Raw genomic sequence first — 216,235 nt, forward strand, 5'->3', positions numbered from 1 at the left:
GTGTCGCCCGACATATTTGCGCGTGAATTCTGTACGCACTGTGCCCGGATGCAGGGCCACACAGATCGCCTGTTTGTGGGTGCGGGCCAGCTCAATCGCGGATGTGCGCACGATCTGATTGGCCGCCGCTTTTGCGGCCCGATAGCTGATCCATCCCCCCAGCCGATTATCTCCGATTGATCCGACGCGGGCGGACAACACCGCCACAACCGATCGCCTGTCCCGTGGCAACAGCCGCGCGGCCTGTGACAGCACAAGGGCCGGGCCAACCGCATTCAGGGCAAACTGGTCCATCATTGCTTGCGCTGAAATTGATCTGATGGACTTCTCTGGCTGTGCACCATTAATTTCCAAAGCACCCGTCGCAACGAAGATCATGTCAAACGGGCATTGCAATGCTTCCAGAGCCGGGCCGACAGCTTCGACATTCGTGAGGTCGAAACCATCAGCAGAACGCGACAAGGTGGTTACGTCTACGGATTGCATGGTCAACAGCCTTTGCAGCGCGGCACCGATACCACCCGAGGCACCTATGATGAGAGCTTTCTCCATTCCGGATCAACTAGCGGTCTTCACTCGGCAATCAACCGTCACGATTCGTGCAGGTTTTGACGTCTGCATGAAATTCCTACTTTTCATTCCCCGCATGCGCTGTATAAGCTCAACCCCATGATCAACCGCGCAGATATCCTTGTTGCCGACACCGCCCCCTGCGGTGCGTCTCTGCGGGGCCTACTGATCCTAATCCGCCTCTGAGCGTGCCACCCGGCGCGCCCGCTCAGAGGAGGACGCCCGCGCGCCATAGGCTTTAGGACAGAAGAAGAAAGAGAATCCCATGACCAATGTGACCGACCAAGACCGCGTCTTGATCTTTGACACCACTTTGCGCGACGGCGAGCAGAGCCCCGGCGCGACCATGACCCATGCCGAAAAGCTGGAAATCGCGGAACTGCTGGACGAGATGGGTGTCGACATCATCGAGGCCGGTTTCCCGATCGCATCAGAAGGCGACTTCAAAGCCGTCAGCGAGATTGCCGAGCGATCACAAAACAGCCGCATCTGTGGGTTGGCCCGTGCGAATTTCGCTGATATCGACCGCTGCTGGGAGGCGATCAAACACGCTGGCAAGAACCGCATCCACACTTTCATCGGCACTTCTCCACTGCACCGTGCCATTCCGAACCTGACCATGGACGAGATGGCCGACAAGATCCACGAAACCGTCAGCCACGCCCGCAACCTGTGCGAAAATGTACAGTGGTCGCCGATGGATGCGACCCGGACCGAGTGGGATTATCTGTGCCGTGTGATCGAGATCGCGATCAAGGCCGGTGCCACGACGATCAACATCCCCGACACTGTCGGTTACACGGCACCTGTCGAATCCGCTGACCTGATCAAGCGCCTGATCGAAACGGTTCCGGGCGCGGATGAGGTGGTGTTTGCCACCCATTGCCACAACGATCTTGGCATGGCGACGGCGAACTCACTGGCGGCTGTCGCTGGTGGTGCGCGTCAAATCGAGTGCACCATCAATGGCCTTGGCGAGCGTGCGGGCAATACTGCGCTGGAAGAAGTTGTGATGGCGCTGCGCACCCGCAATGACATCATGCCGTGGCATACCGGCATCGACACCACCAAGATCATGCATATCTCGCGCCGGGTTGCGACGGTTGCGGGCTTCCCGGTTCAGTTCAACAAAGCCATTGTCGGCAAGAATGCCTTTGCGCATGAAAGCGGAATCCATCAGGACGGCATGCTGAAGAACCGAGAGAATTTCGAGATCATGCGCCCTGAAGATATCGGCCTGTCGGGCACCTCTTTGCCGCTTGGCAAACACTCGGGCCGGGCTGCGTTGCGCGATAAGCTGGAAACGCTCGGCTTTGAGGTCGGTGACAATCAGCTCAAGGACATCTTCGTGCGGTTCAAGGATCTGGCCGACCGCAAGAAAGAGGTTTTTGACGACGACCTGATCGCGTTGATGAGCCAGGATGATGAGGCCGACGATCACCTGCAGTTGGTTTCGATGAAAGTCACCTGCGGCACCGGCGGTCAGGCGGAATCGACGGTCGAACTGGAAGTGGATGGCAAGGACATTGTCGCGACCGAACATGGCGACGGTCCAGTCGATGCCACCTTCAAAGCCGTTCGCCGAATCTATCCCAACACCGCCCGCCTGCAACTGTATCAGGTCCATGCTGTGACCGAGGGTACTGATGCGCAGGCAACCGTATCGGTTCGGCTGGAAGAGGACGGCATGATCGCCACCGGTCAGTCAGCGAACACCGATACGGTCGTGGCATCCGCCAAGGCCTATATCCACGCACTGAACCGCCTGATCATGCGCCGTGAAAAGGCCGGGCCAGGTGCAGACACGCGTGAAATCAGCTACAAGGACCTGACCTGACCGCCAGATGAAACTCCCAAGGGCTCCCGCACCCGCAGGTGCCCGGCTACGCCGGACGCCCTTGCGGCTTTGGGCCCGGCAGCGCGCCTGCGGCGCGCTGCCGGGCCCAACACGTTTGACGGCATCTTTAAGATGCTGGCAAATGGGGCGGGAGAACCCTATGGTCCGAAATCAGACTGGCGTCACAGCCCTTTGAACAGCTCTGACAGACGGTCCATTTCATCTTGGATGCCAAAGGGCGCGTTCAGCAGGAACATCCCTGATCCGACCATTCGGTGACCTTCCCGCGCAGGTGCAAACTGGACTTCATGACAGATCGCCTTGGGAAAGCCCTGCGCCTTCAACGCGGCAATCATCGGGGCCTGGCGTTGATCGGTCAGGATCGGATACCACAGCGCGATGACGCCCACATTCCATTTACGGTGCAGTTTTGAGATCACGCCCGGCAGCCGGTCATAATCCGCCTTCACCTCATAGCTGGGATCAATCATCAGCATCCCGCGCCGCGGCGTTGGCGGCAGCAACGACTGCGCCAGCTCAAACCCGTCCTGTTTGTACTCCTTTGCCCCAAAGGGGGACATGGTCATCGACAATGCCGCGTATTCCTGCGGGTGCAGCTCTGCGAAATGCAGGCTGTCCTGATCCCTCAGCAGGTTGGCCGCGATCAGCGGCGAACCGGCATAGCTGTTTTCTCCGTGCCGTTCATGAACCTTGGCCAGCGCCTGCGACAAAGGATGATCAGATGGAAACCACCCTTCGCGCTGCGCTCGCTTGATACCTACGGCGGCCTCGCCTGTGCGCACGGCTTCTGCTGCGTCTAACTGGTACAGGCCACGCCCGGAATGGGTTTCAAGATAGGTTATCGGCTTATCTTTTCGCGTCAGATAGTCCAGTACCCATGCCAAAAGAGCGTGCTTTTGAACATCAGCCAGATTCCCGGCGTGGTAAATGTGTTGATAAGAGAGCATGTTGCCTTCTAAAGTCCCTCTCAATAAGGCGGAAAGGTGCTGAGTTACGCGGAATCAGCCCTTTTACCGGGCGAGATGGCACCCTATAAGACATCCGTCCCGGAACCGTCGAGTCGCGGGCAGTAGAAATTCTGACGAACGGGATCAGTACAACATGGGCATCTTTGGCAATCTGGGCGGCTTGTTCTCAGCGGACATGGCGATCGACCTTGGAACAGCAAATACGCTTGTTTATGTCAAAGGGCGCGGTGTGATCCTGTCGGAACCTTCAGTTGTGGCTTACCACGTCAAGGATGGGGTTAAGAAAGTCCTCGCCGTCGGTGAGGATGCCAAGCTGATGCTGGGCCGAACCCCTGGTTCGATCGAAGCGATCCGCCCCATGCGCGAAGGCGTGATTGCGGATTTCGACACCGCTGAAGAAATGATCAAGCACTTTATTCGTAAGGTGCATAAACGCTCCACATTCTCAAAGCCCAAAATCATTGTCTGCGTCCCCCATGGTGCTACGCCTGTTGAAAAACGGGCCATTCGCCAATCGGTTATGTCCGCAGGCGCTCGCCGGGCGGGCCTGATCGCCGAACCCATCGCTGCGGCTATTGGTGCAGGAATGCCCATCACCGACCCGACCGGCAACATGGTTGTGGACATCGGCGGCGGTACCACCGAGGTTGCCGTTCTGTCGCTGGGCGACATTGTCTATGCCCGTTCGGTCCGCGTCGGCGGAGACCGGATGGATGAGGCGATTATCTCATACTTGCGCCGCCAGCAGAACCTGTTGGTGGGTGAATCCACCGCCGAGCGGATCAAGACCACCATCGGAACCGCCCGTATGCCTGATGACGGGCGCGGCCAGTCGATGCATATCCGTGGCCGCGATCTGTTGAATGGCGTGCCCAAAGAAATCGAAATCAGCCAGGCGCAGGTCGCCGAGGCCCTGTCGGAACCGGTTCAGGCAATCTGCGAAGCCGTTATGACCGCACTTGAAACCACGCCACCTGATCTGGCCGCAGATATCGTGGACCGCGGCGTCATGCTGACCGGTGGCGGTGCTTTGTTGGGCGATTTGGATTTGGCACTGCGGGAACAGACAGGTCTGGCCGTGTCAATTGCTGATGAAAGCCTGAACTGTGTGGCTTTGGGCACCGGCAAGGCACTGGAATACGAAAAACAGCTGCGCCACGCGATTGACTACGAAAGCTAAGGCGCGCACCCTCTAAAGGGTACATTCGGGCGCGAGCAGCACGGGAAGGAGTCCTGTGGCAAAGGACCGATCACAGCGCGATGAATACACCACCCCGCTCCGCCGTCTGCTGCTGGGGATCGTGGTTCTGTGCCTTCTGGGCATCTTTCTGGTCTGGCGCATTGACAGCCCTCGCGTCGAACGGTTTCGGGCGCAGGTTGTCGACAACGTGGTGCCCTCGATGGATTGGGCGATGGTTCCGGTTACCGCTGCGGTCAATCTGGCACGGGATTTTCAGAGCTATCAACGCCTGAGCGAGCAGAACCAGGAATTGCGCAGCGAGTTGCGTCTGATGCGCGCCTGGAAAGAGGCCGCACTGCAACTTGAGCAGGAAAATGCCCGGCTTCTGGATCTAAACAATGTGCGTCTCGATCCGCGCCTGACCTATATTACCGGGGTCGTCATGGCCGATAGCGGTTCTCCGTTCCGGCAGTCGGTTCTGTTGAACGTGGGCGAGCGTGACGGAATCATGGATGGATGGGCCACCATGGACGGGATTGGCGTTGTCGGCCGTATCTCGGGAGTTGGTCCAGATACCGCACGGGTGATCCTGATGACCGACGCAACCAGCGCGATACCTGCCACGATTCAACCGTCGGGGCAGACCGCTCTGATTGCCGGGGACAACACCGCCGCGCCTGTGGTTGAGTTTCTGGAGAATCGCGAACTGGTCCGCCCGGGCGACAGGGTTGTGACCTCGGGGGATGGCGGCGTTTTCCCTGGCGGCCTGCTGATCGGTCAGATTACCGCTGATCCGGGTGGCCGCCTGCGGGTGCGGCTGTCTGCAGATTTTGAACGGCTCAAATTTCTAAGAGTGCTGCGCTATCAGTCTGCGCCACTTATTCAGAACCCCGGAGGAATTGTCGGCCCACGCCAACCCGAGGCGGCACTGACACCGACGGAGACCGGCGATGGATAGTGCCGCGTCCAATCTGTGGCTCAAACGTGGCCTGTATCTGCTGTTGGCGCTGCTGGTCTTGTTCCTGCACCTGCTGCCACTGGACACGCAGCCGGATCGCTGGCCGTTTCCGGATTTCCTGATTGCGTTGACCTTTGCCTGGGTTCTGCGGCGCCCCGAATATGTGCCAACCCTGCTGGTCGCCCTGATCATGCTGGCAGCCGACCTTCTGTTTCAACGTCCCCCCGGCTTGCTGGCCGCGCTTGTTGTGTTGGGTACTGCCTATCTTCGGTCCGCAACTCCCGGGTTGCGCGACGCGGGCTTTTTGGGCGAATGGACCACCGTTGCCGTCGTGATCACAGCTGTTTTTTTCCTGAATCGCGTCATTCTTGCTATTCTGTCCGTGCAACAAGCGGCATTGGGGATGGTCGTGGTGCAAGTGGTTCTGACAATCGGGATCTACCCATTGATCGTTCTGCTCAGTCAGAACGGTTTTGGTGTGCGTCGTGTCGCACCTTCTGACCCTGGCCTGTCGGGAGGGCGGTAATGAAACAGCGCAAACCTAAGTCACAGGGCCTCGCCTATAAACGTTTGCCACGCCGTGCGCTGATCCTTGGAGGCCTGCAAGCCGCTTTTATCGGGGGTCTGGCTGCCCGGATGCGGTTTATGCAGGTAGATCAGGCTGACGAATACCGCCTGTTGGCCGAGGAAAACCGGATTAACATCCGCCTGATCCCGCCCACACGTGGTCGAATATACGATCGCAACGGGCAGATCATCGGGCAAAACTCTCCGTCCTACCGTATCGTCATGGTGCGCGAAGATGCGGGCGATGTTGAAGCCGTCATCTCCAAGCTTTCTGAACTGATCCCACTGACCGAGGATGAGGTCGAACGCGCCATGACCGAAATGCGCAGATCGGCCCCGTTCCTGCCGGTCACTCTGGCCGATCAAGTCACCTGGGAAGATATCTCGAAAGTTGCCGTCAACGCCCCCGCCCTGCCCGGTGTCACACCCGAGGTCGGGATGACCCGGCAATATCCCAGATATGAGGATTTCGCGCATATCGTCGGCTATGTCGGACCGGTCAGCGATTACGACCTCAGTCAGATAGAAGATCCGGAACCCGTTCTGCGCATTCCCCGTTTTCAGATCGGCAAGGTCGGGCTTGAGGCCAAACAGGAAATCAGTCTGCGTGGCAAAGCAGGCGCCAAACGCGTCGAAGTGAACGCCACCGGCCGCGTGATGCGTGAACTTGACCGTCAAGAAGGTTTGGCCGGGGCCGATTTGCAACTGTCGGTCGATGCCGATCTTCAACAATACGCTCAGGCCCGTTTGGCTGGTGAAAGCGCCGCAGCAGTGGTGATCGATTGTGAGACCGGTGATATCCGCGCCATCAGTTCCGCACCCAGCTTTGATCCCAACCTTTTTGTGCGCGGAATCTCGGTTGCCGATTACCGGGCTCTGACACAAGACAACTATCGCCCGTTGGCCAACAAGACAGTACAGGGCACTTATCCACCCGGCTCGACCTTTAAGATGATCACCGCCATGGCCGCGCTTGAGGCTGGGGTCATCGGTCCTGGAAACACTGTTTACTGCCCCGGCCACTTGAAAGTCGGCAGTCGCCGGTTCCATTGTTGGAAACGCGGCGGGCATGGTACAGTTGATCTTGGTCTGTCTCTGAAACGCAGCTGCGATGTGTATTATTACGACGTTGCCCTGCGCACAGGCATCGACAATATCTCCGACATGGCTCGTATCTTTGGGCTGGGCGTGAAACACGATATCCCGATGTCCGCAGTGGCTGCAGGGCTTGCCCCCAATCAGGCTTGGAAAGAGCGTGTCCACGGCGAAGAATGGCTGGTAGGTGACACTGCCAATGCCTCAATCGGTCAGGGCTTTATGCTGGCCTCACCGCTGCAACTAGCCGTCATGACAGCCCGGATTGCAACTGGGCGTGCGGTCTCGCCACGCCTTGTGCGTTCGGTCAATGGGGTTGAACAACCCTCGGGCGCGGGGGAACCGCTCGCGGTCAATCGGACTAATCTGGAATATGTCCGCAAGGCAATGTTTTCGGTCTCGAACGACCGGCGCGGCACCGCTTATCGCAGCCGTATCATCTCGGATGAGTTCCGTATGGCGGGCAAGACCGGCACCAGCCAAGTCCGCAATATCACCAAGGCAGAACGTGCGGCTGGCGTTATCCGCAACGAAGACCTGCCGTGGGAACGCCGTGACCACGCGCTGTTCGTCAGCTTTGCCCCCTATGACAACCCGAAATACGCCGTAGCCGTCGTGGTGGAACATGGCGGCGGGGGGTCGAAGGCCGCGGCACCGGTTGCACGGGATATCATGCTGCAGGCGCTGTACAACGGTACGCCACCACTCGAAGCCTATCCGGCCGCCGATCGTGAGCGTATCAAGGAACAGCAAAAACGGCTGGAGGGCGACCGCCGCCCCAAAGCGCGTCCGCCCCAGAAGGACCGCGCATGAGCTATCTTGAATATGCCGTCAAATCCACGCCATCGGGGTTCCGCAAGTTCCTGTATATGAACTGGCCCCTGACCCTGCTGCTGATCAGCGTGGCCAGCGCAGGGTTCCTGATGCTGTACTCGGTGGCGGGTGGATCATGGACCCCTTGGGCCGAACCTCAGATGGAACGCTTTGGGTTGGGCTTGATCGCGATGTTCATTGTGGCACTGGTCCCGATCTGGTTCTGGCGAAATATGTCGGTTCTGGCTTATCTGGCCGCGATCGCTCTACTTGTGGTGGTCGAGTTGTTCGGAACAGTTGGCATGGGCGCGCAACGCTGGATCGACCTGGGGTTCATGCGCCTGCAGCCATCAGAGGTGATGAAAGTAGCACTGGTGATGGTGCTTGCGGCCTATTACGACTGGCTCCCATCGCATAAAACGTCACACCCCCTTTGGGTTCTGATCCCTGTCATCCTGATCCTGATCCCAACCTTCATGGTGTTGCGCCAGCCGGATCTCGGCACCTCGATCCTGCTGCTGGCGGCGGGGGGAGGCCTGATGTTTCTGGCCGGCGTTCACTGGGCCTATTTCGCTGCGGTTATTGCCGCAGGTGTCGGTCTGATCGCCACGGTCTTCAACAGCCGCGGAACCGAGTGGCAGTTGCTCAAGGATTACCAGTTCCGCCGCATCGACACCTTCCTTGATCCCTCCACCGATCCGCTGGGCGCGGGGTATCACATCACCCAATCCAAGATCGCGCTGGGGTCCGGAGGCTGGAACGGGCGCGGGTTCATGCAGGGCACACAATCGCGCCTGAACTTCCTGCCCGAGAAACACACAGATTTCATCTTTACGACGCTGGCCGAAGAATTCGGATTTGTCGGCGGCATCACCCTGCTGGTTCTCTATGGGCTGATCCTGATCTTCTGCCTGGTTACGGCCCTGACAACCAAGGACAGGTTTTCCTCTTTGGTCACGCTGGGTATCGCACTGAACTTCTTCCTATTCTTTGCCGTGAACATGTCGATGGTCATGGGCTTGGCCCCAGTCGTAGGAGTTCCCCTGCCGATGGTCAGCTATGGCGGTTCGGCCATGCTGGTTTTGATGGCAGCTTTCGGCATCGTCCAAAGTGCCCATATTCACCGCCCCCGCTGATCCGAAAGGCCCGTTATGACTGCAAACATCCTGTTCTCGGCACGCCCCGAACTATGGCCCGTGTATCAACCCTTGATGACACAGTACCTGACTAATGCCGGGGTCGTGTTTCAGCTAGGCACCACGTTTGAACCAGATCAGGTGGATTACGTCGTCTATGCGCCCAATAGCGGCTTACGGGATTTTGCACCTTACACCCGCCTCAAAGCCGTGCTCAGCCTATGGGCTGGGATCGAAAGCATCGTCGAGAATGACACTCTGACTGTGCCGCTGGCGCGAATGGTGGACCACGGGTTGACGCAGGGAATGACCGAATGGGTCGTCGGTCACGTGCTGCGCTATCATCTGGGTATGGACCGGCACATCACGGTTCAGGATGGGGTTTGGGCCCCAGATCCACCACCGCTGGCCTCGGACAGAACCGTCTGCATCCTGGGCCTTGGCGCATTGGGAGAGGCCGCAGCCCGCGCGCTGTCGACACTGAATTTCAACGTTACCGGCTGGAGCCGCTCGGCCAAGGCCATCCCCGGGGTCACCTGCTTTCACGGTGAGGATGGGTTGCGTGCGGCACTGACACAGGCCGAGATCGCGGTTTTATTGCTGCCCGATACGCCTGCCACGGAAAACACACTGAACGCCGAAACCCTGTCGCTGATGCCTAAGGGTGCGCATATCATCAACCCGGGCCGAGGACCGCTGATCGACGATCACGCCTTGCTGGCAGCTCTGGATACGGGCCAGATCGGTCACGCAACGCTGGATGTTTTCCGGGTCGAGCCGCTACCTGCGAGCCACCCGTATTGGACGCATCCAAACGTCACGGTGACGCCTCACATTGCCTCTGAAACCCGCCCCGTTACATCGGCGCAGGTGATCTGTGAAAATATTCGCAGAGGTGAGGCGGGCGAGCCTTTCCTGCACCTCGTTGACCGCGAATTGGGATATTAGGCTGCGATAAGGCCGCGCCCCTTCAGCAGGGCCTCAACCCCCGGCAAACGACCGCGGAAGGCCAGATATAGTTCTTCGGCTTCGCGGGAACCGCCGGTGGACAGGATATTTTCCTCAAGCGCTTTTGCGCGTTCGGAATCAAAGGCGCCCCCCGCCTCTTCGAACGCGGCGAAGGCGTCAGCATCCATGACCTCGGACCACATATAGCTGTAATAGCCAGCGCTATAGCCGTCACCAGCAAACACATGCGCAAAATGCGGCGTGGCATGGCGCATCCCGATTGCCGCGGGCATTCCCAGATCCGCCAGAACTTCTGCCTGTCTCGCCATCGGCTCGTCGGGCGCTGCGCCCTCATGAAAGGCCAGATCAACCAGCGCCGAGGCCACATATTCTACAGTCTGGAACCCCTGATCGAAATTGGCGGCCTTGAGCACTTTCTTTAGCATCTCCTGCGGCATCGGCGCGCCGGTTTCGGCATGAGTGGCGAATTCGGCCAGAACCTCTGGGACTTCAAGCCAGTGTTCGTATAGCTGGCTGGGCAGCTCGACAAAGTCGCGCGCAACGGAGGTGCCCGAGATGCTTTCATAGGTCACGTTCGACAGCATCTGGTGCAACGCATGGCCGAATTCATGGAACAAAGTCCGAGCGTCGTCATAAGACAGCAGCGCCGGATCACCCTTGGCGAAATTACAGACGTTGATCACGACCGGAGCCTGCACCTTGGGAAACTTTGCCTGCCCGCGCATCGCGCTGCACCAAGCGCCTGACCGTTTGGAGCCGCGTGCAAAGTAATCCCCAATGAACACCGCGATATGTTGCCCGTTCCGTGTCACCTCCCAGGCCCGGCAGTCCGGATGGTACAGCGGTATGTCCAACCGCTTGAATTCCAGCCCGAACAAACGGTTCGCGCAGGCAAAAGAGGCCTCGATCATGCGATCCAACTGCAGGTACGGTTTCAGCGCCGCCTCATCGAGATCGTGTTCAGCCTTGCGGCGTTTCTCGGCGTAGTAACGCCAGTCCCACGCTTCCAAGGGCCCATTGACCCCATCATTCTGCATCATCTGCGTCAGGATTTCGGCATCAGCATTGGCGCGCGTTTTGGCAGGCTCCCAAACCTGCATCAGCAGATCACGGACGCGGTCGGGCGTGCGGGCCATTTCGGTTTCCAGTTTGAAATCGGCAAAGCTTTCATAGCCCAGCAGCTTTGCACGTTCCTGACGCAACTGCAGGATTTCGGCGGCAATTTCCCGGTTGTCAGTCTCGCCGCCATTTGCCCCCCGGGCAGTCCATGCGCGATAGGCTTTCTGGCGCAAATCCCGGCGCGGTGAAAACTGCAGAAACGGTACGATCAGTGACCGGGACAGGGTGACAACCGGTCCTTTTGCACCCTTTTCCTCACCCGCTGCCCGGGCAGAATTGACCACAAAACCAGGAAGCCCCTGTAGGTCATCTTCGGACAATTCCATGAACCAATCGCGCTCATCGGCAAGAAGGTTCTGGGTGAAGGACGTCCCCAGCGAGGCAAGCCGCGCTTTGATCTCTTGCATCCGCGTGTCTTCGTTTCCCTCAAGCGCCGCACCAGCGCGCACAAACCCGCGATGCGACAGCATCAGAACGCGTGCCTGCTCATCCGTCAGGCCCAGTTCATCCTTGCGCGCCCACAGGTCGGCGACCCGCTGAAACAACGCCTTGTTGGACGAAATCCCCGAGAAATGCGCGGCCAGCTTGGGTGAAAATTCGCGCTGCAACTCCTCACGCAAGGGATTGCTGTCTGCGCCCGCGACCGTGAAGAATACCGACAGAACCTTGTCCATCATCTCTCCTGCAGCTTCCAGCGCTTCGACCGTGTTGGCAAAAGTCGGGGCCTCCGGGTTAGAGGCAATCGCGCCAATCTCAGCGTTATGGGCCTGCATGGCCGCGTCCAGGGCCGGGGCGAAATCCGTGTCGGAAATCTTGTCGAACGGCGCAATTTCGAACGCGCTGGTCCAGGCGGACAGAATCGGGTTGTTCATTGAAGTCTCCTTTGTCCCCTACCTAAGAACGACGGCGCGTTCGATCCAGAGCAGGGGGTTATCCTTTGCCACAAACGGGGCAATCTGCACGGCGAGGCAGTGTAATCTTGCGGCTTTCGCCATAGAGAGCGTCGTAAATCAGCATCTCACCCCTGAGTGCCAGACCCGCCCCGGTGATCACCTTGATCGCCTCAACAGCCATCATCGAACCGACGACGCCAGGCAAGGGGCCGATCACCCCAGCCTCGGCGCAGGACGGGGCCAGACCTGGAGCCGGAGCCTCGGGGAAAATGCACTGATAACAAGGCGCATCGTTGGCCGGGTCGAAAACGCTGAGCTGGCCTTCCCATTGCGACAGAGCCCCCGAAATCAGCGGCTTGCCCAACGCGACCGCCGTGCGATTGGCCAAATAGCGCGTGTCGAAATTATCAGTTCCGTCCAGGATGACGTCAAAATCGGAAAATAGCTCGGTGGCGACCTCTTCGGTCAGTCGGCGGTGATAGGGCAGAACAACCACATTCGGGTTTTGCGCCAGCATGGCCTGCTGGGCCGAAAAAACCTTGGGCATGCCGATATCCGCATCCTGGTGGATCACCTGACGCTGAAGATTGGCGTTCTCAACCTCATCATCATCAATCACCCCGATCGTGCCGACCCCGGCCGCAGCCAGATACTGCAAAGCGGGCGCCCCAAGCCCCCCGGCGCCGATCACAAGCACGCGGGCCTGCTTCATCTTTTTCTGCCCTGGCCCACCAATTTCGCGCAACACGATATGGCGGGCATAGCGGTCAAGCTCGGTCTCGGAGAATTTGTCTGAGGGCATGGCTGGCTCCTTGTTCGAGGCCGGCGCCGCGCGTTTTCGCAGCGCTTTCAGTCCCTTTCCATAGATCAGAACCAGAACCGCCGTACCAACCAAAATCAACCAGGTCGCAGCAGAACCACCCGTGGCCTGACGCAGGGGGTTACCAAGGGGCAAAACCAGCTGTGCCGAGATTACCCCCAGCAACAACACCCCAACCGAAATCATCCGTGCATTGCGTGACACGCCGGCCAGATAGCCGAGCCCCCAAAGCGCTGCGGCGATGATCAGGACAAGTAACATCAGCCGCGCCCGGTCGAACCGAACCCGCCTGCACCGCGGTCAGTATCGCTGAGCGTATCCGTGGCCTCAAATGACGCCTGCACCACCGGGGCGACGACCAGTTGGGCGATACGTTCCCCATGTGTGATTTCAAAGCTCTCCTGCCCAGCGTTCAACAGGATCACCCCCAGAGGGCCGCGATAGTCGCTGTCGATCGTACCCGGCGTATTGGGCAGCGTGATCCCGTATTTCAGCGCAAGGCCCGAGCGGGGCCGGACCTGCACCTCATACCCATTTGGGATTTCAATCCGCAGTCCGGTGGGAACCAGAGCCCGTTGACCGGGCAGCAGCGTGACCGGCGTCTTGTCCGGCAAGTTTGCACGCACATCCGCACCTGCCGCTCCGGTGGTTTCATAAGATGGCAAGGGCACCGAAGGGTCGGCCCCGTCCTCACGGATCACACGAATTGCTACCATCGGATATCCTCTTGTCTAACCGGCCAACGCGTCGGAAATCTTGCGTGCCAGTTTTTCGGCCACTGCGTCTTTGCCCATGCGTGGCCATTCCTCGGCCCCATCGTCGGAAATCAGGATCACCGCGTTTTCGGCCCCCCCCATGATCCCGGTCCCCGGGCTGACATCATTCGCAATGATCCAGTCGCACCCTTTGCGGTCGCGTTTGGCGGTCGCATGTTCGATCACATTGTCCGTTTCCGCGGCAAAGCCAACAACTAGCGCGGGGCGTCCATCGTCCAGCTTGGCGACCCGCTTCAGAATGTCCGGGTTTTCAGCAAAATCCAGCGCCGGAAGACCGTCGCGTGTCTTTTTCAGCTTGCGGTCCGACGCGCTGGCCACCCGCCAATCCGCCACGGCGGCGGCAAATACCCCGGCATCGACAGGCAAGGCTGAATCCACCGCGTCTGACATCTGCTGGGCTGTTTCAACCCGCACAACCTCGACCCCATCGGGTGCAGGAACCTCGGCAGGTCCGGTTACAAACACAACCTCTGCACCCAACGCAGACAGAGCACGTGCAATCGCCGTGCCCTGCGCCCCGGATGAGCGGTTCGCGATATAGCGGACCGGGTCAATCGGCTCGTGCGTGGGACCCGAGGTCACAAGAATGCGTTTACCGCTGAGCGGTCCGCCGCCCAGCGATGCCTCAACCGCGGCGACGATCTCAAGCGGTTCCGACATGCGGCCCGGACCAAATTCGCCACAGGCCATGTCGCCTTCGTTCGGCCCGACAAAACGAATGCCGTCCGCCTGCAACTGTTCAAAATTACGACGCATCGCCGGGTGATCCCACATACGGACATTCATCGCAGGCGCACACAGAACCGGTGTGTCAGTCGCCATCAATAGGGTCGAGGCCAGATCATTCGCCAACCCACCTGCCATTTTGCCCATTAAATCCGCAGTCGCCGGAGCGACTACGACAAGATCCGCAGATCGGGACAGCTGGATATGCCCCATCTCGGCCTCATCGGTCAGATCGAACAGATCGCGATAGGCCTTCTCGCCGGCCAGCGCGGCAACAGACAGAGGTGTCACGAATTCTTCTGCTGCGCGGGTCAGGACCGGCGTAACGGCGGCGTCGCGTTCCTTCAGTCGCCGGATCAGATCCAGTGACTTATAGGCAGCAATACCGCCACCAATGATCAGCAGAATCCGTTTCGATGCCAGCATGTTGTGCCCTTCCCGTCTCGGTCGGCCCCGACATTAGGCAAGCGCGCCCGACAGTTCCAGCGGTTAATTCTGCGGTTGAAAGGCCAGGCAGGGGTCTTCTCGGTCCGCGGTCGGGCTGTCGATGACTGCATCATAGTCCCCTTGGATCGTACCGTCTTCAGACTGACCCAGGACATACACTTTAAGACCCGGACGCAGACGCGACAGGAATGTCGGAATACCGCGGTCCTTTCGTGCGTGGCCATTTCCGGTGATAACTGCAACCGGGCCACCGGTTTCGTCAACGGCACGCAATATGGCCCGTGCCAGCACCGCATCGCGCAACCTTTGGATCGCAACCAGCTGCGGCAGAGCGCTTTCCGGCAGCGCATCGCAATGCGCCGCCATCTGGTCAGCCTCGCGCGCCGCCTGTTCCGCCTTTGACAGAGGTACGGTCAACCCAAATCGCGCTGCGTCAGCGCCTAGCGCAGTTGCAGCGCCACGTTCCATCGCTGTACGCGCTGCCTTACGCGGGACCATTGCGCCATAGACCGGCGCATCCGTGGCCTGAAAGATCGGGTAATACAGGCTGAGAGGGGGCCAGCCGGATTCCGCCCAACGCAGAATGCGTGACAGTTCTTCGGGATCGGACGCCGCTTTTTGCGCCAGGCGCTGCGCGCCTTCCTCGGTGACCATTTCCCAGACTACAGCGGAGGGGTCGATCAATGTAATCGCCTGTTCCTGAACCAGATGATGGCGGGGATTGTCATGGGTTTCGCCCAGCAAAACAACGTCTGCCATTCGCATCGCTGCCGCGACATCGTCAGGGATCAGGTCATCGGCATGACCGGACCCAGCCATAACCATCAGCGTACACATCAGAATCGCAATCTGTTTCATGCGATGAAGTGTTGCACCTCGCGCGATTGAGCTTCAAGGTTCTTACGCATTTTTACAAAAGCCGCGGCTTCAAGCTGACGCACCCTCTCTTTCGACAGGCCCAGTTCCTGACCCAGACTTTCCAGTGTGCGCACCGGTTCGCGCAGCTTGCGTTCACGCACGATGAAGCGCTCTCGGTCGTTGAGGGCCTGCATCGCCATCACCAACCATTCGCGCAACTGTTCGGTGTCGTGCTTGTTTTCAACGGTTTCAGCGGCCTGTGCCCGGTCATCCTCTAACGCGTCGATCCATTCGCGCCCGTCTTCATCCGTAGATTGCACAGCGTTCAACGAGAAATCCGACCCTGCCAGCCGGCCTTGCATCATCTCAACGTCGCGCAACGGAACACCGATCTCGGCTGCTATCATCTGGTGCAACTGGTGACGGTCCAGCGCCATTCCATCAGTGGCCGCTTCGCGTTCAAGCCGGGCCTGGACGCGACGCATGTTGAAAAACAGGGATTTCTGGGCAGAGGTGGACCCGGTCCGAACCATTGACCAGTTTCGCATTACATAGTCCTGGATACTCGCCTTGATCCACCAGACGGCATAGGTCGAGAACCGAACCCCGCGATCCGGGTCAAATTTGTCAGCGGCCTTCATCAGACCCAATCCGGCCTCTTGGATCAGATCGTTCATCGGCGCGCCATAACGTTTGAACTTGGCCGCCATCGAAATTGCCAGTCGCATATAGGCAGTGATTAACCGGTGCAGCGCCTTTTCATCGCGCTGGTCGCGCCAGGCATAGGCCAGCTTCAACTCGGTTTCTGCATCCAGTAACTCGGCCTTCATCGCCCTGCGCGACATCGAGAAATCGTTTGCGCTGTCCAGTGCCATGGAAATCTCCCTTTTTCGCTGGCGCGGCCCGGGCTTGCCTTGCCGACCCATGGTCGATACGCAGAACAACACCAGGTGGATCACTTAAAAGGTAATGATCGTGGGTTCGGATTTAACCTTTGTGCTGGGCGGAGCAGCCTCAGGCAAGTCGGCATTCGCCGAGCAACTTGTTGTTTTATCACGGAAAAGCCGCGTTTATCTGGCTACATCACAAGTGTTTGATGATGAGATGCGCGATAAGGTTAAGCGCCATGTTTCACAGCGCGGCAGCGGTTGGGAAACGATCGAGACCCCCCTGGACCTTGGCGCAACGCTGGCCGAGCTGACCCCGGATCAGATCTGTCTGATAGATTGTGCTACCATGTGGCTAACCAATCACCTGCTGGCGGAACACGACCTGCAGCAGGCCCAGACAGCACTGATTGATGCGTTACGAGACTGTCCTGCCCCGGTCGTCATCGTCTCGAACGAGGTTGGCCACGGGATCGTCCCGGGCAACGCCCTGTCTCGCCAATTCCGCGAGGCGCAAGGCCGCCTGAACATCGCGCTCGCCGCGCAGGCTGATCTGGTGGTTCAGGTCACCGCCGGGCTTCCTGTGGTGTTGAAAGGGCAACTGCCATGACGCGTCTGCATCTAGTCAGGCACGGTCCGACCCATGCCAAAACCATGGTCGGCTGGTCCAATCTGCCTGCTGACCTAAGCGACCACGCCGCCATTGGCCGGCTAAAAAGCTACTTGCCGGCCAACGGGTTGTTGATCTCATCCGACCTGTGCCGTGCCGTTGACACGGCTTCGGCGGTACAGGGCACCCGGCACCGCCTGCCCCACCACCCCGACCTGCGAGAGATCAATTTTGGCAGTTGGGAATTGCGCGGGTTCGAGGAAATCGAGGCCGAAGACCCCGAACTAACCTTCGCCTACTGGGACAATCCCGGTGAAGTTCGCCCGCCAAACGGCGAAAGCTGGAATGAAGTCCGAGCCCGCGTCAACGCGGTTATTGACAGGTTGATTGGCGATCACACCGGCCAGGACCTGATCATTGTTGCCCATTTCGGCGTCATCCTGACACAGGTCCAGCGTGCCATGGATGTGGACGCGCAAGAGGCTTTCGGCCACCGGATCGACAATCTTTCCGTGACTGAGATTACTCATCACGGCGACGGTTGGTCGGTCGGTCGGATCAATCACTGCCCGTGATCAGGCCGCGCACAAATCTCTGTTTTACGGATTGAATAGCTTGAGTCATCCTAGACCCATGACCTATGATTTGTTTATCGGAGACCGCCTGTTTTCCAGTTGGTCCTTGCGTGGTTGGTTGATGCTGGAAAAGTTCGACCTGCCCTATCGAAACCACATGATCGGCCTTTATTCAGGCACTATGGCCGAGGATATGAAACCCCTGTTCCCGGCGCGTCTGGTGCCTGCTCTGCGCCTGCCAGACGGAACTGTGGTTGGTGAAAGCCTTGCCATGGCCGAGACCTTGGCTGAGCGCCACCCACAGGTCGGATTGTGGCCCTCTGACGCGGCTGCCCGCGCCACTGCACGGTGGCTTTGCACCGAGATGGTGGCCGGGTTTTCAGCCCTCCGCGGGGAATGCGCGATGCAGCTGCTTCATAGTTGGAAGGGTTTCGAACCGGCGGCCGAAACGCTTGCTGACCTGCGCCGGATCGAAACCCTTTGGGATCATGCGCGCCAAGTGTCTGGGGCGAACACCGGCCCTTTGTTCGGTACATATTCTTTGGTGGATGTGTTTTACACGCCCGTTGCCGCGCGGATCATCGGTTATGGGCTACCTGTTTCGGACGCCAACCGGGACTATTGCCTGACCCTCCTGTCGGATCCGGTTGTCAGGCAGTGGCGTGCGATGGGTCTGACAGTCCAGTACGACCCTTTCCCGTATTCGCTGGACCTTCAATCGGATCCCTGGCCAATCGGCGGGGCATCGTCTGCTGTGGCCGCCCAGAGCGGTCCCTCGGTCAACCAGACCTGCCCCTATTCCGGAGAGCCCGTCACAGATTTTCTGGACCTGGACGGTCAGCGCTGGGGATTCTGCAATCGGTTCTGCCGCGACAAAACCCTCGCCGATCCGGAGGCATGGCCGAAATTCACTCAGATGGTCAGCGCCGTTAACGATTCCTAAACCGGCGGCGTGCCAGTAACGACCTGTTAACCAAGCAGGTCGTTCATGGTCGCTCGTTCTCATACAGTCGCCTTTCAAGGTGTCGACGCCCGCCCGGTCGAGGTGCAATGCGCGGTTTCACCGGGGTTGCCTGCCTTTTCCATCGTCGGCCTGCCCGACAAAGCAGTTTCAGAGGCCCGCGATCGCGTCCGAAGCGCGCTAAGCTCGATGGCCATTGCCCTGCCGTCAAAGCGTATCACCATCAACCTATCCCCCGCTGACCTGCCCAAAGAAGGCAGCCATTTCGACCTGCCCATTGCGGTGGCTCTGCTGTCAGCCCTGGAAATCATTCCCAAGGACGCGGCTGAAGGGGCCGTTTCACTGGGGGAATTGTCACTGGACGGGTCTCTTGTGCCTGTTGTCGGGGCGCTTCCTGCCGCGATGACCGCCGCGGCCGAGGACCGAACCCTGCTGTGCCCTCGGGCCTCCAGCGCCGAGGCGGCTTGGGTTGACGCTACTCAGGTGATCGGCGCTGAATCTTTGGGCGATGTTGTCCGCCACTTCTCGGGCCAAGCCCCTTTGCCCGCTGCCCTGCCCGGCGAGGTCAACCTTTCCCCCAGCACCCGCGACCTGCGCGATGTCAAAGGGCAGGAGCGGGCGAAACGCGCGTTGGAGATTGCCGCCGCAGGGCGGCACCACCTGATGATGATCGGCACGCCGGGGTCCGGGAAATCCATGCTGGCCGCGCGCCTGCCGGGGATATTGCCGCCGCTGACACCGACCGAGGCGCTTGAAACCTCGATGATCCAATCCCTGTGCGGCCTGCTTGACGAAGGCGGCATCAGCCGCACCAGACCATTTCGCGAGCCGCATCATACGGCATCGATGGCGGCCATTGTTGGTGGAGGGAAAGGAGCCAAACCAGGAGAAATCTCATTGGCCCATAACGGGGTTTTGTTCATGGATGAATTTCCCGAATTCCCACGAACCGTTCTGGAAACCCTGCGCCAACCCATCGAAACCGGAGAAGTCATGATTGCACGTGCCAATGCGCATGTGAAATATCCCTGCCGCTTTATGCTGGTTGCCGCCGCCAACCCCTGCAAATGCGGCTACCTGACAGATCCGGCGCGGGCCTGCTCGCGTGCGCCGGTCTGCGGCGAGGATTATCTGGGGCGCATATCAGGCCCGCTGATAGATCGGTTCGACCTGAGGATCGAGGTGCCTCCGGTCGGGTTCACCGACCTTGACCTGCCTCCATCCGGGGACAGTTCGGCCACGGTTGCCGCGCGTGTCGAGCAGACGCGTGCGGTTCAAGCGCAAAGATACACTGGAACGTCCGCGCGCCAGAATGCGGATGTTGAGGGCAATGTGCTGGAAGAAATCGCCGCGCCGGATGCCGAAGGAAAAGAGCTGCTGTTGAAAGCGGCCGAGAAATTTGGTTTGTCAGCGCGCGCCTTTCACCGCATCTTGCGGGTCGCGCGCACCATCGCCGATCTGGACGGCGCATCAGATGTCCGAAGACCCCATGTGGCCGAGGCGCTGAGCTTTCGCATCAGCGCCAATATTGCATCTTAAAGCCTGGCTTCGATGGCCTGCCAAATCTTTTCTGCGATGTTCACGCCATCAAACCGTTCCAATTCCTGAATTCCGGTTGGCGAAGTCACGTTGATCTCGGTCAGGTAATCGCCGATTACATCGATACCAACAAAAACCTGCCCTTTTTCCTTCAACAAAGGTCCAATGGCTGCGCAAATCTCAAGATCGCGATCCGTCAGACCAACCTTTTCGGGCCGTCCCCCCACATGCATGTTGGATCGTGTTTCACCTTTGGCGGGAACACGGTTGATTGCACCCACAGCCTGACCGTCCACCAGAATGACCCGTTTGTCGCCATTGCTGACATCGGGCAGGAATTTCTGAACGATCAGAGGTTCGCGCGAAAACCCGGTGAACAATTCGTGCAAAGATGTCAGGTTCCGGTCGTTGCCATCCAACCGGAACACCCCCGCACCGCCATTTCCATAAAGCGGTTTCAGGATAATATCGCCGTGCTTTTCTTTGAACGCCTTAATCGTCTGCAGATCGCGGGCGATGGTTGTCGGTGGCGTCAGATCAGGGAAATCCAGCACCAGGAGTTTTTCGGGATAGTTCCGAACCCAGAATGGATCATTTACCACCAGCGCCTGTCCCTTAAGCCGGTCCAGCAGGTGGGTGGAAGTGATATAGTGCATGTCAAACGGGGGATCCTGACGCAGCCAGACCACGTCGAACTCGGCCAGATCAACCTCGCGCTCGGGCCCCAATTCTGCCGGGTTTCCAGCCACGCGCTGCACCGTCATATCGTGGCCGCGGGCCGTGATCCGGCCCTCCTGATAAGCCAGTTTGTCAGGGCTGTAGAAGAACAGCGTATGCCTGCGCGCCTGTGCCTCTTCGGCCAGACGGAATGAGCTGTCGGCATTGATATCCACGGCCCCGATCGGGTCCATCTGAAAGGCAATTTTCATGGCGTGTCCCTCAGTTTCACGCCAGATACATGGCCCAGCCAGGCCGGGGGTTCAATGGGGTCAGACCTGATCAAAGGCGTTTTCGATGATTTGCACCGCGCCGAACGCATCCACCAAAGCCGCATCAAACCGAACATTTGTCAGCTGGCCGTTGGGTTCCCCTTCCAGAAATTGGGCAGCCGAGGCACAGATACGGTCCATCTGGCGCCGTTTGATCCGGGCAGCAGCCATCTCAAAGCTTGTGCTTTTCTTGACCTCGACGAAAACCAATCCATCGCCGTTGCGGACGATCAGATCAATCTCGCCCCCTGCCCCGCGCCAACGGCGATGTGCTATGGAATATCCCCGCCGCTCGTAATCTGCCGCAACCTGCTGTTCCGCCGCCTGACCCGCATGATAAGAAACCGAACTTCGGACAGTGCTGCGTGAGGTCATCTTACCCTTTCCCGAGTTTCAGCGCCTTCTGATAGATCGGTCGACGCGGCAGTTTATACATCTGCGACACCAAATCCGCCGCATCGCGTACTGAATGAGTTTCCAGGGCGCGTATCAAAGCCTCTTCTATGTCTGAATCGTTAACAGTTTCCGAAGCGCCACGGTCTACCAGCAGAACAATTTCGCCTTTGACCGTCTGACTCGCCAATTCTTCTGCCAGCTCTGCCAGCGACCCGCGCCGAACTTCTTCGAATTTCTTGGTTAATTCGCGGCACATCGCGGCCTGCCTGTTTTCCCCTAGAACCTCGGCCAGATCCGACAGACAGGACGCCACACGTTTCGGAGATTCATAAAATACCAACGTCCCAGGCACATCTCGCAGCGTCTCGATCCGCGTCCGGCGCGCGCCTGAGGCATTGGGCAAAAACCCGGCAAAGAAGAAGGCATCCGTCGGCAAACCAGCCAGCGTCAGCGCCATCAGCGCGGCGGAGGGGCCCGGCGCGCAGGTCACCATTTGCCCCGCCTCGGCCGCCTGCCGCCCCAGGTCATAGCCCGGGTCCGCGATCAACGGCATCCCGGCCTCGGACGCATAAGCCACTGATTTCCCCTCTTTCAGCGCGTCCAGGATTTTGCCGCGGGCGCCTGCACCGCTGTGATCGTGATAGGCAAGGATGCGGCGCCCCTCGAGAGGAACGCCGTGAATCTCCATCAACCGACGCAGGCTGCGCGTGTCTTCGGCGGCAATCATGTCCGCCGACGCCAACACGTCTAGCGCCCTGAGCGTAATGTCGCGTGCCGCCCCGATCGGAGTGGCAACAAAATACAGGCCCGTGCCCAATTTGACTTTTTGAAAATTCAAAGCTGGACCCTCACAGCGTGACGTCTATTATCGCGGCGCAAATAATGGCAGCATCCCAAGCCGCCGGATCAGGGAGTTTTCATTTAGATGTTTACCGTTTGCAAGCCCGTTCGCAAGTTGGCGCGTGCAGCCGCCGTCTTGGCCACAGCGACCATTCTGGCGGCGTGTGACGTCAGCAGTATCGGCGGAGGCCCGTCGATCAACACCTCAAAACCTGTACCGGTTGCTTTGCTGGTTCCGGCCGGATCTGGAAATTCCGGGGACGCTGAACTGGCGCGCAGCCTTGAAAACGCAGCCCGCCTGGCGATGTCCGATCTGCAGAATGTACAGATTGATTTGCGGGTCTACGACACCCGGGGCAATTCGGGTACCGCCGCAACAGTCGCGCAGCAAGCCGTGGCAGACGGCGCAAAGATAATCATTGGTCCGGTCTACGCCCAGGCGGCAAACTCAGCTGGTCTTGCGGTATTGAACAACAAGGTCAACCTGCTGTCGTTTTCGAACAATACCAGCATCGCAGGCGGTAATGTCTTCGTGCTCGGCCCTACTTTTGAAAACACCGCCAACCGGTTGGTCAACTATGCCGGTTCGCGCGGCAAGACCGGAACGGTCATCGTGCATAGCAACGATGCCGCAGGGCGGCTTGGACAATCGGCTATCGCAACCGCGCTGAGCAACAGCCGAGTGGGTAATGCAGGCACGGTCGGCTATGACCGCTCTCAGCAGGGGGTCATCAACTCGGTGCCGACAATCAAGGCTACTGTAGCGTCCTCGGGGGCGGATTCGATCTTTCTGACTTCGACCACAGCAGGGGCGTTGCCGCTGTATTCCCAGCTTCTACCAGAAGCAGGCGTTTCCCCGGCAACCACGCAATATATGGGCCTGACCCGCTGGGACATCCCGGCCCAGACACTGGAACTGCCAGGCGTTCAGGGTGGCTGGTTCGCATTGCCGGACCCATCCAAGGCACAGGCTTATCGTCAGCGGTACAACAACACCTATGGCGAGGCACCACATCCGATCAGTGGCCTAGCCTATGATGGCATAGCCGCGATTGCTGCCTTGGTCAGCCAGGGCAAATCCGACGCTCTGACCGCATCTGCCCTAACTCAGAACGCCGGTTTTCAGGGCGTTGGCGGTATCTTCCGTCTGCGACCCAACGGTACGAATGAACGTGGTCTGGCCATTGCCACGATCCAGAACAAACAGGTGGTTGTGATTGACCCTGCCCCCCAAAGCTTCTCTGGCGCCGGATTCTGATTGGCTGGCTCTGACACTCATCCCAAGGGGTGACCTGATTTGCCAGCCCGAAGAAATCTTTGACAGCGCAGCCGTTATGGCACAGCTGTCAGAGGCCTTCGACAAGACATCTGATAACGCCGAAAGGCGCGGCGAAACCGTGCGGATTTTGCGCAACGTCCAGAAATCCGGTCGTCAGGCAATCGCCGATGCCTTTGTCCGCGATCCATTTGACGCGCGGCGGCTGACCCATTCCTATACCTACCTGACCGACGGGCTGGTCTGCACAGCGATGCAAGTGGCCAGTCGCGAGCTTCACCCGCTGGCCACGCCGACACAGGGAGAAAAAATGGCCGTGCTGGCAGTGGGCGGCTATGGGCGCGGGGAAATGGCCCCGTCCTCGGATGTCGATCTGCTGTTTCTGACCCCCTACAAAATCACTGCCTGGGCAGAGAGTGTGATCGAATCCATGTTGTATATCCTGTGGGATCTGCGGCTGAAGGTCGGGCATTCTTCGCGCACCATCAAGGATTGCCTGCGCCTGGGATCCGAGGATTTCACCATTCGCACCGCGATGTTGGAACAGCGCTATTTGGCTGGCGACGCCGATCTGGCAAATGAGTTGGAAACGCGCCTGAAAGACGATCTGTTCAAAGGCACTGAGCGCCAGTTCATCGAGGCCAAGCTGCAGGAACGCGACGCGCGCCATCTGAAACAGGGCGAGCGGTATATGGTCGAGCCCAACGTAAAAGAGGGCAAAGGCGGATTGCGCGACCTGCAATCGCTCTACTGGATTGCCAAATATATTTACGGCGTTCAGGACGTGGCCGAGTTGGTACCGCTGGGTCTGTTCACCCCCGAGGAATTCAGCACTTTTGTGGAAGCCGAGGATTTCCTGTGGGCCGTTCGCTCGCATTTGCATCTGGTGACCGGGCGCGCAACCGAACAACTGACCTTTGACATGCAGGTCGAGGTCGCTTCCCGTATGGGATACGAAGACCGGGCGGGTCGACGGGCGGTCGAAGTGTTTATGCAGCGCTATTTCCGCGAGGCCACGAAGGTTGGCGAGCTGACGCGCATCTTCCTGACCAAACTCGAGGCGACGCATATGAAAAGCGCGCCTCTGCTAGAGCGTATTTTCCGCCGCCGCCCCAGGATCAAAGCCGGATATAAAGTCGTCCATGGACGTCTGGATGTAGCCGACCCGAACAAGTTTCTGGCGGACAAGCTGAACCTTCTGCGCCTGTTCGAGGAAGGTCTGCGCACCGGCATGCTGATCCACCCGGACGCGATGCGGCTGGTCAGCGCCAACCTGAACCTGATTGATGACGACATGCGCGAAGACAAAGAGGCGCGGCGCATCTTTCTCGACCTGATGCTGAAACACGGCAACCCGGAACGCGCCCTGCGCCGCATGAACGAACTGGGAGTGCTGTCGGCCTTTCTGCCCGAGTTCGAACACATCGTGGCGATGATGCAGTTCAACATGTACCACAGCTATACGGTGGATGAGCACACCATTCAGTGCATCGTCAATCTGGCCCAGATTGAACGCGGAGAGTTGGGGGAATCCCTGCCGCTGGCGTCTTCAATCCTGGAGGGCGGGGTCAATCGCAAGGTTCTGTATGTTGCCCTGCTGATCCATGACATTGCTAAGGGGCGACCCGAGGATCATTCGATTTTGGGCGCACAGATGGCCCGAAAGATTGCACCTCGGCTGGGTCTGAACAAATCGGATTCAGAAACCGTGGAATGGTTGGTGCGGTATCACTTGTTGATGTCGGACATGGCGCAGAAACGCGATATTTCCGACCCGCGCACGGTGCGCGACTTTGCCAAGGCCGTGAAAACGGTCAAAAGGCTGGACCTACTGACCGTGTTGACCGTCTGCGACATTCGCGGCGTTGGACCCAACACCTGGAACAACTGGAAAGCCACCCTGCTACGCGCGCTGCATGCAGAAACCAAGCGCGCGCTTGAGACCGGGATGGAAGACCTCAACCGTGCCAATCGCGGTGCCGGTGCCAAAAAGGCGTTGCGGGCCGAGCTGGCGGAATGGACCAAAGCCGCCCTCAAAACCGAGACGGGTCGGCACTATGACCCCTATTGGCAGGGCCTGAACCTTTCGACCCATGTAGAATTTGCCGAGATGCTGAAAGAGCTGGACCGCAGCGGTGATGCTGGCGCGATGGAAATCCGTCTGCACCCGGATGAAGACCGCGATGCGACGCGGGCCTGCTTTGCCATGGGTGATCACCCCGGCATTTTTGCCCGTATCGCAGGCGCTTTGGCGCTGGTCGGGGCTAATGTGGTTGATGCGCGCAGTTACACCACCAAAGACGGCTATGTCACCGATGCGTTCTGGATTCAGGACGCCGATGGACACCCGTTCGAGGCCAGCCGCTTGCCGCGCCTGACACAGATGATCCACAAGACCCTGAAAGGCGAGGTCGTGGCGCGGGACGCCCTTAAATCACGCGACAAGATCAAGAAACGCGAACGGGCCTTTAACGTGCCGACCCATATCATCTTCGACAATGACGGGTCCGAGATCTACACGATCATCGAGGTCGATACCCGGGACAGGCCCGGCCTGCTCTATGATCTGACACGAACGCTTGCTGCCGCCAATGTCTATATCGCCAATGCGGTGATCGCGACTTATGGCGAACAAGTGGTGGACACCTTTTACGTCAAGGATATGTTTGGGTTGAAATATCACTCGGAAAGCAAGCAGCGCGGGCTTGAGACCAAGCTGCGCAAGGCCATCTCCGAAGGCGCCGAGCGCGCGGTCTCATGAAGCAGATCCGGCTGTTTTCAGGCCTGTTCACTGTCGGGTTCTGGACCCTGGCCAGCCGTATTCTGGGCTTTCTGCGGGAAATCCTGCTGACCGCCTACATCGGGCCCGGGCCAGTAATGGATGCATTCGTCGCCGCCTTTCGCCTGCCCAACATGTTCCGCCGCTTCTTTGCCGAAGGTGCGTTTAACGCAGCCTTTGTGCCGATGTTTTCCAAACGGCTGGAAGGCGGGGAAAACGCGCAAGGCTTTGCACAGGACGCGTTCAACCTGCTGGCCGTGGCGGTGCTGGCGCTGGTCGGGCTGGCGATGGTTTTCATGCCTGGCCTGGTCTGGCTGACGGCCGAGGGCTTTTACGGTGACGACCGCTTCGACCTTGCCGTGGATTATGGATATGTGGTCTTTCCCTACATCTTTTTCATGTCGCTAGCGGCGCTGTTCTCGGGCGTGCTGAACGCAACCGGCCGTTTCGCGGCTGCCGCCGCCGCGCCGATTTTACTGAACATCTTTGCCTGCACAGCACTGATCGCCGGCGCTATATCAGGCGGAGAAGTCATCCGTTGGCTGATCGCCGTCATCCCCATCGCTGGTGTTGCGCAGCTAGCGCTGGTCTGGATTGCAACCGAACGTGCGGGCATCCGTATCCGCCCGGGCCTGCCGAAACTCAGCCCTGAAATGCGCAACATGGTCCGCATTGCGGTTCCGGCCGCCTTGGCCATGGGGGTTACACAGGTCAATCTGGTGGTGGGCCAGCTGGTTGCTTCGAAAACCGAAAAGGCCGTCAGCTGGTTGTTTGCAGCGGATCGCTTGTACCAGTTGCCATTGGGCGTCGTGGGCATCGCCGTCGGCATCGTCCTGTTACCCGATCTATCTCGCCGCCTGCGCGCTGGGGACAAATCGGGCGCCCGCGATGCGTTTTCTCGCGCAGGTGAGTTTACGTTGCTGTTGACCATCCCGTCGACCGTTGCCTTTGTGCTCATCCCCACCCAGCTGGTCTCGGTTCTGTTCGAGCGCGGACAGTTCACCCCCGAAGACACCGCCGCCACCGCACTTGCCGTGGCGATCTATGGCATCGGCCTGCCCGCGTTCATGCTGCAGAAATTGTTGCAGCCTTTGTATTTCGCGCGAGAAGATACACGCTCGCCCTTTCACTATGCAGTGTTTGCGATGGTCGTGAACGCTGCACTGGCTTTCGGGCTGTATCCGTTGGTGGGATGGTTCGCGCCGGCGATTGCCGCCTCGGTGGCCGGATGGGCCATGGTTGGACTGCTGGCCTTGGGCGCGCGAAAAATGGGGAAAGAAGCGCAGTTTGACGACCGGTTCAAGAACAGGGCATGGCGGATCATTGCGGCGTCCATGGGGATGGGAGCTGTCTTGTATGCCGCTATTGAGCTGTTTGGCTGGGCCTTTGCCCTGGAAGGCTGGCGTTACCTGGCACTGCTCGGTTTGATCATCGTTGCTGCAGTCACGTATTTCCTGCTCGGCCACCTGATTGGTGCATTCAAACTTTCCGAGTTCAGAAAGGCTCTGCGTCGATCCTGATCAGTCGCGCCGAATACGCCTGACGATCCGCGCCCACTCACCCGGAGCAACCAGGAACGACAGGGCAAAACCAGTGGCAAAACCGCCCAGATCAGCCACCCAGTCCAGCGTTCCGCCAAACAGCAGGCCGAACAACAACTGAATGCCCATCAAAACGGCGATCAGGCTGAAGGCGCGGGATTGGTTTGCGCCCACCAGCGACAGCTTGCGCCATAATATCCACGTAAACGCTCCGATCAGCCCATAGACCGGAGGGAACCCACCCACCAGCGGAAAGCGCGGATCCAGCAACAGTGCATAAGCCAGCGCACCACCCACGCCCGACAGCACAAAGATCACCAGCATCTGAACGCTGCCAAAAACCTCGGCCACCATTTTACCCATGGCCAGCACAAAGACGCAGACAAAGATGGCCTGTGTGAACGTACCGGATACAAACGGATAGGTGACAAAGCGGATCAGATGCTCGAACGGCCAGCGCCCGTTTTCCACCATCCAGTCGAAGATATCCGGCGAAAACGAATAGTGCTGCAAAGCGTCCAGGCGCCAGCCTACAGCAGTTGGCCCCCCAATGATCCCGCGCGTACCTAGAGTAAATGCCAGTTCAACCCCCATGATGAACACACACAAAGCCACCACCACGGGCGGCAGAGGGTTCACGGCGGGTGTATAATGCTCACTGCTCATTGGGCGGGCCTTTCGCGGCTGTTGACGTCCCTTTGCCTCATGGGTAAGCGACGGGGGCTGATTTTTCCAGACGGGAGTTCCCTTCGATGACCGATTCCAAGTTCACGCCGCGCGTGTTTTCCGGTGCACAGCCATCCGGTAACCTGCACCTTGGCAACTATTTGGGCGCATTGCGGAACTGGGTCCGGATGCAAGGGTCCGACTATCAGACAATCTACTGTATGGTCGATTTGCACGCGATCACCGTTTGGCAGGACCCCAAAGAGTTGCAGCACGCAACGCGTGAGCTGTGCGCGGGGTATATCGCATCAGGATTAGATCCCGAAAAATCGATCCTGTTTAACCAAAGCCAGGTTCCTGAGCACGCGCAACTTGCATGGATTTTTAACTGCGTTGCCCGGCTTGGCTGGATGCAGCGCATGACACAGTTCAAAGATAAGGCTGGCAAGAACGCGCAGAATGCATCGTTGGGCCTATTCGCCTATCCGGCGCTCATGGCCGCAGATATCCTTGTATATCACGCGACACATGTTCCCGTCGGAGATGATCAAAAGCAACACCTGGAACTAACCCGAGACATCGCAACTAAGTTCAATCATGACTATGGCGTCGATTTTTTTCCGTTGACAGAACCCGTCATCAAAGGTGCGGCAACTCGGGTCATGAGCTTGCGCGATGGGTCAAAAAAGATGTCCAAATCCGACCCCTCTGACATGACCCGGATCAACATGACCGATGATGCCGACACGATCGCCAAGAAAATCCGAAAGGCCAAGACCGACCCGGACGCTCTGCCTTCGGAAGTCGATGGCTTGGACAACCGCCCCGAGGCCCGCAATCTGGTGAATATCTACGCCGCCCTCAGCGATCAGACGGCGGATCAGGTTCTGGCCGACGTTGGCGGCAAGCAATTTGGCGAGTTCAAACCGATGCTGGCCGATCTGGCGGTTGCCAAACTGTCTCCGATCTCGACCGAAATGGCCCGCCTGATGGGTGAAGAGGCCGAGATTGATCGCATTCTGGCCAATGGCGCAGAAAAGGCGCGGGCGATTGCAGCCCCGATCCTACAGCAGACCTACGACATTGTGGGCATGGTTGGTGCGAAACGGGGCTGATTGGCTCTGGACGTTGCCTTAACGCCTTCCTAGGTTTGCCGCAAAGCTTGGGAGGGCGTCATGGCAGTCGGCAAGAACATCCGCACCTATTTCAACGGGCAATGGCATGATGGGGATGCACCGATCATGCGCGCTGCGGATCATGGCGCATGGCTGGGATCATCCGTCTTTGACGGCGCGCGGTTCTTCAACGGGCTGACCCCGGACCTGAACGCCCATTGCGCCCGCGTGAACCGCTCTGCCGAGGCGCTGATGCTGACCTCCACCGTCACCACAGACCAGATGGTCGAGATCGTGCTGGAAGGGCTTGAGACCTATGCGCCCGACGCGGCCGTGTATATCCGCCCGATGTATTGGGGGATCGACGGAGATGCGACAGCGATCGTACCGCAGGAAAACAGCACCGGGTTTGCTGTCTGCCTGGAAGAGATTCCGATGGCGCCTGAGACCGCCTCGGCCACGCTGGGACTGACCCGATTCCGCCGTCCGGTACTGGAATCCTCGGTGGTGAATGCCAAGGCCGGGTGCCTGTATCCCAACAATGCACGGATGCTGAACGAGGTACGTGCGAACGGGTTTTCGAATGCTCTGGTGGCTGACGCATTGGGCAACGTAGCCGAAACCGCAACCGCCAATATCTTTATGGTCCGCGACGGCGAGGTCTTTACCCCCGTCCCCAACGGCACCTTCCTTGCTGGCATCACCCGTGCACGACATATCAAAAACCTGCGGGCCGACGGCGTGGCTGTGCATGAGGCGGTTCTGAGTTTCGAGGATTTCTACGGGGCCGACGAGGTATTCATGACTGGCAACATGAGCAAGATCACCCCGGTGACCGCGCTGGAGGACACCCGGTTTCAGGTCGGGCCCGTCGCCCGGCGTGCACGCGACCTGTATTGGGACTGGGCCGCCAGTGGGCGTTAGGCTCTGGTTGCCAGCACGCACCTAGTCGGGCATGATCCCCGGAAATGAATGAGGACACCCATGCGCAAGTTCCTAGTGGTTCTGGATGACAGTCGCGAATGCCTGAATGCGATGCGATTCGCGGCTATGCGCGCGGCCCATACCGGCGGCGGCGTAACAATCCTGTCGGTAATCCCACCGGACGAATTCAACCATTGGATCGGCGTTGCCACCGTCATGCGTGAAGAAGCGCGCGAGCGTATCCATGCGCATTTTGAAGTTTTCGCAAAATGGATGCGCGACAAGCAAGACGTTGATCCTGAACTGGCCATCCGCGAAGGCGAGCCCGTTGCCCAGATCATCGAGCATGTGCAATCCGATCCTGATATCGGCGTTCTGGTTCTGGGTGCAGGCACTGACAAAAAGGGACCTGGCCCATTGGTGACTCAACTGACCAAAAACTCAGGCAGCCTGCCGATCCCAATCACTATTGTTCCTGGTGATCTGAGCAAAGAAAAACTCGAAGCGATTACCTGAGGCCACACCGATGCAACGCAGCATTCAATTCTGGTTCGAATTCGCCTCGACCTATTCCTATCTCAGCGCGATGCGTATCGAAGAGGTCGCCGCACGCCAGGGCGTGTCGGTTGAATGGCAGCCTTTTCTGCTGGGGCCGATCTTTGCCGCCCAAGGGTGGGATAATTCTCCGTTCAATCTGTATCCGGCGAAAGGCCGGTACATGTGGCGCGATATGGAACGCCTGACCGCCCAGCGCGGCTTGCCATTTGTCCGGCCCGATCCTTTTCCGCAGAACGGCCTGAAAGCGGCCAGGTTAACACTGGCGATTGACGACCAGATGCAAAAAGCTGCCTTTGTGCGCGCCGTCTATTCCGCCGAATTTGCCGAAGGGCAGAACATCGCAGATGATACTGTTCTGGCCGGATGCCTGAACTCAGCCGGGCTTGCCACAGATTTGCTGTCCCAGACCCAGAATCCGGCGATCAAAGCAGCGCTTATCTCGCAGACAGAAACCGCTCAGGCCAAAGGGCTTTTTGGCGCGCCCAGCTTTCTGGTCGGGGATGAGCTGTTCTGGGGCGATGATCGGTTGGACGACGCGATAAGCTTGGCTGCATAAATTTAGAATCGTTCCAATTCTTGACTTCCAGTGCGCGGACCCGCATATCAGAGACAACAGATACGGAGCCGCGCCATGTTCATCCAGACCGAATCCACACCGAACCCTGCAACCCTGAAATTCCTGCCCGGCCAGACCGTGCTGGAAGCGGGCACTGCAGATTTCCCATCGGCTGAGGCTGCGGAAAAGTCGCCGCTGGCCAACCGCATTTTCGCTGTGAGTGGCGTGACCGGAGTCTTTTTCGGCAATGACTTCGTGACCGTGACCAAAGCGGACGACGTTCAGTGGGACCACATCAAACCCGCCATTCTGGGCGCGGTGATGGAGCATTATCAATCCGGCCAGCCGATCATGGGAGCGGATGCCAATACGGCCTCGGGCCATGCTGAACACAGCGGCGAAGACGCCGAGGTGGTCAACCAGATCAAAGACCTGCTGGACAGCCGTGTGCGCCCGGCAGTCGCGCAGGACGGGGGCGACATCACGTTTCACGGTTTTGACCGCGGCATTGTCTACCTGCATATGCAAGGGGCCTGCGCAGGCTGCCCATCCTCGACGCTGACGTTGAAGATGGGAATCGAAAACCTGCTGCGTCACTACATTCCCGAAGTGACCGAGGTTCGCCCTGTTGCCGTCTGAACCACTCATTCTGGCGTTTGACACATCGGCCGCGCATTGCGCGGCCGCTTTGTTGCGCGGTGACCGGATTGTGGCGTCTTGTGTCGAGCCCATGTCGCGGGGACAAGCCGAACGTCTGATGCCGCTGCTCGAAGAGGTGCTGTCATCAGAACAATGCTCATGGCGCGACCTGTCAGCGATCGGCGTTGGAATAGGCCCAGGCAATTTCACAGGCATCCGCATCTCGGTCTCGGCCGCGCGGGGTCTGGCCTTAGGTCTGGGGATACCGGCCATCGGTGTGTCGGGCTTTGACGCGCTTGCCACCCTGGACAGCGATGCGTTGCCCGCAATTCGCGCGCCCAGAGATCAGGTCTATGTTTCTCAGCCTAATATGGAACCGGCACTGATCCAGCTTGATCAGGCAAAATCGCTGGGCACACTGATGTTCAACGACAACCCCAAGGCTCAGGTCTGCGCTATTGCCCGCGTGGCAGCGCAAAGATGGCAGACTACGACCGAGGCACCGGCCCCCCTATACATACGCCCCGCAGACGCGGCGCCCTCCAAGGATCAACCGCCGATGTTGCTGGACGGATGACCCCGGAAGACCTGGCCGATACCCATGCGGCGGCTTTTACGCAAGCGCGCCCCTGGACCGCCACAGAGTTTGCAGAGCTGCTGCAGAATCGCTTTACCCATATCGTCGGCGACACCCAGTCCTTTGCCCTTTTTCAGGCAATCGCTGACGATGCCGAACTGCTGACGATTGCCACCCATCCCACAGTTCAGCGTCAGGGACTGGCTAGGAAGCGTATGGTCGAATGGCACGCGGCTGCCAAAAAACTGGGCGCTATCCGGGCGATTCTGGATGTTTCCATCGCCAACCAGCCCGCGATTACACTTTACAAGCATTGCGGGTATCGTGTGTGCGGCACGCGCAAGAATTACTATACGGTTGAAAATAATCAGAAAATTGATGCCATCGTCATGGAATGCAATTTAACCTGAGACAGGTCGCGAATTTTCTTGGACCAAATGGTCAAAAATCTGTTGACCGCGGCGGTTGCAAACGGCCTTAATTCCCGCCATCACAACGGTTATGCTCGCTAACAGTGGGTAAACGGGGCTATCTTGGCTCCGACCGAAAAAACAAACGGGAGTAACAAATGACCCTGATGAAATCCTTGATGGGCGCCGCAGCGGCGGTTGCACTGACAGCGGGTGCCGCACTGGCCGAACCGGCACTGATCTTTGATCTGGGCGGCAAGTTCGACAAATCGTTCAACGAAGCCGCGCATAACGGCGCCTCACGCTGGGCGGAAGAAACGGGCGGCACATACCGCGAGATCGAAATGCAGTCCGAAGCGCAACGCGAACAGGCCCTGCGCCGCTTTGCCGAAGCAGGCTCGAACCCGATCATCACCATGGGTTTCGGTATGGCTGACCCGCTCAGCGCGGTTGTTGCCGACTATCCGGACACGAAATTTGTCGTTGTCGATGTAACCTGGCTGGACGCGCCTAACCTGCGTCAGGTTGGATTCGCTGAACACGAAGGGTCTTACCTCGTTGGTATGATGGCGGCGATGGCATCCGAATCCGGGACTGTTGGCTTCATCGGCGGCATGGATGTTCCGCTGATCCGTCACTTTGGCTGCGGCTATGCTCAGGGTGCCAAGGCGGTGAACCCCGATATCAACGTGGTTGCCAACATGACCGGCACAACGCCTGCGGCATGGAACGACCCGGTTAAGGGCTCGGAACTGACAAAGGCACAAATCAGCCAGGGTGCCGACGTGGTCTATGCCGCAGCTGGCGGCACCGGTGTTGGTGTTCTGCAAACCGCTGCTGACGAAGGCATCCTGTCAATCGGTGTCGACAGCAACCAGAACCACCTGCACCCGGGCAAAGTTCTGACCTCGATGCTGAAGCGCGTGGACGTCGCTGTTTACGAGGCGATGAGCGCAGGCGAGAACGTTGAGACCGGCGTATATATCATGGGTCTGGCCGAAGACGGCGTTGGCTATGCGATCGACGACAACAACGCTCCGCTGGTTTCGGATGATATGAAAGCAGCAGTCGACAAAGCCCGTCAGGACATCATCGACGGCAATGTTTCAGTTGTCAGCTATTACGAGAACGACAGCTGCCCAGCACTGCAGTTCTGATATCGCGCGGGTCGGGGGTGATGCTCCCGGCCCGATTCCACTTTGCTGCACCGGGATGACCGGGCAGTCCTTTCGGCAACTGAGGACAAGACATGACCGTCCCCGCCATTGAGCTCAAAGGGATATCCAAATCCTTTGGGCCGGTTCAGGCCAACAAAGACATTTCCATCAGCGTCGCCCCCGGTACGATCCATGGGATCATCGGTGAAAACGGTGCGGGCAAATCCACGCTGATGAGCATTCTCTACGGCTTTTACAAAGCCGACAAAGGTGAAATCTGGATCAATGGTCAAAAGACCGAAATCCCTGACAGCCAGGCCGCGATCGCCTCGGGCATCGGGATGGTGTTTCAGCATTTCAAACTGGTCGAGAATTTTACCGTTCTGGAAAACATCGTGCTGGGCGCCGAGGATGGAAGGCTGTTGGCCCCGTCCCTGAATAAAGCCCGCAAAGAGTTGAAAGAGCTGGAAGAAGAATACGAACTGTTCGTTGACCCCGACAAGCGTATCGACGAAATCGGTGTGGGGATGCAGCAAAGGGTTGAGATTCTTAAGGCGCTGTATCGCAAGGCCGAGATCCTGATTCTGGACGAACCAACCGGCGTGCTGACCCCATCCGAGGCGGATCAGCTGTTCCGCATCCTCGACCGGCTGCGGGCCGAGGGGAAGACGATCATCGTGATCACCCACAAACTGCGCGAGATCATGGAAAACACCGACACCGTGTCGGTCATGCGCCGCGGGCAAATGACGGCCACCGTGAAAACCGCCGAGACCAGCCCCGAAGAACTGGCCGAGCTGATGGTGGGCCGCAAGGTTCTGCTGCAGGTCGACAAGGTTCCGGCACAGCCCGGTAAGCCCATCCTCGAGATTGAAAACCTGCGTGTTTTCGACAGCGCGGGCGTCGAGCGTGTCAAAGGCATCGACTTGACCGTGCGCGCTGGTGAGATCGTGGGCATCGCAGGCGTCGCCGGCAATGGCCAATCCGAACTGCTAGAGGTTCTGGGCGGGATGCGCCCGGGCCAGGGCCAGATCAAACTGAACGGCACGCCGCTTGCGCTCAGCGGGGCGGGGTCAGATGGCCAGGCGCGGCGCGCGCAGCACATTGCGCATGTGCCCGAAGACCGCCAGCGCGAAGGCCTGATCATGGATTTCCACGCCTGGGAGAACGTGGCCTTCGGCTATCACCGAGACCCGGCCTATAAGCGTGGCCTCTTCATGGATAACGCCGCCCTGCGCGCCGATACCGAAGCCAAGATCGAAAAATTCGATGTGCGCCCGCCGAACCCCTGGCTGTCGGCTAAAAGCTTTTCGGGCGGCAATCAGCAGAAGATCGTCGTCGCGCGTGAAATCGAACGTAACCCGGACCTGCTGTTGGTCGGTCAGCCGACCCGAGGCGTGGATATCGGGGCGATCGAATTCATTCACAAACAGATCGTCGATCTGCGCGACCAGGGCAAGGCGATCCTGCTGGTCTCGGTCGAGCTGGAAGAGATTTTCTCGCTGTCGGATCGAATCGCGGTCATGTTTGACGGACATATCATGGGCGAACGCCTGCCCCATGAAACTGATGAAAAAGAACTTGGCCTGTTGATGGCCGGTGTTGCGGGAGAGGCAGCGTAACATGGAAAAAATGCCCAAATGGGCCGATGTCGTTCTGATCCCGGTGATCAGTCTGCTTCTGGCTGCAATCCTGTCGGCGCTGGTGATCCTCGCCATTGGCGAAAACCCGATCGAAGCGGTGAACCTGATGGTCACCGGCGCGCTGGGATCGACCTATGGCTGGGGCTATACGCTGTATTACGCCACGAATTTCATGTTCACCGGACTCGCTGTGGCGGTCGCCTTTCACGCACGGCTGTTCAATATCGGTGGCGAAGGTCAGGCGATGCTGGGCGGGCTTGGCGTGGCCGTGGTGTGCCTTTACATCGACTGGCCGCATTGGAGCATCGCCTTGCTGGCCGCCTGTGCCGCATCGATGGTGTTTGGGGCCGCTTGGGCGGCCATTCCGGCCTATCTGCAGGCCAAACGCGGCAGCCATATCGTGATCACCACGATCATGTTCAACTTCATCGCTGCTGCCTTGCTGAACTATATGCTGGTCAACGTCATGCGCCCGCAGGGCTCGCAAGACCCGGCAACTGCACGCTTCCCCGAGGCGGTGCATCTGCCGACGTTCCAGTCGATGTTCTCGACCGCTGAAAACGTCGTATTCCGTGGCGCACCTGCCAATATCTCATTCTTTGTTGCAGTCCTGGCCTGTGTGATCGTTTGGGCGCTGATCTGGCGCACCCGGCTGGGCTATGAGATCCGCGCCTATGGGCATTCGGAAACCGGTGCCGTCTATGCCGGTATTTCTCCGGTTCGGATCACCATCATCGCCATGCTGATCTCGGGCGCGCTGGCTGGTCTGATGGCCACGAACAACGTGATGGGTGAGGCAGAGCGGCTGGTTCTGAACTCGACCGAGGGCGCTGGCTTTATCGGTATCGCCGTGGCGCTGATGGGTCGATCCCATCCGTTTGGGGTGTTTCTGGCGGCGCTGCTGTTTGGTTTCCTCTATCAAGGCGGGGCCGAGCTGGCGCTATGGACGTCTATCCCGCGCGAGCTGATCGTAGTCATTCAGGCCCTGGTGATCCTGTTCACCGGCGCGCTTGACAACATGGTCCGCATGCCGCTTGAGAAACTGTTCCTTGCCATGCGGAAGGAGGGCTAAGCGATGGATACTTTCGTTACCCTCATCCAGGTCCTCGATTCGACCGTCCGCCTGGCCACGCCGCTGTTGCTGGCATGTCTGGCCGGTCTGTATTCCGAACGCGCCGGTATTTTCGACATCGGGCTTGAGGGCAAGATGCTGATCGCGGCCTTCTTTTCTGCTGCCGTCGCCGCCGTGACCGGATCGGTCTGGCTGGGATTGCTGGCCGGGATCGCGGCCTCTCTTGTTCTGTCCGCCCTGCATGGGGTGGCCTCGATCACCTTTCGGGGCAACCAGCTGATTTCAGGCGTCGCCATCAACTTTCTGGCCTCGGGGCTGACGGTCCTGATCGCGCAAAGCTGGTTCAAGCAAGGCGGGCGTACCCCCTCGCTGTTCGGCGGAGGGCGCTTTGAACCGATCACCTTCCCTTTTGCGGATGCTGTGAGTGATGTCCCATTTCTTGGGCCAATCTATTCCGAGCTGCTGTCCGGCCATTCGATCCTGGTCTATGTGTCTTTCCTTCTGGTCCCGACAACTTGGTGGGTTTTGTACCGCACCCGCTTTGGCCTGCGCCTGCGCGCGGTGGGTGAAAACCCAGCCGCGGTGGATACGGCCGGGGTTTCTGTCGTTGGGCTGCGTTTTGCGGCCGTCGCGATCTGTGGCGTGCTTTGCGGCATTGCCGGTGCCTATCTGGCCACGGCCCTGCAAGCTGGATTCGTCAAGGAAATGACTGCCGGTCGCGGGTTCATCGCGCTGGCGGCACTGATCTTTGCAAAATGGCGGCCATGGCACGCGATGTGGGCTTGCCTGCTGTTCGGACTGTTGCAAGCGGTTGCGTTGCGGTTCCAAAATATTGACCTGGGTGGCGTGGTGATTCCTGTGCAGGTCATGGATGCGCTGCCATATATCCTGACCGTCGTCATTTTGGCCGGCTTTGTCGGCAAGGCCGTTCCACCGAAAGCCGGTGGCGAACCCTATGTAAAAGAGCGGTAATAGGTCCAGTTTGAAACACACGTCAGTCCTGTTCGCTGCATGGCGGCATGTAGAGTTGATTTTACATGCCGCAACGGCTCTAAAGGGGCATGGATGTGTTTCCAGTGACAGCTGATTTGAGAGAGTTTCTCGCCGGGGTGCCGGATGCTAGGTCTTGCGCTTGGTCTAAGGGGATACTCCCTGTCAAAACGCCTTTTGCGGATGCACAGTTTCAGACTGGTCCAAGCCGCCAGCCCTGCTTTACCCTGCCTCGCCAAGGGCGTGATTCTGCGCGTCAGATACGAACCCTTTCACAAATTCCAGAAGTCGAATGTGTCACATTGCGCGACGCAGCTGGCCCTAATTACTAGTACCTCATGCAAATTTACCTTCCTATCGCTGAAGTTTCCGTAAACGCCTTTCTGCTGCTGGGGTTGGGCGGCATGGTTGGCATCCTGTCAGGGATGTTCGGGGTCGGCGGCGGGTTTCTGATGACCCCGCTGTTGTTTTTCATTGGCATCCCACCAGCAGTTGCCGTAGCCACCGAAGCGAACCAGATTGTCGCCTCGTCATTTTCTGGTGTTCTGGCCCATTTCCGCCGAAAGACGGTCGACCTGAAGATGGGCACGGTATTGCTGGTCGGGGGACTGATCGGAGCTGCGTTCGGGGTGGTGATCTTCAACTATCTCAAAAGCCTCGGACAAGTCGATTTGCTCGTAACCCTGTGTTACGTGGTCTTTCTGGGCGTCGTCGGCAGCTTGATGTTCATCGAAAGCCTGAACGCGCTGCGTAAATCCAAAAAGGGCACCGCCGCCCCTGTTGCACGTCGTCAGCGCGGCTGGATTCACGCGATGCCGTTCAAAATGCGGTTCCGTACATCGGGCCTCTATATCTCGGTCATCCCCCCCGTCCTGGTCGGGCTTAGCGTAGGTATCCTTTCTGCGATCATGGGTGTCGGAGGCGGCTTTATCATGGTTCCTGCCATGATTTACCTGCTGGGAATGCCCACCAAAGTCGTTGTCGGCACCTCCCTATTCCAGATTATTTTCGTAACAGCGTTCACCACGATGCTGCACGCAACAACCAACTACACAGTCGACATTGTTCTGGCTGTGTTGTTGCTGGTCGGCGGCGTGATCGGGGCGCAGATCGGAACGGTGATCGGCGCACGAATGCCTGCCGAGCAGCTGCGCGTATTGCTGGCTGCACTGGTCTTGGTGGTTTGTGGCAAACTGGCGCTGGATCTGCTTCTGGAACCCTCCGAGCTCTATTCGCTCGGCGTTGCAGGGGGGCACTGATCATGCTGAGACGGTTGATCCTGCTACTCGCCCTCTGTGTCACCCCGGCCATCGCCGAGGAGGAACAGGTCGTGCTTGGCCTAAGCCAAGACCGGGTTGCCATCACGGCGAATTTCGATGGCTCGGAAATTCTTATTTTCGGTGCCGTGAAACGTGAAACGCCGATCCCTTCCGGCCCACCGCTTCAAGTAATCGTAGCCGTTGCAGGCCCCTCGAGCCCAGTGACGGTCCGGCGAAAAGAACGCAGGCTGGGTATCTGGGTCAACACCGACAGCGTCTTGGTCGACCTTGCGCCCAGTTTTTATGCGGTTGCCACCAGCGCTCCGCTTACAGAAATCCTGTCAGATACAGAAGACCTGCGGTACAGGATCTCGATTGAACGGGCCATTCGATCAGTGGGTGCCGCGATGAATATCCGGGGCGCGCAGAATTTTGCCGAGGCCGTCGTTCGCATCCGTGAGGATGAGGGCCTGTATTCTATCCGCGAAAATACGGTTGCGGTGGACGAGCAGACATTGTTCCGAACATCAATCGACATGCCAGCCGATTTGACCGAAGGCGCCTATTTCGCGCGCATATACCTGACTCGCGGCCGAGAAGTTGTTTCCCAGTTCGAGACCACAATCGACGTGCGGAAGGTCGGGCTGGAACGGTTCCTCTACAACATGTCCCGTCAGCAGCCGGTCTGGTACGGCCTGATGTCTTTGGTCATCGCCATCGCGGCGGGTTGGGGAGCGTCCACAGCCTTCCGACTATTGCGCGAGAACTAAAGCCCTATCCACGCCCGATATAGGGCATCGTAGTGGCCATGACGGTCATGAACTGGACGTTTGCCTCTGCAGGCAAAGACGCCATGTGCAGTACAGAACGTGCGGCATCGTCAACAGCCATCGTCGGGTCGGGCTGCTGCCCTCCCGCGATGGCGTTTTCAACCAGGTTTTGCACCATCTGTGTTCGCGCGTTGCCAATATCGATTTGACCACATGCGATACCAAAGGCGCGCCCGTCCAGTGATAGGCTGCGTGTCAGGCCTGTTATCGCGTGTTTCGTAGCGGTGTAATGGACCGAATTCGGACGCGGTACATGCGCGGCGATCGAACCGTTATTGATGATCCTTCCCCCTTGCGGGGCCTGATGCCGCATGATGCGAAAGGCTTCGCGCGCGCTCAGGAACATCCCGTTCAGGTTCACGCTGACGCTCTGGTACCAATCCTCCAACTGGATTTCGTCTATCGTGCCGCCGGGGGCAAAGATTCCGGCATTATTGAATAATACGTCAAGACGTCCCGTCTCATTCTGGAATGTCTCGAAAGCACCCGAAACAGCGGTGGGGTCGGTAACATCGGTCACCAAGGGGATCGCATTCTTGTGCCTTTCAGCCAATTCGTTCAGCACATCCGCGCTGCGCGCCAGCAGCCCAACCGCCCAGCCCTCAGCCAAAAACAGCTCGGCAGTTGCCCGTCCGATGCCTGAACTGGCGCCTGTGATGATGATGGATTTCATATCTCTTCCGCCTCAAGGGTCAGCGTCGCCGCCGGAGCCGCGCGCAAATCATCCACGCGCAGCGGATAAGTGGGCTTGGCCAGCCTGTTGCGCACCACCCAAATCAACCTTTCTTGCGCGCGTGTGATCGCAACATAAGCCAGACGTTTCCACAAAGGTTGCCCAGCCTCGGTTCGCCCCATCCGGGCAGCCGCATATATATCCGGCGCAAACACCTGTACCGTGTCCCACTGCGACCCCTGCGCCTTGTGAATGGTCACTGCTGCGCCATGCAAAAAGGTTGCCCCCATACGCGCTGCAAATGGAATAAACGGTTCTTCCTCATCAGGCATTTCTATTTTGACAATCGACGCTGCGCTGACCTGAGGATCCTCGGCCCCCATCACATGCAGGCGCGAAAACCCCGGTTTTCGTCCTGGCCCCAGATAGATGACCTGAGCACCCTTGATTAGCCCGCGCGCCTCAAGATCCAGCCTTTTCTTGCGGTGCTTCAGCGGCAGTTCGATTCCATCGCAAATCAGCGGCTCTCCCGCCAGAAGCTCGGTGTCGGGTGCAGCGTGAACATTGCGGAAGGCCTGAATCAAGCGAATTCGGGTGGCATTTCGCCAGACCAGAACCGGGCTGCGGGCCATCAGGTCAACTTCAACACGCTGCCCCCAAACAACTCGGTCATCCTGTCGGGCGGTCTGTTCGACGAGCCGTTCAAAATCCTCAAACCCCATCTGAGGGTCGGCCAGCGCATGCGCGAGGTCCAGGATCGGGTTGTCTGCCGTCTGCCGGTGGACCCTGTGCAATACCTGCTTTCGCGGCTCGGGCAGCGTCTCGAATACCATGCTGCCGGACTGATTGACCGGGGCGAGCTGCGCCGGATCGCCAAAAAGCAACAGGGTCGGAAAGATCTCTTTCAGGTCTTCGAACTGCCGGTCATCCAGCATTGAGGCCTCATCTACAAAGCCTAAGTCCAGCGGCTCCTCCCGACGCTTCCAGCCGGTGATAAAGTCGGACCCACGAAGGCCCGCAGCGGCCAGCGCGCCGGGGATCGACTTGTTGTTCTGATAAAAAGCAGCGGCCCGGTCCAGGGCTTCGTCAGTCAACCCTTCAACCTCGGGGCGTTCATCGTTGCCCGCCAGCCATTCGGCAATGCGTTCATATTCCGGGTCATAAACCGGCGTATAGAGGATGCGGTGGATCGTGGTCGCAGGCACACCCCGCAGGCGCAAAACACTGGCGGCCTTGTTCGTTGGCGCAAGAATGGCCAAACTGCGTTTCTCGCGCGCTTTGCGGCTTTCGAAATCACCGGAAACAATCTGAAGACCCGCGTCAGCTAATGCTTTGTAAAGCTCTGCCAGCAGTAGCGTTTTCCCTGAACCCGCCTTGCCGATCACGGCCATCACCCCGGATTCGCCATTGCCGGGCATTTTCAGCAGGGCATCATCATCCAGGTCCACACCAGCAGATTTCAGCATCTCGGAAATGCTGTCATAGGCGGCGGCTTGATCGTCAGAAAAGGTTACTGTGGGTATAGACATGGCGCGACCCTACAGGGCCACGCCAGCTATCGCCAGATATGGAATTGGCTTTCAGACCCCGTCAGGCGGACAGGGCAAACCGGTGTTGCCGGACAGTGCCAAACGCGGCTTTGAACCACATCCTGGACAGCTCACGTGGGATGCCCGCCCGTTCAGCCACCCGATTGCAATCCTCGGGCGAATAGGGCCAGAGCCCAACCGAAATCTGATCACGCCCTTTTCCTTGTGACCCCAGAACGACTGGAGACGATCCGATCAGACGGTAGATCCGAATCATGCGCGCATCAAAGACGCCAGCAATATGGGTCAGCCCGAACCCTTCCATGATTTCGCCGCCACTCAGCATGATGGCACCGGCAGTATGGGCACTGGCCGTTCGTGACAGGCAGAACCGCGTCACCTCCCAGATCAGCGGGCTGTGGACAGGCTTACCTCCTGTCAGATGCCCAAACACCTCATTCACCATGACAGGTCCTGTCGTCGGCAAAACCCGCATCGACCCCCCATGACTGCCATCCTCTTCTTCCCAGATGACATAGAGCGGATTCAGGTCATCATACTGATCCTGCTCTTCTCCTTTTTCGTCCACGTGAACATCCCAGCCCAGCCGCGTTTTGAACTGATCCGCTCGATCCCGGAACATCCCTTGGGCCAAATTCGGAAACTTATGTAGTTCGTCGGCAAACAAATAGCGCAACATGACTTTTCCCCTTGTCGTCCTGTGCAGGAACGAAGGGGGTACAAAGTCGTGGTTAATTTCCCGTTTTTGGCGCGCGCGCTTGTTAAACCACTATTAATCCACGGCTGAGTGCTGTTGCGATGGCATGGGTTGTGTTCTGCGCCCCAAGCTTGGCACGCGCACTTTCAATATAGACACGCAGCGTATGTTCCGAGATTGACAGTGAGTGCGCGACTTGTGCCCGGCTGTATCCAAGCGCCAGCAAGGTCATGGCATCCGTCTCACGAGGCGACAGGCCTCGGGTCGTATCCGGCTGCCTGTCGGTTTCGAACTCCAGAGCCTTTCGGTTAAAGTAATGCGCGATCAAAATCAGCTCGCGGCCATGGGCCTCGATGAAGGACTTCCATTTCTCATCATCACATGAGTGATTCACTGTGAATAAGGCAAACTGGCCGTTCGGCCCCCGGATGGGGATCGAATAACCCTGATTGCCAACCCCATGTTCAAGGGCATCCTGCAAAAAGGCTTTCGCCACTTTTCCAGACCAGTCCAGAAATTTCCAGTCAACCGGGTGGAACCGTTGGAAACACCCCAGGATCACTGGATCTATGCGGTGATAATTCCGCTCCCGGTATCGCTCTGCCCAAGCGTCCGGGTAAGTTGTATAGCCGTATTGATCCCCGGCACCATCAACCCAATGATAGATAAGATGTTCAACCTGCAGCCGGTCGCGCAATCGAACGGCTACATCGCCCAACTCGTCAAGCGTGTTGGTGCTTTCCAAGTCCTCTAGGACCTGACTCATGTCGAGTTGTGTTCCCATTCGCGGGCGCCTGTGCCTTATCTTGCATGGACGCAATCTCGGCCGCTGCGATCAACTTGGTATCATCAAGCTGCTCGGCAAGTGCGGTCAAACCGTTTTCAACAGCGAAGGCGTTGAGGTCCGACAAAACGTCCAGTATCCACTCATTATGCGCCATCTAAAGTCACTCCGAAACGGTTAACGAAGGGTTAACACAACCGTAACATGTGAGATGATTTTAAGCCTATTCACTGGTTTCTACTCCCCAAAACTAGCGGGTCACGATTCTGTAACCCACTGTAATTATTTCCTTATGCCTCGAAATAGATACACCCGCGCTCGCTCGATGCGATTCGCGGGTGCTAATATTCTATTTTTTTGGGGGGCTCAGCCTTTTGCGTCTAGAACCTCTTCAAGCGTGCGCAAGCCCGTCTGCGGCGCCTGAACCAGAACCGACATGTTGCCTGGTTTATGCTCATTCCGCATCATCTTCATATGCGCGTCGGGCAATTCACCCCAGGCAAACACTTCGGACATGCAGGGATCCAGACGGCGTTCGACCATCAGTTGGTTCGCGGCAGCAGCCTGCTTGAGATGCGCAAAATGCGAACCTTGCAGACGTTTCTGATGCATCCACATATAGCGAACGTCGAAAGTCAGGTTATAGCCGGTGGTACCGGCGCAGATCACAACCATACCACCTTTTTTCACGACAAAGGTCGACACCGGAAATGTGCTTTCGCCGGGATGTTCAAACACCATGTCGACATTCTTGCCTTTGCCGGTGATTTCCCAGATCGCCTTGCCGAATTTGCGCGCCTCTTTGAACCAGTCCGCATATTCCGGTGTGTTTACTGTGGGCAACTGACCCCAGCAGTTAAAGTCTTTGCGATTCAGCACGCCCTTGGCGCCCAGACCCATGACAAAGTCACGCTTGCTTTCGTCCGAGATCACGCCGATTGCGTTGGCGCCTGCGGTATTGATCAGCTGGATCGCATAAGAGCCAAGGCCGCCCGAGGCACCCCAGACCAGAACGTTCTGGCCCGGCTTCAGGTCATGCGGCTCGTGCCCGAACAGCATCCGATACGCGGTCGCCAGCGTCAGAGTATAGCAAGCGCTTTCTTCCCAGGTCAGGTGCTTGGGGCGCGGCATCAACTGCTGGGCTTGAACATTGGTGAACTGTGCAAAAGACCCATCCGGCGTTTCATAACCCCAGATCCGCTGGCTGTCCGAATACATCGGATCGCCACCGTTACAATGTTCGTCGTCGCCATCGTCCTGGTTGCAGTGAATGACAACCTCGTCGCCCACTTTCCAGCGCGTTACTTTCGAACCCACGGCCCATACGATCCCCGAAGCGTCAGAACCGGCGATATGATACGGGGCTTTGTGGGCGTCAAAGGGCGAGATCGGCTTGCCCAGGGATGCCCAGACGCCGTTATAGTTAACGCCCGCCGCCATCACCAGAACCAACACCTCGTGGCTGTCCAGTTCTGGTACGTCCACGACTTCCTGGACCATCGCAGTATCCGGTTCCCCGTGGCGTTCCTTACGGATTGCCCATGCATACATTTTCTTAGGCACAAACCCCATCGGAGGGATTTCACCCATTTCATAGAGGTCTTTTTCCGGCGCGTCGTAAGTTGCGATACCGCTGTCGGTGTCCAGAGCCATGTTGGCCTCCTTATTTCTCATTCCTGTTTGCCGCGATGCAGAAGCGCTTGCGTTGGATGATGAGATATTGGCCTGAGGGAAATAATGCAATAGATTTTGCATCATTTTTGTAATTTTATGACCCAGCGCCTGCAGAAACTTCTTTCGCTGCCGCAGCATCAGGCCAGCCGTCGCCAATCGGGGCTGAGGCTGCATAGTAGTCGAGCAGATCAACCCTTTGCCCGGATTGAGATATTTTCCCACCTTCTCGTTTCAGAATTCTGCGTTCGACCAGCTGATCCAAGGCAGCTGAAACCGCGGACTCATCCTGATCACCCAAAGTTCCGTCACGTTGCAAAAACCCGGTGATCAAGCTTTTAAGCTCGTCTTCGGGCATTTCTCCTTTGGTGCGAACCAGCCAGCACGCTGCAGGAACAGGCGCCTGCGGAATCGCTTCTTTGATCCGTTGCATGAGTTCGCGCGCGAGATCAGTCATCACGTCGTCATGGGCGGTGCGGAATTCCTTCAATGAGATAGGGTGACCATATCGCACTCCAGCAAATCCAAACCGCTGGTAGCGACCGGTCAGACGCCTGCCTATCTGTTTCAACATCCACCCAGTTATAACCCCGATTCGGGCACGAAATTGCCTTTGATTGCCAAGTGCGGCCTTGGTCAGGATCGTATCTTCAAGAACCCGGTCATAGTTTAGCGCAACGGGAACAAACACCACATCCGCCCCATCCACCCTGGCACCATCGATTATGTATTTCAAAAGCCCCAGCTTGGGGCGTGCCATGGCCCCCGTGAGGCTCAGCCCGCCTTCAGGGAACATGGCCTGTGTAACACCGGCATCGGTGGCATGCCGGACATAGCAGGCCAATACCTGACGATAGAGTTCGCTGCCGGACTTGCGACGAATAAAATAGGCCCCCATCGCACGAATCAACCGACTGAGCGGCCAAACACGCGCCCATTCGCCAACAGCATAAGACAAAGCCGATTGCTGGGCCGCCAGATAGGTGACCAGCACATAATCCATGTTGCTGCGGTGGTTCATCACAAAAACAACTGTCGCATTTGGATCAATATCTTTCAGGGCATCTTCATCCTGATAACTAAGCCGTACATCATAAAAGGCGTTGCTCAGAATCCGCGCCAACCGGATGGCGATACTGAAATAGGCAACGGCGGAAAAAGAAGGCACGATCTCGCGCGCATACCGCTGGGCCTGCTCAAAGGCGACCGCTTCGGGAATGCCTTCTTCACGTGCGTGCTGCTGCACGGCCTGCCCTACCTGAGGATCATAGATCAGACGTTGAATCATATCGTGGCGTCGGGCCAGCTTGAACGGCTGTATCGGGCGCTGCAGGCGCGTGTTCAGGCGTTTGACCGCGCGCTCCAACCTACGGCGAAAAAACCACCGCACTGACGGAAACAGAAAATGCGAGGCCAGTGTGACCGCGGCGAATACCAGGATCAACAAAAACAGCCAAAGCGGAAGTTCCACGGTCTGTGTCATAAATGCACCCTGCCACCAATCGCTGCATCCCACAATCGGCACAACCGGAAATGCCGCGGCGCAGCGAATTGACATGTCCCGAAAATTGCGCTTTAGAACCCATGAACGTAATTTTCTTGCCCACCCGCAATACGAGGCCCAGTTATGACGCAGACGCAGAAAGATCGCCCCTGGCTCATCCGAACCTATGCCGGTCATTCCACCGCCAAAGCGTCCAACGCGCTGTATCGCGGGAATCTGGCCAAGGGTCAGACGGGTCTGTCAGTGGCCTTCGATCTGCCGACGCAAACCGGCTATGACAGCGATCACACGCTGGCACGCGGCGAGGTTGGTAAAGTGGGTGTGCCGATCAGCCATCTGGGCGACATGCGGGTTTTGTTCGACCAGATCCCGTTGGAACAGATGAACACGTCGATGACGATAAACGCCACGGCTCCTTGGTTGCTGGCGCTCTATATAGCGGTTGCCGAGGAACAGGGCGCCGATGTCTCTAAACTGCAGGGCACGGTTCAGAACGATCTGATCAAGGAATATCTGAGCCGTGGCACTTATGTCTGCCCGCCGAAACCATCGCTGAAGATGATCGCGGATGTGGCCGAGTATTGCTATTCCAATGTGCCGAAATGGAACCCGATGAACGTCTGCTCCTATCACCTGCAAGAGGCCGGCGCGACGCCCGAGCAGGAACTGTCCTACGCCTTGGCAACAGCGATTGCAGTTCTGGATGAGTTGCGCCCACGGGTACCGGCCGAGGATTTTCCGGCGCTGTGTGGCCGGATTTCGTTCTTTGTGAACGCCGGTATACGGTTTGTTACCGAAATGTGCAAAATGCGGGCTTTTGTCGACCTTTGGGATGAGATTTTGCAACAACGCTATGGCGTTGAGGATCCCAAATTCCGCCGCTTTCGCTATGGCGTTCAGGTAAACTCGCTGGGTCTGACCGAGCAGCAGCCTGAAAACAATGTCTACCGCATCCTGATTGAGATGCTGGCCGTAACACTGTCGAAAAGGGCCCGCGCCCGTGCGGTGCAATTGCCCGCCTGGAACGAGGCGCTGGGATTGCCGCGGCCCTGGGATCAGCAATGGTCGATGCGGATGCAGCAGATTCTGGCCTATGAGACCGACCTGTTGGAATATGGCGATCTGTTTGATGGCAACCCGGCTGTTGATGCCAAGGTTGAAGAGTTGAAAGAAGGCGCGCGTGCGGAGCTGGCAAACCTGGATTCGATGGGCGGCGCTGTCGCTTCTATCGAATACATGAAGTCACGCCTGGTGGATTCGAACGCAGAACGTCTGAACCGGATCGAGCGCAACGAAACCATCGTTGTCGGCGTGAATAAATGGACCGAGGGTGAGCCTTCGCCGTTGGAAACCGAAGATGGCGGCATCATGGTCGTCGACCCGGCGGCAGAACAGGAACAGATCAACCGCCTGAACGATTGGCGCACCGAACGGGACAACGCGGCGGTTGCTGCGGCCCTGGCAGCTTTGCGCAAGGCTGCACAATCCGGCGCAAATGTAATGGAGCCGTCAATCGTCGCCGCCAAGGCCGGGGTCACCACCGGCGAATGGGCCGAGGAGATGCGCAAGGTCTATGGCACATATCGCGGACCCACAGGCGTTTCCGGCTCGGTCTCAAACAAAACCGAAGGGCTGGAGGAGTTGCGTGCGGCGGTCGACGCGGTCAGCGACAAGCTTGGACGTCGCCTGAAATTCCTGGTCGGCAAGCCCGGCCTGGACGGTCATTCAAATGGCGCCGAACAGATCGCCTTCCGCGCCCGCGATTGCGGCATGGACATCAGCTATGACGGCATCCGTCTGACACCCGAGGAAATTGTGGCCGCCGCAATCGAGGACAAAGCCCATGTGATCGGCCTGTCGATTCTGTCCGGCAGTCACATTCCGTTGGTTCAGGACGTTCTGAACCGTCTGCGCGAGGCGGGCCTGAACGATGTTCCTGTTGTTGTCGGTGGCATTATCCCTGATGACGATGCTGAAAAACTCAAAGCGATGGGTGTGGCCAAAATCTACACGCCAAAAAACTTCGAGTTGAATGCAATCATGGGCGACATAGTTTCCTTGGTTGATCCGCAAAACCTGGCCGCTGAATAACCGCCGATTTGCCACCCATTTTCCCCGTATCTATCGCCTTCTCAAAAGGGATAGATAATGGATGCTTTTAGAACTACGGTGACTCTTCGGGGACATTGTAATTCGGTAACATCAGGGGAATGTAAATGGGAATGAATCTCGAAAAGATGACGCGCAATGAACTGTTGGAATTGCGTGCCAATGTAGATGTGGCGCTGAAAGCAGCCGAAAGACGTGATAGGAAAGAGGCTTTGAAAGCTGCTCAGAAAGCCGCAGCGGAATTTGGGTTTTCCCTTTCCGAACTTTCTGATGGGTCCTCGAAATCTCTTAAGATTTCGAAAACAAAAGCAAAATACCGAAATCCATCCAACCACGATCAAACCTGGTCGGGGCGCGGTCGCAAGCCGCATTGGGTACACGAAGCTTTGAAAGCCGGAGCGGATATTTCGGATATGGAAATCTGAATGGAATTGATAACGAAATGACGATTCATATAGGCGCTGAAAAAGGCGAAATCGCTGAAACAGTTCTTTTACCCGGTGATCCTTACCGGGCAAAATGGGCGGCAGAAACTTTTCTGGATAACGCCAAACTGGTGAATGACGTGCGTGGCATGTTGGGCTTCACCGGAACCTGGAAAGGTAATCCGGTCACGATTCAAGGCAGCGGTATGGGAATGCCCTCGCTGTCAATTTACGTGAATGAATTGATCCGCGATTTTGGCGCCAGAACTTTGATCCGTATTGGGTCATGTGGCGGGATGCAGGACAGTGTGAACATTCGTGATGTCATTTTGGCGATGACTTCGACCACGCTCAGCACGCCGTCTCGGGGGATCATGAAAGAGCTCAACTTTGCACCTTGCGCGGATTGGAGCCTGTTGCAGGCCGCCTTTGAGGCTGCGGCAAACAAAGGAACACCAACTCATGTTGGCGGGATTTATTCCTCGGATGTGTTCTACGATGAACGTCCCGATCTGAACGAACAGATGGTGCGTCACGGCATTCTGGGCGTCGAAATGGAAGCCGCCGAACTTTACATCCTGGCCGCGCGCCACAAGTGCCGGGCCCTTGCCGTGCTGACCGTTTCCGACCACTTGCTGACAGGAGAAGCTCTGCCATCGTCCGAACGTGAAAGCAGCTTTGGCGACATGGTTGAGATCGCACTTCAGGCGGCGTTTCCAAAGGCTTAGAAAACGGGTTGGGGCAGGGTCGACCCTGTCCCGCATCGGCTATCCACCGGTCGATCCCTTTAAACACTGCTTGGGGCTTTCCGCCCCATCGGTCTGAGCACCGCAAAACGAACAGACCCATTGCCCTTCTTTTCGGTGCTGGCGCCAACGGCATTCACGCGTCAGTGACGAAGTACGGGCGCGCCACAGAAAATAGGCGAATACGGCGGCGGCAAGAAGCAGAAGAAAAACAGGCATTCTCCTGCTTTGCTGATCAGTCGGTTGTTTTCAAGCCCTGCAATCGCAGATCAGGCAGCATTTGCGTATTCGAACAGCTCTGGCATCCGCTCTGAAGTGGGGATTACCGTTTCTGGCGTATAATAGGCCCATGCCTGTTCCAGCAATTCCAGGGCTTCGGCGGCATCAGCGGAGTTGGTTTTGGTTCTCATCGGAGTGATCCCATTGTGACATAATCACTCCTCCCTGAGCCAAACATAGGACAGGCTGCAGGCGTTCACACCACATATTCTTGCAAATGGGAATTGCACCTGCCGCAACACAGCAGGCACATGGATCAAGCCCGCCTCACACCGTGCGTTCGACCATCATCATTTTGATCTCGGCGATTGCCTTTGCAGGGTTCAGACCCTTCGGGCAGGTTTTGGCGCAGTTCATGATCGTGTGGCAACGATACAGCTTGAACGGATCTTCCAACTCATCCAGGCGCTCACCAGTTGCCTCATCTCGGCTGTCAATGATCCAACGATATGCATGCAGCAGAGCCGCCGGGCCAAGATAGCGATCGCCATTCCACCAATAACTTGGGCACGAGGTCGAGCAGCTGGCGCACATCACGCATTCATAAAGACCATCCAGCTTTTTGCGGTCTTCAATGGATTGCTTCCACTCTTTCGCCGGCCGGTTGGTCTTGGTTTCTAGCCAGGGCATGATGCTGGCGTGCTGGGCATAGAAATGGGTCAGGTCCGGAATCAGGTCCTTGACCACAGGCATATGGGGCAAAGGATAGATTTTCACATCGCCCTTGATCTCATCCATGCCATAGATGCAGGCCAGCGTGTTGATCCCGTCGATATTCATCGCACAGGACCCACAAATGCCCTCGCGACAAGACCGGCGGAAGGTCAAGGTTGGGTCGATCTCATTCTTGATCTTGATCAGCGCATCCAAAATCATCGGACCGCAGCTGTCCATATCGACGAAATAGGTATCCACCCGGGGATTTTGACCGTCGTCAGGATTCCAGCGATAGATCTGGAACTTGCGCACATTCGTCGCGCCCTCTGGCTTGGGCCATGTCTTTCCGGTGGTAATCCGAGAATTTTTTGGCAGGGTGAGTTGTACCATTTCCGACCTCGCTAAATTCCCGTGTATAGATACACGCTGCAAGTGCGAAAGCCAACCATTTAGCCTTGAAAACAGTCAATAAAGATGGGTGATTTCACCTTTACATTGAGCTTATGTGCATGGAGTCTGCACCCGAGAAAGCAAAAGCTGAGTGCCGTATGCAGACACGAGTATTGAATATTCCCTACGGCACCAAAAACCCCTATCAAAACATGATGTACAGCGCATGCGAGCCAGAGTTTTCTCTAGCTGCAATGAAACAGCTGAACTTTGCAGAGATTGCGAAACCAGAATTTCAGACCGAACACGGAATCCTGCATATCCAATGGGATGACAGGCTGTTTCCGATCAAGGATGGTGAAGATCCCGCGAACAACGCCCTGTTTCAAGATGCCGTGTCGGGACTTGAGCTGTATAAATCAAACGGTGGTCGCGTCATCTGGACCATTCACAATCGCGCCGCGCATTCAGCGCGTGAGGGCAACGATGGATTTCACGCGGCGCGACGCAAGTTGGCAGAGCTGGTCGATATGATCCATGTCCATACCCCAAATGCGCGACAACATATGATCGCCCAATATGACGCGGAACCGAATAAGATTTGCCTGATCCCTCACCCAAGCTATCTAGGCGTTTATGAAAGCGCTGAAATCACGCTTGCGCGCCTGATGCAACCACGCGATCAGACTCACTTTTTGACCTTTGGCGCGATGCGCGGAAACCGCGAGTTGGACCGGCTTCATTTCGCCATCCGGAAGCTAACCAACAGGGGTTTCGACTTTCATATGTCAGTGGTAGGCCGAGTCTTTCGGCCCAGTCGGCGATTGGTACGACGGCTGGACGCCATTTCAAACGTAACCGTGATAGGCGAACGCGTAGAAGATGAGGCTATTCCGAGTGTTTTTTCCCAAGCTCACGCCTATGTTTTGCCATCTACACAAACCTTCACCTCTGGAACCGCAATGCTTGCCATGACCTTTGGCTTGCCAGTTGTCGCCCCGGACATTGAACCCCACCGGCAGACGACCCCGGAATCCTGTCATGATCTACTGTATCCGGTACAAAACCCTCGAGGACTGATCCGCATGATGATGAAGGTGATGGAAATGTCCGATTCAGAACTCGCTGAAAAACGTAGGGCGTGCTTCGAATTCGCTCAGGAATGCGCGCCAGAGCGGATCAGCCGCAAGTTGGCCGAAGCGCTTACGGTTCTAAGAAATGGATAATCTTTTCAGCGCCCGCATTTCTGCTTTGTACGATCTTCTGGATTTGACCAGTATTGTACGCATTGCCGATATTGGCGCCAATCCAATGCGCCATGACGCCCCTTACCGTGACCTACTTAAGAACAAATATTGCAATGTCGTCGGTTTCGAACCTCAGGAAAATACGATGAAAGAGGTCGTCCGCAATAAAGGTGCAAATGAAGAGTATTTCAACTTTGCAGTCGGAGACGGCAAACCGGCCTTGTTGAATATCTACAAGGGCTCGGGTTTGACATCCTTGCTGAAAATAAGGGGAAAAACTCTTTTTTACCTACGCGGCCTACGAAATGCTGCAAGGCAAATTGGCAGTATGGAGATGCAGACGCAGCGGCTGGATGATATCGCAGGTTTGGGTCCAGTGGATTTTCTGAAAATTGACATTCAGGGCGCCGAACTTTCGGTGTTTACCTCGGCGGAAAACACGCTGAAAAATGTCGCCGCCATACAGACCGAAGTATCGTTTTTTCCATTGTACGAGAATCAGCCAGGTTTTGGCGAGGTTGACAGATTTCTCAGAAAATTGGGGTTTTTGCCCCATAGTTTTGCGCATATCGAGAACAGGCTGGTCATATCGAAATGGTCGGGAGTTCTTTCGGACTTTGAATCGACACAAATGCTGGACGGGGACATTATCTATCTCAGGGACTTGTCTGATCCTGCAGAGCTGAACAGCCAGATGCTAAAGCGACTGGCAATTCTAACCGAAGGTGTTTTTGGGTTCACAGATGTCAGCCTGAAAATTCTCGACATATTGGCACAGCGTCAGGAAATCTCTGAAGCCGATGTGAATCAGTACATTGAAACATTCATCTCGCCATAGCCGATTGGCTAAGTACAGATATTACTGACCCATAGAATTTGAGCAGTCCGGTGGTTGGTCGCGGACTGCCCAATCACATCAGAAAGTCCGCGCCTTGGGCGCGATTTTCTTCAGACTGATTCCGCCTTCTGCTTCGGTGCTCAGCGGATCGACGATCACCGGGCGATAGCTGAGGTTCACTTTATTACCATCCACGCGGGACACCGTGTGAACGCGCCAGTTTTTGTCGTCGCGTTCGCTGAAATCCTCATGCGCATGGGCACCACGGCTTTCCTTACGCGCTTCGGCACCGACGATGGTGGCCAGCGCACTTGGCATCAGGTTGGTCAGTTCCAGCGTTTCCATCAGATCGCTGTTCCAGACCAACGAGCGGTCGGTGACTTTCAGGTCGTCCATCTTGGCGGCAATCGCCGTCATCTTTTCAACACCTTCGGCCATGGTTTTGGCGGTGCGGAATACGGCCGCGTCAGCCTGCATGGTCTTTTGCATCTCAAGCCGCAGATCGGCGGTCGGGATCGCTCCGCTGGCGTTACGGACGGTGTCAAAGCGATCAAAGGCTTTGTCGACCGACCCCTGGTTCAGAACCGGGTTGGCGCTATCGGCATCCACAACCTTGCCGGCCCGGATCGCCGCCGCGCGGCCAAAGACCACCAGATCGATCAGCGAGTTTGAGCCCAAACGGTTCGCCCCATGGACCGAGGCGCAGCCAGCCTCACCCACAGCCATCAGGCCCGGGACCACGGCGGTTGGGTCCTTGGCGGTAGGGTTCAGAACCTCACCCCAATAGTTGGTCGGGATACCGCCCATGTTGTAGTGCACGGTCGGCAGAACCGGGATCGGCTCTTTGGTCACGTCCACACCGGCAAAGATCTTGGCGCTTTCGGAAATACCCGGCAGACGCTCGGCCAAAGCCTCGGCAGGCAAGTGGCTAAGGTTCAGGTGGATGTGGTCGCCCTCTGCACCCACACCGCGCCCTTCGCGGATTTCCATAGTCATTGAGCGCGAGACATAGTCGCGCGGTGCCAGGTCTTTGTACTGAGGCGCATAGCGCTCCATGAACCGTTCGCCTTCGGAATTGGTCAGGTACCCGCCCTCACCCCGCGCCCCTTCGGTGATCAGACAGCCCGAGCCGTAGATGCCGGTCGGGTGAAATTGAACGAACTCCATATCCTGCAGCGCCAGACCCGCGCGGGCCACCATACCGCCACCGTCACCGGTGCAGGTATGGGCCGAAGTGGCGCTGAAATACGCCCGGCCATAGCCGCCGGTCGCCAGCACCACCATCTTGGCGTTGAAGACATGCATGGTGCCATCGTCCAGCTTCCAGCAGACGACACCCTGACACTGTCCGTCGTCGGACATGATCAGGTCGATGGCGAAATATTCGATGTAGAACTCAGCATTGTTTTTCAACGACTGACCATAGAGCGTGTGCAGGATTGCGTGGCCGGTCCGGTCAGCAGCGGCACAGGTCCGCTGAACCGCGGGGCCTTCACCAAATTCGGTGGTGTGGCCGCCAAAGGGACGCTGATAAATCTTGCCTTCCTCGGTCCGGCTGAAGGGCACACCGTAATGCTCTAGCTCATAGACCGCCTTGGGTGCCTCACGTGCGAGGTATTCCATCGCGTCGGTGTCGCCCAGCCAGTCCGAGCCCTTGACCGTGTCGTACATATGCCACTGCCAGTGGTCAGGACCCATATTCGACAGCGACGCCGCGATGCCGCCCTGCGCGGCAACCGTGTGTGAGCGGGTCGGGAACACCTTGGTCACGCATGCCGTACGCAGACCCTGTTCCGCCATACCCAGCGTTGCGCGAAGACCTGCACCACCTGCGCCTACGACAACGACGTCGTATTCGTGGGTTTCGTATTCATATGCTGCTGTCATTGTTCTTATTCCTTACCGCGCATCATCACAGGGCGAGTTTCACCAGGGCGAACAGCCCCGCAACCATCAGCGTGTAGCCAAACGCCCACATCGCAACCAGCGTCACTTTTTCGGCGACACCATGGATATAGTCTTCGATGGCCTCCTGCGCTTCGTACATCAGCTGCAACAGGGCAACGATCAGTGTCAGCGCGCATACGATCGCCGGGAAGGGGCGACTGAAATAAGCCAGAACCTCTTCGTAGGTTCCGCCCAGACCGGCACCAAATGTGAAGATGAAGAGAGGAATCAGAACAGTCAGGATCATGGCCCGGACCATTGTGTTCCAATGTGTTTGGGTTCCGGATTTGCCCGCTCCCAGACCCTCGGCGCGTTTACGGTCAGTCAGGTATCGCATCGAACGTCTCCTTAAACCACAAGAACGGTGATGATGGTCAGGATCGTGGCACCAACGAACATGCCCCATCCCAGCTTTTCAGATAGATCGACATCCAGGCAGTAGCCGAAATCCCAAAAGACATGACGCAACCGGCCCAATGTGTGGTACCACAAACCCCAGGCCGCTCCGGTCATGACAAGATCACCGAACCAGCTGCGCAGAAACCCGTCTATGCCTGCAAAGGCCGCCTCAGAGGTTGCCGCCGCCAACAGCCACCACACCACAAGTGCTGCGATTGCGAACACGGCCAATCCAGTCATCCGAACCATGATCGACGACAGAGACGTCATCTGTGGGCGGTAGATGCGGATATGCGGTGAGAGCGGGCGGTTGCCCCGATTTACATCGCTCATGGCGGCTCCTTTTCTGTTGGCTTCCGAAGGTTTTACTGGTTTTTGCGACACTGTCACGTGCTGCAGCTGCAAAAAAGCTCAGAATTCGCGCAAAATGACAGATTAAGCGATAAAGTGATCACACAAAATATTCTTGTGATCACAAATCAAATCAGACGAAACAGATGTTAGCGCCTGCAGCTCCGAATCCCTGCCACACTTATTTCAGACCGGCCGTTTGCTGGGTCACTTCCCGCAACAGTTTCTTTCGGATGCGGGCCGGATAATCCTCGAACCCGGCCGCCGAAACGACAAACGCTCCCTCACCTACAATGACGTTCTCAAAGAAATAGGCCGTCAAGTCGGGTTCGCTTTCCTCGATGGCGATGGCATTTACCGTGACACCTTTTCCACGCAACACATCGTGAATCTCGGACGGTTCAACCCCTTCGTTGGAAACCCCATCACCCGAAATATCAATCAGGTGCCGTTTGCATTCGGTTACCTCGCTGAAACTGGACATTGTGGTCTCAAGCGCCTCACCGATTGCAGTCGAAAAATTGCGCCAGACTCTGGCATCCGCAGCCACCTGTCTGGCGAAGCTATCTATGGCTTCAAAGCTATCCATATGTGTCCAGGGGATCGTCACCTTCTGACGAGAGGCTCCGGTCCATTGGACCAGCATCAACCGCGCATTCCCGCGCACCAGCGCCTCGGAGACGATGGGGTCACGCAATCCAGCGGCCAGGCCGTCCATTTGTATGCGGTATTCGTTCGAATCCACCGATCCCGAGACATCAACGGCCAGAGCCAAAGCAAGATCACACGCCTCGGCGGTCGGGGCCAGAAAGAAACAGGCGACGAAAGAGCGAAGCAGAGACATGGTTGCAGCCTAGCACGAATATTGCAGGCTGCGTTCAAATGAATGTGGGGTCAGACTGGCATCAAAGCCCAGTAGTCGAGGTCCAACAGAACGTTGGGCAGATATCGGCCATCGTCATTTTTCAACTCGAATGGCTCTCCACCCTTCGTGGCGACCAGCCGCAACCGGACCGCCCCAACGCCGGGGATGCCAGTTTCGGCTTTGTCCAGCACCTCAGACCAGGCCTTAATGGTATCGCCTGAGAAGCAAGGGTTGGCATGGGCGCCACCGTTCAACCCGACGATCATCTGCGCATTTGCCAATCCATTGAACGACAGGGTCCGCGCCATCGAGATCACGTACCCGCCATAGATAAGACGGCCTTCGGGGCGGAAGGTCAGATCGAAATGAACCTTGGCAGTGTTCTGCCAAAGCCGCGTGGCCAGCATATGCTCGGCTTCTTCCACGGTGACGCCGTCCACATGATCAATCTTTTCACCAATCGCGTAATCGCCCCACCGATGCGCCTCACCGGCCTGAACAAATTCATAGGAGGAAAAGTTCAGCCCTTGTGGCACTACCAGATCCTGAGGCTCCAGCGCCTGTTTCAACTCGGGCACCACCGTGTCCGGGGCGGGCGCGTCAGGGTTCGATTTGCGCACCATCACCCAGCGGACATACTCAATAACCACCTCATCGCGCTGGTTCAGGCCACGGGTTCGCACCCACACAACACCGGTTTTTCCGTTCGAGTTCTGCTTGACCCCAATCACTTCGGATTCCGACCGCAGCGTATCGCCGGGATAAACCGGCTTCAACCAACGCCCCTCAGCATAGCCCAGATTGGCCACTGCATTCAGCGATACATCAGGGACAGTCTTGCCAAACACCACGTGAAACGCCGCCAGATCATCGATCGGGCTTTGCGGCAGGCCACAATTCCGGGCGAACTCATCCGAGGAATACAGAGCATGACGCGCCGGATAGAGCGCATGATACAACGCCCGTTCGCCATCGGTCACGGTGCGAGGCACCGCGTGGTGCAGCACTTGCCCTACAGAATAATCCTCGAAGAAACGGCCCGGATTGGTTTTTGCCATTATTGCTGTCCCAGTTTCATTTCAGGGGAATAGTCGGTCGCAACCTCTTTGGTCACGGCCTGCGCACAACGCATCACGTTGTTTGCAGTGTCAAAGGCATAGGACGGGTCGCCATACAGCTCCCACCCTTTTGCCAGCGCGTCCGACACTTTGTGACAGAAGGCTGCGGTGTCTTCCTCGGTCAGCAGACGATAGAGTGTTGCCATGTTGTCAAACCTTTATGAACCAAACGGCGACGGGCCGACCAACCCGTGAATATAGCCGATAATGCCCAGCAGAACGATCGACGCGACAAAGAACATCGCATCCTTGCCGTAAGTGCCCGGCTCGCCCGGTGTCCAGTCCGGCTCGGATTTGTTGATCACGATCACTTCGACCACCGCCCAGGCCAGCAAGCCGCCGAACAGGACGATTGAGGCCAGATCACCATTGACCAGCAAATGCGCAAAGGCCCAGAGCTTCATGCCGCCCAGCATCGGGTGACGCAGCTTGTTCAGCAGACGACCCTTTTGGCCTGCGGGGCTCATCATATAGATAGCGATCAGCACCAGCAGGTTGTTGACGTGGATCAGAAAGGTCGGCGGCGACCATATTGGGATGAAATCGGTCATGCGATAACCGAAGATCATCAACAGGATTGACGCCAGCAGCGCCAGCGCCACCGCGCCCGCACCGCCTTTGCCCATCGCCGCGCGCTGGTCCGGCATCACGCGTTTGAACAGATGTGCGGCCCACCAGAGCGCCACACCAAGAATCAGAAGAACAAAGCCCATGCTGGCTTACCCCGCTTGCAAAGCTGAAATCGCCTCTGCTTTTGCCAGAGTTTCACGGGCGGTTGCAACGTGCAGGTTTTCCACGATCTTGCCATCGACGACCGCGACGCCCTGCCCTTGTGCTTCGGTCTCTTCAAAGGCGGTGATCTGGCGGCGGGCCAGATCGATTTCCTCATCCGATGGGGCGAAGGCGTCGTTGGTGACATCGACCTGTGCGGGATGGATAAGGGTCTTGCCGTCAAAGCCCATATCGCGGCCCTGCGCGCATTCGGCCGCCAGGCCTTCGCTGTCCTTGAAGGCGTTATAGACGCCATCTACGATGATCAGCCCCTCGGCCTTCGCGGCTAACAGGCACAGGCCCAGCGACGTCTGCAACGGCAGGCGGTCTGGGCGGAACCGTGTCTGCAATTCCTTAGCCAGATCGTTGGTGCCCATGACGAAGCCCGCCATCTGCGGATGCGCGGCAATTTCGGCGGCGTTCAGCATCCCGCGCGGCGTCTCCATCATGGCCCATATCGGCAGCTCACCGGTTATTGCGGCCAACGCATCCACATCTGCGGCAGAATTCACTTTGGGCAGCAGAACCACATCCACGTCCATGTCCCGCACGGCTAGGGCATCGGCCCGGCCCCATTCGGTATCTAGGCCATTGATTCGTACGATCTTGACCCGCGCCCCATAACCGCCAGCAGCCAAGGCAGCCCCCAGCGTTTCGCGCGCGTTGTTTTTTTCCTCCGCCGCGACCGCATCTTCGAGGTCAAAAATAACCGCATCAACAGGCAGGTTGCGGGCCTTGTCCAACGCCCGGTCTTTGGAACCGGGAATGTACAATACGGAACGGTAGGGTCGCTGACGGGAGTCCATTGGCTTCGGCCTCTTGAAATAATGTTGCGCAGAATGGGGCATTTTCTGTAGGAAAGTTCAAGCGCAAACTTGCCGCACCGCAGCATTAACGACGCAACGCGCGTTCCTTTAACCGTATTTCGGTCTGCACCGGTCACCGTCTTGGCAGATCGTAATCAAAAGGGTTCACCGATGAGCAAGACGCTGTTCAATATGACAATGGGGCTGGGTATCATGGTTCTGGCCGCCCAGCAGGTGCAGGCTCAAAGCTGCGCCCCCCGCGACGAGGTCATAACTCGACTGGCCGAGACTTATGGCGAAACGCGTAAGAGCATTGGCATCGCCCGACAAGGTGCGGTGATGGAAGTCTTTGCCTCTGATCAAAGCGGAAGCTGGACTATTACGGTGACATTACCGGATGGAATGACCTGCCTTGTGGCTTCGGGCCAGTCCTACGAAGATATGGCCGAAGCACTGCCGCCCAATGTCTAGCTCAGGGCCTCCCAGATCAGTTTTGTTCCGGTCAGCATCAGCAAAACGTAGGCAATACCAAAGAACAGGCGTTCGGATATCATGAAATGCGCGCGCACACCCAGCCATGCACCAAGCACGGCAAATGGAGCCAGCAACAAGTCGGCCAGCGCAGTGTGCCATGTGAACAGACCCAGATAGGCATACGGAATGAATTTAGCGACATTGATAACCCAGAAGACCAGCACAGTGCTCGCCTGAAACTCGGTTTTCGACAGACGCTGCGAGATCAGATAGACGGCGGCGGGCGGGCCGCCCGCATGACTGACAAAGCTGGTGAACCCGGAGACCAACCCCGCAAGAATTCCCGCAAATGGCGGCAGGCGATTGGCAAAGCCGCGGATCCAGCCCTTTCTCTGGGCCACATGCCAGATCACGAACCCCACTGAAATTCCTCCGATCAGCAGGCGCAGAAGGTCGTCATTCGTGGCGCGATACAGCCAGGCGCCCACTGCCACACCGGGTACTGCCCCCACGATCAGCAGGCGTGAATCCGGCCAGCTCCAGCGTTTCCAATAGGGGCCCAGCGTAGCGACGTCGATTACCATCAGAATCGGCAACATCAGTGCAAGCGCCTGTCCCGGTGTCAGGATCAGTGCCAGAATCGATGATGCGGCAAACGCCACCCCCGAGCCGAACCCACCCTTCGAGATGCCGGCGAAGATCACAGCAGGGATCGCCACGGCAAAAAACATCAGGTCCATCTCGAACATGCGGCGTCCCGTAAATATGCATGAGTCACAGGCGGTTTAGCGCAATCGGCAGGAGACATGCAAACGGTATGCGGTGGCATGCCGCGCCGCAGAAGGCTTGCGCAGCGCCGGTTTTAGGACTAGCAAAACCGCGATTTCAATACCGACCGGAGATTTTCCAAATGGCCAGACCCAAGATCGCGCTGATCGGCGCAGGTCAGATCGGCGGCACGCTCGCCCACCTCGCAGCAATGAAGGAACTCGGTGACGTCGTGCTGTTCGACATCGCCGAGGGCACTCCGGAAGGCAAGGCGCTGGATATCGCAGAATCCGGCCCTTCCGAAGGGTTCGACGCCAAGCTGAAAGGCACCCAGTCCTATGAGGACATTGCAGGCGCCGACGTTTGCATCGTCACCGCAGGTGTCCCACGCAAGCCAGGCATGAGCCGTGATGACCTGCTGGGCATCAACCTGAAAGTCATGAAGTCGGTTGGTGAAGGCATCGCCGCCAACGCGCCCGATGCTTTTGTCATCTGCATCACCAACCCGCTGGACGCGATGGTCTGGGCCCTACGTGAATTCTCGGGCATGCCGCACAACAAGGTCTGCGGCATGGCGGGCGTTCTGGACTCGGGCCGTTTTGCCCACTTCCTGTCGGAAGAATTCAACGTGTCCATGCGCGACGTCACTGCCTTTGTTCTGGGTGGCCACGGCGACACCATGGTTCCTTCGGTTCGTTATTCTACCGTTGCGGGCATCCCGCTTCCCGATCTGGTCGAGATGGGCTGGACCACACAAGAGAAACTGGACGCAATCGTACAGCGTACCCGGGACGGCGGGGCTGAAATCGTTGGCCTGCTGAAAACAGGTTCGGCTTTCTATGCGCCTGCCACATCGGCAATCGAAATGGCCGAAGCCTATCTGAAAGACCAGAAACGCGTCCTGCCCTGCGCCGCTTATTGTGACGGTGAACTGGGTGTCGAAGGCATGTATGTCGGCGTACCCACCGTGATCGGCGCAGGCGGTATCGAGCGTATCGTCAACATCAAGCTCAACGAAGAAGAGCAGGCCGGTTTCGACAACTCGGTCAACGCCGTGAAGGGCTTGATCGAAGCATGCAAAGGCATCGACAGCTCTCTGGCCTGATCCGTCTTATACGGTTAAACAGAACCCGGCTCACCTACGGTGGGCCGGGTCATTTTTTGGAAGATTGCCATGTCGTCTCAGGGATTTGTCATTGCCGCCAGCGGTAAGGATTACATCGAAACAGCGGTGGCCGCGGCGCAGTCGTTAAAGGCAGCGATGCCGGATGTACCGGTCGACCTGTTCACCGACCTCGAAAACATCCCGGGCACAGAAGTGTTTGACCAAATCCACATGCTGGACAAAAGCTGGTTCCGACCCAAGTTCGAAAGCCTTGTGCGGTCCCGGTTCGAAAAGACGGTCTATTTGGATGCCGATGTGCGCTGTCTGGCAGATATGTCGGATATCTTCACCGTCCTGGAGCAGTTTGATATCGCGATGGTCCATGACCCTTTGCGCAACTCGGCCCATGCGCAACGTGTTTGGAAAACTCCGCTGCCCAACGCATTTCCCCATCTCAATGGCGGGCTGGTTGGAATTCGCACTTCGGACGCAGTGCTGGATTTCCTGCGAGATGTACAAGAGACTATCATCTCGGAAAACCTGACCTCAGATCAGGCGCTGATCCGCGAAAAGCTGTTTGCCAGCGCGTTGCGACTGGCAGTTCTGCCACCCGAGTATAATTTCCTCGATTACCGTCAGGCCGAGATGTTCGGATTTCTGCACAGCGCCCCGCGCCTGCTGCATCACTACAAATTTCACAGCCGTCATGACAAGCGGCTGGACAGCGCTAGAACTGTCGCCGGTTTGGTAGGGCCCGATCTCGAACGTCATATCAACAGCCTTATCGAAGCCGACGTACAGCTCACGCCCGGCGCGTCGAAAAAAGTCCGACCACTGGTCGACAAAGGCTTGTTGGGCAAACTGCGCAAACTGGTGATGTCTGTGAAAAAGGGTATCGTCCGCCTCAGACGCGGATAGGTTAGCGCTAGCTTGAAAACGTCATATTCTATTGGGTGAATTTCCCGACGAATCAACGCTCAATACCGACTCAAGTTTTGTGATCACACCCTGAAATGCTGTGATCACAAATAATGAAAATCTTCGTGAAAAACCTACTCAACATCAAAAAAGCCTTTAAACTTACCCCTTAGACACGCCTATATCGGTCAATCGTAGTCAGACGGGACAGTTTCGATGAACATTCACGAATATCAGGCCAAAGCGCTTCTTCGCAGCTATGGCGCCCCGGTTTCCGACGGTCGCGCGGTCCTGCGCGCCGAGGAAGCTAAAACCGCAGCCGGTGAGTTGGACGGACCTCTTTGGGTCGTCAAAGCGCAGATCCACGCGGGCGGACGCGGAAAGGGGTCTTTCAAAGAATCCGATGCCGGGGAAAAAGGCGGTGTCCGTCTGACCAAGTCGGTTGAAGAGGCCGCCGAGGAAGCCAAAAAGATGCTAGGCCGCACACTGGTCACGCATCAGACTGGTCCTGCGGGCAAACAGGTCAACCGCATCTATATCGAGGCCGGTTCCGGCATCGAACGCGAACTGTACCTGGCCCTGTTGGTAGACCGCCAGACCAGCCGCATCTCATTCGTCTGCTCGACCGAAGGCGGCATGGATATCGAAGAGGTGGCCGCAGCCACGCCTGAGAAAATCTTGTCCTTCTCGGTTGACCCAGCCACCGGTTATCAGGCCTATCACGGCCGCCGCATCGCATTCTCACTGGGTCTGCAGGGCGCACAGGTCAAACAATGCGTTAAGCTGATGAGCCAGCTCTATGCCGCCTTCGTCGAGAAGGACATGGAAATGCTGGAGATCAACCCGCTGATCGTCTCCGACAGCGGCGACCTCAAGGTGCTGGACGCCAAGGTCAGTTTTGACGGCAACGCGATGTACCGCCACCCGGATATTTCAGAACTGCGCGACACGACCGAGGAAGACCCCAAGGAACTGGAAGCCAGCAAATACGACCTGAACTACATCGCGCTGGATGGTGAGATCGGCTGCATGGTCAACGGTGCCGGTCTGGCCATGGCGACGATGGACATTATCAAGCTCTATGGGGCCGAACCTGCCAACTTCCTCGACGTCGGCGGCGGCGCCACCAAAGAGAAAGTCACCGAAGCGTTCAAGATCATCACCTCGGACCCGCAGGTCAAAGGCATTCTGGTCAACATCTTCGGCGGCATCATGCGCTGTGACGTGATTGCTGAGGGCGTTGTGGCCGCGGTGAAAGAGGTCGGCCTGCAAGTTCCGCTGGTCGTGCGTCTGGAGGGCACCAATGTCGAGAAAGGCAAAGAGATCATCAACACCTCTGGCCTGGACGTGATCGCAGCGGACAACCTGAAAGACGGTGCCGAGAAGATCGTGAAGGCGGTTAAGGGTTAAGCTGTGAAGATTACTAACAAAGCAGCCTTATTGGCGTGTGTCGCGACTCTGACAGCTTGTGGCGCACCTTCTGCAGAAAAAATCGCCGCCGTCTCATTCAGCGAAGCCGAAACGAACCAGCCCGTTCAATTGTTTTCGGAGGCTTGTTTGAAGACGCTACCCAACTTCGACGGGTTCATAAAGGTTGTAGAAAAACGTGGTTTGACAAGCTCAGTTAAGCGAGGCGAAAATACTGCTTACATAGCACCCGGTGAAAAATTCATGACCGCCACTGTGTTCCAAGAGGACGGCAAAGCGGCATGCGCCGTCGCTTTCTTGGGCGCCAATAATAGTGAAGAAGTCGGCGGATTGTTCCTAGACGCAGCAAGCCGACGCACGGGTGGAGCCCCAAAAGATCGCTTCCCAAGCGGTCGGTTTAATTACGCTTATCAGCTCAAAAACGGCAGCGTGATGGTCTACGAAGCCAAAGAAAAAAGTGGCCAGTTTCGGCATATCGTTCTGATATCCAAACCCGTACCTCGAGAGGAGGTTGCGGCTTACATCTACGACTAGGGCCAACAAAGAGGCATTGCAGTCTTTGCCTTTTGAAACGGATTTCAGCGATCTCATTCGCATACATAAGGAGAACGCCAAATGGCAGTCCTCATCGACGAAAATACCAAAGTGATCTGTCAGGGCTTTACCGGCTCGCAGGGCACATTCCACTCTGAACAGGCCATCGCTTATGGCACCAAGATGGTCGGCGGCGTGACCCCCGGCAAAGGCGGGATGACCCATCTTGACCTGCCCGTGTTCAACTCGGTCCACGAGGCCAAGCATGTGACAGAGGCCAATGCCAGCGTGATCTATGTGCCGCCGCCCTTCGCGGCGGACTCGATCCTCGAAGCGATTGATGCCGAGATGGAAGTGATCGTCTGCATCACCGAAGGCATCCCGGTTCTGGACATGATGAAGGTGAAGCGCGCTCTGGAAGGCTCTAGCTCGCGCCTGATCGGTCCGAACTGCCCCGGTGTGATCACGCCTGACGCCTGCAAAATCGGCATCATGCCCGGCCACATCCACAAGCGCGGCTCGGTCGGCGTTGTGTCGCGTTCGGGCACCCTGACCTATGAGGCCGTCAAGCAGACCACTGATGTGGGTCTGGGCCAGTCCACCTGTGTGGGCATCGGCGGCGACCCGATCAAAGGCACCGAGCATATCGACGTGCTGGAATGGTTCCTGGCCGATGACGAAACCCATTCGATCATTATGATCGGTGAAATCGGTGGTTCCGCCGAAGAAGAAGCCGCGCAGTTCCTGGCGGATGAGGCCAAGAAGGGCCGTTCCAAACCCACGGCGGGTTTCATCGCTGGCCGCACAGCCCCTCCGGGCCGCCGCATGGGTCACGCGGGCGCGATTGTCGCCGGTGGCAAAGGCGGAGCCGAGGACAAGATCGAAGCCATGCGCTCGGCCGGTATCGTCGTGGCCGAAAGCCCCGCACAGCTGGGTGAGGCTGTGCTGGAAGCGATTGGGTGAGCTGTGACTCCCTGTTGCCCATATGAGCTGAGGGCGGCGCCCAACTGCGGGTGGGTGCGAAGCACCTGCCCGTCAATTCTTTGGTTTGCCTTCGGCAAAACGGGGTGGACGGACGCTGCCCGGCGATGCCGCTGGGCAGGACTCGTTGTAGCGGTCGCCTGCTTAGGTAACCTAGCCAGCGCCGACGCATCTAGTGAAGCACCGATGGATCAATTCATCGTTCGCGCCATTCCTGGCGTCACAGGTGGCTCGACAAAAACATTGGGCGATGACCGCATCTCATTTACTTATTTGAGCATTCGTGTCGACGATGAAGAGTTGCAAGCAGCTGCCGATTTTTGGTGCTCGCAATTTGAAGGATCCGCTAGACTTGTTTCCGATACTTCGGTCGGCAGCTCACTTCTGCTATTTGAACGCCGCCAGTCAGTTTTCGACTGCCCGGTCCAAAATTAGGGGCAAGGCATGAGCCAAACAACAACCATGACCTTCTCTGACGCCATCCGCACCTGTTTCGCCAAGTTCTTCACCTTCTCAGGGAGAGCCTCGCGGCCTGAATACTGGTTCTTTTTCCTGTTCATCGTGATCTGGAGCATCATCGCCGGGATCATCGATGCGCAGTTTTTCACACAGGTCGCCGTGAGCGAAACAGAAACCTCCAAATCTGTTTCCGTCACGTCCTCGCAGCCTGTGCAAAGCATCGTCAGCCTGATCGTCTTCTTCCCGCATCTGGCCGTCGCATGGCGGCGGATGCATGATACCGGGCGCAGCGGGCTGTATGCGCTGCTGCCAATCCTGCTGTTCTTTGGCGCCGGGGCCGTACTGGTCTTTGGCATCGGCCTCGCCTCGCATTTCCAGCATGGCGGCAATCTGGACATCCTGTTCACCCGCGCCACGCTGCTGATCGTCATTCCGACATTTATCGTTCTGTTTGTGTCGCCCCTCCTGGTCCTATGGTGGCTGACCCGCCCCAGCCAGCCAGGCACCAACCAATACGGTCCCAATCCTTCAGAGGTCCCTCAATGAACCTGCTGAGCGTAAACTCTCTACAAGCGGCCCCTGTGGCCAGAAAGGCCATCTGACATGGTTTTGGTTTGCCATGAGCACAAATTCATCTATCTCAAGACGACGAAGACTGCGGGAACCTCTACCGAGATAGCGCTTCAGCCTTTATGCGAAGAACCCGGTCTTCCGCGGCTTGAAAATGGGCAAATCCGCGTATCGAAATACGGTATTGTCGGTGCTCGTGGGAAAACTGCAGGTTTGGTCCGGCCGAAATGGCAGTTCTGGCGCAAATACGCATGGCGCAACCATATGCCTGCGAAACAGGTTCGAGCCAATCTTGGGGCAAAGACCTTTGATTCCTATACAAAGATCGCCAATGTGCGGAATCCTTTCGATCGTGCTGTATCCGACTACCACTTTCGGAAACATCAGCAAGGATTGCCCTCGGAAGACCCGCAGACCGAAATTGCTCAGTTCAAAGAGTTCATCCGGTCAAAGGCCTGGGGCAATAACTGGGAGATAGTCTCGATCAACAACAAGCTGATCGTGGACAAGTTCGTCCGCAAGGAAAACCTGCAGTCAGATCTGAAAGAGATTTATCGCTCCTTTGGGCTGCCGGAAGACAGCTTTGAATTGCCGCACGAAAAGTCGATGGCCGAACGACGAAAAGGCATTCCAGTGCCCGATTATTTCGACGCAGATACGATAGACATCGTTCGACGAAGAATGGCCTGGGTATTCGAGGCCGGAAACTACCCCGAAGATCCGCAAAACTAAATCCTACCAAATCCGAAATCGCATTTGAGGTCCTACAATGACCGAACATTCGCCCAACTCTGCCTTCCACGCCTCAAGCTTTATGCAGGGGCATAATGCCGAATATCTGGAGCAGCTCTACGCCCAGTATACCAAGAACCCCGGCGCGGTGGATGCCGCCTGGGCCGAGTTCTTCAAGGCCATGGGCGACGCCTCGCCTGATGTCCAGCGCGAGGCCGAGGGACCTTCGTGGGCGCGGTCCGACTGGCCGCCGATGCCGACGGATGATCTGACCGGTGCGTTGACTGGCGAATGGGCCGAGATCGACGCCAAGGCGGCGGGCAAGAAGATCAAGGAAAAAGCCGCCGACAAAGGTGTTGCCGTCAGCGAAGACCAGATTAAACGCGCAGTTTTGGACAGTCTGCGGGCGCTGATGCTGATCCGGGCCTATCGTATTCGGGGTCATCTGGCCGCCGATCTGGACCCTTTGGGCATGCGGGCTGCCAGCACGCATCCGGAATTGGACCCCAAGACTTATGGGTTTACCGATGCCGATATGGATCGCCCGATCTTTATCGACAACGTGCTGGGCCTGCAGATGGCCAGCATGCGCCAGATCGTCGAGATCGTGAAACGCACCTATTGCGGCACCTTCGCGCTGCAATACATGCATATTTCGAACCCGGAAGAGGCTGCCTGGCTGAAGGAACGGATCGAAGGCTATGGCAAGGAAATCGCGTTCACCAAAGAGGGCCGCAAGGCCATCCTGAACAAGATGGTCGAGGCCGAAGGGTTCGAAAAGTTCCTGCACGTGAAATACATGGGCACCAAGCGCTTTGGTCTGGACGGCGGCGAAGCACTGATCCCCGCGATGGAACAGATCATCAAACGCGGCGGGGCCCTAGGCCTAAGCGATATTGTCATCGGCATGCCACACCGCGGACGTCTGAACATTCTAGCGAATGTAATGGCCAAGCCATACCGCGCCATCTTTAACGAATTCCAGGGGGGCAGCTTCAAGCCTGAGGACGTGGATGGCTCGGGCGATGTAAAATACCACCTAGGCGCCTCAAGCGACCGCGAATTTGACGGCAACAGCGTACACCTGTCATTGACCGCTAACCCAAGCCACCTTGAGGCGGTGAACCCTGTTGTTCTGGGCAAGGTCCGCGCCAAGCAGGATCAGTTGAACGACACCGACCGGACCAGAGTCATGGCCATTCTACTGCATGGCGATGCGGCCTTTGCCGGTCAGGGTGTCGTTGCCGAAGGATTCGGCCTGTCCGGCCTGCGCGGTCACAGGACCGGCGGCACCATGCATATCGTGGTGAACAACCAGATCGGCTTTACAACCGCACCGCATTTCTCGCGCTCCAGCCCTTATCCCACGGATATCGCACTGATGGTTGAAGCCCCGATCTTCCACGTGAATGGCGACGACCCCGAGGCGGTGGTACACGCAGCCAAGGTTGCGACCGAGTTTCGCCAGAAGTTCCACAAGGACGTGGTTCTGGATATATTCTGCTATCGCCGGTTCGGGCATAACGAGGGCGACGAGCCCATGTTCACCAACCCGATCATGTACAAGAAGATCAAGACCCATAAGACCACGCTGTCACTATACACGGAACGGCTGGTCAAGGACGGGTTGATCCCCGAAGGCGAGATCGAAGATATGAAAGCCGCCTTCCAGGCCCATCTGAATGATGAGTTCGAAGCCGGCAAAGACTATAAGCCCAACAAGGCCGACTGGCTGGACGGGCGTTGGGCGCATCTGGATAAGAACAAAGACGAATATGTTCGCGGCGATACTGCGATTGCACCAGAAACCCTGGCCGAGGTTGGCGCATCGCTAACCCGGGCCCCCGAGGGATTTGCACTCCATAAAACTGTCGGCCGCCTGCTGGACCACAAAAAGCAAATGTTCGAAACCGGCAAAGGCTTTGACTGGGCCACGGGTGAGGCGCTTGCCTTTGGATCATTGCTGACCGAAGGCTATCCAGTTCGCCTGTCGGGACAGGACGCGACGCGCGGTACGTTCAGCCAGCGCCATTCCGGCTTTATCAATCAGGAAACTGAAGAGCGGTACTATCCACTGAACAACATCCGGGCTGGTCAATCACAATATGAGGTGATCGACTCGATGCTGTCGGAATACGCGGTTCTGGGCTTTGAATACGGCTTTTCCCTGGCTGAACCCAACGCTCTGACCCTGTGGGAGGCGCAGTTCGGCGATTTCGCCAACGGTGCGCAGATCATGTTCGATCAGTTCATCAGCTCGGGCGAAAGCAAATGGCTGCGCATGTCCGGTCTGGTGACCCTGCTGCCGCACGGGTTCGAAGGGCAAGGGCCTGAACACTCGTCCTCGCGTCTGGAACGCTTTCTGCAGATGTGTGGTCAGGACAACTGGATCGTAGCCAACTGCACGACGCCTGCGAACTACTTCCACATCCTGCGCCGTCAGCTGCACAGAACCTTCCGCAAGCCTCTGATCCTGGTGACACCGAAATCTCTGCTGCGCCACAAGCTGGCGATCAGCACGGCCGAGGATTTCACCACCGGCTCCAGCTTCCACCGGGTGCTGTGGGACGACGCGCAAAAGGGTAACTCGGACACAACCCTGGTCAAGGATGACAAAATCAAGCGGGTCGTGATGTGTTCCGGCAAGGTCTATTTCGACCTGCTGGAAGAGCGTGACGCGCGCGGCATCGACGATGTCTATCTGATGCGGATCGAACAGTACTATCCGTTCCCCGCGCATTCGCTGATCAATGAACTGGAACGGTTCAAAGGAGCCGAAATCATCTGGTGTCAGGAAGAGCCCAAGAACCAGGGTGCATGGTCCTTTATCGAACCCAATATCGAATGGGTCCTGACCCGGATCGGCGCCAAACATACCCGCCCGGTCTATGTCGGCCGCGCCACCTCGGCCTCACCTGCGACAGGTCTGGCCAGCCAACATAAAGCCCAACAAGAAGCGCTGGTGAACGAAGCGCTGAGCATTGAAGGAAAGTAATGATGTCCATTGAAGTTCGTGTTCCCACGCTGGGCGAATCCGTTACCGAAGCCACCGTCGCCACCTGGTTCAAGAAACCCGGTGATGCAGTCGCGGTCGATGAAATGCTGTGCGAGCTTGAAACCGACAAGGTCACGGTCGAGGTCCCCTCGCCCGCCGCTGGCGTGATGGGTGAGGTTGTCGCCGCCGAAGGCGAAACCGTTGGTGTTGATGCCCTGCTGGCGACAATCGTCGCCGGAGAAGGCGCCGCCCCGGCCCCAGCCGCCGCACCTGCGCCTGCCGCAGCACCGGCAGCCTCGGGCGGCAGCGTTGATGTGATGGTGCCCACGCTGGGCGAATCCGTGACCGAAGCGACGGTCTCGACCTGGTTCAAACAGGTCGGTGACAGCGTCGCACAGGACGAGATGCTGTGTGAGCTGGAAACCGACAAGGTCTCGGTCGAGGTTCCCGCTCCTGCGGCGGGTGTTCTAGCAGAAATCGTTGCCCCTGAAGGCGCAACTGTAGACGCCGCAGCCAAGCTGGCGGTGATCTCGGGTTCAGCAGCAGGGGCAGTAGCCGCTCCGGCAGCGGCAGCACCTGCAGCGGGCAGCAGCGATGGTGGTGGCAAAGACATAGCCAACGCGCCTTCGGCTGAGAAAGCCATGGCCCAGGCTGGCCTGTCCGCCGATCAGGTCACGGGAACCGGACGCGACGGACGTATCATGAAGGAAGATGTGGCCAAGGCAGTCGCGGCCCCAGCGCCCGCTGTCGCGGCACCCGCACCTGCGACCCAGGCACCACGCGCACCCGTAGCCGCACAGGATGCCAGCCGCGAGGAACGTGTGCGTATGACACGCCTGCGCCAGACCATCGCCAAACGCCTGAAAGACAGCCAGAACACCGCCGCCATGCTGACCACCTATAATGAGGTGGACATGACCGAGGTGATGGCCCTGCGCAACCAGTACAAAGACCAGTTCGAGAAGAAGCACGGCGTCCGTCTGGGCTTTATGTCCTTCTTCACCAAGGCCTGCTGTCATGCACTGAAAGAAGTGCCCGAAGTGAATGCCGAGATTGATGGCACCGACATTGTCTATAAGAACTTTGTGCATATGGGTGTCGCCGCAGGCACGCCGACCGGTCTTGTTGTTCCGGTCATCCGTGATGCAGATTCGATGTCATTTGCCGCGATCGAAAAGGCAATCGCCGAAAAGGGCAGGCGCGCCCGTGACGGCAAGCTGAGCATGGAAGAGATGCAGGGCGGCACCTTCACCATTTCGAACGGCGGCGTCTATGGCTCGCTGATGTCCTCGCCGATTCTGAACCCGCCGCAGTCGGGTATTCTTGGTATGCACAAGATTCAGGACCGTCCGATGGCCATCAACGGTGAGGTCAAGATCCGCCCGATGATGTATCTGGCTCTGTCCTATGACCACCGGATCGTGGACGGCAAAGGTGCTGTGACCTTCCTAGTGCGCGTGAAAGAGGCACTGGAAGACCCACGCCGCCTGCTGATGGATCTGTAACCATGGCAACTCATGTACTCTGGCAGGCTGACGTTGCCGATTTCGATGTCTGGCTGAAGGTGTTTCGCGAGGACAAGCCGATGCGCAAGGCTGCGGGTATCCGCGACCTCCACGTCTGGCGCGACCCGGACCAGCGCGATCATGCCATCGCCATGTTCGAAGTTACGAACCTGGACAAGGCGAGGGCTTTTTTCGGGTCCGAGGAACTGGCGATGCATCACGAACGGGGCGGCATTGCCCATATCACGATCAAGCTGCTGGAGCCGGTTTAGAGTTCGCAAATGACCAACGTGAGAAACGAAGCTGGAGAAGTATCGCGCCTTGAACAGTCAAATGTTCTTGGGCTTGCCTATGTTCGAACGATGATCCTATTGAACGCAGGTAGCATACTGGCTTTGATGACATTTATTGGAAATGCATCTGCTCAGACTGCGGTCTACTTGTCACTAGGTGCAATCAAACTGGCAATGCTGAGTTTTCTGGTAGGAATAGCTTCGATTTTGTTGGCGCTGTTGGTTTCTTACTCGGCCACTGCGTCAGCGCCCGAGACAAGCTACTCCAAGTTCTGGAACAAGCGTATCATCTGGACAAACGCAGTTTTGGCTTTGATATCACTCGGATTCTTCACAGCTGGTGTAGCTGTTCTCCTCTGTGGGGCGCAGTCTCTTTGAATATGCAAATCCAAAAACTCTCGATCAGAGAGGAAATGTTAAAAAGGAAAACCCATGGCAAACTATGACGTCATCGTAATCGGAGCAGGCCCCGGCGGCTATGTCTGCGCCATCCGCTGCGCGCAGCTGGGGTTGAAAACCGCCGTGGTCGAAGGGCGTGAGACGCTGGGCGGCACCTGCCTCAACGTGGGCTGCATTCCGTCCAAGGCGCTGTTGCATGCCAGCCATCAGCTGCACGAGGCCGAGCATAACTTTGCCAAGATGGGCCTCAAGGGCAAAAGCCCTTCGGTCGATTGGAAGCAGATGCAGGCCTATAAGGACGAAGTCATTGACGGCAACACCAAGGGCATCGAATTCCTGTTCAAGAAGAACAAGATCGACTGGCTGAAAGGCTGGGGTTCGATCCCGGCCGCTGGGCAGGTCAAGGTGGGTGACGAGGTGCATGAAGCCAAGAACATCATCATCGCGTCCGGGTCCGAGCCTTCCGCGCTGCCTGGTGTCGAAGTGGATGAAAATGTCGTCGTGACCTCAACCGGCGCGCTGGCGCTGGGCAAGATTCCGAAAAAGATGGTCGTCATCGGCGCAGGTGTGATCGGACTTGAACTAGGCTCGGTCTACAGCCGTCTGGGCGCCGAAGTGACAGTTATCGAATTCCTCAAGGAAATCACCCCGGGCATGGACCCTGAGGTTCAGAAAACCTTCCAGCGCATCCTCAAGAAACAGGGCCTGAACTTTGTCATGGGTGCTGCGGTGCAAAAGGCCGAAGCCACCAAGACCAAGGCCAAGGTAACTTATAAGCTGCTGAAGGATGACAGCGAGCATGTGATTGACGCCGATACCGTCCTTGTCGCTACTGGGCGCAAACCGTTCTCGGATGGTTTGGGGCTGGACGCTTTGGGTGTTGAAATGACACCCCGCGGTCAGATCAAGGTAGGCGCCGATTGGCAGACTAATGTGCCGGGCGTCTATGCCATCGGCGACGTGACTGAAGGCCCGATGCTGGCGCATAAGGCCGAAGACGAGGGCATGGCCGCCGCCGAACAGGTTGCGGGCAAGCATGGGCATGTGAACTATGGCGTCATTCCGGGCGTGATCTACACCTGGCCCGAGGTCGCCAATGTCGGAGAGACCGAGGCGACGCTCAAAGAACAGGGCCGTGCCTATAAGGTCGGAAAGTTCATGTTCATGGGCAATGGCCGCGCCAAGGCGAACTTTGCCTCGGATGGTTTCGTCAAGATTCTGGCAGACAAGGAAACCGACCGCATTCTGGGTGCGCATATCATTGGCCCGGCTGCGGGTGATTTGATTCACGAGGTCTGCGTGGCGATGGAATTCGGCGCCTCGGCCGAAGATCTGGCGCTGACCTGTCACGCGCATCCGACATATTCCGAAGCGGTGCGTGAGGCGGCCCTGGCCTGCGGTGACGGGCCAATTCACAGCTAAAAAAAGGACCCCGGTGACTAGGTCGCCGGGGTCAACCATGCATCGAGATAGACCCTCAACCGGTCGGTAAAACCGGTCGAGGCGTGCAAGGCGCAGAACTTAAGGGACATGGCCTGAATGGCAAAGGCCTGAACACCTTCGGCCAACAGCTCGGTCGGAATGTCCTGTCGGACATCCGCAGCGTCAAGCCACATCATCACCACACGAAAGTAGCGCTCAAAGCAATATGCGATTGGTCCGATATCGGCGATAGCCGTCGCCCCCGAATATCTTATCAACAAGTCAAAGACATACCGTTCGGATGTCATGAAGCTGTGAACCGGCTGCAGGGCGGTCATGATATCATTCACCGATTTGGGCGCTGTCCCAGCCTCGGCCTGATCGAGGCAGGCATTCAGCCGATCTGCGATCAGAAGCTCCATCAAGGCATCCTTGTCGCGAAAATGCGCGAAGAACGTCCCTTTGGCGACGCCAGCGCTCTGGACGACCTCTTCTACCCTCAGCGCCTCGTATCCGCTGTTTTCAATGAGCGCCTCGGCAGCCGCCAAAAGCCGGGCCCGAGTTTTGAGAGTTCGTTTCTGGGGTGGTTTTTGCATATGGTTTGCTCGCATGTTTTCTGACCATGGTCAAATTTTTATTGACCGCGGTCATTTTCCGATTCTATAAGTGACCATGGTCATTTTCAGGAGAGCCCCATGCAACCGAAGAAAATACTCGTCCTCGACGGACACCCCGCCGATAGCAGCCTGTCGCGGACCTTTGCTGAAACTTATGCCGACGCCGCCCGAGGCAAGGGACATGACGTACGTCTAGTCCATCTGAGTGAGATGCAGTTCGACTTTGATTTTGGCCAGGGCAATTATCACGATTTCAAACCGCTAGAACCGGTTCTTGAGCAGGTATTGCAAGATTTCGAATGGAGCGAGCATCTGGTCTTGACCACACCAATGTGGTGGGGCGGATTGCCCGCAAAACTCAAAGGTCTGATCGACCGGATGTTCATCCCCGGACGCACCTTTGACACGCGAAACACCACTAAGATTGGATTGCCCGCCCCGATGCTGAGCGGACGCACCGCGCGCGTCATTCTGACATCAGATACGCCGGGTTGGTTCATGCGCCTGATCTATCGCCAGGCCCTGATCCGCCAGGTACGCGATCAGATATTGGGATTTGTTGGCTTCAAGCCGACCCGGTTCACCTATTTTGCCGGGGCAAGTTATCCCAAACCGGGTCACGTGGACCGCTGGGTCAGCAAGATCGCCAAGATCGGAGCCGCCGCGGCTTGAGGGCGTTTGCGTCACTATGCCCAGCCGAAACCACCGCCAAGGCGTTGGCGGACACAGGCGATCAGCGGATCACGTCAGGCCGGCAACCACCTCAGATGCTCGCTATTTGACCGAATGGCGACTGGCGGCATCTGCATCGGGCGCTTGGTAAGACGATGGGCGCCGTTTCTTTTTCAGAATACGCCACGCATCTCTGAACGGCAGGAAATAGAGCTTCATGCAGGTGTCCATCTCGTGACCCTTGTCCTTCTCGGTCACGCCGAATTTCACGTCCCTGTTATCCTCGGGCATGATGTAGGTGCCGAACAACACATCCCAGAACGGAAACATGAAGGCGAAGTTTTTGTCCAGATGGTCCGGGTGGCAACTGTGATGCACGTGGTGATGCGCAGGCGAGGGAAAAACTTTCGACCACACACCCGGCCAACGCAACCAGATATGGGAATGTCGCAGATTATAGCCTCCGACATTGAACAAGAACATCAGCACCGGCACGCCCAGCAATGCCGGCATGTTCGGCTGGTACCCTAACAGTCGAAACGCAAACCCGGTTACTGCGCCGGCACCAAACCCAATCGCAACATTGTAGAGGATATTGTCTATCGGATGTTCGCGAAAATTCGACAACGGGTGCATCACCTCGGCGCTGTGATGAACTTTGTGAAATTGCCACAACAGCGGGACCTTATGCTGCAGGTAATGGGCTGCGTAGCCGATGAAATCCATAATCAGGAATAGAATGAGCATGTAGGTGAAGGTAGCCAAAGCCCCCAACCAGCCAACCAAGGGCTCTGCCCGGGGTGAGTTATTGGGGTCAAGCCCACCGCTTGCCCATTGATAGGACAAGGCGGCTGATCCGGCCAGCAGACCCAATATCAGGAAATGCCCGATCAGTTTGTGGAAAAAGAAATAGCGGATATCGAGCCATGCCGAAGGGTGGTCCCAGACCTTGCGGGGAAACAGAAACCCCAGAAAGCTGCTCTCTCCGTCTACATGTGACGCGTTTCTGCGCTTCACGGCATAGATGGCGAAGGCAATCAGCAGAGAACTGCCGACATAGACATAGAAAATCCGGTTCGTGGGATCCAAAGGAGACGTAAACACATAGCGGGCGTGGTTCAGGAAAGAATCCCAAACTGAACTAAGCTGCTCCATTGACGGCTCCTGTATTCTGTATTTGCCTCACGGTTATCTACTTACTTACCCGTGTGACGATTCTTTGACCAAACCTTGATAAGTAAACAGGCTACCACATCGTTTTTGCGGCGCGTTGCCCCCAGGCCTCATCATATTGCGTGCCACCTTCCTCGCCGTCTGACGCTTCGGCCAGGATTTCACCCATTGTCGGCAATATGGCGGCTTCGTCCCCGCTGCTCCAAGTCCGCGCACGCATCAGCGCACGGGCACATTGAGTGTAGACCTCTCTAATGTCGATGACGATCACGGTGGCCGGAAGCCTGCCTTGTTTTTCGAACCGGGTTCGAAGGTCTTGGTCCGCTGTCAGTCGGGCCGACCCGTTGACGCGCACAACATTGTTCGACCCTGGGACCATGAACATCAAGGACACACGCGGATCGCGCACGATATTGCGCAAGCTGTCCAGCCGGTTGTTTCCGCGCCAGTCGGGCATCGCCAATGTCTTTGGATCCAGTTCCAGAATCACCGGACCATCATCGCCACGTGGGCTGCCATCGACCCCTTCGGGCCCAACCGTACTGAGTACGCATAGCCGCGAAGCCATGACCCATTGCCGGTACAGAGGCGTCAACCGGTGCGCTACTTTACGCAATGATGGGGCGCCCGGTGCGCCGTAATGTCTCTCGAGCGTTTCGATATCGTCAATGAACTGCATCAGGATCAAACCCCACTTCTGTCATCAAAGCGTTCGAGCGCGTCTCGATCACATCTTCCAATCGGTCCAGAAAGCGCACACGTTCGACGCCGGGTTCTATCGGATCAAGGAAGTCGACGATCGCAAGGCCGGGTTTGCGCATCACGCCGCTGCGGGGCCAGAACACTCCGGCATTTGTTGCAACAGGTACGCAAGGGATTCCCAAGCCTTCGTACAGGACGGCAGTTCCAACCTTATACGGTTTGTGAACGCCGGGCGCGACACGGGTGCCTTGCGGATAGATCACCAACTGGCCAGGTTCTGTAAATTCCTTCGCCACATCCTGGACCATCTTGGCCACAGCGGCGCCCTTCTTGCCGCGATTGACCGGGATGCACCCTAGGCGGCTTGCGTAAAGCCCAATGACTGGCGTCCACAGCAATTCGCGCTTCATAATGAACTTGCCATGAGGAATCGCGCTAAAGATCATGATGATATCGAGGAAAGACTGGTGTTTGGCCCCGATAACCACCTCGTCCACTGGCACAGTCCCGCGAATTTCGCATCGAATACCAACCATCCAACGCGCCAGCCACATGGTTGTGTACGCATAGGTCTTGCATGCATGCAGCGCTCCGCGCTTTGCAAACATGGCGTAAGGAGCAAACACGAGGCCAAGGACCAGCATCCACATGTAGATCACGATCATGAAGACCAGTGAGCGGACCCATTGAATTGGAGTGGCCATTACGAAAGCTCCTTCAATTTGCGGTTTGCCGCAGTCCATGTGGCTAGAAAGGCCACCGCAGCACCCAGTACCGGGATGAGGGCTGGCAACAGCCACCCTGCCCCCTGAAAGCCCAGGCCCGTCAGAAAGCCGCCCTCGTCCGACGATGCCTCGGGCAGCAACAACACACCTGTCATTCCGAACAGCACACCAACCATCGCACCAAAAAATGCGCGGTAGGTGAAGCGGCGAACAAACGCATTGGCAATAAATCGATCCCGGGCCCCGACAAGACGCAGCACTTCGATAATCTGCGCGTTGGCTGCCAGCGACGCATTGGCCGCCAATGTGATCATGGCGGCGGTCGCTCCGCCAATCAGAAGGATTGAGACCCAGCCAAGCCTCCGGAGCGAGCGGGCCGCATCAACCAAAGGTTCGCGCCAGCGCGAGTGGTCGTCCAGTACGGCTCCGGGCACCTCGGCCCCAAGACGCAGGCGCAATCCTGCTGCATCCAGACCAGGCTCACCTTCGACAATTTCGATCAGCTGCGGCACGGGCAGCGTGTCCAGTGGCAAATCCGGGCCAAACCAGGGCGACAACAGCGCAATCTGCTCCTCGATGGTCAACGCCCGGGCAGAGGCGACACCGGGTGTTTGCGACAGCACCGTCAGCGCGGTTTCAGTCTGGGCGGCCATCTGGTCGGCCGGGGCATTGATCCGCACCGTGGCAGCGCCGGCAAGTTCGCTTGCCCAGCGGTCTGCCACTCGCCCCGACGCCAATGACAGAGCCAGCGCGAACACCGCAAGAAAGCCCATCGCACCGGACACGAACAGTGTGAGATGTGCAGTATAGCCAGTGGGCGGAACAACCCGATCGGCACGACCATCACGTTTCAACAGGTTGCGGAAGGTTTCCACGTTCATAGATCCGCCCCCGCCAGTTGAATTTGGCGCTGCGAGATGCGCAAAACACGCGCCTGCACCTGGCTTTTCGCCGCACGGATCAGGCTAAGATCATGGGTCGCAATCAAGACTGTCTTGCCCATCTTGTTCAATTCGACCAGCAGGCGCAAAAGGCGCTGAGACATTTCCCAATCCACATTGCCCGTCGGCTCATCGGCCAGCACGACATCCGGCGACAGCATCACCGCACGGGCCAGCGCCGCACGCTGGCGTTCACCGCCTGACAGCTCTGGTGGCAGCGCGTCAAGACGCGCACCCAGCCCGACCCAGTTTAACAGATCTGACAGATCTGTTTGCTCGGCAATTTCCGCCTTACCGGATACCATCAACGGCAAAGCGACATTCTCGGCCAAAGTCATGTGATCCAGAAACCGGCAATCCTGATGCACCACACCTATCCGGCGGCGCATCAGGGCCATCTGATCGCGGTTAAGGCGGGCGATATCCTGATCGAACACGCTCAGCCTTCCCGATGTGGGCAGCAATGCGCCATAGCAGAGCTTTAACAGGGTTGTTTTGCCAGCACCGGACGGCCCGGTCAGGAAATGAAACGACCCCGGTTGAAGCTTAAGCGATACGTCGCTCAGCAATTCACCTCCACCATAGGTGTAGCTGACATGGTCCAGCTCGATCACGGGGGCCCCCAATTTTTGTGCCGCTCTTCTTGCCCCAGCGCGGTTCAGGTTTCAATGCCCGTACCGGGTCCAAATGGTGACACTTGGCCCGCGAAACCGAAAACGCGCTTTGCTGTTTGGTTCTAACGGAATATCATTCTTAAAAAAACTATTATCAGGCCAACCCCCGGCCCGGAGGCAGCATGCGTCTTACTTGTCCCAACTGCAGTGCCCAATACGAGGTGCCAGACGAGGTCATTCCAGAGGAAGGCCGCGATGTTCAGTGTTCGAATTGCGAGAAAACGTGGTTCCAGGCCAAACATCCGGCGGATCCAACCGTTGAGCAACCTGCAGATGAAACGACTGCCGAGGATAAGGCTGTTCCACCGGCGGAGCCAGAAACCGCCGACCAGACCGAGCCCGAGCCCGAAACCCCACCAAAGGATGGTGCGCCGGTCAGCAATGTGGATCCTTCGGTCGCCGATATTCTGAAGGAAGAAGCCGCACGCGAAGCCGAATTGCGGGCCCAGGAAGGCAGCAGCCTTGAAAGCCAGCCTGATCTTGCTCTTGATCCACCTTCCGAGCCGGAACCAGACCCCGAACAGGCGGTCAAGGAACTGACAGCTACAGAAACCGCTAAAGATTCCGGGCAAGGTGACACCCTGCCCGATGTCGAGACGATCAATTCCGGATTCCGCGGCGACGCCTCTGCAGATGCGCCCGAGGTATCAGCGCCTGCGCCCCGCAAATCCGGTGGCTTTCTGCGTGGGTTCGCTCTGATCTTGATACTTGGTGTGATCCTGTTCCTGATCTACGGCAATGCTCCGCAAATCAGTGAGGCTGTTCCTCAGGCGGATGCAGTTCTCAAACCTTATGTGTCTTTGGTGGATCAAGCCCGGCTTTGGCTGGATACCCAGGCTGGCGCTTCTCAGAACTGATCAGAACCGTTCAAGCAGGCGCTTGAGATATTCCAATTCAATCTCGGGACGTTCAGATTCACCGGTCCGGCGGCGAATTTCGTCCAGCAACTCGCGGGCACGGCGATAGACGTCCTCACCCTGCAGCAGGCTCTCATCGGTTGACATCGACCCGTTTGCCCCAGGGTTGCGGCCCAGTGGATCGCGGTTGTTGGCCTGCATATCGCCTTCCTGGCTGCCTTGACCTGGTTGATTCTGCTGGTTCTGGGCCAAGGCCTCACCTAACGAGCGCATCCCTTCCCGCAGCGCATCCATCGCTTCGGACTGGTTGTCGATAGCATCAGCCAGCTCGTCATTCCGCAGAGCCTGCTCAGCCTCATTCATGGCGCGGCCAGCGCGCCCAAGCGCATCACGGGCGGCTTCGCCTTCCGGGGTACCGGCACCGGGCAGGTTTTGTTGCTGGCGGCCCAGCTCATCGCGCAGGGCCTGTTGACGATCGGCCAGCGAACCCTGACCCTGCTGACCTTCATCAGCCTGGTCCGCACCCTGCCCCTGTCCGCCCTGGCCTTCGTGGCTCTGACCACGGCCCTGACCGCCATTGCGGCCCTGATTGCCCTGGTTTTCACCAGTCTGCGCACCGGGATTGAACTGCTCTTGCAGATCGCGGAAAGCCTGATCGCTCAGCCCCTGTTGATCGCGCAATGTCTCTGCCAAACCCTCCATCGCCTGTTGGCCTTCGGATTGCTGACCTTGACCCTGACCTTGCGTGACGCGCATGTTCTCCATCATCTGCTGGAATTCCTCCAGCGCCTGCTGCGCCTCGGCCATACGGCCCTGCTCCATCAGATCCTGAATTCGATCCATCATCCGTTGCAGATCATCCTGCGTCATCTGCAAGGATTCTCCGTCTTGCCCCTGCTGACCTTCTTCACCGTTCTGCTCTGCCAACCGCTGTAACTGTTGCAGGTAGTCCTGGGTGGCCTCGCGCAGCTCTTGCATCAGCTCAGCGATCTCTTCGTCGCTTGCCCCGTTCTGCATCGCCTCCGTCAGGCGCTCCTGCGCCCGGCGCATCCGCTCAAGAGCGTCGGCAAGCGTACCGTCCTCGATCAATACGGCCAGCTTCCATAGTGAGGCCGCGATTTCTTCCTGCTGCGTCGGCTTCAACCCGTATTCGGTAAATGTCTCAAGCCGCCGAAGTGTCACCCGCAGGCGTAAATAGGCCGTATCCGAGCGGAACAGGTCCTCGGGCAGATACGATACCGCCCGCAGAATCTGAGATACCCGTTTCGCGTTGTCCCGTGACCACAGCAGATCGCGCCGCTGTTCAACGATCGCAGCCGCCAGCGGATCAAAGAACCGACGCGCCGGAAGTGCTGTTGTATAGGGTTCAGACTGCCCTTGCTGATCGGCAGCATCACGCGCCATCAAAGTGATCTTTACTGGCAGATGCGCCCAGGGATGTTGTGAGAAATCCTCGATCAGATTCTCGGTGAAATCGGCCCGGTCGCCTGTAATGGGCATCGGTAACTCAACCTCGATCACCTCACGCGGTTCTGGAATCGCCATCAGACCATAGCGGCGATCAATTGCATCCAGATCCAGTTCGATCAGGGCAGAGCCTGTTATCACACCGTAATCATCTTTGGCCGCAAAGGGCAGTTTCATCTGGCCGCCTGCTTCGGATTTGGCAACGTCCGACACGGTGATCTGCGGAGACGTATCTGCGATCACTTCCAACGCCCAATCGCGCCCGGAAGGCCCGTCTATCGTCATTTGGCCCGAACGTTCGACAACAAATTCCTGTTCAGGGTCGGTGACCGCTTCCGTGCCCAGCGGTGTCGAGGTTTCGGTCAAGCTGTGCGCACCGACCTCGCCGTAGAATCGCAATGTGATGCGGCTGCCTTGCGGGACCGAAAGTGTCGGGTCGGATTGATCCGCCAGATAGAGCGTTGGCAAGCCGGTATAGCGTGGCGGCTCGACCCAGCCTTCCCAACTTGGTCCCTGACCGGCAACGGCTGCACCCGGTGTCATCTCTGTCACGGATCCTATGCGCCAGAAAGAGCCGAAAAGCACTGCAATCACCAGCGCCAGCAAAGCTATGAACCGCAGAGCATAGGGGTCGCGGTCGGCCAGTCGGAGATCGGGCTTTACCGGCGCAGCCTGTGCGGCACGTTCCGCCATACGCGCCTGATGAGCCCGCCACAGGGCCACAGAATCAGCATCCATCGCGCCGATGGCCTGTTCATCCATCAGAGCCTGGATAGGACGCCCTGGCAGGGTCTCATCCATCCGGATCAACGCTTCGTTTCGTGTCGGGATACGGAACCGCCGCGCGCCGTGGATCAGTGCAACCAACAGCCCAAACAACGCCGCCGACCCCGCGACCCAAACGGTTTCCACCCCGACATGGTCCTGCAGTCCGAGCATCAGCGCGGCCAACAGCGCCATGGAAATTGAGAAAAACGGCCAGAAAGACCGCCAAACCTGCTCGCTTAGCATCCCCACCTGCGTTAGCAGCAAAGACAATCTGGGGATCGGCAAGGTTTCTCTTGCGGTCAAGTCGGGCCTCCGTTCAGCGGCCCGCGCGTCTATTGCGTCAGAGCCACTCGGGTATGGTATCGCGGTTTATGATTTCGTCAAAGCTCGGACGTTCACGAATTACGGCAAATTGATCTCCGTGCACCAGAACTTCGGGTATCAGGGGCCGCGTGTTGTATTCGCTGGACATGACCGCGCCATAGGCCCCTGCGCTGCGAAAGGCGACCAGATCACCAGCACCCAGTGGCGGCATCTGCCGTTGCTTGGCAAATGTATCGCCGCTTTCGCAAACCGGACCGACGATATCATAGGGTTGCTGTTCCGTGCCCGGCACGGGTTCGATCACCGGTACGATATCGTGATAGGCTTCGTACATGGCCGGGCGGATCAGGTCGTTCATGGCACCGTCGAGGATCAGGAAATCCCGGCCCTCGCCGGATTTCACATAAATCACTTTGCTGACCATCAAACCAGCATTACCGGCAATCAGGCGGCCCGGCTCTATTTCGATTTCGCATCCCAGATGACCCAGAGTGTCTTTGATCAGCGCACCGTATTCCAAAGGCAGCGGCGGCGCGTCGTTCGAGCGCGCATAGGGAATGCCCAGCCCCCCACCCAGATCAAGGCGGCGAATATTGTGACCCTCATTGCGCAGCGTCTCAGTCAGCTCAGCAACCTTCTGATAGGCCAATGCAAAAGGCTCCAGCTCGGTCAGTTGCGAGCCGATATGGACGTCGATGCCAATGACCTCCAGCCCGGGCAGGCTGGCAGCGTGGGCATAGACTTCTGACGCACGGGCGATCGGAATGCCGAATTTATTCTCGGATTTTCCGGTGGCGATTTTGGCATGGGTCTTGGCGTCCACATCCGGATTTACCCTAACGGTGATCGGAGCAACGACGCCCAAATCAAGCGCAACGGCGTTGATCACCTCCATCTCGGGTTCGGATTCCACGTTGAACTGACGAATGCCACCGGTCAGAGCAGTGCGAATTTCTTCGGCTGTTTTGCCAACGCCCGAAAACACGATCTTATCGCCGGGCACTCCGGCAGCTTTGGCCCGCAGGTATTCCCCACCCGAAACAACGTCCATCCCCGCGCCTGCCTCGGCCAGCGTCTTCAGGATGGCCTGATTGCTGGCGGCCTTCATCGCATAACATACGAGGTGGTCGGTCCCGTCCAACGCCTCATCGAACAGCTGGAAATGACGCAGCAGCGTCGCCGTCGAATAGACGTAAAAGGGTGTCCCAACCGCAGCTGCGATTTCGGAGATCGGGACATCCTCGGCGTAAAGCGCGCCGTCGCGGTAAAGAAAGTGATCCATAAAGACGCGCTTAGACCAAAATGCCCCGGCGGATCAATGGATTCTACGCAAACAGGGGTGTCGCGTCATTCAATATGCGAAACGCCGACCCGCCCATAACCGGATATCGAAATTCCAGATCCGCCGGATTGGGGTTCGGGATCGGGTCGCGGTTTATAGGATGGGTCGCAAGCCGCAAGAATGGCGAGGCCAAAGAACAGGCCTAGAATCTTCATATTCATTTCTTTTTCCAAGGTTTACGGCCGAGCGTCATTGATCGGCCTGAAATGGGAACTGAGTGCTGAAACTGCAACTCGGGAAACACTACCGCCCGAGAAAAACGCTCAGGGGGCCGCGTTGCAGGCCAACGCCGCCCCCGACATAGGCGCCGCTGGTGCCGACGCCGATATTGGCGCTCATCGTTGGTTGGATCGGTTCGCCATCCGCACCGCATCCGGCCAGGGTTACCCCTGCCAGCATCAACAGAGCCGCAGTCAGAATTCGCATTACACCAACGCCTTCCATCGCTTGACCTGAGCCCGCACCTGATCCGGTGCCGTGCCGCCGTAAGACTGGCGCGAGTTTACCGAATTTTGCACCGTAAGGACAGAAAAGACGTCATCGGTGATCTCCGCATGCACTGTTTGCATATCCGCAAGCGTCAGGTCCGGCAGGTCACAGCCCTTGCTTTCGGCCATGGCGACCAGCGATCCGGTAACGTGGTGCGCGTCGCGGAACGGCAGGCCCGGAACACGGACCAGCCAGTCGGCCAGATCGGTCGCGGTCGAAAAACCAGACCCTGCGGCGGCAGCAAGGCTTTCGCGGTTGGCCGTCATGTCCTTGACCATGCCTTCCATCGCGGCCAGAGCCAGCATCCAGTTGTCGGCGGCGTCAAAGACCTGTTCCTTGTCTTCCTGCATGTCCTTGGAATACGCCAGCGGCAATCCCTTCATGACCATCATCAGCGCTGTATTGGCGCCGTAGATCCGCCCCACCTTGGCACGGATTAGTTCGGCGGCATCAGGGTTCTTTTTCTGTGGCATGATCGACGAACCGGTCGAGAACCGATCAGACAGCGTAACAAACCGGAACTGGGCCGACGACCAGATCACCAGTTCCTCGGCAAAGCGCGACAGGTGTACAGCGCAGATTGAGGCGGTCGACAGAAACTCCAGCGCGAAATCACGGTCGCTGACGGCGTCCAGCGAGTTGGCGGCAGGGCGGTCAAAGCCCAGCGCCTCAGCCGTCATCTGACGATCGATGGGAAAGGACGTTCCAGCCAGGGCGGCGGCACCCAAGGGGGATTCGTTCATCCGAACACGTGCATCGCGGACACGGGACAGATCGCGGCCAAACATCTCGACATAGGCCATCATGTGATGGCCCCATGTGACGGGCTGCGCAACCTGCAGATGGGTAAAGCCGGGCATAACCCAATCAGCGCCAGCCTCAGCCTGCGCCAAAAGCGCGTGGATCAGGGCCAGCAGACCGGCATCGGCGGCATCGAACTGATCACGCACCCACAATTTGAAATCGGTCGCCACCTGATCATTGCGCGACCGGCCCGTGTGCAAACGGCCTGCAGGTTCGCCAATGATCTCTTTCAGGCGCGCCTCGACGTTCATGTGGATGTCTTCCAGCGCGGTCGAGAACTGAAACGCGCCGTTCTGGATTTCTGACAATACGGTGAGCAGCCCTTCCCGAATGGCCTCAGCATCACTATCAGTTATAACGCCCGTGGCAGCCAACATGGCGGCATGGGCGCGCGAGCCTGCAATGTCCTGGGCTGCCATCCGCTGATCGAACCCGATCGAGGCATTGATTGCCTCCATGATCGCGTCTGGACCGGCGGCAAAGCGGCCGCCCCACATCTGGTTCGAAGATTGATCGGTCATGTAAGAAAACCCGGAGTTGATATGCACCTATTTCGTCTGATCCCCCTTTATATGGCCCTTGCGCTAGGTGCAAACGCGGCTTTGGCCACAGATGCGGAAACTCTGGGTCCGCTGCGCGAAGGCACCCTGAAGCGGTTGATCCTGCACAAAGAGCCCAAACCGCACACCTTGGTCGAATTTCAGTTGGAAGATGACGGTGGCACCGCAACGCTTGCCGACTATCAGGGCAAATACGTTCTGCTGAACTTTTGGGCCACATGGTGCGCACCGTGCCGCAAGGAAATGCCTCAGATCGCCGAATTGCAGGCGGAATTCGGGGGTGACAAATTCGAAGTCCTGACATTGGCCACCGGGCGCAACTCACCCGCGGGGATCAAGAAGTTTTTCGAGGAAAACAACATCGAGAACCTGCCGCGCCATCAAGATCCAGGCTCGGCTGTGGCACGTGAGTTCGGTGTCATTGCCCTGCCAATCACGGTCATTCTTGACCCCGATGGCAATGAAATCGCCCGCCTGATCGGGGATGCCGAGTGGAATTCAGACAGTGCCAAGGCGATTATTGCGGCACTGGTCGCGGAAGAAAGCTAAGGTCGTTTTCCTGAAGTCCTGAATTTATGATAGCCTCCCCGTCGTTGTAACGAGGAGGCTTTCTTTATGAAGAACGTATTCACTCTGGCCATTGCTGCCTGTCTGGTTTTGGGCTCGGCATTGGTTGCCGAGGCCAAAGACATCAAGAAAGAACAAGATTTTCTGAATGCTGTCGCCGGTAAGAAACTGGTGGATGGCGGCACCTGGGTGCTTATTTCACCCGACGGGAAGATTTCCGGGCAAACCAGCGACAAGGTCAAATTCTCGGGCGCATGGGCCTGGAACAAAAGGTTTTGGTGCCGAACGCTTGTTGTTGGCGGAAATCAGATCCCGCAGGATTGCCAGAAAGTAACGTTAGAAGGGAACCAGGTTACCTTTACCCGCAACAAGGGCAAGGGTGATTCCGGGGGGACCTATACGATTTCCAACTGACCTCTTTGCACGGGTACCGTGATCCCCAACCGGTGCTTCAGGTCGAATTTCAGCTTACGCGACGCCACCTTTGACAGCCAAGCCTCCGCTTTGCAGTTTGTGGGTCAGGAGGAAGTCATGCCGCTGGAGATATTGTTAGTTCTGGTCATCGGGGGGATAGGCGGAATTACTATTCTGCTGCATCTAACTGGCCGTTCGCGGCAGTTTGCCCTGACACTTGATCTGGCGCGCGCGCAATGGTCGCGCCATTTCCCAGATGACGTGATCGCAGATGTAACCGTAGCGCATGACCAACGTTCCGCGCTGATCCGAACCACAACCGGTTCGGGCCTTTTGTGGTCGTTCGGCGCGGATACCGTGGCCCGCCACCTGCAGGATTATGACTGGATCGAGCATCCGGACGGATTCGAAGTTCAGTTTCATGATTTCGGAACCCCCTCAACCCGCATCCACCTCGATGACATCGAACGCGCCCACTGGCGACACCTGATGGAGCCCGCATGACCGACCAGATTTCCTTTCCCGATGCCGTGCAATGGGCAGTCCCGTTCTTTATTGCCGCAATTCTGGCCGAGTTCGTCTGGATCGCTTTCAAAGGCCGGGGCGGGCGCTATGAAACGCGGGATGCGGTCACCTCGCTGATCATGGGCGCGGGCAATATTGCCTCGGGGTTTCTGCTCGGTTTCATCGCCTACGGGTTCTTTATGTGGTTGTGGCAGATTACTCCGCTGAACCTGGGCACCTCGATCCCGGTGATTGTCCTGTGCTTTTTGCTGGACGATTTGCGTTACTATTGGGTGCATCGGTTCGGGCATCGCATCCGTTGGGTCTGGGCCAGCCATGTGAACCATCATAGCTCTCAGCATTACAACCTGACCACAGCGTTGCGTCAGACCTGGACTTATACATTCACCTTCATGATGGTCGTGCGCGCGCCGCTGATCCTGCTGGGGTTTCATCCGGCAATGGTTCTGTTTGTCGGCGGTCTGAACCTGATCTATCAGTTCTGGATTCACACCGAGGCCATCGGCAAGATGCCCCGCTGGTTCGAGGCGGTTATGAACACCCCCAGCCACCACCGCGCCCATCATGGCCGCAACGCGCGCTATCTGGATTGCAACTATGCTGGCGTGTTCATCATCTGGGACAAGATGTTCGGCACCTTTGTGCCAGAGCAGGTCGATGACAAGGTCGACTATGGGTTGGTTCACAATATCGGAACCTTCAACCCGTTGCGCGTCGCTTTTCACGAATGGGTCGGAATCTGGCAGGATGCCACGCAATCGGGGCTAACTTTGCGCCAGCGGTTGGCCTATTGCTTTGCCCCACCCGGTTACAGCCATGACGGCAGCCGGGATAGCTCGGAGCAGATCAAAGCCAAGCATATCTCGCGCAACCCCAGGGATCGAGGGACGCCTGGATTTGAGCATTTTGAGACCGAAACGCACAAATCCGAAGCAAAACAAGCTTGAATCCGCCGGTCATGTGCTGATTTTGTTGAAAATTAGCTTAGCCTGCACATATCCAAACGATGTGCATTACGAGTGACCGGAGATTATCATGACCCGTTGGACAACATTTTCCACAGTTTTAGGACTGATAGGCCTGCTTGTCGCAATGCTGACAGCGCTGGCCGCCGGGACCGCAACGCTGATCGCGTTTGGACTGGCCATGATGGTGCTGGGTTTTACGGGTGCAGTTATTGGTGCCGCGAGATCTCTGGGACGTGTTCTGGACGCAGCCCGCTGACATTTTCATTTCCATTAACCGCAGATTCACATCTTTGCTCTGAAATTGGATCCTGACCGACGACGGTAGGGAAGCGATTTCGATCATGCGGGACAGGAAACTGGCAGATTTACCCGAAGGATCAGACAGCCCGTTAAACGCGGCTGTGCTGTCGCGCGACAACTCAACGATCCAGATGGCTACGGATGCTGTCAAACACAAACAGTGCAAACTGGCCTTTCAACCGGTCATGCAGGCTAACGCGCCACATGGTATCGCCTTCTACGAGGGCTTCATCCGGGTGCTGGACGAAACCGGTCGTGTCATCCCGGCACGCGAGTTTATGCCTCAGCTTGAAAACACCCCGATTGGCCGCGAATTGGACTGCATCGCGCTTGAAATGGGCCTGCGCACATTGGCACGCACCCCGGACATCCGCATGTCGATCAATATGTCCGCACGGTCGATCGGATATGGACGTTGGTCGCGTGTTCTTGACCGGTTCATGAAAAAAGATGCCAGTATCGGTGAAAGGCTGATCCTTGAAATTTCCGAAAGTTCGGCCATGACCGTGCCGGAACTCGTGGTCGATTTCATGGACCGGTTGCAACCACGTGGCGTTGCATTTGCGCTGGATGATTTTGGGGCCAGCAATTTCTGCTTCCGCCATTTCCGCGAGTTTCTTTTTGATGCCGCCAAGATTGATGGCCAGTTCATCCGCGGCATCAGTGAAAACCCGGATAATCAGGCGCTGGTTCGTGCCCTGATCGCAGTTGCAAGAGAATTTGAGATTCTGGTCACGGCCGAATCGGTCGAAACCAAGGCGGATGCTGAGTTTTTGGCGGCCAATGGCGTCGATTGTCTGCAAGGATTTCTGTTCGGCGCACCTACGGTTTCTGCGCCCTGGAAAACGGAAAACGAACAGAAATCGGCGGGTTAACCCCAAAAAACTAGGGACCTTGGGTCCTGAGACAAGCTGCCCGTTGCTGCAAATGCAGCATTGCGCTATTGCAGTGATACTTGAGCGGGGGATTACGGGGCGCTCTTGTTGCGGGGGGAACCTCTCGACCTGCGCCGTCAGACATTCCGCCGGACCATGACGGTAAAGGACTGATCATAATGACCAATGTAGTTATCGCATCCGCCGCACGTACAGGCGTCGGCAGCTTTGGTGGTTCGTTTGCGAACACCGCAGCCCATGATTTGGGCACAGCCGTTCTTGAAGCCGTTGTAGAACGCGCCGGAATCGAAAAAGGCGAAGTCAGCGAGACAATTTTGGGTCAGGTTCTGACCGCAGCCCAGGGTCAGAACCCGGCGCGTCAGGCACATATCAACGCCGGTCTGCCGCAAGAAAGCGCGGCCTGGGGCATCAACCAGGTCTGCGGATCCGGCCTGCGCGCCGTGGCACTGGGCGCACAGCATATCCAACTGGGCGATGCTGATATCGTCGCTGCTGGCGGACAAGAGAACATGACCCTGTCGCCCCATGCCGCCGCTCTGCGCGCCGGACAAAAGATGGGCGACATGAAGTATATCGACACAATGATCCGCGATGGACTGTGGGATGCGTTCAACGGGTATCACATGGGTCAAACCGCCGAAAACGTTGCTGAAAAGTGGCAGATCAGCCGCGATATGCAGGATGAATTCGCCGTCGCAAGTCAGAACAAGGCCGAAGCTGCGCAGAAGGCAGGCAAATTCGCCGATGAGATCACCCCCTTTACCATCAAGACCCGCAAGGGTGACATCGTGATGGACAAGGACGAATACATCCGCCACGGCGCAACCATGGAAGCCATGGCCAAACTGCGCCCGGCTTTTGCTAAGGACGGATCGGTCACCGCCGCCAATGCCTCGGGCCTGAACGACGGCGCGGCTGCGACCCTGCTGATGTCGGCGGCAAATGCCGAAAAGCGCGGGATTGAGCCTCTGGCGCGGATTGCATCTTATGCTACCGCTGGTCTGGACCCGTCGATTATGGGCGTCGGCCCGATCTATGCCTCGCGCAAGGCGCTGGAAAAGGCGGGCTGGTCGGTTGACGATCTGGATCTGATCGAAGCCAACGAAGCCTTTGCAGCACAAGCTTGTGCAGTGAACAAAGACATGGGCTGGGACCCGTCCATCGTGAACGTCAATGGCGGCGCCATTGCCATCGGTCACCCGATCGGCGCCTCGGGCTGCCGCGTTCTGAACACTCTGTTGTTCGAAATGAAGCGGCGGGACGCGAAAAAAGGTCTGGCGACTCTGTGCATCGGTGGCGGCATGGGCGTCGCCCTATGTGTCGAGCGCGACTGATCTAACAATGCCTTCTCGGCCCACTCTTATTTCGGCCCTTGTGATTTGCTTTGCAGGGGCCGCAGACGCACAGAACCGTCAACCGCTTTCGACCAGCCTGACGGAGTGCAGCGTCATCTTTACAGAGCTGGCCGAGCTGAGAGCACGCCGGAACAAGGACCAAACAACCACAGACGCCGCGCTTGCCAGCGCGGCGTTATTCGTTGTGGAAGCTCGTGATCAGGCCGCAATGGAAGGCATTAAGAACCCCTACAAACACATCCAGTCCGCGCAGGTTCGATTGTCCGAGACATGGCACGTTCGCTTTGGCAATTTGGCTCTGCTGAAGGAAAATAGGGACTGGATCGACTATTGCCGTGCATTGGGTAAAGATCGTGGCCTCACACTACCCTGAGGCGAAACCAAAAACCCCAGCGCTGCGGCAACTTGCCTGCGCAATATTGTTGCGCTGGCTGGTTCGGAATAGTAACAGCATTACCAAGACGACATAAATTGGAGGATTCCTAAATGGCACGAACAGCACTCGTCACCGGCGGTTCCCGCGGCATTGGCGCAGCAATTTCCAAGGCGCTTAAGGCCGAAGGGTACAATGTTGCAGCCACCTACGCGGGGAACGACGAAGCCGCCGCGAATTTCACCGACGAGACCGGAATCGCCACCTACAAATGGAACGTTGCGGATTATGACGAATCCAAAGCGGGCATCGAAAAGGTCGAAGCCGAGATTGGCCCGATCGACATCGTTGTTGCCAATGCCGGCATCACCAAGGACGCCCCATTCCACAAAATGACACCCGAGCAGTGGCATCAGGTGATCGACACCAACCTGACCGGCGTATTCAACACCGTTCACCCGGTTTGGCCTGGCATGCGTGAGCGCAAGTTTGGCCGTGTCATCGTCATCAGCTCGATCAACGGTCAAAAGGGTCAGTTCGCTCAGGTGAACTATGCCGCCACCAAGGCGGGCGATCTGGGAATCGTGAAGTCGCTGGCGCAGGAAGGCGCGCGCGCGGGCATCACCGCCAACGCTATCTGCCCTGGCTATATCGCAACCGAAATGGTCATGGCTGTCCCCGAGAAGGTTCGTGATTCCATTATCAGCCAGATTCCGGCGGGCCGACTGGGCGAACCGGAAGAGATCGCACGCTGCGTTGCTTTCCTGGCCTCTGAAGACTCGCAATTCATCAACGGATCGACTATCTCGGCCAATGGTGCTCAGTTCTTCGCCTAAGTTGGCTGTCAAAATGCAAGCGGGCCGGTTCTAAGCAGAACCGGCCCTTCTTTTATCCCGTAAGACCGCGCGCGCTGCGATCAGCGGGAACCGAAAATCCACTTCAACACATTCAGAACCGCTTTGCCCCGCGCCTCATGCGCGCGCAGAATCGCCGATTGTGCAGCTGGATTTGTTGTCATCTCAATCATGGCAGCCTCTCAGTTCAAAACAGTTTTCCTTGACTTATGAGCAATATGAACTCTAGTTGGCAAAGCCGCAAACGAGCTTTTTTGAACATTCAGTTAAGAATTTCTATACTATGAGCGACTACCTGCCGCCTTTGACCGCTTTGCGTGCCTTTAATGCCGCCGCCCGGCACATGTCTTTTGCCAAAGCCGCGGCAGAGCTGCATGTAACGCCTGCGGCCCTGTCCTTTCAGATCAAATCCCTTGAGGAGCATTTGGGCCGCCCTCTGTTTCACCGCCTGAACCGCGCGGTGGAGCTGACAGAGGCTGGGCGCACCCTGGCCCCGGGCGCCGCGGATGGATTTGCCACGTTACAAGCCGCATGGCGCGCCGTGAGCAGACAGGGTGACGACACTAGCCTGACCGTCACAGCGGGCCCTGCCCTGACGGCCAAATGGCTGGCGCCCCGCCTGTACGAATTTGCCCGCGCACATCCCGAAATAGATCTGAAATTCTCGGCCACGTTACGCATCATCGACCTTGAACGGGATGATGTGGATGTGGCCATCCGATTTGGCGAAGGTGCGGATAAGGGGCTGTATTCCGTGCCAGTGCGCCGGGAATGGCTGACGCCGGTCATGACGCCCGAGCTCGCCCGCCAGTTCACCACGCCGGAAAGCCTGCGGGATGCACCGTTGATCCATGACGCCTCGATCCGCTTTCTGACCCCACCCAGTGATTGGCCCGCCTGGTTCAGGGCCGTGGGCATCGCACATACCCCGACCCATGGTGCCGAGTTTTCGAACGCCGATCACGCAATTGACGCGGCTGTTGCGGGCGTTGGCGTCGCGCTTGGCCGCCGGGCCATGATCCTGAAAGATCTGACCGAAGGCACGCTGGTCGCACCTTTCAAGACCGCCATCGAAACAAAGGGGCGCTTTCGCTTCCTGTGCCTCTCGGGGGCCGAGAACCGCCCTCAGATTGCGGCGTTTCGGGATTGGTTTCTGGCCGAGATTGAAAAGACCGCACATATATCCGATGAGTTCGACATCATTCCAGTCGAGGACCTGTCAGCCGCATGACCCGAAACCGCGCCACTACTATCGGTTTTGTCGCCGTTTTACTCTGGTCCCTTCTGGCCCTGTTCACCGTCGGCTCAGCCCCCGTTCCTGCGCTTTTGCTGAATACGATCTGTTTCTCGATCGGGGGGACGCTGGGGCTGATCTGGACCTGGGTCAATGGCGGGCTGGGGCAGCTGCGGACCGTGCGTTGGACCACCTATCTGTTTGGCACCATCGGGTTGTTTGGCTATCACGCACTCTACTTCTCGGCCCTGCGCATGGCCCCTGCAGCCGAGGCCGGGCTGATTGCCTATCTCTGGCCCCTGTTGATTGTGCTGTTCTCAGGCTTGCTACCGGGCGAGCATCTGCGTGCAGGGCACCTGATCGGAGCCTGCCTGGGCTTTGCTGGGGCCGCTGTGATCATCGCCGGGGGTGGTGGCGCAGGATTTCAGGCCAGCCACCTACCCGGTTACGGGCTGGCGCTGCTGTGTGCTCTGACCTGGTCGGGCTATTCCGTTATGTCCCGTCGTCTTGGGGATACGCCCACAAGCTCTGTCGCTGTGTTCTGCATCTTTACCGCCATCGCCTCGGGTGGTCTGCATCTAGCCATCGAAGAAACCGTTTGGCCGGACACGGCCTTTGGCTGGGCCTCGATCGCGGCACTTGGGCTGGGGCCTGTTGGTCTGGCGTTCTATGTCTGGGATATCGGGGTCAAACAAGGCGACATTCAGATTCTTGGCACCGCGTCTTATGCAGCGCCCCTGTTGTCTACCGTCGTTTTGGTGGTTGCTGGGATCGCAGCCCCATCCTGGGGCCTGGCAATCGCAGCCGTCCTGGTCACCGGCGGCGCGGCCATCGCCGCGCGCGCCAGCCTTAAAAGTTAACTGGAAAGTCGCTCTATCTCTTCCTTAAGCCTTAGCTTCTGTTTCTTGAGTTGAGCGATATGGAGATCGTCGATGCCTGGCGCGCGCTGGGCTTGTTCTACTTCGAGACCGAGAGTTTCGTGCTTCTTCTTCAGTTCCGTCAGATGTGCGCTCACGCTCATGGCGATACTCCTTCATTGGTGTCTCTGAATAACGTAGGAAGTTGAGCACATCGTTTCCAGCCTGTCACGCTGCAGACGCACAGATTCTATAATAAATCTGACAAATTCGGCTGGTTGGCGCCTATTGATCCGAAAACCCGTTCAGCGCAGCACCGTCGCGCAAAACGGACGATATCTGAGAGGTATAGCTTTCGCCGTCTTTTTCGTGGCGCACACCCTTGTGCAAAATCAGCGGGGCATGCAGTTGAAACGCAGCCCGACCGCCTTTTCTGGCCCTAATGATCACCAATTCAGCCTTCCGACCTGCCCGCGCGGCCAGAGGCAGAACCTCGACTGAGCCAAGCCGCCCCGCACAGGCTGACAGCATGTCGGGTAACCGATCGGCCTTTTGGATCATGTGCAGATAGCCCCGCGGTGCAAGGCGCTTTGCCGCACAATCGAACCAATCGCGCAACGGTGTATCCTCGCCCAAGGCAATTCCGCGACCCGAGTCCGCCGCAGGGCTGTGGGCACCGGCCAAGTAATAGGGCGGATTCGCAATCACATGATCGAACTGCTGTTGTTTCAGTTCAGCGGGCAGTTTGCTCAGATCGGCCTGCACCACTGTCAGCGCCTGCGCATTCTGATCCGCGTTGCGGGTGGCCAGATCGGCATAGGGCGATTGCAGCTCAACACCCGTGGCGTTCAATCCCGGCACGCGCGCCATCAGGCACAAGATGGCGGCACCAGCGCCACATCCCAGCTCCAGCACGGATTGCCCAGCCTTGGCCGGTACCGCTGCCGCCAGCAAGACAGGATCGACCCCGGCGCGATAGCCGGACAGGGGCTGCCAAAGCCGAACGCGCCCATTCAGAAAGTCGTTCAAACTTAGCTCTGGGTCAGTGAATTGCGTCATCGGCCCAGCGGGATCTCGTTGTCGCGCATCACCCGTTCAGCGCGGGTCAAATCATCGGTCCGCACCATAAGGCGCCGGGGGAAAATACCAATGCCGCCTTCTAGGATGCTCATATTTACGTCCATCTGAAAGCAGTCTATATCCTCGCCCTGAAGAAGGGCGGATGCAAAGGCCAGGATCGTCGGATCGGTGCTGCGCAAAAGTTCTTTCATGGGGATGGATGTAAGGGCAAGGTGAGGCGGAAGTCGAGCCTTGTATCAGGAGTGTGATGAACATCAGCACAGTCTCAAAACCGCATGAGCGGCTGGCCGAGATTCTTTCGGGTGAAATGGACGCAGTCAATGACCTGATACGCACGCGCATGGCCTCAGAACACGCGCCTCGCATTCCCGAAGTCACCGCACATTTGGTCGAAGCGGGTGGCAAGCGCCTGCGTCCGATGCTGACACTGGCCGCGGCGCGGCTGTTCGACTATGCTGGCGACCATCATTTGCGTCTGGCGGCAACGGTTGAGTTCATCCACACCGCGACCCTGTTGCATGACGATGTTGTCGACGAAAGCGCACAAAGGCGCGGACGGCCAACAGCGAATCTGCTTTGGGATAACAAATCCAGCGTTCTGGTTGGGGATTACCTGTTCTCACGCAGCTTCCAGCTTATGGTCGAGACCGGGTCTCTTAGGGTTCTGGACATCCTTGCCAATGCGTCTGCCACGATCGCCGAGGGCGAAGTGCTTCAGATGACTGCTGCAACCGATCTGGGCACGGATGAGGCCATCTATCTTCAGGTTGTGCGCGGCAAGACCGCAGCCTTGTTCTCAGCCGCAACCGAGGTGGGCGGGGTCATCGCCCAAGCGTCAGAAGCCCAGGTCAAGGCGCTCTTCGATTATGGCGATGCGCTGGGGATTGCCTTCCAGATCGCTGATGACCTGCTGGATTATCAGGGCGACAGCAAAGCGACCGGCAAGAATGTCGGCGACGACTTCCGCGAGCGTAAGCTGACGCTGCCGGTGATCAAGGCCGTGGCGCAGGCCACGCCTGAAGAACGCGCGTTTTGGCAGCGCACCATAGGTAAGGGTCGTCAGGAAAGCGGTGATCTCGAAACCGCTCTTGGTCTTATGGGCAAATACGGTACGCTTGCTGCGACGCGCAAAGATGCGCTTGGCTGGGCCAATAAGGCCAAGGCGTCGCTGACCATCCTACCCGATCATGAGATCCGTACCCTGCTGAGTGACCTCGCCGATTTCGTCGTCGCGCGCCTTAGTTAAGCTGCACCGCCCGGCACCACCAATCGGGATGGGCTGCGCCGATCTCATAGGCGGCGAAATGGGCGGCCTTCATCGTGGGGTACAGTGCGAAGCAGGTCGATCCTGACCCTGACATGCGCGACAACAGCGTCTTTTTTGTATCCTTTAGTGCGTCCAGCACCTGCGCGACGTCGGGGGCCAGCGATGTGGTTGGACCTTCCAGGTCGTTTCGCTGTTTCCCCAGCCATTCGGCACAATCCTGAGGCCCCTCAAATACCGGGATATCCTCTGCCATGGGCGGGTTTTCCCTGCATTGCAAAGCCGCGAAAATAGCAGGGGTTGGAACCTCTACGCCCGGGTTGACCAACAAGGCCGGTAGATGCGGGAGCGTGACAGGGTCCAAACGTTCTCCGATGCCGCGCATACGGCTGGAGCTGGCCGCCGTGCAAACAGGAACATCCGCCCCTAGGCGCAGCGCAGTTCCCGGCGGGATAGCTCCACCCTCATCTTCTATCATCCGCAAAGTTGCGGCGGCATCGGAAGAACCGCCTCCGATCCCGCCTCCATGCGGCAGCACTTTGTTCAGGTCAATATGCCCAGTCCAGCCTGCAGCCTCGGCGGCTTTCCACACCAGATTGCGACTATCGCTTGGCACACCCGCCGCATGTTCGCCGGTGATAGAGATCGACAGCGCCTCACCCGCGGTGAAATGCAGCGTATCGCCCAGATCGGCAAACACCACGAGCGAATCCAACAGGTGATAGCCGTCCACGCGCTGGCCGGTGACGTGCAAGGTAAGGTTGATCTTGGCGGGCGCGAAAGCCTTAGCCTTCATTGGCGACCTTCAGCGGCGCGGCACCTTCTTCGATCAGAACCTCGTCTAGCCCGACCTCGATCTTGCGGCGAATACGCTCGGGGTCAGCCTCACCATCGGCGTCTTCGAGGTCAATGAAAGACAATGCCCGCTTCCACTGGAACTCGGCTTCGCGTGCGCGGCCCACGGCCCAGTAAACGTCACCCAGGTGATCATTCACCACTGGGTCTACCGGCATCAGCTCGACGGCACGCTCCATATGCTCGACCGCCTCTTCATAGCGGCCCAGTCGAAACAGAACCCATCCCAAGCTGTCGACGATATAGCCGCTACCAGGGCGTGCGGCGACGGCGCGTTCGATCATGCCAAGCGCTTCGTCCAGATTTTCGCGCCGTTCTACAAGCGAATAACCCAGATAATTCAGGACCTGCGGTTGGTCGGGGTTAAGTTCTAGCGCACGGCGGAAATCGGCCTCAGCATTGTCCCACTGCTTTAGTCGCTCGTACGAGATACCACGGGCGTAGTGCAGGAACCAGTTGCCGCCACCATCAGCATCAATCAATTCAATCGCTGTGCTATAGGTTTCGACAGCCGCAGCATAGTTTTCTTCACGTCTTTGCAAATCAGCCAGCGCCACGTGAACACTTGGCAGATCCGGTCTCTGCGTCGCAAGGGTCTGCAAGACTTCTTCCGCCGCATCGGTTTTGCCTGCCGTGACAAGCACCTCGGCCCGGCCCAGTTCAGCAGCGTGATAGTCACTGCTGCTCGCGGGCACTTTGCGATAGGCTTCGACGGCAAGATCGTATTGCTCCAACTCGTCCAAAAGTTCGGCACTCAACAAGATTGCGTCCACGTGATCCGGGCGCAGAAAGGCTGCGACCTGCGCATAAAGCAGGACGTAATTCTCAGCCGCCTCACTGCTGAGCGCGGCTCCCACGGAAAAGAACACTTCTGCGATACCGTCCTGCGATGTGCGGACATGAGTAAAGGGCAGCGTTTCGCCAGCGCTCAGACGCGATTCGTACCCTTCAATCGAGGGATCAGAGCCGGACTCGAACACGTCATCCAGAAACTGCAGCGCATCCTCATTGCGGTCCAGCTGCGACAGAACCTCGGTCCGTGCCAGCGCTGCGCGGCGGGTAAATCGCGCCACAACACCGTTATCGGCCGCAAAGACTGCCTCGGCGCCTTCAAAGTCTCCGACCGAGGCCAGTGCCAGAGCTTTGTGGTATAGCGCGAACTCGCGCAGGCCTTCCTGCGCTGCAACTTGGTCAAACTGCTCCAGCGCGCTGGTCATCGCACCCTGGCCCATATGGGCCCAGCCCAATATTAACCCGTCAACCAGCGGCCCGACGCCTTGCGTTTCGGGGTCGCGGGCCAGCAGTTCATCCAGCTTGCCTTCAGCCACCAGATTAGCGGCAATCGCCATTTTCGCGGGCTGGTTGGGCAGGCCTAACTCTTCGATGGTTTGGGCAATCGGCAAAGCTCGCTTAACCTCGCCCAGCGACAAGCGCGCAACGACGACATTCTCCAGCAACCGGTCGTTTTGAGGATCTGCGCGCAATGCTTGCGCAAAGTATTTCTCAGCCGCCGTATAGTCGTCCTGAAAAATCGCCTGACGCCCGGCAAGATACGCACCGAACCCAGTGTCGGCATAAACCGGAATGGCGAATGACGTGGTAAACAGCACAGCCAGCGCTGTGCGACGAATGAGAAAAGTCACCAAATTCCTGCCTTGCGATTGTCGGTTGCGCAATAAGCTAGGGCTTTGACCAGAAAGAGGCAATGGCAGAGCCTTCACGACGCCGCCATTGCCCATTTTTCGCTTACATATTGGGATAGTTCGGACCATCCCCTCCCTGCGGCGTGGTCCAGGTGATATTCTGGCTGGGATCTTTGATGTCGCAGGTCTTGCAGTGAACGCAGTTCTGAAAGTTGATCACGAATCGCGGACCATTTTCATCCTCGACCATCTCATACACCCCCGCCGGGCAATAGCGCTGTGCCGGTTCGTCGAATTCGGGCAGATTGACACTGACCGGAATCGCCGGGTCCGAGAGTTTTAGATGGCAAGGCTGACTTTCCTCGTGGTTCGTCATCGCGAACGAGACGTTGGTCAGGCGGTCGAAGGACAGCGTGCCATCCGGCTTTGGATAGTCGATCGGTTTATGTTTACTGGCTTCTTCAGTCGATTCCGCGTCGTTCTTGCCGTGGCCCAGAGTGCCAAACAGCGAAAAGCCCAGAGTGTTGGTCCACATGTCCAAACCGCCCAGCGCCAGCGAGGGCATCAGACCCCACTTCGACCACATCGGTTTGACGTTGCGCACTTTCTTGAGGTCTTTTCCGATGGCACCTTCGCGAACATTTGCTTCATAGACAGTCAATTCATCGCCCGAACGCTCGGCTTTGATGGCATCAAATGCCGCCTCGGCCGCAGCTTTGCCAGACAGCATCGCGTTGTGGTTGCCCTTGATGCGCGGCACATTGACCATGCCCGCCGAACAGCCCAGCAGCGCCACGCCTGGCGCGACCAGCTTGGGCATCGATTGATATCCACCCTCAGTAATCGCACGAGCGCCATAAGCCACGCGCTTGCCGCCTTTCAGCAGCTCGGCCACCATCGGATGATGCTTAAAGCGCTGGAATTCCATATAGGGGTACAGGTGCGGGTTCTTGTAATTCAGGTGAACCACAAACCCGACATAGACCTGATTGTTTTCCAGGTGATAGATGAACGACCCGCCGCCCGCGTTGCTGCCCAGGGGCCAGCCCATCGTATGGGTGACGGTGCCTTCCTTGTGCTTGGCCGGGTCGATCTCCCAGATCTCTTTCATGCCGACGCCGTATTTCTGGACTTCTTTTCCGGCTTGCAGATCGTATTTCGCGATCACTTCCTTGGACAGCGACCCGCGCACACCTTCGGACAAGAAGACATATTTGCCGTGCAGCTCCATGCCCGGCTCGGTGTTCGGGCCGTAGGAGCCATCGGCCTCAAGGCCGAAGACACCGGCAACAACGCCTTTGACTTCACCATTGTCGCCATAGACCAGCTCGGAACAGGCCATGCCAGGGAAGATTTCCACGCCCAGCTCTTCGGCCTGCTCAGCCATCCAGCGGCAGACATTGCCCATCGACACGATATAGTTGCCGTGGTTGTTCATCAGCGGCGGCATCGGGAAGTTCGGAATGCGGATTTTTCCAGCCTCACCCAGCATATAGAAGTTATCTTCGGTAACCGGGGTGTTCAGCGGCGCACCTTTTTCCTTCCAGTCCGGTATCAGCGCATCCAGGCCGCACGGGTCCAGCACCGCACCTGACAAGATATGCGCACCCACCTCCGAGCCCTTTTCCAGAACGACGACGTTCAAATCGGCATCCAGCTGTTTCAGACGGATGGCCGCCGACAGTCCCGCGGGGCCGGCGCCCACGATCACCACGTCATATTCCATCGCTTCGCGTTCAATCTCGGCCATTGCGGGCTCCTTCGCTAACTTTCCGAATTGGCGCATCTAACGCACGGTCGGCGCAATTTTGTTTCACGGCTGATTACATGCTGGGAAAGCCACAGGTCAATCGAAACACGGCGTAACTATGCCGCTATGCGGCAGATCACGTGTCCGGAGTGTCACCCATCAGGTATCTGGGGCCACTTCCCTTGGATTTGGCACGGTCATCAGGATTGTAAAGAGCACATTTGGGCAAACTAAGGCACCCACAGCCAATGCATCCGTCCAGATTGTCACGCAGGCGCATCAACGTATCGATTCGCTGATCCAGATGCGACCGCAGATCCTTGCTGATGTTTTTCCAATCCTGCGGCGTTGGTGTACGATTTCCGGGCAAGCCGGACAGGACTTCTCGGATTTCGGGCAGGGTTAGTCCGAATTGCTGCGCTATCATCACAAAACTCAACCGTCTTATGTCGGCGCGCTGATATCGCCGCTGCCCACCCGCATTGCGCCATGGGGCAATCAGACCCTGCGCCTCATAATATCGGATCGCTGAAACCGCCAGCCCGGTGCGCTGGGCCAAAGCGCCTATTGCCAGCCCCTCTGAAATCGCCATCTCGCCCTCAAAAAATTCCTTGACCTAAAGTTAGGTTTAGAAATTACGGTGAGTCGGGACAAGCCTCAAATTGAATAGGAGATCCCATGATGGCGACACTTGAACACACCAATTTCACTGTCCGCGACCCGCAGGCTTCGGCAAAATGGATGCAGTACGTCTTCGGTTGGAAAACCCGCTGGGAAGGCCCTGCAATCGCGGGTGGCTATACCGTGCATGTCGGTAGCGCACATACCTACCTGGCGCTTTATGCACCCAGCGATCCCAAACCCTCGGGTGAAAGCAGCTATGACATCATCGGGGGGCTGAATCATGTCGGCGTTCTGGTCGAAGACATCGACGCAACCGAAGACAAGGTGGTCAAAGCAGGTTTCACCCCCAAGTCGCATGCAGATTACGAGCCCGGCAGGCGGTTCTATTTCGATGATGAGAACGGCATCGAGTTTGAGGTGGTGCAATATGCTTGAAACACTCTGGATGGCCTCAACCACCTGGAAATGGCAGCGCGGTCAGCTGTTTGGACAGCGTAACAGGTGCCCACGGCGCACAATCCAACGGCGTTAAGTCGCAAATCCAGCTTGCTGTCTTCTTTGACCTCTTGCATTTCACGCATCATTTGGGTCAGGTATTTGCCAACCCATCAAATCGCCCCGACGCTGGTTCCATGCGGCGGGGCGTTACAATTTCAGCGTGGACGACAAGAATATGGAAAAAATTCCCATGACGCCTGCGGGCAATGCTGCGCTTCAGGCCGAACTCAAGAACCTAAAATCCGTCGAGCGGCCAGCTATTATCGAAGCCATCGCCTCGGCCAGGGAACTGGGTGACCTGAAAGAAAACGCCGAATATCATTCGGCCCGGGAAAAGCAGGGTTTTATCGAAGGCCGCATCAAAGAGTTGGAAGGCATCCTTTCACTGACCGATGTGATCGACCCTGCCAAACTGTCTGGTGCTATCAAATTTGGCGCCAAGGTCACGCTTGTTGACGAAGACACTGACGAGGAAAAGACCTGGCAGATTGTAGGGGAATATGAGGCCAATATCGAAGCCGGCCTGCTGAACATCAAATCCCCTATTGCCCGCGCCCTGATTGGAAAGGACGAAGGCGACAGTGTCGAGGTACGCACACCTGGCGGCGTACGTTCTTATGAAGTCCTGAGTATCACCTACGCCTGAGCCCCGGAGCGTTCACAATGTCCGAGCCCACGCCAGAGCAGGAAGCCAATCGGCCAACCTCACTGGGCATATATGATAGGCCAACCAAGCCTTCGATAACCGAGATCGAAATTGCAGCCGTCGCCCTCAGCGTGATCTGGCTGATCGTCTCGGTTGTTTTTCTGGTGCTGCCCGACGAGGTCGACGGCGGAGGCTTTGTCGTGACCTTACTGGCGGTCTTTATGCCGGTAGCGATGATCTGGGTCGCGGCAATGGCCATGCGCGCCAGCCGGATCATGCGCGAGGAAAGCGCACGACTACAAACCTCGATTGACGCCATCCGAAACGCATATATCGCTCAGCAACAGCGATCTTCCAGCACCTATGAGCCAGCCGTATCCAAAAAGCTGGATCAGATCGCGGAAACGGCCAAGAAAGCCGAAAGCGCGCTGGCCACGTTTTCAACCAAGCGCAGGGAACCCGCACAGCAACCGACAGCCGTGGGGAACGGCGATCAGACTTCGCTGGAACTGGGTACACAAGCTGGGGATATCGTGCCCCCGCTTGGCACCGACATCTTTATCCGTGCGCTGAATTTTCCGGAAACACAGGAAGATACCGAAGGCTTTGATGCCCTACGGCTGGCGCTCAAGGACCGCAAGACAGCCAAGCTTGTACAGGCCTCTCAGGACGTGCTGACCCTGCTCAGCCAAGAGGGCATCTATATGGATGACCTGCGCCCTGACATGGCCCGCCCCGAGATCTGGCGGCAATTTGCGCAGGGTGGGCGCGGACGGGCTGTCGCGGCCTTGGGCGGCATTCGCGACCGCTCCTCGCTGGCGCTGACTTCGGCCCGGATGAAGCAGGATCCCATTTTCCGGGACGCCGCCCATCACTTTCTACGCAGGTTCGATCACATGATCATCGAGTTTGAACCCCGTGCCAGTGATGCAGAGCTGACCGCTTTGGGTGATACAAGAACCGCGCGGGCCTTCATGTTGCTGGGGCGTGTGGCCGGAACCTTCGACTAGATTCCGAAACTTCCATAGGGGATGAACCGGACAAGATCACCCGGTTGGATGTGGCGCGCTCCGTCTTCGATCTCGACCAGCCCTTCGGCCCAGCTGAGCCCGCTGATCCGCCCGGACCCTTCCGAAGTGAAAACTTCGGCTTTTCCGTCTCGGATGCGGGCCCGCAGATATTCCCGCCGCCCGGGTTTCTTGCGCTTATCAAAGGCGGCTGGCAGATCGAACCCCTTCGGGTCCCGCCAGCCCTCGCCAGCCATCAGGCCCAGCGCCGGGCGGGCAAAGATTAGGGTGCAGACCAATGCCGCTACTGGATTGCCGGGCAGTCCGAAAACCGGCACTCCGTCCCAAATCCCCAAAGCCAGAGGTCGCCCCGGTTTCAGGGCAATACGCCATTCCTGCATCGCTCCGGCCTGCCGCAACAGCGCGGAGACATGGTCTTCGTCCCCTGCCGACGCGCCGCCACTAGTCAGAACAACATCCGCCTCTTTCGCAGCTTCGTTCAGCCGCTCGCGCAGGGTTTCACGATCATCGGCAACGCAGCCCATATCCAGTGGCTGGAATCCCATCCGCTGGATCAGAGCCAGCAACATTGGGCGATTGGCATCGTAGATTTGCCCTGGCTCAGCAACCTCACCGGCCTCGACTAGCTCATCCCCCGTTGACAGGACGGCCACCCGCAGAGCTTTGCGAACCAGCAGATCACCAGCACCCGTCGCGGAGAGAAGGGCCAGATCGGCAGGTGTCAACCGGCGTCCAGCGGGCAAAGCCAGATCACCTCCAACCACATCTTCGCCCGCATTGCGGGTATTGGCACCCTGTTTCAGGGGGCCGCGAAAGGCGATATACCCATCCTGAACTGTCACGTCCTCTTCCAGAATAACGGTGTCCACCCCATCGGGCAGGGCCGCACCAGTCAGAATCCGTATGGCGTGGCCGGGCGCAAGCTGACCATCAAAGGGAACACCAGCCGCCGCACGCCCGTCTTGCAGCGGCATCACCTGCGGCCCATCCGGAACCGGACCGGCAAAGCCATAGCCATCTACCGCCGTATTTGCCTGCGGCGGGTTCGAACGTTGGGCATATACATCGGCGGCCAAAATCCGACCTGCGGCTTGTGCCAACGGAACGGTTTCAGCCCCCATCACGACCGAAAGGCGGTCGCGCAGCAGGGCCAACGCTTCGTCAACCGGCGTCCAGCTCACGCCCGCAGGCAAGGCAAAACAATCGTTGCGCAAGGGCGGTGGGGCAATGTCCGGTTTGCTCATAATCCTACCTCTTGCAGAATGAACCCTGCGATGGCTGCGGTGTCGTCCAGATCAAAAACCGGACGGTCGAAGTTCAGCTCTGTGTCACTGGCAACCGCGCGCACAGTTTCGTTCTCGGCCGCAATCAACGGATTTCCAGCGGCCACCCGATACGCCTCGACCTTGGGGTGGGCTTCGCGTTTGAACCCCTCGATCAGCACAAGATCAACCGGAGCCAAGCGTGCCAGCAGATCAGAGAGAGGCGGCTCGGGTGCGCCGCGCAGTTCCTGCATCATCGCAATGCGCTTGCCGGACGCCAACAGCACCTCGGACGCACCGGCTTCTCGATGGCGGAAACTGTCCGTGCCGGGCTGGTCGACATCGGCGGCGTGATGGGCATGTTTGACGGTCGAAACCGAAAAGCCGCGCGCGGTGATCTCGGCCACCAAACGCTCCATCAGGCCGGTCTTGCCCGCGTTTTTCCAACCGGTGACGCCATAGACCTTCATGCCTGCTCCAGCAGCTTTTGCGCCCGCGCCAGATCGTCGGGCGTGTTGACATTGAAGAAGGGATCAAACGGCTCCGCCGGAAACAACGCCTCACGCCCATCATGTTTATCTGTCCACAGCACAACCTTGCGCAGCCCGTCATTCAAGGCATCTCGCAAATCATCTCGCAACGCGACAGGCCAGAGGCCAAATGTCGGATGCCGGTTGACCCGTTTGCCGCCGCCGGATTTCAGTGCTTCATCCCCGGTTCGAGGCGTAGTCGCCAGCACCAGCGGATGGGTTTGCCCTTGAGCAGCATCCGTTAGGCGCGCCACAAGATCGCGCGGAAAAAACGGCGTGTCGGCAGCGGCGGTGACGATACTGTCGGCGCCCTGTTCTGCTGCCCAATCGAGCCCCGCCAGCACACCCGCCAGAGGCCCGGCGAAACCTTCAATCGTGTCGGGCAGAACAGGTAGGTTCAGTTCGGCGAACCGTTCGGGATCACCATTGGCATTCAGCGCCAGACCGACCACCTGCGGGCCAAACCGGTCAATGACATGAGACAGCAGGCTCTGCCCACCGACTGTCAGCAAGCCTTTGTCGCCACCACCCATCCGAGTGGCAAGGCCTCCTGCGAGGATGATGCCGAGAGGGCGGGTCATTTGATCTCCTCAAGCGCGGGCCATTTCCTGAATTTCTGGGTGGGCAGGAAAAGCAATGGACAGACGGCCAATCCGAATGCTGTAAACCAAATAATTGCAGGCCACCCCGTCAATTCGGCCGCCTTGTAACTCAGGCTATAATGGGCTGGCAAAAACACTAAGACGGCCCCAACAGCAAAGATAAGACCAAAACAGCACCGATACGTGCGCACCGCCTTTCTGACCTCATCTGGTATCCCGGCAAACTCTGGCAGACCGTGCATCAAAACCCGCTGAAGCACGAGTGCTTGTTTTTGAGACAACTCCCCCCATGCCTGCCAACCAAGCCGAAAGGGGGCAGCGATGTTCCAAATGCTGATGTATTCCTCTGGCGCCCACCCCAGACGGTTACGCAGGTTGACGTCCAATTGCGCCATACCCTCAATGATCGCGCGTTTCGACCGCTCAAGGAGCCAGAACACATAGACCATCATTGGCAGCAAGCCCAATGTCGCGACGAATAAAATAGATAAACCAAAGACTTCCAAAATCATTCCGCACTCTTCCGTCTATGCTTTTTATCTTCGACCGCCACTGTCGACGGGTCGACGTCGCGCACCAACCGGTCCTCGCCCGCAAGACACACGAACCGCTGCCCCCGCATGCGGCCGATCAGGGTCAGGCCAACCTCACGCGCGATTTCGACACCCCAGGCGGTGAAGCCTGACCGTGACGCCAGCACCGGGATGCCCATCATCGCGGTCTTGATCACCATTTCCGAGGTCAAACGACCTGTGGTGTAGAGGATCTTATCTTCGGCCCCTACACTTTCGGACAGCATCCAGCCTGCAATCTTGTCGACCGCGTTGTGGCGGCCCACGTCCTCCATATAGACCAACGGCCGGTTTTCCCGACACAGGACCGTGCCGTGAATTGCACCAGCCTCAAGATACAATGAAGGGGTTCGGTTGATTTTGGCTGCCAGATCATACAGCCATGAGGTGCGGACCTGAACCTGCGGCAGGCGCACGTCCTCCAGCCCTTCCATCATGTCACCAAACACAGTGCCGACCGCGCAGCCGCTGGTTCGGGTCTTTTTCTTCAGCTTGTCCTCATATGAGGTTTCGCGCGCGGTGCGCACCACCACGGTTTCCAGATCGTCATCGTAATCCACGCCGGTAATGTCATCATCGGCCAACAGCATCCCCTGATTGCGCAGGAACCCCAGCGCCAGATATTCAGGGTAATCGCCGATTGTCATTGCAGTCACGATTTCCTGAGCGTTAAGGAATATCGTCAGGGGGCGTTCCTCAACGACCGAGATCCGGCTGACCGCGCCATTCTGGTCGATGCCGTCAACCGCACGGGTCAGGCGAACCGCGCCGGGATCAGGGGCGATGATGTAGTCGGTGGCATCCGGTTTCGTGGCCAATTGCAACCCTTTCCCAAGATCGCTACTGCTGTTGGCGATACCATAGGAATTTGCCATGGCTTACACCACATCCAAGTCATACTTCTGGAAGGGTTTTCGCGATGGAGCGCCGTTTATCTTTGTGGCAATTCCGTTCGGCACCCTTTTCGGCGTATTTGCGACCGAGGCTGGGCTGGATATTATCCAGACAATCGCCTTTTCGGCGGCTGTCTTTGCCGGGGCGGCCCAGTTCACCGCCCTGCAGCTGTTGCAGGACAACACACCCAGCCTGATCGTTCTGGCATCGGCCCTGGCGGTTAACCTACGCGTGGCAATGTATTCGGCCTCACTGACGCCTTATCTTGGGGCGGCCCCCCTGTGGCAACGGGCCTGCGCCGCTTATCTGACGGTCGATCAGTCCTATGCCTGCTCCATTGTACAGTTCGAAAAAGAGCCCGATATGACCGTGCCGCAGCGCATGGCCTATTTCTTTGGCTCGGTCACGCCGATCACGCCGCTTTGGATTCTGGCAACTTATCTGGGCGCAGTTTTGGGCGCACAGATTCCAGAAAGCTGGGCGCTGGATTTTGCACTTCCGATCACATTCCTGGCAATGATCGGGCCGATGATGAGGACGCTTGCCCATGTCATCGCCGCCTTAGTCGCCATAACCGTTGCTCTGTTGACCGTAGGCGTGCCGTTCAACCTGGGCCTGCTGATCGCCGGGACCGCCGGGATGATCGCAGGGGCGCAGGCCGAATTGATGTTAGAGCGTAATAGGTCATGACACAGATTGATCCGGTGACCATGTGGAGCATTATCGTTGGCTTGGCGATTGGCAGCTTTGCCCTACGCTTTACCTTTATCGGCATCGTCGGAGACCGCCCGATGCCACCCTGGTTGTTACGCCACCTGCGCTATACCGCCGTAGCCATCGTTCCGGCCCTGATTGCGCCGCTGGTGGTCTGGCCAACCGCAACGGATGGTCAGCCCGACGTGCCGCGCATGGCCGCCGCAGCGGTTGCTTTGGCGGTTGGTGTCATCACAAGAAACGTGGTCATTGCCATCTTTGCCGGGGCGGGCACGCTCTATGGCTTGCTGTACCTATTGGGTTGAGGCCGCTTCCAACTGGTTCAGGCGCGCATTGTTCGAGGCCAAACCGGCCTGCAGGTCAGCATCGTCATTCTCGCGGTATTCGGTGGTCACGACGCCGGGGAGTTCACCGAACTGATCGGACAGCTTGACCGGGTAGAAGGTCGTATTGATCTGCTCGAAACCCGGCACCTGCTGCAATAGCTGCGAGGTTGAGTTGGCGCAAAACGCTTCGGATACAGGGCCCATCTGCTTGGCCAGTTGCAGGGCAATTTCGGCCTGCTGTGGTGTCACCTGAATCGTCTGGATACGCGCATAATGCGTTTCGCGTGCGTGGCTGCTGCGATAAGCGCGTTCGACATTCGGCGTGATGCCATACAGAACATCGTTTCGGATCGGCACCACATCGGCGCGAAACGAGCCTGCGGGGTCAAAGATCACCCTTTCGCTGCCGCTTATCATCAGCGAGGTATGCGCCCCCGAACCGGTCCGGGTGCTGATCATGGTATAGAGCGTCAGTGTTGATGGCCCCGGATCACGATAGGAACGGGCCACAACTTCGGTCTGATCGGCCTGCGGACGCTGCGAACCGGCACAGCCAGCCACTGTTGCTGCCAGCAGGCAGGCAATCACAAATCTGATCACGGCGGTCAGCCTCGCCCGGGATTAAGCGGCGAAAACCGCCAGAAACAGGCAAAGGAAAGCAATCGCCACCACGCACCATGTGGTCGCTTTTACGAAACCGTTGAAGGTTTTGGTTTGAACGGTGATGTCCATTTCGCCGTGCTTATGTTCAGCCATGATTTTCAGAATCCTAATTCGCGTGTTTGATACGTTGGATAATCGAAAATCCCGGGCCTGTCACCACGTCATTCGGGCGCAGGTGACACGGAATCAAAGACCGAACACCCGCGATATCCGAACCCCCACCGCCAGGGCAGACCCGAACAGGGCGCCCCGCCCAATCGCACCGCGCCATACATGGCCTCGGCGGTTATGGCATGGGCGGATCGTATCTGATCCGAAGTCATGTCATAGCGTTCGGCGTAAATTTCGGCGTTCTCATCCCCGTGTTGCCGCACGCAGGCTCTCAGGCTGTCATCGGCTGACAGGCGCGCGTCATAACTGTCTTCGGGGCGCAGGCCTCCGCCCGCGTGGTGATAGGCCCGGTCATGGCTGACACAGCAACTCTCCCATGGGGGATGCGCCTCGAACAGGGCCTGAAAGCTGGGAAACGTGTCGGCCACAAAGCGCCAACTGGCTGACAACCCGCCCGAGCAGCCATCCGTTTCAAATGGCGTCAATTCCGCAGCGCCCCGCTGTGCGATCAGCGCGCGATGGGCGGGCATCTCAAGACTGCGCATAAAGTCCTGCGCCCCGACTGGCGCCGCGATCAGCGCCAGAGAAACGGCCAGATTACGGGCTTTCATCGCGCATCGCATCGGTATCAACGGCCATGCCGAGCACCGTTGCCAGCCACAGCATCAGACGTTCTGCCGGCCCCATTTCAGCGCGGATACGCAAGACTTCTTTGGCCATTGCCGGTCGGTCCGTGATCAGCCCATCCACCCCCATCGAGGCCATGGCCGACATTTGCAACGGGTCATTCACCGTCCAGACATAGATATCCTTGCCCGCGGCCTGCACCGAACGTACCAGCCCCGGCGTGGCCATGGCGGCGTTGACAGCCACAAAATCCCCTTCGAGACCCGACAGATCGCCAACAGCGGTTGCCGCCAAAACCCCCGCGCGCCAATCGGGACGCAGAGCCTTCATCTTTTGCACGGCAGGGTATTTCAGCGACATGGTAGCGATGTCATCCTGCATGCCGAATTCCTCGACCAAGGCCGCAACGCGGTTTTCCAGATCGACGTCATGACCGTAATATTTCAACTCGATGATCACCTTGGCCCTGTCTTTGGCCGCAGCCAGCACGTCGCGCAGCGTTGGCGTGCGTTCATCGGCATATTCCGGGTCATACCAACTGCCGATATCGATCTCGGCCACGTCTTCCATCGTGGCATCCCAGACCTTCAGGTTCACCCCGGCCAGCTTCATGAAATCGCTATCATGGGCGACGATTATCTCATCATCCGCCGTTTCCTGCACGTCGATTTCAACCCAGTCCGCCCCGTCCTCAATCGCCTTCAGAACCGAGGCCATGGTGTTTTCCGGCCGTAACGCAGCGGCACCACGGTGGCCGATCACCTCGGCCCTGTCAGGGGCCTGAACGTGTTCCAGCAGGGATTGACCGAACCAGAGCCCGACCAATACCGCCACCGCCGCAATGCCAACAGCACTCAGCAGACCAATGCGCAGATTGCCTGGCGCGGGATGTGGTGGTTCAGAGGTCCGGATCTTGAAAAAACCGTCCAGCAAAACCGCAAGTGCTCCCAGCGCGGTGGCTGCCAAAACCAGCCCAGCCAACGACCAGAGCCCGGCGACCAGAAGGCTGTAAACTAGCGCCAGCCGCAGATGCTCTGCCCCCTGCAGGGGCACCAACGCGAATAATGATCCCGCGCCCCAAGCGATCAGCGCGGCAAGAACTGCCCTCAGCCCCAGCCAGAACACCAGTGCGATCTTGAGCCGCCCGCGCTTGCCCTCCATCCGATCCGCGCTGACCTGGAAAGCATCAGCCGGTGGCAGGTTTTCGAACAGAACCAGATGCAGTCCCAGCGCCCATGCGGACAGCTTGCGGATCAGCACCCATGCCATGACCAGCACCACAGCTCCGATCAGCGCAACGGCGATCCAGAAAGACGGCGGATGGAAGGTCAGGTAATAGTTGATGTCATACTCGGTCAGCGTCCACCAGGCGATCAGAGCAGCGATAGCGGCGAAAGGCAGGATCAACAGGATGATCCGCAGAACCAGGCGTGCAGCAAATCCAAACAGCGCAGGCAGGCGCGACAGGATCAACTTGATCGCCGCGCTCCCCGCGCGCCACGGATCGCTTTCGCCCATCCTCAGCGACCCGGCCATGACCGAGAAGACAAAGACCTCGGCCAGCAGGAACAGGCTGAGCATTGCGATTGCGACCGCAAACCCCAGCGGAGACAGGATGAACGCGGCAATATCCTGATCCGTCAGGGCGGTCTGGCTGGAGAGCGAAACTGCTAGGTTCACCGCAATCGCCACGCCCGGCGCAATCAGCGCAATCAGCAACAGGCGCACGGCGACATAGATCGGCACAAAGACCCGGCGGCGTGCCCACGCGCCCTTGTATGCTTTTGTAACGGCAGAGAAAGTGGCCACGTTGCGCCCCCCAAATGATTGATTCATTCAAGGCTGCGCAGACGTGAATTGCAAGTCAGGCTATCAGTTTTCTTCGAGATCAGCCGCCAGCCGGAATCCGATGCGATTGGCGGGCTTATCCTCGACCGATTTGGGCAGCGCTCGCAGCATTACATTCAACTGGCTGACATGCTGCACGAGTTGGGTTCGCGCCCCGGACCCATCTGCGCCGTAAAAAGTGATGATATCAGGGTCGAAATAGCCCATTCCTTCGATCCGCATTACCCCGGCATCACCGCCAGTAAATCCCATGGCGACCTCATGATCCGCATCCAGCGTATTCTCGAAATTCTGGATATACAGGATCAACCGTTCATAGGCCCATTGCGCCGAGCTTTTGGTGGCTACGGGCTTTTGCAACTGGCCGGGCAGGTCCTTGGCGCCGGATTTCGCATCCGGGTTGGCATGCACCTCGTAACATCGGGGCAATGCTGCTGATTCCGCTGCCTCGGCTGAGGTTTCGATCTTGTCCATGCCTTCTACCCTTTGCGCTGAAACTCCCACGCCCCGTCCGCGCGCCGCGTTCGGGTAACAGCACCAATGTGGTAGAGATGGTTCAGATGTGCAACTGCTTCGACCAGAGCAAGCCCATACTCTCCTTCACCGATCTGGCGTTTGAACAAGGGCACAAAGCACTCAGCAGCGGTTTTGGGCTGGTCCAGATAATTCTGCAGACGGTCCAGCGCGCTGTGGTGGTTGTCGATCAACTGCCTCATCCTGACCGGCAGGCCGGTAAAGGGCAGTTTGTGCCCGCCCAGCGCCATATGATCCGGGCGCGCCAGGTCCTGCAGGCGCTCGCAGGCTTCCATCCACTCCGCCACTGGATCCGCCATGGGCTCGGTAACATAGACGCCCAGATTGGGGCTGATCGAGCTGAGAACCTGGTCGCCCGTGATCACCAGATTATCGTCACGGCTCCAAAAAGTTGCATGTTCGGGAGCGTGGCCATTGCCCATATGAACATCCCAGTCGCGCCCGCCCATACGAATGACGCTGCCCTGTTTGATCCGGGTAAAGCCCAGCGGCATCGGATAGACCGTGTCGCAGAAATTGAAGGGCCGTTCTGTCATCCTTTTGGCAAGGAAATCGGCATCCATCCCGGCGCTTCGGTAGTAATCCAGCGTTTCCTGCGGCCAGTTTTCCTGCACATCCAGCGTCAGCATCCGTGCAAACAGCCATGCGGTACGCGACGTGACCAGCTCGGCCCCGTGTTCAGATTGAAACCAACCAGCATTGCCAACGTGATCGGGATGGTGATGTGTCACCACCACGCGCGTCACGGGTTTGCCCCCCAGCGGTCCTGCCATCAGGTCCGCCCAAATACGGCGCGTCTTGTTCGAGGACATGCCAGTGTCGATCACCGTCCATCCGTCGCCATCATCCAGCGCATAGATATTGACGTGATCCAGCGCCATAGGCAGCGGCAACCGCATCCAAAGCACGCCTTCGGCAATTTCAACGGCCTCGCCCAGGGCCGGAGCCTCGGGCCAAGGATAGCGGATCGTCAAATGTGTATCACCGTCCATCAGGCAGCTACCATTTCCTCGGCGCTGAGAGCAAAGACGTCATCTGCACCGTTCTGCGCCTGAACCAAAAGCCCCGAAAACTCAGGCAACAACGCATTGATATAAAAGCGTGCCAGCTTGAAACGGGTGCCGTTTGGCTCGGCAAGGGCCGCCTTGAGGTGATAGTGACCGCCCAGAACGCGGGCGAATGCCTTCAGATAGGGCACGGCGCCAGCAAATCGCGTGTTCATGTCGGACTGCGATATCAGCCACTCGGTCGTTTCACGCAGGCTTTCCGTGGCCTCCCAGACAGGACCCGCCAGTTCCGGCATCGACCCACGCGCACGTTCGGCGTGATCCTCGATTTCGTCCAGCAAACGGGACGCCGCTTCGCCGCCATCCATCATCTTGCGTGCGACAAGGTCCATGGCCTGAATGCCGTTGGTGCCCTCGTAAATCGCGGTCACACGGACGTCGCGATAGAACTGTGCCGCGCCGGTCTCCTCGATAAAGCCCATACCGCCATGGACCTGCACGCCTTCTTCCGAAACCCGCATACCGGTTTCGGTACCGAAGGCCTTGTTTATCGGCGTCAACAAGGCCGCGCGCGAAACCCAGTCCGCGTCGCCTGTTGCATTGGCCATATCGATCGCGGCTGCGTTTGCAAGCATGATCGCACGCGCAGCAAAAGTATCCGCACGCATACTCATCAGCATCCGGCGTACATCGGCGTGATCGAGGATTGTGCCCGAAGGTGTCTTGCCTTGCTTCCGCTCAAGCGCATATTCTAGGGCCTGCTGATAGGCGCCTTCGGCGGCACCGATACCCTGTCCGCCGACGCCCAGTCGCGCGTTGTTCATCATGGTGAACATCGCAGCCATTCCGCCATGTTCCTTACCCACAAGCCAACCTTTGGCGCCATCATACTGCATCACGCAAGTTGGCGAACCATGCAGACCCATCTTGTGCTCGAGCGAAACCACTTTCAGGTCATTTGCCACACCCGGATCGCCATTCTCGTCCGGCAGGTATTTGGGCACCAGAAACAGCGATATTCCCTTGGTTCCGGGAACAGCATCGGGCAGGCGTGCCAACACCAGATGGCACACGTTTTCAGCAAAATCGTTGTCACCCCAGGAAATGAAGATCTTCTGACCAGACACCGAATAGGTGCCATCTCCATTCGATTCTGCCTTCGACGTCAGCGCACCCACATCCGATCCGGCCTGAGGCTCGGTCAGGTTCATCGTGCCCGACCATTCACCAGCGATCATTTTGGGCAGGTATAGGTTCTTCAGCTCATCACTTGCGTGGTGCTCCAGTGCTTCGATCTGGCCCTGCGTCATCAGCGGCGCCAGTTGCAGTGACAGGCAGGCCGCAGACATCATCTCGTTGACGGCAGTGGTCAAGGTCATCGGCAGCCCCATACCGCCATATTCGGGATCAGCGCTCATGCCGATCCAGCCCCCCTCGGCAATAGCGTTCCAACCGTCGCTAAATCCTGGCGAGGTACGCAACACGCCGTTTTCCAGACGCGCGGGCTCTAGGTCTCCGTTCCGCTGAAGCGGCGCCATGACCTCTTCGCAGAGTTTTCCAGCCTCGGTCAGGATGGCGCTGACGACGTCTTCGCTTGCTTCCGCGAACTTGTCGGTCGCTGCAATACGATCAAAATCAACCGCATGGCGGAACAGAAATTCGTAATCTGCAACTGGTGCGCGATAGGGCATAATATTACCTCGGGGCTGTCTTGAACGGTCCGCGACGCCGGGGTTGGAAATCCGCTGACTCGCCGTTATTCATCTGGGTTTGAACGATTACGTACCCATCCTTATGCTACAAGCAATCAAAACGCGGCGTCACTCACAATGATCTCTAACGGTACACTCGAACTGTCAGCCGACCCGGCGGGAATTGCTCAGGCTGCGGATCTTCTGAGGCAGGGACAGCTGGTCGCTTTCCCGACTGAAACGGTCTATGGGCTGGGTGGGGATGCCCGCAACGGAGAGGCTGTCGCCAGCATCTATGCCGCCAAGGGCCGACCCAGTTTCAACCCTCTGATTGCGCATGTCGCATCGGTAGAGTCCGCGCGCAGGTTTGTTGAATGGTCAGATCAGGCCGAGGCGTTGGCACAGGCGTTCTGGCCCGGCCCGCTGACTCTGGTTCTCCCGCTGCGGGAAGGGCACGGTGTATCGTCGCTTGTCACTGCCGGGCTGGATACATTGGCGGTTCGGGTGCCTGCGCATCCTTCTGCCCGGGCTATTCTCGAGATGTTCGACGGGCCGGTCGCTGCGCCCTCGGCCAACCCTTCGGGACAGATCAGCCCGACAACAGCCGCGCATGTCCGCGCCGGTCTGGACGGGCGCATCGCTGCCATTCTGGATGACGGTCCCTGCGGTGTCGGGCTGGAATCCACCATTGTCGGCCTCGCTGGAGAATCCGCTTTGCTACGCCCCGGAGGGGTGGCTTTGGACCAGATCGAGGCAGCTCTCGGCACGGCATTGCATCTACACCAATCGGGCGACACGCTAACAGCACCCGGACAGATGCTGTCGCATTACGCCCCGGACGTGGCGGTCCGGTTGAACGCGCAGACTACACATGGTGACGAGATTCTCTTGGGATTTGGACCGGTCGAATGCGACCTGAACCTGTCCGCTGATGGTAACCTGACCGAGGCAGCGGCCAATCTTTTTGCCGCTTTGCACAAGCTCAACAGCACCGGACGCCCGATTGCCGTGTCCCCTATTCCGGACCACGGATTGGGCGCCGCTATCAACGACCGGTTGCGCCGGGCTGCAGCACCGCGTGACAGTTGATCAGGCGCGCCCTGCACTGGCAGACAGAGTCAGAGGATCGACGCCCAGCGTTGCCAGCGCCGCCTCCCATTTCTGATCATCGGGGACATCGAACACCAGCTTCGAATCCGCCTCGGTTGTGAGCCATCCGTTCATCGCGATCTCATCCTCAAGCTGCCCGGGTCCCCAGCCTGAATACCCTAGCGTCAGCATAGAATTCAGCGGCCCTTGCCCCGAGGCCAGGTCTTCAAGCACGTCCAACGTTGCAGTCATGCTGAAATCGTCCGAAATCTGCAGGGAATGGAGGTTCGCGTCATAATCGGCGCTGTGCAGGACGAATCCGCGCGACATCTCGACCGGGCCGCCGAAATGCACCAGACGCTCACCCACGATCGGGATACGGCAAGCGATGTTCAACTGACCCAGCAGCGTCTTTATGCGTAAATCCGAAGGTTTGTTGATGATCAGACCCATCGCGCCATCGTCGCCATGGCTGCAAATATAGACAACCGAATGATCGAAACGCGGATCGCCCATCCCAGGCATCGCAATCAACAGTTTACCGGTCAGATCCATAAGACGACATCTCTTGCTGAGCTCCCATCAACAATGCCCCCGCAGTCCCGGTATTGGCAAGGGACGAGCGGCGATTTCGCTAGATTTCATTCGAGTGACCCGAACGTGACTTGGAATTCGCCTCGAGACCACGCATTTATAGGGTATGAACATTCACAAGACATTTCTGGCAGCCGCCCTTGCCGTGACCGTTGGCGCGATTGGACCGGCATCTGCACAAGTGGTCGGCTCGGTGGCCGAATTGGATATCCTGGACGGCGGGCGCACAGCAAATGGAGCCTATCTTGGGGCGCTGCGGGTGACCCTGCAGGACGGCTGGAAGACCTATTGGCGGGCGCCGGGCGATGCGGGTATTCCGCCACAGTTCGACTGGAAAAGATCAACCAATGTCGGCAGCGTGTCGATCACATGGCCCGCGCCGGATGTCTTTGACCAGAATGGCCTGCAGTCGATTGGATACGAAAATCAAATGGTCCTGCCGGTCGAGATTTCGCCGAAGAACCCGGCCAAACCCGTGCGGCTGAAAGGCACGGTGGATCTGGGGGTCTGCAAAGACGTCTGCATCCCGGAACGTTTGGGCTTCGATCATACCCTGAACGCCGAAGCAGAGCGCAACCCGACGATCGCGGCGGCACTGGCCAAGCGTCCCTATTCCGCCAAAGAAGCCCGGGTCGCCAACGCGCGGTGCCACCTGACCCCGACGTCTGACGGAATGCAGATCGAGGCGCGCGTCACCATGCCATCCGCAGGTGGCCGCGAGATCGCCGTGATCGAACCCGGCAACCCCGAGCTGTGGGCCTCGCAAACCGACGCCAAACGGCAGGGCGGTACTCTGGTCGCCACATCCGAGGTGATCAACGCCTCGGGCGGTCCGTTTGCGCTGGATCGCTCAAAGATCCGGATCACTGTTCTGGGTGCCAATCACGCGGTGGACATTCTGGGGTGCAGCGCTGGCTGACCCCATGATGCAAACTCCGAAAATCGGTGCGCTTGCGGTCGTCATTCATGACGGGCACGTCCTTCTGGTTCAGCGCAGCAAGCAACCGGATAAGGGGCTATGGGGCTTTCCCGGCGGCCATGTGGAATGGGGCGAAACCGTCCTGCAGGCAGCACAGCGGGAACTGCGCGAAGAAACCTCGGTGATTGCCGAGCCGTTGCGGTATCTGGACAATCTGGACCTGTTGCGCCGCGACGCTCATGGCGCGGTTCTGTCTCATTACCTGTTGGTTGGCGTGGCCTGCCAGTATCAGACCGGGCTACCGGTTGCGGGGGATGACGCAATGGATGCACGCTGGTTCCCACTGGACTTGATCCGACAAGGCGCACTGCCCATGAGCGACCGAGTCTCAAACCTGTTGGAAACCGCCCTGCGTCAGGGCTAGGCAGTGCGTCCTTTGAGACGGGCGTACAACAGGCCCGACAAAACAATGCTCACCACCAGAATCACCGTGGCGCCGGCAGTAAAAGCTCCAAACCCCATCCGCAGGATTGAGGGGCCCTCTGGCCCGGCATAAAGCCCCGAAACAAGGCCCGGTGGAGACCCGGTCACCGCAGGCCAGATCATCGTCAACGCAAACCAGAGCATCAAGGCAAACCCGGTGACAACAAGCGCCCCCTGCACCACACGATCCGGCGCCCGAATTGCGCGACGCATGGCCGTCATTGGCCGCGACAGATCGTTCAGGATCCCCAGCAGGGCAGGAACGAGCAGCAATACCAGCACCATCCCAAACGCCAACCCATAGACCAGCGTGATCACGGTCGGTTTGAGGAACTGTGCCTGCTGCGATCCTTCGTACAACAGTGGGGTCAGGCCCAGAACCGTGGTCAGCGTCGTCAGCATTACTGGCCGCAATCTGTCCGATGTCCCCTCGACGATGGAGGGCATCAGCCCACGAGTCTGCTGATACTCGTCAATCGTCGTCACCAGAACAATCGAGTCGTTGATGATGATTCCGGTCATCCCAAGCAGGCCAACAACCGTGAACATGCTGAGCGGGACCTCCCAGATATAATGGCCCCAAATGGTTCCGACCAAACCAAACGGAATGATCGCCATCACCACCAATGGTCGGGTCCAACTGGCAAAGACCCAGGCCAGCACCAGATAGATGCCCGTCAGGCACAGGATCAGACCGGTACGGGCTTCGGACAGAAACTCTTCTTCCTGCTCGCTCAGACCTGCCATGGTCCACTCGACCTGACGTGTGGCTGCGATATTGGGCAGAATTTCCTCGCTCATCGCACGGGCGATCTCGGCCGCGCGTGTTGGATCATCCTCGGAGATATCGCCATAGACCGAAATCACCCGCAGTCCGTTTTCACGCCGCACGGTCGAGAATCCGGATTTACGCTGAACCGAAACGATATCGGCCAACGGGACATAGACTCCATCGGGCGTGCGCATCAGTGTGCGTTCCAGGAAATCGGCGGTCAGTTCTCCTTCAGGCAATTCAACCCGGATCTCGGCACTGCGCGGGCCATCCGGGAAGGTCGCGGCCTCGATCCCGTTCAGACGGTCCCGCAGCACCCGGCCCAATGTTTCGATCCGAAAGCCCAGCGCCTGTCCCTGCGCGGTCAGATCCAAAATGTATTCTTCCTTGTCATAGGCCAGATTGTCTTCCAGCGCTGAAACCTCAGGGTATTTCGAAAGCGCGACCTGCAAGTCCTCGGAAGCCGTTTTAAGCGTGTTCACATCGGCGCCGTAGAGCTGCACGTCAATCGCATCTCCTCCCGGACCAGACCGCCAGCCCCTGAAGCTGAGCAGCTCAAGTTTGGGATGGCTTGGCGCCATTTCCTGCAACTCTCCGACAAACTCGAAGCTCGAATAGGGGCGCAGGTCGGCATCTATCAACTCGATCGAAATCCCGCCCAGCAAATCCGTGTCCTTGCCATCCGCTGCCGAAAGTGCACGGCCCGCGGATCCCCCGATCTCGGCCAGCACGTAATCAATGGGGTTGCGCCCGTGCCGCTCTTCATAGCGTTGGCCAAGCGCCTCTACCGAGGCCTGCAGTTGGTGCATCATGGCCAACGTATCCGCGCGGCCTGCGCCCTCGGCCATGATAAAATTGCCTGTAACCGATCCACGCTCGGGCGCATTGAAGAACCGCCAGTTCACGTCCCCGCGTATGAACAGGGAAATCTGGCTGGCCAGAATGACGATCATCGCCGACACCACCACATAGCGTGCCCAGATTACCCAGGCGATCAGCGGTCGGAACAGCGTATCGCGCACCCAGCGAAACCCCTTGTTCACCACACGGTTCGGCAGGTCATACCAATGTTCCTTGGCAGAGTGCGCAATCGCGTGGGCCATATGGTTGGGCAGGATCAGAAAGCATTCGATCAGCGAGGCGATCAATACCGCTATCACCGTGAAGGGGATGTCGCGGATCAACTCTCCGAAACGGCCACCAATCGCAGTCAGGCCGAAAAAGGCGATAACCGTGGTCAGCGTCGCAGCAAAGACCGGCATCGCCATGCGACGTGCGGCGCGTTCGGCGGCCACCATTGGCGGCTCACCCAGCCGTCGCGCGCGAAAATCGGCATGTTCACCCACAACGATGGCGTCATCCACGACGATACCCAGAGTGATAATCAGGCCGAACAACGACACCATGTTGATCGACAGGCCGCCAATATACATGAACGCAATCGCCGCCGACATTGCCACCGGGATACCCGCGGCAACCCAAAAGGCAATCCGCGCATTCAGAAACAGAAACAGCAGGCAGACCACAAGACCCAGCCCAACCAGCCCGTTATCGACCAGAATATCCAGCCGGTCGGTGATCGCTTGCGCCCGTGTCCGGATCAGCTCGGCCTTTACGCCCTCGGGCAGGCTGGCTTGCATCTGCGAGACGACATCTTCGACCGTGTGTTGAATTTCAATCGCGTCCCCCAGATTTGACCGATCCACACGAACGGACATTGCCGGATTCTTGCCAACAAAATAGCTACGATTTCTGGTGACACCTTCAATCTGGATCTGCGCCACGTCACCGATCAACAGCTTTGAGCCATCGGTGAAATTGCGCAGCGTAATCCCTTCGATCTCTTCCGGGCTGCGCTTTTCGGTGCCGGTGCGAATGCGCGCATTGGCCCCTGTCACATCGCCCGCCGGATTGGCGTTGACCTCGGCTGCGATGGCCAATGCGATCTCGGACAGGGTGATGTCATTGGCGATCAACTGCGCGGTGGGCACCTCGACCACGATGCGCGGCGCGGCAAGGCCCCGGATCGTGGTGCGGGTCACGCCAACAGCGAACAAACGGTTGATCAGCTCATCGGTGAACTTGGCCAGCTGTTCAGGATCGACAGGGCCGGTGACGACAACATCCGTGACGCGATCGCGCCAGGCACCGCGTCGGATGGTCGGCTCATCAGCGTCGTCTGGCAAGTTGGTGACACTGTCGACCGCTGTTCTGACCTCTTCGACCGCGCGAGACATATCCCAGTTCGGCTCGAACTCCATCCGGATCTGGGCTGTGCCCTCGCGCGAAGTCGAAGAGGTGCTGGACACGCCTTCAACGGCCAGAAGGGCCGGCTCCAACAACTGAACGATGCCATTATCAACATCTTCAGGGCCAGCTCCATCCCAGCTAACGCTGACATCCACCCGTTCAAGGATCACATCGGGAAAGAACTGCGCCCGCATATTCGGGATGGCCGCCGCGCCCAGCACCAGCATAACTAGCAGCAGCAGGTTGGCGACCGTCCTGTGGCGCGTGAAATAGCTGAGTATCCCCCCAGCCGCGCCGGGAATTTCGCGCATCATCGCGCCTAACCTCCGGCTCGGTTTTCGATGCTGCGCACCAACGACGCGGGAACCTTGGCTTCGCCCAGTTGGCCCAGCACGCGGGCTTTGACATCTTGAGGCAATGCATCACTGGCTTCGACCTGCGCCACCAGCTGGGCACGCTGTTCCTCGGACAGCTCGACCATATCCGTCTGGCCCCCTGCGTTGGCCTCATCCCGCAGCGGCCTGACCCGGACACCGGCCCCAAGCAGAGGCGTTCGACCAACGACAACCTCGCGACTTTCCAACCCCCGCCCGCGCAGCAGCACCTCATCCCCCTGACGGCGGATCAACTGCACTGGTAGAACCTCAAGCCGGTCATCCTTGCCCAGAATCAGAACCGTCCCTGCTGAATCCAGAACCGAAGACGGCAGGCGCACCACGTTCTCAAGCGGCTGTTCCTGAACCGAGACTGTCACGAAATCACCGGGTTTGAATCCCGAAGTATCCTCGAGCAAGGCATAAAGCAGGCGACCGGTTTGCCCTTCTCCGGCCGAGCCGCTATCGCGGCTTATGCGGCCCTGTGCCGCAAGATCGGCTCCTGTAACCTCTAGCGATACAGTGACCGGGGAATTGATCAGATCCCCTTCAGCATCCAGCAGGCGCACGAATTGCGCGGTCGAGACGCGAAAGGCCACCTCAAGTGATTTGGGATCAACCAATTCGGCCAGTTTTTCGTTGGCTGACACCAGGCGACCCTCAACCAAAGTCACGTCGGTCAATGTTCCCCCAAACCGAGCGCGGATGGTCATGTCTTCTAAATCACGTTCGGCAGCCGCAAGCGCGATACGGGCACGTGCCAGCAAAGTCGTTGCCTGATCGACGCGCGATTCCGCCTGTGCCAGCGCGATCCTCCGGGCCAAAACAGATTGCTGTGCCGATGCTTCGGCCAGTTCCGCCTCTTCCACGGATGCCGCCGCGCCCACCCCCCGGCTTTTCAAGTCTTTTTGACGCTGCAGGGCACGGCCCCGCAATTCGGCCTGCGCCTCGGCCGAGTTCAGCTCATCCTGCGCCAGTAGCAGCGACCGTTCGGCATCGCGTTCCTCAAACTGAGCATCCAGCAGGTCCGACTTGGCGCGATCCAGCGCCGATTGTGCATCCGCCGGATCAAGCTCGACCAGAACCTCTCCTGCAGTGACAGCACCGCCATCTTCGAAATCTTCGGACAAAGTAATCACACGGCCACCAAGCGCTGCACGCAGTTCCAGGCGGCGGCGGCTTTGCACCTCGCCAAATGCTTCAAGATAAGGCGTTACGGTTTCCACTTCGGCATTCCGGACAGTAACCGCAAAAATGCGCTCCCGCGCCTGCGGAGCGGCATCCTCGCGCGTCAGAACATCCTGCACTGCACCCGCGATCATCTGAACCGCCACAAACAAGAGTGCCAACGTCAAGGACGTCAGGAAAACTCCGGCAAGGCTCTGCCTCAGAAAGCGCATTTACTATCACCCCGTTCGCATCAGGCTAGCATTTCAGAAGGTAGCTTTGCCCCGAAAAATGCCAAGCCACAAAGCGGTAATACACATTTGAACGTGTAACCAGCTTACTTCCGTCGCAGATGTTCGTCCAATCTGGGCATAATTTCCACGAAATTGCAGGGCCGGTGACGATAATCGAACTGTTTTAGCAATATTCCATCCCAGGCATCCTTGCAGGCACCGGGGCTGCCGGGCAATGCAAACAGATAGGTGCCCCCGGCGACGCCACCTGTGGCGCGCGACTGGACGGCAGAGGTGCCGATCTTTTGCATCGACAGGATTGTAAAAACCGTGCCGAACGCGTCGATTTCCTTCTCGTAGACATCCCGATGCGCCTCGACTGTAACGTCGCGCCCTGTCAGGCCGGTACCCCCGGTCGAGATGACGGCATCTATTTCAGGATCTGCGATCCACACGCGCAGCTGTTCTACAATCTGGGCGCGCTCATCCGGAAGGATCTTGCGGTCCGCGACCAAATGGCCCGCCGCCTGAATCCGATCCACCAAAGTCTGTCCCGATCGGTCCTCGGGCAGCGTCCGCGTATCCGAGACAGTGAGGACGGCGATCCGAACTGGAATGAATTTTTTGCTTTCGTCGATGCGTGACATATGACGTCAGGCCCTTTCCATAATCGCAAGCCGAATGGCGAGCGCCGTAAAAATCCCTCCGGTCACCCAGCCCATGAAACGCGAGGCACGCGGGTTCGAGACCAAGACTCGGCCCGCGCCACCGGCAAACATGCCGACCATCCCGTTCACCACAAAGCCGCCCACCGCGATGATAAGGCCAAGGGTCAGGAACTGCGGCAAGATTGGCCCCAAGGTCGGGTCCACAAATTGCGGGATGAAGGCCAGCACGAACAGGATGACCTTTGGATTGGTGAGATTGACCAGCAGCCCATCACGAAACGCAAGTTTCCCGCTATGTGCCGGTGCCTCGGCCGGCACAGCACCGTTTTGGATCGAACGCCAGGCCAGATAAAGCAGATAGGCCACCCCCAACCAACGGATCACATCAAACAGCCAGGGCAGCGTCGATACCGCCGCGCCAAACCCAAGCCCAGCCAGCAGGACATGCACCATCGACCCTGCAGAAATACCGGCGCTGGCCGCAAGCGCGGGCCGTGCGCCTTTGCGCAGGCCCTGCCCAAAGCAGAACATCATATCAGCTCCGGGTGTGAGGTTCAGAGCGAGCGCAGCCGGGATAAACGCCAGAAGGGTTACAGTTTCGATCATCAATGCAGCTCAAACCAATTTGGTCTGGGCCCCAGATTGGCCACCTGGGTGCGCCCGATTGCCCCGCGATACCCCCAGCTGTCATGGATATGGCCATGCAGAGAAAGCTGCGGCTGCACCCGCTCGATCGCGTCGCGCACCGCGACCGAACCGACGGCGCCGCCCATTGACGTGACATCGCCATGCCCTTTGGGCGGAGAATGCGTAATCAGAATATCGGCAGCGTCGCACCGATCCAGCAACTCGGCGGCCTCGGCCTCGGTCAGATCGCAGGACCAACCGCCAAAAGGCGTCACGGGCACACCATATCCCAGACCAAACAGGCGCACCCCGTCCACAGTCATCCCGGTGCCGTGCAGCACGTGGACACCTTCGGGCACAGCCGCTGTCAGCTCTTGGACGCTTTCGGCATTGCCGGGGGTTAGGACCAGAGGGGCCGAAATGCCTGCAAGCATCTCCATCGCCTGATCCAGCCCTTGCCGCATATTGCAGAAATCACCAGCACCGATCACCAGATCTGCCTCGGCGCTGGCGGCAACCAATTCGACCGCCCGGCTGCGCGCCATATGCAGGTCGGAAAAGGCCAGGATGCGCATCACTTGCCCTCCAGCCAGGCCTTCAACTCCAACAGATCTGCCCAGGCCTGCCGTTTCATTGGCTGTTGCCGCAGCAAGTAAGCAGGGTGAAACATCGGGATGACCGGCAGCCCCCAAGCCTGATCCCACTGGCCGCGCAACCGAGTTATACCGCGTTTGCCCAGCACCGCCTGACAGCTGATATTGCCCATCACGACCAGAACCTCGGGCTTGGCCAATGCGACGTGGCGCTCCAGAAACGGCTTCATCATGCCGATCTCTTCGGGCTTGGGATCCCGGTTCTGCGGGGGCCGCCAGGGCAGGACATTGGTGATATAGACGTTTTCGGCACGGTTCAGCTCAATCGCGGACAACATCCTGTCCAGCAACTGCCCGGCCCGGCCAACAAAGGGCTTGCCCTCGCGATCTTCATCCCGGCCCGGAGCCTCGCCTATAATCATCACCCGAGCACCCGGCGTCCCGTCGGCAAACACCAACTGGCGCGCGCCACGTTTCAACTCGCAATGATCAAACGCATCCATCGCAGCGCGCAACTGTTCAAGCGATCCAGCAGTCTTGGCAACTGAATCGGCAATCGCCAACGCATCGACCGGCTTGGGCTTTTCCGGCGCCGTTTGTACCGCTGTGGGCTTTTTGGATTTGGGCGCAGTGTCGGGCAACGTGTAGCGGTCCACCGGGGCATCCCCGATCGCATCCGTCGCGCCCAGTTCAATCTGCCAATCCAGCAGAGCCCGCGCTGTGTGATAATCCAAAGCCGATTCCATAACACTCAATCTAACCTCCTTTTGACCGAGGGAAAGCGAATTGGCCTTGATTGCGCGCTCGGTCGCACCGACCATTGGGGCAATCATGCTGATCCTGTTTCGAATCCTCTCAATTTGGGCGCTGTTGGCCATGGCCAGCGGGCCTGTTTCGGCGCAGCTGTTTGACCGAAACGATCAGTGCCGGGCGGGGCAGTTCGCCTGTGGCAGTCGGTGCTGTTCCGGTGGGCAAAGATGCAGTTTCGACAATCATTGCATCCCGCTGGGCGGCACCTATTGCGGCGGCGGCCGCAGCTGCGGCCCGTTCGAGCGCTGCGTGGCAGGCGGGTTGCGCTGCGCACCCAAAGGGGCCAACGCATGCACGACGCGTCTGGACTGCCCCGGCGACAGCTTTTGCAACGCGCGCGGGGAATGTCAGCGAAACACCCCCGAATTCGACCCGGATTCAGCCACCAACGGCAGCCCCATCACCTGTGAGAACGGGCTGACCTGTGCGGCCGGATCATCCTGCCTGCCAGGCGGAGGATGCGCACAGCCCGGTTGGTTCTTGTGCGAGAAAACCGGATCACAATGCCGCCCCGGATTCAAATGTTCGAACCATCAAGGATGTGTGCCGGTTAAGGCGATCGACTGCGGCTATGGCAAATGGTGCAAACCCGGCGAACAGTGCTTGCCCGAGGGGGGGTGCGAGAAACTGCCCTAACGCCTTGATCCCAAGGTTGCCTTGCGCGGCGCGGCTTTCTATAAGCGGGCCGATTGTCAGACAGGAGTCCGCCCATGCGTTTCGCCCATCGTCACCTTCTTGGCATCGAGCACCTGTCCCAATCCGATATTACCGCCATTCTTGATCTGGCCGAGACCTATGTCGAGATGAACCGGCAACCGAACAAGCACTCAGATGTGCTGGCGGGGCTGACGCAAATCAACATGTTCTTTGAGAATTCGACCCGTACTCAGGCCAGTTTCGAACTGGCAGGCAAGCGGCTGGGTGCGGATGTGATGAATATGGCAATGCAGGCCAGCTCGATCAAAAAGGGTGAGACGCTGATCGACACGGCGATGACGCTGAACGCAATGCATCCCGACCTTCTGGTGGTGCGGCACCCGCATTCCGGCGCGGTTGATCTGTTGGCGCAGAAGGTGAATTGCGCCGTACTGAACGCAGGCGACGGGCGGCATGAGCACCCGACACAGGCGCTGCTGGATGCGTTGACCATTCGCCGCGCCAAGGGTCGCCTGCACCGGTTGAACATCGCGATCTGCGGCGACGTCGCCCATTCCCGCGTGGCGCGGTCGAACCTGATCCTGCTGGGCAAGATGGAAAACCGCATTCGCCTGATTGGCCCGCCAACGCTGGTCCCCAGCCAATTTGCCGAGTTTGGAGCCGAGATCTATGACGATATGAACGAAGGCCTTCAAGACGTCGATGTCGTGATGATGCTGCGCCTTCAGAAAGAGCGGATGGATGGCGGGTTCATCCCCTCGGAACGTGAATACTATCATCGCTACGGGCTGGATGCCGCCAAACTGGCGCAGGCCAAACCCGATGCCATTGTAATGCATCCCGGCCCAATGAACCGCGGGGTCGAGATTGACGGAACGCTAGCCGATGATATCAACCGCTCGGTCATTCAGGAGCAGGTTGAGATGGGTGTCGCCGTCCGCATGGCTGCGATGGAACTGCTGGCCCGCAATCTGCGCGAGGCCGCATGAGCGATCTGGTCGTCGCATCCCATGAACACGGCGTTATCCGCCTGTTCGCACTCGACATGCGCCCGGAAGAGGCCAAGTTTCTCCGCGAACCCGGAGCCGTCGATCAGATTCTAGGGGTAGCGGGGCTGGATCCCGAACAGGTTGACGTCTTTCCCGTCTCGGACCTCGAAGACCTTGGCCTCTATGGCTATCTGACCGAGGGCTGCGACGTGTCCGCAGATCAGCTGGACCACACAGCGCTGGATGCGATTGACGGCTGGGTTCTGGTGGTCCGCAGCGCCGCTTTTCACGGTCGTGCAGCCGCTTTGCGCCCCGACCGCAGGCTGCGCCTGATCGGCCTCTACACCGAAGAAGCAACAAGCTGGGCAGGTGGCCGAATTGAGACGGAAAGCGCGAAACCGTATTCGGCGCCGCAATCCGCACCGCAAAATGACAGACCGCGTCGCATGGGCTCTGCGGTTCTGGTGCTGCTGATCCTTCTGGTTATCGGAGGTGCCCTATGGCTGATCCTGTGACTTTCCCGCCCGACAAAGGGGCCTATATCCGCACCAACACGTTGATGGCAGCCGCGGCTATGGCAGGGGCCATGATCATCCTTTGGCTGATCGGTAATCCCTATGTGTGGACCGGCGCGCCAGCGGGCCTTGCTGCAATCGGCATTCGTGCGTGGTATCTGGCCTCAGAAGAGCTGACGGCCGCATGGGAAATGACAGACACTACTCTGACCGGCCCTGGCCCGCGCAAAGTGGCGCTGAACCAGATCGAGGCTGTCAAAACCATGGGTAGCTTTGTTCAAATCGTCACAAAAGGCGGGGACAAGCACCTGATCAAGTATCAGGCAGATCCCGCCGCTACCAAAACCGCTATTGAAAGGGCCATGGCATGAGCAATCTGATCTTCACCAACGCCCGCCTGATCGACCCCGAAACTGGCGCGGACGCACCGGGATGGGTGCATGTGGCTGATGGCCGTATCGTGGCCAAGGGCGAAGGTGCGGCCCCGTCGATTGACGCGCAGGTCATCGACTGCGGCGGGCATTGCCTGGCACCGGGCATCGTCGATCTCGGCGTCAAGGTTTGCGAGCCGGGCGAGCGGCACAAGGAAAGCTATAAATCCGCAGGCCTGGCGGCGGCGGCAGGGGGTGTGACCACGATCGTGACGCGCCCCGATACCTTACCCGCCGTGGACACGCCGGAAACGCTGGAATTTGCGACCCGGCGCGCACAGGCGGATGCCCCGGTCAACGTGCTGCCCATGGCGGCCCTGACCAAAGGGCGCGAGGGGCGCGAGATGACCGAGATCGGATTTCTGCTGGATGCCGGTGCCGTCGCCTTTACCGACTGTGATCATGTCATTGCAGATACCAAAGTGTTCACCCGCGCGCTGACCTATGCGAAATCCTGCGGTGCGCTGGTGATCGCCCACCCTCAGGAACCGGGGCTGAGCGCTGGCGCCGCCGCCACCAGCGGCAAATTCGCCGCCTTGCGCGGGTTGCCCGCCGTTTCCCCAATGGCCGAGCGTATGGGGCTGGACCGCGACATTGCGTTGCTGGAAATGACCGGTGCGGCCTATCACGCCGATCAGATTACCACCGCCCGCGCCCTGCCCGCGCTGGAACGGGCCAAGCGGAACGGGCTGGACATCACTGCTGGCACCTCGATCCACCATCTGACGCTGAATGAGCTGGACGTGGCCGACTATCGCACCTTCTTCAAGGTCAAACCTCCGCTGCGGTCGGAAGATGACCGGCGGGCTGTCATCGAAGCGGTGCGGGCAGGTCTGATCGACACGATCAGTTCCATGCACACGCCACAGGACGAAGAAAGCAAACGCCTCCCGTTTGAAGAGGCGGCCTCGGGCGCGGTGGCGCTGGAGACGTTGCTGCCTGCGGCTTTGCGCCTGTACCATTCTGATCAACTGGACTTGCCGACTCTGTTCCGCGCGATGGCTCTGAACCCAGCTAAACGACTGGGTCTGGACAGCGGTCGCTTGTCTGAGGGCGCGCCGGCCGACCTGGTTCTGTTCGACCCGGATGTGCCCTTTGTGCTGGACCGGTTCACGCTTAGATCCAAATCGCAGAATACGCCATTTGACGGCCAGAGGATGCAAGGTAAGGTCACCGCAACCTTTGTGGCAGGCCAAGAAGTATACCGGAGACCCTGATGCCCCTGATCGACAGTACGATGACCCAGCTGATCCTCTGGGCCGCGATTGGATACCTGATGGGGTCGATCCCCTTTGGCATGATCATCGCCAAGGTGATGGGACTGGGAAATCTGCGCGATATCGGGTCGGGCAATATTGGGGCGACCAATGTACTTCGCACCGGCAACAAGGCCGCCGCCGCGCTGACTCTGATCTTTGACGCCGGGAAAGGGGCCGCTGCCGTCTTGCTCGCCCGTGCCATGGCCGGGGAAGACGCCGTACAGGTCGCCGCATTGGCCGCGTTTCTGGGCCACTGTTTTCCAGTCTGGTTGGGCTTCAAAGGTGGCAAGGGTGTCGCGACCTTTCTGGGCCTCTGGCTAGCGCTTGACTGGGGCGTGGGCATTGCCTGCTGCATAACTTGGCTGGTGGCCGCTGCCATCTGGCGGATTTCGTCGCTTGGGGCCCTTGCAGCAGCGTCCCTGTCTACAACCTGGGTCATGGTTTTGAGTGACGGGTCGACGTTTATTCTGGGAATCGTCCTGACATTGCTTGTGTACTGGCGCCATGCCGCCAATATCTCGCGCATCAAAGCTGGCACCGAACCCAGGATCGGGTCCAAGACCTGATATCCGCCTGAGTTAATTGGTTCTTGATCGAATCAATTCTATCTGTAATTTCTGTCATTACAGAAATTACTGGATACAATTATGCACCTTACTGAATCCATGCGCGACTTTATCCTCCATTGGGGGGAAATGGGTACCAAGTGGGGTGTGAACCGCTCGGTCGCGCAAATCCACGCTCTATTGCACATCTCGCCCGAACCGATGACTGCAGATGAGATCTGTGAAACGCTCGGGCTGGCCCGCTCGAACGTCTCGACCGGGCTGAAGGAACTGCAAGGCTGGAAGCTGATCAAAGCCAGCCGAAACCTGGGTGACCGGCGCGATCACTTTCATTCGATCCGGGACATGTTTGACCTGACCAAAGCTGTGGTCGAAGGCCGCCGCGAACGTGAATATGCGCCCACTCTGGCCGCACTGCGTATCGTTGCCCAAGAGGCCCAGAGCGACGGCACCTCGCCCAAAGTGCGCCAGCGGATTGATGAGACGCTAGAAACCATGCAAATGTTCGACGACTGGTATGTCGATGTGAACCGTCTACCTCGCCGCGTTCAACTGGCAATCGTCAAACTTGGCGGACGCATCGCCCGGCTGCTGCCCAAGGGACAAGGGGACAAGTCGCCCTAAAAATTTTACCCTCAAATTTCTCTCAATACAGAAATCTCAGAATATGATGTAATAAGGAGCATGACATGATCCAGCCCAAACGCCCGCCCGAACGCGCCCCGAAAGGCATCCAATGGGCCGACCTGGTTCCCCTGAACCGCTGGGACAAGATCAAGGAACTGATGCTACCGCTGCCTTGGCTGCTGCTTTCTCTGACGCTCTACAGTACTGCCCTCTGGCCACTTGGTGCTATGGCCAGCTTTCTGTTCTTTCTGTGCGCCCTGCGCCTGAACCACGAAGCGATCCATGGCAATCTCGGGCTGTCGCGGCGGCAGGATTCCTTGGTGATGCATGTGCTCAGCGCGCTTATGTTGGGTTCTAATCACGCTTTCTGCCAATGCCACCTGCTGCATCACAAACACGCCATGGGTTCGGGCGATTGCGAGGGGAATTGCGGGCACATGACCCTTGCGCAGGTCTTGGTATACGGACCCCGGTTTCCCTTCGACATCAACCGTGCGGCCTGGCGGATCGCCAACGCCAAGGCCCGTCGCCGCATCCTGATCGACTGGGGGCTGGTGCTTGCCGTGATCGCCGCTGCTGTGCTGAGCGGATCGCAAACCCTGCTGCTGCACGTGGCTGCGATGAGCACAGCCCAATGCCTTGCCGCCCTGTTTGCGGTCTGGATAACCCATCAGGGCACGCATGACAGTGGCGTTGCCGCGCGCAGTCAGCGCGGGGTGCTGGCGCGGCTGGCCTATCTGATGTTCTACCACCGCGAACACCATCTGTTCCCGAAGGTTCCTGTCAGCCGGTTGCCCGTTCTTGCGGATCGGCTGGAACGTTCGGTTGCAGGATATGCCGCAAGTCGCAAGCCGGTCATCGGCTGGCTGGAACCCCGCCGGTTCCGGGTTGAACCCTAATCCTTGCTGATACGCGCACCCAAGGATCCTGAGCGGAAACGCACAGGATCCGTTTGCCAGCACACAATCACCTTTAGTTGTTTTGAACGTGATCAATACGCTGCCCACTTCGGGGTCGTGGCGGCCAATTACCGACCGCACGGAACAAAACAATCAGAGTTGCCCAGACTCAATTACGGAATCCCCCGGCAGCTCGATTCACGAAAGGTGAAAACAATGAACAAGATCAAATCCCTTATCGGCGGCGTCGCGCTGTCTGTTGCCATCGCTAGCTCAACCCTGGCTGCAGGCGTCGAACTGAACGCAAGTTCGACCGGTCTGGCGCTACAGGGCTATGACCCGGTCGCTTACTTCACCGCTGGCGAAGCCACCAAGGGCGATTACCGCATCACTGCGCTGCACAACGAAGCCTTGTACCGCTTTGCCTCGGAAGAAAACAAAGTCGCGTTTGAAGAAAACCCGGAAGCCTACCTGCCCGCCTATGGTGGCTATTGCGCATTCGGCACCGCGATGGGCTTCAAGTTTGACGGCGACCCGAACTACTGGAGAATCGTCGACAACAAGCTGTACCTGAATCTGTCCGCAGATATTCAGGAACGCTGGGAAGGCGACATCCCCGGCTTTAACGAGCGCGCCGACACCAACTGGAAAGATATCGCCGACAAGAGCCCTTCGGAATTGCAGGCGCAATAATCCGCCCAAGAAAAACACCGGATCGGCGGCAGTTCACCCTGCCGCCGATTACCATTTGAAACCGCCATTTTTCACCCTAGTTGTTCAAGCAGGAACGAGCCCAAAAAAAACGTGGGCCAGTGCCCCGAAGCGGCGGCACAGAAATCAGGTACGGAAACAGCCAAAAGACAGCGATCCGGTCGTCAGACCGGGCCCTGGCAATACCACGTACAAATGAGCAGCAAAGGTTTGCTGAAGACCAATTCGAAAGAAAGGTTAACAGAATGACAGGAAGATTTTTTATTGCGGCCTTTATCGCCTCTATTGCGGCCGGAGGCGCCTCGGCGCAATCCTCGGGCAACTGGACGGGCTTTTACGGCGGCCTTCAGGTCGGCTATGCCGATATCGACACCAATGTTTCGGGCGTCGACGGTGATGGCGCGATTGGTGGTATCGTGTTGGGATATGATTATGATCTGGGGGATTGGGTTGTCGGTGGCGGCTTTGACTATGACTGGACCAGCATTGAACTGACCCCCGGCGTCGAGGTCGAAGACGTTTGGCGCCTCAAAGCACGCGCCGGATACAAAGTGACTCCGGTGGGGCTGCTATATGGTATCGGGGGCTATGCCGAGGCGAGTACGGACAATCTTGGCAGTGACGATGGTTGGTTCATCGGCGCTGGGTATGAACAGATTGTCGCCCCCAATGTCAGCGTTGGAGGCGAAATCCTGTATCACGAATTCAACGATTTCGATTCGACCGGAATTGATGTGGACGCGACCACAATCCAGGCCCGCGCCACCTACCGGTTCTAAGAAAACAGTGACGGAACCCGGCACAAACGCCGGGTTCCTTTCATTTACAGTTCAAGAACTGTGCTGCCTGTGGTTTGGCGCGCCTCAAGTGCGCGATGGGCCTCGGCCACCTGATCCAGCGGGAACCTCTGATCAATGTGGATTTTGACCTCGCCGCCTTCGACCTTGTTGAACAGGCGCCGCGCCATGGCCTGACAGACCGCGTGGTCCGAAATATGTGTGAAGAGCGTTGGCCGCGTTATCTTGAGCGATCCTTTCTTGGCCAGAATACCGATATCAATCAGAGGCACCGGGCCCGAGGCATTGCCGAACGAGATCATCATGCCAAGCGGTTTCAGGCTGTCGAGCGATCCGTCAAACGTGTCCGACCCGATGGAATCCATCACCGCGTCTACGCCTTTGCCTTTGGTGATCTGCGCGACGCGCTCGGCAAAGTTCTCGGTCCGGTAATTGATGCAATGCGCGGCACCGTTGAACTGCGCCAAACTGCATTTTTCATCGGTTCCGGCAGTACCGATCAACGTGATCCCCTCGGATTTGGCCCATTGGCAGGCAATCAAGCCAACACCCCCGGCAGCTGCATGAAACAGCACGGTATCCCCGCGTTTCAGCGGTGTGGTGCGATGAAACAGATATTCGACTGTCATCCCCTTGAGCATCATCGCGGCCGCCGCATCAAAAGAAATTCCATCCGGAAGCGGGCACACCTGTGCGGCGGGCATGACCCGTGCCTCGCAATAGGCTCCGGGCGGAGAGGCAGCATAGGCCGCGCGCTGCCCGGGTTCCAGATGCGTTACACCTTCCCCGACGGCTTCGATCACGCCAGCGGCCTCCATGCCCAAAGCCTGAGGCAGATCCAGCGGATACAGCCCAGTGCGCTGATATACATCAATGAAATTCAGCCCGCAGGCATGATGACGAATACGAACCTCACCGGGGCCGGGTTCACCAAGTGGGCGATCTTCGATCTTCAGAACCTCGGGGCCGCCGTGTTCATGGATGACGACGGTTCGTGCCGTTTTCTGCATGTTGTCCTCCTCTAGCCTCAGGCCAAGCTAACATGCCTGTGACGCAGGGCAATCGACACGATTACGCGAGGCGCAACCCAAACGCGAAAATTTGTGCTATACTATGCCCAAGGCGTTGCTGGCTGGTCCGGCCAAAAGCAACAAGTCGCCGGATTGACCCCGCTGCGCAACATCGCAATGCAGGAGGGGACGGCAATGGACAAAACGATTGGCAATCCGATCACCTGGGCGGCACGGAACATAGGTGCGACCGGGGATCACCTAGCTGAAAATATCAGCCATATCGGCAGCGCGGATACACGACACCTGCCAGTGGTTCGTACGCTGACGATGGATGATCTTTGGGCCTGCCTGAGGGCAGGATACAGCGATTTTCTGGATACAAGGGCCGATGCGATATTCGTGGTGCTCATCTATCCGATCGCAGGTTTTCTGATGTTCGGAATTGGGCTGAACACAAACATGGTTCCACTGCTGGCACCGCTGGTTGGTGGTTTTGCGCTTGTGGGTCCGGTAGCCGCCCTTGGCCTGTACGAAATCAGCCGCAAACGAGAACAAGGTGGCGAGGCTGGATGGCTGGATGCGTTTGGCGTGTTCCGGTCCCCTTCCCTGGGTGCAATTCTGGCTTTGGCGTTTTACATGGTCATGCTGTTTCTGGTCTGGCTGATGGTCGCGCAGAGCATCTATGTTCAGACACTCGGCCCTGACCTGCCCGCGTCGCTGGGTGCCTTTCTAACCCAAGTGTTCACCACCGCCGCTGGATGGACCATGATCTTGTTCGGGAACGCTGTTGGGTTTCTGTTTGCCCTCGTCGCCCTGGCAATCAGCGTCGTCAGCTTTCCGCTGCTGCTGGACCGCAAAGTGGGCGTTCCGGTCGCCGTGGTGACATCCGTACGGGTGTTGCGTCACAATCCGGGCGTCATCCTGAGCTGGGGATTCATCGTTGCTGCGCTGCTGGTCATCGGAGCGATCCCGATGTTGCTGGGCCTGATCGTCGTGATGCCGGTACTGGGCCACGCCACCTGGCATCTCTATCGGCGTGCCGTGGCCTGAAACACAGCTTTATCCCGCAACTTTCAGAACAATCTTGCCAATATGGCCAGAGCTTTCCATCCGGGCATGGGCCGCCGCCGCATCAGCCAGATCAAACTCACTATCCATGACAGGGGCAACTTTTCCCGCCTCGAGCAAAGGCCAGACCGCTTCGTGCAGATCCGAAGCGGTTTTTGCCTTGGCCAGATCGCTTTGCGGGCGCAGGGTACTGCCAGTCAAGGTCAGCCGTTTGACCATCATAAGCGCAAAATTCAGCTCGACCACGGGCCCCTGAAGGAAGGCTATCTGCACCAGCCGCCCATCCTCGGCCAGCGCCTTGACGTTGCGTGGGATATAGTCGCCGCCCACCATGTCCAGTATCAGATTCGCCCCGCCCTCGGCCCGCATCGCGGCTACGAAATCCGCGTCACGGTAGTTGATCGCCTGTTCGGCACCCAGCTTTTCACAGGCCTCACATTTTTCAGCCGAGCCTGCAGTAGCAAAAACCCGCGCTCCAAAGGCGTTCGCCAGCTGAATCGCCGTTGTGCCGATACCACTGGAACCACCATGCACCAGAAACCGCTCACCGGCCTTCAGGCTGCCGCGCATAAAGACATTGGACCAGACCGTGAAAAAGGTCTCGGGCAGGCAGGCGGCCTCTTTCAGGCCCATCCCCGCAGGCACCGGCAAACAATGCGCCGCAGGTGTGGCCACATATTCGGCATAGCCGCCGCCCGGCAGCAAAGCACAGACCTGATCGCCAACGGATAGGTCTTCCACCCCCGCCCCGACGGCCACGACCTCACCCGCGGCCTCAAGACCCGGCAGATCACTGGCACCCGGAGGTGGATTATAGGCACCGGCGCGCTGCAGAGCGTCCGGGCGGTTCACCCCCGCATAGGCGACTTTGAGGATCACTTGACCGGCCAAAGCTTGGGGCATCGGGCGTTCTGTCAGTTGCAGAACATCCGGACCACCGGGTTCGGTGATTTCAACGGCGCGCATCATCTGAGTCATGGGTAGATCTCCTTTGGCCAATGCCTAGCAGGCTGAAACGTCAAGGCCCAGTAGCAAGAGGACTACTTGCGCGGTGTCAGGAATCCGGGAAGCGTGCCGTGGGTTTTAGCCGGAGCTTTAACCTGCCCGGCCAACCAATTCGGAACAGCAAGAAACGGTCTGAACAGAGGATTGTCCCTCACCTGCCCCTTAAGCTTTTCGAACTGCATGACATTGTCGATACGACGGTCCAGAAACTCCCACGTTTTCTGATTCCCGGGCGAATCGTCCCCCAACCAGAACAACAGGGTCGAGGAATAGACCCCCGACAATGTCGCCCGCTTGGTGTACCAGTTCACGTCGTCCGACGTGTCTCCCAACGTGTCCCAGATCAGATCACAGGTTTGCCATACTGCCCTTGCGCCATCAGCCGCGTGGCTTGGCAGCGAAAACATGGTCATACCCCGGCGCACGAGTTCCTTATCCGGCACGGCCTGCAGCCGGAAGCGGACGGCAGCAGCGATCCGGTCACGGAATTTGATATCGCCCAAATCCTCAGTTTTAAGGCGATCTGCCATCACTGCGTCCCCGCGCGCATGAAATGTCAACGCCAGGTCAACGGCACCACGCGGACAAATCGCACGCACCAGAACGTCATCCATTCCACATTCTTCAATCGCCGCGCGAAAGCTGGTTTCCGACCAGCCATCGAAGGGAACATGTGTCAGCATCGCATCCAAAAGCTGCTGCTTGGCGTCTTCATAGGTGGTGGTCATGGCGGTTCTCCGGTTATCAGGACCAGTACTAGACAAGATAGAGGTGCTTTGCTATACGGCCAATTCCTGCAATTTCCTTGCAACTCTATCTAGAAAGGTGGTGACAACCACATGCAGGTTAGTGTTCGCGACAATAACGTCGATCAGGCGCTTCGTGCCCTGAAGAAAAAGCTGCAGCGCGAAGGCGTGTTCCGCGAAATGAAGCTTAAGCAACATTTCGAGAAACCGTCCGAGAAAAAAGCGCGCGAGAAAGCTGAAGCGATCCGCCGTGCCCGTAAACTGGCACGTAAGAAAGCACAGCGCGAAGGTTTGCTCTAAGCACCTTCCTCGTCCAGTTTTGGATGACACTATTTGACGACCCCCGAGGCATCGCCCGGGGGTTTGTCGTTTTCAGGGTGACGTTGCGCGCTTTTTCGCGACTGGCTGACGCAACCCCGCGTCAATGCGCGATAAATCGCGAACTCAGATTCAACTTCCGGTGGCGATCTGCCCACCAACCCCGAGCGGCACGATTGTGTCTTCTCGTCGCCAAGTTCTCGCCACTAATGTCCCGCCAAAATAACGCAATCTATTGGAGGCAGAATCATGTCAACGGCCAGCGATCTAGAGCGGCAGATGCTCGCATTGATCAATGCAGAGCGGGCAAAGGCGGGCTTACAACCGGTCAAGCTTGAGCTTCGGCTGAACGCAGCGGCGGAAGATCACAGCGAGTGGATGCTGAACGTCGATAAGTTCAGCCATACCGGCGCCGGAGGTTCGCGACCATCGGACAGAATGGAAGATGCGGGCTTCGAATTCTCCGGAAGCTGGCGTGCGACTGAAAACATCGCATGGCAGAGTGTCCGCGGTGCGCCGGGGCTGTCGGATGACGTTCAGGATCTGCACAACAGCCTGATGAACAGTTCCGGCCATCGCGCGAATATTCTGGACGCCAACGTGACCGTTATCGGAATTGGGATTGAGGTCGGAAACTATGACGGCTGGAACGCCATCATGGTGACCCAGAACTTTGCACGGACCTCTGCGCCTTTGCAGCTTGATACCAGCAGTTCGGGTGGTTCCGGTGGTTCCACACCTCCACCGCCCTCGGGGCAGTTGGACGTCAGGGCTGGCAAGATCGGCACTGCTGCGGATGACTGGTTCGTTTTGAAATCCGGACAGTCTGGCCTTTTGGATGGGCGCGGTGGTGATGATACCCTGGTTGGTGGCCGCGGCCGAGATAAGCTGCTTGGCCGCTCCGGCGACGACACCCTGAACGGCGAAGGCGGAAATGACACTCTGGTTGGCGGTGCTGATAATGACGACCTGAATGGGGGTGATGGCAAAGACCTTCTGAAAGGCGGCTATGGCATTGACCAGCTGGACGGCGGCGCCGGAAACGATGTGCTTAAAGGCGGGCAGGACAACGACATTCTTATCGGTGGCGCTGGCAACGATAAATTGCTTGGTGGTAATGGCGCAGATGTCATGACCGGTGGCACCGGAGTGGATCAATTCTACTTCACCAAGGGCGCGGATACTGTGACGGATTTCACCGACGAGGATATCGTCAACCTCCGGCAGGCCAAGTCTATCGTTGGGTATAACGATCTGATGAAGAACCACATTTCGCAATCCGGAAATGACGTCATCATCGATGCCGGTAACGGCCACACCCTGACACTAGAAGATACCTTGTTATCGGACCTGGCCAGAGACGACTTTGTGTTCTGAAGGCCGGACAAGCGAAAACTAAAGCCACGCCCCCGGAATCCGGGGGCGTTTTTCGTGATCAGTAAATCTTGGGCACGTACAGCTCGTCCGGCAAAACACGCCGTTCGTATTCCGGATTATATTTGCGATCCGGGAGATCAACTTTTTCCTGCGGTACATCCGTATAGGGGATCTTGGTCAGAAGATGCTCAATACAGTTCAGGCGCTCACGCTTTTTGTCGTTGCCTTCGACGATGTACCAGGGCGCCTCTCGGATGTTGGTACGGAACAGCATGTCCTCTTTGGCTTTGGTATAGGCCTCCCAGCGGATACGGGATTCCAGATCCATTGGGGACAGTTTCCACTGTTTCATAGGATCGTGAATCCGCATAAGGAATCGCAGCTGCTGTTCCTCATCCGTGATCGAGAACCAGTATTTCAGCAAGATGATCCCGGATCGAACCAACATCCGTTCGAATTCGGGAACGTCCTGAAAGAACTGATCAACCTGATCTTTGCTGGCAAACCCCATCACCCTTTCGACCCCGGCACGGTTATACCAGGACCGATCGAACAGAACGATCTCACCGGCGGCGGGCAGATGCGGGACGTAACGCTGGAAATACCACTGGCTCTGCTCACGACGACTGGGCGCCGGCAGAGCAACCACCCGGGCAACACGCGGATTCAGGCGCTGCGTAATCCGCTTAATCACCCCACCCTTGCCAGCACTGTCCCGGCCTTCAAACAGGATACAGACCTTGGCACCGGTATGTTGCACCCAGTCCTGCACCTTGATCAGTTCAGCCTGAAGTCGCAGCAAGTTACGGAAATAGACCTTGCGATCCAGCATGTCGGGATGCTGATCCTTGTAGATCTTCCGCACTTCCACCGACAGCATGGGCTCGCTGAATTCGATCTCAAAATCTTCGTCCAGCGCGTCTTCCAACTCGGCTTCGAGCCAGTCTTTTGGTGCATGGTTAAATTCGTCGGTCAAGGTCTGCTCCTTATCAATTAACGGGTCAGGACCCTATCAGGCGCGTGTAACCGCCTGATGTCATCACAGAGGTAGATGAAAGCCTTTTTCTAAGCTTATCTGCCGGGGTCAGCAAGATCACTGCCCCAGGAATTCGGAAACTTGGCATTTCCGCTCGGCTGGATCATTCAATCGCCAGAGCCACCCCTACTTCAGCTTGTATGAAGCCTGTTAACATGACTTGCCAGCCCGAGTGTTCTGAGGGCATCAAAGCACAGGTCATTTCAGAGAGGGGCCGTGGCGCATTTCATATCTGTTCTGCCGGTTGTTTGGCCCTGGTTTATCCTGATCGCCGCGCAGATATGCGCTGTTTCAGGGAAATGGTCTTTGGGGTTCGTTCTGCTGACCTGTTTTGGCCTGATTGCTCTGACCTTGGGTCTGGTCACGCCCTTTGCCGCAGCTATTGCGTCAGCAGGTCTTACCGGAGCGTTGATGCTACGCGGTTTGAACGGTGCGTTTTCCTTTGTTGGACATATCGCCTTGATCCTGTGGTGCCTGGCCATGGACGCACATCTGGTTCCGGGCTTTCATAACCTACTGGTACTGGACCGGGTTCATGCCGGTCCGGGCAGCACCGATTTCACGATGTACCTGAACCTGGACAAGCCTCTGATCCTGTTCGCCGTCCTTCTGGCCTGGCCACGCATGAATGATGGAGTAGCGTATATACGCAAATCGCCGCTGGCGGTCGGGCTGGTCGCATTGCCGGCCCTGTTTCTACTGGGCCTCTCAGTTGGTGCCATCCGGCCAGAGTTCACCCTTCCCCATTGGTGGATGATCTTTGCACTTTCCAACCTGTTTCTGACCTGCCTCACGGAAGAGGCCTTTTTCCGTGGCTATCTGCAATCAGCACTTTCCGAACGCCTGGGGGCTGCTGCGGGGATTGCTGCGACCAGCCTGCTTTTCGGGCTTGCACATTTTGCAGGTGGACCTGCATTGGTTGTCTTTGCAGCCCTTCTTGGCGCGGCATGTGGCCTGGGATATTACGCGACAGGACGGCTTTGGGTTCCGGTTCTGATGCATTTCGCCTTTAACGCGGCGCATCTGGTGATTTTCACCTATCCCGGCCCAGCCTAGGTTAAACCGGCAACGCCGTCGTCTTGAACACAGTCCGAAGCGCGAATGAACTTTGCATCTGCGCCACGCCTGGAAGTCGAGACAGATATTGGCGATGGATGCGGGCGAAATCCTCGGTGTTTTCGGCAACGACCTTCAGGATGTAATCCGCAGTTCCTGCCATCAGGTGGCATTCCAAAACATCCGGGATCCGCGCAACAGCTTTTTCGAAGGCCTCCAGTACTTCCTCGGCCTGGCCCTGCAAGGTGATCTCGACAAACACCGTTGTTGGCACATTCATCTTGCGCGCGTCCAACAAGGCAACGTAGTTGCGGATATAGCCATCGGCCTCAAGCCTCTGTACCCGCCTGTGGCAGGCCGAAGGCGACAAATTCACCTGCTCGGACAATTCAGCATTCGACATACGACCATTCCGCTGCAAGGCAGCCAAAATCTTTCTATCTGTCGTATCAAGGCTCATCCACGCAATTCCTTTGCGGGTTTTACCCATTGTAGCGAAGATTTTCCCGAAGAAAAGCCGGAATGCGGGCAGAGTTTCACAGAAATTGCACCCGAAACCGCCCATTATTTAGGCAGTTTAGGAACGGAGAGACCTAATGAAAATCGGTTGCCCCAAAGAAATCAAGCCGCAGGAATTCCGTGTCGGCATGACGCCCAACGCCGCACAAGAGGCGGTGTCTCGTGGCCATGACGTGATAATCGAAAACGGAGCTGGCATTGGCGCCGGGTTTGACAACGATGATTACGTCGCCGCAGGTGCCCGCATCGTGGACAGTGCAGAAGAAGTTTTTGCCACCGCAGAGATGATTGTCAAAGTCAAAGAACCCCAGGCGGGCGAACGCAAGATGCTGCGTGAAGGGCAGCTTTTGTTCACCTACCTGCATCTGGCCCCGGATCCGGATCAGACCCATGACCTGCTGGAATCGGGCTGTACGGCTATCGCCTATGAGACAGTGACCGATGCAAATGGAGGTCTGCCCCTGCTTGCACCCATGTCCGAGGTTGCGGGCCGTCTGGCACCACAGGTCGGATCCTGGACGCTGCAAAAGGCGAATGGCGGCCGCGGAGTGCTGATGGGTGGCGTCCCCGGCGTTGGTCCAGCAAAAGTTGTGGTTATCGGTGGGGGCGTCGTCGGTACCCATGCCGCCAAGATCGCTGCAGGTATGGGCGCGGATGTGACGGTACTGGACCGGTCTCTGCCCCGGCTGCGTTATCTGGACGACGTGTTCGGCGGTCAGTTCAAGAACCAGTATTCAACTGCAGGTGCGACCGCGGAGTTGATCCAGACAGCCGACATGGTGATTGGCGCTGTGCTGATTCCGGGTGCTGCAGCGCCGAAACTGGTGACGCGCGCGCAGCTGTCCACCATGAAACCCGGCGCGGTTCTTGTGGATGTTGCCATCGACCAGGGCGGCTGTTTTGAAACCTCAAAGGCCACAACCCATGCGGACCCGATCTATGAAGTTGACGGCGTCATGCATTACTGCGTGGCCAACATGCCCGGCGCGGTTGCAAGAACATCAACAATAGCACTGGGCAACGCCACAATGCCGTTCATGCTAGCACTGGCGGATAAAGGATGGAAACAGGCCTGTCAGGATGATCCGCACCTGCTGGCTGGCTTGAACGTTCACGCCGGCCAACTCACCTATTATGCGGTTGGCAAAGCGCTTGGGATTGACGTGGTATCCCCCAACGTCGTCATCAAATCCTGACGGAAGCCTCCAACCCCTGAAGCGTTGGGCATAGCGCCGCCTCTTCGAAGCGGCGTGACCTGTTCACAGCGTTGAACGGGGCACCAAAAACAACGACGCCGCGCGATTAGCGCGGCGCCGGGCCCAACCGGAGGAGGGTATTTCAATGCCCGAGCGACGGGCGGGAGCATCATCCCTGTTTCTGGATCTCGACCGAATGCGGGTATGGTATCGAAACGCCTTTTGCATCAAACGCTTCTTTGACTGCTTTGGTCATTTCAAATTTGACATCCCAATAATCGACAGCGGCACACCACAAGCGCACCGTCAGATCGACCGAGCTGTCCCCCAGATTTGTGACCCGCACCCAGGGCTCGGGATCGCCGTGGATGCGCCCGTCAGCCATTGCGAGGTCCAGAATGATTTTCATCGCCTCATCCGCGCTATCGCCATAGTCGATACCAAACACCAAATCTACACGACGCGTCTCGTGTGCCGAGTAGTTGGTGATAACTGACCCCCAAGCCTGGCCATTGGGTACAATGATCTGCACATTGTCGGGGGTCACGAGTTCGGTCGTGAACAGATTCAGATCTTTGACAGTTCCGGCTGTTCCGCCGATGTCGACATATTGGCCAAGCTTATACGGCCGGAAGACAACCAACATCACGCCTGCTGCCAGATCACTAAGTGTACCCTGCAGCGCCAGGCCAATGGCCAGCGAAGCAGCGCCCAAAATGGCAACGATACTGGTTGCTTCGATCCCGAAGATGCCCAGAACAGCCACAATTACCATGGCCAGAATGGCCCATTTGATCATGCTGGCGGCAAAATTGCCCAGCGTCGGATCAATATGGGGCGTTTTGTTGATACGGCGGCGAACAACCCCAGCGATCATTCCTGCCGCAATCCAGCCCAATATCAGAACAATCAGAGCCTTGCCCGCACTCATCAAGATTGGCACATAGCCGTTTGCCATATCCATGGCTTGATTTGCCATTTCCATCGTCTGCTCCAATTCGGGTTTCCTTCTGCTTTCAGATCGTTAATTGAATCCCACCTATCTGGTGGGCTCCTCTTCTGCCGTAACTGCAGGAGTCACTTTTTCAGTGCGTCGCGGATTTCCATCAGGATGTCCAGCTCGCTTGGCCCGGCTGGCGCTTCTTCTTCCGCCGGTGCTTCCTCTTCTGCCGCCTCTTTGACCCGGTTCACCATTTTGACCAGCATGAAAACCACCCAGGCGATGATCAGAAAGTTGATGATCGCCATTATGAACGCACCATATGCAAAAACAGAAGCACCGGTTTCCCGCGCCGCTTCCAGGCTCGCCCCTTCGGCGACATCACCGGCCAGAACGGAGTAGTTGTTGGTGAAATCAACCCCACCCGTAAACAGGCCAATCAATGGATTGATCAGATCACCAACAAGCGACGTAACAATTGCGGTAAATGCGGCTCCAATGATGATACCCACCGCCATATCCATGACATTGCCTTTGGCAATGAATGTCTTGAACTCCTGGAACATAACTTCCCTCTTTCCCTGTTGTCATTTTTATGCGCCTAAACGCACGGCAACTGTGCGCTAATTGCACTATAAAATGTATGTTTTTATGGGAAATCGTAACTATTTTTCCCCAATCGGCTTATTCAGGAGACCCCATGACACATTTTGCGTCTTATTCCATTACAGACAAATGGCCCGCCAAAGACCCTTCGGTCATTCAGCTCTATTCTTATCCGACGCCTAATGGCGTCAAAGCCTCGATCATGCTTGAGGAAACCGGCCTGCCCTACGAGGCACATCTGGTCACGCTTGCGGATGCGGATGTCAAAAGCTCCGAGTTCCTGTCGCTGAACCCAAACAACAAAATCCCTGCAATCATTGACCCGAACGGTCCTGATGGACATCCCCTGGGCCTGTTTGAAAGCGGTGCGATCCTGTTGTATCTGGCCGAGAAGTCAGGGAAATTCATGGGCCAGACACAAAGCGACGGACATCGCATTACCCAATGGCTCATGTTCCAGATGGGTGGAATTGGTCCCATGCTTGGGCAACTTGGCTTTTTCCACAAATTCGCCGGGAAAGAGATCGAAGATCCGCGCCCCCGTGAGCGCTATCTCAACGAGGCAAAGCGGCTGTTGAATGTCGTGAACAATCAACTTGATGGCCAGGAATGGATCGCCGGGGATTACTCGATCGCCGACATTGCAATCGTCCCCTGGCTGCGCGGGTTGGATTTTTATGGTGCCCGAGACATTGTTGGCTGGGATGAGTACTCAAATCTCCAATCTTATCTTGATCGGTTTCTTGCGCGTCCCGCCGTTCAGCGCGGGCTGCAGATTCCTTCCCCAGGTTAACACGTGTGGGGTGAGGCAATACCTCACCCCATCCATTTAGCTTGGAAGCTTACCCGTCAAAACATACCGCAGCACATCCACCACCTGCGAGGGATGTTCAGCAACAGCCAGGGCAGCTGCATCAACCTCTTTCAACGCGTGCTGATGATCTGGCCCGTGCACTACGATGATCGACTTGCCCAAAGCCGCCGCATATCCCGCGTCAAAGGCTGCGTTCCATTGCTTGTATTGATCGCCAAAGCGGACGACCACGACATCCGCGTCTGAAATGCCCTTGCGGGTTCGGATCGCATTGACCATCGCACCCTTGTGGTCATGCCAATACTTGTTTGGCTCGGACCCCAAAATTGCAACGCCGCAATCGTCGCTGGCTTCGTGAACCGTGACAGGGCTGTTGAACGAAATGTCCAACCCTTTCGCCCCGTCAATGATCTGCTCGCGCCAGTCGGTGTGTATCTCTCCGGACAGGTAGACGTTCAGGCCCATTGATTTCTCCTTTGATTTTATTGGCGACCCTAAAGACAAAATGGACCTGACCCAAGGGGGGGGCTCAGAAAGCCAGCCGCCAAAACACCGGCTGCCCGTTGGGAACTGCCTTACGGGCCGCGCTGCGCTGCTTGCTTCCCAGAAACCCCGGCATCTCGGATGTTGGCTCGAACCCGAAACTGCGGGGCAAACGGGTATAGATCGACCGAGGCGGCAACCGTCCCCAGGTGATCCCTTTCAGCTGCGCGCCCGGTTCTGGCTGGTGCATCCAGACTTCGCGAATGGCGAATTCGTCGCGCAGCAGCACCAACACTGCCAACATCATGACCTCGGCCCATATTTTCGCGCATTTCTGCTGCAGCGCCTGCTCGTATTCACGCGTCAAACGCAACTCACGCGACCGGGGCGCCCGGCATTGCAGTCGACGCCGGGCATGGCCGACAAAGCGCAACCAGTCGGACTGAATTTCTTCAATCAGACAATAGCCACTTGTTAAATCTATATCCAAGCGGCACCAGGCCAGAGTCGGACGGCCATGCGTGCGTACCGGGTGCCAACAGCTTTGGAACGCACCCGCCGCCGCGCGCTGTTCGAATTTCCACAACAGCTCGGCATGCTCGGTCGGGAAGCCCAACTGCACCACAAGGTTATGCGCCTTGCGCGTGGTTTGTTCACCAGACCAGCGCTCAAAGCTCAGGCAGAAATCCAGCCATTCGGACTGATAGACCGCTTCTAAACCATGGAACGCCGCAGGGCTTAGCCCCTTCAGACGCACGGCGCGATCCGCATGGGCCACGGCCAGCACATCGTGCCGCCGCAAAACCCCGCCGCACCGCGCGATCATGGGTTTCAGCAAAGGACGCGCCAGCAAACGGGACAGCCCCGATTGCTTTAGATCCGAAACCGACATTTCGGCCTCCATCGACTGGCACAGCAACCAGGGGCTTTGCCGGTCGGTATAATAGTAGAATGGCATCTCTTCCGGCAGAATCTGCCGGATCATCGAGATGTCTTGGCGTTTCATGACAACTCTCCAACGGGAAACAGGCCCGCCGGTCAGTTGGCGGGCAATCAGGGTTTGGGCATTGCTTTTGCGAGGCTGGGATCTGGCATCTGGCAGACTCCGGATTGTGATTGCATCAGGGGGCTGGACTTACGGCCAGGGGGTGATTCCACTCAACCCCTGGATTTTCAGGACGCAGGGACGTTGCAGCACGGCAACACTGGCGTCTGAGAAACGAGAAAAGCGCGCCGAAGGGCGCGCTTTGCATTTGGATTACGGTCGCGTTAGCCGCGCAGAACGCCGCCCGTTGCATTGGAAACCTTGGCGATGATCTTCTCGGCCACCGCTTCGATGTCTTTTTCTTTCAGGGTCACATCTGTTGGCTGCAGCCGAACGGTGATGGCCAGAGATTTCTTGCCCTCACCCAGGCTGCCGCCAATGAATTCATCAAAGACGCGCACATCCTCGATCAGCGCCTTGTCGGCCCCGGCAGCGGCATTCACCAGCGTCAGTGCCTCGACGCCTTCATCGACGACAAAGGCAAAGTCACGCTCGACCGCCTGCAGATCGCGCAGCTCCAGCGCCGCGCGGGTCGCCCCGGATTTACGCGGAAGAGGCACCTCATCCGGCCAGATAGTGAAAGCCACCGCCGGGCCCTTGATGTCCATCGCCTGCAACACACGCGGATGCAACTCGCCGAAAACGCCCAGTACCTTTTTCGGACCCAGACAAATTTTGCCGTGCCGGCCCGGATGCCACCAGGCGTCGCCCTCGCGTAGGATCTGAACCTTGGCGGGTGCGCCGATGGCGGCCAAAACGGCCTCGGCATCTGCCTTGGCGTCGAACACATCCGCCGGGCGTGTGGCGCTATGCACATCCTTGGGGCCGTCGCGACCGACCAGCAGGCCGGTAATCTGGATTTTCTGATCGCCTGGCTCGCCGTCGTGAAAAACTGGGCCAACTTCAAACAGCGCCACATCTGCATAGCCGCGCGCCTGATTGCGGGCCGCCGCTTGCAACAGCCCCGGCAGCAGATCGGGGCGCATATGGCTCATCTCGGACGAAATCGGGTTTTCCAACTGCGTCGCTTCATCGCCACCGCCAAACAGCGCTGCGGATGTCTGATCAATGAATGTATAGCTGACGCATTCGTTATAACCCAATGCGGCACAGGTGCGGCGCGCCATCGACTGGCGGCGCTGAGTGGGAGTCATAACCGGTTTCGGAATGCCATCAGTGACCCTCGGCAGCGGCTTGCCCTGAAGCTTGGTCAGGGAGGCAATTCGTGCGACCTCTTCCACCAGATCAGCCTCGCCCATGACATCGGGGCGCCAGCTGGGGACATGGGCCATCTCGCCTTCAAGGCGGAAACCCAGACGGGTCAGGGTCTGGCGCTGCTCGCTTTCGGGAATGACCATCCCGACCAGCGATTGCACCCGGGCCGAGTCCAACTTGTAGGATCGCGCATGGTTTGGTGCTTTGCCTGCCTCAACTACTTTAGAGACCTCGCCACCGCAGATATCCAGGATCATCTGCGTTGCATGTTCCAATCCTTCCAGCGTGTATTCCGGGTCGACGCCGCGCTCGAATCGGTACCGCGCATCCGAGTTGATTTTCAACGCCCGGCCTGTCAGTGCAATTTGCACATGATCCCAGAACGCGCTTTCGAGGAAGACGTTCACGGTATCCTCGGTACAGCCGGTTTCTTCGCCGCCCATGATCCCTGCAATAGATTCCGGGCCGTTGTCGTCCGAAATCACCATCATGCCCGGTTGCAGCGTGTATTCCTTTTCGTCCAGCGCCACCAGCTTTTCGCCGCCCTTGGCCCTATGTACGCGCAGGTTGCCCTGAACCTTGTCCGCATCAAAGACATGCAGCGGACGGTTCTGGTCGAAGGTCATATAGTTGGTGATATCCACCAAGGCCGAGATCGGACGCAGGCCGATCGCCTTCAACTGATCCTGCAGCCACTGCGGGCTGGGGCCGTTCTTGACACCCTTGATCAGACGCCCGGTGAAATGAGGTGCTCCGTCCAGCGTGTCATCATCAATCGTCACCTTGATCGGGCTGACGAAATCGCCCGGCACCGGCACATAGTCGCGCTCTTTCAGCGTGCCGACCCCGCGTGCCGCCAGATCGCGCGCGATCCCGGCGACGCCCAGCGCATCGGGACGGTTCGGGGTGATCGCAATCTCGATCATCGGATCGACCTTTGCGGGATCATTCTCGGCCAGCCAGTCAACGAACTGATCGCCGACCTCACCCGAGGGCAGCTCGATGATGCCGTCATGCTCTTCCGACAGCTCCAGCTCGCGCTCCGAGGCCATCATGCCAAAGCTTTCGACACCGCGGATCTTGCCGACGCTGATGGTGATGTCCAGGCCCGGAATATACATGCCCGGTTTGCAGACCACGACAGTGATACCTTCGCGCGCATTGGGCGCGCCGCAGATGATCTGCAGATCACCCTCATCCGTCGCAACCGTACAGACCCGCAGCTTGTCGGCATCAGGGTGCTGTTCGGCATGGGTCACTTTTCCCAGCGTAAAACCCGCCAGTCGGTCCGCCGGATTGACGATCTCTTCGACTTCGAGCCCCAGATCGGTCAGCGTTTCGGCGATCTCATCGACCGACGCGTCAGTGTCCAGGTGATCCTTGAGCCAGGAAAGGGTGAATTTCATCGGTCGTATTCCGCATAATCTTGGGTCAGCCCGCGTGTAACGGATATTCAGACAAGGGGAAAGAGGCCGTGTGCCACATGATCACCTACTGTTCGGCAACTGTGTTGGCGACGCTATCCGATCCGGCAAACACTGCCAAAATCCGCGCGATGCTTTCGCCCGTATTCTCCCCCACATGCGGGGATCGGAACGCTTCGACAAAGGCATCACCGGTTTTGTAGGTCTTTGTCCCCGCCGCGCCGTAATCGACAGTGATTTCCCCTTCCAGCACATAGGCCACCAGCGGAGCATTATGTCGGTGACTACCGGTCACCTGACCCGGCTGCATGGTAATGATGGCCATGGTGATCTGCGGTGTGCCGTCCGGGTATTCCAGTGGCTCTCCGATCACCGACTTGTCCGTTTGCACCAAAACATCAACAGGCGGATAGGCGTCGCGCGCCAGTGCGGAGGTTGCGGTCAGGATCGCGGCGGTTACCAACAGGGGTTTCATCAGAAAGGACTCCTTGGTCAGATGGCCTGCGCAAATGACCTCGGATGCAAAGGGCTGTCAAACGGGTCAGGGATAGACTGGTGTTCGTCCGGCCAGCTCATCCAACTGCCAGCCGATCCAGCCATGAGGGATGAAATGCCCGCCCGGATGCGTGTCCAACGTAACCTGCCCCTGCGCGCAATCGGTCCACTTCACGCGGCTGAGGGTCAGGAAAGGCTTCACGCTCCAATCGCCACGCGGGGTTGCACCGTTGCAATCGAACTTCGCCTTCCACAACGCCACCGGATAGGTCGTGTCTCCGCCCGGACCCAAGGGAAAATCCATCACCGTGTCGTCCAACCCATGCACATGGCGCACCTGGCGCGGCGCCTGCGGGCAATCTTCGGTCTGGCGAATGCTGCCAGCTACAGCCAGCAGGGCCGCAACGTCATCGCCGGACTGACAGACATAGCGCCACGCCATCGCGCCGCCATAGGAATAGCCCGAGACATAGATGCGATCCGGGTCGATGGGATAGCGCGCCGCCACATCCTCTAGCACCCGATCCGCGAAGGGAACGTCATCGGTCTCGGAGGTCCAGAAATCCCAGCTTTTGCCCAGCCCGTTCGGGGCCACCAGCAATACGCCGCGCAGTTTGGTGGCCCCTGCGATCCTTTCGTGGTTGACCACCACATCCCCCTGCCGTGCCCAGCCGTGGAAATGCAGCAATACCGGCAGAGGGCTTTCGCCATCCCAGCCGTCGGGTTCAAGCACATGATAGGAACGGTCGCCCAGCGGGCAGGCCGCGTCGCCATGGCAACCATTTGCTGCAGCTTGGAGCGGGAGAAGAAGAAACAGGCAGGTCAGAATCCGAAACATAACTCGGAGCCTACCCGCCCCGTGCACGAAGTCACGTCACAACGCCGTGGGAATTCAGCGAAAGCAGCGCTATCGCCAGACCGAAGGATGGCGATCCCAAGACTGTGTAAGGCACTTTATCTCTGCCAAATCCGCGCACAGTTCGAGCGCTGCACTGACGGAGACAAATCGCCAGCCCGTGCGGGCGGTCTGGCGATAGCGCGGCATAAAGATGCCTCACTTCAGCATACGTGGCTATAATCTCTCGTGCCTAAAAATAAGCTACTTCGACTTCTCTTTCGCATATTTATTAATGAACTTCTTAGCGATTTCCTGCTGATCTGTCGCTTCTTTCCTTTGGTTCATTCGATTGGAATGAACAGTCATTGCCGCCCATGCACCGGGAAGCAAAGCGATCCCAACAAAGGGTAAAATCCAGCGAACAGCGGTTTCAAACATGTGCACCGTTGCAATCTGAAAAACAATTACTGAGACCGTAATTCCAACCAACCACACCAAAGGAGCTTTGGCTACGCGGCGGTGCCACCAATCGATGTACCGAGCCAGATATACGCCCAGCGGATACAACTACCGGCTCAAACCACCATGCAGGTTCGGCATATCCAGCGCTGCAAACCCGTAGTGCCGCAACCACCGCAGATCGCTGTCAAAGAACGCCCTCAGATCCGGAATGCCGTATTTCAACATCGCCAGACGGTCGATGCCGATACCAAAGGCAAAGCCCTGATAGACCTCGGGATCAATGCCACCGGCGGCGATCACCTTGGGGTGGACCATGCCGGAGCCCAGAATCTCCATCCAGTCGTCGCCCTCGCCGATCTTCAGCTGGCCGTTATCCCAGGAACAGCGGATATCGACCTCTGCCGACGGTTCGGTAAAGGGGAAGTGCGAGGCGCGGAAGCGCAGTTCGACATCGTCGACCTCGAAGAACGCCTTCACGAACTCTTCCAGAACCCATTTCAGGTTCGCCATCGAGATGTCCTTATCGATGGCCAGCCCTTCGACCTGATGGAACATCGGCGTGTGGGTCTGATCATAATCAGCGCGATAAACGCCGCCCGGACAAATGATGCGGATCGGCGCACCCTGCAGCTCCATTGAGCGGATCTGGACCGGCGAAGTATGGGTGCGCAGCACATGCGGCGGGCGCTCGTCGCCCTCGGCACGGTGCATATAGAACGTGTCCATCTCGGCCCGCGCGGGGTGGTGGCCGGGGATGTTTAGCGCGTCGAAATTGTGCCAGTCGGTCTCAATCCGCGGCCCTTCAGCCACCGAGAAACCCAGTTCGGCAAAGATCGCAGTCAGTTCCTCGGTCGCCTGGCTGACCGGGTGGATCGAGCCTTGGCGGCGCGCGCGCGTCGGCAGGGTAACGTCCAGCCATTCGGTGCGCAGACGTTCATCCAGCGCGGCATCGGCAAGACCGGCTTTCTTGGCGGCCAGCGCCGAGTTGATCTCATCCTTCAGGGCGTTCAGCGCGGGGCCTGCGACCTGACGTTCCTCGGGGGTCATCTTGCCCAGCTCGCGCATCTTCAGCGCGACCTCGCCCTTTTTGCCCACGGCGGCGACGCGGATCGCCTCAAGCGCGTTCTCATCGCCCGCCTCGGCGATCTGCCCCAGATATTTTGCCTTAAGATCGTCCATGACGCCCTCTGAATTTGGTCGCCAACCTGCTATCGGCCCCGCCCCGCGAATGCAAGCGGGACGCGGTGGGTCAATAGCTGTATTCGGGATAAATTCGAGTCAGATCGCCGTTCCAGTCGCCATTGTAGTGTTCCAGCAACTCATCCGCTGGAACCTTGCCGGTATCGAGACTTTCCTTCAGCGCATTCAGGAAATGCGTCTCATCGGGAACCAGACCACCTGCGCCGGGATAGGCCCGGGCCTTGAGACCACTTTCCGAGATCGCAACCACTTCGCGGGCAAGATCATGCATGTTGATGTCGCCAACCTGCGCCTGCAGGCCATTGACGGCCGCCTGAACGCGCAGTTCCTCGCGCGTTTCGGCATCCCAGCCCTTGACCAGATCCCAGGCCGCATCCAGCGCGCCCTGATCATAGGTCAGGCCAACCCAGAAGGCAGGCAGCGCACACAGACGCCGCCAAGGGCCACCATCCGCGCCGCGCATCTCCATGAATTTCTTGATCCGCGCCTCGGGGAAGGCGGTGGTCAGGTGATCGGCCCAATCGGACAGGGTAGGTGTTTCACCCGGCAGCGCGGGCAGTTTGCCCTGCAGGAAATCGCGGAAGGACATGCCCAGCGCGTTGATATACTGGCCATCGCGATAGACAAAGTACATCGGCACATCCAACGCGTATTGCACGTAGCGCTCGAACCCAAAGCCTTCTTCGAACACAAAGGGCAACATACCAGTGCGTGCATCGTCCAGATGCCGCCAGATATGGCTGCGCCAGCTTTTCTGGCCGTTGGGCTTACCCTCAAAAAATGGCGAGTTGGCAAACAGCGCAGTCGCCACAGGCTGCAAAGCCAGCGCCACGCGCAGTTTCTGCACCATGTCTGCCTCGGACCCAAAGTCGATATTGACCTGAACCGTGCAAGTGCGCCGCATCATGGCGCGGCCCATGGAGCCTACTTTTTCCATGTAATCGTTCATCAGCCGATAACGGCCTTTGGGCATCAGAGGCATCTGCTCATGGGTCCAGATCGGGGCCGCGCCCAGACCGATAAAGCCCACGCCGATTTCATCAGCGATATCCTTAACCTCGCGCAGGTGGGTGTTCACCTCGTCGCAGGTCTCGTGGATCGTCTCCAACGGCGCACCAGACAGCTCTAGTGCACCGCCCGGTTCAAGGCTGACATTGGCGCCGTCTTTTTCCAGACCGATCAGGTGGCCCGCTTCGCGCACCTCGGCCCAGCCGTGCCGGTCGCGCAGCCCTTCAAGCACCGCCACAATCGACCGCGTGCCTTCGAATGGCAGCGGTTTCAGTGAGTCTTTACAATAGCCGAACTTTTCATGTTCGGTTCCGATACGCCAATCGGCTTTGGGCTTGCAGCCCGCTTCCAGATATTCGGCAAGTTGCTCGTGGCGTTCGATCGGTCCGCCGCCGGACTGGGGGATGGACATGAACCGTGCTCCGATCCTGATGTGTCTGTCTTGTTGGTCAGTCGTGGTCGCAAACGAGGGCGGTGTCAATGCAACCGCATATGCGCAGGGCGCATCGACTGACGCTCCCAAATTACTACGGGATGTACGGCCCCACCGTTCAATTCCGACAACATATGTTCTGTTTTCAACCCCGGCAGCGCCGAGAACACGTCAAACAGCGCTTCGGCCCCTTCGGCATTCACAGGAATGTGAAGCGTCGGCTGGCCAGGCTGTTCCAACACCCAATGCGCCGGATTCGAGGATGGATCCAACGCCAACCGTTCGATTTCCCGCGTCGCTACCATGCCACCGTCCAGCGGGCCAAAATAGGATATCTGGCCTTCGTCGATGGTCACAACTCCGGGGCCACCGACGCCGGTGCGAAACCTGGAGCGCTGAACCCCGATCACGGCCAGTGCAAGCGACACCGCCACCAAAACCCAGCCCAACCAGCCCAGCAACCCACCCGGGCCGCTGATCCAGCTGAGGCCAACCAACAGAATGACACCGGCAACCAGCACTTCGCGCCAGCGCCACAGGGCCAGTTTCGCTTCGGGTCGGATGAAACTCATGCGGTATCCTCTGGGTTTATGAACAGGATGAGCGAGTACTGCCCCGCGGATTGAAAACCGATACCGATATAAGCACGCGCAGCGGAATCGGAAGCCGCAAACAAAACCGCGCGTTTCGCACCCGTACGGCGCGCCTCCTCCAGATGCAGCGCGACGGCCAGACGCGCATATCCACGGCCGCGCATTTCACGAGGTGTAAAGACCCCACCAATCTGCACGACTTCTTGCAAGCACGCATTAAAACCAGTCATGGCGACAGGCCGATCGTCGACCAGCAACACACGATGAGAATCACGTGCGGTATAGGCGTCGCAATCCAAGCCAGACTGTTTTTGCGCTCGTGACGAATTGAATTCCATTGCTTCGATCAGGTAGTCAGACCGCCACCTTTCGACGATTTCACGATCAAACGCACCTAAAGGCACCAATTCTGCGCTTGTGGCATCCGGAATAGCAAGCTGTTCCAAATCCAGCGTGAAACCCGGTTCATCGCTGTTCAGCGTTGCCGGCCGATCCTCCCACCCCGCAAGACGCATGATCCGGCGGGCCTGTGTTGCCTCAGCCGCCATTCCGAACAAGGCACGCCCCCGGATCAGATCAATCGCAGCGGCCAGTTCTTCATCTGTGCAATCGGGACATTGCGGTAAAACCATGCCCTCATTCGTGATGGAGAACGCCGCACGGGGATCGTCGCCCAACACCCAGATATTAACGGCACGTCGGTCCGTGCCCCGCAATCCAAAATCACGCAGATTGGCCAAGGGGAACATCGACGTCTGAATGTGGCGCATTAGAAACTGGTCGATCTTCGGTACATCCGCCTCCTCCGCGAGACGCCAAATCATGACCAGTCCCCCAGCGCCTGCTGCCACATGGTCAGAGCCGCAACGGCTGCAGTATCCGCGCGCAGGATACGCGGGCCAAGACTGACGACATGGGCATAGGGTAAGGCGGTCAGCCGGGCACGTTCACGTTGGGAAAAGCCGCCCTCGGGTCCGATAAGGATCGCCCATGGCAACCCCTTTTCATGCGCCGCCAGGCGCAGGGCCGAGCCGACCTCGGCCTCGTTACAAAACATCAGTTGACGCCCCTCGGGCCAGCCATCCAGAACTCGGTCCAGCCGCTGCAGATCGGCGACCTCGGGCACGAAGGTACCGCCGCATTGCTCGGCGGCCTCGACCGCGTGGGCTTGCAAGCGGTCCTGGCGGATACGTTCGGAATTGGTGAATTCTGTCTGCACCGGCATGATCCGCGCCGCACCCATTTCCGCCGCCTTTTCAACGATGAAATCGGTGCGTGCCTTTTTGATCGGGGCGAACAGGAACCACAGGTCGGGTGGCCGTTGCAGCGGTTTGGTCTGTTCGACACAGGTCAGTACACCGCCACGCTTTCCCGCTTCGGCCACTTCGGCCTGCCATTCTCCGTCCTGTCCGTTAAACAAGGCAACCTGCCCCCCTACAGCCAGGCGCATGACACCGAACAGGTAATGTGCCTGCTCGCGCGTCAATTCTACCGATTGCCCCGGACCCAAAGGGTGCTCTACATACAGTCTGATCTTTGCACTCATGAGACCTTACATATGCAAGGCAATGCGCCAACACCAGACGGTCAGGTCGCTGATGCGGTCAGCGGCAACTGGGTCGACACCTATGCGCCGGAATTCTCGCGCCCTTACCTGCGGCTGAGCCGGGCTGATCGGCCTATCGGCACATGGCTGCTGCTGATCCCCTGCTGGTGGGGACTGACGCTGGCCATCCTCAGCGACGGCACCCCGCGGTGGGAGGACCTCTGGATCGCCATCGGTTGTGCCATCGGTGCCTTTTTGATGCGCGGCGCGGGCTGCACATGGAATGACATTTCGGACCGCGACTTTGATGCAAAAGTGGAACGGACCCGGTCGCGCCCGATCCCATCTGGGCAGGTCAGTGTTCGGCAGGCCGCGATCTGGATGGTGCTGCAATGCCTGCTGGCATTGTTGGTTCTGCTGAGCTTCAACCAGGCCGCCATCGCCATGGGCGTGCTGTCCCTGTTGCCCGTCGCTGTCTACCCCTTCGCCAAAAGGTTCACCTGGTGGCCACAGGTATTTCTGGGGCTGGCTTTCAACTGGGGCATCCTGCTGACCTGGGCCGCGCATACCGGAACGGTCGGCGGGCCGGCGATCACTCTGTACCTGGCTGGCATCGCCTGGACGCTGTTCTATGATACGATCTATGCGCATCAGGACGCCGAGGATGACGAGCTGATCGGTATCAAATCCACCGCCCGCCTGTTCGGGACAAATACTGCGCATTGGTTAAAGTATTTCCTGGCCGCAACCGTATCCCTGATGGCGCTGGCCATTATCGAAGCCATGACAGGGCAGGAGCCGATTACAGCCATGTTCGTTGCACTGGCGGGACCTTGGGCAATGGGGTGGCATATGACGTGGCAACTGCGCGGGCTGGACACCGAAGACAACGCCAAATTGCTGCAGCTTTTCCGGGCCAACCGGGATACCGGCCTTATTCCGCTGATCTTCCTTTGCATTGCTGGGTTGCTCTGATTGCACCTCGGCGCGGGCCTCTGTAAGAGTCCTGCTCAATAACTTCAGGAGTCGTCTGCCCGCACATGCGCCTGCCCTATTTCCTAGCTGCCTCCCTGATATTCCTCGTTTCGGCCAGCCTATCGCTTGTGGCCGCAGGATATGCGGTAACCAAAGTTGAAGAAGCGTCGGAACTCGCCGTGCGGCGTGCGCTTGACCTAAAAGGGCATGACTGGGCCGAAGTCGAATCCGATGGCCTGCGCGTTGTCCTGACCGGCATAGCCATTGACGAAGCAACGCGGTTCAATGCGCTGACCGCAGCCGGGACCGAGGTTGATACCTCACGCGTTATTGACGACATGCAGGTCGCCCCCACCCGGCAACTGGCAGCACCGCGCTTTTCCGCTGAAATTTTGCGAAACGACAGCGGTATTTCGATTATTGGTCTGATACCCGCAAGCCAAGACCGCAGCGAGCTGATCGAAAGGTTGCGCCGGATGGACGGCGACACCGTTTCGGACCTGATGGAAACGGCGGATTACCCTATACCCGAAGGCTGGGACGACGCGTTGAACTATGCGCTCGAAGCGTTGACCCGCCTGCCGCGCGCCAAAATATCGGCCAGCCCCGGTTTGGTGAAAATCACCGCCATTGCAGACAGCCTGCGGGAAAAAGAACGACTGGAACAGAGCCTGACCCGCGCAGCACCTCCCAGTTTGCGAATCGGGTTGTCGATCTCGGCTCCGCGCCCCGTAATCACCCCCTTTACACTTCGCTACCTGATTGATGCCAACGGCGGCCAGTTCGATGCCTGCTCGGCCCAGAATGAAAAAGCGCGGGATGCCATCGTCGCTGCTGCCAAAGAGGCAGGCCTTGCCGGCTCGTTTAACTGTACAATCGGTTTGGGCGTGCCCTCACCCCGTTGGCCCGAAGCGGCAACGCTCAGCATTCGTGCCCTGTCCAAGATTGGTCAGGGTTCGGTCACGATTTCGGATGCGGATATCACGCTGGTGGCGGCGCAGGGAACAGAGGCTGGGGTCTTTGACCGTGTGGTGGGCGAGCTGGAAAATGCGCTGCCCGAGGTTTTCGCCCTGCACGCCGTCCTGCCCAAACCCGAAACCGCCGAATCCACCGGCCCCCCCGAGTTCTCGACCACGCGCAGCCCCGAAGGGCTGGTCCAAATGCGCGGTCGTCTGAGCAATGAGACATCGCGCGACATGGCCGACAGTTTTGCCCGCGCGGCATTTGGATCGGAACAGGTTTATACCGCCACCCGCATCGCCTCCGACTTACCCGCAGACTGGCCGGTGCGTGTTCTGGCGGGGCTGGAAGCGTTGTCTCTGCTGCATAACGGCGCTCTGACTGTTACCCCTGACGACGTTTCTCTCAGCGGGGTCAGCTACGACCCGGACGCCAAAGCCCGTATCGCCGGATTGCTGTCGGAAAAGCTTGGGGATGCAAAAGGTTTCACCCTTTCGATCACCTATCAAGAGCCGCCGAAACCCGCAGACAGCCTGCCCGACCCAGAGCTGTGCGAAGACCAGCTTGCCGAAGTTCAGGCCAGCAGCAAAATCGCATTCGAACCGGGATCGGCCACGGTTGCCGCGGATTCGCGCGATACCATCAATCAGATCGCCGAGATTCTGCGCGAATGCGGCCCCATCCGGATTGAAATTCAGGGCCATACAGATAGTCAGGGCCGCGAAGAGATGAACCAGCAACTCAGCCAGGCGCGGGCTCAGTCGATCCTGAATGAGTTGCGCGGACGCCGCATCCCAACGTCAAGCTACTCGGCCGTGGGATATGGTGAAACGCAACCGATCGCAGACAACGATACCGAGGCAGGCCGAGAAGAAAACCGTCGCATTGAATTCCGCCTGATCCGGCCCGAGCCCATTGCCAATTCCGAGACCGGGCTTGAGGCGCTGGAGGCCGAGACAGAGACGCCAGAAGACGCCGCAGATACCGGCGCAGAGGATCAGTAAGTTGAACAGAATAGAATTCATCATTGCCACCGCCATCATCCTGTTCGCAGCCTTCTGCATGGGGTGGTTCGCCAACTGGCTGGCCCATCGTCTGTCTCGTGTTCGCCAAAGCGACGTCGCCGATCTGGATCGCATGAGCCAGGAATTGCATGAGGCCGAAGAAACCCGCGATCAGGCCATCACCTATCTGCAACAGCGTGAGGCCGAGCTAACCAATCAGCTCACCCAGACCGAGGCGGAACTGGGCGCTGCCATGGACGGGTTGCGCGCCGCGCGGCAGGAGGCCGAAGAATTACGCGGCCGGATCAACAACGCGGACTAAGAGAACCAGAGGAATCGGCAACTTGCGACACCCGCAAATATAGGGCCCCGTTGTGTGTTTCAGACACCTGCCAAACCGGGCCCGAAAATCCCTTCAGCTTGATGCAGCTTGGGCACAGTTCAATTCATGATCATGTCTCAGAGGTTGTTTCTGCCTCGTCCAGAACCTTGCGCGCGACACGAAAGCATTCCAGCGCCTGCGGCACGCCACAATAGATGCCGATCACGTGAATAATGGCCCGGATTTCTTCTTTGTTGACGCCGTTGCTGATGGCGCCGCGACAGTGGAGTTCCCATTCGTGCATCTTGCCCAGCGCGCCGATCATGGACAGGTTCATCATTGACCGGGTCTTGGCGTCAATCACATCGTCGCCCCAGCCGAAACCCCAGCACCAAGCGGTCATTGCCTCTTGAAACGGCCGGGTAAAATCGTCGGCGGCGGCCAGGTTTTTCTCAACATATTCCGCGCCCAGGGTGCTTTTGCGTTGCTCCAGCCCTCTGAGGAACAGATCTTCGTCGAAAGTCTCGGCCATCTTGGTCTCCGGTAATCGTCACAATGAAGCGGTGTGCTGAAGCACTCTACGCCTCTTACAGGTACTATCAACGCTTGCACTTTACACCGGATAAGAAAATGCGACGGATTTTCTAGCCCCTTGGCACGAGGATCATTCCACTGCCCCGCGCATCCAGTCTTGAAGACAGGCAATTATATGTACTGACATCGCTTCACCAGCGGGCTGCGATTGTGCAAGCGGTTCAAGACGTCGCGGCTATTTGAGACACCCAAAAGTAAACGGGCCGCCGTCTTAATGAGACAGCGGCCCTTACTGACTGAATGTCGGGGTTTGGTCTCGCCCCCTCGAATACCACTTAAAAATGGACAGACTAACAAAAACTTTCGACTTCTTCGAGACCAACCCGATTTCTCAATCGGTGTGCATCCTTAATGCCTGATCTTTGAGAGCGCGACAGTGAACTAGTTCACATTAAATAAATTTATCTTCAATTCTTCCAATCAAAGAACCCGGGGCCGGCCTTTGTCAGTAGTTTTTCGGCCATTGCACGCGCCATTTCTGCACCATCACCAATCACGCCAGTGGCGTCTTCGGCGATAGAATCAGACCCGTCCGGGCGCAGGACTTCTCCGCGCAGGCGCAGAATGCCACCGCTGATATCAGCCAGCCCGGCAATCGGAGTCTCGCAGGACCCGTCAAGCGCGGCCAGCAAGGCGCGCTCGGCCAAAAGTCGATACCCGGTTTCGCTATGATGAATTGCCTCCAACATCCCTGCAGCACGGGGATCGTCACTGCGGCGTTCGATACCGATTGTACCTTGTGCAATAGCGGGCAGCATATCCTCGGGCGAGATAGCAGTTGCGGGAACGTCGTCCATATTCAGGCGCCGGATACCTGCCATCGCCAGAAACGTGCAATCCGCTACGCCATCGGTCAGTTTCTTCAGGCGCGTTTGCACGTTGCCACGGAACTCGACCACATTCAGGTCAGGGCGCCGGTTCAACAGCTGAGCCCGGCGGCGCAAAGACGAGGTGCCAACCACCGCGCCATTGGGCAGGTCATGAATAGAGTTCAGGCTGGGCGAAATAAAAGCGTCGCGCGCATCTTCGCGCGGCAGGAACGTGTCCAACACAAGACCCGCGGGCTGTTCGACCGGCATGTCCTTGGTCGAATGCACAGCGATGTCGATATCACCTCGCAGCATCGCTTCTTCGATTTCCTTAGTGAACAGGCCTTTGTTGCCGATCTCTTTCAGCGGGCGGTCAGCGTCGATCATCGCGCGATTGTCGCCGGTAGTCTTGATCACCACGATTTCGAATGCATCTTCGGGCAGATCAAAGGCTGTGCCTAACCGCTGCCGGGTTTCATAGGCTTGCGCCAGCGCCAGGGGCGAACCACGGGTGCCGATTTTCAGCGGTGAGGCGGGTGAAGGCAGGGTCAATGTCATGGACACAGCTTTAGTCGCGTCACATTGCCCTGACAATGGGGGCAGAGCTTGACAAATTGCCGCCGAAGGAAGACCCGTTGCCACAAACCAGACGATTGGGGGCACAGATGGCCGAAACAAAGAAACTGCTGCGGGCATTGGCAGGACAGGTGCAGGATGTGCCTCCAATCTGGATGATGCGCCAGGCCGGACGGTATCTGCCAGAATATCGTGCAACGCGCGCGCAGGCCGGGGATTTCCTGTCTCTGTGCTACAATCCCGAGCTTGCGGCCGAGGTCACATTGCAGCCGATCCGTCGCTATGGGTTCGATGCAGCTATCCTGTTTGCGGATATCCTGCTGGTACCACAGGCGCTGGGTGCGGATCTTTGGTTTGTCACCGGTGAAGGCCCGCGTTTGTCGACCATCACGCAGCAATCCGAGTTTGATGCGCTGAAATCGGTCGAGGATATCCACGAAACACTCTCGCCAGTCTATGAGACAGTGCGCATCCTGTCACAGGAGTTGCCGTCCGAGACAACCTTGATCGGTTTTGCTGGCGCGCCGTGGACAGTGGCGACCTACATGATCGCCGGACGCGGCACCCCGGATCAAGGCCCCGCCCATGCGCTGCGCGAGGGGAATACTGCGCTGTTCGAAGCGCTGCTGGACCGGATCACGCTGGCCACGATCGAATATCTTTCAGCCCAGATCGAGGCAGGCGCCGAGGTAGTCAAGATATTCGACAGCTGGGCCGGATCGCTGAAGGGTGAGGCGTTCCGCAAATATGCGGTCGAGCCGTGCCGCGTAATCACCCAGGCCATCAAGGAACGTCACCCCGGCATCCCGGTGATCGGATTCCCGCGAGAGGCCGGAGATGGCTATATCGGGTTCGCCAAAACCACGGGGGTTGATTGCGTCGCGCTGGACAATTCGGTCTCGCCGGAATGGGGCGCCGAGCATGTCCAGGTGGATGGTTGCGTACAAGGCAATCTGGCGTCGTCGCATATGGTGACCGGCGGTCAAGCGCTGGTGGACGAGACCCGGCGGATTGTCGATGTATTCTCCAAAGGGCCGCATATCTTCAATCTGGGTCATGGCATCACGCCCGATGCCGATCCCGACAACGTTCAGCGTATGATCGACGCAGTGCGCAACCGCTAGGCTTTGGGTCGGGCGTCCAGCTCGGCCAGTATGTCTTGTGTATGATCTCCGCGGCGCGGGCTGGGTCTGGGCTTCCACTCCCGCTCGGAAAACCGCGGCGCGGCGGCGGCCTGTAGCATACCGTCGGGGGCAAGCCAGATCTGGCGTGCTGTGTTCATGGCATGGTTCTGCGCTTCGGACGGGTTGAGCACCGGTGCAACACAGGCGTCACTTGCTGCAAACAGCGCCGCCCAATGATCACGTGGTTTGCCAGCAAAGATTTCAGCCAGCCGCAGGGTCAGCGCGGGCCAGGTGGAAGCATCATATTGCTGCCGAAATTCGGGATCGCCAGACAGGTCCAATATCTGCAGGAACTCGGCATAGAATTTCGGCTCCAGGCACTGCACCGCCACAAATCCACCATCAGAGCAGGCATAGGTTCGGCTCCAATGGGGACCGTCCAGAAGGCTGTGTCCGCGAGTATCTGACAGGTTTCCGGTTTGGCGCAGGCTCATCAGCAGGTTCATCATATGGGCCGAGCCGTCATAAATAGCGGCGTCCACGACCGTGCCCTTTCCTGTGCGTGCCGCATTCAGCAATCCGGCCAGAATGCCCGCGACCAGATACATGGCACCGCCACCGATATCACCCACCAAAGTGGCCGGGGTTTGCGGCGGTTGGTCCGGTTGCGACGCATACCAAAGCGCCCCGGACAGTGCGATATAGTTCAGATCGTGCCCGGCATTCTTGGACAAGGGGCCGTCCTGTCCCCAACCGGTCATACGGCCATAAATCAGCTTTGGGTTCAGATCGCGACAGATATCAGGGCCAAGGCCCAGCTTTTCCATCACACCGGGTCGAAACCCTTCGATCAGTGCATCAGCCGTGGCGATCAGGCGCCGGGCCACATCCAGATCGGCCGGGTCTTTGAGGTTCAGGCTGATCGAGCGCTTACCCCGATCCAGAACTGACTGTTCGGGCATGCCCGGAGTCGCGGCCTGCCCCTTGCGGTGGATGGTGATCACATCTGCACCGAGATCGGCCAACAGCATGGCGGCAAAGGGACCGGGGCCCAGGCCCTCGATTTCGATGATCCGAATTCCACTTAACATACCAGTCCTCCTGCCCGCGCAGGGTTTCGGGGCCAGCCAGGAAATGCAAGCCCGGACTGGAAAGGCCAATTGGAAAGCTGAGCAAAATGTGTGAATTGGGCCTGTTCTGTGGCTGACTCGCAGGGTAGTGTCGCCGCCAGAACGGGGGAGGCGCATGACAACAATTCTGTCCATCAGGGATTTGCGAAAGTCCTATGCCGGAGGTTTTGAGGCGCTAAAGGGCGTGTCTCTGGACATCGAGCAGGGAGAAATCCTGGCTCTTCTTGGTCCCAACGGTGCAGGCAAGACCACGCTGATTTCGACGGTGTGTGGAATAACGACGCCAACCTCAGGAAGCGTGACCGTCGGCGGCCACGATATCCAGACTGATTTTCGCGCAGCCCGCCGGATGATCGGTTTGGTTCCGCAGGAGATCGCGCTCGAACCCTTTGAAAAGGTCTGGAACACTGTGCGATTGTCGCGCGGGCTGTTCGGGCTTGGGCAGAACAACGCACGTATCGAAGAAATTCTGCGCAAATTGTCTTTGTGGGAAAAACGCAAAAACGCGATCAAAGAACTATCGGGCGGTATGAAACGTCGGGTTCTGATCGCAAAAGCGCTGGCACACGAGCCGCGTGTTCTGTTTCTGGACGAGCCGACCGCAGGTGTTGATGTCGAACTGCGCAAAGACATGTGGGAAATCGTGGCCGAGTTGAAGCAGGCCGGTGTCACCATCATTCTAACCACCCACTATATCGAAGAGGCCGAGGCCATTGCCGACCGTGTCGGCGTCATCGACAAGGGTGAGCTGCTGCTGGTCCAGGACAAAGACACGTTGATGTCTCAGATGGGGAAGAAGCAGATCGAAGTCATGCTGACCGAGCCCATTGAAACCGTCCCCGACAGCCTGTCAGCGCATAACCTCAAACTCAACGGCAAGGGTGACACGTTGGTTTATACCTACGACACAAATGCCGACCGCACTGGCATCACCACCCTGTTGAACGATGTGGCCGAGGCCGGACTGATTTTACGCGATGTACAAACGCGTCAGTCCAGCCTTGAAGAGATCTTTGTCAATATGGTGTCGGGAGAAGCCACATGAACTGGTCCGCCATTACTGCCATCTACCGGTTCGAAATGGCCCGGTTCTTCCGCACCCTTGCGCAAAGCTTCATATCTCCGGTCCTGTCGACATCGCTGTATTTCGTTGTCTTTGGCACGGCGATCGGCAGCCGCATCCAAGAGGTCGAAGGCGTCTCCTATGGCGCATTCATCGTTCCGGGGCTGGTCATGTTATCTGTTGTGACGCTGTCGATCTCGAACGCCTCTTTCGGGATCTATTTCCCAAAGTTTCTGGGAACGATATATGAGCTTCTTTCGGCGCCGGTGAATTTCATCGAGATCGTCATCGGCTACGTCGGAGCGGCGGCGACAAAATCGCTGTTTGTGGGTGTCGTGATCCTTGTGACCTCTGCATTCTTTGTGGATTTGCGTATTGAACACCCGCTTGCCATGGTGACATTTCTAGTCCTGACCTGCCTCAGCTTTTCCTTGCTGGGCTTCATCATCGGCATCTGGGCCAGCAATTTCGAGCAGATGTCTTTGGTTCCGCAACTCGTGGTGACACCGCTGATCTTTCTGGGCGGTACCTTTTATTCGATTTCGATGCTGCCCCCGCTGTGGCAGACCATCACCCTGTTCAACCCGGTCGTCTATCTGATCTCGGGCTTTCGCTGGTCGTTTTACGGCCTGGCCGATGTGCCGATCATGTTCAGCCTTTTGGCCATACTGGCGTTTACCGGCGTGTGTCTGGGCATCATCGGATGGATCTTCAAAACTGGCTGGCGCATCCGGAGTTAGGCCATGGACGGCGTTGCATTTTTGCCCATCACCTTCAGTAAATACGTCCACGCGACCGATAACGGTCAGCCGCTCCCTTGTTTACCGCGTGGGCGCACTCTACATCGGCACCCATGAAGGTCAGCCTGCCGTTTCTCAAAAAACAGCCAACCGTTTCGGTCGTGCGCTTATCGGGTGCAATCGGCATGTCCGGGCGCGGGTCGATGTCTGACACAACTCTGGCGCCGGTTCTCGAAAAAGCATTTCGCAAAGGCAAACCTGCCGCCGTCGCGCTTGAGGTCAACTCGCCCGGCGGATCCCCGGTCCAAAGTTCATTGATCGGTGCGCGCATTCAGCGTCTGTCGAAAGAACTGGATGTTCCCGTCTTCGCATTTGTCGAGGATGTGGCAGCTTCGGGTGGCTATTGGTTGGCAGCGGCAGCTGATGAGATTTACGCCGATGACAGTTCGGTACTGGGTTCGATTGGCGTGATCTCTTCGGGGTTCGGCGCACATCTTTTCCTTGAGAGGCAGGGTTTCGAACGGCGAGTGCACACGGCGGGCCATTCGAAATCCATGTTGGATCCCTTTGCCCCGGAAAAACCTGAAGATGTCGCAAGGCTTGAAGGCCTGTTACGCGATATCCACGAGAACTTCACTGCTCATGTCAAAGCACGACGCGGGGCAAAGCTTGAAACGGGTGCTGATCTGTTCACTGGCGAAGTCTGGCTGGCACGCCGCGCGCATGAACTTGGCCTGATCGACGGCATCGGTCATCTCAAACCCAAAATGCAGGACCGGTTTGGCGATAAAGTAAAATTCCGCCGTTACGGGCTGCGCAAGCCATTCTGGTCACGGTTCGGCGCCTCCTTGGCACAGGACGCGGTTGCCGGACTTGAGGAGCGTGCCGCATACGCACGTTTCGGTTTGTAACGTGATTATCAAGATCGTGACCCTCTTTTTGATTGCCATGGGCGTCCTGGCAATGTTCGGCAAACTGCGGTTCCCGGGGCAGAAAAAACTACAATCCGCAAGATGCCCGCGCTGTCATCGGTTCAGGATCGGTAAAGGTCCCTGTGCCTGCGAAAAAGGAGGCCGCGCATGACGGCATGGCTGTTATCCGGTCTCGGTTTGTTGATCCTGTTGCTGGCGGGTGATGCGCTGGTACGCGGTGCCGTGAACCTCAGCCTGCGGATTGGAGTACCGGCGTTGATCGTTAGTTTGACGATCGTGGCATTCGGCACCTCGGCGCCAGAACTTCTGATTGCAATCAGTGCAATTAAGGAAAACGCACCGGGCATCGCCCTGGGTAACGTTGTGGGGTCGAACACGGCCAATATCCTGCTGGTGCTGGGCCTGCCTGCGCTGCTTGCCACGCTGCACACCAGCGAATGTGACAGCCGCAAGAACTATGTGTTCATGTTGCTGGCAACTGTTCTGTTCATCGGCCTTGCCTTCTGCGGCGTGTTCAACCTGTTCAGCGGCGCGATTTTGCTGGCTGCTCTCAGCTTTGTTCTATGGACCGCCTTCAGAGAAGCCCATGCCCATCGCAAGGCCTGTGGCAAAGCCTGCGCCGAGGATGACGATTTTGATGGCCTGGAAGAAGCCGATCCAGACATGCCCTATTGGAAGATTTCAGTCTACCTGGTGCTCGGACTGATAGGCCTGCCGATGGGCGCACATCTTCTGGTCGACAACGCTACAATCATTGCCCGCACTTACGGCGTCAGCGAGACTGTAATCGGACTGACACTTATAGCGGTGGGAACTTCCCTGCCGGAACTGGCGACCACTGTTATGGCTGCACTGCGCCGACAAGCCGATGTCGCATTGGGCAATGTTATCGGGTCCAACATGTTCAATCTGTTGGCCATTGTCGGCATTGCAACCCTGTTTGGGCGCATTCCTGTTGATCCAGAATTCCTGCGATTTGATCTTTGGGTCATGCTGGGCGCATCACTCCTTTTGGTCCCCTTTGTATTTTTCAAACGGGATATCACCCGCGGATGGGGAATTCTGTTGACAAGCCTTTACGCGGTTTACGTTATTTCCTTGTTGGTGTGACACAAAGAGAGGCCGCATGACCCGAGCCCTAGTTACCGGTGCCGGAATTCGCCTTGGTAGGGCAATGGCCCTTTATCTGGCCCGGCGTGGCTACGACGTGGCAGTCCATTACGCCTCCTCTGAACAAGAGGCATCTAAGGTTGTCGCTGAAATCAGGGCCCTGGGCCGCAATGCGGTAGCTCTGCAGGCCGACCTGTTAGAAGAAGCAAGCGTGGCTGCCCTGCTGCCACGCGCATCCGAGGCACTGGGCGGACCCATTACCTGCCTGGTCAACAACGCTTCGATATTTGAATACGACAACATCCACACGGCCACACGGCAAAGCTGGGACCGCCACATGAACAGCAACCTGCGGGCGCCATTCGTTTTGACTCAGGCGATGGCTGAACAGGGTCTGGAACCAGAAACCGATGATGCGGGCGAGCCGCTGGCAACGGGCCTGATTGTTAATATGGTCGACATGCGGGTCCGCAAACTGACGCCCGAATTCATGTCCTACACCGTCGCCAAAATGGGGCTATGGGCGTTGACCCGTACTGCAGCTCAGGCGCTAACCCCGGCGATCCGCGTCAATGCCATCGGACCGGGACCGACGATGCAGGGTCACAGGCAATCCGAAGATCACTTCAAAGCACAGCGCGCCAACACCATTCTGGAACGTGGGTCAAACCCCTCTGACATCACCGCTGCACTTGGGTATTTCCTGGATGCTCATGCGGTCACCGGCCAGATTCTCTGCGTGGATGGCGGACAGCATTTGGGATGGCAGACACCGGATGTTCTGGGCGTGGAATAACGTTTGGTGCTGGAAGTTTTGCACCGCTCTCATTTCTGTTATCAATCCGTTACAAAAATGTCTTTTTTTTCATACACTTGCCATGTGTAGAAATTTTTACTGTTTAAATTCAATAGATTACATATGTGCCTATTTTTTAAGCAAATCAAGGAATCCTTAATGAAACAAGGGAAAATTCAAGCCCAACAAAAGTTATCTGCACAGTTATCCACAGAATACGTGGATTTGTTTTCCCTTGATCTGAAGCGCTCAAGATTGCAGCCATGGTCAAAGAATCACATATTTTGGCCATGACCTCTCAAGACGACACCAACAGCTCTCAGAATGACGCCCAGTCGACAGGATACGCCTGCATCCAGCGATATGCGAAAACGCTCGACAGTTCACCTGGCGTGTACAGGATGCTGGATGCGGACAGCCGAGTTCTTTACGTCGGCAAGGCGCGCAATCTGAAGGCACGGGTGTCGAACTATACAAGACCGGGACACTCTGGCCGGATCGAGCGGATGATTGCGGCCACGGCCTCGATGATGTTCCTGACGACCCGGACCGAGACCGAGGCGCTGCTGCTTGAACAGAACCTGATCAAGCAGCTCAAACCGAAATACAACGTGCTGCTGCGCGACGACAAAAGCTTTCCCAATATTCTGGTGGCAAAGGACCATGTCTTTCCACAGATCAAAAAGCACCGGGGAGCAAAAAAGGAAAAGGGCGCGTATTTCGGCCCCTTCGCCAGCGCGGGTGCCGTGAACCGAACCCTGAACCAGCTGCAAAAGGCCTTCCTGCTGCGCAACTGTTCTGACTCGATGTTCGAAAGCCGCACCCGTCCCTGCCTGCTCTATCAGATCAAGCGGTGTTCTGGGCCTTGTGTCGGGTTGATCTCGGATCGGGATTACCGTGAAAGCGTCAAGGATGCGGAACGATTCCTGTCAGGCCGGTCGACCAAAGTGCAAGAGGAGCTGGCCGAACAGATGATGGCCGCGTCTGAGGCGATGGAGTTTGAACGCGCCGCTGGCCTGCGCGATCGTATCCGGGCGCTGACGCAGGTGCAGACCTCGCAAGGCATTAACCCGCGCGGTGTGGCCGAGGCGGATGTGATCGGCCTGTATATGGACAGTGGGCAGGCTTGCGTTCAGGTGTTCTTCATCCGCGCCAACCAGAACTGGGGCAACAAGGACTTCTATCCCCGCGTCGGGGCAGATGTGTCAGCCGCCGAGGTGATGGAGGCGTTTCTGGGTCAGTTCTACGACAACAAGGAACCACCCCGTCAGTTGATCCTGTCAGATGCCATTGAAAACGCCGATCTGATGCAAGAGGCGCTGACCGAAAAAGCCGGTCGCAAGGTAGAAATCCTTGTGCCCCAGCGTGGTGAGAAACAAGAACTTGTCGCAGGGGCCATACGCAACGCGCGTGAATCCCTGGCCCGGCGGATGTCGGAAAGTGCCACGCAGGCCAAACTGTTGCGCGGGATCGCCGAGGCATTTAATCTGGATGCCCCGCCAAACCGGATCGAAGTCTACGACAACTCCCATATTCAAGGAACAAATGCCGTGGGCGGCATGATCGTGGCCGGCCCCGAAGGTTTCATGAAAAATGCCTATCGCAAGTTCAACATTCGTGGAGATGACCTGACCCCCGGTGACGACTTTGGCATGATGAAAGAGGTGCTGACCCGCCGCTTTACCCGCCTGCAAAAAGAAGACCCCGACCGTGACAAGGGAATGTGGCCCGATCTGCTGCTGATTGACGGTGGCGCCGGGCAAGTGAGCGCCGTCCATGAGATTATGGCGCAGCACGGGGTCGAGGAGATCCCCATGATCGGTGTCGCCAAAGGCGTTGACCGCGACCATGGTAAGGAAGAATTTCACCGCACCGGCCAAAGGCCCTTTGCGCTGAAACGCAACGACCCGGTGCTCTATTTCATTCAGCGCCTAAGAGACGAGGCCCACCGGTTTGCCATCGGCACACATCGAGCCAAGCGTGCCAAGGCCGTGGGGGCCACACCGCTGGATGAAATCCCCGGCGTAGGGGCCGCGCGCAAACGTGCCCTGTTGGCTCATTTCGGCAGCGCCAAAGCAGTTGGCCGGGCCAACCTGGCCGATCTGAAAGCGGTCGAGGGGATTTCGGCCGGCTTGGCGCAAAAAGTCTATGATTTCTTCCACGACAAGGGCTAGGCCCGCCGCCCGCGCCACAGGATGTACAGCCCCGAGGCCACAATCAGCGCGCTGCCGATCCACATGGTCTGGTCTAGTTGCTCGCCGAACAGGAACACGCCCAGACCGATACCGAACAGCAGACGCGTATAGCGGAACGGCGTCACGGCCGAGACCTCTCCAATCCGCATCGCCTTCATAAGCGAGGCATAGGCCATCACACCCATAAGCACCGCACCGGTCAGAAACAGACCGTTGTACAGATCGAGCGGGACGATTGGCACGTCCTCCCACAGGCGATAGGCCAAACCGGCAACGATGATGCTGAGGAAGCCGTAAAAGCCCAAAACCTCGGTCCCCAGTGTCGCCGGGGCCGCGCGGCTGGCCAGATCGCGACCGGCAAAGCCCAACATGCCCAGCACCGCCAGAATGGACAGCGCCGAAAAGCTGTCTCCGGTCGGTTGCAGGATGACTACAACGCCAATCAGACCGATCAGAATCGCGCTCCACCGTCGCCAGCCAACTGTTTCACCAAAGATCAGCGCAGCGCCAGCGACAACGACCAACGGAGTGGCCTGCAAAATCACAGTAGCTGAAGACAAAGGCGTCAGCACAATGGCTAAGACATAGAATAACCGTCCGAATACCTCGAAGAGCACGCGCACTTTCATCGGGCGCGACAGGACATCCGGCTGAAAAAGTTGCGTGCCGCGCGCCAGTGCAACCGCCGCAAAGACCAGCGCCCCACCCACCCCGAACAGAACCATCACCTGCCAGATCGGTACGGCACCCGAAGCCGCTTTCAACAGCGCGTCTTCCAGCGCAAACCCCGCCATTGCGGCGATCATCCACAGGCTGCCGGTCAGATTTGACCGGGCATCGGTTTGTATATGAGCTGTCATGAGGTGCCTTCTGTCCCGGATACGTGCGGTGAACCTGACCGCAAATAGAACAAACTCCAAGGGGCATGGACGCACCACGCGCTGCCTGCGGCGCTTTGACCAAGTTCAGGGGACAAGTACGGTTTTTTGACTGTCTATCTTTTCTGTTGGATTTTAGCGATGTAGGGTCCGCTGCATGAAGTGGAACCTGCCCAATATTCTGACCGTCCTGCGTCTGCTGGCAGCCCCGGGGCTGGCCGTGATGTTTTTGTATTTCACCCGGCCCTATGCCGACTGGTTCGCGTTGATCCTGTTTCTGACAGCCGCCTTAACCGACTGGTTCGATGGCTATCTGGCACGAGCGTGGAAGCAGGAAACAAAAATTGGCGCCATGCTGGACCCGATTGCCGATAAGGCGATGGTGGTGATCGCGCTGATGATCTTGGTCGGGTATTCGGCCGAACACTGGACGCCGTGGCTGGTCCTGCCTGCCACTGTGATCCTGTTTCGAGAGGTCTTTGTGTCAGGCCTGCGCGAATATCTGGGTGATACGGCTGGAACGCTGAAAGTTACCAAACTTGCCAAATGGAAAACCACGGCTCAGATGGTGGCGATAGCCGTCTTGTTTTCACAGGGCATCTTCGAGCATTACTTTGTGATGGCCAGCTTCGGCATGGACCCAACGCTGATCGACCAGATTCTGACCGGGCAGGAAGACGACCTGAACGGCCTGCGCTGGCATCTTGAAGGGATGTTCTGGTCCAGTCGGATCGGCCTGTGGCTGCTGTGGATCGCAGCAGCGCTGACATTGATCACCGGCTATGACTACCTACGTAAAGCCATGCCACACCTGAAGGAGAACTAAGGGATGGATGTGCTGTATTTCGCATGGGTCCGCGAACGGATCGGACTGCCGAAAGAACGGGTTGAAACCGAGGCGGCCACCGTATCCGATCTGGTCGCAGAACTTAGCGCGCGCGAGGATCGCTATGCAGCGGCCTTTGCGGATCTGTCGGCCTTACGTGTTGCGCTGGATCAGGAATTGTCGGATTTTGACGCCCCGTTGGCGGGCGTTCGTGAGGTTGCCTTTTTCCCACCAATGACAGGTGGCTGAGGTCATGCGCATCGTGGTGCAGGAAGACCCGTTTGACCTAGGTACCGAGGCAAATGACTTTGCGGCGGGCGATGCTGCAAATGGCGCAATCGTGACCTTTACCGGTGTTGTGCGTGATCTGGCCACGGGCGATTTGGACGTGATGGAGATTGAGCATTATCCGGGCATGACTGAACGGGCCTTGACCCAGATTGCGCAAGAAGCAATAGACCGCTGGTCGCTGGGCAATGTGCTGGTGATCCATCGGCATGGCAGGCTCGCTCCGGGGGATCGGATCATGATGGTGGCCACTGCCGCACCGCATCGCAAGGATGCGTTCGAGGCGGCCGAATATCTGATGGACTACCTAAAATCCCGCGCCCCCTTCTGGAAGAAAGAAATCACCACCGCTGGTGCGGAGTGGGTTTCGGCCAAGGACGAAGACGAAGATGCACTGACCCGGTGGTAAACACGGGTCCCTGCATATAAGCCTTTGCAACATGCTGTTCGTATCCGGTGCTCACATGCTTATCATCGCGTGCTGCAAATTTGGATCCGCCAAAACTATGCTGGATAAAGGTGTTGGTTTCAGGCAGCCGCTCAGCTTCGGTCAACTCTAGAACCGTAAGCAAAACATCCCGCATGTGGGCAAAGATGTTGAGACAATCTTCCTCCGCCGAAGCCGCAAAAAAAATGACTATCGACAGGAAAGCGGTAATCAACTCTGTCAGAATGCCGGTTCCAATTAGATAGTCGTTGAACGGATTTTTGACATCGTAGAAGCCCCTAAAGGTTAGAGTTTCCCATTCGATTTCGACCCTAAGAACAGACGGAAGATGCCGACTGGAACTTGACGGCATATCACCTCAGCTGCATGGACCCAGCAAGCACCAAAACCAGCTTGTTTTGAAGTTCTGGATTACCTGACGTTGCACAAGGCCCTTATCCGGAAACAGGGAATCGTGTTCACGGGATCGATGCGCATGTCCTAGCCTGAATAAAGAAGCACGTTCTCGGGGCTCTTTGGCGCACCCGGCAAACACCGGCCAATAAATTCGGTCACTTTTCGGAGGGGTCACTTTCTGCATAGTCTCGCAGTACTTGAATGTCCGAGAGCAGGGCATGTGTCCGGTCAATTTTAACGCCAAACGGCTTTAGCCGGGAAAAGGCGCGGCTCAGGCTTTCGGGCTTCATGCCCAGGCGCCCGGCAATCAACATCTTGTCATAGGGCAGCTCGACAACACAGTCCCCCATCTCGGCTTCGCAGAGAGTCAGAAGAAATTCTGCCACCCGCTGTGCGCCGGTCTGGGCCTTAAGCTGCTCAAGCTGGGCGACCAGAGAATGCAGATGGGTAAAGGTAGCTGCCAGAATTGACACCCCAATTTCCGGGTCCTCTCGCATAAGGGACAAAAGGACCGGACTTGGAATGTGCATGATCTCACAGGCCGAAACTGCCTCGGCCGAAACCGGATAGGGAACGTTACGCAAGGCGACCGCCTCGCCAAAGCTTTCGCCGCGGGTGAAAACGCTGACAACTGCTTCGGCACCGGTAGGGGACATGCGAAACAGCTTTACCCAGCCCGACAGAACCACATGAATGGCCTGGGCTTTTTCTTCCTGTAGAAAAATCGTCTCTCCGCGATCATATTTCCGCCAAATCGCGTGGCTTAACAGCGTGTCGATATGATGCTCGGGAAAGCTTTTGAGCAATAGTGACTGCTTGGCGATCGCTTTTAGTGCCTCATGCGCCACGAAGCTTTCCCCTCTTTTCTAGTTGCGTACCCGATCAGTACGTCCGTCCTCTCAAGGCTATGCCAAACCTTCGGCTTCCAAGCCAGCCTTTCCTTTCTGCGGCTTGACATTTGTCATGTTGCGTAGCGGGTCCGGCACATAGTCTTGCTGGAAAGCCAGTATTCCCAGGAGTGTTCGAGATGGACTACGAGCGTTTTTTTGGCGAAAGCCTTGAGCATCTGCGCGACGAAGGCAACTACCGCATCTTCATTGATCTACAGCGCCGCTGTGGCGCGTTCCCGAATGCACGCCAGACGGACGGCGCTTTACAGCGCGACGTACGAATTTGGTGTTCCAACGACTATCTGGGAATGGGCCAGCATCCTGACGTAGTCGGGGCAATGCACGATGCACTCGACCGTTGCGGCGCGGGCGCAGGGGGCACACGCAATATCTCGGGCACGACACATGACCACGTTTTGCTGGAACAGGAACTGGCCGACCTCCACGGGAAAGAAGCCGCCCTTCTGTTCACCTCTGGCTATGTGTCGAACTGGGCGGCACTTGGGACGCTGGCTGCGAAGATCCCAAGTCTGATCGTATTCTCGGACGCTTTGAACCATGCCTCCATGATTGAAGGCATCCGCCATTCGCGGGCACAAAAAGTGATCTGGAAGCACAATGATCTGGCGGACCTCGAGGCAAAGCTGGCCGCAGCCGGTTCAGATGCGCCCAAGATGATCGCCTTCGAATCTGTCTATTCGATGGATGGGGATATCGCTCCGATCAAAGAGATTTGCGACCTGGCGGATAGATATGGTGCGATGACCTATCTGGACGAGGTCCACGCCGTTGGCCTTTATGGCTCGCGCGGTGGTGGCATCGCCGAACGCGAAGGGTTGATGGATCGCCTGACCGTCATAGAAGGGACGCTGGGCAAGGCCTTCGGCGTGGTTGGTGGTTACATCGCGGCATCCGCTGCCTTGTGTGACTTTGTCCGCAGCTTTGCCAGCGGGTTCATATTTACCACCGCCCTCCCACCCGCAATAGCAGCTGGCGCTGCCGCATCGATCCGACACCTCAAGCAATCCAATACCGAGCGCGATCTGCAGAAAACCCGCGTTGCGCAGGTGCGCGCCAAACTGGACGCCGAAGGCATCCCGCATTTGCCCAATCCCAGCCACATCATCCCGGTGATGGTAGGTGACCCGGTGAAATGCAAATTCATCTCGGATACGCTGCTGGAAGAATTCGGGATCTATATTCAGCCGATCAACTATCCGACCGTTCCCAAAGGCACCGAACGCCTGAGAATTACCCCCTCTCCGGTTCATACGAACGAAGATATCGACCATCTGGTCGGTGCCTTATCGGCCCTGTGGCAACGGTGTCAGATCGCGCGAATGCCGATGGCCGCACAATAACTGAGGCGTCCCCGCACTTGGAGAACTGCCGCCCCACGGGGGCGGCTTTTTTCATGTCAAACAGTGAGAGGCCGAAGATCACCATCGCAAATCCGGTCAGTACCATGGTGAAACCGCTCAGCCAGGCCGGGCTGTGCGTCAGGTCCAGATATCGTGCAAGGATAATGCGGGCTTTGGACAGGGCCAGGATCAAAATGCCTGCGCTCAACACCGGTGAGGACAGGGGGAGTATCGTCAGCAGGGCCGAAGCGGTGCTCAGAACCAACAGGCTGAGCCATGCGCGGGTGAGCGGGTTTGGGAGCATCCAGCGGGAGCTTTTTGGATCCGATGAGGTTTGGGTCATGTCCGTCATCCCAACAGGTAGATCACGGGGAACAGCATGATCCAGACGAGATCGACCATGTGCCAAAACTGGGCGCCGGCCTCGATGTTGCGGGGATTGTCCCGCCAGGCGACCAGCAGCAGGATAACAACCCCAGCCAACACATGTGCCGCGTGGAAGCCGGTGAGCAGATAGTAGAACAGGAAGAACGGATGGGTCTCGTAGGTAATTCCTTGTGCAGCCTTGTCCGCGTATTCCACGCCTTTGATAATCAGGAATACAACGCCCAGCGCGGCAGCTGCGATTAACGCCAGGCGGGCAGCAGTCCAGCGCGCAATCTGCCGCCAATGCAAGGCTTGCGCGGCCAGATAGCCAGAGGTGACCAGAACCGCAGTGTTCAGCGCGGCTCCGGTGCGGTGCAGATGCGATTGCGCCTCGGCAAAGCCCGCCGGATCGGTCAGGCGCACGCCCATGAAAGCGATCAGGCCCGCACCAAAGACCAGCAGTTCCGAAATGATCAGAACCCACATCAGTAATTCGCCGGGCAACTCGTCGATAAGGGACGCGTCGCTCATGCGCCGACCAGTTGGCGGTAGATTTGCGGCAGCGCCATGGTCAGGCGTTGCGGGTCCGGGATGACGGCAAAGCCGCCCTGCCCGAACATCCGCGGGAACCAGCTTTTACCTGTCTTGTCGATGGTGACGCCAAAGACCGATTGCCCGGCCCGGCGCGCCTCGCGCACGGCCATGTGGGTGTCTTCAATTCCGTGGCGGCCTTCGTAGTGGTCAAGATCATTGGGTTTGCCATCGGTGATCACCAGTAACAACCGGCGCTTACGCGTTTGGGTGGCCAGATCGGCCGAGCAATGGCGGATCGCGGCACCCAGCCTTGTATAGTGCCCCGGGCGTAACGATGCGATGCGCTGTTCAACCTGGCTGCCCATCAGCTCATCAAACCGTTTGCAGCGTTGCACATAGACCCGCTGTCGTTTCAGTGAACTGAAGGCGTGAATGGCGAAATCGTCACCACAGGCGTTCAGGCCCCAGGCCAGCGCTGCCAGCGCCTCGCGTTCGATGTCGATCACGGCGCGGCCAGTCACGGCACTTTCGGTCGAGCGGCTGATATCCAGCAGGATAGAAACCGCCAGATCGCGCGCCTCGGGGCGGGATTGTTGCCAGATGCGTTCGGTACCTTCACCGTTGGCACAGCGGTCAACCTGCGCCCGAACGGCGGCTTCTATGTCCAGTTGATCGCCGTCCAGATGGCCTCGGGTCATCACCCGGCCCGGGCGCAGCGCTTCGAACTGGCGTTTGACGGCGCGGATACGGCGGGCGGTTGCGGGGTCTTTTCCAAACTCGGCGGCATCCTCACGAATATCGGCGTCCGAGGTTAGAACGTTGACGTGATCGGGCAGATATTGCCCAGTGCGCACGTCCCATTCCGGATAGAGAATACGGCCCGACAGACGTTCGCGATTCACATCCTCGGGTGCCAGGTCCAGATGCAATTTCAGCTTGGTCGGTGGCACCTTGGAAATCTGGCCCAAACCGATCTCATCCTGATCATCGGCGGCCTTTTTGGCATTGTCGGGATCATCGTCATCAATGCGACGGTTGATGTTCAGAAACTCGGCCCAGCTGAGGATCGCCTCGAATTTATGAAGGATAAAACTGTCACTGCGTTCAGCCTGGTCGGATTTGCGCCGCCGGGCACGGTGGGTTTTCTCACCCGATTCCTCGGGCGGGCCTTCGGTATCGGGGTTTTCGACATCGTTATGCTCTGAAAAACCAACTGCGCGTAATTCCGGCCAAAGAGGGACAGGGCGGAAATGTTGATATCCGCGTGGGGCAGTCGGGTCATCGTCAAATGACATGAATTGCCTGGCCTTCGAGGATAAAGGCGCGGGGTCGCCCAGCCGATGGCGGATCAGTTCTTCAACCGCTGTTTCCACGGGCGGGAGACCGGATTTGTTGCGGTCATGCAGAACACCTTTGCAAAGCTCGGTGTAAAGCGGTCGCAAGCCGGGGGCGTTGTCCAAGGTTGCATTAACCATGGTTTGTGCAGCGCTCAGCGCGTGCAGATCGGCGCGCAACGGATCATCTTCAACGATCCGGGTTCCCGCATGGGCCGCTGCGGCGGCCAACCAAACATACAGCGCTCCGTTCGCCTCGCGCGCGGGAAACACCGCCAGACGGTCCGGGAGGCGCAGCACTTCGCCATCGAACGAAGCGCGCGGCATCAGTTCAACTTCGGTACCCAACCGACGGCGCCAGCTTAGGCGATGGTGTGAAACCTCGGGCGAGACCGGGCGCAATTCAACGCCCGGGCTGCCCCCAAGCCCGCGAAAAAGGACTGCCAGCCGCCCCGCGACCTCAGAAAGGTCGACCGCGGCTCCAATATGCACCTGGGGTGCATCGAGACGGCTGGCAAGGGAGTGCCACAGTTTCCCGATCGTTTCTTCGGGTTCCCATGGCTCAAAATCGATCCTGACCATCGGCCGGCCTCACCCAAAGACAGCCGTGACAAGATCGAGGAGCCCGCGTTTGATGTCCTCGTCATCTGTCAGAGGTTCTATCATGGCGGCAAGGATCGCGCGGTCGGTGGACATGCCCTGCGCGATCAGCGTGGCGGCATAGACGACCAGACGGGTGGAAACGCCCTCTTCAAGATCCTGCCCCCTGAGCCCGCGCAGTTTACCTGCCAAGCGGATCAGTGGCTTGCAGCGTTCCAGCGCCAGCCCGCTTTCTTTAGCAACCACCTTTGCCTCCATCTCGGGCGACGGAAAGTCGAACTCCAGTGAGATGAACCGCTGCCGGGTCGAGGGTTTCAAGGTTTTCAGGATATTCTGATATCCGGGGTTATATGAGGCGACCAGCATGAAACCAGGCGCGGCCACAAGCTCCTCACCGGTGCGGTCGATCGGCAGGATGCGCCTGTCGTCAGTCAGCGGGTGCAGCACGACGGTCACGTCCTTGCGCGCCTCGACTACTTCATCCAGATAGCAGATCGCGCCTTCGCGCACCGCGTGGGTCAGGGGCCCATCGACCCAGATCGTTTCCCCGCCTTTCAGCAGGTAGCGCCCGATCAGGTCCGCAGCGGCAAGGTCATCGTGACAGGCCACTGTGTAAAGCGGGCGGCCAAGGCTGGCGGCCATATGCGCCACAAACCGGGTCTTGCCGCAACCTGTCGGGCCTTTCAGCAGGACCGGCAGGTTGTTGGTATAGGCAGCAGCGAACACGTCACATTCATCACCCTGCGGCAGGTAGAAGGGGGCGTCAGCCGCCCCCGTTCTCAGTTTCATGGAGCCATCCATATCCATCACTCCGCTGGGGTTTCGGCCGCGCCGGATTCAATGATCTCTTTCCGGGGAACCCAGATCGAGTAGATGAACAGCAGCGCACCCAAGACCACGACGATGCCAGAGCCAAGGCGCATCCAATAGAAGATCGCGACCTGATCCTGCACATCCATGAAGTAGTCTCCGACCACCCGCTGCATGTGCGTCTGCACTGTTCCAGCAAAGGTCAGCACAAAGGTCATGAAAACCATACCGCTGGACATCAGCCAGAAGCTGCCCATGTTCAGAACCTGATTATAAGGATCGCGGTTCTTCAGGATCGGCATTGCATAGCTGAAGATTGCCAGGTTGAGGCAGACATACGCACCATAGAACGCCAGGTGTCCGTGAGCCGCAGTGATCTGCGTACCGTGGGTATAGTAGTTCACCCCGTGCAGAGTGTGCAGGAAGCCCCAGACACCGGCACCGAAGAAGGCCAATGTGGCACAGCCCAGCGACCACAGCAGCGCCGCTTTGTTCGGGTGGTCCCGACGGCCCTTCCAGACCATCACAAAGGCAAAGGCCATCATCGCAAAGAAGGGGATCACTTCGAGGCTTGAGAAGATCGAGCCGATCCACTGCCAGTACCCTGGTGTGCCTATCCAATAGTAATGGTGACCTGTACCAAGGATACCCGAAAACAACGCGGCGGCGACAATGACATAGAGCCATTTCTCGACAACCTCACGGTCTACCCCAGTCAGCTTCAGCATCAGATAGGCCAGGATCGAGGCCATGATCAGTTCCCAGACACCTTCGACCCACAGGTGGACAACATACCACCAGTATTGCTTGTCCAAGGACAGGTTGCCCGGGTTGTAGAAGGCAAACAGGAACAGCAGCGCCAAACCCCAAAGACCTAGCAACAAGATGTTGGTGATCGCGGTCTTCTTGCCCTTCAGAACGGTCATCGACACGTTGTACAGGAAGATCAGTGCGGCCACGACGATGCCGGCCTTGACCCATTTCGGTTGCTCAAGGAACTCGCGCCCTTCTTTACCCAGCAGCCAGTTGCCTTCAAACAGGTTGAACGTATAGGTCAAGACCACGCCCAGTGTACCGACCACCAGAATGATCAGCTGCAGATAGGCCAGCATGGGCGAATGGATCTCACGCTCGGCCTCTTCCGGGATCAGAAAATAGGCCGCACCAAAGAACCCGAGGATCAGCCACACGATCAGCGAGTTGGTGTGCAGCATCCGCACGATGTTGAACGGCAAAAGCTCGCTCAGGAAATTAGGTGATACATAGATAAAGCCGGCCAGAAGGCCGCCCAGAACCTGTATCGCGAATAGGGCCATTGCCACCGCAAAGTAGGCATAGGCGATTTTTTGGGATTCGTATTTCATTGCTCCGTTCCCTTCTCAGCCCGCCTCGTTGGGCGGCCAGTCCTGAGCGTCGATATTGTCCGTCCAGATCAAAAAGTTGGTCAGATCACGGATGTCTTCGTCGCTGAGGTTGAAATTGGGCATCTGACGACGACCGGGAATGTCTGTCGGCTGCGCCTCCATCCAGCCTTTGAGGGCTTCAAAGGCCGATTCCGGGTCGTCCAGCACGCCCCAACGTGTCATCACATTGCCAACCTCGGGTGCAAAGTATGCACCTTCGCCAAGGATGGTATGACAGTTGATGCAGGCGTGTTTTTCCCAGACGTGCTTGCCCCTGATCACACTTTCATCGAGCTTTGCTGCGTTCTCAGAGTTCACGATATACCAGTGAGAATGGGCCGACAGAGCCAGAAAGATGAGGATAAAGAACAGTGACCCGCCATAGAATATATTGCGTGCCATGCTCTTGGTCATGACTTCTCGCATTGCGCTCTCCTTTGCGCAGATTAGCTAGTCTGGCCAAAATGACGGGATGGGCATGGTATATCCTTAACGAAAGTCAAGACTTGCAAAAGGAAATGAAATCACGCTGACCGTTGCACTTTGGGACCCGTCAGCACGGGCCACATCGCGATCAGGAAAAGCGCAAAGGCGCTGACCCACAACCCGTCCGACAGCAGCATCGCAACCATGTAACCTGCATTCAGATCTGCCCCAATCCACCGCGACAGGGCCGCCACCGCCATCAGACCATAGGCCACCGCCATTGGGCCCGGTGCCACCAGCGCGCGACCACTGTGGCCAAGCGCGGCGCGGCTCATGACCGCCAGGGTCATGCCGCCGACGCATCCGATGCCCAGGATGTGTAGGGCTGCGATCTCGTTTCCGAAACCCAGCACTGACAGCCCCCAGAGGATCAGTCCCAGCGCCAGCATTGCAAGCCCAAGATACAGTGCCAATAAGATCGGCTCCCGCGCAGCCCAGCCCGCGCGCCAGCGGGCCATGCGCGAAACCTGTGCCACCCCTAGAACCAGCGCCATCGATCCAGCCACAGCACCTGACCCCAGCACCAGAACGATTGGTGGCAGGGTCAGGGCAACCGCCATCGCTGATTTGTCCAGAATTGGCACAGATATTGGCCAGTTCGCCTCGGGAACGCCCGCGCGTCTCATGGCGTTTCGGGTAAAGGCCGGGGTGATCCGTCCGCCAAGAATGGCAATCATCGCGCAGAGCGCCAGCAACCCCGCGCGCAGCCCGGTATGCAATGTGTCATCCGTCATCCCGGTCCATTCAAGATGCGTGAACAGATCAGCAATCCAGATAAAGCTGAGCAACAGCAGAAAGAGCATGTTCTGAGGTTTCGGCTTCCGGATGAGCTGGGTTGCAATCTTGACCGCCAGAATCGGTACAAAGGCCAGGTCGACCACCGCCACAAGCGCCGCAGGCAGCATTCCCGAAAACCACATCGCCATCCGACCAGCCAACCACAATCCGGCGGCCAACGTTATGAACTGCGCACGCGCATCTGGTGCGCCGGTCCAATTTGGCACCGCGGTCAGAAAGAACCCGCCCAGCGCGGCTGTTGCATAGCCGAAGATCATCTCATGCGCGTGCCACATGGGCGGGGCCATGCCATAATCCGGCACTGCATATGGCACCGTCAGCCACAGCCCCCAAACCACTCCGACAAAGAGGCCATAGAGGCCGGCGGACAGAAAGAATACACGAAAACCTTCACCAAACACGCGGGTGATGATTGCGGGCATGGCTGCTCTCCTTGGTGTTTTCCAAGCCCTAGCAAGCCGCCCGGCTGCGCGACTTAACAAAAATCAAACCGGCCGAAAAAGTGTGCCAAAGATACAGATTTTCCCAGCCGGAAAATTGACGTTTTCCCTGCCCGCCGCCTGAATTGCGCGGCTGGTGTTGACTTTCGTCAAGGAGCACCCTTGCGCGATGCCCCACGCTTGGACCGCCTCACCAGCAAATGGAGAGTGATCATGTCACTTGGAATCAGCTATACCAAAACGGGCCGCGTCTTCGGGGTCGGTTTGGCGATGTTGCTGGGCAGTGTCGCTGCACCAGCTTTCGCCGAAGAGCCAACTTTGAACGAAGAAGCGTTTGAAGCGTCCAAACAACTTTACTTTGAACAATGCGCGGGGTGCCACGGTGTCTTGCGTAAAGGCGCCACTGGCAAGAATCTTGAACCGCATTGGAAGAAAACCGCAGCTGACGGCGCCGTGACCGAAGGCGGCACACTTGCGCTTGGGCAAGAGCGGCTTGAGAAGATCATCGCCTGGGGCACCGAAGGCGGGATGAACAACTTCTCGGACATCATGTCCGAGCAGGAAATCAAAGACATGGCGACTTACATCATGATGGAGCCGCCCAAACCACCTGAAATGTCGCTGGACCAGATGATGGCGACCCGCAAGGTATATGTTGAAGAAGAGGACTACCCAACCGAGCCGATGCATGGCCGTAACTGGGAAAACTTCTTTGTTGTTATCGAGCGTGACGTCGGCAAAGTCGCTGTTATCGATGGCGACACCAAAGAGGTGCTGACACATATTCCGACCGGCTATGCGGTGCACGTTCTGAAAGCATCCGAACACCATTCGCTGGAAGAGCCGGAACAGCCCGGTCGCTTCTGGTACACCATGGGCCGCGACGGCAAGATGACCAAGATCGACCTCTGGCAGACGCCGGACAAGATGTTGGTTTCCGAAGTCAAGATCGCGTATGACGCGCGCGACGTAGCCGTTTCCGGCGACGGTAAATATGTCATCGGTGGGGGCTATTGGCCGCCGCACTTTGCAATCGTAGACGCCCAGACGATGGAGCCGGTCAAGGTTGTATCGACCCGCGGCGTGAACGTGGACGGGGACTATGTGGAAGAGGCTCGCGTGGCCGCTATCTACACAACTCCGAATGAGCCGACCTGGATCGTTGCCGTCAAAGAGCTGGGGCAACTGTGGCAAGTAGATTATACTGATCTAGACAATCTGCGGATCGACAAGATCGACAGCGCCAAATTCCTGCATGACGGGTTCTTCGATCCGACGGGCCGGTATTTCCAGATCGCTGCAAACGCATCGAACAAGATGGTGGTTGTAGATACCGAGACCCACAAGCTTGAGGCGATGATCGACACGGCCGCGTTGCCGCATCCCGGTCCGGGCGCTAACTGGATTGACCCGAATTGCGGACCGGTAGCTGGCACAACCCACCTCGGGGTTGGCACCGTGACGGTCTGGGGCAACGACCCCGAAAACCGACCCGATGACGCCTGGAAGATCTGCTACGAAGTGGAAACAGACGGTCCGGGCCTATTCGTCCGTACGCATCCGGAATCGGACTATATCTGGGCTGACCAGACCAAACACCCGGAACCGGAAGTGCAGCAATCTGTGCAGGTCATCTCGAAAGAGACCGGCGAGATCGTGAAAACCATCCAGATCACCGAAGACGAAGGCAGCGCCGCTGTTCACTTTGAATTCAACGCGGATGGAACCGAGGTCTGGGTGTCCAAGTGGAACCTGTCGGATTCAAAAGAACCCAACGGTCAGATCGTGATCTTTGACGCCAAGACATTGGAAGAGATCGGTCGCATCGAAGGGCTGTACGCCCCGACCGGCAAGTTCAACGTCTACAACCGGTCGAACCACGTCACCTGACGGGTTTCGATCAACTCGGAGCAGGGCGGGCCCCTCGCCCGCCCTGTCCTTGTTTCATCCATCAGCCGAATGCGCAGGCCTGACACGCCGCGCCAGTCAACACAGCCAAAACGGAGCCCGGACATGACCTCCGATCCAGATAAGAAACCACCGATCTGGCGTCGGTATTTCCTGTGGGGAATGCCTGTGGCCGGTATTGCCGCTGCCTTTGCCGCCGGGATCGTCTTTTGGGGTGGGTTCAACACCGCCATGGAAGCCACCAACACCAAAGAGTTCTGTATCTCGTGCCATGAGATGCGCGATTTCGTCTATGAAGAATACACCGGGACCATCCACGATGTGAACCGATCGGGGGTCGGGGCGGTCTGTTCCGACTGTCACGTACCCAAGGACTGGACCCACAAGATGATCCGCAAGATCAAGGCGTCCAAAGAACTGTATGGCAAGGTGGTTGGCTCGATCAGTACACCCGAGAAGTTCGAAGCTAAGCGTATCCATCTGGCGATGAATGAATGGGAAAGGATGAAGGCTACAGATTCGCGCGAGTGCCGCAACTGCCACGACTTTGAATCGATGATGCCCGAGTTCCAGCGCCCCCGCGCGCGCCAGCAACATTTGAACGCAATGGAGACAGGCCAGACCTGTATCGACTGCCACAAAGGGATTGCGCATTCGAACATCCGCGACAGGGCCACAGATGAATATCTGGAACAGATTGAAGCCCCGAATCCTGATTTCATCCGTGCAATTCCGCCAGAATACCTGGCCAGTCTCGACCGTGTAGAAGCCAAGGAGGCGGCTGAGGCCGAAGCCGAAAAATCGGCCAAGACAGCACAACAAGAGGCGGTGCAAGCCCAGATCGCAGCCGCTGTGGACGCTGCAGTCGCCGAAGAACGCGCCAAATCAAGCGGTGAAGAATCTACAGCCCCGGCAGGCGGTGGCAGCGATATCGGAGGCGATATCGACTGGACCAGCATCGCAAGCGCGGATCTGAAGCTGTTTTATCCCGGTCAGGCTTCGTTTGAATGGGTTCAGAATGGCAAGTTCCACGGCGGCGCCCGGCCACTGACAAAAGGTGGCGACCAATGTTCGACTTGTCATGCCAAGGAATTGGACATGATTGGAAACAAGATCGTCGCAGGCGGCGAGCTGGAACCAACCCCGATCCCTGGAAAACGTGGTGTGATCGACGCAACTGTTCAGGCGGCCCATGATGCCGAAAACCTCTATATCCGCCTGCAATGGCCGGATGCAGGTCACAATCCTGCACCATTTGTGGATGGCGGGAAGATGGACCCGGACAACCAGATCAAGGTCGCCATGATGATCACCGGAACCGGGATCGAAATGGGGGATCAGGTGGGCTGCTGGGCCTCGTGCCACGCGGACAACACCTATATGCCGTTTGACCCGGGTGCAGATGCGATTGTCGCCAATGGCGATGTTGCAGGCCGCCTGGCCGCTCAGGACACTGTGACCAAATATATCAGCGAAAGCCGCACCGAGGTCGAAGTCAAAGGCCGGCGCGGGAAAGCTCTGGGTGGCTGGGACAAATTGCAGGCCGAAGCGCAGATCGCGCAATATCTGGATGACGGCACCTATCTGGATCTGATGCGCGTCTATGCCGATGGCAGCGCCAGCAACGGCTATCTTCTGGAACAGCGCATAGTCAATGATGGCGAAATCGCCGCCTCGGCCAACTTGTCGGGTGGTATTTGGACCGTCACGTTCTCGCGGCCCTTAAACTCGGGCGCACCGGGTGATGTGCCATTGGAACCGGGCAAGACCTATACGGTCGGCTTTGCAATCCACGATGACTTTGCCGCGGCACGATTCCACCACGTAACGCTGAACACAAGCTTCGCGCTGGACGACGACAGTGCCAATATCAACGTGGTCGAGCAATGACTGATGGGGCCGGGTAAACCGGCCCCAAAGTATTAGGTATGGAGACTTGGACGATGAAGATCCGCCTACTTCTTCCTGCATTTCTGGCTTTGGCGTCACCTGCGGTGGCCGCTGACGAAGACACAGCTGAGATCTGCGCCGAGGCAGAAACCCGCTACGTGGATCTGTTCGGTCAGCCGTCTTCAGATGTGGAAGATGCAGAGGTTGTGCTGATGTACAAATACAATTTCTGCCCAGCCCAACTGACGGTCAAAGCGGGGACCACAGTGCGTTGGGTGAACGTAGACAAACGCACCAGCCATAGCGTCCTGCTGAAAGATGGCAGCAAAGCCGAGAGTGACCGCCTGTTCCCCGAGGAATTTGTTGATCTGACATTTCTTGTTCCCGGCGCCCAGGATTACCTGTGCGGACCACATTGGGAGACACAGAACATGTTCGGAATGGTCACCGTAGAGCCCTGATAAGCGGCACGCTGAAAGATGCGCGGGCGCAATTCCCGTGCTCCTTAACTTAAGTCAAGGAGGTCGGTTTACCTGTGCGCCAACTTGTTTCCATGACACGCCCGGTTCCCCCAGCAACGTTCCATATTCGCGCATGGAAACGACCAAAACACCGGGTTCCGAAGACATTCAGAACAAGCGAGTTTGCACATGAGCGGTAAGGTTTTTCTGATTGGTGCCGGCCCTGGTGATCCCGAACTGATCACCATGCGCGCCCTGCGTATGCTGCAGGAGGCGGACGTGGTGGTCTATGATCGCCTTGTTTCGGATGAAATTCTGGCCATGCACACCGAAGGCGCGCGGCTGATCGCCGTCGGCAAGGCCCCCAAGTGCCACACTGTTCCTCAGGATCGCATCAACGAAATCCTGCTGGAACACGCACGCGCAGGTCACGTTGTGGCCCGGCTGAAAGGCGGGGATCCGATGATCTTTGGTCGCGGCTCGGAAGAGGCCGCTTTTCTGATGGCACACGGTGTTACGGTCGAATACGCACCGGGCATCACGGCGGCACAAGGCGCATCCTGTTCGACCGGCGTGCCCCTGACCCATCGCGGACTGGCGACCTCGGTTCAATATGTCACCGGGCACAGGCAGTCCGACAAAGTTCTTGATCTGGATTGGAAACGACTGGCGGACCCGGATACGACGCTGGTCGTCTATATGGGCGTGGCCAATATCGGCCAGATCGCCATCGGCTTGATGACCGAGAACCTACCCGGATCCACCCCGGTCCTGGCTGTTGGGCAGGCCACCAGTGCCTCTGAACGCCGCCTTGTATCCCGACTGGACCAGATTGCCGCGGATGCGCGCAAGGCGGATCTGAAGGCTCCTACCTTATTCATTATCGGAAAGGTCGTTTCGCTTTATGCCAATCAGGCCCTGACCGAGATTTTGGAGCGGGCGCATGGGTAGCCTGGCGCATATGGACCGCAAGCAGCCGGGCTGGGCCGCGCATACTGTTCTGACTGCCGTCGTTCTGGTTGCCACTTCCGCTCTGGCCGCTGACGCCATCGACCCAACCGCCCTGAAACGGTTGGTCCACCAGGATTGCGGCTCGTGCCACGGATTGTCCCTGAAAGGCGGGCTTGGTCCTGATCTGCGACCGGAAACTCTGGAACATTACGAGGCGGACGTCCTGACGGGGGTCATACTGGACGGCATCCCCGACACGGCTATGCCCCCCTGGCGCCCCCTGATCAGCGAAGAAGAGGCCGAATGGATCGCCCGATACCTGCTGGAACAGGAGGCAAAATGAAACAACTTGCCCTTGGCATCGTTGCCCTAATGATGATGACACCTGCCAATGCAGACCCCACCGCCACCGGAGATCTGGGCCTTGTGATCGAACGGGCAAAAGGGTCGGTCTTATTGGTGGACCAGTCGGACCGGGCCGCATTGGCACGGATCGAAGGGTTGGGCGATCTGTCCCACGCCTCCCTAGTCTATTCACCCGACGAACGCTTTGCCTATGTTTTTGGCCGCGATGGCGGGCTGACCAAGGTTGATATAGTGACCCGTCAGATTGCAAATCGGGTCGTGCAGGCTGGCAATGCCATTGGCGGCGCGATTTCGGATGACGGCCAACTGGTTGCGGTGTCAAACTATGAGCCGGGTGGCGTACGCGTGTTCGACGCGGATACGCTGGAACTGGTTGCCTACATCCCCACCGACAGCAAAACCATAGGTCTTGTCGATGCGCCGGGCCGTCGGTTCGTGTTTTCCATGTGGGACACGGGCGAGACCTGGATTGCTGATTTCGCAAATGGCGCGCCCGAGATCACAAAGATCACCGATATGGGTAAGAACCCCTATGACGCGCTGATCACCGCCAATGGTCGCACTTATATCACCGGTCTGTTTGGTGAGGACGGGCTGACCGCACTGGACCTATGGGCAGACAATCCAAAACCGATCCGCGTGCTGCCGGGCTATGGGCGCGGACAGGAAGAGATGCCGGTATACAAGATGCCTCATCTTGAGGGCTGGGCACTGACGGATCGCGAATTTGTCCTGCCCGCGGTCGGCCACCATGAGGTTCTGTGGATTGACGCCGAAACCTTGACAGAAACAGGCCGCACCCAAACCCATGGTCAGCCGGTCTTTGCCATGGCGCGCCCGGACGGGCGACAGGTCTGGGTGAATTTTGCCCATCCATTGAACGATACAATTCAGGTCATCGACAGCGTCAGCAAACAGGTCATCCACGAATTCTCTCCGGGCCCTGCCGTCCTGCATATGGAGTTCACGGCACGCGGGCATGAGGTCTGGATCAGTGTCCGCGACGCCAACAAGGTCGTGGTCTACGACACGCATAGCTTTGAAAAGCTGCGCGAGATCGCGGCGGACAGCCCCTCGGGTATCTTTTTCACCGCCCGCGCGCACAGGACAGGGTTGTAACCCATGCAACATATCACTGACCCGATCGACCGTCGCCTGCTGGACGATTTTCAGCGCGAATTTCCGATTATCGACCGCCCGTTTCAGCCAGTGGCCAAGGCGCTGGGGCTGGACGAAGCTGAAGTGCTGAACCGTCTGGCGCGAATGCGTTCGACCGGCCGGATCACCCGGGTCGGGGCCACGATCACTCCGGGCGCGGTGACGGCCAGCACTCTGGCCGCGGTGGCCGCACCCGAGGAGCATCTGGAGGACATTGCCGCCCTGATCGACGCAGAGCCCGGTGTGAACCACAATTATCAACGTGAGGACAAATGGAACCTCTGGTTTGTAGCGACCGGCCCTGATCGCGCGCATGTGGACGCCACTCTGGCCCGGATTGGCCTGCAAACCGGTTTGCAGGTTTTGGACTTGCGTCTGGTTCGGCCGTTCAATGTTGATTTGGGCTTTCGAATGACAGGCAAGCAACGCAACGTACCGGCACCGCGCAAGGTGGACTGTTCCGTTCTGCAAAAGGGTGATCGCTCATTGATGCAGGCGCTTAGTTCCGGCTTACCGCTGGTTTGCGAACCTTACGCAGCACTGGCCGCCTCTTTGGACCGTAAACCAGAGGACGCCATGACGCGGATCCGGATCTTACACGAGGCTGGAATTGTCTCGCGTCTTGGCGTGATCGTAAGACACCGGGCACTGGGCTGGTCGGCCAATGCGATGGTGGTCTGGGATATGCCAACTGATCAGGTCGATCGTGCCGGGCCTGCGCTGGCAAAATACCCTGGCGTGACACTGTGTTATGAGCGTCGACCCGTTGAAAACATCTGGCCCTACCGCCTGTATTCCATGATCCACGCCCGCTCGCGCAGCGAAGCGCGAAACGTCCTGGCCGGGGCTGCGGCATTGCCTGAGCTGTTTGGCGCGCAGCACAAGGTGTTGTTTTCGACGCGCTGTTTCAAACAGACCGGCGCGCTGATCCAACCCAAGGAGACGGCGGCATGACCCTGGACGAAACTGATCGGGCAATCCTGAACCGAATGCAGGACGACTTACCTCTGACCTCACAACCCTATGCGATGGTGGCCCAAGAACTGGGGATTTCGGAACAGGATCTGTTGGTTCGCCTATCACGGATGAAGGATGACCGGGTCATCACGCGCTTTGGCCCGTTCTTTGACGCAGCCGCGATGGGCGGGGCTTTTTGCCTATGTGCCATGGCCATACCGACAGAGGCATTTGAATCCGTCCTGACCAAAGTCAATGCGCATCCCGAAGTTGCCCATAATTATGAACGTACGCACCGGCTGAACATGTGGTTCGTGTTGGCCACCGAAACGCCCCAAGGGATTGAGGCCTGCGCCGATGCGATCGAACAAGAGACGGGGATCGAAGTTCTCAGATTTCCCAAGTTGCAGGAATTCTTCATTGGCTTCCGGGTGGCGGCATGATCGACGCAAAAGACAGACTGATTATCGAGGTTCTGCAGGGCGGATTGCCCCTGGTGCCTTCGCCCTACGCTCGGGTTGCTGAAAGCCTTGGGATGGACGAACAAGCGCTGCTGTATCGCCTCGCAGAACTTAAGGCGCGCGGCGTTATACGTCGTATCGCCGCAGCCCCGAACCACTACAAACTGGGCATGACTTCGAACGGCATGACAGTCTGGGACGTCGATGACAGTCAAATCGCTGATTTGGGGGCACATATTGGCGGTCTGCCTTTTGTCACCCATTGCTATGAACGTCCACGTGCCCTGCCCGACTGGCCTTACAACCTGTTCGCCATGGTCCATGGCAAAGACAGGGGTGAAGTCGAAGAAAAACGGGCCGAGATTGCCGGTATTCTGGGCAGTGCCTGCCGGGGCAAGGACATCCTGTATTCAACGCGCATCCTGAAAAAGACCGGGCTGCGCCTGAAACCGAAAGGCCAAACGCCATGTTCCGCCTGACTGAATACATGCAGCAACTGGTCACCCCGACCCTCGCGCGCAAGCGCCGCCCCGGCCCGGTTAAGCCGGTGGTCATCTGGAATCTGACCCGGCGCTGCAACCTGAAATGCCGCCATTGCTATACTGTTTCGGCGGACGTCGCGTTCCCGGGTGAGCTCAGCCACGAGCAAGCCATGGTAACCCTTGAGGATCTCGGCCAATTTCGCGTCCCGGCCCTGATCCTCTCGGGGGGGGAACCGCTGGATCGGTTCGATTTCTTTGATATCGCCAACCGGGCGCGCAAGTTGGTGCCGATGCTGGCGCTGTCGACGAATGGCACGCGGATTTACGATGAAACCGCTGATATGATCGCTGATGTCGGCTTTAACTATGTCGGCATATCACTTGACGGGATCGGGGCCACAAACGACTGGTTCCGAGGTGTCGAGGGCGCCTTTTCAGATGCCCTGCGCGGCGTGCGCGAGTGCAAGAAACGCGGCATCAAGGTCGGTTTGCGATTCTGTTTGACCGAGGGCACACAGCACCATCTGCCCGATCTCCTGCAGTTGTGTGATGATGAGGGGGTCGACAAATTCTACCTGTCTCATCTGGTTTACGCCGGTCGCGGCGACAAGAACAGAGGCGAGGATGCCGAGCATCTGCGCACGCGCAAAGGTCTGGATCTGTTATTGGACCGTGCGTGGGAGGCTGCCTCGGGCGGGCGCCCGCTGGATATCGTCACCGGCAATAACGATGCCGACGCCGGATATTTTCTGAACTGGGTCAGGACGCATTTTGATGCCGAAAAGACCTCGCATATACGTGCGCATTTGGCGGCCTGGGGCGGGAACTCCAGCGGGTTGGGGGTGGCCAATATCGACAATCTTGGTCGGGTCCATCCCGACACCTACTGGTCAGATTACACGGTCGGGAATGTGAAAACGACGCCGTTTTCCGAGTTGTGGACCGGGGACGACAAGATGCTGGCCATGCTGCGCACTCGCCCACGTCCGCTGAAAGGGCGCTGTGGAGTTTGTCAGCTCAGGGATGTTTGCGGTGGCAACACGCGCATTCGGGCCCTGCAACTGACGGGCGATCCCTGGGCCGAGGACCCGGCCTGTTACCTGTCAAACGATGAAATTGGCGTGGATAAAGCGGGCAAACGCCTGCAGGTCACACCTTTCCGGGGGAAAAGCCATGATCCGGCGCATCAGTTCTTTTAGGGCTCGGACGCTTGGAACACTGTGTGCGCTTCTGCTGAACAGCGCCGCATGGGCCGACGCCCAGTCCGACTATGCCGAACATTGTGCGTCCTGCCATGGTGACACCCGGCTGGGCGGTGTTGGTCCGGCCTTGATACCCGAAACGCTAAAACGCATGCGCGGGCCGCGGGTTGCCGCCGTGATCACCGAAGGGCGCACCGCCACCCAGATGCCAGCCTTTGCGCATAATCTGAACGCCCTGCAGATTGAGGAGTTGGCAGGTTGGCTGAAATCCCCGCTCGAGACCGCCCCGGACTGGGCCGAGGCAGACATCATGGCCAGCCGTACGCTGGACGCAGACTATGTCGAGATTGATGCGCCCGTTTGGTCCAGTGATCCGATGAACATCACGTTGGTGGTGGAAACCGGAGACCACCATGTCAGCGTTCTGGACGGTGACACATTTGAGGTTTTGGACAGATTTGAAACTCCTTTTGCCGTTCATGGCGGCCCAAAGTTCAGCCCCGATGGGCGTTACGTGTTCATCATGTCCCGCGATGGCTGGGTCCAGAAATATGACATCTGGGCGTTGCGACAGGTGGGTCGCGTGCGGGCGGGACTAAACAGCCGCAACATTGCCATGTCAGGCGATGGCAAATGGCTGGCGGTGGCGAATTACCTACCCAACAGCCTGACCCTTTTGTCCACCCGGGATCTTTCGGTGGCAAAAGTGATCGAGATTAAAAGCAGGAAAGGTAATCCCAGCCGCGTTTCGGCCGTTTATCAAGCTCCGCCACGGGAAAGCTTTGTGCTGGCCTTGAAGGATGTGCCAGAGATTTGGGAGGTCTTCTATGGCGCCAATCCACCCCAATCCGGGCTGGGACACGATTTTCGTATCGAAGGGCAGTTCAAGAACCCTAACCCTTTCCCAGTACGCAAGATCACTACGCCCGACTATCTGGACGATTTCTTTTTCGACCAGACTTATGAATACGTCATGGGCGCATCTCGCGACGGGAACGGCGGTCAGGTGATTGATCTGGTCATTGGCCAAAAAGTGGCTGACCTGGATCTGCCCGGCATGCCGCATCTGGGATCCGGGATTACCTGGCGGCGCGGCGATACAACTGTGATGGCAACGCCGCACCTGACTGATGGCACCGTCTCGGTGATCGATATGGAGACATGGGAAACGGTCAAGCGGATCAAGACCGAAGGGCCGGGGTTTTTCATGCGCAGCCATGAAAACTCGCCATATGTCTGGGCCGATGTTTTCTTTGGGCCCAACAAGGATGTGATGCATGTGATCGACAAGCAAAGCCTTGAGATCGTGCGGACCCTGCGCCCAGCGCCGGGCAAAACCGTGGCCCATGTGGAATTCACCAAGAACGGAAGCCATGCGTTGGTTTCGATCTGGGAAGATGACGGCGCGGTGATCATCTATGATGCAAAAACACTGGAAGAGGTCCGCCGTCTGCCGATGCGCAAACCTTCGGGAAAGTACAATGTCTGGAACAAAATCACCTTCTCGGAAGGAACCAGCCACTGAGGGCAAATGGCCGGTGTGGAAACTGGCCATATTGCTGTATCCAGCGTCTGCGCTGACCGTGGCCATAAACCTTTTTCTGGCTGGCCTGATCGCCAACAGCGCCGGATTCGGAGTGATTGAGCCTGTCACCGCCATCCTGTGGTCAATCCCATTGGGTGTACCTGCCTGCTGGTTTGCAGGGCGCTGGGTACGCAGTTTGATGGACGAAGCAGACGGCTAAGTCGGATTCTCCAAAGGCCTAACCGAAGTCAAGTATCTGCTTTCGGGAATCTCTTAGGACTTGGGAAAGATCACCGAGTTGGATTCTCCATGCCCGCCCATAATCCTTTGCACATTTCAGCTGTTTGCGCGTCCCGCGCAGCTTGTGCGGTGGCAGGTATAATCCTTCTGCTTTTGCAGCTGCTTAGCCCGGCGCTGGCGAGTCCCGGGCAAAGCATGTGGGTTGAGATCTGCTCGGAGGGCGGCGCGGTCTGGGTCGAGGTTGATCTTGAAAAAGGCGATGCAGACCCGACCGCACCTTGCCCCAAATGCGCCGATTGCGCGCTGTGCGCCGTGACCGGTGCCGCACCTCTGCCCATGCCGCTGGAAGTGACGCAACGAGGAAGGGTTCAATTCTTATCTTGCCAAAACAACAGGTCCTTCGATCTAAATGGCTCTGACCGGCTGTGGCCAGAAACCCGGGGTCCTCCCCCTGCAGCAGAATTTAAAACCGAACGCGCCCCGCGCGCGTCCATGGCGTCCACCCCAATCATTGGAGGTGCGCCGTGGTCGTAAGTCGCGCAATCCATTTCCTGCTGGCCTTTTTTCTGTCCTGCCTGATGGCGATCAGCGCACATGCCGACAGCCTAGCCAGTTTTCTGCCAGAACTTGAGCCCGCGGACCTGATCCCCGGCGCCGAGGCATTTGGCCCGATCAGAAAAGACATTCCGGTTGCGCCTATCCTGAAAGGGGGCAAAACGATTGCCTGGGCCTTTCTGACCTCGGATTTCGTGGGCACCACAGGCTATTCCGGCAAACCCATTCACGTCGTTGCAGCGATCGACAATGATGCGGTGCTTACTGGCGTTAAGCTGGTCAAGCATTCGGAACCCATCGTACTGATCGGGATTCCGAACGCACGCATGGTCGAACTGACCGAAGGCTACGCCGGCCTGGACCTTAGGGTTGAGGCTGAAACAGGCGGTGAGGGCCATGACCTCGACATTATCTCGGGCGCGACTGTCACAATCATGGTGATCGACGACAGTCTCGTGCGTGGCGGCATCAAGGTAGCGCGGGCGTTGGGGTTGGGTGGCTTGTCACCGCTGCAGGCCGACGGGCCAAAGCGCGAAGTCGATATGGCACAAGACGCCACTTATGACTGGACAACGCTTTCGGGTGACGGCTCGGTCCGACGCCTGACACTGGATGTCGGTCAGGTCAACGCTGCGTTCGAGGCCACCGGCGACCAGCGCGCCATCAGGCGCCGTGAACGGGGCGCGCCCGACGACACCTTCATCGATATGCATCTGGCGTTGGTTTCAGTCCCGTCGATCGGCAAGTCGCTGCTGGGCGAGGCCGAGTATCAAAACCTGACCGAGTGGCTGGGCGAGGGCGAGCAAGCCATCCTGGTGCTGGGTCGTGGCGCCTATAGCTTCAAGGGGTCAGGCTATGTACGTGGCGGAATTTTCGACCGTATTCAGCTGATTCAAGGTGATAATTCGGTACGCTTCTTTGATAAACAGCAAGAGCGTCTGGGCAGAGTTGCGGCCGCCGATGCGCCCAGTTTCACCGAGCTGGATATCTTCAAAATCCCCGCTGAGGCAGAGTTTGATCCGGCCGAACCGTTCCGCCTGCAACTGTTGGTGCAACGCGCCGTCGGTGCGGTTGAAAAGACGTTCCTGACCTTCGATTTGGGCTACAAACTGCCTGAGCAGTACCTGTTGCCAGTCGTAGCCCCCACCGTTGTGGATGACGCCACAGGTGAAGCCGCCGCCAAAGCCGCTCTTTGGAAACGTATCTGGAAGGATCGCACAGTCGAGATTGCCGGTCTGGGCGTCATGCTGCTGATACTGACCGCGACGTTCTTCTTCCAGTTCCACGCCACGATGAACGCCCGGGTCTTTTACTGGTTCCGCATCGGGTACCTGACGCTGACACTGTTCTTCATCGGTTGGTACGCCAATGCGCAGCTGAGTGTGGTGAACCTGATGGCACTAGCGGGCAGTGTGCGCACCGGTTTCAGCTGGGATGCTTTCCTTCTGGACCCGCTGGTCTTCATCCAATGGTTCGCCGTAGCTGCCGCCTTGCTGTTCTGGGGGCGCGGCGCCTATTGCGGTTGGTTGTGCCCGTTTGGTGCCCTGCAGGAACTGACCAACAAGATCGCACGGGCACTGAAAGTGCCGCAATGGACCCTGCCCTGGGGTCTGAATGAACGGCTGTGGCCTGCGAAATACATGATCTTCCTTGGGCTCTTCGGTCTTAGCTTTGTGTCGATCCCGCTGGCCGAGAAATATGCCGAGATCGAGCCGTTCAAGACCGCGATCATTCTGAAATTCATGCGCGACTGGCCTTTCGTGGTCTTTGCGCTGCTGCTGCTGGGGATCGGGCTGTTCATCGAACGGTTCTATTGCCGCTATCTCTGCCCGCTGGGTGGGGCGCTGGCGATCCCGGCCCGAATGCGCATGTTCGACTGGCTACGCCGCTACAAGGAATGCGGCACCCCCTGTCAGACCTGCGCCAACGAATGCCCCGTTCAGGCAATCCACCCCACCGGTGAGATCAATCCGAACGAGTGTGTCACCTGCTTGCATTGTCAGGTGCTCTACCAGTCCGAGGACAAATGTCCCGTCGTTATCCGCCAACTGAAACGGCGGGCCAAGACAGGGTCGGTCGATCTCAAGACCCCACTCGGACAACCACCGGCGAACCATCCAAACGCCAAACCGAAAACCGTTTCCTAAAAGGAGGAACGATCATGTCGGAACATGACAACAAACTAACCGTCACACGCCGCGGTATGCTGGGGGCGACCGCCACTGGCGCCGTGCTAGCCGGAACCGGTCTGGGATCAACCCTGATGACCGCAAAACAGGCCAGCGCCGCGGCCAACGCCAATCTCGAACCTGGTGAGTTGGACGAATACTACGGTTTCTGGTCCTCGGGTCAGACCGGTGAGCTGCGCATTCTGGGCTTCCCGTCCATGCGCGAGCTGATGCGGGTGCCGGTGTTCAACCGCTGTTCGGCCACCGGTTGGGGTCAGACCAATGAATCGCTGAAGATCATGACCGATGGCCTGCTGCCGGAAACCAAGGAATTCCTCGCCAAGCGCGGCATGAAAACCTACGATAACGGTGACCTGCACCACCCGCATATGTCGTTCACCGACGGCACATATGATGGCCGTTACCTGTTCATGAACGACAAGGCCAACACCCGCGTCGCCCGCGTACGTTGCGACGTGATGAAATGCGACATGATCACCGAAATCCCGAACGCCAAGGCGATCCACGGTCTGCGTCCGCAGAAATTCCCGCGCACTGGTTATGTCTTTGCCAATGGCGAAGATGAAACTCCATTGGTCAATGACGGCACTGTGCTGGACGATCCGTCGCAATACGTGAACATCTTCACCGCGCTGGACGGCGACACCATGGAAGTGGCATGGCAGGTGATCGTGTCGGGCAACCTCGATAACACTGACTGCGACTATCAGGGCAAATACGCCTATTCGACCTCGTACAACTCGGAAATGGGGATGAACCTGGCCGAGATGACCGAGAACGAGATGGACCATGTTGTTGTCTTCAACCTCGCGGAAATCGAAGCGGGTATTGAGGCGGGCGACTATCAGGAACTGAAAGGCGTCAAAGTTCTGGACGGCCGTAAGGGTCAGAACAAGAAATACACCCGTTACATCCCGATCCCGAACTCGCCGCACGGCATCAACACTGCGCCTGACGGCAAGCATGTCTGCATCAATGGTAAACTGTCGCCGACCGTATCGATCATGGACGTCACCAAACTGGACGCTCTGTTCGAAAGTGATGCCGATCCACGGTCCTGCATCGTGGGTGAGCCGCAGCTGGGTCTTGGCCCGCTTCACACTGCTTATGACGGCCAGGGCAACGCGTTTACCACGCTATTCCTGGACAGTCAGATCGTGAAGTGGAACCTCGACAAGGCAATCGAGGCTTACGGCGGCGCCGATGTTGACCCGATCATCTCGAAAGTCGATGTGCATTATCAGCCGGGCCATAACTCGACCACCATGGGTGAAACCAAGGAGGCTGATGGCAAGTGGCTGATTTCGATGAACAAGTTCTCGAAAGACAGGTTCTTGAACACGGGTCCACTTAAGCCTGAGAACGAGCAGCTGATCGATATCTCAACCAACGAGATGAAGGTGGTTCACGACGGGCCGACCTTTGCCGAGCCGCATGACTCGATCATGGTGCGCGCTGACATCGTCAACCCGGTCAACGTCTGGGACCGTAACGACATCACCTGGGAGGACGCCCGCAAACAAGCTGAGGCCGATGGCATCGATCTGGAAGACGGCGCCGAAGAACCAATCCGGGACGGCAACAAGGTGCGGGTCTACATGACTTCGCAGGCCCCGACCTTCAGCCTTGAGAAGTTCACCGTCAAACAGGGTGATGAGGTGACGGTTTACATCACCAACCTGGATGACGTGGACGATGTGACCCACGGCTTCTGCCTGGGCAACTACGGCATCGCGATGGAAGTGGCACCGATGGCGACCGCTTCGGTCACCTTCACTGCCGACCGTCCGGGCGTGCACTGGTTCTATTGTCAGTGGTTCTGTCACGCGCTGCACATGGAAATGCGCGGCCGGATGCTGGTCGAACCGGCGGGGGCATAACCCATGCGATGGTCCCTGCTCATACCGCTCCTGCTCGGCTCGCCCCTTTGGGCGGCGGATTGGGATGTGCCCAACCAGGCGGGGGCCATCAATGAAACACTGGCGCAGGCGGCGGATGGAGACACCCTTCGCCTGAGCCCCGGTGTCTACTCTGAGACATTGGTTCTGGACCGGCCCATCATTATTGACGGGCAGGGGCAGGCCACCATTGACGGACAAGGCGTCGGCAGCGTCATCACCGTGACCGGACCGGGCGTGACCGTACGCGGTCTGACAGTGATTGGTTCGGGCTCGAGCCATGATGGGATCGACAGTGGCATTCAGCTGGTCAAAACGGCCCATGCGCCGGTGATCGAAGGCAATGTGTTGCTGGGCAATCTCTATGGCATCGACATCCACGGCGCCAAGGACAGCGTCGTGCGCGGCAACCGGATCGAAGGGCGTCAGGACAAGCGGATGAATGACCGCGGCAACGGCGTCTATGTCTGGAACGCACCGGGTGCGCGGGTCGAAGACAATGATATCCGGTTCGGGCGCGATGGGATCTTTGTGAACTCGTCCAAGAAGAACACCTTTACTGGAAACCTGTTCCGCGACCTGCGGTTCGCGGTGCACTACATGTATGCCGACGACTCGGTGGTCAGCGATAACGTCTCGATCGGCAATGATCTGGGCTATGCGGTGATGTTCACGACCAATGTCAAAGTCACCGGCAATGTGTCGATTGATGATCGCGAACATGGTGTGATGCTGAACTACGCCAACAAGAGCGTGATTTCCGGGAACGTCGTTAAGGGTGCAAAGGAGAAATGCACCTTCCTGTATAACTCGAACAAGAACGAATTCACCGACAACTGGTTCGAGGGTTGCGGCATCGGCATTCACTTCACTGCTGGGTCAGAACGTAACCGTATCGTCGGCAACGCCTTTGTCGGAAACCGGACTCAGGTGAAATACGTTTCGACCAAGTGGGTCGAGTGGTCTGAAGACGGGCGCGGCAATTACTGGTCCGATTTCGCCGCCTATGATGTGGATGGCAACGGCGTCGCTGATGCCCCTTATCGCCCCAATGACTCGATGGACCATGTGCTGTGGACCCAACCCGCAGCCAAGCTGCTGCTCGGCTCCCCTGCCGTGCAGCTGGTGCGCTGGTCGCAATCAGCCTTCCCGGCACTATTGCCGGGGGGTGTGATGGACAGCAATCCATTGATGCGAGCCCCTGAACCCTCAGCTATGAAAAAGGTGCCTCATGACGGATAAGGCCCTGACGATAAACAACGTCTGTAAGGACCGAGGCAAATCCCGCGTTCTTGACGACATCACCCTGTCTCTTGCCCCTGGTCAGCGCGTGGCGCTACTGGGCCATAACGGCGCCGGCAAATCGACCCTGATCAAATCCATCCTTGGCCTGATCCCGATTGAGGGCGGAGCCATTCGAATCGGAGACGCCACACCCGGCAGCGCACAGGCGCGGCGGGATACGGCGTACTTGCCCGAGGCGGTGTCCTTCCACCCGGCGCTTACGGGCCGGGAACAGCTGACTCTGTTCGCGCAGCTCTCGGGGTCCAAGGCCGATGTACCCGGCCTGCTGGAACGTGTTGGCCTCAGCGACGCGCTGGACCGACGGATCGGGACCTACTCCAAGGGGATGCGGCAACGTCTGGGATTGGCGCAAGTGCTGCTGGGCCAGCCGAAAGTGGCATTGCTGGACGAGCCGACGAGCGGACTGGACCCGATTTCTCGGCAGGATCTGTACGCCATCATCGACGAACTGGCCGCAAAAGGCACCGCCGTCCTGATCGCATCGCATGCCCTGACTGAGGTCGAGGCCCGCACAGACCGGATCGCAATCATGCGCGGGGGCCGGATGGTGGCCGATGACACGTTAAACAACCTTTCGGCGCTGGCGGGTCTGCCAATCCGCCTGAAGGTGCGCGCCAGCTCTAACCCTGACGCCTTGGCCGCCAAACTGGGCGGCAGCCGGATCAATGGCGCGTCCGTTGAGTTGCTCTGCACCGTCGACGACAAGATGGAGGCCCTGCGCCGGATCGCCGGATTGGGCGATGCGGTGGCAGATGTGGAAATGACACCTCCCAAGCTGGAAGATCTCTATCGCTACTATGCACAGGAGAAGAGGCCATGACCCGCTTCCTCGCCATCACCCGCACTGAAATGTTGATCTTGCGCCGCAACCGCTGGCTGCTGATGGCGACACTGATCATGGTGTTATTCGCGCTGGCACTTACCTTTGCAGGCAGTGCACCCACAGGCACGCTTGGCGTAGATATGCTGACTGTCTCGGTTGCCTCGATGACGACGCTGTCGGTCTATCTTGCCCCCCTACTGGCTCTGATGATTGCCTTTGACGCCATCGCAGGCGATGTGGACCGGGGCAGCTTATCGCTGCTCTTGTCCTATCCCGCCGGGCGCGGAGAAATCCTGTTGGGAAAATTCACCGCCCATTTGTCGGCGCTTGCCTTTGCGATGACCATCGGTTTTGGCACGGCTGGCGCGGTGGCAGCATGGTTCGGTGGCGCCGGTCCAGAAAGCCTGTTGGCTCTGGTCCGTCTTATCCTCACTTCGATCGTGCTGGGCGCCGTGTTTCTGGCATTGGGATACTTGCTGTCCGCCCTGGCAAAGGGGGCCACGGCGGCAGCAGGTCTCTCGGCCGGGCTCTGGCTGGTTTTTGTCGTCCTCTATGATCTGGGCCTGTTGGGGGCCGTCGTCATGGACAAGGGCGGCACCTTCACTCAATCCGTCTTTCCATGGGTGATGGTGGCCAACCCGGCCGACGCTTTCCGTCTGTGGAATATCGCCGCAACCGAGGGCGTCGCGATGGCATCCGGCATGACCGGCGCAGCGCAGGCTCTGCCCGTCTGGGCCGCCCCGTTGTCTTTGCTGATCTGGCCCCTGCTAGGCCTTGCACTTGCCCGGCTCGCGTTCCGAAGGGTCGAGCCATGAAGCGTCTTTTCCTGATTGCTCTACTCGCCCTGACTGCCTGTAAGGAAGAACAGATTGCCGCGCCTGACCCGGTCGATCTGACGCCAGACGCACTCAGCTTTTTTTGCCAGATGAATATTGCTGAACATGGTGGTCCCAAAGGACAGATTCACCTCGACGGCTATCCCACACCACTGTTTTTTGCGCAGGTTCGCGACATGGTTGCCTATCTCAAAAGCCCCGAACGCGAGGCAGCCATTGTTGCAATCTATGTCAGCGATATGGGAACCGCCCCAAGCTGGCATCAACCAGGTCAATCCAACTGGATCAATGCCGAAGGTGCGACTTTCGTCGTCGGGGCCAATGTCGCCGGCGGCATGGGCGCGCGCGAGGTCGTGCCCTTTGCAGACCCGACCGACGCGGACAGCTTCATCATCCTGTACGGAGGGTCCGCTTTGCCCCTGACTGACATACCCGACGCCGAAGTGCTTGGCCCCGTCGATCTGGACCTGAAACTGGAGACACCAGCATGAGCCGTTTGTCCCGACGTCGTTTTCTGATCATGTCTGCGGCATGCGCCGCGCTACCGGCGGTCGCATCTGGCGCACCAGTCGCGCATTGGCGTGGCATCGCGCTGGGGGCCAGGGCCAGCCTTGACCTTGTTGGCCTTTCTGAGGCAGAGGCGGCGCCCCTGCTGTCATCAATCGAGGCTGAACTGAACCGGCTGGAAGATATCTTTAGTCTGTACCGATCGCGATCACAGATTTCAGAGCTGAACCGAAGCGGATTGCTGCAGCAACCAGCCCCCGAACTGTTGAATGTACTGAGCCTGTGTTCGACCCTTCACAGTGCATCAGACGGGGCTTTTGACCCCACAATACAACCCGTCTGGAGGGCGATGGCCGCGCGCGCCAGCGCATCTGAATTGACTGCCGCCCAAGAAACTGTCGGCTGGCACCGAGTCCGATATGACGCTGATGCGATCCAGCTGCCGGAGCCCGGTGTCTCAGCCTTGACATTGAACGGTATCGCACAAGGCGCAATCACCGATCGCATTGCGGCGCTGTTACGGTCCTTTGGCTTACGCGATGTTCTGGTTAACATGGGAGAAATCGCGGCAATGGGTCAGCGAGGTGACGGGCAAGACTGGCGGGTCGGCCTTGCTGGTCACAATAATCAAGCCCTCAAGAAGATCACTTTGCGAGAACGCTCAGTAGCCACATCATCGGTTGCAGGCACACTCTTGCCGGGCGACCACGGCCATATCCTGAACCCATTCGGCCCAAGCCCAAGCAACCACACTGTTTCCGTTTCCGCACCCAATGCAGCCTTAGCTGACGGTCTGTCCACAGCTCTTTGCGCCGTCCCAAAGGAATGGACCGGTAGAATTCTGCAGAGTTTTCCATTGGCCAGTTTGGAGTTGAGCGGATAATCCGCAGTCTGTTCCAAGGCAGTCAAATCGGCAAATTGGACCTGTCCGCTGAATCAACTTTACCGGTGGTCAACCTTTCGAGCGCCAGCAGCCTCATACCGAACAGTCATCCGAATTCAGAAACACCCCGGTAGTGCCGGCTCTTGCAACACCAACGGTACCGATTTCGGTGGTTTTAGCGGATTTGCCGACAATCCAGGCACCAATGGTCGATCACGAGAGCAAGCTTCGAACCTACCGCGTCCCGCGAGGATTTCGAAGGGCCGGGTCATTGAGTGCTGGAAACGGAACACCCGACCTTCCGATCACGTTATTTCTTGGCGGATGTGGCGGGTAAAGCCTTCAAAACGTGTAAGCCATCACAAAAAACATCATATGAAGATTTGGTGGCGGAGACGAAGGGATTCGAACCCTCGAGACCCTTCCGGGCCTACTCCCTTAGCAGGGGAGCGCCTTCGACCACTCGGCCACGTCTCCGCTGGCCGGTGTATTCGATAAGCGCCAAGAAATACAAGGGACCTCGTGAAAAAATCTTCAAAAAGTCAAATCCATGATGTCTATGGCTTTCGGGCTTGATCAAAGGCAGCCGCGAAACGTCACCCGCAATGCGTGTCTGCCGGGCCTTCCATAAGGCGATCAGACCCAAGAGACGTCGGCTGGGAAAGCGAGCGACGGCCCAACGAAACACTGATTTGAAAAGGGCCCTGTCCGAAACACCGGCAATGTACAAACAGAGAGTTTCCGAAGCTCCGGGTCAGCCCAATTAGGTGGGAATTTTCTCCAGCTTCATAGAAAACTTGCCAAACACATAGGCATTAAGGCATATTTGCTTAGATTTTTTACAAATAATACAAAGAAATAAATTCCACGAGGCACAGACCGGGCAGCGGGCGCATTGCGCTCTGGAATAACCTTGGGGAAGGGATAATTAGTTTGGTCTGGTTAAGAGTGTTGTGTGTTTCCTGTTGTGTTTTGATACTGCCGTCGCAGATCCTGGCCAACATTGGTACTGTCGTAAGCGTCAAACAAGGCGCAGAAATTACCCGAGCCGGGAATTCCCGGCCACTGCTTGAAGGCATGGAAGTTGCCTCGGGTGATTCCATATCCACAGACAGCAGAGGGGTAGTTCAGCTGATCTTTGTTGACGAAACGAAGATCGCGATAGGGCCTAATGCAAAGATGGCGCTGGATGTGACCATGTTGCGAAACAAGAAGAAGGCCAAGAATTTTGCCGTTCAGGCCTTGGGTGGAAGCTTTCGTTTCATCTCGGGCAACAGCAGAAAACGTGCCTATTCCATCCAGACCCCCACAGCGACAATGGCTGTGCGTGGGACCATATTCGACATGTGGGTTGTGCCTGGCACCCAAAGCTCGATGCTGGTGCTGGAAGGCACCGTGCAGATGTGCGGCCTGAAAGGCGGCTGCAGATCAACTGGACGTCAATGCAGCCTGTTTGCCACCAGTCAAAAAGGCAAGGTGGGCCGCCCGGCCGATCAGGCACAGTACGACGAAGCAGTGAAAAATGGATTTCCGTTCATTCAGTCACAGGAACGGCTTTTGAGTCCGCTGCGCGTGAATATCGAAGGCTGCGCCGGAGAATCAGCACCAGTGCAGCCCATCGAAAAATCCGACGCTCCCGAGCCCCGCCCAGCGCCCCCGCAGCGGCAAGCGGTGAAGGCTTCGGTAGCATCTGCACCCGTTGAGGCGCCCAGTATAGAAGGCGGTGCAGCGCCGGATACGAAACCGAATAGACCTGTTAACTGAGCATCGGCTGATATGGGTAATCGGTAATGTCGGGCAGTGAAAGCGACCACTGTCTTCGGAGGCAACCGTGACGGTTAAGTCGAAAGAACGGAGCACTCGCCGCAGGGGTTTTCGCCTTGTGGGTTTGTGCCTGATCCTGTTTGGATGCTTTGTCAGGGTCATAGATCCGTTTCCCGTGCGCATGACTCGGCTAATATATTTCGACATCCTTCAGCGGATGGCCCCACGCGATTACACCCCCGACCTGCCTATCCGTGTTGTCGACATAGACGAACAGTCACTAGCCAACTGGGGGCAATGGCCGTGGCCGCGCAATCTCATGGCTCAGATGGTTGAAAACCTCGGCCAAAATGGCGCTGCGGTCATCGCTTTTGACATGCTGTTTGTCGAACCCGACCGCTATTCGCCTGCTCGATTATTGGAAGACCCTGCGTTGGCCGAGGTGCTCTCGGTCGATGAAGACGCCCAAAACCTGGACAACGATGTTTTTTTCGGAGCCGAAATCGCCAAATGGCCGGTTGTTCTGGGTGTAGCGGCCCGTGTGGCCGATGATGGTCAGCCCGTCATATCCAAGGCGGGGATCATCGAGATCGGTGAGTCTCCGACCTCAGGACTCGTCCAGGTTCCGCATTGGACTCCTCCTGCTCCGCCACTTTATTCAGATGCAACAGGCATTGGGGGCGTGAATGTCTCACCACTTGGTGGGACCGGTGTGGTCCGCCGGGTCCCGGTACTTTGGGGGGGACCGGATGGCGCCCTGCCAAGCCTGGGAATTGAGGCCCTTCGGGTGGCCTTGGGGGAAACAGTCCTTTTCGCCGAGGGCGCGTCCGATGAATCCGGTGTCATGCTGGCGCTTGAACTGGGCGATTTTCGATTGCCAACAACTCAGAACGGCGAAGTCTGGATCCGGTACAGGCGAGACCGGCCTGAACTGTATGTTTCTGCCAATGACGTTATGACGAATCCGGATGATCCTGCGCTGCGGTCCCGGATCGAAAACCAGATTATTCTTGTTGGCACCTCTGCGGCGGGTCTGTTTGATATGCACCAGACCTCGCTCGGAGAATCCGTGCCCGGCGTCTCGATCCACGCGCAGTTACTTGAACAGGTCCTAACGGGCGAAATGCTCAGCCGATCCGATGTGACCGCTGCGCTTGAGTTGGTCTCATTCGTCTTACTGGGGTTAGTGGTCGTCGCCGTCATGTCCAGCTTTGGTGCGGTCGCATCCTTCATTGCGGGTGGCGTATCTGCAGCCGTAGTTGTGCTGATCAGCTGGATGGCCTTTCAAAATCAACTCGTATTATTTGATGCAACCTTCCCACTTGCTGGTGGGATGGCGAATTTCGGGCTGTTGGCCGGATATCTATTCATTTCGACCGAGCGCGAGAAAAGAGCGATCCGAAAGATTTTTTCTCACTATGTCGCTCCTGAAATTTTGGATGAAATGGAAGGCTCGGACCATCAGTTGGTCCTTGGTGGAGAAACACAAGAGATCACCGTCATGTTCGCCGACATCCGTGGATTTACCCCGTTATCCGAGTCGGTTTCGGCCACGGAGCTCGTCGCCATTCTGAATGAGCTGTTTTCACAGGTCGGAGATCAGATTTTGCACGAGCGAGGCACAATCGACAAATTCATCGGCGACGCAGTCATGGCGTTCTGGAACGCTCCGCTTCCGGTCGAAAATCATCCCTGTCGCGCTGCACGGGCAGCCTTGATGATGCGCGGTGCATTGGCACAGTTCAATAGGTCCGAAATCATGCGCGAACGGCCACCCATTGCGCTGGCCACTGGCTGCGCGACAGGACAGGCCTGTGTGGGCAATATCGGGTCGCGGCGGCGGTTCAATTATACTGTGATCGGAGATGTGGTTAACGTCGCCGCCAGGATCGAACAAAGCTGCCGACATGTCGACTATGACATCCTGGTTTCGAATTCAGTTTACATTCTAGGCAAACAAGAGTTGGCGATGTTGGAAGCTGGGTTTGTGGACCTGAAAGGAAAAAAGAACCTGGAGCCCGTTTACATATTGATTGGCGATCAGGACATGCTCGACAGCGAGGCATTCCAGAACTTACGCGATGCGCATGCTCAACTTTTGTCGGCCATACGTGCGCGTGAACCGCTGGAGCGCACCGATGAGCTGCGCCAAAACTGCATCGACATTGCCAAAGAAATCGAACCCGGTCTTCTGTCCTTTTATCGCGCGCTGTCTGGGCGCACTGCGGATTTTCTGTCCGATGTCCAATCAAACAAGCTGTTGTTCAGTCATCACGCCCGTGAAGGACAAAATCTGGCCTAGCGGACCCAGAGCCATTGCAACTTTCAAGCGAGCATGTGAACCCCATAGAACCGCCCTGAAGCAGGCGCGGAAGTTGGGGAACCATATTGCTAAAGCCAAATCATCCATCCTGAACTTGGCTCCTTACTTCTGGCCTGAAGAAACTGGATCAGCACCTTACTGCACCGAGCTGACCATGTTGGGTGCTCATCGTGAAACAGACGCCATTATGGCCTATGTTCCGACTATTCTGACCTTGTTTGGCGCCCACACGCTTACCGAAGCAATCAAAAATGGCACGTCACCGAAAACGCGTTTTTCGCCCCCAAACACAGACCAGCCTGCGGTCTCCTGGGCATTTGCGGGGTCGGGCTTCTAAGCAACCTGACCCGCAAGAAAGGGCTGTACGATTTTCTTGAAACAGCCGGATCTCTGCACTCTCTCGGGGTTGAAGTCGAAATGATCCTGGCCGGACCGGCCCACTGGAGCAAGACCTGACCTCGATCAAAGCCGCCGTCGCCAAAGACGAGATCAGATGGGACAGCCCGCTATATGGCGAAAAAAAGCAGCAATTATATGATGAGATTGACGTGTTTCTGTTTCCAACTCGATATAGTTTCGAAGCTCAACCAACTGTAATCTACGATGCCTTCGCGTCGGACACAGCCGTGACCTCTTTCGCGCGCAGAGCTATCGAAGAACAGGTTCAGGTTTGCATTGCGACCGTCGCCGTCGATCAGAGCTTTCACGAAACCGCCACCCAATTCCCCACGGGTTCCTAAGAAAGGCCGATCACGCGACCAACAGAATGACCACACCATTGGAGCATTTGGGCAAATCTATCTAATGTGAGGCCGCATTAGACGAATAGTAATACGCGATGGCCTGCGTCCTATTCTTAACCGATAGTTTTTCGTAAATGTTTGACAGGTGAAATTTCACGGTATTGGTCGATATCTGAAGCTCTTTGGACAACTCGCGGTTGGACATGCCCTTGGCTAGAGCTTCCAGAATCGCGCGCTCTTTCCGCGACAGGCTGTGGATCGGATTCTGTTGCATCTGGCGGACATCGATGAACGGAAACACCATCTTGCCAGCAGCCACGTCCGCGCAGGTTTCCAGCAACGCTTCAACTTCACCAGACCGGGATGAGAACCCCGCAGCTCCTGCCTGCATTGCAAGGCGCGGAACATCTCCGACATCATCGCCGTAAATGACAAAACGGGGCGCGCCTTCCTGTTCTCGCAAAACCTCGATCAATTTGGCCGCGCCTAGAACAGGCAAGCTCCAGGAGATCACACACACCTGGACCGGAACTCTCATGACCGCGCCCAGGAACCCTTCAGCTGTCGCCGATGTGGCAACCAAAGAGAATCGCGGATCACGTTCAAAAATCTCCGACATGGCCGATAAGACCAGCGGATTGTTGTCGGCAAGCATGACGTCAATCGGTAGTTGTGAAGGCTCTGTCATTGATTTTACATCCAAATCCTCAAGAAACTACCCATTCGTATAGGGCAAAACTTGGTATACTTCGGTATTCTTGCCAATACGGGTAGGTTTTTCCCCATCCTATTAGAAGTCCTAAAGCAGTAGTAAGTTACGTTGCGCGATGACGCAAGCAAGGCTTTCCTGATCCACAACGAGATGTCTGGGCGTGGTTGACCACCCCAACGATCAAGGAGGATCGCAATGACTTTCCAGATTTATCCAACGCTCGAAATCCCCGAGACGCTGGCCGCAGGCCCCGGGCCGGGCAATACAGACGCGCGCGTTCTACAAGCCTTTTCCAGCGCCGGAGTTGCGGATCACATGCAGGGCGACGTTTTGCGCGGCATGATCGAATGCAAGCACATGCTGCGCGAAATCTGGGGCACCACGAACATATACACCTTTGCGGTCGCAGGCACTGGTTGGAGCGCTTTGGACACCATGTTCTCGGCTGTCATGCCCGGTGACAAGGTTGTTGCGTTCAACAACGGGACCTTTTCGGGCATCGATACACTGACCCTTCGGATCAAGGCAGCGACACCGGACGAACATGCTGCCAACCCCTTGGATCCGCAGGCCGCCAGTGTCACGATCATCGACGTGCCGCATGGTCAGTCGGTGACCGGTGACATGGTCGAAGCCGCACTGGCTGAACACAAGCCCAAATGGGCGTTTATGGCACATTGGGAAACGGGATCAGGACGCATCAATGATTTGCGCGGTTTCTCGGATGCCTGCGAGCACCATGGTGCAATGGGTCTGATCGACGCCGTTTCGTCTTTGGGTGTCGAAGATTTCCGGGTTGATGATTATCCGGGCATCGCGGGCTGGGCCTCTTGTCCGCAAAAGGGCCTGTGCTGCTTGCCGCTTACCTATGCTCCCGTCAGTTTTACCGACGCATATATCGACAGCCTGAAAGCAACGGGTGCCTACAGCTATGTTCACAATCCCATTTTCGAGGCCCGCCACTGGGGCATCGTCGATGGCCAGGATGTTGAAAAAGGCACATATCACCGAACACATTCGGGCTATGCCGTCGCGGCCTTTCATGAATCGTTACGCCTGACCCTGCAGGAGGGGCTAGCGAAGCGCGCGCATGCCTACAAAACGCACGAGGCCGTGCTGCGCGATGCCGTCATTGCGATGGGCTGCGAGGTCACCTCGGACATGTCCAGCCTTGTGGTGCTGAACCTGCCCGCTGAACTTGCAGGCCGCGAAATGGAGCTGGTGCAGAATTGCCGGGCCCGGGGCTTTGGCATCTGGCCAACCCTCAGCGCACCTGTTCAGGTCCGCATCGGCATCCTGAACCAACTGAATCATCAGTCGATCGGCCGCATCGTGCATTTGTTTGCCGAAGCAATCCGCGAGATGGGTGGTTCGGTGAATCTCGAAGCGATCGAAGCGCTTCTGGAAAGCCGCTACGGCACATCTATCGCTGCATAAACGGGAGGAAATGCAGATGGATATCCACGAATATCAGGCGAAAGAACTTCTTTCGAATTTCGGCGTCGAAGTCCCTTCGGGGGCCTTGGCCTACAGCCCCGAGCAAGCTGCCTATCGTGCACGTGAGCTGGGCGGCGACAAGTGGATTGTAAAGGCTCAGGTTCACGCAGGTGGCCGCGGCAAAGCTGGGGGCGTAAAGCTGTGCAATTCGGAAAGCGAAATATACGCAGCCTGTGAGGAGATGTTTGGCCGCAAGCTGGTGACGCATCAGACCGGACCCGATGGCAAAGGCATCTATCGCGTCTACGTCGAATCTGCCGTTCCGATCGATCGGGAAATCTATCTGGGTTTTGTGCTCGACCGCTCAAGCCAACGCGTGATGATCGTCGCCTCGTCCGAGGGCGGAATGGAGATCGAGGATATTTCCGCAAAACGCCCTGAAAGCATTGTCCGCTCCATCGTCGAACCTGCGGTAGGTCTGCAGGAGTTTCAGGCGCGCGAGATTGCCTTCAATCTGGGACTGGAGCCCCGTCTGATCCAAAACATGGTCCGCACCCTCCAAGGGTGTTACGCCGCTTTCAACAAGCTGGACGCGACTATGGTTGAAATCAATCCGCTCGTCATCACCGGCGACGATCGAGTGTTGGCGCTGGACGCCAAGATGAGCTTTGACGACAACGCCTTGTTCCGCCACCCGCAGGTCGCGGAGCTTCGCGACAAAAGCCAGGAAGACCCCCGTGAAAGCCGCGCGGCGGATCGTGGCCTGTCTTATGTCGGGCTGGACGGCAATATCGGCTGCATCGTGAATGGTGCCGGTCTGGCCATGGCGACGATGGACACGATCAAGCTGGCCGGGGGAGAGCCTGCAAACTTCCTCGATATCGGAGGCGGCGCGTCACCAGAACGTGTTGCCAAAGCTTTCCGATTGGTACTGTCCGACAAGAACGTCCAAGCGGTTCTGGTCAACATTTTCGCCGGCATCAACCGCTGCGACTGGGTTGCCGAAGGCGTCGTGCAGGCTCTGAAGGAACTGGATATCGACATCCCAGTCATCGTGCGCCTTGCCGGGACGAATGTTGAAGAAGGTCAGAAAATACTCGCCAAGTCCGGTCTGCCGATTATTCGTGCAACAACATTGATGGAAGCTGCCGAACGCGCCGTTGGTGCATGGCAAAACGATTTGACCCAAAACACCAAGATGAGGGCTGTGTAATGAGCATTCTTCTGGACCGCGACACCCGCGTTATTGTTCAGGGCATCACTGGACGTATGGCGCGCTTTCACACCAAGGATATGTTGGAATACGGCACCAATGTTGTTGGCGGTGTCGTCCCTGGCAAGGGCGGCGAAATCGTAGAAGGCGTGCCTGTCTTCGACACTGTCAAACAGGCGGTCACGGCCACCGGCGCAGAGGCCAGCCTTGTCTTCGTGCCGCCCCCGTTTGCGGCGGATTCGATCATGGAGGCCGCAGATGCCGGTATCCGTTATTGCGTTTGCATAACCGACGGCATCCCGGCGCAGGACATGATCCGCGTCAAACGCTATATGTATCGCTATCCCAAGGACAATCGCATGGTGCTGACCGGCCCGAACTGTGCTGGAACCATCAGTCCTGGCAAGGCCCTGCTGGGGATTATGCCGGGCCATATCTACCTGCCGGGCAATGTCGGAATCATCGGTCGTTCGGGCACGCTGGGCTATGAAGCCGCGGCGCAGCTGAAGGAGCGTGGCATTGGCGTCTCAACCAGCGTCGGTATCGGTGGCGACCCGATCAACGGCTCGTCATTCCGCGATATCCTTGAGCGGTTCGAACAGGATGAGGACACCGAGGTCATCGCCATGATCGGCGAAATCGGCGGCCCTCAGGAAGCCGAGGCGGCCGAGTATATCCGAGACCACGTCACCAAACCCGTCGTGGCCTATGTCGCCGGTCTGACCGCACCTAAAGGCAGGACCATGGGTCATGCCGGGGCTATCATCTCGGCATTTGGCGAAAGCGCCTCGGAAAAGGTCGAAATCCTATCGGCGGCGGGTGTGACTGTTGCTGAAAACCCTGCGGTAATTGGCGAGACCATCGCCCGCGTCATGGGAGAGGCTGCGTGATGGTCAAACCTTCGGTCCTTGTCACCCGTCGCTGGCCCGCCGCCGTCGAGGCGCAACTGGCCGAAAACTACAACACCGTACTCAACATCGGGGACAAACCATTGTCCCCTGCCGAGATCCGCGATGCGTTGAAACGCTATGACGCGGTTCTGCCTACGGTCACCGACACGCTCAGCGCCGAGGCGCTGGACGTATCTGCGGCGCAAACCAAAATCCTCGCCAATTATGGAGTTGGTTACAGCCATATCTGTGAACCCGCTGCGCGCAGCCTTGGTATGACCGTAACCAATACGCCGGATGTCCTGTCCGAATGCACGGCTGATCTGGCCATGACATTGCTGCTGATGGTAGCCCGCCGCGCCGGCCAAGGCGAACGTGAGCTGCGCGCGGGCGGCTGGACCGGCTGGCGTCCGACCCATCTGGTCGGCACCAAGGTCAGCGGCAAGACTCTGGGCATCATCGGTTTTGGCCGCATCGGTCAGGAAATGGCCCGTCGCGCGCACCATGGGTTCGGCATGAATATTCTTGTCCAGAACCGGAGCACTGTCTCGTCCGAGGTATTGAAACAGTTCAACGCAACTCAGGTCGATACCGTGGACGATCTGCTGCCGCACTGCGACTTCGTCTCACTGCACTGCCCGGGTGGGGCCGCAAACCGGCACCTGATCAACGGGCGCAGAATGGATCTGATGAAGCCCAACGCCTTCCTCATCAACACTGCGCGCGGTGAGGTCGTGGATGAGCACGCGCTTGTGCAGTCGCTGATGTTCGACACGATCGGTGGGGCTGCTTTGGACGTGTTCGATGGCGAACCTCGCATTAGCCCGGATCTGTTGCAATGCGACAACCTGGTGATGCTACCCCATCTGGGTAGCGCCACAAAAGAATCGCGCGAGGCCATGGGCTTTCGCGTACTCGACAATCTGGCCGACTTTTTCGCAGGTCGCACCCCGCGGGACCAGGTGATCTGATGCAAGCGCTGGCCCGCAATATTCCGTCCACCCCGGACCCTTCGGGCTATGCCGAGGAATTGCGCTCGGAACTGCGGGCGTTGTGGCGGAATATTCTGTCGAAGCGGGCGCCGCATGTGGCGACATGGGCCGAGGCCATGCCGTTGCAACCCATCCCTACAGGGCTCGAGGCAACGCCGTATCTGCAAGCCCTATCGATCTGGTTCCAACTGTTACGCATCATTGATGAAAACGCCCATGTTCGGGACCGGCGCCTGACCGAGACCCTAAGCGGCGCGGAAGCGGTCGAAGGCGGGTTTGCCGAGGTGTTGTCTGAACTGCAATTAACGGACAGCCAGACAAAAAAACTGACGGCTGACCTATGCGCCGGTCCCACCCTAACCGCGCACCCGACCGAGGCCAAACGGGTCACCGTTTTGGAAATTCACCGGCGGATCTACCGCAATCTTGTCAGTCTTGAAGTGCAACGATGGACCCCGACCGAACGCACCGAATTGCTGAATGGTCTGGAAGGCGAGATTGATCTTTTGTGGCTGACAGGCGAACTTCGCCTGTCGCGCCCAAGCCTGCGCGACGAGATCGAGTGGGGGTTGCAATTCTTCCGGGATGCAATCTTTGACGCCGTCCCGCAGGTCATGGATCGGTTCGATCAGGCCTGCCTGCATGTGTTGGGTCAGACTCTAGCCAAAACACCCAACATTCGCTTTCACAGCTGGATTGGCGGCGACCGAGATGGCAATCCGAATGTCACAACCGAGATGACCGCACTGGCCCTGCAACGCGGCCGTGAAACGGTTCAGGATCTTTATCGTCAGGCCATCGATCAAGCTGCAAGCCGGTTGAGCATCAGCGCGCTCATATTGCCGCTTCCTGAGTCAAACCGTGCACGTGTACAAGAAATTATCGACCGGACTCCGGACGACGATCGCAATCGAAACGAACCGTTCCGGCAAGCTCTCAATGCCATTCGCTATCGGCTGACCGATGGCGGCTATGATCACATCTCACAATTCGTAAGCGATCTTGGGGCACTTGATGCGGCTTTATGCGCGGTCAACGCCGACGTCCTGGCACAGAGGCATATCCGTCCGCTGTGCCGTGCCGCTATGGTTTTCGGGTTCCGAACCACAACCCTGGATATTCGTCAGAATTCAACCGTCACGAATGACGTTCTGACGGAACTTTGGTCACAATCCGGACATGCACCGGAATATGGCACGCCCGACTGGTCTACCCGTCTGCGATCAGAGCTGGCAGATCAAAACCTGCCCTATCAAAACCGCGAGGCGCTGAGCGATCAGGCGCAGGAAATGCTGGCGCTCTTATCGCTTGTTCATAGTGTTCGCTCGGGGCCGGACCCTAAGGCAATTGGGCCATTTATCCTGTCCATGACCCGGTCTGCCGATGATATTCTCGGTGTGTACCTGCTGGCCCGCTATTCCGGTTTCGGGTCCGAGACACTGGATATCTCGGTGGTGCCATTATTCGAAACGATTGCAGATCTTCGCAATGCCCCTGCGATCCTGCTGGACGTTTTGGCAGTACCGCTTGCCCGCCGCAGCCTCAAAACCGATGGAAATGAAATCGAAGTGATGCTGGGGTATTCGGACAGCGGCAAGGATGGCGGGTATTTCTGCTCAACATGGGAGCTGGAGCGCGCCCAACGTCGCATCGTGACGGCACTGGCTTCGCAAGGTTTCAAGGTCACGTTTTTCCATGGACGCGGCGGCTCAGTCAGTCGGGGCGGCGCTCCCACTGGGCGGGCGATTGCTGCGCAGCCCAGCGGAACAATTGCCGGGAGCTTGCGCGTAACTGAACAGGGCGAAGTTGTTTCGACCAGATACGCCAACCGCGGAACAGCCGCGGCCCATCTGGAACTGCTCCTCTCAAGCACGTTGCGTCATACCGCCAATCCCGGCGAAACCCTGGCCCGGCCCGAGTTCGACGACGCGCTGGATGCTCTGTCGGAACTGTCACAGACAGCCTATGTCTCGCTTTTGAAGATGCCAGGCTTTCTGGACTATTTCCAGCAGGCCAGCCCGGTCGAGGAATTAGCCCGCCTGAAAATAGGATCTCGTCCGGCACGTCGCTTTGGCGCGGCCAGTCTGGATGATCTGCGCGCCATTCCATGGGTCTTTGCCTGGTCGCAGAACCGCCACCTGATCACGGGCTGGTATGGTTTCGGGGCCGCAATGGCCAGCTTCCGCAAATTTCGTGGCGCGCGCGGTGATGAAGTGCTGCAGGATATGTTTCAGCACTCCCGGCTGTTCCGCCTTGCCGTCGATGAAATGGAGAAATCGCTCTATCAGGCGGATATGGGCATCGCCGCACAATACGGCGAACTAGTGCACGATGAGAACACCCGACAAATCGTCTTTCAGTCAATCAAAGCGGAATACGATAGCGCCTGCAGTGCAGTGCAATTTCTGACGGGAGGACAAACTATCGGACACCGTTTCCCTCGCCTGTGCGAGCGGTTTGATCGCAAACGGGCTGAACTGGCCCGCATTCACGCGCTGCAGGTCGAATTGCTGCGACAAGCTCGATCCGAACCTCAGGCAGGATCGGTTCCTGTTCCCCTGCTGCAATCCATGAACGCTATTTCCGCTGGCCTTGGCTGGACCGGCTAACCCTTTTTTGGAGGTTTCAAAGTGAACGCCCCGCAACGCACACAAGGTTTTTTCACCCAGTCTCTCTCAGCGCGCGACCCAGAGCTGTTCGGCTCGATCACGTCCGAGCTGGGCCGTCAGCG

The 216,235-nt window shown here is 58.0% G+C and carries 224 protein-coding genes and 1 tRNA gene (1 of these 225 cut by a window edge); 125 read left to right on the plus strand and 100 right to left on the minus strand.

The window, feature by feature from the left end; all coding sequences use genetic code 11:
* Positions 1-552, minus strand: the 5' portion of a protein-coding gene (locus tag AC2FH8_RS06550; protein WP_496688925.1) for an SDR family NAD(P)-dependent oxidoreductase. The gene continues 114 nt to the left of window position 1, outside the view; 552 of the gene's 666 nt are visible here — the first part of the coding sequence; the start codon lies at positions 550-552; its stop codon lies off the left edge, out of view.
* Between the two features lie 283 nt (positions 553-835).
* Here AC2FH8_RS06550 and AC2FH8_RS06555 point away from each other — a divergent pair, with 283 nt between their 5' ends.
* The gene (locus AC2FH8_RS06555) at positions 836-2,407 is read left to right on the plus strand and encodes a 2-isopropylmalate synthase (protein ID WP_496688927.1); all 1,572 of its coding nucleotides are present in this window, start codon (positions 836-838) and stop codon (positions 2,405-2,407) included.
* A gap of 182 nt (positions 2,408-2,589) precedes the next feature.
* On the opposite strand, the gene rlmJ is transcribed toward AC2FH8_RS06555, so the two are convergent.
* Positions 2,590-3,375 carry a 23S rRNA (adenine(2030)-N(6))-methyltransferase RlmJ gene (gene rlmJ, locus AC2FH8_RS06560; protein ID WP_496688929.1) on the minus strand — a complete coding sequence of 262 codons (786 nt, stop codon included), beginning with the start codon at positions 3,373-3,375 and terminating at the stop codon, positions 2,590-2,592.
* Between the two features lie 154 nt (positions 3,376-3,529).
* Between rlmJ and AC2FH8_RS06565 the strand changes: the two genes are divergently transcribed.
* The 6 genes from AC2FH8_RS06565 to AC2FH8_RS06590 are packed head-to-tail and all read left to right on the plus strand — an operon-like array spanning position 3,530 to position 10,093.
* Positions 3,530-4,576: a rod shape-determining protein gene (locus AC2FH8_RS06565; RefSeq protein ID WP_142635599.1), complete on the plus strand. Its 1,047-nt coding sequence runs from the start codon at positions 3,530-3,532 to the stop codon at positions 4,574-4,576.
* A gap of 55 nt (positions 4,577-4,631) precedes the next feature.
* Positions 4,632-5,534, plus strand: a complete 903-nt coding sequence (mreC, locus tag AC2FH8_RS06570) for a rod shape-determining protein MreC (protein ID WP_496688931.1) — start codon at positions 4,632-4,634, stop codon at positions 5,532-5,534.
* Positions 5,527-6,060, plus strand: coding sequence for a rod shape-determining protein MreD (locus AC2FH8_RS06575; RefSeq protein WP_142635595.1), 534 nt, complete (start codon positions 5,527-5,529; stop codon positions 6,058-6,060). The genes mreC and AC2FH8_RS06575 overlap by 8 nt, the downstream gene beginning before the upstream one ends.
* Entirely contained in the window at positions 6,060-8,009 is a 1,950-nt protein-coding gene (gene mrdA / locus AC2FH8_RS06580; protein WP_496688933.1) for a penicillin-binding protein 2, read from the plus strand. Before AC2FH8_RS06575 ends, mrdA begins: the two co-directional genes overlap by 1 nt.
* Positions 8,006-9,145: a rod shape-determining protein RodA gene (rodA, locus tag AC2FH8_RS06585; RefSeq protein ID WP_496688935.1), complete on the plus strand. Its 1,140-nt coding sequence runs from the start codon at positions 8,006-8,008 to the stop codon at positions 9,143-9,145. Before mrdA ends, rodA begins: the two co-directional genes overlap by 4 nt.
* Before the next feature lie 15 nt (positions 9,146-9,160).
* A complete protein-coding gene (locus AC2FH8_RS06590) occupies positions 9,161-10,093 on the plus strand; it encodes a 2-hydroxyacid dehydrogenase (protein WP_281995379.1) in 933 nt (310 codons plus the stop codon).
* On the opposite strand, the gene AC2FH8_RS06595 is transcribed toward AC2FH8_RS06590, so the two are convergent.
* The 6 genes from AC2FH8_RS06595 to AC2FH8_RS06620 form a co-directional block, all read right to left on the minus strand.
* Entirely contained in the window at positions 10,090-12,105 is a 2,016-nt protein-coding gene (locus tag AC2FH8_RS06595; RefSeq protein WP_496688937.1) for a M3 family metallopeptidase, read from the minus strand. The genes AC2FH8_RS06590 and AC2FH8_RS06595 overlap by 4 nt on opposite strands.
* Positions 12,106-12,163: 58 nt before the next feature.
* Positions 12,164-13,207: a HesA/MoeB/ThiF family protein gene (locus AC2FH8_RS06600; protein ID WP_281972520.1), complete on the minus strand. Its 1,044-nt coding sequence runs from the start codon at positions 13,205-13,207 to the stop codon at positions 12,164-12,166.
* Positions 13,207-13,662, minus strand: a complete 456-nt coding sequence (dut, locus tag AC2FH8_RS06605; RefSeq protein ID WP_496688939.1) for a dUTP diphosphatase — start codon at positions 13,660-13,662, stop codon at positions 13,207-13,209. The genes AC2FH8_RS06600 and dut overlap by 1 nt, the downstream gene beginning before the upstream one ends.
* 15 nt (positions 13,663-13,677) lie before the next feature.
* Positions 13,678-14,874 carry a bifunctional phosphopantothenoylcysteine decarboxylase/phosphopantothenate--cysteine ligase CoaBC gene (gene coaBC / locus AC2FH8_RS06610; protein ID WP_496688941.1) on the minus strand — a complete coding sequence of 399 codons (1,197 nt, stop codon included), beginning with the start codon at positions 14,872-14,874 and terminating at the stop codon, positions 13,678-13,680.
* Between the two features lie 63 nt (positions 14,875-14,937).
* On the minus strand, positions 14,938-15,753 hold the full coding sequence (locus tag AC2FH8_RS06615; RefSeq protein ID WP_496688943.1) for a ChaN family lipoprotein: 816 nt from the start codon (positions 15,751-15,753) through the stop codon (positions 14,938-14,940).
* Complete coding sequence (locus tag AC2FH8_RS06620; protein WP_281972522.1) at positions 15,750-16,628, minus strand: RNA polymerase factor sigma-32; 879 nt, start codon at positions 16,626-16,628, stop codon at positions 15,750-15,752. The genes AC2FH8_RS06615 and AC2FH8_RS06620 overlap by 4 nt, the downstream gene beginning before the upstream one ends.
* A gap of 100 nt (positions 16,629-16,728) precedes the next feature.
* Here AC2FH8_RS06620 and cobU point away from each other — a divergent pair, with 100 nt between their 5' ends.
* From cobU to AC2FH8_RS06640, 4 genes are read left to right on the plus strand one after another with little or no spacing between them, the layout of a single operon-like run.
* Positions 16,729-17,250: a bifunctional adenosylcobinamide kinase/adenosylcobinamide-phosphate guanylyltransferase gene (cobU, locus tag AC2FH8_RS06625; RefSeq protein ID WP_496688945.1), complete on the plus strand. Its 522-nt coding sequence runs from the start codon at positions 16,729-16,731 to the stop codon at positions 17,248-17,250.
* Entirely contained in the window at positions 17,247-17,825 is a 579-nt protein-coding gene (locus AC2FH8_RS06630) for a histidine phosphatase family protein (RefSeq protein ID WP_496688947.1), read from the plus strand. The genes cobU and AC2FH8_RS06630 overlap by 4 nt, the downstream gene beginning before the upstream one ends.
* 58 nt (positions 17,826-17,883) lie before the next feature.
* Complete coding sequence (locus AC2FH8_RS06635; RefSeq protein WP_142635570.1) at positions 17,884-18,768, plus strand: glutathione S-transferase; 885 nt, start codon at positions 17,884-17,886, stop codon at positions 18,766-18,768.
* A 45-nt stretch (positions 18,769-18,813) separates the two neighbouring features.
* Positions 18,814-20,325, plus strand: coding sequence for a YifB family Mg chelatase-like AAA ATPase (locus tag AC2FH8_RS06640; RefSeq protein ID WP_282021625.1), 1,512 nt, complete (start codon positions 18,814-18,816; stop codon positions 20,323-20,325).
* Here the strand turns inward: AC2FH8_RS06640 and gshB are convergent.
* The 3 genes from gshB to rsmI are packed head-to-tail and all read right to left on the minus strand — an operon-like array spanning position 20,322 to position 22,548.
* A complete protein-coding gene (gshB, locus tag AC2FH8_RS06645; protein WP_142635566.1) occupies positions 20,322-21,254 on the minus strand; it encodes a glutathione synthase in 933 nt (310 codons plus the stop codon). The two genes, AC2FH8_RS06640 and gshB, sit on opposite strands and share 4 nt — an antisense overlap.
* 60 nt (positions 21,255-21,314) lie before the next feature.
* Positions 21,315-21,689, minus strand: coding sequence for a YraN family protein (locus AC2FH8_RS06650; RefSeq protein WP_142635564.1), 375 nt, complete (start codon positions 21,687-21,689; stop codon positions 21,315-21,317).
* 1 nt (position 21,690) lies between these two features.
* Entirely contained in the window at positions 21,691-22,548 is an 858-nt protein-coding gene (rsmI, locus tag AC2FH8_RS06655) for a 16S rRNA (cytidine(1402)-2'-O)-methyltransferase (protein WP_142635562.1), read from the minus strand.
* Between the two features lie 87 nt (positions 22,549-22,635).
* Here rsmI and AC2FH8_RS06660 point away from each other — a divergent pair, with 87 nt between their 5' ends.
* Genes AC2FH8_RS06660 through murJ form a run of 3 tightly spaced genes read left to right on the plus strand, consistent with a single transcriptional unit; the run spans position 22,636 to position 28,125 of the window.
* A complete protein-coding gene (locus AC2FH8_RS06660) occupies positions 22,636-23,808 on the plus strand; it encodes a penicillin-binding protein activator (protein WP_282021626.1) in 1,173 nt (390 codons plus the stop codon).
* Positions 23,768-26,587, plus strand: coding sequence for a [protein-PII] uridylyltransferase (locus AC2FH8_RS06665; RefSeq protein WP_496688951.1), 2,820 nt, complete (start codon positions 23,768-23,770; stop codon positions 26,585-26,587). The genes AC2FH8_RS06660 and AC2FH8_RS06665 overlap by 41 nt, the downstream gene beginning before the upstream one ends.
* Positions 26,584-28,125, plus strand: coding sequence for a murein biosynthesis integral membrane protein MurJ (gene murJ, locus AC2FH8_RS06670; RefSeq protein WP_496688953.1), 1,542 nt, complete (start codon positions 26,584-26,586; stop codon positions 28,123-28,125). The genes AC2FH8_RS06665 and murJ overlap by 4 nt, the downstream gene beginning before the upstream one ends.
* Here the strand turns inward: murJ and AC2FH8_RS06675 are convergent, their stop codons facing one another.
* Positions 28,126-28,812 carry a rhomboid family intramembrane serine protease gene (locus AC2FH8_RS06675; protein WP_496688955.1) on the minus strand — a complete coding sequence of 229 codons (687 nt, stop codon included), beginning with the start codon at positions 28,810-28,812 and terminating at the stop codon, positions 28,126-28,128. It abuts the gene before it with no gap.
* Between the two features lie 86 nt (positions 28,813-28,898).
* On the opposite strand from AC2FH8_RS06675, the gene trpS reads away from it, so the two are divergent.
* The 13 genes from trpS (at position 28,899) to AC2FH8_RS06740 (ending at position 40,482) form a co-directional block, all read left to right on the plus strand.
* The gene (gene trpS / locus AC2FH8_RS06680; protein WP_142635552.1) at positions 28,899-29,927 is read left to right on the plus strand and encodes a tryptophan--tRNA ligase; all 1,029 of its coding nucleotides are present in this window, start codon (positions 28,899-28,901) and stop codon (positions 29,925-29,927) included.
* A gap of 60 nt (positions 29,928-29,987) precedes the next feature.
* Entirely contained in the window at positions 29,988-30,851 is an 864-nt protein-coding gene (locus tag AC2FH8_RS06685) for a branched-chain amino acid aminotransferase (RefSeq protein WP_496688957.1), read from the plus strand.
* Between the two features lie 60 nt (positions 30,852-30,911).
* Positions 30,912-31,367, plus strand: coding sequence for a universal stress protein (locus AC2FH8_RS06690; RefSeq protein WP_142635548.1), 456 nt, complete (start codon positions 30,912-30,914; stop codon positions 31,365-31,367).
* 10 nt (positions 31,368-31,377) lie between these two features.
* Positions 31,378-31,965: a 2-hydroxychromene-2-carboxylate isomerase gene (locus AC2FH8_RS06695; protein WP_496688959.1), complete on the plus strand. Its 588-nt coding sequence runs from the start codon at positions 31,378-31,380 to the stop codon at positions 31,963-31,965.
* Between the two features lie 75 nt (positions 31,966-32,040).
* Complete coding sequence (locus AC2FH8_RS06700; protein ID WP_496688961.1) at positions 32,041-32,604, plus strand: NifU family protein; 564 nt, start codon at positions 32,041-32,043, stop codon at positions 32,602-32,604.
* Positions 32,594-33,181: a tRNA (adenosine(37)-N6)-threonylcarbamoyltransferase complex dimerization subunit type 1 TsaB gene (gene tsaB / locus AC2FH8_RS06705; RefSeq protein ID WP_496688962.1), complete on the plus strand. Its 588-nt coding sequence runs from the start codon at positions 32,594-32,596 to the stop codon at positions 33,179-33,181. The genes AC2FH8_RS06700 and tsaB overlap by 11 nt, the downstream gene beginning before the upstream one ends.
* Complete coding sequence (locus AC2FH8_RS06710) at positions 33,178-33,591, plus strand: GNAT family N-acetyltransferase (RefSeq protein WP_496688963.1); 414 nt, start codon at positions 33,178-33,180, stop codon at positions 33,589-33,591. Before tsaB ends, AC2FH8_RS06710 begins: the two co-directional genes overlap by 4 nt.
* Positions 33,592-33,749: 158 nt before the next feature.
* On the plus strand, positions 33,750-34,748 hold the full coding sequence (locus AC2FH8_RS06715; protein ID WP_142635539.1) for a BMP family lipoprotein: 999 nt from the start codon (positions 33,750-33,752) through the stop codon (positions 34,746-34,748).
* A 92-nt stretch (positions 34,749-34,840) separates the two neighbouring features.
* Positions 34,841-36,370, plus strand: a complete 1,530-nt coding sequence (locus AC2FH8_RS06720; protein ID WP_496688964.1) for an ABC transporter ATP-binding protein — start codon at positions 34,841-34,843, stop codon at positions 36,368-36,370.
* 1 nt (position 36,371) lies between these two features.
* Positions 36,372-37,463, plus strand: coding sequence for an ABC transporter permease (locus AC2FH8_RS06725; protein ID WP_142635535.1), 1,092 nt, complete (start codon positions 36,372-36,374; stop codon positions 37,461-37,463).
* 3 nt (positions 37,464-37,466) lie between these two features.
* On the plus strand, positions 37,467-38,435 hold the full coding sequence (locus tag AC2FH8_RS06730) for an ABC transporter permease (RefSeq protein WP_142635533.1): 969 nt from the start codon (positions 37,467-37,469) through the stop codon (positions 38,433-38,435).
* A 356-nt stretch (positions 38,436-38,791) separates the two neighbouring features.
* Entirely contained in the window at positions 38,792-39,712 is a 921-nt protein-coding gene (locus AC2FH8_RS06735; RefSeq protein ID WP_142635531.1) for a sulfite exporter TauE/SafE family protein, read from the plus strand.
* A gap of 2 nt (positions 39,713-39,714) precedes the next feature.
* The gene (locus AC2FH8_RS06740) at positions 39,715-40,482 is read left to right on the plus strand and encodes a TIGR02186 family protein (protein ID WP_142635529.1); all 768 of its coding nucleotides are present in this window, start codon (positions 39,715-39,717) and stop codon (positions 40,480-40,482) included.
* Positions 40,483-40,486: 4 nt separating this feature from the next.
* On the opposite strand, the gene AC2FH8_RS06745 is transcribed toward AC2FH8_RS06740, so the two are convergent.
* From AC2FH8_RS06745 to AC2FH8_RS06770, 6 genes are all read right to left on the minus strand, one after another.
* Positions 40,487-41,215 (minus strand): SDR family oxidoreductase, encoded by a 729-nt coding sequence (locus tag AC2FH8_RS06745; RefSeq protein ID WP_281995211.1) that lies wholly within the window; start codon positions 41,213-41,215, stop codon positions 40,487-40,489.
* Positions 41,212-42,744 carry an ATP-dependent DNA helicase gene (locus tag AC2FH8_RS06750; RefSeq protein WP_496688966.1) on the minus strand — a complete coding sequence of 511 codons (1,533 nt, stop codon included), beginning with the start codon at positions 42,742-42,744 and terminating at the stop codon, positions 41,212-41,214. Before AC2FH8_RS06750 ends, AC2FH8_RS06745 begins: the two co-directional genes overlap by 4 nt.
* Positions 42,745-42,805: 61 nt before the next feature.
* The gene (locus AC2FH8_RS06755) at positions 42,806-43,444 is read right to left on the minus strand and encodes an acyl-homoserine-lactone synthase (protein WP_496688967.1); all 639 of its coding nucleotides are present in this window, start codon (positions 43,442-43,444) and stop codon (positions 42,806-42,808) included.
* An 82-nt stretch (positions 43,445-43,526) separates the two neighbouring features.
* Positions 43,527-44,246 (minus strand): helix-turn-helix transcriptional regulator, encoded by a 720-nt coding sequence (locus AC2FH8_RS06760; RefSeq protein ID WP_142635521.1) that lies wholly within the window; start codon positions 44,244-44,246, stop codon positions 43,527-43,529.
* Between the two features lie 366 nt (positions 44,247-44,612).
* Positions 44,613-45,899 (minus strand): crotonyl-CoA carboxylase/reductase, encoded by a 1,287-nt coding sequence (gene ccrA, locus AC2FH8_RS06765; protein WP_496688968.1) that lies wholly within the window; start codon positions 45,897-45,899, stop codon positions 44,613-44,615.
* A gap of 115 nt (positions 45,900-46,014) precedes the next feature.
* Entirely contained in the window at positions 46,015-47,400 is a 1,386-nt protein-coding gene (locus tag AC2FH8_RS06770) for a 1-acyl-sn-glycerol-3-phosphate acyltransferase (RefSeq protein WP_142635515.1), read from the minus strand.
* A gap of 129 nt (positions 47,401-47,529) precedes the next feature.
* Between AC2FH8_RS06770 and AC2FH8_RS06775 the strand changes: the two genes are divergently transcribed.
* The 3 genes from AC2FH8_RS06775 (at position 47,530) to deoD (ending at position 50,683) form a co-directional block, all read left to right on the plus strand.
* Entirely contained in the window at positions 47,530-49,512 is a 1,983-nt protein-coding gene (locus AC2FH8_RS06775) for a protein meaA (protein WP_496689159.1), read from the plus strand.
* 125 nt (positions 49,513-49,637) lie between these two features.
* On the plus strand, positions 49,638-49,955 hold the full coding sequence (locus tag AC2FH8_RS06780) for an H-NS histone family protein (protein ID WP_281995213.1): 318 nt from the start codon (positions 49,638-49,640) through the stop codon (positions 49,953-49,955).
* A 17-nt stretch (positions 49,956-49,972) separates the two neighbouring features.
* A complete protein-coding gene (gene deoD, locus AC2FH8_RS06785) occupies positions 49,973-50,683 on the plus strand; it encodes a purine-nucleoside phosphorylase (protein ID WP_281972538.1) in 711 nt (236 codons plus the stop codon).
* A 39-nt stretch (positions 50,684-50,722) separates the two neighbouring features.
* On the opposite strand, the gene AC2FH8_RS06790 is transcribed toward deoD, so the two are convergent.
* The 3 genes from AC2FH8_RS06790 to AC2FH8_RS06800 all read right to left on the minus strand — a co-directional run bounded on the left by AC2FH8_RS06790 (position 50,723) and on the right by AC2FH8_RS06800 (position 52,027).
* Entirely contained in the window at positions 50,723-50,920 is a 198-nt protein-coding gene (locus AC2FH8_RS06790) for a hypothetical protein (RefSeq protein ID WP_142635508.1), read from the minus strand.
* Positions 50,921-50,970: 50 nt separating this feature from the next.
* Entirely contained in the window at positions 50,971-51,111 is a 141-nt protein-coding gene (locus tag AC2FH8_RS06795) for a hypothetical protein (protein ID WP_185956642.1), read from the minus strand.
* A 136-nt stretch (positions 51,112-51,247) separates the two neighbouring features.
* Positions 51,248-52,027, minus strand: a complete 780-nt coding sequence (locus AC2FH8_RS06800; protein WP_281995214.1) for a succinate dehydrogenase iron-sulfur subunit — start codon at positions 52,025-52,027, stop codon at positions 51,248-51,250.
* Positions 52,028-52,281: 254 nt separating this feature from the next.
* Between AC2FH8_RS06800 and AC2FH8_RS06805 the strand changes: the two genes are divergently transcribed.
* Together AC2FH8_RS06805 and AC2FH8_RS06810 are read left to right on the plus strand one after the other, a co-directional pair.
* Positions 52,282-53,253 (plus strand): glycosyltransferase family 4 protein, encoded by a 972-nt coding sequence (locus AC2FH8_RS06805; RefSeq protein ID WP_496688971.1) that lies wholly within the window; start codon positions 52,282-52,284, stop codon positions 53,251-53,253.
* A complete protein-coding gene (locus AC2FH8_RS06810) occupies positions 53,246-54,112 on the plus strand; it encodes an FkbM family methyltransferase (protein ID WP_496688973.1) in 867 nt (288 codons plus the stop codon). The genes AC2FH8_RS06805 and AC2FH8_RS06810 overlap by 8 nt, the downstream gene beginning before the upstream one ends.
* 78 nt (positions 54,113-54,190) lie before the next feature.
* On the opposite strand, the gene sdhA is transcribed toward AC2FH8_RS06810, so the two are convergent.
* The 8 genes from sdhA to AC2FH8_RS06850 form a co-directional block, all read right to left on the minus strand.
* The gene (sdhA, locus tag AC2FH8_RS06815) at positions 54,191-55,999 is read right to left on the minus strand and encodes a succinate dehydrogenase flavoprotein subunit (protein WP_142635500.1); all 1,809 of its coding nucleotides are present in this window, start codon (positions 55,997-55,999) and stop codon (positions 54,191-54,193) included.
* A 25-nt stretch (positions 56,000-56,024) separates the two neighbouring features.
* Positions 56,025-56,396 carry a succinate dehydrogenase, hydrophobic membrane anchor protein gene (locus AC2FH8_RS06820; protein ID WP_142635498.1) on the minus strand — a complete coding sequence of 124 codons (372 nt, stop codon included), beginning with the start codon at positions 56,394-56,396 and terminating at the stop codon, positions 56,025-56,027.
* A gap of 11 nt (positions 56,397-56,407) precedes the next feature.
* On the minus strand, positions 56,408-56,791 hold the full coding sequence (gene sdhC / locus AC2FH8_RS06825) for a succinate dehydrogenase, cytochrome b556 subunit (protein WP_142635496.1): 384 nt from the start codon (positions 56,789-56,791) through the stop codon (positions 56,408-56,410).
* Positions 56,792-56,990: 199 nt separating this feature from the next.
* Entirely contained in the window at positions 56,991-57,653 is a 663-nt protein-coding gene (locus AC2FH8_RS06830) for a DUF1194 domain-containing protein (protein ID WP_142635494.1), read from the minus strand.
* Between the two features lie 50 nt (positions 57,654-57,703).
* Positions 57,704-58,732 carry a MaoC family dehydratase gene (locus AC2FH8_RS06835; protein WP_496688975.1) on the minus strand — a complete coding sequence of 343 codons (1,029 nt, stop codon included), beginning with the start codon at positions 58,730-58,732 and terminating at the stop codon, positions 57,704-57,706.
* Positions 58,732-58,938, minus strand: a complete 207-nt coding sequence (locus AC2FH8_RS06840) for a DUF1737 domain-containing protein (protein ID WP_142635490.1) — start codon at positions 58,936-58,938, stop codon at positions 58,732-58,734. Before AC2FH8_RS06840 ends, AC2FH8_RS06835 begins: the two co-directional genes overlap by 1 nt.
* Before the next feature lie 12 nt (positions 58,939-58,950).
* Positions 58,951-59,505, minus strand: coding sequence for an NnrU family protein (locus AC2FH8_RS06845; RefSeq protein ID WP_496688977.1), 555 nt, complete (start codon positions 59,503-59,505; stop codon positions 58,951-58,953).
* A 6-nt stretch (positions 59,506-59,511) separates the two neighbouring features.
* A complete protein-coding gene (locus tag AC2FH8_RS06850) occupies positions 59,512-60,369 on the minus strand; it encodes an HpcH/HpaI aldolase/citrate lyase family protein (protein WP_496688979.1) in 858 nt (285 codons plus the stop codon).
* Between the two features lie 171 nt (positions 60,370-60,540).
* On the opposite strand from AC2FH8_RS06850, the gene AC2FH8_RS06855 reads away from it, so the two are divergent.
* Positions 60,541-60,840, plus strand: coding sequence for a hypothetical protein (locus tag AC2FH8_RS06855; RefSeq protein ID WP_271948426.1), 300 nt, complete (start codon positions 60,541-60,543; stop codon positions 60,838-60,840).
* Here the strand turns inward: AC2FH8_RS06855 and AC2FH8_RS06860 are convergent.
* Positions 60,837-61,592 (minus strand): sulfite exporter TauE/SafE family protein, encoded by a 756-nt coding sequence (locus tag AC2FH8_RS06860; RefSeq protein WP_282027254.1) that lies wholly within the window; start codon positions 61,590-61,592, stop codon positions 60,837-60,839. The genes AC2FH8_RS06855 and AC2FH8_RS06860 overlap by 4 nt on opposite strands.
* 161 nt (positions 61,593-61,753) lie before the next feature.
* On the opposite strand from AC2FH8_RS06860, the gene mdh reads away from it, so the two are divergent.
* From mdh to lpdA, 13 genes are all read left to right on the plus strand, one after another.
* Entirely contained in the window at positions 61,754-62,716 is a 963-nt protein-coding gene (mdh, locus tag AC2FH8_RS06865) for a malate dehydrogenase (protein ID WP_142635480.1), read from the plus strand.
* Between the two features lie 69 nt (positions 62,717-62,785).
* The gene (locus AC2FH8_RS06870; RefSeq protein ID WP_496688982.1) at positions 62,786-63,634 is read left to right on the plus strand and encodes a putative nucleotide-diphospho-sugar transferase; all 849 of its coding nucleotides are present in this window, start codon (positions 62,786-62,788) and stop codon (positions 63,632-63,634) included.
* A gap of 216 nt (positions 63,635-63,850) precedes the next feature.
* The gene (gene sucC / locus AC2FH8_RS06875) at positions 63,851-65,044 is read left to right on the plus strand and encodes an ADP-forming succinate--CoA ligase subunit beta (RefSeq protein WP_496688984.1); all 1,194 of its coding nucleotides are present in this window, start codon (positions 63,851-63,853) and stop codon (positions 65,042-65,044) included.
* Positions 65,045-65,047: 3 nt separating this feature from the next.
* A complete protein-coding gene (locus AC2FH8_RS06880) occupies positions 65,048-65,596 on the plus strand; it encodes a hypothetical protein (protein WP_496688986.1) in 549 nt (182 codons plus the stop codon).
* Between the two features lie 81 nt (positions 65,597-65,677).
* Positions 65,678-66,559 (plus strand): succinate--CoA ligase subunit alpha, encoded by an 882-nt coding sequence (gene sucD / locus AC2FH8_RS06885; protein WP_109312903.1) that lies wholly within the window; start codon positions 65,678-65,680, stop codon positions 66,557-66,559.
* Positions 66,560-66,763: 204 nt separating this feature from the next.
* The gene (locus AC2FH8_RS06890; RefSeq protein ID WP_142635470.1) at positions 66,764-67,012 is read left to right on the plus strand and encodes a hypothetical protein; all 249 of its coding nucleotides are present in this window, start codon (positions 66,764-66,766) and stop codon (positions 67,010-67,012) included.
* A gap of 27 nt (positions 67,013-67,039) precedes the next feature.
* The gene (locus AC2FH8_RS06895; RefSeq protein ID WP_496689161.1) at positions 67,040-67,582 is read left to right on the plus strand and encodes a DUF805 domain-containing protein; all 543 of its coding nucleotides are present in this window, start codon (positions 67,040-67,042) and stop codon (positions 67,580-67,582) included.
* A gap of 57 nt (positions 67,583-67,639) precedes the next feature.
* Positions 67,640-68,338: a sulfotransferase family 2 domain-containing protein gene (locus AC2FH8_RS06900; protein ID WP_496676596.1), complete on the plus strand. Its 699-nt coding sequence runs from the start codon at positions 67,640-67,642 to the stop codon at positions 68,336-68,338.
* Between the two features lie 37 nt (positions 68,339-68,375).
* Positions 68,376-71,333, plus strand: a complete 2,958-nt coding sequence (locus tag AC2FH8_RS06905; RefSeq protein ID WP_496688989.1) for a 2-oxoglutarate dehydrogenase E1 component — start codon at positions 68,376-68,378, stop codon at positions 71,331-71,333.
* Between the two features lie 2 nt (positions 71,334-71,335).
* The gene (gene odhB, locus AC2FH8_RS06910; RefSeq protein ID WP_496688991.1) at positions 71,336-72,838 is read left to right on the plus strand and encodes a 2-oxoglutarate dehydrogenase complex dihydrolipoyllysine-residue succinyltransferase; all 1,503 of its coding nucleotides are present in this window, start codon (positions 71,336-71,338) and stop codon (positions 72,836-72,838) included.
* A gap of 2 nt (positions 72,839-72,840) precedes the next feature.
* The gene (locus AC2FH8_RS06915; RefSeq protein WP_496688993.1) at positions 72,841-73,110 is read left to right on the plus strand and encodes a hypothetical protein; all 270 of its coding nucleotides are present in this window, start codon (positions 72,841-72,843) and stop codon (positions 73,108-73,110) included.
* A gap of 9 nt (positions 73,111-73,119) precedes the next feature.
* Positions 73,120-73,509: a hypothetical protein gene (locus tag AC2FH8_RS06920; RefSeq protein ID WP_496688995.1), complete on the plus strand. Its 390-nt coding sequence runs from the start codon at positions 73,120-73,122 to the stop codon at positions 73,507-73,509.
* A 54-nt stretch (positions 73,510-73,563) separates the two neighbouring features.
* A complete protein-coding gene (gene lpdA / locus AC2FH8_RS06925; protein WP_496688997.1) occupies positions 73,564-74,952 on the plus strand; it encodes a dihydrolipoyl dehydrogenase in 1,389 nt (462 codons plus the stop codon).
* 17 nt (positions 74,953-74,969) lie between these two features.
* Here the strand turns inward: lpdA and AC2FH8_RS06930 are convergent, their stop codons facing one another.
* The gene (locus AC2FH8_RS06930; protein ID WP_142635458.1) at positions 74,970-75,548 is read right to left on the minus strand and encodes a TetR/AcrR family transcriptional regulator; all 579 of its coding nucleotides are present in this window, start codon (positions 75,546-75,548) and stop codon (positions 74,970-74,972) included.
* Positions 75,549-75,647: 99 nt separating this feature from the next.
* On the opposite strand from AC2FH8_RS06930, the gene AC2FH8_RS06935 reads away from it, so the two are divergent.
* Positions 75,648-76,241, plus strand: coding sequence for an NAD(P)H-dependent oxidoreductase (locus AC2FH8_RS06935; protein WP_142635456.1), 594 nt, complete (start codon positions 75,648-75,650; stop codon positions 76,239-76,241).
* 102 nt (positions 76,242-76,343) lie between these two features.
* On the opposite strand, the gene AC2FH8_RS06940 is transcribed toward AC2FH8_RS06935, so the two are convergent.
* From AC2FH8_RS06940 to AC2FH8_RS06960, 5 genes are all read right to left on the minus strand, one after another.
* Positions 76,344-77,396 (minus strand): sterol desaturase family protein, encoded by a 1,053-nt coding sequence (locus tag AC2FH8_RS06940; protein WP_496688999.1) that lies wholly within the window; start codon positions 77,394-77,396, stop codon positions 76,344-76,346.
* A gap of 91 nt (positions 77,397-77,487) precedes the next feature.
* Positions 77,488-78,093, minus strand: coding sequence for a pyridoxamine 5'-phosphate oxidase family protein (locus tag AC2FH8_RS06945; protein WP_496689001.1), 606 nt, complete (start codon positions 78,091-78,093; stop codon positions 77,488-77,490).
* Positions 78,080-78,820, minus strand: coding sequence for a lysophospholipid acyltransferase family protein (locus AC2FH8_RS06950; protein ID WP_496689003.1), 741 nt, complete (start codon positions 78,818-78,820; stop codon positions 78,080-78,082). The genes AC2FH8_RS06945 and AC2FH8_RS06950 overlap by 14 nt, the downstream gene beginning before the upstream one ends.
* On the minus strand, positions 78,820-79,722 hold the full coding sequence (locus AC2FH8_RS06955) for a cell division protein FtsX (protein WP_281995228.1): 903 nt from the start codon (positions 79,720-79,722) through the stop codon (positions 78,820-78,822). Before AC2FH8_RS06955 ends, AC2FH8_RS06950 begins: the two co-directional genes overlap by 1 nt.
* The gene (locus AC2FH8_RS06960; RefSeq protein ID WP_142635446.1) at positions 79,719-80,396 is read right to left on the minus strand and encodes a cell division ATP-binding protein FtsE; all 678 of its coding nucleotides are present in this window, start codon (positions 80,394-80,396) and stop codon (positions 79,719-79,721) included. Before AC2FH8_RS06960 ends, AC2FH8_RS06955 begins: the two co-directional genes overlap by 4 nt.
* 182 nt (positions 80,397-80,578) lie before the next feature.
* Between AC2FH8_RS06960 and AC2FH8_RS06965 the strand changes: the two genes are divergently transcribed.
* Positions 80,579-81,313 (plus strand): zinc-ribbon domain-containing protein, encoded by a 735-nt coding sequence (locus AC2FH8_RS06965; protein ID WP_496676603.1) that lies wholly within the window; start codon positions 80,579-80,581, stop codon positions 81,311-81,313.
* Here AC2FH8_RS06965 and AC2FH8_RS06970 read toward each other — a convergent pair whose 3' ends face one another.
* From AC2FH8_RS06970 to argH, 5 genes are all read right to left on the minus strand, one after another.
* Positions 81,314-83,851 carry a TIGR02302 family protein gene (locus AC2FH8_RS06970; protein WP_496689005.1) on the minus strand — a complete coding sequence of 846 codons (2,538 nt, stop codon included), beginning with the start codon at positions 83,849-83,851 and terminating at the stop codon, positions 81,314-81,316.
* Between the two features lie 37 nt (positions 83,852-83,888).
* Positions 83,889-85,154: a diaminopimelate decarboxylase gene (gene lysA, locus AC2FH8_RS06975; RefSeq protein WP_496689007.1), complete on the minus strand. Its 1,266-nt coding sequence runs from the start codon at positions 85,152-85,154 to the stop codon at positions 83,889-83,891.
* Between the two features lie 65 nt (positions 85,155-85,219).
* Positions 85,220-85,375, minus strand: a complete 156-nt coding sequence (locus AC2FH8_RS06980; RefSeq protein ID WP_185956656.1) for a hypothetical protein — start codon at positions 85,373-85,375, stop codon at positions 85,220-85,222.
* Between the two features lie 82 nt (positions 85,376-85,457).
* Entirely contained in the window at positions 85,458-85,640 is a 183-nt protein-coding gene (locus tag AC2FH8_RS06985) for an argininosuccinate lyase (protein WP_142635440.1), read from the minus strand.
* On the minus strand, positions 85,640-87,028 hold the full coding sequence (gene argH, locus AC2FH8_RS06990) for an argininosuccinate lyase (protein WP_496689009.1): 1,389 nt from the start codon (positions 87,026-87,028) through the stop codon (positions 85,640-85,642). Before argH ends, AC2FH8_RS06985 begins: the two co-directional genes overlap by 1 nt.
* Before the next feature lie 21 nt (positions 87,029-87,049).
* On the opposite strand from argH, the gene AC2FH8_RS06995 reads away from it, so the two are divergent.
* The 11 genes from AC2FH8_RS06995 to yddG all read left to right on the plus strand — a co-directional run bounded on the left by AC2FH8_RS06995 (position 87,050) and on the right by yddG (position 95,413).
* Positions 87,050-87,616, plus strand: coding sequence for a TlpA disulfide reductase family protein (locus tag AC2FH8_RS06995; protein ID WP_496689011.1), 567 nt, complete (start codon positions 87,050-87,052; stop codon positions 87,614-87,616).
* 66 nt (positions 87,617-87,682) lie between these two features.
* A complete protein-coding gene (locus tag AC2FH8_RS07000; protein WP_496689013.1) occupies positions 87,683-88,048 on the plus strand; it encodes a hypothetical protein in 366 nt (121 codons plus the stop codon).
* Positions 88,049-88,165: 117 nt separating this feature from the next.
* A complete protein-coding gene (locus AC2FH8_RS07005; protein WP_281995234.1) occupies positions 88,166-88,552 on the plus strand; it encodes a hypothetical protein in 387 nt (128 codons plus the stop codon).
* Positions 88,549-89,520 (plus strand): sterol desaturase family protein, encoded by a 972-nt coding sequence (locus tag AC2FH8_RS07010; protein ID WP_142635430.1) that lies wholly within the window; start codon positions 88,549-88,551, stop codon positions 89,518-89,520. The genes AC2FH8_RS07005 and AC2FH8_RS07010 overlap by 4 nt, the downstream gene beginning before the upstream one ends.
* Before the next feature lie 88 nt (positions 89,521-89,608).
* On the plus strand, positions 89,609-89,797 hold the full coding sequence (locus AC2FH8_RS07015; RefSeq protein WP_281995235.1) for a hypothetical protein: 189 nt from the start codon (positions 89,609-89,611) through the stop codon (positions 89,795-89,797).
* An 85-nt stretch (positions 89,798-89,882) separates the two neighbouring features.
* A complete protein-coding gene (locus AC2FH8_RS07020; protein ID WP_281995236.1) occupies positions 89,883-90,716 on the plus strand; it encodes an EAL domain-containing protein in 834 nt (277 codons plus the stop codon).
* A 179-nt stretch (positions 90,717-90,895) separates the two neighbouring features.
* Positions 90,896-92,071 (plus strand): acetyl-CoA C-acetyltransferase, encoded by a 1,176-nt coding sequence (locus AC2FH8_RS07025; RefSeq protein ID WP_142635424.1) that lies wholly within the window; start codon positions 90,896-90,898, stop codon positions 92,069-92,071.
* Positions 92,072-92,078: 7 nt separating this feature from the next.
* On the plus strand, positions 92,079-92,465 hold the full coding sequence (locus AC2FH8_RS07030) for a hypothetical protein (protein WP_496689016.1): 387 nt from the start codon (positions 92,079-92,081) through the stop codon (positions 92,463-92,465).
* A 113-nt stretch (positions 92,466-92,578) separates the two neighbouring features.
* The gene (gene phbB, locus AC2FH8_RS07035) at positions 92,579-93,301 is read left to right on the plus strand and encodes an acetoacetyl-CoA reductase (RefSeq protein ID WP_271948478.1); all 723 of its coding nucleotides are present in this window, start codon (positions 92,579-92,581) and stop codon (positions 93,299-93,301) included.
* 301 nt (positions 93,302-93,602) lie between these two features.
* The gene (locus AC2FH8_RS07040) at positions 93,603-94,550 is read left to right on the plus strand and encodes a transcriptional regulator GcvA (protein WP_496689018.1); all 948 of its coding nucleotides are present in this window, start codon (positions 93,603-93,605) and stop codon (positions 94,548-94,550) included.
* Positions 94,547-95,413, plus strand: coding sequence for an aromatic amino acid exporter YddG (gene yddG, locus AC2FH8_RS07045; protein WP_496689020.1), 867 nt, complete (start codon positions 94,547-94,549; stop codon positions 95,411-95,413). Before AC2FH8_RS07040 ends, yddG begins: the two co-directional genes overlap by 4 nt.
* Here the strand turns inward: yddG and AC2FH8_RS07050 are convergent.
* The 3 genes from AC2FH8_RS07050 to AC2FH8_RS07060 form a co-directional block, all read right to left on the minus strand.
* Positions 95,410-95,574: a YdcH family protein gene (locus AC2FH8_RS07050; protein WP_142635414.1), complete on the minus strand. Its 165-nt coding sequence runs from the start codon at positions 95,572-95,574 to the stop codon at positions 95,410-95,412. The two genes, yddG and AC2FH8_RS07050, sit on opposite strands and share 4 nt — an antisense overlap.
* A gap of 121 nt (positions 95,575-95,695) precedes the next feature.
* Complete coding sequence (locus tag AC2FH8_RS07055; protein ID WP_496689021.1) at positions 95,696-96,469, minus strand: tRNA1(Val) (adenine(37)-N6)-methyltransferase; 774 nt, start codon at positions 96,467-96,469, stop codon at positions 95,696-95,698.
* Positions 96,466-96,681 (minus strand): putative signal transducing protein, encoded by a 216-nt coding sequence (locus AC2FH8_RS07060; protein ID WP_142635410.1) that lies wholly within the window; start codon positions 96,679-96,681, stop codon positions 96,466-96,468. The genes AC2FH8_RS07055 and AC2FH8_RS07060 overlap by 4 nt, the downstream gene beginning before the upstream one ends.
* A gap of 56 nt (positions 96,682-96,737) precedes the next feature.
* Here AC2FH8_RS07060 and AC2FH8_RS07065 point away from each other — a divergent pair, with 56 nt between their 5' ends.
* A complete protein-coding gene (locus AC2FH8_RS07065) occupies positions 96,738-97,736 on the plus strand; it encodes a polyprenyl synthetase family protein (RefSeq protein ID WP_271948485.1) in 999 nt (332 codons plus the stop codon).
* Here AC2FH8_RS07065 and AC2FH8_RS07070 read toward each other — a convergent pair.
* From AC2FH8_RS07070 to soxR, 4 genes are all read right to left on the minus strand, one after another.
* Complete coding sequence (locus tag AC2FH8_RS07070) at positions 97,729-98,550, minus strand: 4-(cytidine 5'-diphospho)-2-C-methyl-D-erythritol kinase (protein ID WP_496689023.1); 822 nt, start codon at positions 98,548-98,550, stop codon at positions 97,729-97,731. The two genes, AC2FH8_RS07065 and AC2FH8_RS07070, sit on opposite strands and share 8 nt — an antisense overlap.
* A complete protein-coding gene (locus tag AC2FH8_RS07075; protein WP_496689025.1) occupies positions 98,540-100,252 on the minus strand; it encodes a tetratricopeptide repeat protein in 1,713 nt (570 codons plus the stop codon). The genes AC2FH8_RS07070 and AC2FH8_RS07075 overlap by 11 nt, the downstream gene beginning before the upstream one ends.
* Positions 100,253-100,355: 103 nt before the next feature.
* Positions 100,356-102,002: an electron transfer flavoprotein-ubiquinone oxidoreductase gene (locus tag AC2FH8_RS07080; RefSeq protein WP_496689027.1), complete on the minus strand. Its 1,647-nt coding sequence runs from the start codon at positions 102,000-102,002 to the stop codon at positions 100,356-100,358.
* Positions 102,003-102,138: 136 nt separating this feature from the next.
* On the minus strand, positions 102,139-102,594 hold the full coding sequence (soxR, locus tag AC2FH8_RS07085; RefSeq protein ID WP_142635400.1) for a redox-sensitive transcriptional activator SoxR: 456 nt from the start codon (positions 102,592-102,594) through the stop codon (positions 102,139-102,141).
* Positions 102,595-102,680: 86 nt separating this feature from the next.
* On the opposite strand from soxR, the gene AC2FH8_RS07090 reads away from it, so the two are divergent.
* From AC2FH8_RS07090 to AC2FH8_RS07100, 3 genes are all read left to right on the plus strand, one after another.
* Positions 102,681-103,061 carry a VOC family protein gene (locus AC2FH8_RS07090; RefSeq protein ID WP_496689029.1) on the plus strand — a complete coding sequence of 127 codons (381 nt, stop codon included), beginning with the start codon at positions 102,681-102,683 and terminating at the stop codon, positions 103,059-103,061.
* A gap of 238 nt (positions 103,062-103,299) precedes the next feature.
* A complete protein-coding gene (gene greA, locus AC2FH8_RS07095) occupies positions 103,300-103,770 on the plus strand; it encodes a transcription elongation factor GreA (RefSeq protein WP_142635396.1) in 471 nt (156 codons plus the stop codon).
* Between the two features lie 17 nt (positions 103,771-103,787).
* Positions 103,788-104,780: a hypothetical protein gene (locus AC2FH8_RS07100; protein ID WP_142635394.1), complete on the plus strand. Its 993-nt coding sequence runs from the start codon at positions 103,788-103,790 to the stop codon at positions 104,778-104,780.
* On the opposite strand, the gene AC2FH8_RS07105 is transcribed toward AC2FH8_RS07100, so the two are convergent.
* From AC2FH8_RS07105 to AC2FH8_RS07125, 5 genes are read right to left on the minus strand one after another with little or no spacing between them, the layout of a single operon-like run.
* Positions 104,777-106,042, minus strand: a complete 1,266-nt coding sequence (locus tag AC2FH8_RS07105; protein WP_496689031.1) for a molybdenum cofactor synthesis domain-containing protein — start codon at positions 106,040-106,042, stop codon at positions 104,777-104,779. The two genes, AC2FH8_RS07100 and AC2FH8_RS07105, sit on opposite strands and share 4 nt — an antisense overlap.
* Positions 106,039-106,530, minus strand: coding sequence for a molybdopterin-guanine dinucleotide biosynthesis protein B (gene mobB, locus AC2FH8_RS07110; RefSeq protein ID WP_142635390.1), 492 nt, complete (start codon positions 106,528-106,530; stop codon positions 106,039-106,041). Before mobB ends, AC2FH8_RS07105 begins: the two co-directional genes overlap by 4 nt.
* Complete coding sequence (gene mobA / locus AC2FH8_RS07115; RefSeq protein ID WP_496689033.1) at positions 106,527-107,171, minus strand: molybdenum cofactor guanylyltransferase MobA; 645 nt, start codon at positions 107,169-107,171, stop codon at positions 106,527-106,529. Before mobA ends, mobB begins: the two co-directional genes overlap by 4 nt.
* Positions 107,168-107,704, minus strand: coding sequence for a hypothetical protein (locus AC2FH8_RS07120; protein ID WP_281972574.1), 537 nt, complete (start codon positions 107,702-107,704; stop codon positions 107,168-107,170). Before AC2FH8_RS07120 ends, mobA begins: the two co-directional genes overlap by 4 nt.
* On the minus strand, positions 107,701-108,588 hold the full coding sequence (locus AC2FH8_RS07125) for a formate dehydrogenase accessory sulfurtransferase FdhD (protein WP_496689163.1): 888 nt from the start codon (positions 108,586-108,588) through the stop codon (positions 107,701-107,703). The genes AC2FH8_RS07120 and AC2FH8_RS07125 overlap by 4 nt, the downstream gene beginning before the upstream one ends.
* A gap of 49 nt (positions 108,589-108,637) precedes the next feature.
* Here AC2FH8_RS07125 and AC2FH8_RS07130 point away from each other — a divergent pair, with 49 nt between their 5' ends.
* Positions 108,638-109,348 (plus strand): AzlC family ABC transporter permease, encoded by a 711-nt coding sequence (locus tag AC2FH8_RS07130; protein WP_496689036.1) that lies wholly within the window; start codon positions 108,638-108,640, stop codon positions 109,346-109,348.
* A complete protein-coding gene (locus tag AC2FH8_RS07135; protein ID WP_496689038.1) occupies positions 109,345-109,677 on the plus strand; it encodes an AzlD domain-containing protein in 333 nt (110 codons plus the stop codon). Before AC2FH8_RS07130 ends, AC2FH8_RS07135 begins: the two co-directional genes overlap by 4 nt.
* On the opposite strand, the gene AC2FH8_RS07140 is transcribed toward AC2FH8_RS07135, so the two are convergent.
* The 7 genes from AC2FH8_RS07140 to AC2FH8_RS07170 form a co-directional block, all read right to left on the minus strand.
* Complete coding sequence (locus tag AC2FH8_RS07140) at positions 109,666-110,298, minus strand: hypothetical protein (protein ID WP_271948503.1); 633 nt, start codon at positions 110,296-110,298, stop codon at positions 109,666-109,668. The two genes, AC2FH8_RS07135 and AC2FH8_RS07140, sit on opposite strands and share 12 nt — an antisense overlap.
* A gap of 21 nt (positions 110,299-110,319) precedes the next feature.
* On the minus strand, positions 110,320-110,454 hold the full coding sequence (locus AC2FH8_RS07145; RefSeq protein ID WP_142635378.1) for an aa3-type cytochrome c oxidase subunit IV: 135 nt from the start codon (positions 110,452-110,454) through the stop codon (positions 110,320-110,322).
* Positions 110,455-110,522: 68 nt separating this feature from the next.
* The gene (locus AC2FH8_RS07150) at positions 110,523-111,083 is read right to left on the minus strand and encodes a hypothetical protein (protein ID WP_142635376.1); all 561 of its coding nucleotides are present in this window, start codon (positions 111,081-111,083) and stop codon (positions 110,523-110,525) included.
* Positions 111,070-112,935 carry a glycerophosphodiester phosphodiesterase family protein gene (locus tag AC2FH8_RS07155; RefSeq protein ID WP_496689040.1) on the minus strand — a complete coding sequence of 622 codons (1,866 nt, stop codon included), beginning with the start codon at positions 112,933-112,935 and terminating at the stop codon, positions 111,070-111,072. Before AC2FH8_RS07155 ends, AC2FH8_RS07150 begins: the two co-directional genes overlap by 14 nt.
* A gap of 36 nt (positions 112,936-112,971) precedes the next feature.
* Positions 112,972-113,421, minus strand: a complete 450-nt coding sequence (locus tag AC2FH8_RS07160; RefSeq protein ID WP_142635374.1) for a DUF6173 family protein — start codon at positions 113,419-113,421, stop codon at positions 112,972-112,974.
* Positions 113,422-113,426: 5 nt separating this feature from the next.
* Positions 113,427-114,473, minus strand: coding sequence for an MBL fold metallo-hydrolase (locus AC2FH8_RS07165; RefSeq protein WP_142635372.1), 1,047 nt, complete (start codon positions 114,471-114,473; stop codon positions 113,427-113,429).
* Positions 114,473-116,179 (minus strand): acyl-CoA dehydrogenase, encoded by a 1,707-nt coding sequence (locus AC2FH8_RS07170; protein WP_496689042.1) that lies wholly within the window; start codon positions 116,177-116,179, stop codon positions 114,473-114,475. The genes AC2FH8_RS07165 and AC2FH8_RS07170 overlap by 1 nt, the downstream gene beginning before the upstream one ends.
* Positions 116,180-116,317: 138 nt before the next feature.
* On the opposite strand from AC2FH8_RS07170, the gene AC2FH8_RS07175 reads away from it, so the two are divergent.
* Positions 116,318-117,268: an L-threonylcarbamoyladenylate synthase gene (locus AC2FH8_RS07175; RefSeq protein WP_142635369.1), complete on the plus strand. Its 951-nt coding sequence runs from the start codon at positions 116,318-116,320 to the stop codon at positions 117,266-117,268.
* Here the strand turns inward: AC2FH8_RS07175 and AC2FH8_RS07180 are convergent, their stop codons facing one another.
* Positions 117,269-117,823, minus strand: a complete 555-nt coding sequence (locus AC2FH8_RS07180; protein WP_142635367.1) for a YqgE/AlgH family protein — start codon at positions 117,821-117,823, stop codon at positions 117,269-117,271.
* A gap of 145 nt (positions 117,824-117,968) precedes the next feature.
* On the opposite strand from AC2FH8_RS07180, the gene AC2FH8_RS07185 reads away from it, so the two are divergent.
* Together AC2FH8_RS07185 and AC2FH8_RS07190 are read left to right on the plus strand one after the other, a co-directional pair.
* Positions 117,969-118,781, plus strand: a complete 813-nt coding sequence (locus AC2FH8_RS07185) for a protein-disulfide reductase DsbD domain-containing protein (RefSeq protein ID WP_281972581.1) — start codon at positions 117,969-117,971, stop codon at positions 118,779-118,781.
* 7 nt (positions 118,782-118,788) lie between these two features.
* The gene (locus AC2FH8_RS07190) at positions 118,789-119,205 is read left to right on the plus strand and encodes an NUDIX hydrolase (protein ID WP_496689045.1); all 417 of its coding nucleotides are present in this window, start codon (positions 118,789-118,791) and stop codon (positions 119,203-119,205) included.
* Here the strand turns inward: AC2FH8_RS07190 and AC2FH8_RS07195 are convergent.
* The 6 genes from AC2FH8_RS07195 to AC2FH8_RS07220 form a co-directional block, all read right to left on the minus strand.
* Positions 119,202-122,600 (minus strand): efflux RND transporter permease subunit, encoded by a 3,399-nt coding sequence (locus AC2FH8_RS07195; protein ID WP_496689048.1) that lies wholly within the window; start codon positions 122,598-122,600, stop codon positions 119,202-119,204. The two genes, AC2FH8_RS07190 and AC2FH8_RS07195, sit on opposite strands and share 4 nt — an antisense overlap.
* Positions 122,601-122,605: 5 nt before the next feature.
* Entirely contained in the window at positions 122,606-124,060 is a 1,455-nt protein-coding gene (locus AC2FH8_RS07200) for an efflux RND transporter periplasmic adaptor subunit (protein ID WP_281995251.1), read from the minus strand.
* A gap of 104 nt (positions 124,061-124,164) precedes the next feature.
* Positions 124,165-124,707: a molybdenum cofactor biosynthesis protein B gene (moaB, locus tag AC2FH8_RS07205; RefSeq protein ID WP_496689050.1), complete on the minus strand. Its 543-nt coding sequence runs from the start codon at positions 124,705-124,707 to the stop codon at positions 124,165-124,167.
* A gap of 6 nt (positions 124,708-124,713) precedes the next feature.
* Positions 124,714-125,334 (minus strand): LysE family translocator, encoded by a 621-nt coding sequence (locus tag AC2FH8_RS07210; RefSeq protein ID WP_281995253.1) that lies wholly within the window; start codon positions 125,332-125,334, stop codon positions 124,714-124,716.
* The gene (locus tag AC2FH8_RS07215) at positions 125,334-125,930 is read right to left on the minus strand and encodes a metallophosphoesterase family protein (protein ID WP_271948518.1); all 597 of its coding nucleotides are present in this window, start codon (positions 125,928-125,930) and stop codon (positions 125,334-125,336) included. The genes AC2FH8_RS07210 and AC2FH8_RS07215 overlap by 1 nt, the downstream gene beginning before the upstream one ends.
* The gene (locus AC2FH8_RS07220; RefSeq protein ID WP_496689165.1) at positions 125,930-126,694 is read right to left on the minus strand and encodes a uracil-DNA glycosylase; all 765 of its coding nucleotides are present in this window, start codon (positions 126,692-126,694) and stop codon (positions 125,930-125,932) included. Before AC2FH8_RS07220 ends, AC2FH8_RS07215 begins: the two co-directional genes overlap by 1 nt.
* 40 nt (positions 126,695-126,734) lie before the next feature.
* On the opposite strand from AC2FH8_RS07220, the gene AC2FH8_RS07225 reads away from it, so the two are divergent.
* From AC2FH8_RS07225 to AC2FH8_RS07270, 10 genes are all read left to right on the plus strand, one after another.
* Entirely contained in the window at positions 126,735-127,394 is a 660-nt protein-coding gene (locus AC2FH8_RS07225; protein ID WP_496689052.1) for a scavenger receptor class F, member 2, read from the plus strand.
* 74 nt (positions 127,395-127,468) lie between these two features.
* Entirely contained in the window at positions 127,469-128,404 is a 936-nt protein-coding gene (locus AC2FH8_RS07230) for an aspartate carbamoyltransferase catalytic subunit (protein ID WP_496689054.1), read from the plus strand.
* On the plus strand, positions 128,401-128,919 hold the full coding sequence (locus AC2FH8_RS07235) for a hypothetical protein (RefSeq protein WP_496689056.1): 519 nt from the start codon (positions 128,401-128,403) through the stop codon (positions 128,917-128,919). The genes AC2FH8_RS07230 and AC2FH8_RS07235 overlap by 4 nt, the downstream gene beginning before the upstream one ends.
* The gene (locus AC2FH8_RS07240; protein WP_496689058.1) at positions 128,904-129,290 is read left to right on the plus strand and encodes a hypothetical protein; all 387 of its coding nucleotides are present in this window, start codon (positions 128,904-128,906) and stop codon (positions 129,288-129,290) included. Before AC2FH8_RS07235 ends, AC2FH8_RS07240 begins: the two co-directional genes overlap by 16 nt.
* Positions 129,287-130,567: a dihydroorotase gene (gene pyrC / locus AC2FH8_RS07245; protein ID WP_496689060.1), complete on the plus strand. Its 1,281-nt coding sequence runs from the start codon at positions 129,287-129,289 to the stop codon at positions 130,565-130,567. Before AC2FH8_RS07240 ends, pyrC begins: the two co-directional genes overlap by 4 nt.
* Positions 130,567-131,175 (plus strand): glycerol-3-phosphate 1-O-acyltransferase PlsY, encoded by a 609-nt coding sequence (gene plsY, locus AC2FH8_RS07250; RefSeq protein WP_142635346.1) that lies wholly within the window; start codon positions 130,567-130,569, stop codon positions 131,173-131,175. The genes pyrC and plsY overlap by 1 nt, the downstream gene beginning before the upstream one ends.
* 81 nt (positions 131,176-131,256) lie before the next feature.
* The gene (locus AC2FH8_RS07255; protein ID WP_496689062.1) at positions 131,257-131,799 is read left to right on the plus strand and encodes a GbsR/MarR family transcriptional regulator; all 543 of its coding nucleotides are present in this window, start codon (positions 131,257-131,259) and stop codon (positions 131,797-131,799) included.
* Positions 131,800-131,864: 65 nt separating this feature from the next.
* A complete protein-coding gene (locus tag AC2FH8_RS07260) occupies positions 131,865-132,701 on the plus strand; it encodes a fatty acid desaturase (protein ID WP_496689064.1) in 837 nt (278 codons plus the stop codon).
* Between the two features lie 216 nt (positions 132,702-132,917).
* A complete protein-coding gene (locus AC2FH8_RS07265; protein WP_271948672.1) occupies positions 132,918-133,394 on the plus strand; it encodes a YHS domain-containing (seleno)protein in 477 nt (158 codons plus the stop codon).
* Positions 133,395-133,657: 263 nt separating this feature from the next.
* Complete coding sequence (locus tag AC2FH8_RS07270) at positions 133,658-134,191, plus strand: outer membrane protein (protein WP_271948532.1); 534 nt, start codon at positions 133,658-133,660, stop codon at positions 134,189-134,191.
* Between the two features lie 44 nt (positions 134,192-134,235).
* On the opposite strand, the gene AC2FH8_RS07275 is transcribed toward AC2FH8_RS07270, so the two are convergent.
* The gene (locus tag AC2FH8_RS07275; RefSeq protein WP_496676674.1) at positions 134,236-135,219 is read right to left on the minus strand and encodes a quinone oxidoreductase family protein; all 984 of its coding nucleotides are present in this window, start codon (positions 135,217-135,219) and stop codon (positions 134,236-134,238) included.
* Between the two features lie 195 nt (positions 135,220-135,414).
* Here AC2FH8_RS07275 and AC2FH8_RS07280 point away from each other — a divergent pair, with 195 nt between their 5' ends.
* A complete protein-coding gene (locus tag AC2FH8_RS07280; RefSeq protein ID WP_496689066.1) occupies positions 135,415-136,272 on the plus strand; it encodes a DUF2189 domain-containing protein in 858 nt (285 codons plus the stop codon).
* A 9-nt stretch (positions 136,273-136,281) separates the two neighbouring features.
* On the opposite strand, the gene AC2FH8_RS07285 is transcribed toward AC2FH8_RS07280, so the two are convergent.
* Together AC2FH8_RS07285 and AC2FH8_RS07290 are read right to left on the minus strand one after the other, a co-directional pair.
* Positions 136,282-137,268 carry an NAD(P)H-quinone oxidoreductase gene (locus AC2FH8_RS07285; protein WP_496689068.1) on the minus strand — a complete coding sequence of 329 codons (987 nt, stop codon included), beginning with the start codon at positions 137,266-137,268 and terminating at the stop codon, positions 136,282-136,284.
* 62 nt (positions 137,269-137,330) lie between these two features.
* Entirely contained in the window at positions 137,331-138,023 is a 693-nt protein-coding gene (locus AC2FH8_RS07290) for a COQ9 family protein (protein WP_271948538.1), read from the minus strand.
* A gap of 111 nt (positions 138,024-138,134) precedes the next feature.
* Here AC2FH8_RS07290 and rpsU point away from each other — a divergent pair, with 111 nt between their 5' ends.
* Both rpsU and AC2FH8_RS07300 read left to right on the plus strand, forming a co-directional pair.
* Positions 138,135-138,341 (plus strand): 30S ribosomal protein S21, encoded by a 207-nt coding sequence (gene rpsU, locus AC2FH8_RS07295; RefSeq protein WP_005614280.1) that lies wholly within the window; start codon positions 138,135-138,137, stop codon positions 138,339-138,341.
* A gap of 267 nt (positions 138,342-138,608) precedes the next feature.
* Entirely contained in the window at positions 138,609-139,736 is a 1,128-nt protein-coding gene (locus AC2FH8_RS07300) for a CAP domain-containing protein (protein ID WP_496689071.1), read from the plus strand.
* A gap of 58 nt (positions 139,737-139,794) precedes the next feature.
* On the opposite strand, the gene ppk2 is transcribed toward AC2FH8_RS07300, so the two are convergent.
* Positions 139,795-140,712 (minus strand): polyphosphate kinase 2, encoded by a 918-nt coding sequence (gene ppk2 / locus AC2FH8_RS07305; protein ID WP_496689073.1) that lies wholly within the window; start codon positions 140,710-140,712, stop codon positions 139,795-139,797.
* Positions 140,713-140,988: 276 nt separating this feature from the next.
* Here ppk2 and AC2FH8_RS07310 point away from each other — a divergent pair, with 276 nt between their 5' ends.
* Complete coding sequence (locus AC2FH8_RS07310; protein WP_496689075.1) at positions 140,989-141,828, plus strand: CPBP family intramembrane glutamic endopeptidase; 840 nt, start codon at positions 140,989-140,991, stop codon at positions 141,826-141,828.
* A gap of 1 nt (position 141,829) precedes the next feature.
* Here AC2FH8_RS07310 and AC2FH8_RS07315 read toward each other — a convergent pair whose 3' ends face one another.
* Positions 141,830-142,288: an Lrp/AsnC family transcriptional regulator gene (locus tag AC2FH8_RS07315; RefSeq protein WP_142635322.1), complete on the minus strand. Its 459-nt coding sequence runs from the start codon at positions 142,286-142,288 to the stop codon at positions 141,830-141,832.
* Positions 142,289-142,424: 136 nt separating this feature from the next.
* Here AC2FH8_RS07315 and ald point away from each other — a divergent pair, with 136 nt between their 5' ends.
* On the plus strand, positions 142,425-143,543 hold the full coding sequence (ald, locus tag AC2FH8_RS07320) for an alanine dehydrogenase (RefSeq protein ID WP_271948547.1): 1,119 nt from the start codon (positions 142,425-142,427) through the stop codon (positions 143,541-143,543).
* Positions 143,544-143,712: 169 nt separating this feature from the next.
* Here the strand turns inward: ald and AC2FH8_RS07325 are convergent, their stop codons facing one another.
* Together AC2FH8_RS07325 and mscL are read right to left on the minus strand one after the other, a co-directional pair.
* Positions 143,713-144,522: a mechanosensitive ion channel family protein gene (locus AC2FH8_RS07325; RefSeq protein WP_246097177.1), complete on the minus strand. Its 810-nt coding sequence runs from the start codon at positions 144,520-144,522 to the stop codon at positions 143,713-143,715.
* 98 nt (positions 144,523-144,620) lie between these two features.
* Positions 144,621-145,049: a large conductance mechanosensitive channel protein MscL gene (gene mscL, locus AC2FH8_RS07330; RefSeq protein ID WP_142635318.1), complete on the minus strand. Its 429-nt coding sequence runs from the start codon at positions 145,047-145,049 to the stop codon at positions 144,621-144,623.
* Between the two features lie 134 nt (positions 145,050-145,183).
* Between mscL and AC2FH8_RS07335 the strand changes: the two genes are divergently transcribed.
* Positions 145,184-145,882 carry a glutathione S-transferase family protein gene (locus AC2FH8_RS07335; RefSeq protein WP_281972595.1) on the plus strand — a complete coding sequence of 233 codons (699 nt, stop codon included), beginning with the start codon at positions 145,184-145,186 and terminating at the stop codon, positions 145,880-145,882.
* 36 nt (positions 145,883-145,918) lie between these two features.
* Here AC2FH8_RS07335 and AC2FH8_RS07340 read toward each other — a convergent pair whose 3' ends face one another.
* From AC2FH8_RS07340 to AC2FH8_RS07390, 11 genes are all read right to left on the minus strand, one after another.
* A complete protein-coding gene (locus tag AC2FH8_RS07340) occupies positions 145,919-146,368 on the minus strand; it encodes a YtoQ family protein (protein ID WP_271948554.1) in 450 nt (149 codons plus the stop codon).
* Positions 146,369-146,432: 64 nt separating this feature from the next.
* Positions 146,433-147,392 carry a hypothetical protein gene (locus AC2FH8_RS07345; RefSeq protein WP_496689078.1) on the minus strand — a complete coding sequence of 320 codons (960 nt, stop codon included), beginning with the start codon at positions 147,390-147,392 and terminating at the stop codon, positions 146,433-146,435.
* 263 nt (positions 147,393-147,655) lie between these two features.
* A complete protein-coding gene (pheT, locus tag AC2FH8_RS07350) occupies positions 147,656-150,052 on the minus strand; it encodes a phenylalanine--tRNA ligase subunit beta (protein WP_496689080.1) in 2,397 nt (798 codons plus the stop codon).
* A gap of 85 nt (positions 150,053-150,137) precedes the next feature.
* A complete protein-coding gene (locus AC2FH8_RS07355) occupies positions 150,138-150,545 on the minus strand; it encodes a cupin domain-containing protein (protein WP_496676697.1) in 408 nt (135 codons plus the stop codon).
* 66 nt (positions 150,546-150,611) lie between these two features.
* Positions 150,612-151,403 carry a CE1 family esterase gene (locus AC2FH8_RS07360; RefSeq protein ID WP_496689082.1) on the minus strand — a complete coding sequence of 264 codons (792 nt, stop codon included), beginning with the start codon at positions 151,401-151,403 and terminating at the stop codon, positions 150,612-150,614.
* A 261-nt stretch (positions 151,404-151,664) separates the two neighbouring features.
* A complete protein-coding gene (locus tag AC2FH8_RS07365) occupies positions 151,665-151,841 on the minus strand; it encodes a hypothetical protein (RefSeq protein WP_496689084.1) in 177 nt (58 codons plus the stop codon).
* A gap of 129 nt (positions 151,842-151,970) precedes the next feature.
* Positions 151,971-153,044, minus strand: coding sequence for a phenylalanine--tRNA ligase subunit alpha (gene pheS, locus AC2FH8_RS07370; protein WP_281972601.1), 1,074 nt, complete (start codon positions 153,042-153,044; stop codon positions 151,971-151,973).
* Positions 153,045-153,114: 70 nt separating this feature from the next.
* Positions 153,115-154,485: a glutamate--cysteine ligase gene (locus AC2FH8_RS07375; protein ID WP_281995270.1), complete on the minus strand. Its 1,371-nt coding sequence runs from the start codon at positions 154,483-154,485 to the stop codon at positions 153,115-153,117.
* 65 nt (positions 154,486-154,550) lie between these two features.
* On the minus strand, positions 154,551-155,078 hold the full coding sequence (locus AC2FH8_RS07380; protein WP_496689087.1) for a hypothetical protein: 528 nt from the start codon (positions 155,076-155,078) through the stop codon (positions 154,551-154,553).
* Positions 155,075-155,923, minus strand: a complete 849-nt coding sequence (locus tag AC2FH8_RS07385) for a GNAT family N-acetyltransferase (RefSeq protein ID WP_281995271.1) — start codon at positions 155,921-155,923, stop codon at positions 155,075-155,077. The genes AC2FH8_RS07380 and AC2FH8_RS07385 overlap by 4 nt, the downstream gene beginning before the upstream one ends.
* Positions 155,920-156,645, minus strand: coding sequence for a 16S rRNA (uracil(1498)-N(3))-methyltransferase (locus tag AC2FH8_RS07390; protein ID WP_271948572.1), 726 nt, complete (start codon positions 156,643-156,645; stop codon positions 155,920-155,922). The genes AC2FH8_RS07385 and AC2FH8_RS07390 overlap by 4 nt, the downstream gene beginning before the upstream one ends.
* 12 nt (positions 156,646-156,657) lie before the next feature.
* On the opposite strand from AC2FH8_RS07390, the gene ubiA reads away from it, so the two are divergent.
* The 3 genes from ubiA to AC2FH8_RS07405 all read left to right on the plus strand — a co-directional run bounded on the left by ubiA (position 156,658) and on the right by AC2FH8_RS07405 (position 159,906).
* The gene (ubiA, locus tag AC2FH8_RS07395; RefSeq protein ID WP_281995272.1) at positions 156,658-157,620 is read left to right on the plus strand and encodes a 4-hydroxybenzoate octaprenyltransferase; all 963 of its coding nucleotides are present in this window, start codon (positions 156,658-156,660) and stop codon (positions 157,618-157,620) included.
* Positions 157,621-157,685: 65 nt separating this feature from the next.
* Positions 157,686-159,584 (plus strand): OmpA family protein, encoded by a 1,899-nt coding sequence (locus AC2FH8_RS07400; protein WP_496689090.1) that lies wholly within the window; start codon positions 157,686-157,688, stop codon positions 159,582-159,584.
* 1 nt (position 159,585) lies between these two features.
* Positions 159,586-159,906 (plus strand): hypothetical protein, encoded by a 321-nt coding sequence (locus tag AC2FH8_RS07405; RefSeq protein WP_142635291.1) that lies wholly within the window; start codon positions 159,586-159,588, stop codon positions 159,904-159,906.
* A gap of 130 nt (positions 159,907-160,036) precedes the next feature.
* Here AC2FH8_RS07405 and AC2FH8_RS07410 read toward each other — a convergent pair whose 3' ends face one another.
* Together AC2FH8_RS07410 and hemC are read right to left on the minus strand one after the other, a co-directional pair.
* A complete protein-coding gene (locus AC2FH8_RS07410; protein ID WP_496689092.1) occupies positions 160,037-160,438 on the minus strand; it encodes a carboxymuconolactone decarboxylase family protein in 402 nt (133 codons plus the stop codon).
* Positions 160,439-160,907: 469 nt separating this feature from the next.
* Positions 160,908-161,867 (minus strand): hydroxymethylbilane synthase, encoded by a 960-nt coding sequence (gene hemC, locus AC2FH8_RS07415; protein WP_496689094.1) that lies wholly within the window; start codon positions 161,865-161,867, stop codon positions 160,908-160,910.
* Positions 161,868-161,974: 107 nt separating this feature from the next.
* Here hemC and hemE point away from each other — a divergent pair, with 107 nt between their 5' ends.
* A complete protein-coding gene (gene hemE, locus AC2FH8_RS07420) occupies positions 161,975-163,009 on the plus strand; it encodes a uroporphyrinogen decarboxylase (RefSeq protein ID WP_496689096.1) in 1,035 nt (344 codons plus the stop codon).
* Here hemE and AC2FH8_RS07425 read toward each other — a convergent pair.
* A complete protein-coding gene (locus AC2FH8_RS07425; RefSeq protein ID WP_496689098.1) occupies positions 163,006-164,100 on the minus strand; it encodes a CaiB/BaiF CoA transferase family protein in 1,095 nt (364 codons plus the stop codon). The two genes, hemE and AC2FH8_RS07425, sit on opposite strands and share 4 nt — an antisense overlap.
* Before the next feature lie 154 nt (positions 164,101-164,254).
* On the opposite strand from AC2FH8_RS07425, the gene AC2FH8_RS07430 reads away from it, so the two are divergent.
* Together AC2FH8_RS07430 and AC2FH8_RS07435 are read left to right on the plus strand one after the other, a co-directional pair.
* Positions 164,255-165,184 (plus strand): ABC transporter ATP-binding protein, encoded by a 930-nt coding sequence (locus tag AC2FH8_RS07430; protein ID WP_496689100.1) that lies wholly within the window; start codon positions 164,255-164,257, stop codon positions 165,182-165,184.
* The gene (locus AC2FH8_RS07435; protein WP_271948588.1) at positions 165,181-165,942 is read left to right on the plus strand and encodes an ABC transporter permease; all 762 of its coding nucleotides are present in this window, start codon (positions 165,181-165,183) and stop codon (positions 165,940-165,942) included. Before AC2FH8_RS07430 ends, AC2FH8_RS07435 begins: the two co-directional genes overlap by 4 nt.
* 34 nt (positions 165,943-165,976) lie before the next feature.
* Here the strand turns inward: AC2FH8_RS07435 and AC2FH8_RS07440 are convergent, their stop codons facing one another.
* Positions 165,977-166,156: a hypothetical protein gene (locus AC2FH8_RS07440; RefSeq protein ID WP_281972608.1), complete on the minus strand. Its 180-nt coding sequence runs from the start codon at positions 166,154-166,156 to the stop codon at positions 165,977-165,979.
* Here AC2FH8_RS07440 and AC2FH8_RS07445 point away from each other — a divergent pair.
* The 4 genes from AC2FH8_RS07445 to uvrC all read left to right on the plus strand — a co-directional run bounded on the left by AC2FH8_RS07445 (position 166,146) and on the right by uvrC (position 170,954).
* Complete coding sequence (locus AC2FH8_RS07445) at positions 166,146-166,853, plus strand: S49 family peptidase (protein ID WP_496689103.1); 708 nt, start codon at positions 166,146-166,148, stop codon at positions 166,851-166,853. The genes AC2FH8_RS07440 and AC2FH8_RS07445 overlap by 11 nt on opposite strands.
* Positions 166,854-167,021: 168 nt before the next feature.
* On the plus strand, positions 167,022-167,984 hold the full coding sequence (locus AC2FH8_RS07450; RefSeq protein WP_142635277.1) for a calcium/sodium antiporter: 963 nt from the start codon (positions 167,022-167,024) through the stop codon (positions 167,982-167,984).
* Between the two features lie 16 nt (positions 167,985-168,000).
* Positions 168,001-168,780, plus strand: a complete 780-nt coding sequence (locus AC2FH8_RS07455) for an SDR family oxidoreductase (protein WP_496689105.1) — start codon at positions 168,001-168,003, stop codon at positions 168,778-168,780.
* 290 nt (positions 168,781-169,070) lie between these two features.
* Positions 169,071-170,954: an excinuclease ABC subunit UvrC gene (gene uvrC / locus AC2FH8_RS07460; RefSeq protein ID WP_496689107.1), complete on the plus strand. Its 1,884-nt coding sequence runs from the start codon at positions 169,071-169,073 to the stop codon at positions 170,952-170,954.
* Here the strand turns inward: uvrC and AC2FH8_RS07465 are convergent.
* Positions 170,951-171,835, minus strand: a complete 885-nt coding sequence (locus tag AC2FH8_RS07465) for a DMT family transporter (protein ID WP_281995276.1) — start codon at positions 171,833-171,835, stop codon at positions 170,951-170,953. The genes uvrC and AC2FH8_RS07465 overlap by 4 nt on opposite strands.
* A gap of 175 nt (positions 171,836-172,010) precedes the next feature.
* Here AC2FH8_RS07465 and pgsA point away from each other — a divergent pair, with 175 nt between their 5' ends.
* From pgsA to AC2FH8_RS07480, 3 genes are read left to right on the plus strand one after another with little or no spacing between them, the layout of a single operon-like run.
* Entirely contained in the window at positions 172,011-172,679 is a 669-nt protein-coding gene (gene pgsA / locus AC2FH8_RS07470; protein WP_142635269.1) for a CDP-diacylglycerol--glycerol-3-phosphate 3-phosphatidyltransferase, read from the plus strand.
* A gap of 3 nt (positions 172,680-172,682) precedes the next feature.
* Positions 172,683-172,928 carry a molybdopterin converting factor subunit 1 gene (gene moaD, locus AC2FH8_RS07475; RefSeq protein WP_142635267.1) on the plus strand — a complete coding sequence of 82 codons (246 nt, stop codon included), beginning with the start codon at positions 172,683-172,685 and terminating at the stop codon, positions 172,926-172,928.
* A 4-nt stretch (positions 172,929-172,932) separates the two neighbouring features.
* Positions 172,933-173,376: a molybdenum cofactor biosynthesis protein MoaE gene (locus tag AC2FH8_RS07480; RefSeq protein WP_142635265.1), complete on the plus strand. Its 444-nt coding sequence runs from the start codon at positions 172,933-172,935 to the stop codon at positions 173,374-173,376.
* A gap of 590 nt (positions 173,377-173,966) precedes the next feature.
* On the opposite strand, the gene AC2FH8_RS07485 is transcribed toward AC2FH8_RS07480, so the two are convergent.
* A complete protein-coding gene (locus AC2FH8_RS07485) occupies positions 173,967-174,659 on the minus strand; it encodes a Crp/Fnr family transcriptional regulator (protein ID WP_142635263.1) in 693 nt (230 codons plus the stop codon).
* Between the two features lie 179 nt (positions 174,660-174,838).
* On the opposite strand from AC2FH8_RS07485, the gene hemA reads away from it, so the two are divergent.
* Positions 174,839-176,062, plus strand: a complete 1,224-nt coding sequence (hemA, locus tag AC2FH8_RS07490) for a 5-aminolevulinate synthase (protein WP_496689110.1) — start codon at positions 174,839-174,841, stop codon at positions 176,060-176,062.
* Here the strand turns inward: hemA and AC2FH8_RS07495 are convergent.
* The 7 genes from AC2FH8_RS07495 to AC2FH8_RS07525 form a co-directional block, all read right to left on the minus strand.
* Entirely contained in the window at positions 175,953-176,414 is a 462-nt protein-coding gene (locus tag AC2FH8_RS07495; protein WP_496689112.1) for a cytochrome C oxidase subunit IV family protein, read from the minus strand. The genes hemA and AC2FH8_RS07495 overlap by 110 nt on opposite strands.
* The gene (locus AC2FH8_RS07500; protein ID WP_496689114.1) at positions 176,411-176,959 is read right to left on the minus strand and encodes a cytochrome c oxidase subunit 3; all 549 of its coding nucleotides are present in this window, start codon (positions 176,957-176,959) and stop codon (positions 176,411-176,413) included. The genes AC2FH8_RS07495 and AC2FH8_RS07500 overlap by 4 nt, the downstream gene beginning before the upstream one ends.
* Positions 176,956-178,878: a nitric oxide reductase activation protein NorD gene (locus tag AC2FH8_RS07505; RefSeq protein WP_496689116.1), complete on the minus strand. Its 1,923-nt coding sequence runs from the start codon at positions 178,876-178,878 to the stop codon at positions 176,956-176,958. Before AC2FH8_RS07505 ends, AC2FH8_RS07500 begins: the two co-directional genes overlap by 4 nt.
* A 9-nt stretch (positions 178,879-178,887) precedes the next feature.
* Positions 178,888-179,703, minus strand: coding sequence for a CbbQ/NirQ/NorQ/GpvN family protein (locus tag AC2FH8_RS07510; RefSeq protein WP_496689118.1), 816 nt, complete (start codon positions 179,701-179,703; stop codon positions 178,888-178,890).
* The gene (locus AC2FH8_RS07515) at positions 179,703-181,070 is read right to left on the minus strand and encodes a cbb3-type cytochrome c oxidase subunit I (RefSeq protein WP_142635253.1); all 1,368 of its coding nucleotides are present in this window, start codon (positions 181,068-181,070) and stop codon (positions 179,703-179,705) included. The genes AC2FH8_RS07510 and AC2FH8_RS07515 overlap by 1 nt, the downstream gene beginning before the upstream one ends.
* A 15-nt stretch (positions 181,071-181,085) precedes the next feature.
* Positions 181,086-181,535, minus strand: a complete 450-nt coding sequence (locus AC2FH8_RS07520) for a c-type cytochrome (RefSeq protein WP_142635251.1) — start codon at positions 181,533-181,535, stop codon at positions 181,086-181,088.
* Positions 181,536-181,633: 98 nt separating this feature from the next.
* Positions 181,634-182,815, minus strand: a complete 1,182-nt coding sequence (locus AC2FH8_RS07525; protein WP_496689120.1) for an NnrS family protein — start codon at positions 182,813-182,815, stop codon at positions 181,634-181,636.
* Positions 182,816-183,046: 231 nt separating this feature from the next.
* Between AC2FH8_RS07525 and AC2FH8_RS07530 the strand changes: the two genes are divergently transcribed.
* The 19 genes from AC2FH8_RS07530 to AC2FH8_RS07620 all read left to right on the plus strand — a co-directional run bounded on the left by AC2FH8_RS07530 (position 183,047) and on the right by AC2FH8_RS07620 (position 203,430).
* Positions 183,047-184,723 carry a cytochrome D1 domain-containing protein gene (locus AC2FH8_RS07530; RefSeq protein WP_271948614.1) on the plus strand — a complete coding sequence of 559 codons (1,677 nt, stop codon included), beginning with the start codon at positions 183,047-183,049 and terminating at the stop codon, positions 184,721-184,723.
* A 123-nt stretch (positions 184,724-184,846) separates the two neighbouring features.
* Positions 184,847-186,631, plus strand: a complete 1,785-nt coding sequence (locus AC2FH8_RS07535) for a NapC/NirT family cytochrome c (protein WP_496689122.1) — start codon at positions 184,847-184,849, stop codon at positions 186,629-186,631.
* A gap of 53 nt (positions 186,632-186,684) precedes the next feature.
* Positions 186,685-187,092, plus strand: a complete 408-nt coding sequence (locus tag AC2FH8_RS07540; RefSeq protein WP_281972618.1) for a cupredoxin domain-containing protein — start codon at positions 186,685-186,687, stop codon at positions 187,090-187,092.
* A gap of 189 nt (positions 187,093-187,281) precedes the next feature.
* Positions 187,282-188,043, plus strand: coding sequence for a uroporphyrinogen-III C-methyltransferase (gene cobA / locus AC2FH8_RS07545; RefSeq protein WP_271948622.1), 762 nt, complete (start codon positions 187,282-187,284; stop codon positions 188,041-188,043).
* The gene (locus tag AC2FH8_RS07550) at positions 188,036-188,386 is read left to right on the plus strand and encodes a c-type cytochrome (RefSeq protein WP_271948625.1); all 351 of its coding nucleotides are present in this window, start codon (positions 188,036-188,038) and stop codon (positions 188,384-188,386) included. Before cobA ends, AC2FH8_RS07550 begins: the two co-directional genes overlap by 8 nt.
* The gene (locus AC2FH8_RS07555; RefSeq protein ID WP_496689125.1) at positions 188,383-189,528 is read left to right on the plus strand and encodes a cytochrome D1 domain-containing protein; all 1,146 of its coding nucleotides are present in this window, start codon (positions 188,383-188,385) and stop codon (positions 189,526-189,528) included. The genes AC2FH8_RS07550 and AC2FH8_RS07555 overlap by 4 nt, the downstream gene beginning before the upstream one ends.
* 3 nt (positions 189,529-189,531) lie before the next feature.
* Entirely contained in the window at positions 189,532-190,521 is a 990-nt protein-coding gene (ahbB, locus tag AC2FH8_RS07560; RefSeq protein ID WP_142635236.1) for a siroheme decarboxylase subunit beta, read from the plus strand.
* Positions 190,518-190,967, plus strand: coding sequence for an Lrp/AsnC family transcriptional regulator (locus tag AC2FH8_RS07565; RefSeq protein ID WP_142635234.1), 450 nt, complete (start codon positions 190,518-190,520; stop codon positions 190,965-190,967). The genes ahbB (AC2FH8_RS07560) and AC2FH8_RS07565 overlap by 4 nt, the downstream gene beginning before the upstream one ends.
* Positions 190,964-191,464 carry a siroheme decarboxylase subunit beta gene (gene ahbB, locus AC2FH8_RS07570; protein ID WP_496689127.1) on the plus strand — a complete coding sequence of 167 codons (501 nt, stop codon included), beginning with the start codon at positions 190,964-190,966 and terminating at the stop codon, positions 191,462-191,464. Before AC2FH8_RS07565 ends, ahbB (AC2FH8_RS07570) begins: the two co-directional genes overlap by 4 nt.
* Positions 191,452-192,666 (plus strand): heme d1 biosynthesis radical SAM protein NirJ, encoded by a 1,215-nt coding sequence (gene nirJ, locus AC2FH8_RS07575; RefSeq protein WP_496689129.1) that lies wholly within the window; start codon positions 191,452-191,454, stop codon positions 192,664-192,666. The genes ahbB (AC2FH8_RS07570) and nirJ overlap by 13 nt, the downstream gene beginning before the upstream one ends.
* Positions 192,641-194,194 (plus strand): cytochrome D1 domain-containing protein, encoded by a 1,554-nt coding sequence (locus tag AC2FH8_RS07580; protein ID WP_496689131.1) that lies wholly within the window; start codon positions 192,641-192,643, stop codon positions 194,192-194,194. The genes nirJ and AC2FH8_RS07580 overlap by 26 nt, the downstream gene beginning before the upstream one ends.
* Positions 194,195-194,252: 58 nt before the next feature.
* Positions 194,253-194,414, plus strand: coding sequence for a hypothetical protein (locus AC2FH8_RS07585; RefSeq protein ID WP_334223305.1), 162 nt, complete (start codon positions 194,253-194,255; stop codon positions 194,412-194,414).
* Between the two features lie 598 nt (positions 194,415-195,012).
* Positions 195,013-197,136: a NosR/NirI family protein gene (locus AC2FH8_RS07590; RefSeq protein ID WP_281995293.1), complete on the plus strand. Its 2,124-nt coding sequence runs from the start codon at positions 195,013-195,015 to the stop codon at positions 197,134-197,136.
* A 14-nt stretch (positions 197,137-197,150) separates the two neighbouring features.
* Positions 197,151-199,058: a TAT-dependent nitrous-oxide reductase gene (gene nosZ / locus AC2FH8_RS07595; RefSeq protein ID WP_271948637.1), complete on the plus strand. Its 1,908-nt coding sequence runs from the start codon at positions 197,151-197,153 to the stop codon at positions 199,056-199,058.
* A 3-nt stretch (positions 199,059-199,061) separates the two neighbouring features.
* Complete coding sequence (locus AC2FH8_RS07600; protein WP_496689133.1) at positions 199,062-200,318, plus strand: nitrous oxide reductase family maturation protein NosD; 1,257 nt, start codon at positions 199,062-199,064, stop codon at positions 200,316-200,318.
* Positions 200,308-201,201 (plus strand): ABC transporter ATP-binding protein, encoded by an 894-nt coding sequence (locus tag AC2FH8_RS07605; protein ID WP_496689135.1) that lies wholly within the window; start codon positions 200,308-200,310, stop codon positions 201,199-201,201. Before AC2FH8_RS07600 ends, AC2FH8_RS07605 begins: the two co-directional genes overlap by 11 nt.
* Positions 201,198-202,019 carry an ABC transporter permease gene (locus AC2FH8_RS07610; RefSeq protein ID WP_271948643.1) on the plus strand — a complete coding sequence of 274 codons (822 nt, stop codon included), beginning with the start codon at positions 201,198-201,200 and terminating at the stop codon, positions 202,017-202,019. Before AC2FH8_RS07605 ends, AC2FH8_RS07610 begins: the two co-directional genes overlap by 4 nt.
* Complete coding sequence (locus AC2FH8_RS07615; RefSeq protein ID WP_142635212.1) at positions 202,016-202,531, plus strand: nitrous oxide reductase accessory protein NosL; 516 nt, start codon at positions 202,016-202,018, stop codon at positions 202,529-202,531. The genes AC2FH8_RS07610 and AC2FH8_RS07615 overlap by 4 nt, the downstream gene beginning before the upstream one ends.
* On the plus strand, positions 202,528-203,430 hold the full coding sequence (locus AC2FH8_RS07620; RefSeq protein WP_496689137.1) for an FAD:protein FMN transferase: 903 nt from the start codon (positions 202,528-202,530) through the stop codon (positions 203,428-203,430). The genes AC2FH8_RS07615 and AC2FH8_RS07620 overlap by 4 nt, the downstream gene beginning before the upstream one ends.
* A gap of 387 nt (positions 203,431-203,817) precedes the next feature.
* Here AC2FH8_RS07620 and AC2FH8_RS07625 read toward each other — a convergent pair.
* Positions 203,818-203,907, minus strand: a tRNA-Ser gene (locus tag AC2FH8_RS07625).
* A gap of 495 nt (positions 203,908-204,402) precedes the next feature.
* Here AC2FH8_RS07625 and AC2FH8_RS07630 point away from each other — a divergent pair.
* The 3 genes from AC2FH8_RS07630 (at position 204,403) to AC2FH8_RS07640 (ending at position 208,257) form a co-directional block, all read left to right on the plus strand.
* Positions 204,403-205,194, plus strand: coding sequence for a FecR family protein (locus tag AC2FH8_RS07630; RefSeq protein WP_246097172.1), 792 nt, complete (start codon positions 204,403-204,405; stop codon positions 205,192-205,194).
* Between the two features lie 181 nt (positions 205,195-205,375).
* Positions 205,376-207,496, plus strand: a complete 2,121-nt coding sequence (locus tag AC2FH8_RS07635; protein ID WP_496689139.1) for a CHASE2 domain-containing protein — start codon at positions 205,376-205,378, stop codon at positions 207,494-207,496.
* Positions 207,497-208,065: 569 nt separating this feature from the next.
* On the plus strand, positions 208,066-208,257 hold the full coding sequence (locus AC2FH8_RS07640; protein WP_271948651.1) for a hypothetical protein: 192 nt from the start codon (positions 208,066-208,068) through the stop codon (positions 208,255-208,257).
* 61 nt (positions 208,258-208,318) lie between these two features.
* On the opposite strand, the gene AC2FH8_RS07645 is transcribed toward AC2FH8_RS07640, so the two are convergent.
* Complete coding sequence (locus tag AC2FH8_RS07645) at positions 208,319-208,948, minus strand: response regulator transcription factor (protein WP_496689141.1); 630 nt, start codon at positions 208,946-208,948, stop codon at positions 208,319-208,321.
* A gap of 219 nt (positions 208,949-209,167) precedes the next feature.
* Here AC2FH8_RS07645 and AC2FH8_RS07650 point away from each other — a divergent pair, with 219 nt between their 5' ends.
* Genes AC2FH8_RS07650 through AC2FH8_RS07670 form a run of 5 tightly spaced genes read left to right on the plus strand, consistent with a single transcriptional unit; the run spans position 209,168 to position 216,113 of the window.
* Positions 209,168-210,409, plus strand: a complete 1,242-nt coding sequence (locus AC2FH8_RS07650; RefSeq protein ID WP_281972632.1) for a pyridoxal-phosphate-dependent aminotransferase family protein — start codon at positions 209,168-209,170, stop codon at positions 210,407-210,409.
* Positions 210,410-210,425: 16 nt separating this feature from the next.
* Positions 210,426-211,622 carry a malate--CoA ligase subunit beta gene (locus tag AC2FH8_RS07655; RefSeq protein WP_142635202.1) on the plus strand — a complete coding sequence of 399 codons (1,197 nt, stop codon included), beginning with the start codon at positions 210,426-210,428 and terminating at the stop codon, positions 211,620-211,622.
* Positions 211,622-212,512 carry a succinate--CoA ligase subunit alpha gene (gene sucD / locus AC2FH8_RS07660; RefSeq protein WP_281972634.1) on the plus strand — a complete coding sequence of 297 codons (891 nt, stop codon included), beginning with the start codon at positions 211,622-211,624 and terminating at the stop codon, positions 212,510-212,512. The genes AC2FH8_RS07655 and sucD (AC2FH8_RS07660) overlap by 1 nt, the downstream gene beginning before the upstream one ends.
* Complete coding sequence (locus AC2FH8_RS07665) at positions 212,512-213,483, plus strand: 2-hydroxyacid dehydrogenase (protein WP_281972635.1); 972 nt, start codon at positions 212,512-212,514, stop codon at positions 213,481-213,483. Before sucD (AC2FH8_RS07660) ends, AC2FH8_RS07665 begins: the two co-directional genes overlap by 1 nt.
* On the plus strand, positions 213,483-216,113 hold the full coding sequence (locus AC2FH8_RS07670; protein WP_496689144.1) for a phosphoenolpyruvate carboxylase: 2,631 nt from the start codon (positions 213,483-213,485) through the stop codon (positions 216,111-216,113). The genes AC2FH8_RS07665 and AC2FH8_RS07670 overlap by 1 nt, the downstream gene beginning before the upstream one ends.
* The last annotated feature ends 122 nt before the right edge of the window (positions 216,114-216,235 follow it).

Source organism: Ruegeria sp. CDSC025 (assembly GCF_059610805.1).

What these genes read in the sequence shown, in the direction of transcription:
- AC2FH8_RS06555 (WP_496688927.1), top strand. Translation starts at nt 836, where the DNA reads ATGACCAATGTGACCGACCAAGACCGCGTCTTGATCTTTGACACCACT.
- rlmJ (WP_496688929.1), bottom strand. Translation starts at nt 3,375, where the DNA reads ATGCTCTCTTATCAACACATTTACCACGCCGGGAATCTGGCTGATGTT.
- AC2FH8_RS06565 (WP_142635599.1), top strand. Translation starts at nt 3,530, where the DNA reads ATGGGCATCTTTGGCAATCTGGGCGGCTTGTTCTCAGCGGACATGGCG.
- AC2FH8_RS06575 (WP_142635595.1), top strand. Translation starts at nt 5,527, where the DNA reads ATGGATAGTGCCGCGTCCAATCTGTGGCTCAAACGTGGCCTGTATCTG.
- mrdA (WP_496688933.1), top strand. Translation starts at nt 6,060, where the DNA reads ATGAAACAGCGCAAACCTAAGTCACAGGGCCTCGCCTATAAACGTTTG.
- rodA (WP_496688935.1), top strand. Translation starts at nt 8,006, where the DNA reads ATGAGCTATCTTGAATATGCCGTCAAATCCACGCCATCGGGGTTCCGC.
- AC2FH8_RS06590 (WP_281995379.1), top strand. Translation starts at nt 9,161, where the DNA reads ATGACTGCAAACATCCTGTTCTCGGCACGCCCCGAACTATGGCCCGTG.
- AC2FH8_RS06595 (WP_496688937.1), bottom strand. Translation starts at nt 12,105, where the DNA reads ATGAACAACCCGATTCTGTCCGCCTGGACCAGCGCGTTCGAAATTGCG.
- AC2FH8_RS06600 (WP_281972520.1), bottom strand. Translation starts at nt 13,207, where the DNA reads ATGTTACTTGTCCTGATCATCGCCGCAGCGCTTTGGGGGCTCGGCTAT.
- dut (WP_496688939.1), bottom strand. Translation starts at nt 13,662, where the DNA reads ATGGTAGCAATTCGTGTGATCCGTGAGGACGGGGCCGACCCTTCGGTG.
- coaBC (WP_496688941.1), bottom strand. Translation starts at nt 14,874, where the DNA reads ATGCTGGCATCGAAACGGATTCTGCTGATCATTGGTGGCGGTATTGCT.
- AC2FH8_RS06615 (WP_496688943.1), bottom strand. Translation starts at nt 15,753, where the DNA reads ATGAAACAGATTGCGATTCTGATGTGTACGCTGATGGTTATGGCTGGG.
- AC2FH8_RS06620 (WP_281972522.1), bottom strand. Translation starts at nt 16,628, where the DNA reads ATGGCACTGGACAGCGCAAACGATTTCTCGATGTCGCGCAGGGCGATG.
- AC2FH8_RS06630 (WP_496688947.1), top strand. Translation starts at nt 17,247, where the DNA reads ATGACGCGTCTGCATCTAGTCAGGCACGGTCCGACCCATGCCAAAACC.
- AC2FH8_RS06635 (WP_142635570.1), top strand. Translation starts at nt 17,884, where the DNA reads ATGACCTATGATTTGTTTATCGGAGACCGCCTGTTTTCCAGTTGGTCC.
- AC2FH8_RS06640 (WP_282021625.1), top strand. Translation starts at nt 18,814, where the DNA reads ATGGTCGCTCGTTCTCATACAGTCGCCTTTCAAGGTGTCGACGCCCGC.
- gshB (WP_142635566.1), bottom strand. Translation starts at nt 21,254, where the DNA reads ATGAAAATTGCCTTTCAGATGGACCCGATCGGGGCCGTGGATATCAAT.
- AC2FH8_RS06650 (WP_142635564.1), bottom strand. Translation starts at nt 21,689, where the DNA reads ATGACCTCACGCAGCACTGTCCGAAGTTCGGTTTCTTATCATGCGGGT.
- AC2FH8_RS06660 (WP_282021626.1), top strand. Translation starts at nt 22,636, where the DNA reads ATGTTTACCGTTTGCAAGCCCGTTCGCAAGTTGGCGCGTGCAGCCGCC.
- murJ (WP_496688953.1), top strand. Translation starts at nt 26,584, where the DNA reads ATGAAGCAGATCCGGCTGTTTTCAGGCCTGTTCACTGTCGGGTTCTGG.
- AC2FH8_RS06675 (WP_496688955.1), bottom strand. Translation starts at nt 28,812, where the DNA reads ATGAGCAGTGAGCATTATACACCCGCCGTGAACCCTCTGCCGCCCGTG.
- trpS (WP_142635552.1), top strand. Translation starts at nt 28,899, where the DNA reads ATGACCGATTCCAAGTTCACGCCGCGCGTGTTTTCCGGTGCACAGCCA.
- AC2FH8_RS06685 (WP_496688957.1), top strand. Translation starts at nt 29,988, where the DNA reads ATGGCAGTCGGCAAGAACATCCGCACCTATTTCAACGGGCAATGGCAT.
- AC2FH8_RS06690 (WP_142635548.1), top strand. Translation starts at nt 30,912, where the DNA reads ATGCGCAAGTTCCTAGTGGTTCTGGATGACAGTCGCGAATGCCTGAAT.
- AC2FH8_RS06695 (WP_496688959.1), top strand. Translation starts at nt 31,378, where the DNA reads ATGCAACGCAGCATTCAATTCTGGTTCGAATTCGCCTCGACCTATTCC.
- AC2FH8_RS06700 (WP_496688961.1), top strand. Translation starts at nt 32,041, where the DNA reads ATGTTCATCCAGACCGAATCCACACCGAACCCTGCAACCCTGAAATTC.
- AC2FH8_RS06710 (WP_496688963.1), top strand. Translation starts at nt 33,178, where the DNA reads ATGACCCCGGAAGACCTGGCCGATACCCATGCGGCGGCTTTTACGCAA.
- AC2FH8_RS06715 (WP_142635539.1), top strand. Translation starts at nt 33,750, where the DNA reads ATGACCCTGATGAAATCCTTGATGGGCGCCGCAGCGGCGGTTGCACTG.
- AC2FH8_RS06720 (WP_496688964.1), top strand. Translation starts at nt 34,841, where the DNA reads ATGACCGTCCCCGCCATTGAGCTCAAAGGGATATCCAAATCCTTTGGG.
- AC2FH8_RS06725 (WP_142635535.1), top strand. Translation starts at nt 36,372, where the DNA reads ATGGAAAAAATGCCCAAATGGGCCGATGTCGTTCTGATCCCGGTGATC.
- AC2FH8_RS06730 (WP_142635533.1), top strand. Translation starts at nt 37,467, where the DNA reads ATGGATACTTTCGTTACCCTCATCCAGGTCCTCGATTCGACCGTCCGC.
- AC2FH8_RS06735 (WP_142635531.1), top strand. Translation starts at nt 38,792, where the DNA reads ATGCAAATTTACCTTCCTATCGCTGAAGTTTCCGTAAACGCCTTTCTG.
- AC2FH8_RS06740 (WP_142635529.1), top strand. Translation starts at nt 39,715, where the DNA reads ATGCTGAGACGGTTGATCCTGCTACTCGCCCTCTGTGTCACCCCGGCC.
- AC2FH8_RS06745 (WP_281995211.1), bottom strand. Translation starts at nt 41,215, where the DNA reads ATGAAATCCATCATCATCACAGGCGCCAGTTCAGGCATCGGACGGGCA.
- AC2FH8_RS06750 (WP_496688966.1), bottom strand. Translation starts at nt 42,744, where the DNA reads ATGTCTATACCCACAGTAACCTTTTCTGACGATCAAGCCGCCGCCTAT.
- AC2FH8_RS06755 (WP_496688967.1), bottom strand. Translation starts at nt 43,444, where the DNA reads ATGTTGCGCTATTTGTTTGCCGACGAACTACATAAGTTTCCGAATTTG.
- AC2FH8_RS06760 (WP_142635521.1), bottom strand. Translation starts at nt 44,246, where the DNA reads ATGGGAACACAACTCGACATGAGTCAGGTCCTAGAGGACTTGGAAAGC.
- ccrA (WP_496688968.1), bottom strand. Translation starts at nt 45,899, where the DNA reads ATGGCTCTGGACACCGACAGCGGTATCGCAACTTACGACGCGCCGGAA.
- AC2FH8_RS06770 (WP_142635515.1), bottom strand. Translation starts at nt 47,400, where the DNA reads ATGACACAGACCGTGGAACTTCCGCTTTGGCTGTTTTTGTTGATCCTG.
- AC2FH8_RS06780 (WP_281995213.1), top strand. Translation starts at nt 49,638, where the DNA reads ATGGGAATGAATCTCGAAAAGATGACGCGCAATGAACTGTTGGAATTG.
- deoD (WP_281972538.1), top strand. Translation starts at nt 49,973, where the DNA reads ATGACGATTCATATAGGCGCTGAAAAAGGCGAAATCGCTGAAACAGTT.
- AC2FH8_RS06790 (WP_142635508.1), bottom strand. Translation starts at nt 50,920, where the DNA reads ATGCCTGTTTTTCTTCTGCTTCTTGCCGCCGCCGTATTCGCCTATTTT.
- AC2FH8_RS06795 (WP_185956642.1), bottom strand. Translation starts at nt 51,111, where the DNA reads ATGAGAACCAAAACCAACTCCGCTGATGCCGCCGAAGCCCTGGAATTG.
- AC2FH8_RS06800 (WP_281995214.1), bottom strand. Translation starts at nt 52,027, where the DNA reads ATGGTACAACTCACCCTGCCAAAAAATTCTCGGATTACCACCGGAAAG.
- AC2FH8_RS06805 (WP_496688971.1), top strand. Translation starts at nt 52,282, where the DNA reads ATGAAACAGCTGAACTTTGCAGAGATTGCGAAACCAGAATTTCAGACC.
- AC2FH8_RS06810 (WP_496688973.1), top strand. Translation starts at nt 53,246, where the DNA reads ATGGATAATCTTTTCAGCGCCCGCATTTCTGCTTTGTACGATCTTCTG.
- sdhA (WP_142635500.1), bottom strand. Translation starts at nt 55,999, where the DNA reads ATGACAGCAGCATATGAATACGAAACCCACGAATACGACGTCGTTGTC.
- AC2FH8_RS06820 (WP_142635498.1), bottom strand. Translation starts at nt 56,396, where the DNA reads ATGCGATACCTGACTGACCGTAAACGCGCCGAGGGTCTGGGAGCGGGC.
- sdhC (WP_142635496.1), bottom strand. Translation starts at nt 56,791, where the DNA reads ATGAGCGATGTAAATCGGGGCAACCGCCCGCTCTCACCGCATATCCGC.
- AC2FH8_RS06830 (WP_142635494.1), bottom strand. Translation starts at nt 57,653, where the DNA reads ATGTCTCTGCTTCGCTCTTTCGTCGCCTGTTTCTTTCTGGCCCCGACC.
- AC2FH8_RS06835 (WP_496688975.1), bottom strand. Translation starts at nt 58,732, where the DNA reads ATGGCAAAAACCAATCCGGGCCGTTTCTTCGAGGATTATTCTGTAGGG.
- AC2FH8_RS06840 (WP_142635490.1), bottom strand. Translation starts at nt 58,938, where the DNA reads ATGGCAACACTCTATCGTCTGCTGACCGAGGAAGACACCGCAGCCTTC.
- AC2FH8_RS06845 (WP_496688977.1), bottom strand. Translation starts at nt 59,505, where the DNA reads ATGGGCTTTGTTCTTCTGATTCTTGGTGTGGCGCTCTGGTGGGCCGCA.
- AC2FH8_RS06850 (WP_496688979.1), bottom strand. Translation starts at nt 60,369, where the DNA reads ATGGACTCCCGTCAGCGACCCTACCGTTCCGTATTGTACATTCCCGGT.
- AC2FH8_RS06855 (WP_271948426.1), top strand. Translation starts at nt 60,541, where the DNA reads ATGAGCAAGACGCTGTTCAATATGACAATGGGGCTGGGTATCATGGTT.
- AC2FH8_RS06860 (WP_282027254.1), bottom strand. Translation starts at nt 61,592, where the DNA reads ATGTTCGAGATGGACCTGATGTTTTTTGCCGTGGCGATCCCTGCTGTG.
- mdh (WP_142635480.1), top strand. Translation starts at nt 61,754, where the DNA reads ATGGCCAGACCCAAGATCGCGCTGATCGGCGCAGGTCAGATCGGCGGC.
- AC2FH8_RS06870 (WP_496688982.1), top strand. Translation starts at nt 62,786, where the DNA reads ATGTCGTCTCAGGGATTTGTCATTGCCGCCAGCGGTAAGGATTACATC.
- sucC (WP_496688984.1), top strand. Translation starts at nt 63,851, where the DNA reads ATGAACATTCACGAATATCAGGCCAAAGCGCTTCTTCGCAGCTATGGC.
- sucD (WP_109312903.1), top strand. Translation starts at nt 65,678, where the DNA reads ATGGCAGTCCTCATCGACGAAAATACCAAAGTGATCTGTCAGGGCTTT.
- AC2FH8_RS06890 (WP_142635470.1), top strand. Translation starts at nt 66,764, where the DNA reads ATGGATCAATTCATCGTTCGCGCCATTCCTGGCGTCACAGGTGGCTCG.
- AC2FH8_RS06895 (WP_496689161.1), top strand. Translation starts at nt 67,040, where the DNA reads ATGACCTTCTCTGACGCCATCCGCACCTGTTTCGCCAAGTTCTTCACC.
- AC2FH8_RS06900 (WP_496676596.1), top strand. Translation starts at nt 67,640, where the DNA reads ATGGTTTTGGTTTGCCATGAGCACAAATTCATCTATCTCAAGACGACG.
- AC2FH8_RS06905 (WP_496688989.1), top strand. Translation starts at nt 68,376, where the DNA reads ATGACCGAACATTCGCCCAACTCTGCCTTCCACGCCTCAAGCTTTATG.
- odhB (WP_496688991.1), top strand. Translation starts at nt 71,336, where the DNA reads ATGTCCATTGAAGTTCGTGTTCCCACGCTGGGCGAATCCGTTACCGAA.
- AC2FH8_RS06915 (WP_496688993.1), top strand. Translation starts at nt 72,841, where the DNA reads ATGGCAACTCATGTACTCTGGCAGGCTGACGTTGCCGATTTCGATGTC.
- AC2FH8_RS06920 (WP_496688995.1), top strand. Translation starts at nt 73,120, where the DNA reads ATGACCAACGTGAGAAACGAAGCTGGAGAAGTATCGCGCCTTGAACAG.
- lpdA (WP_496688997.1), top strand. Translation starts at nt 73,564, where the DNA reads ATGGCAAACTATGACGTCATCGTAATCGGAGCAGGCCCCGGCGGCTAT.
- AC2FH8_RS06930 (WP_142635458.1), bottom strand. Translation starts at nt 75,548, where the DNA reads ATGCAAAAACCACCCCAGAAACGAACTCTCAAAACTCGGGCCCGGCTT.
- AC2FH8_RS06935 (WP_142635456.1), top strand. Translation starts at nt 75,648, where the DNA reads ATGCAACCGAAGAAAATACTCGTCCTCGACGGACACCCCGCCGATAGC.
- AC2FH8_RS06940 (WP_496688999.1), bottom strand. Translation starts at nt 77,396, where the DNA reads ATGGAGCAGCTTAGTTCAGTTTGGGATTCTTTCCTGAACCACGCCCGC.
- AC2FH8_RS06945 (WP_496689001.1), bottom strand. Translation starts at nt 78,093, where the DNA reads ATGCAGTTCATTGACGATATCGAAACGCTCGAGAGACATTACGGCGCA.
- AC2FH8_RS06950 (WP_496689003.1), bottom strand. Translation starts at nt 78,820, where the DNA reads ATGGCCACTCCAATTCAATGGGTCCGCTCACTGGTCTTCATGATCGTG.
- AC2FH8_RS06955 (WP_281995228.1), bottom strand. Translation starts at nt 79,722, where the DNA reads ATGAACGTGGAAACCTTCCGCAACCTGTTGAAACGTGATGGTCGTGCC.
- AC2FH8_RS06965 (WP_496676603.1), top strand. Translation starts at nt 80,579, where the DNA reads ATGCGTCTTACTTGTCCCAACTGCAGTGCCCAATACGAGGTGCCAGAC.
- lysA (WP_496689007.1), bottom strand. Translation starts at nt 85,154, where the DNA reads ATGGATCACTTTCTTTACCGCGACGGCGCGCTTTACGCCGAGGATGTC.
- AC2FH8_RS06980 (WP_185956656.1), bottom strand. Translation starts at nt 85,375, where the DNA reads ATGAATATGAAGATTCTAGGCCTGTTCTTTGGCCTCGCCATTCTTGCG.
- AC2FH8_RS06985 (WP_142635440.1), bottom strand. Translation starts at nt 85,640, where the DNA reads ATGCGAATTCTGACTGCGGCTCTGTTGATGCTGGCAGGGGTAACCCTG.
- argH (WP_496689009.1), bottom strand. Translation starts at nt 87,028, where the DNA reads ATGACCGATCAATCTTCGAACCAGATGTGGGGCGGCCGCTTTGCCGCC.
- AC2FH8_RS06995 (WP_496689011.1), top strand. Translation starts at nt 87,050, where the DNA reads ATGCACCTATTTCGTCTGATCCCCCTTTATATGGCCCTTGCGCTAGGT.
- AC2FH8_RS07000 (WP_496689013.1), top strand. Translation starts at nt 87,683, where the DNA reads ATGAAGAACGTATTCACTCTGGCCATTGCTGCCTGTCTGGTTTTGGGC.
- AC2FH8_RS07005 (WP_281995234.1), top strand. Translation starts at nt 88,166, where the DNA reads ATGCCGCTGGAGATATTGTTAGTTCTGGTCATCGGGGGGATAGGCGGA.
- AC2FH8_RS07010 (WP_142635430.1), top strand. Translation starts at nt 88,549, where the DNA reads ATGACCGACCAGATTTCCTTTCCCGATGCCGTGCAATGGGCAGTCCCG.
- AC2FH8_RS07015 (WP_281995235.1), top strand. Translation starts at nt 89,609, where the DNA reads ATGACCCGTTGGACAACATTTTCCACAGTTTTAGGACTGATAGGCCTG.
- AC2FH8_RS07020 (WP_281995236.1), top strand. Translation starts at nt 89,883, where the DNA reads ATGCGGGACAGGAAACTGGCAGATTTACCCGAAGGATCAGACAGCCCG.
- AC2FH8_RS07025 (WP_142635424.1), top strand. Translation starts at nt 90,896, where the DNA reads ATGACCAATGTAGTTATCGCATCCGCCGCACGTACAGGCGTCGGCAGC.
- AC2FH8_RS07030 (WP_496689016.1), top strand. Translation starts at nt 92,079, where the DNA reads ATGCCTTCTCGGCCCACTCTTATTTCGGCCCTTGTGATTTGCTTTGCA.
- phbB (WP_271948478.1), top strand. Translation starts at nt 92,579, where the DNA reads ATGGCACGAACAGCACTCGTCACCGGCGGTTCCCGCGGCATTGGCGCA.
- AC2FH8_RS07040 (WP_496689018.1), top strand. Translation starts at nt 93,603, where the DNA reads ATGAGCGACTACCTGCCGCCTTTGACCGCTTTGCGTGCCTTTAATGCC.
- yddG (WP_496689020.1), top strand. Translation starts at nt 94,547, where the DNA reads ATGACCCGAAACCGCGCCACTACTATCGGTTTTGTCGCCGTTTTACTC.
- AC2FH8_RS07050 (WP_142635414.1), bottom strand. Translation starts at nt 95,574, where the DNA reads ATGAGCGTGAGCGCACATCTGACGGAACTGAAGAAGAAGCACGAAACT.
- AC2FH8_RS07055 (WP_496689021.1), bottom strand. Translation starts at nt 96,469, where the DNA reads ATGACGCAATTCACTGACCCAGAGCTAAGTTTGAACGACTTTCTGAAT.
- AC2FH8_RS07060 (WP_142635410.1), bottom strand. Translation starts at nt 96,681, where the DNA reads ATGAAAGAACTTTTGCGCAGCACCGATCCGACGATCCTGGCCTTTGCA.
- AC2FH8_RS07065 (WP_271948485.1), top strand. Translation starts at nt 96,738, where the DNA reads ATGAACATCAGCACAGTCTCAAAACCGCATGAGCGGCTGGCCGAGATT.
- AC2FH8_RS07070 (WP_496689023.1), bottom strand. Translation starts at nt 98,550, where the DNA reads ATGAAGGCTAAGGCTTTCGCGCCCGCCAAGATCAACCTTACCTTGCAC.
- AC2FH8_RS07080 (WP_496689027.1), bottom strand. Translation starts at nt 102,002, where the DNA reads ATGGCCGAGATTGAACGCGAAGCGATGGAATATGACGTGGTGATCGTG.
- soxR (WP_142635400.1), bottom strand. Translation starts at nt 102,594, where the DNA reads ATGGCGATTTCAGAGGGGCTGGCAATAGGCGCTTTGGCCCAGCGCACC.
- AC2FH8_RS07090 (WP_496689029.1), top strand. Translation starts at nt 102,681, where the DNA reads ATGATGGCGACACTTGAACACACCAATTTCACTGTCCGCGACCCGCAG.
- greA (WP_142635396.1), top strand. Translation starts at nt 103,300, where the DNA reads ATGGAAAAAATTCCCATGACGCCTGCGGGCAATGCTGCGCTTCAGGCC.
- AC2FH8_RS07100 (WP_142635394.1), top strand. Translation starts at nt 103,788, where the DNA reads ATGTCCGAGCCCACGCCAGAGCAGGAAGCCAATCGGCCAACCTCACTG.
- AC2FH8_RS07105 (WP_496689031.1), bottom strand. Translation starts at nt 106,042, where the DNA reads ATGAGCAAACCGGACATTGCCCCACCGCCCTTGCGCAACGATTGTTTT.
- mobB (WP_142635390.1), bottom strand. Translation starts at nt 106,530, where the DNA reads ATGAAGGTCTATGGCGTCACCGGTTGGAAAAACGCGGGCAAGACCGGC.
- mobA (WP_496689033.1), bottom strand. Translation starts at nt 107,171, where the DNA reads ATGACCCGCCCTCTCGGCATCATCCTCGCAGGAGGCCTTGCCACTCGG.
- AC2FH8_RS07120 (WP_281972574.1), bottom strand. Translation starts at nt 107,704, where the DNA reads ATGATTTTGGAAGTCTTTGGTTTATCTATTTTATTCGTCGCGACATTG.
- AC2FH8_RS07130 (WP_496689036.1), top strand. Translation starts at nt 108,638, where the DNA reads ATGGCTTACACCACATCCAAGTCATACTTCTGGAAGGGTTTTCGCGAT.
- AC2FH8_RS07135 (WP_496689038.1), top strand. Translation starts at nt 109,345, where the DNA reads ATGACACAGATTGATCCGGTGACCATGTGGAGCATTATCGTTGGCTTG.
- AC2FH8_RS07145 (WP_142635378.1), bottom strand. Translation starts at nt 110,454, where the DNA reads ATGGCTGAACATAAGCACGGCGAAATGGACATCACCGTTCAAACCAAA.
- AC2FH8_RS07150 (WP_142635376.1), bottom strand. Translation starts at nt 111,083, where the DNA reads ATGAAAGCCCGTAATCTGGCCGTTTCTCTGGCGCTGATCGCGGCGCCA.
- AC2FH8_RS07155 (WP_496689040.1), bottom strand. Translation starts at nt 112,935, where the DNA reads ATGAATCAATCATTTGGGGGGCGCAACGTGGCCACTTTCTCTGCCGTT.
- AC2FH8_RS07160 (WP_142635374.1), bottom strand. Translation starts at nt 113,421, where the DNA reads ATGGACAAGATCGAAACCTCAGCCGAGGCAGCGGAATCAGCAGCATTG.
- AC2FH8_RS07165 (WP_142635372.1), bottom strand. Translation starts at nt 114,473, where the DNA reads ATGGACGGTGATACACATTTGACGATCCGCTATCCTTGGCCCGAGGCT.
- AC2FH8_RS07170 (WP_496689042.1), bottom strand. Translation starts at nt 116,179, where the DNA reads ATGCCCTATCGCGCACCAGTTGCAGATTACGAATTTCTGTTCCGCCAT.
- AC2FH8_RS07175 (WP_142635369.1), top strand. Translation starts at nt 116,318, where the DNA reads ATGATCTCTAACGGTACACTCGAACTGTCAGCCGACCCGGCGGGAATT.
- AC2FH8_RS07180 (WP_142635367.1), bottom strand. Translation starts at nt 117,823, where the DNA reads ATGGATCTGACCGGTAAACTGTTGATTGCGATGCCTGGGATGGGCGAT.
- AC2FH8_RS07185 (WP_281972581.1), top strand. Translation starts at nt 117,969, where the DNA reads ATGAACATTCACAAGACATTTCTGGCAGCCGCCCTTGCCGTGACCGTT.
- AC2FH8_RS07190 (WP_496689045.1), top strand. Translation starts at nt 118,789, where the DNA reads ATGCAAACTCCGAAAATCGGTGCGCTTGCGGTCGTCATTCATGACGGG.
- AC2FH8_RS07195 (WP_496689048.1), bottom strand. Translation starts at nt 122,600, where the DNA reads ATGATGCGCGAAATTCCCGGCGCGGCTGGGGGGATACTCAGCTATTTC.
- AC2FH8_RS07200 (WP_281995251.1), bottom strand. Translation starts at nt 124,060, where the DNA reads ATGCGCTTTCTGAGGCAGAGCCTTGCCGGAGTTTTCCTGACGTCCTTG.
- moaB (WP_496689050.1), bottom strand. Translation starts at nt 124,707, where the DNA reads ATGTCACGCATCGACGAAAGCAAAAAATTCATTCCAGTTCGGATCGCC.
- AC2FH8_RS07210 (WP_281995253.1), bottom strand. Translation starts at nt 125,334, where the DNA reads ATGATCGAAACTGTAACCCTTCTGGCGTTTATCCCGGCTGCGCTCGCT.
- AC2FH8_RS07215 (WP_271948518.1), bottom strand. Translation starts at nt 125,930, where the DNA reads ATGCGCATCCTGGCCTTTTCCGACCTGCATATGGCGCGCAGCCGGGCG.
- AC2FH8_RS07220 (WP_496689165.1), bottom strand. Translation starts at nt 126,694, where the DNA reads ATGGAATCGGCTTTGGATTATCACACAGCGCGGGCTCTGCTGGATTGG.
- AC2FH8_RS07230 (WP_496689054.1), top strand. Translation starts at nt 127,469, where the DNA reads ATGCGTTTCGCCCATCGTCACCTTCTTGGCATCGAGCACCTGTCCCAA.
- AC2FH8_RS07235 (WP_496689056.1), top strand. Translation starts at nt 128,401, where the DNA reads ATGAGCGATCTGGTCGTCGCATCCCATGAACACGGCGTTATCCGCCTG.
- AC2FH8_RS07240 (WP_496689058.1), top strand. Translation starts at nt 128,904, where the DNA reads ATGGCTGATCCTGTGACTTTCCCGCCCGACAAAGGGGCCTATATCCGC.
- pyrC (WP_496689060.1), top strand. Translation starts at nt 129,287, where the DNA reads ATGAGCAATCTGATCTTCACCAACGCCCGCCTGATCGACCCCGAAACT.
- plsY (WP_142635346.1), top strand. Translation starts at nt 130,567, where the DNA reads ATGCCCCTGATCGACAGTACGATGACCCAGCTGATCCTCTGGGCCGCG.
- AC2FH8_RS07255 (WP_496689062.1), top strand. Translation starts at nt 131,257, where the DNA reads ATGCACCTTACTGAATCCATGCGCGACTTTATCCTCCATTGGGGGGAA.
- AC2FH8_RS07260 (WP_496689064.1), top strand. Translation starts at nt 131,865, where the DNA reads ATGATCCAGCCCAAACGCCCGCCCGAACGCGCCCCGAAAGGCATCCAA.
- AC2FH8_RS07265 (WP_271948672.1), top strand. Translation starts at nt 132,918, where the DNA reads ATGAACAAGATCAAATCCCTTATCGGCGGCGTCGCGCTGTCTGTTGCC.
- AC2FH8_RS07270 (WP_271948532.1), top strand. Translation starts at nt 133,658, where the DNA reads ATGACAGGAAGATTTTTTATTGCGGCCTTTATCGCCTCTATTGCGGCC.
- AC2FH8_RS07275 (WP_496676674.1), bottom strand. Translation starts at nt 135,219, where the DNA reads ATGCAGAAAACGGCACGAACCGTCGTCATCCATGAACACGGCGGCCCC.
- AC2FH8_RS07280 (WP_496689066.1), top strand. Translation starts at nt 135,415, where the DNA reads ATGGACAAAACGATTGGCAATCCGATCACCTGGGCGGCACGGAACATA.
- AC2FH8_RS07285 (WP_496689068.1), bottom strand. Translation starts at nt 137,268, where the DNA reads ATGACTCAGATGATGCGCGCCGTTGAAATCACCGAACCCGGTGGTCCG.
- AC2FH8_RS07290 (WP_271948538.1), bottom strand. Translation starts at nt 138,023, where the DNA reads ATGACCACCACCTATGAAGACGCCAAGCAGCAGCTTTTGGATGCGATG.
- rpsU (WP_005614280.1), top strand. Translation starts at nt 138,135, where the DNA reads ATGCAGGTTAGTGTTCGCGACAATAACGTCGATCAGGCGCTTCGTGCC.
- AC2FH8_RS07300 (WP_496689071.1), top strand. Translation starts at nt 138,609, where the DNA reads ATGTCAACGGCCAGCGATCTAGAGCGGCAGATGCTCGCATTGATCAAT.
- AC2FH8_RS07315 (WP_142635322.1), bottom strand. Translation starts at nt 142,288, where the DNA reads ATGAGCCTTGATACGACAGATAGAAAGATTTTGGCTGCCTTGCAGCGG.
- ald (WP_271948547.1), top strand. Translation starts at nt 142,425, where the DNA reads ATGAAAATCGGTTGCCCCAAAGAAATCAAGCCGCAGGAATTCCGTGTC.
- AC2FH8_RS07325 (WP_246097177.1), bottom strand. Translation starts at nt 144,522, where the DNA reads ATGGCAAATCAAGCCATGGATATGGCAAACGGCTATGTGCCAATCTTG.
- mscL (WP_142635318.1), bottom strand. Translation starts at nt 145,049, where the DNA reads ATGTTCCAGGAGTTCAAGACATTCATTGCCAAAGGCAATGTCATGGAT.
- AC2FH8_RS07335 (WP_281972595.1), top strand. Translation starts at nt 145,184, where the DNA reads ATGACACATTTTGCGTCTTATTCCATTACAGACAAATGGCCCGCCAAA.
- AC2FH8_RS07340 (WP_271948554.1), bottom strand. Translation starts at nt 146,368, where the DNA reads ATGGGCCTGAACGTCTACCTGTCCGGAGAGATACACACCGACTGGCGC.
- AC2FH8_RS07345 (WP_496689078.1), bottom strand. Translation starts at nt 147,392, where the DNA reads ATGAAACGCCAAGACATCTCGATGATCCGGCAGATTCTGCCGGAAGAG.
- pheT (WP_496689080.1), bottom strand. Translation starts at nt 150,052, where the DNA reads ATGAAATTCACCCTTTCCTGGCTCAAGGATCACCTGGACACTGACGCG.
- AC2FH8_RS07355 (WP_496676697.1), bottom strand. Translation starts at nt 150,545, where the DNA reads ATGAAACCCCTGTTGGTAACCGCCGCGATCCTGACCGCAACCTCCGCA.
- AC2FH8_RS07360 (WP_496689082.1), bottom strand. Translation starts at nt 151,403, where the DNA reads ATGTTTCGGATTCTGACCTGCCTGTTTCTTCTTCTCCCGCTCCAAGCT.
- AC2FH8_RS07365 (WP_496689084.1), bottom strand. Translation starts at nt 151,841, where the DNA reads ATGTTTGAAACCGCTGTTCGCTGGATTTTACCCTTTGTTGGGATCGCT.
- pheS (WP_281972601.1), bottom strand. Translation starts at nt 153,044, where the DNA reads ATGGACGATCTTAAGGCAAAATATCTGGGGCAGATCGCCGAGGCGGGC.
- AC2FH8_RS07375 (WP_281995270.1), bottom strand. Translation starts at nt 154,485, where the DNA reads ATGTCCATCCCCCAGTCCGGCGGCGGACCGATCGAACGCCACGAGCAA.
- AC2FH8_RS07380 (WP_496689087.1), bottom strand. Translation starts at nt 155,078, where the DNA reads ATGAGTTTCATCCGACCCGAAGCGAAACTGGCCCTGTGGCGCTGGCGC.
- AC2FH8_RS07385 (WP_281995271.1), bottom strand. Translation starts at nt 155,923, where the DNA reads ATGATTTGGCGTCTCGCGGAGGAGGCGGATGTACCGAAGATCGACCAG.
- AC2FH8_RS07390 (WP_271948572.1), bottom strand. Translation starts at nt 156,645, where the DNA reads ATGAGTGCAAAGATCAGACTGTATGTAGAGCACCCTTTGGGTCCGGGG.
- ubiA (WP_281995272.1), top strand. Translation starts at nt 156,658, where the DNA reads ATGCAAGGCAATGCGCCAACACCAGACGGTCAGGTCGCTGATGCGGTC.
- AC2FH8_RS07400 (WP_496689090.1), top strand. Translation starts at nt 157,686, where the DNA reads ATGCGCCTGCCCTATTTCCTAGCTGCCTCCCTGATATTCCTCGTTTCG.
- AC2FH8_RS07410 (WP_496689092.1), bottom strand. Translation starts at nt 160,438, where the DNA reads ATGGCCGAGACTTTCGACGAAGATCTGTTCCTCAGAGGGCTGGAGCAA.
- hemC (WP_496689094.1), bottom strand. Translation starts at nt 161,867, where the DNA reads ATGACATTGACCCTGCCTTCACCCGCCTCACCGCTGAAAATCGGCACC.
- hemE (WP_496689096.1), top strand. Translation starts at nt 161,975, where the DNA reads ATGGCCGAAACAAAGAAACTGCTGCGGGCATTGGCAGGACAGGTGCAG.
- AC2FH8_RS07425 (WP_496689098.1), bottom strand. Translation starts at nt 164,100, where the DNA reads ATGTTAAGTGGAATTCGGATCATCGAAATCGAGGGCCTGGGCCCCGGT.
- AC2FH8_RS07430 (WP_496689100.1), top strand. Translation starts at nt 164,255, where the DNA reads ATGACAACAATTCTGTCCATCAGGGATTTGCGAAAGTCCTATGCCGGA.
- AC2FH8_RS07435 (WP_271948588.1), top strand. Translation starts at nt 165,181, where the DNA reads ATGAACTGGTCCGCCATTACTGCCATCTACCGGTTCGAAATGGCCCGG.
- AC2FH8_RS07445 (WP_496689103.1), top strand. Translation starts at nt 166,146, where the DNA reads ATGTCTGACACAACTCTGGCGCCGGTTCTCGAAAAAGCATTTCGCAAA.
- AC2FH8_RS07450 (WP_142635277.1), top strand. Translation starts at nt 167,022, where the DNA reads ATGACGGCATGGCTGTTATCCGGTCTCGGTTTGTTGATCCTGTTGCTG.
- AC2FH8_RS07455 (WP_496689105.1), top strand. Translation starts at nt 168,001, where the DNA reads ATGACCCGAGCCCTAGTTACCGGTGCCGGAATTCGCCTTGGTAGGGCA.
- uvrC (WP_496689107.1), top strand. Translation starts at nt 169,071, where the DNA reads ATGACCTCTCAAGACGACACCAACAGCTCTCAGAATGACGCCCAGTCG.
- AC2FH8_RS07465 (WP_281995276.1), bottom strand. Translation starts at nt 171,835, where the DNA reads ATGACAGCTCATATACAAACCGATGCCCGGTCAAATCTGACCGGCAGC.
- pgsA (WP_142635269.1), top strand. Translation starts at nt 172,011, where the DNA reads ATGAAGTGGAACCTGCCCAATATTCTGACCGTCCTGCGTCTGCTGGCA.
- moaD (WP_142635267.1), top strand. Translation starts at nt 172,683, where the DNA reads ATGGATGTGCTGTATTTCGCATGGGTCCGCGAACGGATCGGACTGCCG.
- AC2FH8_RS07480 (WP_142635265.1), top strand. Translation starts at nt 172,933, where the DNA reads ATGCGCATCGTGGTGCAGGAAGACCCGTTTGACCTAGGTACCGAGGCA.
- hemA (WP_496689110.1), top strand. Translation starts at nt 174,839, where the DNA reads ATGGACTACGAGCGTTTTTTTGGCGAAAGCCTTGAGCATCTGCGCGAC.
- AC2FH8_RS07495 (WP_496689112.1), bottom strand. Translation starts at nt 176,414, where the DNA reads ATGACGGACATGACCCAAACCTCATCGGATCCAAAAAGCTCCCGCTGG.
- AC2FH8_RS07500 (WP_496689114.1), bottom strand. Translation starts at nt 176,959, where the DNA reads ATGAGCGACGCGTCCCTTATCGACGAGTTGCCCGGCGAATTACTGATG.
- AC2FH8_RS07505 (WP_496689116.1), bottom strand. Translation starts at nt 178,878, where the DNA reads ATGGTCAGGATCGATTTTGAGCCATGGGAACCCGAAGAAACGATCGGG.
- AC2FH8_RS07510 (WP_496689118.1), bottom strand. Translation starts at nt 179,703, where the DNA reads ATGGATATGGATGGCTCCATGAAACTGAGAACGGGGGCGGCTGACGCC.
- AC2FH8_RS07515 (WP_142635253.1), bottom strand. Translation starts at nt 181,070, where the DNA reads ATGAAATACGAATCCCAAAAAATCGCCTATGCCTACTTTGCGGTGGCA.
- AC2FH8_RS07520 (WP_142635251.1), bottom strand. Translation starts at nt 181,535, where the DNA reads ATGCGAGAAGTCATGACCAAGAGCATGGCACGCAATATATTCTATGGC.
- AC2FH8_RS07525 (WP_496689120.1), bottom strand. Translation starts at nt 182,815, where the DNA reads ATGCCCGCAATCATCACCCGCGTGTTTGGTGAAGGTTTTCGTGTATTC.
- AC2FH8_RS07530 (WP_271948614.1), top strand. Translation starts at nt 183,047, where the DNA reads ATGTCACTTGGAATCAGCTATACCAAAACGGGCCGCGTCTTCGGGGTC.
- AC2FH8_RS07535 (WP_496689122.1), top strand. Translation starts at nt 184,847, where the DNA reads ATGACCTCCGATCCAGATAAGAAACCACCGATCTGGCGTCGGTATTTC.
- AC2FH8_RS07540 (WP_281972618.1), top strand. Translation starts at nt 186,685, where the DNA reads ATGAAGATCCGCCTACTTCTTCCTGCATTTCTGGCTTTGGCGTCACCT.
- cobA (WP_271948622.1), top strand. Translation starts at nt 187,282, where the DNA reads ATGAGCGGTAAGGTTTTTCTGATTGGTGCCGGCCCTGGTGATCCCGAA.
- AC2FH8_RS07550 (WP_271948625.1), top strand. Translation starts at nt 188,036, where the DNA reads ATGGGTAGCCTGGCGCATATGGACCGCAAGCAGCCGGGCTGGGCCGCG.
- AC2FH8_RS07555 (WP_496689125.1), top strand. Translation starts at nt 188,383, where the DNA reads ATGAAACAACTTGCCCTTGGCATCGTTGCCCTAATGATGATGACACCT.
- ahbB (WP_142635236.1), top strand. Translation starts at nt 189,532, where the DNA reads ATGCAACATATCACTGACCCGATCGACCGTCGCCTGCTGGACGATTTT.
- AC2FH8_RS07565 (WP_142635234.1), top strand. Translation starts at nt 190,518, where the DNA reads ATGACCCTGGACGAAACTGATCGGGCAATCCTGAACCGAATGCAGGAC.
- ahbB (WP_496689127.1), top strand. Translation starts at nt 190,964, where the DNA reads ATGATCGACGCAAAAGACAGACTGATTATCGAGGTTCTGCAGGGCGGA.
- nirJ (WP_496689129.1), top strand. Translation starts at nt 191,452, where the DNA reads ATGTTCCGCCTGACTGAATACATGCAGCAACTGGTCACCCCGACCCTC.
- AC2FH8_RS07580 (WP_496689131.1), top strand. Translation starts at nt 192,641, where the DNA reads ATGATCCGGCGCATCAGTTCTTTTAGGGCTCGGACGCTTGGAACACTG.
- AC2FH8_RS07590 (WP_281995293.1), top strand. Translation starts at nt 195,013, where the DNA reads ATGGCGATCAGCGCACATGCCGACAGCCTAGCCAGTTTTCTGCCAGAA.
- nosZ (WP_271948637.1), top strand. Translation starts at nt 197,151, where the DNA reads ATGTCGGAACATGACAACAAACTAACCGTCACACGCCGCGGTATGCTG.
- AC2FH8_RS07600 (WP_496689133.1), top strand. Translation starts at nt 199,062, where the DNA reads ATGCGATGGTCCCTGCTCATACCGCTCCTGCTCGGCTCGCCCCTTTGG.
- AC2FH8_RS07605 (WP_496689135.1), top strand. Translation starts at nt 200,308, where the DNA reads ATGACGGATAAGGCCCTGACGATAAACAACGTCTGTAAGGACCGAGGC.
- AC2FH8_RS07610 (WP_271948643.1), top strand. Translation starts at nt 201,198, where the DNA reads ATGACCCGCTTCCTCGCCATCACCCGCACTGAAATGTTGATCTTGCGC.
- AC2FH8_RS07615 (WP_142635212.1), top strand. Translation starts at nt 202,016, where the DNA reads ATGAAGCGTCTTTTCCTGATTGCTCTACTCGCCCTGACTGCCTGTAAG.
- AC2FH8_RS07620 (WP_496689137.1), top strand. Translation starts at nt 202,528, where the DNA reads ATGAGCCGTTTGTCCCGACGTCGTTTTCTGATCATGTCTGCGGCATGC.
- AC2FH8_RS07635 (WP_496689139.1), top strand. Translation starts at nt 205,376, where the DNA reads ATGACTCGGCTAATATATTTCGACATCCTTCAGCGGATGGCCCCACGC.
- AC2FH8_RS07645 (WP_496689141.1), bottom strand. Translation starts at nt 208,948, where the DNA reads ATGACAGAGCCTTCACAACTACCGATTGACGTCATGCTTGCCGACAAC.
- AC2FH8_RS07650 (WP_281972632.1), top strand. Translation starts at nt 209,168, where the DNA reads ATGACTTTCCAGATTTATCCAACGCTCGAAATCCCCGAGACGCTGGCC.
- AC2FH8_RS07655 (WP_142635202.1), top strand. Translation starts at nt 210,426, where the DNA reads ATGGATATCCACGAATATCAGGCGAAAGAACTTCTTTCGAATTTCGGC.
- sucD (WP_281972634.1), top strand. Translation starts at nt 211,622, where the DNA reads ATGAGCATTCTTCTGGACCGCGACACCCGCGTTATTGTTCAGGGCATC.
- AC2FH8_RS07665 (WP_281972635.1), top strand. Translation starts at nt 212,512, where the DNA reads ATGGTCAAACCTTCGGTCCTTGTCACCCGTCGCTGGCCCGCCGCCGTC.
- AC2FH8_RS07670 (WP_496689144.1), top strand. Translation starts at nt 213,483, where the DNA reads ATGCAAGCGCTGGCCCGCAATATTCCGTCCACCCCGGACCCTTCGGGC.